Raw genomic sequence first — 230,686 nt, forward strand, 5'->3', positions numbered from 1 at the left:
CTCACCCGTTCGCCACTAATCCACCCGAAGGCTTCATCGTTCGACTTGCATGTGTTAAGCACGCCGCCAGCGTTCGTCCTGAGCCAGGATCAAACTCTCCAACAATGTCAAATTTGATCGAGGCAATATACTTGCTCTCAAAGGAACCTCAAACGAGGTTCAAATACATAAGCTCTACTGGCTTAGTTCACTAGCACACTGTTGAGTTCTCAAGCAACACACCCCGAATCGCACCGAGCAAAACCCGGCCTTATCCGAAGCAGTTATTTCTTGGCTTTTGTTCGGAGCACACCCTAACACCTGCTCGAAACTGCCGTTTCAGCGGGGGTAAGGTTACCTCTCCGGTTCGGGACCACCCACTCTACCACCATCCGGTGGGAGCTTGGTTCGTGTTCCCGGCGGCCGCTCGGTTTCCCTGGCGACGAAGAGAACATTACACGGCCCGAAACCGGCGTTTACAGGGGGGTCCCTTTTTTCGCGCCGACGCTCTGACCTGCGTCGATCTTGCGTTCACCCGGGATCGGCTCCCCGTGCGTCGCGACGACCGTCAGCACGACGAGGGCGGCGGCGAGCCCGGCGGTGATGTGGATGGGCGCCGGCGTGAACGACGCGGCGAGCACGAGCACCGCGGTCACCGGGAAGCCGATCGCGATCGGGCGGCATTCGTTGGTCGGCCCGATGTGCATCAGCCAGACGCTCAGCAGGTAGATCGCGACGGGCACGGTCGTCGCCATGGCGGCGGGCAGCGAGGCGACGTGGCCGGTGTGGGTGTCGTAGTCGACCGCGACCTCGAGACCGGCGCCGAGGGCGGCCGCCGACGCGAAGATCAGGTAGTGCCCATAGCCCCAGCTCGCGACGGTGAACAGGCTCTTCGCCTTCTCGAGCCGGGCGTGCCCGGGCTGATCGAAGTACAGCCACCACAGGGAGAAGACCAGCACGAGCCCCGCCGCGGCGAGCGAGATCAGGCTGCCGGTGTGCTTGCCTTCGTCCAGCCCCTCCTTGACCGCCGTGGTCGCGCCGAGGATGGATTCACCCAGCACGATGATCGTGAACAGGCCGTAGCGCTCGGCGATGTGGTGCGGGTGCCAGCCCGTCCAGCGTTTGCGTTCGGCGATCACCGGGACCGCGAGCTCGGCCAGCAAGAACAGGAAGAACGACGGCAGTGCCAGGAAATCCGGCAGACCGAGGCGGACGATCCACAGGATCTGGACGATCGTGATGCCGATGGCGTACCGGAGCGCGGCCGGGCGGCACCGCGGATCGGTCCTCGCGGCACGCAGCCATTGGACGACCATCGCCAGGCGCATCAGGACGTAGCCGGCCACCATGATCTTGAAATCGCCTTCGAAGGCGGACGAGACGCCGGCGGCGACGGTCAGCCCTCCCGCGATCTGCACCAGCGTCACCAGCCGGTAAGGGACGTCGTCGGTGTCGAACGACGACGCGAACCAGCTGAAGTTCAGCCAGCCCCACCAGATCGCGAAGAACACCATCCCGAAGCTGAGCACCCCGTGCCCGATGTGGTTCTCGGCGATGGCGTGGTGCAGACCGGCCGCGGCCTGCGCGACGGCGACCACGAAACACAGGTCGAACAGCAGCTCCAGTGGCGTCGCCACCCGGTGCCCTTCACCGGAATCCCGCATCGTCATGGGCCGGTACCAGACCCGCAGGCGATTCCGCCCCTCAGAACTCTCCGCCATGGGTGCTCCTCGCAATCTCGAACTCGCGAAGATCTTCGCAGCCGGAAGCGGTTCACACACTCGGAGAAACGCGCGGCGGGTGGGTCCGGGCCGGGTGCACCTCCCCAGGCGTCCCCGCGCGGACCCACCCGCGCGATTGCTTCACCGGGACTCGGCTGGTCAGTGGTGGTGAGCCGGGTGCCGCCGAACGGTCCCCCGCGGACGCCGACGGCCGTCCACCGGCTCGTGACCGTGGGTGTCCATTCCTGAAAACTCCGGACTCACCACGATCGCTCCAGCCGATCGATCCATCCCCGATCGATCGACAGAAATACCACTGTCGGTAGCCAAGACACCGCAGTGAAGGCTCCGTAAGGTGTACCCGGTTGCTCTGAGTAGCACCAGAGCTTGACTACTTCAGTCACTCGGATGGAGCATCCGGTCTTGCCGACCGTAGTCAGTGACGGGCGCGGACGACTCAGCCGCGTTGACTGTCGGCGGCAGCCTTGTCGGCTTCCTCCCGCTCAGTGAGCAAACGCCGATTCCGGCGCGCGCGAAGTTCGATCACGGCGAGTAAGAGCGCCGAGCACGTCAACGCGGCGGCGCACAGCATCGCCGCGGTCAGCGCCGACGGATAGCCACCGTTCGCGCCCAGTACCGCGTGGAAGACCGAGGCCAGGACGACCGTGCCGATCGCGGTGCCGATCCGCTGCCCGGTCTGCAACGCGCCCCCGGCCACGCCCGCCATCGACGTCGGCACGCATTCCAGGGTCAGCGTGGTGTTGGGCGAGATGACCATGCCGCCGCCGATCCCGCCGACGAGCAACGGCAGCGCGAACCACCAGCCCGCCGCGGCACCGGGATCCTGACCGGCCAGGAAGGCGACCGCGAGCATCCCGGCGATCACCATGACCAGCCCGGTGACGGTGAGCTTGCGGCCCCACTTCGGCATCAGCCGCCCCGCGATCGCCGCCGACACGGCCGAGCCGAGCGCGAAGGAGGTGACGGCGAGTCCTGATTGCAGTGGCGTGTAGCCGAGGCCCTGCTGGAAGAAGATGGCGAAGACCAGCCACATACCGGTGAACCCGCTGAAGTACAGCGCGCCGACGGCGGCACCCGTGGCGTAGCCGGGCGTGCCGGTGAACAACCGCGTGTCCAGCAGTGGCGAACGGCCGCGCCGCACCATCGAGCGTTCCCAGCGCACGAACGCGGACCCGAAGACCACCGCGACGACGAACAGCCACCACAGGCTGCTGAGCCCGCCCTGTTCGGATTCGATCAGCGGGAGCAGGACCCCGAGCACCGCGACACCCAGCAGCATGATGCCGACGAAGTCGATCTCGCCCCGCAAGCTTCTCGCCGGTCTCTCCGGCTTCGGGAGCCACCTCAAGGCCAGGGCGAACGCCAGGATCCCGATGGGCACGTTCACGTAGAAGACCCAGCGCCAGCCTTCCGGATCACCGAAGACGGCGAGGATCACGCCGCCGAGCACCGGCCCGACCGCGGTCGAGATCCCGACGGTGGCACCGAACATGCCGAACGCGCGGCCTCGCTCCGCGCCGCGGAACAGGTCCTGGATCATCCCGCTGTTCTGCGGCGTCATCATGCCCGACGCGATGCCCTGCAGAAGCCGCGCGACGATCAACGTCGTCTCGTTCGGCGCGGCGCCCGCGAACGCGCTGGTCAGCACGAACGCGGCGAGCGCGAACAGGAACATGCGGCGGCGGCCGAGCGCGTCGCCGAGCCTGCCGCCGGTGACCAGCACCAGCCCGAAGGCCAGCGCGTACCCCGAGACGACCCACTGGATCCCGCCGCTCGACGCGCCGAGGTCCTGCTGGATCGAAGGCAGCGCCGTGTTGACGATGCTGACGTCGAGCAGGCCCATGAACCCGGCGGCGAGGGAGACGGCGAGCGCCTTCCAGCGCCGTGGATCGGGTTCGTAGGTGCTCATCAGGTGCTGGCGGCGATCCCGGGGATGCCCTTGAGCTCACCGATCAGCATCGACGTCACCTTGACCGGATAGTCGTAGAGCGCGAAGACCGTCTGGTTCTTGCCGACCAGCTTGAGGTGCACCGGCGTTTCGCCCTTGTGCGCCAGCAGGGTCTGCTTCAGTTCGCTGACCACCGACTGGTCGAGCTTCTCCGCCGCGGCCAGCAGGACGAGCGGCAGGTCCTCGTCGCCGTTCCCGATCTCGGACAGGTCGAGCGGCACGAGCCCGCCGCCGAAGATGGACATCTTGTCCTCGCGCCAGTTCACCCGCCCCTTGACCAGGACCGCGTTGTCCTCGATGAGGTCGGCGGAGAACATCGCGTACGACTTCGGGAAGTACAGGACCTCCAGCGAGGCGTCCATGTCCTCGACGGTGCAGATCGCCCAGGGCTCGCCCTTCTTGTTGACCCGGCGCTCCAGCGAGGTGATCAGCCCGGAGATGATCAGCTCGCCTTCCTTGGGCGGGTCGGCGATGATCGCGGCGATCGGCCTCGGCGCGTGTTTGCGCAGGATGCGCTCGGCGCCGTCCAGCGGGTGCGCCGAGACGTACAGGCCGAGCATCTCCCGTTCGTAGGCCAGGAGCTGCTTGCGCGGGTACTCCTCCTCGCCGAACTTCAAATGCGCGAGCGGCGACGAGGACACGGCGGCTTCCGCGTCGTCGTCCCCGCCGAAACCGAAGAGGTCGAACTGGCCCATCGCCTCCTGGCGCTTGAGCGGAACCACGGCCTCGACCGCGTCCTCGTGCACCTGGATCATCGAAAGCCGGGAGTTGCCGAGCGAGTCGAAACCGCCGGCCTTGATCAGGGATTCGATGACCCGCTTGTTGCAGGCCACCAGTTCGGACTTGTCGAGGAAGTCGGTGAAGGAGGAGTACTTCCCCTTCTCGGCCCGGGTCTTGATGATCGACTCGACGACGTTCGCGCCGACGTTGCGGACGGCACCCATGCCGAAGCGGATGTCCTCCCCGACGGCCGCGAACCTCAGCGCCGACTCGTTGACGTCCGGCGGGAGCACCTTGATGCCGAGGCGACGGCACTCGGACAGGTAGACCGCGGACTTGTCCTTGTTGTCACCGACCGAGGTGAGCAGCGCGGCCATGTACTCCGGCGTGAAATTCGCCTTGAGGTACGCGGTCCAGTAGGAGATCAGGCCGTACGCGGCCGCGTGGCTCTTGTTGAACGCGTAGCCGGCGAACGGGAGGATCGTGTCCCAGAGCGCCTTCACCGCTTCCGGCGAGAACCCGCCTTCGATCAGCGGGCTGGCCTTCATCCCGGCCTCGAAGCCCTCGTACTCGAGATCGAGGACTTCCTTCTTCTTCTTACCCATGGCCCGGCGGAGCACGTCCGCGCGGCCCATCGTGTATCCGGCCACCTTCTGGCCGATGTGCATGATCTGCTCCTGATAGACGATCAGGCCGTAGGTGTCGGCCAGGATCTCCTTCAGGGGCTCCTCGAGCTGCGGGTGGATCGGCTTGACCTTCTGCCGGTTGTTCTTCCGGTCCGCGTAGTCGTTGTGCGCGTTCATGCCCATCGGGCCGGGGCGGTACAGCGCGCCCACCGCCACGATGTCGTCGAAGACCGTCGGCTGCATCCGGCGCAGCAGATCCCGCATCGGCCCGCCGTCCAGCTGGAACACGCCGAGCGTGTCTCCCCTGGCGAGCAGCTTGTACGTCTCCGGGTCTTCGACGCCGAGGGTGTCGAGGTCGATGTCGACCCCGCGGTTGGTCTTGATGTTGTCGATCGCGTCACCGATGACGGTGAGGTTCCGCAGGCCCAGGAAGTCCATCTTGAGCAGGCCGATGTTCTCGCACGACGGGTAGTCCCAGCCGGTGATGATCGAGCCGTCGTCACGCTGCCACAGCGGGATCGCGTCGGTCAGCGGGTCGCAGGACATGATGACCGCGCAGGCGTGGACGCCGGCGTTGCGGATCAGGCCTTCGAGGCCGCGGGCGGTCTCGAAGATCGTCTTGCACTCTTCGTCGGTCTCGACGAGCGCGCGGACCTCGGCGGCTTCGCCGTAGCGCTCGTGCTTGGAGTCGACGATGCCCGAGAGCGGGATGTCCTTCGCCATGATCGGCGGCGGCAGTGCCTTCGAGATCCGGTCCGCGATCGCGTAGCCGGGCTGGCCGAAGTGAACCCGGGCGGAGTCCTTGATGGCCGCCTTGGTCTTAATGGTGCCGAAGGTGATGACCTGCGCGACCTTGTCGACGCCGTACTTGTCGGTGGCGTAGCGGATCATCTCGCCGCGACGGCGGTCGTCGAAGTCGATGTCGATATCGGGCATGGACACGCGCTCGGGGTTCAGGAACCGCTCGAACAGCAGCTTCTGCGGGATCGGGTCCAGGTTGGTGATACCGAGCACGTACGCGACCAGCGAACCGGCGGCCGAACCACGGCCGGGGCCGACGCGGATGCCGACCTTACGGGCGTAGTTGATGAGGTCGGCGACGATGAGGAAGTAGGCGGGGAAGCCCTTCCCGATGATGACGTCGAGCTCGATCTCGATGCGCTCGTTGTAGTACTCGTCCGGGACGCCGTCCGGGTACCGCCACTTGAGCCCGCGCGCGACCTCTTCCCGCAGCCAGGTTCCCTGGTCGTAGCCCTCGGGGACCTCGAAGAAGGGCAGCCGGTCCTTGTGCGTGTAGACGTCCTTGTAGGACTCCACGCGCTCGGCGATCAGCAGCGTCGAGTCGGCGGCGCCGGGAACTTCCTTGTCCCAGTACTCCCGCATGTCGGCGGCCGACTTCAGGTAGTAGCCGTCACCGTCGAACTTGAACCGGTTCGGGTCGTTCAGCGTCTTGCCCGCCTGCACGCACAGCAGCGCGGAGTGGGTGTCGGCCTGGTCCTTGGTGACGTAGTGCGAGTCGTTCGTGGCCAGCGGCCGGATGTCGAGCAGCTTGCCGATCTCGAGCAGGCCCTCGCGGACCGACCGCTCGATCGGCAGGCCGTGGTCCATCAGCTCGAGGAAGAAGTTCTCGCCGCCGAAGATGTCCTTGTAGTCCGACGCGGCCTGGATCGCTTCGGTGCGCTGCCCCAGCCGGAGGCGCGTCTGTACCTCACCGGACGGGCAGCCGGTGGTCGCGATGATGCCTTCGTGGTTCTCCGAGATGAGCTCGCGGTCCATCCGGGGCTTGCGGTAGTAACCCTGCATGCTCGCGAGCGACGAGAGCTTGAACAGGTTCCGCAGCCCGGTCGCGTTCGCGGCGAGCATCGTCATGTGGGTGTACGAACCGCTACCCGAGACGTCGCCGCCTTCACCGAACTCGTCGGAGCCACGCTGGTTGGCCTGGCCCCAGAAGACCGGCTTCTTGTGGAACCGGCTCTCCGGCGCGACGTAGGCCTCGATGCCGATGATCGGCTTGAGGTCGTGCTTGACCGCCTGCTGATAGAACTCGTCCGCGCCGTACATGTTGCCGTGGTCGGTCATGCCGACCGCGGGCATGCCCAGCCGCGCCGCCTCCTTGAACAAGGGGGCGATCTTCGCCGCACCGTCGAGCATCGAGTACTCGGTGTGCACATGCAGGTGGACGAAGGAATCGTTCGACACCAGCGAAAACCTCCCCTAGGCAGACGGGTCCCTGGCTGCGTGACGCGGGCCGGTCCTCCCACCTTATGCGCCGAAGATTTCCGGCGCCCGGCCGGGCCGACCCCTGACGAGCGCTGCCGAGTCTTCTCTTCGGGCAAGATCAAATCCAGCAGCCTCGCCGTAGCCGCCGCCACCCGAACGGGGCAGTGATGCTCAGCCCAGCCGGGCGTTGACCCCCTCCCTGTCGAACCACTCCGGGTCGAACCCGTAGCCGCCGAGCTCTTCGAGCAGGCAGTCGTTCTCTTCGTCGCCCGGCTCCCTCAGCGCCTCCAGCAAGAGCTTGTACGCGTGCTCGTCTTCGCATTCCGGCGGAGGCGCCGCGCGTTCGCCGTCGAGACAGCTCGGCGCTCCGGGGAGGGCGACCACTTGCTCGACGCGGATCCAGTGCCGCCAGTGCTCCGCCTCATAGACGAGTCGATGGCCCGGTGCCGTGACGACCTGACCGAGGAGCACTTGATCGTCCAGGCGATCGCCTTCTCCGTACCGGCCGTCGGTGCTGAAGCCGCCGTACGCCGTCTCGAAACAGTGGTACTGCCGCTCGTCCCGGTCGAACGCCGTCGCCAGGACCCGGTGCACTCCGGCGAGCGTGAGATCGGAGCGGACTTCGAGCCGTCGCCAGATCGCCCTGTCCGGTCCGAGCAGGGCGACCGCGAGCCGCAGTCCGGTGACCGGTCCGGGTGGAGGCAGGACGAGCGGAAGAGGATCGACTCCCGATCGGGGGACCGGTTCGTACTCGGGGAGGCCGAGCCATCGGCGCAGCCGGTCGGCTCGTTCGGGCAAGTCCGACTTCGCGCCCAGCTCGAAGAAGTCCGGGACCCTCTCGAAAAGCCAGGCGTCGGAATCGGCCCTGACGATCAGCGCCGCCTCGACCTGGCTCCGGAACTCCTCGGGTGTCAGCGGTGCCTCGGTCACCAAGGCGTCCGACGGCTCCGCTTGGAGTTCGATCCTGCGGACGCTGTCGCCGTCGACCACCACCTCGACGCTCACCGAGCGCTTGCCCGCGGTCAGTGTGGCGGCGAGGGTGACCCTGTCCCGGTCCGGTTCGCCTCGCGCGACGCAGTCCGACAGGTCGGCAGGTTTCGGCTTCTCGGGCTTGTGCCCTCGGCTGGTGGGGCTCACTCCTCCAGTATCGGAGCGGCACCGACAGTTTCGCGGTGCCGTGAGCAGCCATGATCCAAAAATGCTTGCCGACCTGGGCGCGGATGGGCAGACTGGCCAGCCGCCAAGATCACCGAGCCGCCCCGGAGAGTTGATGATCGACCTGCAGGCCATGAACGAACGCGTGATCGCGGAGTTCCGCGCGAACGGCCGCCACGGGGAGGGTCTCCCGACGCTGTTGCTCACCACCACCGGTGCCCGCACCGGACGACGCCACGTGACGCCGATGCTGTTCCTGGCCGACGACGACCGCTACATCGTGTTCGCCGCGAACGGGGGTGCTCCCGCGCATCCGGACTGGTACCGCAACCTGGTCGCGGAGCCGTCCGTCGACGTCGAGGCGGACGGAGAGGCTTTCCCCGCCCACGCGGTCGAGGTCACTGGAGCGGCCCGGGACCGTCTGTTCGCGAAGCAGGCGAGGGCGTTCCCTCGGCTCGCCGAGCACCAGTCGATGACCAGCCGTCCGTTCCCGGTGATCGCGCTCAAGCGGGTGTGAGGTGGCCGGGGGTCGTTCAAGGGGCCGGGCCGTGAAGGGCCCCTTGCCTACCTTGACCGTAGTGATGGAGGCCTTCACTACCTTCGTGATCGCCACGGCCGCCTCACGCCTTCCCAAGTACGTGATGGCCCCCTTCCTTGCGTCTAGCGCAAGGAAGGGGGCCATCACGTACTTCAAGTGACCAGGGCGCCGGTACCGAGTCGGCTGGGGTACCGACGCCCTGCCCGACACCGCTGTGACACTGACCACCCCCGCGCGGGATTCCGGTGTCACCACTGAACTCCGGATACACGAAAGCGCCCAGCACCGCCTTCAATTCCGGTGCCGATTACCCCATCGACGCCGTCCCCGCACAGCGGATCGGGACCCTCGGCTGATCGCTTGACAAAGCGTTGAGCCGACCGCACGATCTCGTCTCATGAACCTGTCTGACAGCCAGACAGCCGGACACGGTGGTCCAAGACGCGTCAGCGCGATGGAGGCCGTTCTGGCCCACCTCCGCGGCGCCATCGAGCGCGGTGAGTACCCCGTCGGGCACAAGCTGCCGTCGGAATCCGCGCTCGGCAAGGAGTTCGAGGTCAGCCGTTCGGTCGTCCGCGAAGCGCTGCGGGGACTGCAGGCGCTCGGGCTCACCGTGTCCAAAACGGGCAAAGGGACCTTCGTGACCGCCACCGGGCCGGTCGAGAACCCCACCTTCGGGACGTACTCGGCCCGTGACCTGTTCGAGGTCCGGCGCCATGTCGAGATCCCCGTCGCCGGGTACGCGGCCGTCCGCCGCAGCACCGACGACCTCGACCTGCTCGGCCACCTCGTCGAGCGGATGGACCTCGAAACCGACAACACCGCGTGGGTGGCGCTGGACTCGCTGTTCCACATCACCATCGCCCAGTCCTCGGGCAACCCGGTGTTCGGCAAGGTCATCGAGGAGATCCGGGACGCGCTGGCCCGCCAGTCGGCATTTCTCAACCAATTGGGTGGACGTCGGACCCGCTCGAACACCGAGCACCGTGAGATCGTCACCGCCATCGCCGCCGGTTCCGAAGCGGACGCCGTCGCGGCGATGACCTCCCATCTCGAACACGTCGAGGACGCGCTCACCACCATCGTGCGGCCGAGCCACACGACGCACCAGAACAAGGACGACTGACACCGTGACCGAACAGACCCTCAGCGCGGACGACAAGTCCGCGCCGGTGCCGGCCGACGCCGGTGACGCCGGCTACGACAAGGCGCTGAAGCCCCGCCACGTCAACATGATCGCGATCGGCGGCGCCATCGGCACCGGTCTGTTCCTCGGCGCGGGCGGACGCCTCGCCCAGGCGGGCCCCGCACTCGCGATCGTCTACGCGGTCTGCGGCCTTTTCGCGTTCTTCGTGGTGCGCTCGCTCGGCGAGCTCATCCTCTACCGCCCCTCCTCCGGCGCCTTCGTTTCCTACGCCCGGGAGTTCATGGGCGAGAAGGGCGCTTTCGTCGCGGGCTGGATGCACTTCCTGAACTGGTCGACGACCGGTATCGCGGACATCACCGCGATCGCGCTCTACGCGCACTTCTGGTCCTTCTTCACGCCGATCCCGCAGTGGGTGCTGGCGCTCATCGCGCTCGCGGTGGTGCTGGCGCTGAACATGGTGTCGGTCAAGCTGTTCGGCGAGATGGAGTTCTGGTTCGCCATCATCAAGGTCGCCGCGCTGGTGACCTTCATGGGGATCGGGATCTGGCTGCTGGTCACCCAGCAGCCGATCGACGGCCAGGTGCCCGGCTTCTCGCTGATCTCCGACAACGGCGGCTTCTTCCCCGCCGGCGTGCTGCCGATGGTGCTGATCGTCCAGGGCGTCGTGTTCGCCTACGCCTCGGTCGAACTGGTCGGCGTCGCCGCCGGTGAGACGGAGAACCCGCGCAAGATCATGCCGAAGGCGATCAACTCGATCATGTGGCGGATCGGGATCTTCTACGTCGGTTCGGTGGTCCTGCTGGCGATGCTGATGCCGTGGAGTTCGTACTCGAAGACCGAGAGCCCGTTCGTCACGGTGCTCTCGCACGTCGGGGTGCCGCAGGCGGGCAACGTGATGAACCTGGTCGTGCTGACGGCGGCGCTGTCCAGCTTGAACTCGGGGCTCTACTCGACCGGCCGCATCCTGCGGTCGATGTCGCTGGCCGGATCCGCGCCGAAGTTCACCGGCGTGATGAACAAGAACCACGTGCCCTACGGCGGGATCCTGCTCACCTCCGCGGTCTGCGTGGTCGGTGTCGGCCTGAACGCCGTCGTGCCGAGCCAGGCCTTCGAGATCGTCCTGAACTTCGCGGCCGTCGGCATCCTCGGCACCTGGGCGATCATCGTGCTTTCGCATCTGCTGTTCGTGCGCAAGGCCAAACGCGGCGAGGTCGAACGCCCGTCGTACCGCCTTCCGTTCTCGCCCTACACCGAGATCGCGACGTTGCTCTTCCTCGTCGCCGTCATCGTGCTGATGGGCTTCGACGAGGTCGGCCGGATCACCCTGTTCTGCCTGCCGGTCATCGGGCTGGCGCTGGTGGGAGGGTGGTTCGGGGTCCGCAAGCGGATCAACATGGACGTCTTCGAAAAGACGAAGCTGTGATCCCCGAGATCCGCGTTCCCGCGCACGTACCGCTGGTGCACCTCCTCCGCGACGGAATGGTCGAGGGGGTGCACCACGGTTCGGCCGTGATCCTGGCGCCCGACGGCCGCGTGCTGTTCTCCGCGGGCGACATCGAGGCGGCGTTCTATCCGCGTTCGGCGGCGAAACCCTTGCAGGCCACCGCGATGGCCCGGCTCGGGGTCGACCTGAGCCCGGCGGGGTTCGCCGTCGGCGCGGCCAGCCACTCCGGCGAGGAATTCCACCTCTCGGAGGTCCTCAGGACGTTGGACGGAGCCGCGCTCACCGCCGGGGACCTGCGGACGCCGGAGGATCTGCCGTTCGATCCGGTCGAACGGGACACCTGGGTCGCCTCGGGACGGACCGCTTCGAGGCTGGCGCACAACTGTTCCGGCAAGCACGCGGCCATGCTCGCGACCTGCCGCCTGCACGACTGGTCCATTAAGGACTACCTGGACCCGGGACACCCTCTGCAGCGCGCGATCGCGGACTGCGTCGAGGACCTGACCGGGCAGCCGATCCCGAAGGTCGCCGTCGACGGTTGCGGCGCTCCCCTGTTCGCGGTCTCGCTGCGCGGGCTCGCCACGGCCGTCGGCAGGATCGCCGCCGCCGCTCCGGGTACTCCGGAAGGCCTTGTCGCCGAAGGGATCCGGAAGCATCCGGAACTGGTCGCCGGCACCCGTCGCGACGTCACCGCGCTCATGCGCGCGGTTCCCGGCCTGATCGCGAAGGACGGTTTCGAAGCCGTCCAGGTCGCCGCCCTGCCGGACGGGACGGCGATCGCGCTCAAGATCGCCGACGGCGGTGACCGCGCGCGGCGGCCGGTGCTCGCCGCCGCGCTCGCACTGTGCGGCGTCGAGCAGGACGTACTGGAGCCGACCCCCGGTTTGCGCGTGACGGACGCGCTCGCCGGACACCACCTTGCCGCCTGAGGAGCCTTCGATGCACCGCGTGGAACACGATCTACTGGGAGACAAGGAAGTTCCGGCCGACGCCTACTGGGGTGTGCACACCGCGCGCGCCAGGGAGAACTTCCCCATCACCGGCACCGCGATCTCCGCGTACCCGCATCTGATCGAGGCGCTCGCCTCGGTCAAGGAGGCCGCCGCCCGCGCCAACGCGGGTCTCGGCCTGCTGAGCCCGGATGTCGCCGACGCGATCTGCGAGGCGTGCCGTGAGATCCGGGAAGGCGCGCTGCACGAGGAGTTCGTCGTCGACGTCATCCAGGGCGGCGCGGGCACCTCGACGAACATGAACGCCAACGAGGTGATCGCGAACCGCGCGCTCGAACTGCTCGGCCACGAGAAGGGCGACTACGCCCGCGTGCACCCGAACGAGCACGTGAACCTCGGGCAGTCGACGAACGACGCCTACCCGACCGCGGTCAACGTCGCGACGATCATCGCCGTCCGCGAGCTCACCGAAGCGATGGTCGTGCTGGAGCGGGCGTTCGCCGCCAAGGCCGTCGAGTTCCACGATCTGCTGAAGATGGGCCGGACCCAGCTGCAGGACGCGGTCCCGATGACGCTCGGGCAGGAATTCGGGACCTACGCGGTCATGCTCGGCGAAGACCGGCTGCGGCTCACCGAAGCGGTGACGCTGCTGCACGAGATCAACCTCGGCGCGACCGCGATCGGCACCGGCCTCAACGCCGCGCCCGGATACGCCGAAGCCGCCGTCGTGCATCTGCGCGAGATCACCGGGCTGCCCGTCGTGACCGCCGCCGACCTCGTCGAAGCGACGCAGGACTGCGGCGCCTTCGTGCACCTTTCCGGTGTGCTCAAACGGATCGCGGTGAAACTCTCGAAGAGCTGCAACGATCTGCGGCTGCTTTCGTCGGGACCGCGGGCCGGGCTCAACGAGATCAACCTGCCGCCGGTGCAGGCCGGGTCGTCGATCATGCCGGGCAAGATCAACCCGGTGATCCCCGAGGTGGTCAACCAGGTCGCGTTCGAGGTCATCGGCAACGACGTCGCGATCACGATGGCGGCGGAAGCCGGGCAGTTGCAGCTCAACGCCTTCGAGCCGCTGATCCTGCACTCGCTCTCGGAGAGCATCACTCATCTGCGGTCGGCCTGCGTGGTGCTGGCGGAGCGGTGCGTTTCCGGGATCACCGCGAACGCCGACGTGATGCGGGGCTACGTCGAGAACTCGATCGGGCTGGTGACCGCGCTGAACCCGAGCATCGGGTACGCGGCGGCGACCGAGATCGCCAAGGAGGCGCTGGAGACCGGGCGCGGAGTGGCGGAACTCGTCGTCGAGAAGGGCCTTCTTCCCGCCGAAGAACTGGCGAAGCTGCTGAAGCCGGAGACACTCGCGCGGCTTCGCTGAGACCCGCGGGGCGGTACCGGGCGGTCCGCCCCGCGCCAGGCCTCGTGAGTGGTAATGACGGTTCTAACCGTCATTACCACTCACGAGACCCACCACCTGCGGTGATCTGGAGTACGGTCGTAAGCGGACGATGATCATCCGCACGAAAGGCGGCCCAGGCGTGCTCGACCGACTCCTCGACCGGTTCCTCGGCCTCCCCCCGGCCGAAGGCCCCGCTCCCGTGGCGACCAAGGGGATCCCCGTCCCGATGTCCGACGGCGTCCGGCTGCTGGCCGACCGCTACGCCGTTCCCGGCGGCGAGCCCCGGCCGGTGGTGCTGATCCGCACGCCGTACGGCCGCAAGGGGGTGATGGGCAAGATCTTCGGCGAGACCTTCGCCCGGCACGGCCTGCAGACGGTCCTCCAGAGCACGCGCGGAACCTTCGGCTCCGGCGGCGAGTTCCGGCCGTTCCACCTGGAGAAGGAGGACGGCCTCGACACCGTCGCCTGGCTGCGCGAGCAGCCGTGGTGCGACGGACGGGTCGCGATGGCGGGCGCGAGCTACCTCGGTCACACGCAGTGGGCCGTCGCGCCGTACCTCGACGAGCCGCTCGAAGCGCTGTGCCTCGGCGTCACCGCTTCGGAGTTCGTCTCGACGTTCTATCCGGGCGGGATCCTCGCGGTCGACAACATGGTTTCGTGGTCGGCGCTGATCGGCCGCCAGGAAGGCCGGTTCGCCGGCCTGCCGAACCCCTGGCAGACGAAGAAGACCCGCCAGGCCATGGCGCATCTCCCGGTTTCCGGCGCGGACGTCGCGGCCATCGGCAAACAGGTGCGGTTCCTGCAGGACGTCTCCGGGCACGCCGAGCCGGGCGACGACTTCTGGGCCCCGTCGGACCACAGCGCCGAGGTCGCCGCGCTGACGACGCCCGTGACGATGGTGACCGGCTGGTACGACCTGTTCATCTCCGCGCAGCTGCGAGACTTCAAGGAACTCGCCGCGGCGGGACGCGAGCCGAGGATCACCGTCGGCCCCTGGGCGCACGGCGAACCGGCCAGCCTCAAAACCCTGATCACCGACCAGATCGGCTTCCTCTCCGCCCACCTTCACGGCGACGGCGCGCCGCTGCGCCAAGCCCCGGTGCGCCTGTACCTCCAGGGTGCCGGACGCTGGCTGGACTTCGAAAGCTGGCCGCCGGAGTCCGGCGCCACCCCGTATTTCCTGCGTCCCGGCGGGCTTTCCACCGCCGGACCGCTGGAGGCGAAGCCCGGGACGTTCACCTTCGACCCGGCCGATCCGACGCCGTCCGTGGGCGGGCCCCTGCTTTCGGGCACGCAGAAACAGCGCGACAACAAGGCCGTCGAGGAGCGCCGGGACGTGCTGCTCTTCACCGGCGACGTGCTGGAGCGAGACCTCGACGTCATCGGTGAGGTCTCCGCGCTGGTGCACGTCCGGACCGACCTCGGGCACGGCGACGTCTTCGTCCGGCTGTGCGATGTGGACGGTCGCGGCGTCTCCCGCAACGTCACCGACGGCATCCTCCGGCTGCGCCCCGGCAGTCCCGGGTCCGATGAGGACGGTGTGGTCGCGGCGGAGGTCCGGCTCGATCCGACGGCCTACCGGTTCCGGCGCGGACACCGGCTGCGGCTGCAGGTCGCGGGCGGAGCGTTCCCCCGCTTCGCCCGCAACCACGGCACCGGTGAGCCCGTTTTCAGCGCGGTGGACGGGAAACCCTCGCGGTTCGAGATCTTCCACGACCCCGCGCACCCGTCCGCGATCACGCTGCCGGTGTTCCCGGGTTAGCCCGGGACCACCCGGTGATGGGTGGTCAGCCTGCCGTCGTCGTGCAGCACGTGGAACAGCAGCGACGGCGGCAGGTCGTAGTCGATCGGCCCGCCTTCTCCCCACGGCCGGAGCCCGTTCTCCTCCCACGGGAGCAGGATGCTCGACCCGACCGAGGGCGCCGACCGCAGCGGCAGTCCGGCGAACGTCGTCGACGACGAGGCGTGGACGTGCCCGCAGAGCAGGGCCACCACGCGCGGGTGGCGGGCGAGTACCTCGGCCAGCCCGTCCTCGCCGAACTGGCGCATCGCGTCCACCAACGGCAGGCCGAGCGCGACCGGCGGATGGTGGAAGGCGATGAAGGCGGGGCCGTCACCGTCGGCCAGGACGCCGTCCAGCCAGGCCAGGGTCTCGTCGTCGAACCGCCCGTCCGGCTTGCCGGGGATGCTCGAGTCCGCCATCACGAACGTGACGTCGCCGACGGTGTGCGCCTCGTTGACCGGCGCGTCGTCCGGCGCCTGGCCGAGCAGACCTTCGCGGAACGGGCCGCGCTTGTCGTGGTTTCCGGGGCAGGTGAACAACGGGACGTCGGTCTTGAACAGTTCGGCCGCGCGCCGGTACTCCTCGAGCGTGCCGTGGTCGGCGATGTCGCCGGTCACCAGGATCGCGTCGACCGGCTTCGCCAGGTTCTCCAGGTACCGCATGACCCGCGCGGTGCGTTCGTCGGCGCGTTCCCCGCCGTCGAGATGGTTGTCGCTCAGATGTGCCGTCACGAACATCGTTTCACCCCATGTTCTCCAGATATGCCAACGTCTTCACCCAGTTCCGCACGAGCAGCTCCGCTGCCGTCGCGTGGTCGGAGACGCGGATCGCCCCGGCGATCCGGCGGTGCTCGTCGATGCTCTCCAGCGAGCGTTCGGTGCCACCGAAATACGAGGTGTCGTAGCGTTTCAGGAGCGGCTTGGTCTGCTCGATCAAGCGCAGCAGATGCGGATTCGTGCACCGCGAGACCAGCAGCGCGTGCCAGCGATCGTCCAGTTCGGACAGATCACCCCGGCGGCCGAGTTCGGCGGTCATCTCGTCGGCGATCCGGTCGAGGCCGCCGGTGAGCCCGGCGAGGTCCTGCGGCGAGCTCCAGCGCAACGCGAGCGCTTCCAGTTCCGCGACGAGCGGGTACAGCCGCCGGGCCTCTTCGGGGTCGAACGGCGGCACCAGGAAACCGCGGCCCGGCGCCGAGACCAGCAGGCCACGATCGGCCAGCCCGATCAGTGCCTCGCGCAGCGGTGTCCGGCTGACCCCCAGCTCGCGGGCGAGGTGCACCTCGTTGATCCGGCTGTCCGCGGCGAGCCGGCCGTCGAGTACCCGGGCGGTGATCTCCTCCGCGAGGTCGCTCCGGAGCAGGTTCCTCGTCATGCGGGCAGTATTGCATGCACTTCGGCCGTACTGTATTCAGTTAGGCATGACGGACTTCGATGTAAACCGCGCTCGCGCCGAGACGCCGGGCTGCGCGGAGGTGGTCCACCTCAACAACGCCGGATCGTCGCTGCCGCCCGCACGGGTGACCGACACCGTCGTCGGCTACCTGCGCGAAGAGGCCCTGGTCGGCGGATACGAGCAGGCCGCGGCCACCCTGGAGCGGATGGACGGCGTCTACGCCTCGGCCGCGCGGCTCGTCGGCGCCGAACCCGACGACATCGCCCTGACCGACAACGCGACCCGGTCCTGGCAGGCCGTCTTCTACGCGCTGCCGTTCGCCGCGGGAGACAGGATCCTGACGGCGAAGTCCGAGTACGCGAGCAACGTCATCTCCTACCTGCAGCTCGCGAAGCGCACCGGCGCCGTCGTCGAGGTGGTCGAGAACGACGAGTCCGGGCAGCTGGACATCGAGGACCTGAAGCGCCGCGTCGACGGCGACGTCAAGCTGATCGCCGTCTCCCACGTGCCGACCCAGGGCGGACTGGTCAACCCCGCCGAGGAGATCGGCGCGGTCGCGCGCGAGGCCGAGATCCCGTTCCTGCTGGACGCGTGCCAGAGCGCCGGCCAGATCGACCTCGACGTCGCGCGCCTGAACTGCGACGCGCTCAGCGTGACCGGCCGCAAGTACCTGCGCGGGCCGCGCGGCACCGGCTTCCTCTACGCGCACCCTCGGCTGCGCGAGCGCGTGGAGCCCGCGATGCTCGACCTTCACTCGGCCGCGTGGACCGCGCCCGAGAGCTACGAAGTCGATTCGACGGCGAAGATGTTCGAGGTCTGGGAACGCGATCACGCCGCGGTGCACGGCCTCGGCGCGGCGATCGACTACGCCCTCGAGTGGGGCATGCCCGCCATCGAAGCCCGCGTCGCCGCGCTCGCGGCGACCCTGCGCGACGCGCTCCGCGAGATCCCGGGCGTCCTCGTCCACGACCAGGGCACGCGGCAGTGCGGAATCGTCACGTTCAGCGTCGCGAAAACGCCGTCACCGGAAGTGAAACAGCGCCTGGCATCGGCGAAGATCAACGTCAGCGTCGTGGAGGCCTCGTCCGCCCAGTTCGACTTCGTCGCACGAGACCTGCCGTCGATGGTCCGGTCTTCGGTGCACTACTTCAACACCGAAGACGAGATCGCGCTCCTCGTGGACGAAGTCGGGAAGCTGGCCTAGCGCCGGGAAAGCACCGAATCGGACGGCGGGGCGTACGGCAGCCCCGTCGTCTTCGCGCGCATGCCGATCACCAACGCCTCCCCCAGCAGGCTGACGCCGATCGACAGCGTGATCGGCCTGGCGTCGGGATGCGCCCCCGACATCGCGGCCAGGAAACCGATCCCGAAGTTCACCGCCATCGACAGCACCCAGACCCCGAACGTCCAGCCGGTGTAGCGCAGCCAAAGCACGCCATCGCGCTCGAACAGCTTCGTGGTGGCGGCGCGCACCGCGCCGAGGCCGCAGCCGACCAAGGCACCCAACACGAGCCAGAGACCGTCCGTGAACGTGAAGACGTCGAGTTTCGTCAGGCCGTAGACCCCGATCCCGATCAGGATCACCGGCGCCCCGAACACGTCGCGCGCGACCAGCGGCTCCCCTCGCAGCCTTCGCACGACGATCGCGATCACCACGGCGATCGCCAGCGCGACCAGTAACCAGGTCCTCATGAACTCCCCCTTTGTAGCATGACTGTGCCAAATAAAATAGCAAGGTCGTGCTATAAAGGCAACATGCCCAAGATCGTCGACCCCGAGGCCCGGCGCCTGGAGATAGCCGAAGCTGTCTTCCGCGTGATCCAGCGGGACGGTCTCGCGCAGGCTTCGCTCAGGAGCGTGGCCGACGAGGCCGGGCTGGCGATCGGTTCGGTGCGGCACTACTTCAAGGGGCACGACGAGCTGATCGTGTTCGCCATGCGCGCGCTCGGCGACCGGGTGATCGCGAGACTGCTCGCGCACCTCCCGGAACTCGACCCCGCGACGCCACGCTCACGACGGCTGGAACTCACCGAAGCGCTGCTCGGCGAACTGCTCCCGCTCACCGAGCAGACCCGGGCCGAAACCGACGTCTGGCTGGCGTTCACGGCCGCCGCGAAGAACCGCCCGGACCTCGCCGAGGAGGCCACTCGCACGTATGAAGGGGTCCGCGCCCTGGTCCGGCGGGTCCTCGACGGCGCGCACGGAACGGGCGGCCTGCTCGACGGCCTCGACCTGGCCGTCGAGACCGAACGGCTGGCCGCGCTGCTGGACGGTCTAGCCCTGTCCGCGGGCCGGACTTCGCCGGAGATGATGCGGACAGTGCTCCGGCGGCATCTGGAGAGCCTGCGGCGACCCGGCCCGGAAGATGGCACGGTGGCGGGATGAGCACGTTCTACGAAGTCGCGGCCCGGGATCCCGGCCGCGTCGCGGTGATCGACGTCGACGGGCGGGAGACCACCTTCGGCGAACTGTCTGCGCGAGCGAACCAGCTGACCCACGCCTTACGGGCGCTCGGTCTCGGCGAAGGCGACGGCGTCGTCGCGATCATCCACAACGGACTCGCCTACTACGAACTGCTGCTGGCGACGCTGCAGGCGGGGATCTACTTGACCCCGGTCAACCACCGGTCCTCACCGGGCGAGATCGCCTACATCGCGGCCAACAGCGGCGCCGAAGTGGCCGTCGCGGACGCGGACGTCGCGGCCACGTGCACCGCGGAACTGGAGGGCCTGCACCGGTTTTCGCGCGGCGGAACGCCCGGCTGGGCGGACTACGCGACCTGGGGCGCGGACCTGCCCACCACCGAGCCCGCGCACCGGACCGCCGGGCAGACGATGCTCTACACCTCCGGCACGACGGGGCGGCCCAAAGGCGTCCGGCGCGCCCTGTCCGGGCGGCCGCCCGCGCTGCACCCGATCCACGCGCACGTCCTCGAACGCCTGGACGTCCTGCCGGGGCACGGTGTGCACCTCGTCGCCTGCCCGCTCTATCACGCGGCGCCGGGCATGTTCTCGACCGCGAGCCTGCATCTCGGGCACACGCTCGTGCTGATGGACCGGTTCGACGCCGGGGAAACGTTGCGGCTCATCGAAAAGCACCGCGTCACGAGTACGCATCTGGTGCCGACGATGTTCCACCGCATGCTGCGGCTGCCCGAGGACGTCCGCGCGCGCCACGACCTCTCGAGCCTGATCTCGGTGATCCACGGTGCCGCGCCATGCCCGCGTGAGGTCAAGGAGCGCATGCTCGCCTGGCTCGGGCCGGTGGTCCACGAGTACTACGGCGCGTCCGAGGGGCTGATCACGGCGGTGCACGCTCGCGAATGGCTCGCCGAACCGGGCACGGTCGGCAAGCCGCTGGACGGCGTGCTGGTGAAGGTCCTCGACGACGACGGCCGGGAACTCCCCGACGGCGAGACCGGGACGCTCTACTTCAGTTCCGCGCACACGAAATTCGACTATCACGATGATCCGGACAAGACCGCCGCCGCGCGCTCCGGGGAGTTCGTCACCGTCGGCGACGTCGGCTATCTCGACGCCGGGGGCCGGGTCTTCCTGTGCGACCGGCGGACGGATCTCATCCTGTCCGGCGGGGTGAACATCTACCCGGCCGAGATCGAGGCGCGGCTACTGAGCCATCCCGACGTCGCCGACGTCGCGGTGATCGGGGAGCCGGATCCCGAGTGGGGGCAACGGGTCGTCGCCGTCGTCCAACCGGTCGAGGGTGTCGCCGGGGACCCCGCGCTGGCGAAGCGGCTCGAGGAACACTGCCGGGCCGGACTCGCCGGATTCAAGACGCCGCGCCGGTTCGACTTCCGGGAGCGGCTGCCGCGGACGGAGAGCGGCAAAATGCTGCGGCGGACGCTTCGGGCGACCTGAACAGCCCTTTCGGGCAGCGTGGATCGCGGTACGGTTTTCCTCATGCGCCTGCGGTCCGTGACCACGCTGCTCGCCACACTCGCGCTCCTGGTCGCCGTCCCCGCGACGGCCGACGCGACGCCCGGTTCCGGGGTGACCGGGACGATCTTCAAGCAGAAGACGGTCGGGGACACCGACTACGTGCTGCGCGAAGTCGTCATCCAGCCCGGCGGGTACACCGGCTGGCACTACCACGACGGGAAGCTCTACGCGTACGTCAAGGCGGGCACGCTGACGCACAACTCGGCAGACTGCGGTCTCGACGGGTTGTACCGGAAGGGCGCCGTCTTCACCGAGCCGAGCGACACCGTCCACATCGGACGGAACCTCGGGACGACGCCGGTGGTGCTGGAGGTGCTCTACGTCCTGCCTCACGGGAGCCCGCTGTCGCAGGACGCGCCGAACCCGGGCTGCCCGTTCTAGGCCCCGAACCAGCCTGCGACGTCGAGGCGGAAGCCGTCCGCCGGCGCCATCGTGCGGAGGTCGGCTTCGAGCGCGCGGACCCTGTCTGCGCCCAGCGCGTCGGCCCAGTCCTTGCGCAGTTCCTCGAAGATCGCCGCGCTCCGGCCGAGTGAGTCGACCCCGCGGCCGGTGAGCCGCACGACCTTGCGCCGCGCGTCGGCCGGATCGTCGGCGCGCTCGACGTAACCGAGCTGCTCCAGCTTGTCGACGGTCTTGCCCGCCGCCTGCTTGCTGACCCCGAGCCGCCGTCCGATCTCGCTCGCCGTCGCGCCGTCGCGGCCGATCGCCTGCATGGCGAAGCCGTACGCCGGACGGACGTCGGGATGTCCCTGCTCGGCCAGCTCGGCGTGCAGCCGGTCGATGATCGAGCGGAAGCCCGCGAACAGCAGCAGCGGCAGCTCGAACCCGGGCGCGTCGGGAACTCGCTTGCCATGTTCGACAACCTGGTTTACCTTTTCGTCAACCACGTTGACCATCCTAAGGGGCTGCCTTGTTCACCGATCACACCCTCGAAACCGCGCCCGAAGCCTCGCGTCGCCCGATGGAGGCGACCATCCGGCACCTGGGCCACCTCCCCACCGCCGTCGCCCGGCTGGCGTCGTCGCCGGAGCTGCTCGACGGGTTCTTGAAGCTCAGCGCGAGTTTCGAGAAGACCACGCTCGAACCGCTCGCGCGGGAGACGGTCGTGATGACCGTGGCGACGCGCAACGGCTGCGAAGTGTGCATCGAGATGCACACCGGCAAGCTGAAAGGACTTCACGCGGACGACGACGTCATCGCGGCGCTTCGCGCGGAGGAGCCCGTCCCCGACGAGCGCCTGGAAGCCGTCCGGCAGTTCACGCTGGCAGTGCTCGAAACCGCCGGCGGCGTGGACGACGAGACGCTGCGGACCTTCCTCGGGCACGGCTACACCGAGCGGAACGCCCTCGAAGTCGTCATGGGCATCGGGACCTACACGATGTCGACCCTGGCGAACCGGCTCACCCGCGCCTAGTCACGGCCCGTGATCACCGATGTCACTCCTTTGGCCGCCGATCTTGATGTATCTGGGCAGTCCCGACCGTCTCTTGTCTTGTGCAGCCGAAAGTTCGCCACCCGCGGCGCGGCGCACCGGCGGTCTGGCCTGCCGAGGGGGCAGACCAGACCGCCGAAAGATCAAGACGTTCCACAGGGGTTGGGGGTGCGTAAAGACCCCTTCACTCGGCTCAGTCGAGTGAAGGGGCCTTTACGTGTCTGCGCCTTGAATTTCGAGTGCCCACCGCACGTACCGCATCGTCGGCGCGAAGCCCGCCTTCTCGAAGACCCCGAACGCGCCGGACGGGCTCGCCGAGTCCACGTTCAAGCTGGCCCGGTGGTAACCCTGCTCGGCCGCGGCCCGCAGCGCGTGCCCCATCAGCGCTCCGGCGACGCCCTGCCTCCGGTATCCCCGGAGTGTTCCGACGAGCATGAAGTGCGCGTCGCGGACGCCGGTGGCCTCCGTGTCGGCCTCCCAGAACATGGTCACCAGCATTCCCACCGGTGCGCCCGTCGCCTCCTCCCGGAGCAGGAAGCTCACCTCGGGCCGGAAGGTCTGGTTGGTGATCTTGTTCTTCCACAGGTCCACGGGCATCGGCACCGCGCCCCAGTAGTCCCGGTACGCCTCGTTCCGGACGCCCCGGAAGTCCTCGTCGTTCCGCTCCGACCACGGCTCGATCCGGAACCCGTCCGGGATCCCCACATCGCCGAGCGAGCCGCCGAGCGGCTGTTCCATGCGCTGGAAGTAGCGCACCGCCGCGAATCCCCGGCTCCGGAGGAGCTCGGCCAGACCGGCGATCCGCTCGGGCCGGTTGACGTCCACCACGAGCTTCGAGGCCGGATGATGCAGCGCGTGCACCACTTCGGCCGCCTCGACCCCCGCGTCGACGAGCGCGGTTCCGAGACCCTGACGGCGATACCCGGGATGCACTCCGCCGTCGAGGAAGACCCGATGGACCTCTTCCGCGGACGGCTTGAAGCGGATCTTCATGTAGCCCGCCATCATGTCGCCGTCGAACGCGGCGAGACTCGCCCGATCCAGATCCGCGTACGGGTCGATCAACTCCTGGAGGGTGTCTTCCTCGGTGTAGTTCTCGCCGATGCCGTCCACGGTCTCCATGGCGTTGAGGAGGTCGGCCGACACCCTAGCGTCCTCGCGGGTGAGCGGCCGCCACGTCAGGGTGTCGCGCATGCGGCGACGGTATCCCCGCGCGGGCGGGGTGTCTCCGGGTTTTCGATGGGCGTGGCCGTTTGCGTGAAACAGTATTTTATGACCTGCTCAAGGGGCCCGTACGGTCGATTTTCATGGAGTGGAACTTTCGAACGGCCGAAGAACTCGCGGCCGCTTTGCGTGCCGGCGACGTGACTTCGGCGGAGCTGACCGACGACGCGATCGCCCGTATCGAGCGCGACGACAAGGCGATCAACGCCATCTGCGTACCGGACTTCGACCGTGCGCGGGCCGCCGCGCGCGATGCCGACGAGGCGCGCGCCCGCGGCGAAGACCGCCCGTTGCTCGGAATCCCGGTGACGGTCAAAGAGTGCTACGACATGGCCGGGCTGCCCACGACCTGGGGCATGCCGCCGCACCGGGACTACGTGCCCGCCGAGGACGCGGTCCAGGTGTCGCGGCTCAAGGCCGCGGGCGCGGTGGTGCTGGGCAAGACCAACGTGCCCTTGGGGCTGCAGGACATCCAGAGCTTCAACGAGATCTACGGCACCACCAACAATCCGTGGGATCACGAGCGCACGCCGGGCGGATCCTCCGGCGGATCGGCGGCGGCCCTGGCGTCCGGATTCGGCGCGCTTTCCCTCGGCTCCGACCTCGCCGGTTCGCTGCGCACCCCCGCGCATTTCTGCGGCGTCTACGCGCACAAGCCGACCCTCGGGCTGGCGGCGACCCGCGGCATGGTCGCGCCGCCGTCACCGCCCCTGCCGGTCGAACTCGACCTCGCCGTCGTCGGGCCGATGGCGCGCTCCGCCCGCGACCTCACGCTCCTGCTCGACGTCATGACCGGACCGGACCCCCTGACGCTCGGCAAGGCACACCACGTGACGCTGCCACCCGCCCGCCACGAGCGGCTCCGCGACTTCCGGGTCTTGGTCATCGAGGAGCATCCGCTCATCCCGACCGGGTCCGCGGTGCGGGCGGGCGTGAACCGGGTGGCCGACGCGCTAGCCGGCAGCGGTGCCCGCGTCGAACGGCACACCCCGCTGCTGCCCGATCTGACCGAAGCCGCGACGCTCTACACGCAGTTGATGTTCTCGAGCTCCGTCGCACGGTTCCCCGTCGACGGGTACGAGCAGCTGCAGGCCCGCGCCGCCGAACTGAGCGCGGACGACCAGAGCCTCGACGCGACCCGGCTGCGCGCCATGGTGTTCACCCACCGCGACTGGATGGAGGCGAACACCCGCCGCGAGCTCCACCGTCATGGCTGGCGGCGGTTCTTCGCCGAGTTCGACGCCGTGGTGTGCCCGATCACGCCCACTCCCGCGTTCCCGCACGACCACGATCCGGATCCGCTGGCACGCCGGATCGACATCGACGGCGTCGAGTACCCGTACTTCGACCAGCTCGTCCTGGCCGGTGTGGCCACCATGCCCGGCCTGCCCTCCACCGCGATCCCGGCGGGCCGGTCTCCTGAGGGATTGCCGGTGGGGGTGCAGCTCATCGGGCCGATGTTCGAGGACCGCACCCCGCTGCGGCTGGCCGAACTCCTGGAGCGGGAGATCGGCGGCTTCCAAACTGCTTGACGGCCTCGACGAAAACGGAGACAGGCAGTAGCCGCGAGGCTGGGAAAACGATCACCGGCCAAGACGCCGAAACGAACAGAGACACCTCCGACCGAGGCCGGGCGGGCAATGTCTTCCGAACGACGCTTGGCGGCGCCAGAGGCGACTTGGACGGCTTTACACAAAGAACCCCGACCGGCGAGGAATTCACCGATCGGGGTTCGATAAGCGTGGATCGGTGGGCGCAGTAGGGATCGAACCTACGACCGCTCGGGTGTAAACCGAGTGCTCTCCCGCTGAGCTATGCGCCCGGAAGGTGACACCCGCGCACGGGTGCCACCGGTGAAGACTCAGGCCAGTGCGGCCACGGCCTTCTTCCACGCCTGCTGGTCGCGCGCCTCGCCGGGCTGGTTGACCTCGGCGAACCGCACGACGCCGTCCTTGTCGATCAGGAAGGTGCCGCGGGTGGCCAGGCCGGCCGCCTCGTTGAAGACGCCGTAGGCCTTCGCGACCTCACCGTGCGGCCAGAAGTCCGAGAGCAGCGGGAACTGGTAGCCCTCCTGCTCGGCCCACGCCTTGAGCGAGAACGGGGTGTCCACGGACACACCGATGACCTGGACACCTTCGCCGTCGTAGTCCGCGAACTCGTCGCGGAGCTGGCACAGCTCGCCGGTGCAGATACCGCTGAACGCGAACGGGTAGAACACCAGCAGGACCGGCTTGTCACCCTGGAAGGACGACAGCTTCACGGCCTGCTTGTTGTAGTCGTTGAGCGTGAAGTCCGGGGCTTGCGATCCGACCTCGACGGCCATACCGGCGGTTTCCTCTCAAAGAGCGAACAGGGGCCTGCGACGACAACCCTATCGTGTCGATCGCGCGGCTCCGGAGGTCACCGCTTGGTCTTGGACGACTTCGGCGATACCAGCCGGGTGCCTGCCCACTTCGGGCCCGCACTGATGTTGGCGGTCTGCGCCAACCCGACCTGCGGCACCGCTTCGGCGATCTCGCTCGGCTCGACGTGCCCTGGCTGTCCCGTCTTCGGGGTCAGCACCCAGATCACACCGTTCTCGTTCAAGGGGGTCCGGACCTCGATCAGCGTGTCTCCGAGATCACCGTCGTCCTCGCGCCACCACAGCAGCACAACGTCGATGACCTCGTCGGCGTCCTCGTCGAGGATGTCGCCGCCGATCTGCTCCTCGATCGCCGCTCGGAGGTCGTCGTCGACGTCCTCGTCCCAGCCGATCTCTTGGACCACCATGTCCGGCTTGATCCCAAGCCTTTCGGCGACGCTGCTCTGATCAGCGTCTCCCGCGGCGACCACTGCTGTCACTCCTCCAACTACGACGGAGCGTGGTGTCGCCTCGGCCGGATCGACCGGGCGGGCACCACACTCGGGTACACGATGCCCGTTAGCGAACACTGGTGAGGCGCTGCGCGCAACCGTCCACACCGGATCTTGAACAACTCGTGTCGCAGCGTACGGACATTCGGCCCACTCGTGGGTGGTCAATTCAGGCGCACTTGGGCACCGCCGGACACCCTGCTTTAGGGTGGGAGAGAAAACGCGCGCGCGTTTACAGGCGCGCGCGAGACGTGTCGCGATCGGGTACGCGAACGTTACCGATCAGTAGCGGTGACGCGAACGGAACCGGAGGACGACGATGGAAGGCGACACGTCCGCGTACGAGCAGAACCAGCTACCACCTTTCGCAAGGAGACCCCTTGGCCCCGCAGAACGACGGCGCCTCCGGCAAGGAGACCCCGGCACGCGTCCGCGTCATCCGTGACGGACTGGCGGCGCACCTGCCCGACATCGACCCGGAGGAGACTGCCGAATGGCTGGACTCCTTCGACGAGGCGCTGGCCAGGGGTGGTCAGCAGCGCGCCCGGTACCTGATGCTGCGCATCCTCGAGCGGGCCAGGGAACGCCACGTCGGCGTTCCGGCGCTGACGTCGACGGACTACGTCAACACCATCCCCACCGAGAACGAACCCTGGTTCCCCGGTGACGAGGAGATCGAGCGCCGCTACCGCGCCTACATCCGGTGGAACGCCGCGATCATGGTGCACCGCGCGCAGCGGCCCGGCGTCGGTGTCGGCGGTCACATCTCGACCTACGGCTCGTCCGCGGCGCTGTACGAGGTGGGCTTCAACCACTTCTTCCGCGGCAAGGACCACTCCAGCGGTGGCGACCAGATCTTCATCCAGGGTCACGCCTCCCCCGGCATCTACGCCCGCGCGTTCCTCGAGGGCAGGCTGAGCGAGAACCAGCTGGACGGGTTCCGCCAGGAGTTCTCGCACGCGGGCGAAGGCGGCGGCCTGCCGTCGTACCCGCACCCTCGGCTGATGCCGGAGTTCTGGGAGAACCCGACCGTGTCCATGGGCCTCGGCCCGATGAACGCGATCTACCAGGCCCGGTTCAACCGCTACCTGCGCGATCGCGGCATCAAGGACACCAGCGATCAGCACGTTTGGGCGTTCCTCGGCGACGGCGAGATGGACGAGGCGGAATCACGCGGCCTCATCCACGTCGCCGCGGGCGAGGGCCTCGACAACCTGACCTTCGTGATCAACTGCAACCTGCAGCGGCTCGACGGCCCGGTGCGCGGCAACGGCAAGATCATCCAGGAGCTGGAGTCGTACTTCCGCGGCGCCGGCTGGAACGTCATCAAGGTCATCTGGGGCCGCGAGTGGGACTCGCTGCTGCACGCGGACCGCGACGGCGCGCTGGTCAACCTCATGAACACCACGCCGGACGGCGACTTCCAGACCTACAAGGCCAACGACGGCGCCTTCGTCCGTGAGCACTTCTTCGGCCGCGACCCGCGGACCAAGGAACTGGTCAAGGACCTCACCGACGCCGACGTCTGGAACCTCAAGCGCGGCGGGCACGACTACCGCAAGGTCTACGCGGCCTACAAGTCGTCGCTGGAGCACCACGGTCAGCCGACGGTGATCCTGGCCCACACCATCAAGGGCTACGGCCTCGGCCCGTCCTTCGAGGGCCGCAACGCCACGCACCAGATGAAGAAGCTCACCCTCGACGACCTCAAGCTGTTCCGGGACGCCCAGCGCATCCCGATCAGCGACGAGGAACTCGAGCGCGACCCGAAGCTGCCGCCGTACTACCACCCCGGCAAGGACTCGGCGGAGATCGAGTACATGATCGGCCGTCGCAAGGCACTCGGCGGATTCCTGCCGGAGCGCCGCCCGAAGGCCTCGAAGGCGCTCGTGCTGCCCGGTGACAAGGTCTACGAGGGCATCCGCAAGGGCTCGGGCAAGCAGGAGGTCGCCACCACGATGGCGTTCGTCCGGCTCGTCCGCGAGCTGGCGAAGGACTCCGAGATCGGCAAGCGGATCGTCCCGATCATCCCGGACGAGGCGCGCACCTTCGGCCTCGACTCGATGTTCCCGACGGCCAAGATCTACAACCCGCACGGCCAGACGTACACGTCGGTCGACGCGAGCCTGATGCTGGCCTACAAGGAGTCCGAAAAGGGCGTCATCCTGCACGAGGGCATCAACGAGGCGGGCTCCACCGCGTCGTTCACCGCCGTCGGCACCTCGTACGCCACGCACGGCGAGCCGATGATCCCGATCTACATCTTCTACTCGATGTTCGGGTTCCAGCGGACCGGTGACGGCTTCTACGCGGCGGCGGACCAGATGGCCCGCGGGTTCGTGCTCGGCGCCACCGCCGGCCGCACCACGTTGACCGGTGAGGGCCTGCAGCACGCCGACGGGCACTCGCTGCTGCTGGCGGCCACCAACCCGGCCGTCGTGGCCTACGACGCGGCGTGGTCGTTCGAGATCGCCCACATCGTGCGGGACGGGCTGCGCCGGATGTACGGCGAGACCGGGCCGGACGGCAACGGCGAGAACATCTTCTACTACATGACGATCTACAACGAGCCCTACCAGCATCCCGCCGAGCCCGAGAACCTCGACGTCGACGGCCTGCTCAAGGGTCTGTACCGCTACGCCGAGGCCCCGTCGGGCGACGGCCCGGAGGCGCAGATCCTGGTGTCCGGCGTCACCATGCCGGACGCGCTCCGCGCGCAGACGATGCTCGCCGAGGAGTGGGGCGTACGCGCGGCCGTGTGGTCGGCGACGTCGTGGACCGAGCTGCGGCGCGAGGCCGTCGAGATCGACCACGACAACCTCCTCCACCCGGGTGACTCCCCGCGTGTGCCGTACATCACGCAGAAGCTGTCCGGCGCGAACGGACCGGTCGTCGCGGTTTCGGACTGGATGCGCGCCGTCCCGGACCTGATCCGCCCGTGGGTGCCGAACGACATGCTGACGCTGGGCACCGACGGGTTCGGGTTCTCCGACACCCGCCCCGCCGCCCGGCGGAAGTTCCTGGTCGACGCGCAGTCGATCGTGGTCGGCACGCTGAGCGCGCTCGCCAAGCGCGGCGAGGTCGACCAGGCGAAGGTGGCCGAGGCGGCGCGCAAGTACCGCCTCGACGACGTCACCGCCGCGGGACCGCAGTTGTCGGACTCCGGTAGCGCGTAGCGATGCTATGAAAGGCCCGTTACTTGCAAATTTTGCAAGTAACGGGCCTTTCATTGCATCCGGCACCGGACGAGCTAGGGTGAGACATCGGATGTTTCGGGGGCCAAACGAGAAGGTGAGCGAGTGTGACGAAGCGTCGACTGCCGAAGCCGAGTGAGCTGAAGCAGATCCTGCGGCCGAAGCCGATCGTGCTCAATCCGACCGAGCGACGGCTGGCGGGCGCGCACACGATCGCCGACCTGCGGATGCTCGCCCGCAAGCGGACGCCCCGGGCGGCGTTCGACTACACCGACGGTGCCGCGGAGCTGGAAGACAGCCTCCGCCGCGCCCGGCAAGCCTTCCGCAGCGTGGAATTCCACCCGAACGTCCTGCGCGGAGTGTCCGATGTGGACACGAGCAAGGAGATCCTCGGCAAGCGTTCGGCGCTGCCGTTCGCGTTCGCGCCGACCGGGTTCACGCGGATGATGAACCACGAGGGCGAGTCCGCGGTGGGCCGGGTCGCGCAGCGCAACGGGATCCCGATGGGGCTGTCGACGATGGCGACGACGTCGATCGAAGACCTCGCGGCGGCCGCGCCGGAGGCCCGCAAGTGGTTCCAGCTCTACGTCTGGCGCGACCACAAGGCGGGCGAAGATCTGATGAATCGCGCCTGGGCCGCCGGATTCGACACGCTCATGCTGACGGTGGACACCCCGGTCGCCGGCGCGCGGCTGCGCGACGTCCGCAACGGGCTGACCATCCCGCCCGCGCTCACCCTCAAGACGTTCCTCGACGGTGCTACGCATCCGGCGTGGTGGTTCAACCTCCTCACCACCGAGCCGCTGACCTTCGCGTCCTTGAGCCACTTCGACGGCACGGTCGCCGAACTGCTCGACCAGCTCTTCGACCCGACCCTGAACTTCGACGACCTCGACTGGGTCCGCCAGACCTGGCCGGGCAAGCTCGTGGTCAAGGGGATCCAGAACGTCGACGACGCGCGTGACGTGGTCAAGCACGGCGCCGACGCGGTGCTGCTGTCCAACCACGGCGGGCGTCAGCTCGACCGCGCGCCGACGCCGATCGAACTGCTGCCCGCGGTGCTCGACGAGATCCAGGGCGACGCCGAGGTGTGGGTCGACACCGGCATCCTCTCCGGCGGCGACATCGTGGCCGCGATCGCGCGCGGAGCCGACGCGGTGCTCATCGGGCGCGCGTTCCTGTACGGCCTGATGGCCGGGGGCGAGCGCGGCGTTCAGCGGTGCGTGGACATCCTGCGCGCCGAGATGGTCAGGACCATGCAGCTGCTGGGCGTCCGCACCCTCGCCGACCTCAAGCCTTCACACGCGACGATGCGCTGACAACCCCGGTGCGGACCTGCTTCGCCGTCCGGTTCCAGCTCCACCAGCCGTGGACGACCAGTCCGGCGAACACGATGTAGACCGCGGCGGAGAAGTAGAGGCCCGAGGAGAGCTGCAGCGGTACGCCGATCGCGTCGACGACCAGCCACACCAGCCAGAACTCGACGAGACCGGCGCCCTGCGCGGCGAAGGCGACCAGCGTGCCGACGAAGATCGCGGCGTCCGGCCAGGGCGCCCACGAGGCGTTCAGCGCGTCCAGGACCAGCGCCATCGCGGTGGTGCCGATCGCGAACGCGCCGAGCATCGCCAGGCGCTCGCCGAGGCGGCCCTTGCGGACGACGACGCCGTAGACCGGGTCGCTGCGGCGGGACCAGGCCCACCAGCCGTAGATCGAGATGGCGAGGATCGCGACCTGCCTGGTGGCGAGCCCGCCGAGGTGCGCGGAGAGGTAGACCGAGAACAACAGCACGGTGGCGCCGACCTGGACCGGCCAGGTCCACAACGTGCGGCGTTGTGCCAGGAAGACCACGGCCAGCGCGAAGATCTGCCCCGCCAGTTCGGCGAACGAGATCCACTGTCCGAGCACCGTGACACCGTTGTGCAGCAGGAAGTCCACGTCCTCGCCCCTCTCCGTCTCCCGCTCCAACATGCTCCGCCGCGACACCATTCCCTAGGGAGTGTGAGGTGCGGAACAGGGGACGGGCTCGAGAGCCGCTGAGTGGAGTAGACGAAAGGGCCCTTCGCCGCGTGTTCCGCGGCGAAGGGCCCCTTCAGCTCCACGCGGGCCCGGTGCCTTCCTCGATCACCGGGCCCCCGGGATGATCAGGAATCTACGCGACCGATCCCGACGGGCGAAGTCGGCGGCTCCGAACGGACCTCTTGCCTGCCGTTTCCGGCCTCCAGCTGGCCCTGCAGGTTGGCCAGCCAGCCCTGCCAGCGGTCCTGCGCCGGCTTGATCAGGCCACCGCCGAAGCCGACGACGATCACCCCGCCGATGGTGGCCAGCACGGCGACCAGGATCGGCCCGGTGACCGCGGTCGCGATGTTCACCTGGCCGAGCGCGGCGATGATGCCGAACGCCATGATCAGCCAGTAGGCGATCGTGCCGAGCAGCCGTCCCGCGGGCCGCGTGGACAGCGCGCCGGTCACCAGGTCGCGGACGACCTTCGCGATGGCGGCCGCGACGATCACCAGCACCAGGGCCACCAGGATCCGCGGCAGGAACGCGATGATCTCGTTGAGCAGCGCGCTGACCGGATTGCTCTCACCGAATACGCCGAACGCGAGCTGCAGCGCGATCAGGAGAATGAAGTAGTACACGAGTTTGACGAGGATCCCGCCCGCGTCGACATTCGCTTGTTTGAGCGTTCCGGTGAGTCCTGTCTTCTCGATGAGCTTGCCGAAACCGATCTTCGACAGAACCAGTCCCAATGCCTTTGACACGGCCTTCGCGATCAACCAGCCGATGAGCAGGATGATCAGGAATCCGACCAGTTTCGGCACGAAGGTGGCGACAAGGTTCCATGCTTGCCCCAGACCGTCTTTCAGCTGCTCGCCCACGGCGAACTCCCTCCTCGGCGCATCCGTGCCGAACCCGGCGCGGCTTGCGAGGGATCGTTGATCACGGGCACCTGACCGGCAACTCGGCACCCCACGATCGAGTGAGTGAACTAGCGGGAAAAGATCCACAAGTCGCATACTTGTTCTACCGGTGGGGACCGGGGAGACGAGGCCGCTCGGCGCGGCGTAAAACGCTAGCGCCGGGCGGCCTCGAGTTTTATGCAAACACCTTTCACAATTCATCGCCGCGTATCGCGCGACGTCCGTCCACTTCGGACGCGAAGCCCGTCCGGCCGCAGGACGACGGCCATCTCACCCCGGCGGACTAGGATCGGCTGACCATGGCTGATGCGACTTCGGGACGGCGTGTGCCCAAGCACCACGGGCTGTCCGCCAAGACCCTCCGGCGGCTCGAGCACGCCTCCGGCCGGCTCGCGAGCGCGAGCGTGGCGGTGATGGAGGAGCGGCTGAGCTGGTTCGCCCGCCTTCCCGCCGACCAGCGCGCGAGCGTCCTGCTGATCACCCAGGCGGGTGCCGCCGGTTTCGTCGACTGGCTCCGCGACGCGAAGGAAGCGCTCTCGCTCACCACCGAGGCCTTCCGCGACGCGCCCGCCGAACTGTCCCGCTGGGTGAGCCTGCGGCAGGCCGTCGGCATGGTGCGGCTGGCGATCGAGGTGTTCGAGGAGCAGCTGCCGGAGTTCGCCGCGAACGAGGCGGAACGCGCCGCGCTGATCGAGGGGATCCTGCGTTACGGCAGGGAGATCGCGTTCGCCGCCGCCAACTCCTACGCGGCCGCCGCCGAGGCGCGCGGCGCCTGGGACGCGCGCCTGGAAGCGCTGGTCGTCGACGGCATCGTCCGCGGCGACGCCGAAGAGGCGGTGCTCTCCCGCGCCGCCGCCCTCGGCTGGGATCCGGCCGCGCCCGCCACCGCGCTGGTCGGCACCCCGACGTCGGACGATCCGCCCGCCGTGGTGTTCGAGGTGCGCAGCCGTGCCGCCAGGGTCGGGCGTCCCGTCCTGCTCTCGGTGCAGGGTTCCCGGCTGGTCGTGGTCGTCGCCGGCCCCACCGACGGCAGCGTCAAGGACCGCGAGATCCTCGCCAAGCTGTCCGTCGCCTTCGCCGAGGGCCCGGTCGTCGCCGGGCCGACGGTGCCCACCCTCGCCGAGGCGCACCACAGCGCGACCGAAGCGCTGTCCGGCCTGCGCGCCGTCGTCGGCTGGCCCGGCGCGCCGCGGCCCGCGAGATCGATCGACCTGCTGCCGGAACGCGCGTTGTCCGGCGACCCCGAGGCGGAACGCCTGCTCGTCGAGCAGATCGCCCGGCCGCTGGAGGAGGCGGGCCCGGCGCTGCTGCGGACGGTGGAGACCTACCTCGACAGCGGCGGCGTCCTGGAGACCTGCGCGCGGACGCTGTTCGTGCATCCGAACACCGTCCGGTACCGGCTGCGGAAGGCGGCCGAACTCACCGGCCGCCACGCCGCCGAATCACGCGACGCGTGGGTGCTGAAGGTGGCCCTGACGGTCGGACGGCTGGCCCGCGCCCGCGGGCTCTGGTAAACCCGTTGGTAACTCTGCGCAGTGATGGACCTCATAGGGAAAGCTGGTTGAACCCGACAAGGCTTTTGGGTTAAGCGCAGAGATCAGGAAGGCACTTTTGGAGGGTTCCGACAATTACGTCGGCCGGACTTGGTGAGCGTCGGCATCACGACCATGGTGGCCGAGAGTGTTTTCTAGTGGGGTGACAGCAGCAGTCCTCGCCCCCGGTCAGGGTTCCCAAGCCCCAGGCATGCTCTCCCCTTGGCTCGAGCTCGACGGCGCCCGCGCGCGCGTCGAAGCCTGGTCCGAGCGGGCCGGTCTCGATCTCGTCCGCCTCGGCACCGAAGCGGACGCCGAAGAGATCCAGGACACCGCGATCACGCAGCCGCTGATCGTGGCGCTGTCCCTGCTGGCGTTCGAATACGTGCAGCGCGAGGCCCCGATCGCGGCGGACGCGCCGGTCGCCGGACACTCCGTCGGCGAGCTGGCCGCGGCCGCCATCGCCGGGGTGCTGAGCCCCGAGGACGCTGTCGCGCTGGCCGCCGTCCGCGGCGCGGAGATGGCGAAGGCGTGCGCGCTGGAGCCCACGAGCATGGCCGCGGTCATGCTCGGCGACCCGGAGCAGGTCGTCGCCTGGCTCGAAGGCCAGGGGCTAGCCGCGGCGAACCGCAACGGTGCCGGTCAGATCGTCGCTTCCGGCGCCGTCGGCGCGATCGAGAAGATCGTGGCCGAGCCGCTGGAAGGCACCAAGGTCCGCGCGCTCAAGGTCGCGGGCGCGTTCCACACTTCCTACATGGCACCCGCGCGTGAAGTGCTGGCCGCCCACGCTGCGAAGATCACCCCGGCGGACCCGACGCGTCCGCTGCTGTCGAACGCCGACGGCCAGGTCGTCACCAGCGGGGCCGAATACCTCGACCGGCTGGTCAAGCAGGTCACGAGCCCGGTGCGCTGGGACCTGACCATGGACGGTCTGGTCTCCGCGGGCGTCACCTCGACGCTCGAACTGCCGCCGGCGGGCACGCTGACCGGACTGGTCAAGCGGCAGCTCAAGGGAACCGTGACCACCACCATCGCGCTGAAGACGCCGGCCGAGCTGGCGAAGCTTCAGGGGCAGGAGGACGCTTCGTGACCGACCGATCCACCTTGCGGCAGGCGCAGGGCGCCGCCGGGACCCGCATCCTCGGTGTCGGGAGCTTCCAGCCCGAGAAGATCGTGACCAACGACGATCTCTCGAAGATCATGGACACCAACGACCAGTGGATCCGTGAGCGGGTCGGCATCGTCGAGCGCCGGTTCGCCGAGAAGGACGAGTCGCTGGTCGACATGGCGGTCAAGGCGGGTACCGCCGCGCTCGCCGATGCCGGGGTGGATCCGTCCGAAGTGGACACGGTCATCCTGCCGAACTGCACGATGCCCACCCAGATCCCGAACGCCGCCGCCCAGGTGGCCGACCGGATCGGCATCACGCACCCCGCCGCGTTCGACCTCAACGCCGCTTGCGCCGGCTTCTGCTACGGCCTCGGTGTCGCGTCGGACCTCATCCGGGCAGGCAGCGCGAAGAAGGCGCTCGTCATCGGAGCCGAGAAGCTCACCGACCACGTCGACCCGGTCGACCGCGCGAACGCGATCATCTTCGCCGACGGCGCGGGCGCCGCGGTGGTCGGCGCGGCCGACACGGCGCAGATCGGCCCGGTCGCCTGGGGCAGTGCCGGTGAGCACGTCGACCTCATCTACATGCGCGACGACAAGTGGATCTACCAGGAAGGCCAGTCGGTCTTCCGGTGGGCGACCACGCAGATCGCGCCGATCGCCCTGCACGCGCTGGAACTGTCCGGGCTCGAACCGTCCGATGTGGACGTCCTGATCCCGCACCAGGCCAACCTGCGCATCGTCGAAGCCATCGCCAAGAAGCTGCGGGCCAAGGGTGCCCGCGAGGACATGGTCGTGGCCGACGACATCAAGTACTCGGGCAACACCTCGTCCGCGTCCATCCCCCTCGCGCTGGACCACATGCGCAAGGCGGGTACCGCGAAGCAGGGCGACGTCGTGCTCGCCGTCGGCTTCGGGGCCGGACTCTCCTACGCGGGCCAGGCCTTCATCTGCCCGTGATGAATACTTCCCCTGCGGACGCCGTGTCCGCGGGGCAGCCGAAAGCATCACCGAGAAGGGAACAACCAGTGGCAGACAACGCAGAGATCCTCGCCGGCCTCGCCGAGATCGTCGAAGAGGTCGCCGGTGTGGCGCAGGACGACGTGACCGCCGAGAAGTCCTTCGTGGACGACCTCGACATCGACTCGCTGTCCATGGTGGAGATCGCTGTTCAGGCCGAGGACAAGTTCGGCGTCAAGATCCCGGACGACGAGCTCGCGAACCTGAAGACCGTTGGCGACGCGGTGAACTACGTGTCGGCCAACTCCAAGTAAGTCCGAGTTCTTGATTGGCGCCGACCTTGGGGAGACTCCAATGAGCAACATCGACGTCGTGATCACCGGGATGGGCGCGACCACGCCGCTCGGCGGGGACGTCGCGTCCACGTGGGACGGCCTGCTCGCCGGGGCGAGCGGGATCCGCCGCATCGAAGCCGACTGGGTCGACGAACTCGAGCTGCCGGTGAAGATCGGCGCCATGCTCGCCGTCGACCCGTCCGAAGTCCTGCCGCGGGTCCAGGCCCGGCGGCTGGACCGCTGCGAACAGGTGGCGATCATCGCCGCCCGTCAGGCCTGGGCCGACGCGGGCTTCGAACAGCCGACCGATGAGCATCAGGATGTGGAACCCGAGCGCCTCGGGGTGACCATCGGTACCGGTGTCGGCGGTCCGGTCACCCTGATCTCCCAGAACGACCTTCTGCACAAGCAGGGACTCCGCAAGGTCTCCCCGCTGACCGTGCCGATGCTGATGCCGAACGGCCCCGCCGCACACGTCGGGATCGACCTGAAGGCCCGCGCCGGCGTGCACTCGCCCGCGTCGGCCTGCGCGTCGGGCGCGGAAGGCATCGCCGCCGGCTACGAGATGATCCGCTCGGGCCGCGCCGATGTCGTGGTCGCCGGTGGTGCCGAATCGTGCATCCACCCGATCACCCTCGCCGGTTTCGCCCAGGCGCGGACGGTGTCCACCCGCAACGACGACCCGACGAAGGCGTCCCGGCCGTTCGACGTGAACCGTGACGGTTTCGTCCTCGGCGAGGGCTCCGGTGTCGTGATCCTGGAGCGGGCGGACCGCGCCAAGGCCCGCAACGCGCGGATCTACGCGCAGCTGAGCGGGTACGGGATCACTTCGGACGCCTACCACATCACGGGCAACCACCCGGAGGGCCTCGGCCAGATCGCCGCCATGCGGCAGGCGATGACGATGGCCGGGGTCTCCCCTGCCGACGTCGGCCACGTCAACGCGCACGCGACCTCCACGGTCGTCGGCGACGTCGGCGAGGCCGCGGCGATCCGCAACGCCGTCGGCGAGCACGTCGTGGTGACCGCGCCCAAGGGCGCGCTCGGCCACCTGGTCGGCGGGGCAGGCGCGGTCGAGGGCATCGCCACGATCCTGGCGATCTACCACGGCCTCATCCCGGCGACGCTGAACCTCGAGGACCTGGATCCGAAGGTGCAGCTCGACGTCGTCTCCGGTGAGGCGCGCAAGATCGAGCTGGGCGCGGCGATCAGCAACTCGTTCGGTTTCGGCGGGCACAACACGGCACTGCTGTTCACCCCGGCTGCCTGACGCTGGTCAAGTGCAATGAAAGGCCCGTTACTTGCAAATTTTGCAAGTAACGGGCCTTTCATTGCACGCGCGGGAACGGAAACCGCAGGCGGTCAGGCTTCCGAGCGCTTCACCAGGTGACGGCCGATCCACCAGGCGGCCTCCACCAGCACGATCCCCACCCCGGCGCAGGCGAACGCCGAGAGCGTGTACGCGCTCACACTCGGGTCCAGTGCGAAGAACTTCTGCGTGAACGGGATCAGGAACAACGCGAGCGTCAGCACGACCATCCCGCCGATCAGCAGGATCTTCCACCACCGGTACGGCCGCGCGACGATCCCGAGCACCCACAGCGCGATCGTGATGAGCGTGATCAGCGCGGTCGTCCCCGCCTGGATCTTGTCCAGTTCGGACTGTCCGGATCCCTTGTACACCAGCAGGTAACTCACGAACGTCGCCGTGGCGATGACCAGCCCGGCCGGGACGGCCATCCGCATCACCCTGCCGACGAAGCCGCTGCGGGCGCGTTCGTTGTTCGGCGCCAGCGAGAGTACGAAGGCGGGGAGGCCGATCGTGAACCACGCGGTGATCGTGATGTGCCGCGGCAGGAACGGGAACGGCACCTGCGCGATGCCGACCATCAGTGCCAGCAGCACCGAGTAGACCGTCTTGGTGAGGAACAGGTTCGAGACGCGCTCGATGTTGCCGATCACCCGCCGCCCTTCGGCGACGACGTGCGGCAGGGTGGCGAACTTGTCGTCCAGCAGCACGATCTGCGCGACCGCGCGGGTGGCCGGGCTGCCGGCGCCCATGGCGACGCCGATGTCCGCGTCCTTCAGCGCGAGGACGTCGTTCACACCGTCGCCGGTCATCGCGACGGTGTGGCCCTTCGACTGCAGCGCCCCGACCATCGCGCGTTTCTGCAGCGGCGTCACGCGGCCGAAGACGGCGCGTTCCTCCACGGTGTCGGCCAGCTTTTCGGCGTCGTCGGGCAGTTTCCGCGCGTCGACGGGCTTGTCCGCGCCGGGCAGGTCGAGGGTGCCCGCGACCGCGCCCACCGAGATGGCGTTGTCGCCGGAGATGACCTTGACCGCGACGTCCTGGTGCGCGAAGAAGTCCAGGGTGTCCTTGGCGTCCGGGCGGACCTTCTGCTCCAGCACCACGAGAGCCACCGGTTCGATGTCACCGGGGCCTTCGGCGGCGTCGACGGCCCGTTCGGCACGGCCCAGCAGCAGGACGCGCAGACCGCGCGAGCCGATCTTCTCGGCCTCCGCACGGTGCTCTCCCTCGGGCAGCAGGACGTCGGCGGCGCCGAGCACCCAGTCGCCGTCGCCGTCGAACGACGCACCGCTCCACTTGCGCGCCGAGGAGAACGGCATGGTCGTGGAGATCCGCCAGCCCGGATCGGTCCGGTGCGCCTCCGCGATCGCCTGCAGGCTCGCGTTCGGGCGCGGGTCGGCGGCGGCGAGCGCGGCCAGCGCGTCGTCCACCGGGTGGCCCGGCGTGATCTCGCGGACCTCGGCGAGCCGCATGGCGTTCTCGGTGAGCGTGCCGGTCTTGTCCGCGCACACCACGTCGACGCGGGCGAGTCCTTCGATCGCCGGGAGTTCCTGCACCAGGCACTGGCGCTTGCCGAGCCGGATGACGCCGACCGCCAGCGCGACACTGGTCATCAGCACCAGGCCTTCGGGCACCATCGGCACGAGCGCCGCGACCATGCCGCGCAGCGCGTCCGGCCACGCCTGGTCGCCCGCGAGCTGGTTGTAGATGGTCAGCGCGCCCGCCGGGACGAGCAGGTAGGTGATGAACTTGAGGATCTTGTCGATGCCCTGCCGCAGTTCCGACTTCACCAGGGTGAACTTGCTGGCCTCCGCGGCCAGTTTCGCGGCGTAGGACTCGTTGCCGATGATGTCCGCGCGGTAGGTGCCGCTGCCCGCGACGACGAAGCTGCCCGAAAGCACCTTGTCGCCGGGCTGCTTGACCACCGGATCGGATTCCCCGGTCAGCAGCGACTCGTCGACTTCCAGCGCTTCGGCCGTCAGTGCCGGGCCGTCGACGACGATCTTGTCGCCCGGCCCCAGTTCGACGAGGTCACCGAGGACGACGTCTTCCGGGGCGATCTCGGCGCTCTGCCCGTCACGGCGGACGGTCGGCTTCGCCTGTCCCACGATGGCGAGCCGTTCCAGGGTCCGTTTCGCCCGGAGTTCCTGGATGATGCCGACCGCGCTGTTGACGATGATCAGTCCGCCGAACAGCCCGTCGATGAAGTACCCGGTCGACAGGATGAGCACGAACAGCACACCGTAGATCGCGTTGATCCGGGTGAAGACGTTCGCGCGGATGATCTCGCCGGTGGTCCGGCTGGTCTTCGTCGAGACCGCGTTGGTCTGGCCCGCGGCCACCCGCCGGGCGACCTCTTCGCTGGAGAGCCCCCTCGAGGCGTCGGTCAGCAGGGCCGGCTGATCAATTGCCATGCCCGCGACTCTATTCCGCCCCGGCTCGCGCACGCGTCAGCCTGGGGGACCATGTCGTCCCCTACTTCAGCATCTTTCGTGTTCGGGGTTGGTGCCGCCGTCGGTGGTGTCGACGCGCCAGGATCCGGTCTCCAGCCGCAGCGGCAGCACCAGCCGCCAGCGGATGCACCCCTCCGGCAGGTACACCGGCGCGTCCTCGACGTCCTGCGTGCTGGTGAAGGCGACGAGCACCCGGAGCGTGCCCGGGGCGCCCGGCTCGATGCGGTAGACGAGGATGCTGCCGTCCCGAGTGGACTGATAGTCCTTCTTCCACTCCGACGCGGTCTTGGTCTTGGCCCGGTCCCTGCTGACCACCGAAGTCCACTTCGGATAGTCGCGAAGGTTGATGGAGTCGAAATACCCCTGCAGTACCTGCCGCACGCTCTGGTAGTGCGGATGCGCGAAGACGTCGGGAGTCACCTCGACGGCGCCCGAGCCGGGCTGCTCGCCGGGGGCGACCGACGTCGGCGATTCGCTGACGACCGGCGCGGTGGGTTCGGCCTCCGGGCGGAGGTAGAGATCGCGTGCCAGCAGCCCGACACCGACGGTCAGGGAGATCACCACCACGAGGACGGGGATCAGCCACCGCTGGCGAGAGAGAGGGCGAGGCTGGGCGGTCACCCTGAAAGGTTAGCCGCCCGCCTCTTTCCGCTTCACTCCGTCTACCCGACCTGGTGCAGCCAGGTGACCGGAGCACCGTCACCGGCGTGCCGGTACGGTTCGAGCGCTTCGTCCCAATTGGCGGCGAGGAGCTCGTCGAGCTTGTGTGCCAAGGATTCGCCGGCACGCACCTTGCTCACGAGCGCGCGCAGCTGGTCTTCGCCCACGACGATGTCGCCGTTGGCACTGGTCCTGCCGTGCCACAGGCCGAGGCCCGGAGCGAAGCAGAACCTTTCGCCGTCGACCCCCGCACTGGGCTCTTCGGTGACTTCGAACCGGATCATCGGCCACGCCTTGAGCGCGGACGCCAGCTTTCCGCCGGTGCCCGAAGGCGCACGCCAACCACATTCGGCGCGGAGCTGTCCTGGACTGGCGGGCTGCGCCGTCCACTTCAACTCGACTCGGGCACCCAGGGTGCCCGAAATAGCCCACTCGACGTGCGGACAGACCGCAGACGGCGACGAGTGGACGTACACCACGCCACGGGTGTTGCCACGGGTGCTCACTGCTGACCTCCGCTACTCGACGAGGGGCGTCTTCCCCTACGACCTCGCGAGCTGCGCTGGTCAGGTGGCTCGTGCCGCCTCCCGGTACGCGTGAGCACATTGTGCACCCCAACTGTGCCGTTTGGCCACATGAACACCACAAGTCGCACCTGATTGGGACGTGGGACTCACGGTCTCGTGAGTGGTACGGGCGGTTCTAACCGTCCTTACCACTCACGAGGCCGTCGCCTGGGTTAACCCTGGGCGCCGAGGGACCGGGCGGCGGCGAAGGTGTCGACCAGGCCGGTGCCCTTGTCGAAGCTCGACGTGTACGGCGCCGCCATCGAAGTCCCGCTTGAGGCCGCGCGAGGAGAAGCCGGAGACCGTGCCGTCGGTCAGCGTCAGCTGGTTCCCGGCGGCGATGCCGGTGACATGTGTCCCGTGGCCGCCGAGGGAAAGGGTGTCGGTGTCGACGAAGGTCGGCACGTCGACGATGCAGTTCGTCGCGGTCCCGTCGAGGCAGAGGCTCTTGAGGTTGCGCACCACCCGCGTCTTGCCGTCGGCGCGGGGACCATGCCCGCGGCCGGGACTGCGAGCAGGGCGGCGACGAGCGCGGCGCGTCGACGCCAGGGGCGAGATACGGCCATGACGTTTCTCCTGGTGACAGGGGACAAAGGAGCAGTTACCTACCAACGAGTAACACCCGGACGAGTGTCGGCGCTCACGTCGATGACAACTTCTCGGCGCAACATCACCTCGCCTACCTGCGACGTGTCTGCCCGTTAGTCCGGATGGAGGCGCTACTTTGTGCACCGAGACCGACGAGATGGGGAGGGTTCGGTGCGACTCGTTCGCCTCGCTCAACAGCCGTCCCGGGTGGCCGAGGACGTCCGCGCCGCGCTGGCTTCACTCGGCAGGGGCAGCAACATCGTCGGCGGGGTCGCCCTGGTCGGCGCCAGCCCGGTCGAAGGGCGGCCGGTCGAAGCGGTCGTCGTCATGCCCAAGGGCGTCCTCATCGTCATCGGCGTCGACCTGCCGGACCCGGCGCTGAAACTCGAAGCCCCGCTCGGCGGCCCGTGGAAGGCCGATGGCTGGCCGCTGGTCCACGGCGACACCTCGATCAACCCGGCCACCGACGCGCTCTCGCTGTCCGCCGCGTGCACGCACAAGATCGCGGACGTCGCCCCCGGCGCCGGGCCGATCGGCACGATCATCGCCGTCGGTCCCTATGTGGAGACGGTCGACCAGCCCGCCGCGGATCTCGCGGGCTCGGTCCGGGTCCTGTACCCGACGGCGACGACGATGCTCGCCGCGACGGTCTCGCTGGCCACCGCGTCCCGGCCCCGCTCGGTCCAGCAGGCGCGGGACCTGATCGCCGCGCTCGCCCCGGACGCGCCGCCGATGCCCGAGGAGATGTTGCTCGGGGAAGGGTTCAGTGCCTTCTCCGACGACGAGCCGACGGTGATCCGCGAGAACCCGCTCGTCGCGATCGCCCCGACGGTTCCGGTGCAGCATCCGGGCAAGGTGAAAAGACCGGCGAAACCGGCCGTTCCGCCCGCCAAGCCCGCACAGGCCCCGCTTCCTCAGCCCCCTCCCCAGGCCGTCGCCGCCAAACCCGTTCCCCCGGTCCGTCAGGCGCCGCCGCCCGCCGCTCCCGCCGAGTCCCCGCCGAAGGCACCGCACCAGTCCAAGACGGTGAAGTGGCTCCCGGTCGCCGCGATCGGCCTGCTCATCGTGTTGCTGGTCGCGGCCATCAGCGTCGCTTCCGGCGGTGACGACACCGCGTCCACGCAGACTCCCCCGCCGCCGACCCCGGCGACCAGTTCACCGCCGCCGAGCAGCAGTGCGGTGGAGAACATCCAATTCACCTCGCGGGCGTCGGCCGCGGATCAGAAATGCGCGTCGCACGCGTACGGCGACGTCCAGTCGAGCCTTCAGCGGACGAGTTGCTCCGCGGTCAAACGGGCCAGCTTCGCCAGTTCCATCGACGGCCGGGCCGCCGCGGTGACGATCGCCGTCGTGGACTTCCCGGACGCCGCGCAGGCGAGCGCCTTCAAGGCGACCGCGGACACTCCCGGCGGCGGCGGAATCCTCGACCTCGCCACCGAGACCAACCAGTGGCAGGGCGACGTCCCGGTGTTCGAGGGCGCGGCCTACCAGAGCGGCCTGGACGGGAAGTCCGTCCGGCTGGTCCAGGTGGTGTGGGTGCCGGGACCGTCCACTCCGGACGATCCCGGCCTGGTCCGGGGCGCGAAGGCCGCCCTCGAACTCCCCGTCAACGGCTAAAGCCCGTACGCCTCCAGGAGGCGCAGCCACACCTCGCTGATCGTGGGGAACGACGGGACCGCGTGCCACAGCCGCGACAGCGGGACCTCGCCCACGATCGCGATCGTCGCCGAGTGCAGCAGTTCGGACACGTCCTGCCCGACGAAGGTCGCGCCGACCAGGACCCCGCGTTCGGTGTCGACGACGATCCGCGCCTTGCCCGCGTAACCGTCCGCGTGCAGCGACGAACCGGCGACCGCGATGTCGATGTCGACGACGCGGTGCGGCTTGCCCTCCTCGGGCCCGGCGAGCCCGACCGAAGCGACCTCGGGGTCGGTGAAGACGACCTGCGGGATGGCGTGGTGATCGGCCGTGGCGCTGTGCGCGCTCCACGCGGCCGAGTCGACGGGCTTGCCCGCGGCCTGCGCGGCCACCGCGTCCCCGGTGGCCCGGGCGGCGTACTTGCCCTGGTGGGTCAGCGGCGCCCGGCCGGTGACGTCCCCGACGGCGAACAGCCAGTCACCGTCCACAGCGGACACACGGCCGTTGTCGTCCGTCGTGAGCGGCGCGCCCGCTTCGAGCCCGAGCGTCTCGACGCCGAGCCCGCCGGTCGCCGGTCCTCGGCCGGTGGCGACGAGCAGTTCGTCGACGAGCAACCGCTCGCCGCCTTTCAGCGCCAATTCCTTACCACCGTCCACAGCGGACACGGAGTCGAGACCCGAGCCGGTGTGCACGGTGACACCGGCTTCGCGGAGTCCCGCGATGACGGCGTCACCCGCGAAGTCCGGAAGCCGCGGCAGGGGACGCGCCCCCGAAATGATCAGGTGGACTTCGGCGCCGAGGGTGGCGAAGGCCTGCGCCATTTCGACGCCGACGACTCCGCCGCCGAGGACGCCGAGGCGGCGCGGGACCTCTTCCGCCGAAGTCGCCTCTCGCGAACCCCACGGGGAAATGGTGTCCAGTCCGGGGATCGACGGCGTGCGCGGGACGCTGCCGGTGGCGACGATCACGGCGTGCCGCGCGGTCAGCACGTCACCGCCGTCGATCGTGACCTCCCGCTCACCGGTGATCCGGCCGTGCCCGCGGATCGGGGCGATCCCGGCGCCTTCGGCCCACTTGACCTGTCCGGTGTCGTCTCCCTTGCCGGTGAACCAGTCCCGGCGCGCGAACACCTCGGCCGGGTCGACCGCGTCGCCCACCGGGACGCCGGGGACACGTTTGGCGGCGGCGAGGAGGTTCCCCGGCCGCAGCAACGCCTTGCTCGGAATGCAGGCCCAGTAAGAACATTCGCCGCCGAAGCGCTCGTGTTCGACGAGGGCGACTTGAAGACCGCCACGCGCGGCTCGTTCGGCGGCGACCTCGCCGACCGGGCCGCCTCCGATCACGATCACGTCAAAAGTCTGTGCTGACATGCATTCAGCGCACACCACCGCGCAGCTTCGCGCAACCTGCCGCTATCCTCGTGTCGCTGCGTGAGTCATCAGCCGCGGGTTCAGGTTGCACCGTGCCGGTTACGCAGTAGAACGATCGAGCGCGGGAGGTTTTTTCATGGCCAGGAACACTGCTGTGCATTTGCTGGATGATCTGACCGGCGAGGCGGCCGAAGAAACGGTCGCTTTCGGTCTGGACGGAATCGCTTACGACATCGACCTTTCGGCCGACAACGCCACGGCACTCCGGGAAATCCTGAGTGCTTATGTGGAAAGCGGCCGCCGGATCGGTGGACGGAAACTGCGGCCGCGGGTCGTGCAGCGGCCCAAGGGCGCGCGGGTGGCGAAGTCGACCCCGAAGACCGCGGCGACCGCCGCGAAGGCCGAGGCGAAGACCGCCGCGAAGCCGGGTCGCAAACCCGCCGCGAAGGGTGTCGCCGGCCGCAAGCCCGCCGCCGCCAAGACCGCCGCCGCGAAGGCCGCCGCCCCCAAGGCGGAAGCCAAGGCCCCCGCCAAGACCACGGCGAAAGCCACCGCGGCCAAGGCGAAGTCGGCCCGCGGCACCGCGGCGAAGCCCACCGCCGCCAAGGCTCCGGCCGGCCGCGCGAAGGCCGCCGCCGCGGCGGCGAAGACCCCGGCCAAAGCCGCCCCGAAGACCGCCGCCAAGACGGTGACCGCGAAGGCCGCTCCGAAGGCCGCGGCCGCGAAGACGACCGCCGCCAAGGCCGCGCCGAAGGCCGCCGCCAAGGCGCCGGTGAAGAAGGCCGCCGAGCCGAAGAAGACCAGCCGGGCCACTCGCAAGGTGCCCGCCGTCACTTTCTCGGCCACGGAAAAGTAATTCCCCGAAACAAAAGGGCCCCCTTCGCTCGAGTGGCGAAGGGGGCCCTTTTGTTTTGTTGTCGGCGATACCGCGATCGCCGATCAAGAAGTCCGTTGAGAACCCTCGGAATGCCATTCCGGGTAGTGGTATCGCGTGTGCCGGAGCGAGCGGTGCCACTCCCGCTCCGCCGCCGAGGGCTTCCGGGTGGTGAGTTCACCCAGTTGCGCGGCCGCCGCCGCGCGGACCGCGGCCGTGACGTCGGCAACACCTTTGCGCAGGCCATGCTCGGCGAGCGACGCCACCGGGCTCCGGTGGGAGTCGAGCGGACGGGGATCCGCGGGTGCCGAAGTGAGGTACCGGCCGACCCGTTCGGCCGCGGTCGAAACGAGCAGGGTGGAATGCGCGAGCAAGCCCGTTCTCGTCCGGAACACGGCGAAACCGCACAACTTCGAGTCACCGACGAACAGGCCGCGATCACCGAGCCGCGACGGCAGCCCGAGCCGGGCCACCGTCGCGGTCATCAGTTCCCCGAGCGCTTCCAGCGGTTTGACGGCTTTCGCCGAGAGACCGAGCCTCGGCAGGACGAGGGTGATGTTGAGATTGCCGGGATCGTGGAACACCGTGCCGCCGCCGCTGGCCCGGCGCAGCACCGGGACACCGTCGCTCGCGCAGACGTCGGCCTTGACCTCGCGTTCGATCTTCTGTCCCCGCCCCACGACCACACTGTCGGTGTTGCGCCAGATCCACAGGACCGGCGCCTCCGGTGCGGCACGCAGGAGGGCTTCGTCGAACGCGAGGTTGTCGGCCGGGTCGTCGAACGAAGCGACGACTTCCGAGGGACCGGTCACAGTGCTTTGAGTTCCTCCACGATCTCGCCCACCGACGACTTGGCGTCGCCGAAGAGCATGCTTGTCTTCGCATCGTAGAAGAGCTCGTTGTCGATGCCGGCGAAGCCCGAGCTCATCGAGCGCTTGAGCACGATCACCGACCGGCTGTGGTTCACCTTGAGGATCGGCATCCCGTAGATGGGCGAGCCCGGATCGGTCTCCGCGGCCGGGTTCGTGACGTCGTTCGCGCCGATCACCAGCGCGACGTCGGTCTGGGCGAACTCGGAGTTGATCTCGTCCATTTCCTTGAGCTGTTCGTACGGGACGTCGGCCTCGGCGAGGAGCACGTTCATGTGCCCCGGCATCCGGCCCGCCACCGGGTGGATGGCGTACTCGACGGTGATCCCCTTGGCCTCCAGCAGCTTCGCCATCTCGCGGACCACGTGCTGCGCCTGCGCGACGGCCATGCCGTAACCGGGGACGACCACGACCTTGTTCGCGTACGCCATCTGGATCGCGGTGTCGGACGCGCTGGTGCTGCGGACCGGCCGGACCTCGCCGGACCCGCTGCTCGCGACCGCCGTGCCGCCGCCGAACCCGCCGGCGACGATGGCCGGGATCGACCGGTTCATCGCCTTCGCCATCAGGTTCGTCAGGATCGAACCCGACGCGCCGACGATCATGCCCGCCACGATCAGCGCGGTGTTGTCGAGCGCGAGACCCATGGCCGCCGCCGACAACCCGGTGAGCGCGTTCAGCAGGGAGATGACGACCGGCATGTCCGCGCCGCCGATCGGCAGCACGACCACCACGCCGAGCACGCCCGCCGCGACCAGCAGGCCGATCATCAGCAGTTCGGCGTCACCGCCGGTGGCGATGACGACCGCGAAGACGATCGCGGCGATCAGCACCAGCGCGTTCACCGGCTGCTGCAGCTTGCCGAGGGTGATCGGGCGGCCGGAGATGAGTTCCTGCAGTTTCCCGAACGCGATGTTGGAGCCCCAGAAGGACACCGAACCGACGATCGCGGCGAAGAGCGACGCGATCGCGACGTACGCGGGCTCGTGCGCGTAGCCCTCCGTGGTGCGGAACTCGACCCAGGCGATCAGGGCCACCGCCCCGCCGCCGACGCCGTTGAACAGCGCCACCATCTGCGGCATCGCGGTCATCTTGACCTTGCGCGCGGACGGCACGCCGACGACGACACCGATCGCGACGCCGAGGGCGATCAAGAGCCAGTTGCTCATACCGGGCGTCAAAAGCGTCGCGATCACCGCGATGCCCATGCCGACCGCGGCGATCCAGTTGCCGCGCACCGCGGTGCGCGGACCGGTCAGGCCCATCAGGCCGTAGATGAACAGTGCGAAGGAAATGATGTAGAGGACGGCGATGAAGGTCGTCACTTGTCACCACCGTCTTCCGGCTTCTTCGCCTTGAACATCGAAAGCATCCGGTCGGTGACGAGGAAGCCGCCGACCACGTTGATCGTGCCGAAGGCGATCGCGATCACCAGCAGGATCTTGTTGAGTACGCCGTCCACCCCGAGGCCGAGCACGATCAGCCCGCCGAGCAGGACGATGCCGTGGATGGCGTTGGTCCCCGACATGAGCGGGGTGTGCAGGGTGTTGGGCACCTTCGAGATGACGGTGAATCCCACGAATCCGGCGAGTACGAGGATCGCCAGGCTGCCTACGAGCATCACTCGCCCCCTTGCTTTTCGGAATCGCGAGCTCCGGCCACGCAGGCCCCGGCGACGATCTCGTCGGAGAAGTCGAGCGCGAGCTTGCCCTCCTTGTCGACGAGCAGTTCCAGCAACTCGGTGACGTTGCGCGCGTAGAGCTCGCTGGAGTGCGCGGGCATTTCCGCCGCCAGGTTCAGCGGCGAGCAGATGGTGACGTCGTGCTCGACGATCTCCTCGCCCGGTTTCGTCAGTTCGCAGTTGCCGCCGGACTCGCCGGCGAGGTCGACCACGACACCACCGGCGGGCATCCCCTTCACCGCGTCGGCGGTGACGAGGATCGGTGCCTTGCGGCCGGGGACGAGCGCGGTGGTGATCACCACGTCGAACCTCGTGATCGCCTCGGTGAGCCTGCGTTGCTGCTCGGCCTTTTCCTCCTCGGTCAGCTCGCGGGCGTACCCGCCTTCACCGGCCGCCTCGATGCCGAGGGCGAGGAATTTCGCGCCGATCGACTTCACCTGCTCGCCGACCTCGGGCCGGACGTCGTAGCCGGTGGTCTGCGCGCCGAGCCGTTTCGCCGTCGCCAAGGCCTGCAGCCCGGCGACACCCGCGCCGAGCACGAGCACCTTCGCCGGTGGCACCGTTCCGGCCGCGGTGGTGAGCATCGGGAAGAAGCGGGTGAGCTTCTCCGCCGCCAGCAGAACCGCGCGATAACCCGCGACGCTGCTCTGTGACGACAACGCGTCCATGGCCTGCGCGCGCGAGATCCGGGGGATCGCCTCGACGGCGAAGGCGCGGACGCCCGCCGACTCCAGCGCCGCTATCCCGTCCGGATCGGCCCGGGGATTCAGGAAGCCGATGAGGATGGTGCCCTGTTTGAGCTTCGCGACTTCGGCCGCGCTCGGAGGCGCCACCTTCACCACGATGTCGGCATCCCACGGATCGCCGATCACCGCGCCCGCCTGCTCGAAGACCTCGTCGGCGAGCAGCGCGCCGGCGCCCGCACCGGGCTCGACCACCACCCGCAGTCCGCGTCCTGAGACGCGCTCGATGAGCTTCGGTACCAGCGCGACGCGGCGTTCACCTTGTCCGGTCTCCCGGACAACACCGACCGTGAGCTGCTCGTTTTCTGCCGCCACAGGCGACCTCCTCGCTGGAGAGGACCACACGAACCCGCACTGTTTACCACGTCCGACCGACAACTTTCCTGGCTGAACGTATCCGGACGGCATCTTTCCGTGACATCGCTCATCACGATCGATCCAGCCATCGATCCAGGTGTGCGACGTCATAAGGGGTCCCCATAGGACGGCGACCGTCCTATGGGGACCCCTTGTGACACTTACGGAGCAACGCCTTTCCGCATCACGGAACGCTGCGCCAGTTCGGCACCCCCAGAAAGATCAACCGCAGCCGCCGTTCGGCGGTGCGGACGATCTCGCCGTCACGCGAAGGTGTTTCGAGCAGTTCCAGCACCGTCGTGAGCATGGTCGTCACGATCAGGTCCGCCAGCAGGTGGAGATCCTCGGTCAGCCATTCGCGAAGATTGTCGAACCGCGCGAGGTCGACGGCGAGTTCGCTGACGAAGAGCTTGAGTTCGAAGCCGATCGCCTGCCGGACCGGACCGGTGCCGCCGTAGCGCTCCCTGGTCAGGAAGTGGAAGTGGGCCTCGTGCGCCCGCACGTGCTCGCGCAGGATGCGCACGGACGTCCGGATCATGTCGTTGTACGCCGCGGGCTTGGTGCGCGCGGAGCGGATCATCGTGCGCAAGGTGCGCATCGACTCTTCCACCAGCGCGACGCCCAGTTCGTCCATCGATGCGAAATGGCGATAGAAGGCCGTCGGCACGATCCCGGCCTGTTTCGCCACCTCACGCAGACTCAGCCCGGAGAACCCTCGTTCCGCCACCAGTTCCAGCGCCGCGTCCAGCAGCGCCTGACGCGTGCGCTGTTTGCGCTCCTGCCTGGAAACGGGCTCAGTTGTCACGACCGACAGCGTAATCGCCTCCGCGGTATCACCCACGTCACATCGCCCTCCTCTCGCGTTGACAAGCGGGACCATCGCCACTTCACTGTTGAGTGTACAAGCGTTCACTGAATTCTGGAGATGTGATGACGGCACTGGTACCGCGCAGGGCCAGGCGGCTGGCCTCGCTGGCCGAGGCCCTGCTCACGCCCCACGGAATGGACCGCTACCTCGAACTCGTCGACCCGATGCTGGTCCGCCGCGAAATCCGCGGCCTGGTCACCGGCGTCCGGCGGCAGACGCCCGACACGGTCACGCTGACCATCCGGCCGAGCCGGGCCTGGCGCGGGCACGTCGCGGGCCAGTACGTGCGGGTGACCGTCGAGATCGACGGCGTCCGCCGGACCCGCTGCTACTCGCCCGCCGGTTCGGAGCACGACGGATCACTGGAACTGACCATCAAGGCCGATCCGCAGGGCCTCGTCTCACGGCACCTGAACCGCACGGTCACGATCGGCTCGGTGCTCGGTCTGTCCACTCCGGACGGTGAGTTCACGCTGCCCTCGCCGAGGCCGCGGCGGATCCTGCTGGTGAGCGGCGGGAGCGGGATCACGCCCGTCCTGTCGATGCTGCGCACGCTGGCCGACGAGCGCCACGAGGGCGACATCGCCTTCCTGCACTACTCCAACGGCGCCGAAGACGCGCTCTACCGCGCCGAGCTCGCCGACCTGGCCCGCCGCCTGCCCGGCCTGCGGTTGGTACACGCGTTCACTCACGCGAAAACCGGCGGCGACCTGCACGGGTTCTTCTCGAAGGAACACCTCGCGGAGACCGTCCCCTGGTACCCCGAGGCCGAGACTTTCCTCTGCGGTCCGAAGCCGCTGATGGATTCGGTCCGCGAGGCGTTCGAGGCCGACGGCCTCGGCGCACATCTGCACACCGAGGAGTTCACGCCGCCGGCGCTCACCTTCGACACCGAGAACGCCGAGGGGCAGGTCCGGTTCGCACGCAGCGGCCGCGAGTTCGAGAACTCCGGGAAGCCGTTGCTGGAGCAGGCCGAAGACGCCGGGCTGAGCCCGGAACACGGTTGCCGGATGGGCATCTGCTTCTCCTGCACGCAGGTCAAGACGTCGGGCTGTGTGCGGAACGCCAAGACCGGCGAGACCTCCAGCGAAGAGAACGAAGAGATCCAGCTCTGCATCTCCGTCCCGGTCGGGGACGTCGAGATCAACGCTTAGAAGGGAGCCGAGATGACAGGCTTGCAGGACAAACTGACCCCCGCCCAGGTCGAGGAGTTCGGCCGCGAACTGGACGAGATCCGGCAGCGGATCGTCGCCGATCTCGGCCAGGTCGACGTCGACTACATCCACAACGTCATCAAGACCCAGCGCGCGCTCGAGGTCGCGGGCCGCGGGCTGCTGTTCGCCGGGTTCTTCCCGCCCGCGTGGATCGCCGGCGTGACCGCGCTTTCGGTGGCGAAGATCCTCGACAACATGGAGATCGGCCACAACGTCATGCACGGCCAGTACGACTGGACGCGTGACCCGGCGCTGAGCTCGCAGAAGTTCGAGTGGGACAACGTCGCGCCCGCCGAGAACTGGCGTCATTCGCACAACTACATGCACCACACCTACACCAACATCCTCGACAAGGACCGCGACATCGGTTACGGCGTCCTGCGGATGGACCCGGCGCAGAAGTGGCACCCGTACTACCTCGGCAACCCGGTGTACGCCGTGGCGCTGGCGTTCATGTTCCAGTGGGGCGTCATGCTGCACGACCTCGAGTTCGACCGCATCGTCAAGGGCGAGCGCAAGTGGTCGGACAACAAGGAAGTCGGCCTGAAGATGCTCAAGAAGGCCGGTCGCCAGGTCGGCAAGGACTACGTGCTCTTCCCGCTGCTGACCGGTCCGCTCGCGCCGCTGACCTTCCTCGGCAACGCGACCGCGAACCTGACCCGCAACCTGTGGTCGTTCTCGATCATCTTCTGCGGGCACTTCCCCGCCGACGTCGAGAGCTTCACCGAGGAGGAGACCGAGAACGAGTCGCGGGGCCAGTGGTACCTGCGGCAGATCCTCGGCTCGGCGAACATCACCGGCGGCAAGCTCTTCCACATCATGACCGGGAACCTCTCGCACCAGATCGAGCACCACCTCTTCCCGGACATCCCGGCGCGCCGCTACCCGGAGATCGCGGGCGAGGTGCGGGCGATCTGCGAGAAGTACGGCCTGCCGTACAACACCGGCCCCCTGCACAAGCAGCTGTTCTCGGTGGCCAAGAAGATCGTGAAACTCGCCATGCCCTGGAACGGTGAACCCCGCACTCCCGCTACCGTGGAGAGCGACAAGACCCTCCGAGCGGCTTAAGGTGTCTGACATGGTCGGTCAGTTCGAAAGCACCAAGGACGTGGTCCAAGAGGTCACCGAGTCGGCGGCCACCCACATCGGCAACATCGCGACGATCATCACCGGCGCGATCCGGGACATCGCCCGCGAGACCGGCGACTGGCTGACGGACGTCATCGAGATGCGCGAGGCGTCCCAGCGGGCGCAGGCGGACGAAGAGCACCGCGAAGACTAGGGAAACCTGGATGGGCACGAGGCGGGTGGTCACGGCAAAGTGAAGCCGTGACCACCCGTTTCGCTCTGCCACGACGTGTCCTCGGCGCACAGCTGAGCCGCGCGTACTGGGCGGAACTGGCGTGGGTGATCATCGGCGCGCCGCTGACACTGGTGTTCGTCGCGCTCGTCGTCGTCGGGCTGGTCCTCGGGATCGGCCTGAGCCTGCTCACCGTCGGACTGCCGGTGCTCATCGGTGTCCTGGCGGGCGCGCGGCTGATCGGCGCCGCGCATATCGCCCTGGCGCGGGCCCTGCTCGGGACCACGGTCACCCCGCCAACCCGGCCCGAGCTGCGGCCGGGTCTGTGGAACGGCGTCAAGAGCAAGATCGGGGATCCGATCGGCTGGCGGTCGATCGCCTACCTGGTGATCCGGCTGCCGCTGTCGTTCATCGAGTTCTTCCTGGTCGCGACGCTGCTCACATACGCCGTCAGCACGCTGACGTACCCGCTGTTCTGGTTCATCTTGAACGGCGAAGCCATGCCGACGTTCGACCTCCGCGTCGACACCTGGCTCCTGACCCTGCCGCTTGCCCTCACCGGGCTGGCCGTGCTGCTGGCGACGCCATGGGTGGTCCACGGCCTGACCGAACTCGACCGCCTGCTGGTGCGCGGCGTCCTCGGCGCCGAGGACCTCTCCAAACGCGTGCGCGACCTCGAACGCAGCCGGGCGACCGCCGTCGACGACGCGACGCGGCGGCTGCGCCGGATCGAACGCGACCTGCACGACGGCGCCCAGGCCCAGCTGGTCGCGCTGGCGATGAAGCTCGGCATCGCGAAGGACGAGCTGGCCGGTGACGGCGACCTCGCGCAGGTCACCGCCCTGGTCACCGCCGCGCACGCCAACGCGAAACAGGCACTGGTCGAACTGCGCGACCTCGCCCGCGGCATCCACCCCGCCGCGCTCGACGCCGGCCTCGACGTCGCACTGTCCACTTTGGCCGCGGGCTCGGGCATCGACGCGCGGATCACCGTGACCCTGCCGAGCAGGCCGTCGCCGTCGATCGAGACCATCGCCTACTTCACCGTCGCCGAACTGCTGACCAATGCCGCCAAACACACTTCGGCCGCGATCGAGGTCGATGTGGGTATCTTCGGTGACGGCCTGCGGCTCGTCGTGCGGGACGGCGGCGAGGGCGGGGCGAGGCCGGAACGGGGCGGCGGCCTCGCCGGGATCGCCGAACGGCTCGCGACGGTGGACGGCAGGCTCGACATCGACAGCCCTCCCGGAGGGCCTACGGTGATCAGCGCTGAGATACCACTACGGACATAGGAACATGGGGGGCGGCGTGCGCGTCGTGATCGCGGAGGATTCGGCCATCCTGCGGGCGGGGCTGGTCGAACTGCTGAACCTTCGGGGGCACGAGGTCGTCGCCGCCGTCGCCGACGGCGACAGCCTGTGCGCGGCGGTCCGCGAACACCGGCCGGACGTGTCCATTGTGGACATCCGGATGCCGCCGACGCACACCGACGAAGGCCTGCGCGCGTCCATCGCGCTGCGCGCGGAAATGCCGGGGTGCGCGATCCTGCTCTTCTCGCAGTACGTCGAGACGCAGTACGCGACGGAACTGCTGGCCGACCGCGCGGGCGGTGTCGGCTACCTGCTGAAGGACCGCGTCGCTGAGGTGTCGGACTTCCTCGACGCGCTTCGCCGGGTCGCCGAGGGCGAGACCGTGCTCGACCCCGAGGTGGTCAGCCAGCTCTTCAGCGCCACACGGAAGACGGACGCGCTCGCCGGGCTGACCCCGCGGGAGCGCGAAGTGCTGGGACTGATGGCCGAGGGCCGGTCGAACTCGGCCATCGCGACGGCGCTGTTCCTTTCGGCGGGCTCGGTGGAGAAGTACGTGTCGAGCATCTTCGGGAAGCTGGCGCTGCCCCAGTCCGAAGGGGACAACCGGCGGGTGCTCGCCGTGCTCCGGTATCTGGAGTCCTAGACCAGGGTTTCCAGGTTCAACGTCCGGATTCTTCCCCACTCGACGGTGAAGGAATCAGGACATTCAACGTCCCAAATCCTTCACACTCGAACATGTCGCCGCCGAAACTTCCCATTCGCCCTGGTCAGGCGCAGGTAACCCAATACCGGTCCGCTCAACCCGAATCGCCGCTCACGACCAACCGGCGCGCGTCCACGCCCTACCGCGGCTCCACCGGCACCCCGTCCACCTCCGGCAGGCACAGCTGCACCCAAGCGACATCCCGCCAGGCCCCGTGCTTGTACCCGATCCGCTTGTAGGTCCCCACCGGCTCGAACCCCATCGCCGCGTGCAGCCCCGCGCTCGCGTCGTTCGGAAGCACCATCCCCGCGCAGAAGTTCCGGAAGCCGCGCGACGCCAGCCTGTCCAGCAGCGCTTGGTAGAGCGCCCGCCCGCCACCGGTCCTCCGGCGGCCGAGCTCCAGATAAACGCTGACCTCGCAAGACCAGCGATAGGAAGGACGGCCGCTGAAAGGGCCTCCGTAGGCGTAGCCGGCGACGCGACCTTCGTCGTCTTCGAGCACGAGCCACGCGTGTGATCGCTGCGCCTTGGCGATGCGCTCGGCCATCTCGTCCGGCTTCGGGGCCTCGGTTTCGAACGAGATCACCGTGTCGGTGACATACGGCGCGTAGATCTCCGCGCACGCCGTCGCGTCGGCTTCCGTCGCTTCCCTGATCACCATGGCGACCATAGTAGCCGAGTCTGCCACTATAGTGAGCAGTATGTCGGATCCCTTGTCCGCGTCGCTCGCCGCGACGCTCCAGTCCGCGAGACTCGACCAGAACCTCTCGGCCAACGCCCTCGCCGAGATGTCGGGCGTGTCCAGGGCGATGATCGGCAAGATCGAACGCGGCGAAGCGCAGCCCACGGCGGTCTTGCTCAGCAGGCTTTCGGCCGCGCTCGGGATGACGTTGTCCGAGCTGATCGCGCGCGCCGAACACGGTGACCGGCGGCTCGTGCGCGCGGCCGATCAGCCGGCCTGGACCGACCCCGACACCGGCTACGTGCGCCGTGCGGTGTCGCCGTCGCTCGGCGGGCCGCTGGAACTGGTCGAGGTCGTGCTGCCCGCGGGCGCCGAAGTCGCCTTCCCCGCGCACACCTACGCGCTGACCCACCACCAGATCTGGGTGCTCGACGGGCATCTGCGGTTCCGGGAGGGCGAGGTCGAGCACGAACTCGACGCGGGCGACTGCCTGCAGCTCGGCACTCCGCAGCCGTGCGCCTACGTCAACCCGACGGCCGGACCGGTCCGATATCTGGTCGCCCTCGCCCGGCGGCACGCCTGATACTCGGGTGATGAGATCCCGGGCCCTATCCCACGTCGCGGCGAAAGCACGCGGCGGGCACGAGGCCGGGCTGCCGGTGACACTGCACTTCCATCCCGACAGATCCACAGTGGACGGACGTTCGCTCCTGGCCGCGATGGCCGAGGACGGTTTCTACCGCAACCAGTTCGAAACGGGGACGAGCAACGGTGGCTTGACCGCGTACCCCGGCGGAGACCGCTGGCGGTGGGAGAGCCGGATGTTCGGCGGCGCCTACGACGACGCGCCACCCGCCGAACGCCCCAAGTACGGGGCGCTCAACTTCCGGCGTCGCGCGGTGGGCGGCGCGCCGAGGTTCGGCTCGGCCCATTTCCGGATGGCGGCGCACACCATCGGGCGGACGACGTTCTGTTATCCGGACAGCGTCCTGAGTCCGGCGGATTTCGGTTACGGCACCAAGGTTTCCGCACTGATCACGTTGGCCGACCAGGACGACGCAGACCTTCTGGACGACTACGTCGAGGCGCACGTTCACGGTCCGGTCCAGCTGAAAACGGACGTCGAAGCCCTCGTGCTCGATCCGAGCCACCGCGGCACCGACGTCGAAAAGGACGCACTCGGGCTCGGCTGCCCTGTCGAGTGGCATCGGGGATTCCGCCTGTCGACCCGGGAACTCGCACGTCACCCCGCCTACCGCGGTCCCGAATTCGTCGAACTCGGCCTGGCTCTGGCGGAGGATGGCTACCTCGATCCGCGCGTCCTCGGCGAAGCCCGCCACGTCGACCAGCAAGCACTCAAACGCGTTTGGCACTACGTCGCGCGCTTCGGGGCACTACCGTGACGGGCATGTACTCCACGGAGATCGAGGTGCGCACCGGCAGCGTGGCCGTGGTGCACGACCTGACCAGGGACGCCGAGTCCTTCCTGCGCGACGCGGACGCCGAGGACGGGATCCTGCACGTCTTCGTCCCGCACGCGACGTCCGGGCTGGCCATTCTCGAAACCGGCGCCGGCAGTGACGAAGACCTGCTCGCGGCGCTCGACGACCTGCTCCCCCGTGACGGCCGCTGGCGGCACCAGCACGGCAGTCCCGGTCACGGCCGTGACCACGTCCTGCCCGCGCTGCTGCCGCCGTACGCGACGATCCCGGTGCTCGGCGGGGTGATGACGCTGGGCACCTGGCAGTCGGTCTGCCTAGTGGACACCAACCTGGACAACCCGGTCCGGCGCGTCCGCTTCAGTCTCCTGGAGGGCTGACCGGCCCGGCCACACCGCGAGCGCCAGCCCCACCACGAGCAGCCCGGCGAGCACCCAGGCCCCGGTCGTGACGTCCGGCGCTGCGGGCACGCCCTGCATAAGGCTGCGGAGACCTTCGGCAGAGAACCGGAACGGCGTCCAGGACCAGAGCACCGCGCGGTACGCCGGGTTCAGCAGTTCCGGCACCTGCCCGGCGACGGCGGGCGCGACCAGGTACAGCGGGCCGAGAATCGCCATCGCCCGCACCCCGAGCAGCCGCAGCAGACCGGTCTGCAGGGCCGCGAAAGCGGTCGAGGTCAGGAGAAGGAAGCCGAGGACGTCCCAGCCGAGCGGGAGCGAAGAGTCCCACAGCTTCAGGAATCCGGCCAGGGCACCGGTGACCAGCACGCCCGCCGCGACGATCTGCGCGCAGCGCGCGGCGGCTCCCGCTTCCCTGCCGATCCGCCGTCCGGCCAGGATCAGCACGGCGCCCGCGGCCAGGCAGCCGACCCACGCCAGCGCGCTCAGCGCGAGCGGCGCGACCCGTCCCGCGGCGCTCGCCGGGTGCAGGGTCTCGACCTTCGGCGTCCCGCCGAGCGCCTGTGCGGCGCCGGACAGCACCTGCTGCGCGATCTGTGTCCCGGCCGGGTTCACCGCCCCGGAGACCACGACCGTCGACGGCAGTTCGAGGACGCCGTAGACCTCCTTGTCCTCCAGCAGTTTCCGGCCTTGCTCCGGCGAGGTCACCCGCCAGGAGACCTGACCGCCGCCGTGGGACGCGATCCCGTTCGCGGCCGTTCGGAGCGGTCCCGGCGGCGCGGCCACGGCGATCGGGAGGCCGTCGGGCGCGACGGTGGCCTGCGCGCCGAAGGTGAGAAAGCCGAGTACGACGGCGGCCAGCGCACCGGCCACCGCGGCGAGTAAGGCGAAGGCCCCGGCGGGGCGACGGCTCGGGGTCGGCATGACCGTCCTCCTGTTATTCGTCACTTGTTGAATTAGCGCCCAAGGTAGGCTTCGGCCCCCAAGAAGTCAACAGACGTTGAATAAGCTCACCGGTACCGTCGACCGCGTGACTACTCCGCACCGGCTCGTGCTGTGGGACATCGACCAGACCCTCGTGGACCTGCGTGGCGTGGGCGCCTCCTGGTACACGACCGCGCTCGCCGAGGTCGCGGGCGTCGAGCTGCGCGCGCTGCCGCAGTTCGGCGGCCGCACCGAACGCGCCATCAGCGCCGACATCCTGACCTCGCACGGCGTCGAGCCCACCGAGGAGAACGTGCGCAAGCTCTGGCTCGCGCTGATCGCGGTCTCCGAGAGCCACGCCCCGACGCTGTCCACGAGCGGCCGCGCGCTCCCGGGCGCCAAGGACGCGCTGAACGACTTCGCCACGCACGGCGGCGTCGTCCAGACCCTGGTCACCGGCAACCTGCCGGAGATCTCCGTGCACAAGCTGACCGCGTTCGACCTGCACGAGCACGTGGACTTCGAGATCGGCGGCTACGGCTCGCTTTCGGCGCACCGGCCCGATCTCGTGCCCGCCGCCGTCGGCCACGCTTCGGCCAAACACGGCACCGAGTTCGCGCCCACCTCCGTCGTCGTCATCGGCGACACCCCAGACGACGTCCGGGCCGCGCTCGACAACGGCGCCGTCGCGGTGGCCGTGGCGACAGGGCAGTTCAGCGCGGAGGAACTGGCCGACGCGGGCGCCCACACCGTCCTCGGCGACCTGTCCGACCTGGCAGCGGTGCGCGCGGCCGTACTCGGGAGCGCCAACTAAGCTCGCTCCATGGCATACCCAGGCGGCAACGGCTGGCCGGAGCAACCGCAGCAGCCCTACCAGCAGCAACCCCCGCAGCAGGGGTATCCGCCGCAGAACCCGCCTCAGTACGGCCAGTACCCGCAGGATCCCCAGCAGCAGTACCAGGGGTATCAGCAGTTCCCGCAGCAGACGTACCAGGGCTTCGCGCCGGAACCGCCGAAGAAGAGCAAGAAGGGCCTGTGGATCGGCCTCGGCGCGCTCGTCCTGGTCATCGCCGTCGGTGCCACGCTCTTCTTCGTCCTGCGTGACGGCGACGATCCCCAGCCTCAGGCCGGTCCGCCGCCGTCGTCGGCACCGGTGCCGCCGTCGTCCTCTGCGTCGAAACCGCCGCCCACGAGCAGCGGGGCGCCGAAGGACAACAAAGTCCCCTCGACGACACCCGGCTGGCAGGGGGTCCTGTCCGCCAAGGACAAGGTCGCCTACGACCTGCCCGCGTCCGGCTGGGAGATCAAGCCCGGCCAGCTCGTCGGGTACGAGGAGGGCGAGTTCAAGATGGTCGTCCACGAGGCGTCGACCTACAAACTCGGCGCCTGCCCGGATGCCCGCGGCTCGAACCGCGGCGTCGTCGGGTTCGCCACCGCGGACCAGATCCCGGTCGAGAACGCCGCCAGGGGCGCCGTCCGGCTCTGGATCCAGTCCGCCACCGGCAAGGCCGACGTCCCGCTGCCCGAGATCAAGCAGGTCCCGATCGCGGGCGGGTCGATCCAGGCGGTCAGTTCGACCGGGACGTTCACCCCGTCCGAGACCGAGGAGTGCCGGGCGCCGAGCGTGAAGATCACCTCGGCCGCGTTCAAGTCCGGCGACCAGACGATCTGCTTCGTCATGGCCCTCGACCAGGGCACACCCGACGCGCTGCCCGACGCGGACGCCCAGAAGATCCTCGCGAGCTTGAGGCCGCAGCAGTGACCGGCCCCGGTGGGCACCCCGGCGAACCGCGACTGTGGTTCGTCGATCCGCTCACCGGGCAGCCGCTCGAAGACGAAGCCGAACAGACGAGGCCGCTCCCGGTCGTCCAGGACGCCGTCCCGGCTCGCCGCCGCCCCCGTCTCCTGCCCGCGCTGGGCATCATCGGACTGATCGTCGTACTCGTGGTCGGCACGACGGCGACCTACCAGGCCAGGACCGAGGCCCCGCCGCCGCCCGCGCGGGACCTCGCCTTGCCGGACCCGGAGTCACCCGGCCGGATCGAGCCCGTGATCGAGGGCTGGCAGCCCGTGCTGTCCGACGACCACCCGCTCGTCTTCGACGTCCCGCCGGACTGGAAACTCGAAGAACCCGACGTCGCGGTCGGGTACGAGACACCGGCGGGCGAACTCGTCACATTGCAGGGCGTCGCCCGGTACCAGCGTGACTTCTGCCCCGGCTCCGACCTCTCGGCACGCGCGATGGCGGGGTTCACCACCATCGACGAGGGCGAAGTCGGAAGCCTCGCCCAAGCGGCGGAAGAAACCACCCTCCGCTGGGCCGCGGCCGCGTACGGCTCCATCAGCGGCGGGCGGGCCCCGAAGACCGAAATCGGCGAGGCCGGACCGGTGACCGTCCGCGACGGCGGCACGATCGCCACCTCCGTGACCACCACCGTCGTCCCCGCCGCTGACGGGCCGTGCTCGGCCCCGTCCGTCGCGATCACCGCGATCGCCCTGCCCCTGCCCGCATTGCCCGGTTCCGGCCGCTACCACGTCCTCCTGGTGCTGGCGGACCAGGAGATCCCCGACCCGGTAGCCAGGGACATCGTCCTCAAGATGGGTGAGAGCATCCGTCGCGAGTAGCACTCCCCTAAGGGAAATATGGGTCCCGTGCCGGATGTGTCCGACCGGCTCCCGCGCCTACCTTGATTCCCATGCCAACAGGGGGAAGCGGGACGGCCGCGCCGGGCCGGACGCACAAGATCGCCACGGTGCTGAGGCACCGGCTGCCTTTCACGACCCTCGTCACGGTGACCATGCTCGCGCTCGCCTTGGCCACGGGCGCGCTCTGGTCGGCCGCCGAGGATCGCGCGGTGTATCCGTACATCGCCTACGGGCTGCCGTCGCTCGAATCAGGCCGCTGGTGGACCGTGCTCACCGGACCGCTGTTCGCGGTCGTCCCGCTCTACTACCTGCCGATGGTGCTCAGCTTCGCGTTGTTCGCCGGATTCGCGGAATGGCGGCTCGGCACGCGCCGGGCGATGGCCGTCGCCATCGGCGGTCAGTTCGTCAGCGTGCTGGTCGCGGTCCAGTTCCTCGCGCTGAGCCGCAACTCCGGCTGGGAGTGGGCGGAACGGGTCGCGGGCAGCCTCGACGTCGGGTTCTCCGGGGGCGCGCTCGCCGCGGTCGCGGTCGCCAGCGCCACCCTGCGCCCGCCGTGGCGCCTGCGGTTGCGCGCCGGGCTGTGCGTCTACGCCGGGATCGCGATCATCTTCGTCGGCACGCTCGCCGACCTCGTGCACTTCTTCGCCCTCGTCCTGGCCCTGCCGTTCGGGCGCAAGTTCGTCGCTTCGAAGGATTCCGCCCGTGAACGGCGGCCGAGCCTGCGCGAGTGGCGGTTCTACGTCGTGGCGGGCCTGCTGGTGCTGACGGTCGCCGAACTGGTGATGTCCTTCGTCCCTGGCAACGGCCCCTTCGGTTCGTCCGAGGAACTTTCGCTGTCCACCTGGGAAGTCGTCATCCTGTGCCTGATCGTGGTGCCGATCATGAACGGCCTGCGCAAGGGCAGCCAGGTCGCCTGGTGGTGCGCGATGATCCTGACCTCGTTCGTCATCCTTCAGGTGATGGCCTACGGCGGCGTGCTCGCGCTGGCCGAGGTCCTCGGTGAGGACACCGGGCTTTCGGATCCGCCGCTGTTCTTCGTGGACAATCTCCTGTGGACGGTCGAGTTCGCGCTGCTGGTCTCCTCGCGGGGCGCCTTCCGCGTGCCGTCACGGCGGAAACGCCGCCGCCTCGGCCGGATGGGCAACCCCGCGCTGGCCCGCACGCTGCTCAGCCGTCACGGCGGAAGCACGCTTTCGTGGATGACGACGTGGCCGCAGAACTCGTACTTCGTCGCCGCGGACGGCAAGTCCTACCTCGCCTACCGGCGCCACGCCGGTGTCGCGATCGCCCTCGGCGACCCGATCGCCCCGGACGGCGCGGGCGACCGCACGATCGCCGAGTTCATCACGATGTGCGAGAACACCGGCCTCGTGCCGTGCCTGTTCTCCGCCACCGGCGAAACTACCGCGACGACCAAGGAACTCGGCTGGAAGCACGTCCAGGTCGCCGAGGACACCCTGATCGAACTCGAGACGCTGGAGTTCCGCGGCAAGCGCTGGCAGGACGTCCGGACCGCGATCAACCGCGCCAAGAAGGACGGCATCGAATTCCGGCTGGTCCGGCTCGCCGATCAGCCGCGCGCGGTGATCTCGCAGGTCCGCGCGATCTCCGAGGAGTGGATCAGCGACAAGGGCATGCCCGAAATGGGCTTCACCCTCGGCGGGGTCGACGAGGCGATGGACCCGGAGACCCGCGTCGGTCTTGCCGTCGACGCCGACGGCGTGGTCCACGGCGTGACGTCCTGGCTGCCGGTGTACACCGGTGCCGGCGCGATCGGCGGCTGGACGCTCGACGTCATGCGCAAACGCGCCGACGGCTTCCGCCCGTCGATGGAGTTCCTGATCGCGTCGTCGTGCCTGGCCTTCCGCGAGGAAGGCGCGAAGTTCGTGTCACTGTCCGGTGCCCCGCTGGCGAGCTCCGGCGAACCCGCGCACGCCGTCGAACGGGTTCTGGACGCGCTCGGCACGATGATGGAACCGTTCTACGGCTTCCGTTCACTGCACGCGTTCAAGGCGAAATTCCAGCCGCGCCACGTCCCGCTGTACCTCGCTTTCCGCGACGAGGCGGATCTGCCGCGGATCGGGATCGCGCTCGGCCGGGCTTACCTGCCGAACACGGGTCTGCTGCGGCTGGCGAAGCTCGCCCGCTCCGGCAAGAAGCCCCAGCCCCAAAAGGATCAGCGCAGCGTCGAAGGCGGCGGCGTGATGGTCTTGCGGTCGGCTTCCGGGACACCCCGGTAGGTCTTGAGGATCTTCAAGATCTGCTCGCGATCCGCGCTGCCCTGCTGGTCTTGGTCCGAATAGACGAGCAGGGCGGCGGACGCGTCGCCCATGTCCACCGCCTGCACACCGACGAGGGCGCGCTTCGGGATGCAAGTCCCGGTGTACCCGAGGGTCACCTCGGCGATCAGGATGTTCGCGGGGGCCTTCTTGCCGGTGCCGAGCGTGAACTCCGCCTGCTGCGGCGGGTCCGCGACGATCTTGGCCGACAACGGGCCTTCCTCGGGGTTGTACGCGCTCACCACGAGGTCGTACAAGGCCTTGTTCGCGGCGCCGGGCGCGTCGGCGACCTTCACGGTCGTCAGTCCGCTGCCCCCGATCCTGCTCCCCTTGACCGCCGGGCAGTAGTCGTCGCCGACGAAAGCGCTGGAGAACATGGAGATGCCGGGGACGAGCGCGGTCTTCTCCCAGCCGTGGATCGTGCCGGGTTTCGGCGTCCAGTTCGGCGGAACGTCATACGCGACGAGACCGTCGGCACCGGCCACCGACTGCCAGCCGTCGGTCACCGGCGGCGCGACGACGCGCGGCGAAGGCGTGTAGACGACCGGCGCGCGGGTGGTCGGCGTACTGCTGCTCGACGACCGGTCCGAGCCGTTGTTCGCCAAGGCGGCGACCGCGATGACGCCGAGCGTGGCGAAGAAGCCGTACATGGCCCTTCGCCCGCTTCGCGACATCGGCTGCTTCGCCGGTTTCGAAGGTTCCAGCGTGGGTTCTGACACGGGTTCGACAGGCGACGGCGTGTAGCCGGGCGAGTCCGAGGGCTCGTAGCCCCCGAACCCGCTCAGCGCCTGTTTGTCCTCATAGCCCGGGGAGTCCCCGCGCTTCTTGCCGAACATTACGAGCGGACGAGCTTGACCAGGTGCTCCACGACCGCGTCGACGGCGATCTCTTCGCGGTCTCCGGTGCGGCGGTCCTTGACCTCGACGACACCGTTCGCCAGACCGCGGCCGACCACCAGGATGGTCGGCACGCCGACGAGTTCGGCGTCCGCGAACTTCACGCCCGGGGAGGCCTTGCGGTCGTCGAGGACGACCTCGATCCCGGCGGCGTCCAGTTCGGCGGCGAGCTTCTCCGCGCCTGCGGCGATCGTCTCGTCCTTGCCAGCGATGACGACGTGCACGTCGAACGGCGAGACCTCGCGCGGCCAGATGATGCCGAGATCGTCGTGGTTCTGCTCGGCGAGCACGCCGACCAGCCGCGAGACGCCGACACCGTAGGAACCCATGGTGATGCGGATGGGCTTGGAGTCCGGGCCCAGCGCGTCCAGCGAGAACGCGTCGGCGTACTTGCGGCCCAGCTGGAAGATGTGCCCGATCTCGATGCCGCGCGCGGCGACCAGGGTGCCCTTGCCGTCGGGCGAGGCGTCGCCTTCGCGGACCTCGGCGGCCTCGATGACGCCGTCACCGGTGAAGTCGCGGCCCGCGACCAGGTCGACCACGTGGTGGTCGCGCTCGTCGGCGCCGGTGACCCAGGCGGTGCCGTCGACGACACGCGGGTCGAGCAGGTAGCGGACGCCGTTGTCCTTCAGCGCCTTCGGGCCGATGTAGCCCTTGACGAGGAAGGGGTTCTTCTTGAAGTCCGCTTCTTCGAGCAGTTCGAACTCGGCGGGCTCGAGCGAGGCTTCGAGGCGCTTCGTGTCGACCTCGCGGTCGCCCGGGAGGCCGATGGCCAGCAGCTCCCACTCCTTCGCGCCCGGCTGGCGCGTCTTGACCAGGACGTTCTTGAGCGTGTCCGCCGCGGTGAAGGTGCGGCCGAGGTCCGCGTCGTTCAGGAACGCGACCAGCGACTCGATGGTCGGCGTGTTCGGCGTGTGGTGGGTCTTCGCCTCGGGCAGGCCCTCGATCGGCTTGGCCTCGGGAGCGGGCGTGGTGACCGCTTCGACGTTGGCCGCGTAACCCGATTCGGTGCTGCGGACGTAGGTGTCCTCACCGGTCTCGGCGACGGCGAGGAACTCCTCGGAGGCCGAGCCGCCCATCGCGCCCGAAGTCGCCTTCACGACGACGTACTCGATGCCGAGACGGTCGAACAGCTTGGTGTACGCCTGACGGTGCAGCTCGTACGACTTCGCGAGGCCCTCGTCGTCGAGGTCGAAGGAGTAGGAGTCCTTCATGACGAACTCGCGGCCGCGCAGGATGCCGGCGCGGGGACGCGCCTCGTCGCGGTACTTGGTCTGGATTTGGTACAGGACGACGGGATAGTCCTTGTACGAGTTGAATTCACCCTTCACGGTGAGCGCGAAGAGCTCTTCGTGCGTCGGGCCGAGAAGGTAGTCGGCGCCCTTGCGGTCCTTGAGACGGAACAGCGCGTCGCCGTACTCGGTCCAGCGGCCGGTGGCCTCGTAGGGCTCCTTCGGCAGCAGCGCGGGGAACTGGATCTCCTGCGCGCCGAAGGCGTTCATCTCTTCGCGGACGACGTTCTCGATCCGGCGCAGCACCCGCAGGCCCAGCGGCAGCCAGGAGTAACCGCCCGGGGCGACCCGGCGGACGTAGCCGGCGCGTACCAGGAGCCGGTGGCTCGGTACCTCGGCGTCCGCCGGATCCTCACGCAGGGTGCGAAGGAACAACGACGACATCCTGGTGATCACTTCTGGGCTCCTCGCTGGAATTACGTGCTGAGACGTTCTGCGCAGCGTAGTCACCCCTCCCCTGGGCTCTTCAACCGGTTATCGCGGGCGCTCGGATTTGTCGGTGGGTGCCGCTAGCGTGCCGCCATGGGTATCGAACTGGGCATGATCACGATCGACTGCGCGGATCCGCGCGGGCTCGCGGCGTTCTGGACGAAGGCGCTCGGGGTCGAGGTGGACCAGGACCACGACGGCGAGTTCCTGATCCTGCACCCCAAGGTGGAGAACGGGCCGGTGTTCGCGTTCCAGCGCGTGCCGGAGCCGCGGGTGGGTAAGAACCGGGTCCACATGGACTTCGGCGCCGAAGACAGAGAGAAGGAGGTGGAGCGCCTGATCGGGCTGGGCGCGAAGCAGGTGGACGAGCAGAAGATGCCGGGTATCGCCTGGACGGTGCTGGCCGACCCTGCGGGCAACGAATTCTGCGTCGCGACCCACGGGTAGTGAGGGCGGCCCCGATGGTCAGAATGGCGGTATGACGGAGCGAGCCATCCTGCCCTGGGCCGACATCGAGCTACCGGAAGGCCTGGGCGTCCGGCTGTACGACGGCATCGGGCCGCTGCCGGAGGGCGGCCTCGATGACGTCGAGATCTACGTGCTGCCGTACGACACCGGGGCGGAGCCGACGAAGCTGATCGACAGGCTCCCGTCGCTGAAGCTCGTGCAGTCGCTTTCGGCCGGGGTGGAAAGGCTGGTCCCGCTGGTGCCGGCGGGGGTGAAGCTGGCCAACGGCCGCGGCCTGCACGACCTCAGCGTGGCCGAGCACGCGCTGGCGCTGATCCACGCGTCGCAGCGGGATCTGCCGCGCTGGTTCGCGCAGCAGGCGACGGGCTCGTGGGCTCGCGAACACACGCGTTCGCTGGCCGACAGCCGGGTGCTGCTGGTCGGCCACGGCTCGATCGGCCAGGCCATCGAGCGGCAGCTGATCGCGGCCGAAGCGGTCGTGACCAGGGTGGCGAGCACGGCGCGTCCCGCGGAGCGGGTGCACGGCGTCGGCGAACTGGCGGCACTGCTGCCGTCCGCCGACATCGTGGTCCTGATCCTGCCCGAGACGCCCGCGACCACGGGCCTGTTCGGCGCCGCGGAACTCGCCGCGCTGCCGGACGGCGCCCTGGTGGTGAACGTCGGGCGCGGCTCGGCGATCGACACCGCGGCGCTCACCGCCGAGACCGTCGCCGGGCGCTTGCGCGCGGCGCTGGACGTCGTCGATCCGGAGCCGCTGCCCGCCGGGCATCCACTGTGGACGGCGCCGGGGGTCGTCATCACGCCGCATATCGCGGGCGGGTCGGCGTCGTTCTACCCGCGCGCGAAGCGGCTGGTGGCCGAGCAACTGCGCCGGTACGTCGCCGGGGAAGAGCCGCTGAACGTGGTCGGCTGAAGGACGCTTTAGGGCCAGTGGGTGCGGTAGGCGAGCCAGTCGCGCATGGCCGCGGCGAGCCGGCGCTGCGCCGCGCGCACCCCGGTCGTCGCGGGTGGTTCCGGGAGCCGGCACGCGCGTTCGGTGTGCCCGGCCAAGGCGACGCCGAACGCGGTGACCGCCCACACCGGGACGCCGGACAGCACGGGGCGCCGCCGCAGCAGGCGGTCGACGTCGGCGGGCTCGTGCCCGGCGTCGAGCAGATACGGCACAAGCGCGACCAGGTCGAGCCAGCCCGCGCCTCTCGCCGGATAACGCCAGTTGGTGACGAGCACCCGGCCCGGCCCGGTCCGCACCAGGTATTCGGGCTGGATGTCGTTGTGCAGCAACGTGTCCCCTGCCGACCAGGGATGCCACGACGTCTCCAGCTGGACGAGCCTGTCGAGGTTGCGGACGGCCCAGCCGTCGAGATCGCCGGGCGGCTCCTTCGCCAGTTCGTGCCAGCCGCGCAGGAGCGGGCCGAGATCGTCGAGGGCGTCCGGGACATCGGGCAGCGGGCACGGCGTGAGCGTGCGCCCGAGCGCGCCGAAGGTGGCCAGGACCGCGGAGAGGTCCGGCGACCCCGGCCGTAGGTTCGGCCTGGTGCCGTCGAAGTCGGCGAACGCGAGCACCAGCCAGTCGCCGTCCACAAAGGACAGCAGCTTCGGCGTGGGTGCCTCCGGCGGCAGCCGTCGCGCGATGGCGGCCTCCGTCCGGTAGCCGCCCGCGCGCGGGCTGTTCGCCGGGATCGCCTTCAGGAAGACCCAGCGATGACCGCGGTCGAGTTCGAGCCTCGCGGAGACACCGCCGTCGAATTCCGGGGTCTGCCACAGCGAACGGCGGACTACCGACCCGAGCTCACGCTCCACGGTGTCACGCGTCGCCGAAGGCAGGTCATGCCAGCCGAGGCGTGCGGAAACCGGCAACGCCCTACCACCCCCAGCGATCTCTCCGAGAAGATCGACTGTACCCAAATCCACCCTTTCGGGTGACAACCGGTCAGGTCGGAACGGACTTCACGTACCCGGCCCAGCGCTGATGCTCGCTGAAGCCGACACGTTCGTAGACACCGAGGGCGCGGTGGCTGTTGTCCTGATCCACGTTGAGCGAAGCCCGCTGGAAGCCCTTCGCCTTGGCCTGGAGGATCGTGTGCCCGAGCAGCGCGCCCGCGATGCCGCGCCCGCGAAGGGCCGCGTCCGTCGCGACGTGACTGACATACAGGTCCTTCACACCCGTGGCGGCCTCGTCGGAGGCGAAGAACGCGCTCAGCACCATCGCGACCACTCGGTCACGCTCCGGGCTCAGCAGCAGGAACGACAGGTCCGGCTGGAAATCCTTCCCGCCGACCACCAGATGCCGCCACGCCTCCGGAGACTGCTCCGTGCTCCCCCAATGGTCCGCGAAGGTCTCGTTGCGGGACCGAAGGGTGAAGGCTTCGTACTTGTCCTCGTAGGTGACGAGCGGGAACTCTTCGGGCAGCGGCTTGACCGGCGGGATCGCGTCGAGGTCGGCGCGCATGTCGACGAACCACCGGGCGTGCTCGTATCCGGAGTCGACGAGGACCTCGGAGAGCCAGCGCTGCTTGGTGTTGGCCGCGGCGTGCAGTTCCAGTGGCACGTCCGGGTGGGACTTCGCGTGGAGGCGCTTTCCCGCCTCCACGAACCAGCCGGTGAGGTGCGCGGCGATCGCGTCGTCGCGGTACTCGGGGTGAACGAGCGTCTCGGCCCGCATCATGTGCACCGGATCCGCCGCGTCACGTTTCCTGAGCAGGCCGTAGGCGACCAGTGTGCCGCCGTCCCAGGCGCTGGTGGACGCCGTCGGCAGGTCCACCGTCGGCGAGCCGATCTCTTCGGCGAGATCCTCCGCGCTGTAGTGCTCCTCGATCGGCTCGACACGCTCCGCCTCGGCGAAGGTCTCGGCCAGTCGCGGCATGTCGTCCAGGGTCAGCGGGCGCCAGGTCAGGCTCATGCGGACGAGGCTAAGCCCGCGCCTCGGGGTGACGCACTCCATTTAGTTACGCTTCCGTGGTGCTCGTGCTGCTCCCCCCTTCCGAAACCAAGGCCGCCGGTGGCACCGGCGCGCCGCTGGACCTCGGCGCCCTGTCGTTCCCGGAACTGAATCCGACCAGGGCGAAGCTGGCCGACGCGCTCGTCGAACTGGCGGGCGACGTCCCGGCCAGTGTCGTCGCGCTCGGCATCACGCCACGGCAGGCCGACGAGGTCGCCCGCAACGCCGAGCTGTGGACCTCGCCCACGATGCCGGGGCTGCGCCGCTACACCGGGGTGCTCTACGACGCGCTCGACGTCAAGTCCTTCACCAAGGCGACGCTGGCGAAGGCCGAGAAGCGCCTCGCCGTCGCTTCGGCCCTGTTCGGGGTGGTCGCGGCGACCGACCCGATCCCCGCGTACCGGCTTTCCGGCGGGAACGCGCTGCCGTCGCTCGGGACCATCCGCAGCGTGTGGAAGCCGACGCTCGAACCGGTGCTCCAGGGCATCGAGGGGCTCGTCGTCGACCTGCGCTCCGGGACCTACTCGGCGCTCGCGAAGCTCCGGCCGGACGCGGTGACCGTCCGTGTGGTGACCGAGGACGCGAAGGGCAACCGGACCACGGTGAGCCACTTCAACAAGGCGTACAAGGGGCGGCTGGCCGCGGAGCTGGTGAAGTCCCGCAGCGAACCGTCCACTGTGGAACAGCTGCTGCGGGTGCTGTCGAAGGCCGGTCTCGACGTCGAACGCACCGGTGACCACAGTCTGGAGCTGCTCACCGGAGACGGGCCGCATTAGTTCAGTACCCCTACGGGCTTCTTCCTCGATTGTTCCGCCGGTGGCACATGCGGAAAGTGATTTCCAGCCATCTGGAAAGGAACAACCGTGAACAGAAGACAACGGCTTCTGGGGATCGCCACCGCCACCCTCGGCTGCCTCTCGGTCCTCCTGCCCGCGCCTGCCGCGGCCGCGAACCTGCCAGCCGTCACCCCGACGGACCAGGCGATCGTCCCCGGTGGACTCCACACGAACTCCATCGGCGGCACCCCGGCCTCCGTCAAGGACCACCCGTTCATCATCGCGGGCCTGCGCGAAGGCGGGACGCGACCACAGGGCCAGACCTGCACCGGCTCGGTCGTCGCGCCGCGCAAGATCCTGATCGCCGCGCACTGCAAGGACGCGGCGGGCGCGAAATCCTTCCTCTACGGACTGGACGATCTCAACGCCGGTGGCGGAACGAAGATCGGCGTCGTCAGCTACGAGAAGCACCCGAAGTACGTCAACTTCGACCAGGGGTACGACGTCGCGGTGGTCACCACCGACGCCGACATCCCGGTGCCGGGCGGTCAGTACGCGAAGGTCGCGACGTCGGCCGACACGGACCTGAACAAGCCGGGCAAGTCCGGGCTCGGGCTCGGCTACGGCAAGAAGAACCACGACGACAGTCCCGCGAACGTCGAACTGCACAAGTTCACCCTGCCGATCGTGCAGGGCAGCAGCTGCAACGGTGTCGGCGCGGGCTTCAAAGACGCGACGATGATCTGCAGCGGTTACAGCGACGGCCACGTCACGATCCTGCCGGGCGACAGCGGCGGGCCGCTGGTCGTGGACGGCAAGATCGTCGGCGTCGCGTCGTGGAGCCGCAGCGACTTCAAGTGGTACAGCGTGTACGGCAGGCTCAACAACGACATGGGCGACTGGGTCAAGCAGCAGATCGGCGAGCCGAACAACCCGGAGACGTTCTCCCTCGCGGTGACGCCGTCCTCGCTCAAGGTCGAGCCGGGCAAGTACGTTTCGGCCACGGTGACCAGCAAGCCGGGCAAGAACGGCGCGGAGAAGGTCGACCTGAGCGCGTCGGGGCTTCCGGACGGGGCGAAGGCCACGTTCCAGCCCGCGTCCATCACCTCGGGCGAATCGGCCAAGGTGAGCATCGAGGTTCCCGCCGGGACGGCCGAAAAGGACTACGCGGTCACGATCTCGGGCAAGGGAACCACCGACACGGCGACCACGAAGCTGACGCTGACCGTCGGTGAAGGCGGACCGCAGCCCGGCAACCTCCAGGTGAGCGTGAGCCCCGGCAGCGGGACCGCCCAGCCCGGGTTCTTCAGCAACGTCACGGTTTCCGCCACCGGCGGGACCGGAACGATCACGCTGTCGGCGTCCGGACAGGGCCTGCCGTTCGCGCCGTTCTTCAACCCGAAGACGATCTCGAGCGGCGGCAGCTCGACCATGCAGGTGGTCGCGCCGTTCCAGCGCGGCACGTACCCGGTGACCGTCACCGCGACGGACTCGGCGGGCAAGACCTCGACGGCGACCTACACCCTCACCGTCCAGTAGCGAGTGCCAGGAAAGGGGCTTTCAGGACAGATTTCGTCCTGAAAGCCCCTTTCCCGACGCTTCAGGACCGGGCGAGCACCGCCATCGCGGCATTGTGGCCAGGAATCCCCGAGACGCCACCGCCCCGCACGGCGCCCGCACCGCAGAGCAGCACCCGTTCGTGCGCCGTCTCGACACCCCATTTCCCCACCTGAGCCGCATCGGCCGCGTAAGGCCACGACAGGTCGCGATGGAAGATGTGCCCCGCGGGCAGCCCCAGTTCGGCTTCGAGGTCCAGCGGGGTCTTCGCCTCGATACACGATCGGCCGTCCGGTGAACGCAGCACACAGTCCTCGATCGGTTCGGCCAGCACACTGTCCAAAGAGGACAACGTCGCCCGCAACGCCGCTTCACGCGCGGCGTCGTTGCGCCCTTCGAACAATCGTGCGGGCATGTGCAGGCCGAAGAGCGTCAACGTCTGCACGCCTGCGGCCTGTTCGGCCGGGCCGAGGATCGACGGGTCGGTCAGCGAGTGGCAGTAGATCTCACACGGCGGCAGCGACGGGATCTCGCCCGCGGCGGCCTCCGCGTACGCCGTCGCCAACTGCCCGTAGCTTTCGTTGACGTGGAACGTGCCCCCGAACGCCTCACGCGGGTCGACGCTCGAATCGCGTAACCGCGGCAGCCGTGACAGCACCATGTTCACCTTGAGCTGCGCGCCTTCCGGCGCCTCCGGCGGTTCCTCGCCCAGCAGCCGCGCGAGTGTCCGCGGCGCGACGTTGGCCAGCACGTGACCGCCGCGCACGGCGAACTCGTCGTCATCGAGCCGGTACCGCACCGATCCGTCCGGGTCGATGGACAGCACCTCGGCGCCCGTCATCAGCCGCGCCCCGGCCGCCCGCGCGGCCGACGCGAGCGCGCCGGTCACCGCGCCCATCCCGCCCACCGGGACGTCCCAATCGCCGGTCTCGTTGCCGATCACGTGGTAGAGCAGGCAAAGGTTCTGCCGGAAATCGCCGGCGTCGGCGAAGGTCCCGATCAGCGCGTCGGTCAGGACGACACCGCGGACGGTGTCGTCGCCGAACAGTGCGGTGAGCGTTTCGGAGATCGGCCGTTCGAACAGCGCGTCCCAGGCTTCCGGATCGATCCCTGAGCGCAGTTCCTCCCTGGAGACCAGCGGTTCGGTCAGCGTGGGAAACGTCCGCTCCGCGACCCGGGAGGTCATCGCGTAGAACCGTTGCCACGCTTCGAAGTCCTTTGTGGACCCGGTGAGCGCGGAGAACGACGCCGCCGTGCGACCCTCGTCGCCCGTGTCGACAAGGAGACCGCCGTCGCCGACGGGCGTGTACGACGACATCCTCCGCCGCCTGAGATCGAGCTCGAGCCCGAGGTCCGCGACGACCTTGCGCGGCAGCAGGCTCACCAGGTACGAGTACCGCGAAAGCCGGACGTCGACCCCGGGGAAGGCCCGGAAGGACACCGCCGCCCCGCCGACTTCGTCACGGCGTTCCAGCACCAGCACCGAACGGCCCGCCCTGGCCAGGTAGGCCGCCGCCACCAGGCCGTTGTGCCCGCCACCGACGATCACAGTGTCGACCACGTCGTAGGACTCCATGCAACCCTCCAAAGCGAAACGACAGTGCGCCGCGGTCATCGTGACCGCGGCGCACCGCCGTTCGCAAGGACTCAGAAGGTGATGGAGAATCCTTCGATCGTCCCGCTGTCGAACCGGTAAACGTCACGGACCCGCAGTTTCCAGGTCCCGTTCGCCGGTTCGGACGAGGCGTTCACCGTGTACGACGTGTGCACGCCACTCGCCTCGCCGATCCCTCCCGCTGGCTTGAGCGCGAACACCGCGCCACTCGGCCCGATCAGGTCGATCGCCAGGTCACCGGTGTAGGTGTGCGCGATGTCGACCTTGACCGGCAGCGTCGCCGACGCCTTGCCGTCGCAGCCTTCCTGCGTCACCGAACTGGTCACCGCGTCACCCGCGTCCGGAATGGACACCGGTGTGGTGTTCGACTTGGCCCCGCACTTCGGGCCGGGGCCGCCACCGCCGATGAACGACACGTTCAGCAGCTTGTTCACCGTCCCGCTCGGCAGGCCCTTGAGCACGCCGTCCGAGGAGTTGTTCACCAGCGCGTCCCGCGTCTGCTGCGCGGTGGCGCCGGAGTTGGCGGACAGGTACAGCGCCGCCGCGCCCGCCACGTGCGGCGTGGCCATCGAAGTGCCGCTCATGTTCGCCGAACCACCGTTGGACGTGGACAACGACGTGATGTTGTTGCCAGGGGCGAAGATGTCCACGCACGAACTGTGGTTGGAGAACGACGCCTTGTTGTCGTTCTCGTCCGAGGCGCCGACCGTGATCGCCTCGGGGATGCGGGCGGGGCTGACGTTGCAGGCGTTCTGGTTCTCGTTGCCCGCCGCCACCGCGTAGACGAAGCCCGCCGCGATGGACTTCTTGATGACGTCGTCGCCGAGCCCGACCTGGTCCATCCGCAGGCTCAGGTTCGCCACCGCCGGTTTGGTGCCGTTCGCGGTCAGCCATTCGGCCGCGTCGACGATGGCGGAGTCGGGACCGTTGCCCGAACAGTCGTTGCCCAGCACCTTCAGCCCGACGATCTTGACCTTCTTGGCCACGCCGTAGGTCTTGCTGCCGATGGTGCCCGCGGTGTGACTGCCGTGCCCGTTGCAGTCCTTCCCGTTGCCGCCCACGAAGTCCTTGCCGATGGACGCGCGGCCTTCGTACTCCGGGTTCTCCGGGTTGATGCCGGTGTCCATGTCGTACGCGGTGACGCCCTCACCCGTGTTCGGATAGGTGAAGCTCTTGTCGCGCGGCAGGTTCTTCTGGTCGATCCGGTCGAGGCCCCAGGTGGGGTTGGTCTGCGTGCCGACGGCACGCGCCGTGCCGTCCTGGAAGACCGTCTTGACCGCGGGATCGGCCGCGAGCCGCCGGGCCTGCTGCTCGGACATTCCCTTGACCGAGAAGCCGCGGAGCACGTTCTTGTACGCCGACCGGACTTCGCCGCCGTAACGGCTGGTCAGTGCGGCCGAAGACTGCTCGACCGCCATGGTGCCGACATCGTGGAGCACCACGATGTACTGATTCCCGTAGTGCTGGTTCGCCTGCACGACAACGCCTTCCGCCTGCGCGGCGACGGCGTTGCCTGCGGCGAGCGCGGCCAGCGCGGTGGCCGCCACGGCCACCACACCGGCCCGCACGCCGCGGCGCATCAGAGACCCGCCACGTTCAGCAGCTTGTTGGTCGAACCGGAACCCGGGCTCGTCACGACACCGCTGGTGGCGGCGCTCGCCAGGCCGGAGGCCACGGCGGCCGGGTTGGCCGACGGGTGCGAGGTCAGGTAGATCGCGGCCGCGCCGGCGACGTGCGGGGTCGCCATCGAGGTGCCGCTCATCTGCTGGGTACCGCCACCGTTGCGCAGCGAGGTGATGTTGGTGCCGGGCGCGAAGATGTCGGTGCAGCTGCCGTAGTTCGAGAACGTGGACCGGCGGTCGTCGTTCTGGGTGGCGTTGACGGTGATGGCCTCACGCACGCGGGCCGGGCTGGTGGAGCAGGCGTCCGTGTTGGAATTCCCCGAAGCCACCGTGTTGGTGATGCCCGCCGAGACCGCGCGGCGCACGGCGGCGTCCACACCGGAGTCGGCCGGTCCGCCGAGGCTCATGGTGAGCACCGACGGGCCCTTGGCGTTCTTCACGACCCAGTCGATCCCGCTGATGATCTGCGAGTACTGGCCGCTGCCCTGGCAGTTCAGCACGCGGACGGAGACGATCTTGGCGCCCTTGGCCACGCCGTAGGTGGCGCTGCCGACGGTGCCCGCGACGTGCGTGCCGTGGCCCTGACAGTCCTTGGCGTCGCTGTCGTTGTCGATGAAGTCGTAACCGCTGCTCGCACGGCCGCCGAACTCCGACTGGCGGTAGTCGACACCGGTGTCGAGGACGTAGACCGTCGCACCCGCACCGTCGTTCGGGTAGGTGTACTTCCGGTCCAGCGGCAGGTTCTTCTGGTCGATCCGGTCGAGACCCCAGGTCGGGTTGTTCTGGGTGCCGGTCATGTGGGCGACCGCGTCCTGCTGGACGAAGTCGACGTTGGGGTCGGCGGCGAGCCGCTTGGCCTGTGCCTCGGTCATCTTCGCCGAGAAGCCGTTCAGCGCGGCGGTGTAAGTCGCCTTCACCTGGCCGCCGTACTTGGCCGCGAGACCGGCGTCGCCGCTCTTCAGCGAGACGATGTACCCGTCAGTGACGGCTCCCGGCACACCGGCGCCGCGGATCTGCCCCTCGGCGGCCGTCGCCGATCCGGCGAAGGCCAGCGAGGCCGCTACACAGGCCCCGGTGAGCACCGCACCCGCGATCCGGTGACGTCGAAGTTCTCCACGCATTTCCTGAGCTCCGTTCACTCGAACAGGTGGTTCGCGCCGGCGGGTTTCCGGGCCGGCGCCGTGACGACCAGTCACGCTTGAATCACTTTCGGGTGGTGGGACCTGCGCGAACAAGCGAGGCAACGGTCCGTAGGACTACGTATCTAATAGGGAAAATCACCATCCCTACGAAAGTTCCGTGACCGTCCGAGCGGGTTCCGTGATCGCTGAGCACGTGCCTAAGCTGCGTTCACTCGAACGGTGTGGTTCGTGAAGCGGGGGTGACCCGGCATGGTGATCGGTGGCTGCCGACGCAGGACGAGTTCGCCCGTGCTCGTCGGCCGTGATGCGGAACTGGGCGAGATCCTCGACGGCGCTATGCGCTCGCCGTCGGTGATCATGCTCGAGGGTGAGGCGGGGGTGGGCAAGACCCGGCTCGCCACCGAGCTGCTGGCCTGCCCCGAACTGGCCGGACGACCGGTCCTCGCCGGAAGCTGCCAGCCACTGCGGGAGCCCTTTCCCTACGGCGTGGTCTTCGACGCGCTGAAGGACGTCCGCCCGGCGCGCGAACTCAACCCCGTGACCGGCGTACTCGCGCCCTACCTGCCGGAACTCGCGGCCTACCTGCCCCAGCCGCCCGCCCGGCTCGGCGATCCGAGGGCCGAACGGCACCGGCTCTTCCGCGCCGTCCGGGAACTGCTCGGCGCGGTGGGCCCGCACGTCCTGCTCATCGAAGACCTCCACTGGGCGGACGACGGGTCCCGCCGCCTGCTGCGATTCCTGATGACCGACCCGCCCCCGGGGCTGACCCTCCTGCTCACCTACCGGCGTGAAGAGACTCCCGGCGGCATCCCGCTCGGCAGCGCCTTCCGGCCCGCGCCCGGCACCGCGCACGTGCTCGTCACGCTCCGGCCGCTCGACCGCGACGGCGTCCAAGCGCTGGTGTCGGCCTTGCTCGGCGAAGCGAACGTCTCGGCCGAGTTCGCCGCGCGGCTGCACGAGCGGACCGCGGGGATCCCGTTCGTGGTCGAGGAGGTCGTGCACGCGGTCGCGGGCATCGAGGGCGCGGTGCACGCCGACGGCGCGACCGCGCGGCGCCTGCTCGACGCGGTCGAAGTCCCGGCTCTGCTGCGTGAAGCGACCGTCGAACGCCTCACCGCGCTGCCGCCCGCCGCCCGGCGGATCACCGAGGCCGCCGCCGTCCTCGGCATACCGTCCACTCCGGACCTGCTGACCGCCGCGGCCGCGCTCACCCCCGAACGCGCCCATCGCGCGCTCGTCCTCGCGCTCGAACGCAACGTCCTGGTGGAGACCGGCGAGGGCGAATACGGCTTCCGGCACGCGCTCGCCCAGCAGGCCGTCTACCGCACCATCCCCGGCCCCGACCGGCAGGAACTGCACCGGCGGGCCGCGCGGCTGCTGCGCGACCGGCTCCCGCAGTCCCTCGTGCGGCTCGCCGAACACTGCCGCAAGGCGGGCGACCGGGCCGGGGCCCTGAAATACGGCGAAGCGGCCGCCGATCAGGCGTCGACGGTCGGCGACCTCGCCACCGCGACGGATCTGCTCCGCACCCTGCTCGACGAACCGGGACTGCAACCGTCCGATGTGGACAGACTGGCGGTCAAGTTCAGTTCGGTGGCGTGCAACGGCCTCGCCCAGACCGAGGTCGTCCCGGCGCTGGAACGGCTGCTCACCGACGGCAGGCTGTCCGGGCGCCTGAGCGGCGAAGTCCGGCTGGGGCTCGGGCTCCTGCTGGTGCGCCAGGCGGGCGGACTGGAAGCGGCGAGGACCGAGATCGAGATCGCCGTCAACGACCTGGCCGACCGCCCCGACCTCGCCGGGCGCGGGATGGGCGTCCTCGCCCAGCCCTGGGTCGGCTCGACCCCGCTGCACGAACACCGGCGGTGGATGGACCGGGTGGACGGGCTCATCGACCGGGCGACCGACCCGGGACTGAAGATCATCCTGCTGGCCAACAACGCGGCGTCGCGGCTGCACATCGGGGACCCGCGGGGCTGGGACATGCTGGACCGGGCACCCACCAGCGTCGGCTCGCCCGACGAGCAGCGGCATCTGGCGCGGCTGCACTGCAACAGCGCCGACGCCTGCGCCTGGACGGGTCACCACCGGCGGGCCAGGAGCCTGCTGCGCAGCGGAATGCAGCTGGCCGCCGACTGCGGGGCGCCGTACGTCGTCAGCACGGCCCGCGCGACGGCGGTCCACACCGACTGGCTCACCGGGAACTGGGACGGTCTCGCCGAACGGGCCGACGCGCTGATCGACGAGTACCGCGACCTGCTGCCGGTGACCAGCGAACTGTGCCTGGTGCTGGGCCTGCTCGCCGCCGCCCGCGGCGAATGGGACGAAGCCGCGATCCGGTTCGCCGGGACCGCGGCGGACCAGCCGGAGAACGCGTTCACACCGGTCGCGATCGCCGCGCACGCCGGGATGGCGGGCATGCTGCTCGCACAGGACCTCGGCGAGGCCGCCGTAATCCAGGCCGAGAAGGGACTGGAACTCTTGCGCGCCAAGGGTGTCTGGGCCTGGGGCGCCGATCTGGTGATGGCCGCCGTCGACGCGTACTGCGTCACCGGGCAGGATGCCGCGGCGCAAGCGCTGACCGACGAGTTCGAACGCGAGATCGGCGACCTCGACGCGCCGTCGACCCGTGCCGCGCTGGCCGCGAACCGGGGGCTCGTCGCGGCGTCGCGAGGCGACCACGCGGAGGCGATCAAGGCCTTCGAGCAGGCACGGGCGCGGTTCGACGCCCTCCCCGCGCCGTACCACGCGGCGCTGATCGCCGAACGGGCCACGCGGTGCCGCCTGGCCATGAACGAGGACGTCGCGGAGACGTTCGCCGCGCTCGCCGAAGCGTTCGACCACCTCGGCGCCACGCGTGACGCCGCACGCTGCCGTCACGCGTTCCGGTCCACCGGCGCCGTCGCCCCCTCGCGGCGCGGCCGCCGGGGTTACGGCGACGAACTGTCCCCGCGCGAGCGCGATGTCGCCAGGCTGCTCGCCGCCGGGCACACCAACCGGGAGATCGCCGAGGTGCTGTTCCTGTCCCGGCGCACGGTGGAACAGCACGTCGCGAGCGTTTTGCGGAAGCTGAAGGTGCGGTCGCGGAGCGAGCTGGCGGGGCTGCGGTCGGCTTAGGAATCAGTTCGGTTGCGGGCGCCTGGCGGGGGCGGAGAGCGAGGCCGGCGGCGTCGTGAGTGGCAAAGGGGCTGTGTCGCGAAAGCCACTTTCGGGACACCAGACGTCGCGAAAGTGGCTTTCGCGACACCCGAACCGGCTGGCGTGGGCGTCAGGCACGGCGGCTGGGTCGGAAACTCGACCTTCACCCCTTCCTCAAGTACGGGAAGGCCTCCTTCACTGCGCTAGACGCAAGGAAGGGGTCCTTCACGTACTTCAGGTGGGCAGGGCAGCGCCCCCGCCCCGCGACAGATACCGAAGGACGGCACGAGCACGCCACCTTCGCCTTAGCCCTCATTAATTCGGTTGCGGGCGCCCGACGGCGTCCGAGATGATCGTGCGCGATCCGGCAGGGAGCCGGTGGATGCGATCGGGAGGTGCCTCGTGCTGATGACTGTCCGGGGCGTTGTCCGCCCCCATCCACTCGCCCCTCGCGGCTGAGCGCGGAATCACGACGCTCGCCCGGTGGGGCACCCCTGACTAGGAGAACCCACCAGTGCGCAAGCACGATCTCGAAGAGTCTTACGAACAAAGTCCCCGCCGCACCCGTCGCGCTCGTTTCGACGACGAACCCGAACCCGCTCGCGGCGGACGGCTCACCGAAGCCGAACGCGTCCGGCTCGCCCGGCTGCGCGAAGACGCTTACACCGAAACAGCGATCCCTGACGGCGCCGACCGCTGGAGCACCTGGGGTGAAGCCGAGCACGGGCCGCACCCGCGACCCGACTGGGTGATCACCGAGCTGGCGGCGGTGGACACCGAACTCGGCATCCTCAAAACCGGCAAGGAGGCCGACGTCCACCTCGTCCGGCGCAACCTGCCCGGAACCGAGGGCACGGTGCTGGCGGCCAAGCGGTATCGCAGCGGCGAGCACCGCCTCTTCCACCGTGACGCCGGTTATCTCGAAGGCAGGCGGATGCGGCGCTCGCGGGAGATGCGGGCCATGGAAACGCGCAGCAGCTTCGGCCGCAACCTCATCGCCGAGCAGTGGGCGGTGGCCGAGTTCGGCGCGCTGAGCAGGCTGTGGGCGGTCGGCGCTCCGGTGCCGTACCCGGTGCAGCGCGACGGCACCGAACTGCTGCTGGAATTCCTCGGCGACGGCGAGACGGCCGCGCCGCGGCTCGCGCAGGTCCGGCCGGAGCCGGAACAGTTGCGGGAACTGTGGTTCCAGACCTCGGCGATGCTGGAACTGCTGGCGTCGCAGGGGCTCGCGCACGGCGACCTCTCGGCGTACAACCTGCTCGTCCACCGCGGGCAGATCATGGTGATCGATCTGCCGCAGGTGGTCGACATCGTGGCCAACCCCGGCGGGCTCGAGTTCCTCGCGCGGGACGTGCGGAACATCGCCACGTGGTTCCACTCACGGGGACTGCCGGAGCGGCTGACGGCGGTCCCGGAGCTGATCGGGGAACTGCAAGAGATCGCCGGCCTCCGCTGACCGTCCACAGTGTCATGAAAGGGGCTTTCCCGACGTGATCCGTCAGGAAAGCCCCTTTCATGACACGCAGGGAGAAGCCTCGGTGGAGACCCTGCCCACAATCGGTCCCTCCGATTGGGAGGCCGGATAACGGTCCGGTACAGTAGTGCTAGACCGCAACCGGCGGCGTGGATGAGTGGTGTCCGTCGCCTCCAAAGCCAACCGAATGGCTCGCGGTATCCGTATCAATCAATTGGCGCGCGGTGTCATGCAGACGCGGTGTGCCGGGTTCGTCCCTGTGAACGCCCATCTGTGCACACCATCTTGCCCTGCCTGCGTGCGGGCAGCCCGGGCCTCCTTGCGACGTGCCACGTCCGAGAGGCATTTGTGACAGTCACGTTCAACTCCGGCCACACCTCACCGTCGGCCCGGCAGCACCGCAAGCCGCGCACCCGCCCCGCGGGTGACGCGATGCTGCACAACGACGCCGTCGAGAGTGTCGAGGCCACCACCTGGGCGGAGCTCGGTCTCCCCGAGCCCCTGCTGCGGGCACTGGCCGAGGGCGGGATCACCACCCCGTTCCCGATCCAGTCCGCGACCATCCCCGACGCGCTCGCCGGCCGCGACGTGCTGGGCCGCGCCCAGACCGGTTCCGGCAAGACCCTGGCCTTCGGCCTCGCGATGCTGACCCGGCTCAACGGCGGCCGCGCCCGTCCGAAGCACCCCCGCGCGCTGATCCTCGTCCCGACCCGCGAGCTGGCCATGCAGGTCGCGGACTCGCTGACCCCGCTGGCCAAGTCCCTCGGCCTGTGGTGCCGCACCGCCGTCGGCGGCATGGCCTTCACCCGCCAGGCCGACGCGCTTTCCCGCGGCGTCGACCTGCTGATCGCCACCCCCGGCCGGCTGTCGGACCACGTCCGCCAGGGCACCGCGTCGCTGTCGGAATGCACCTTCATCGCGCTCGACGAGGCCGACCAGATGGCCGACATGGGCTTCATGCCGCAGGTCCGCGAGATCCTCGACCTGACCCCGCGTGACGGCCAGCGCCTGCTGTTCTCGGCGACCCTCGACGGTGACGTCGACCGCCTGGTCCGTGCGTACCTGACCAACCCGGTCACGCACTCGGTCGCCCCGTCGACCGCGAGCGTCACCACCATGGACCACCACGTGCTCCAGGTGTCGCACCAGGACAAGCAGGACATCATCACCGAGATCGGCGCCCGCGAGGGCCGCACGATCATGTTCGTCCGCACCAAGCACCACGTGGACCGCCTCACCGAGCGCCTGCGCGAGAAGGGCGTCCACGCGGCCGCTCTGCACGGCGGCAAGACCCAGGGCCAGCGCAACCGGGTCCTCTCGGACTTCAAGGAGGGCTTCGCCCCGGTCCTCGTGGCCACGGACGTCGCCGCTCGCGGTATCCACGTCGACGACATCTCGCTGGTGCTGCACGTCGACCCGGCCGCCGACCACAAGGACTACCTGCACCGCGCCGGCCGGACCGCGCGCGCCGGGGCGTCCGGTGTCGTGGTCACGCTGGTCACCCACGACCAGCGCCGCATGGTGCGCCGGATGACCGACCGCGCCGGTGTCCGCGCCGAGCAGACCACGGTCCGCCCGGGCGACGCCGAGCTCGCTCGCATCACCGGTGCGCAGCAGCCCAGCGGTGAGCCGGTCATCGAGCGTCGTCGTGAGTCCCCGCGTCGCGGCGGTGGCCGCGGCTACGGTGGCGGCGACCGCGGTGGCTACCAGGGTTCGCGCGAGGGTCACGGTCACCGCGAAGGCGGCCGTCCCGGCGGCTTCCGCGGCCGCCCGCGTCGTGGCGAGTCCGGTGGCGGCAGCGGCCGCCCGCAGCGTCCGGGCACCGGACGCCCGCGTCGCAGCTACGACAGCTGAACTGACTGAACGGAGCCGGTCCACCCCGGCCCCAGCGTGCAATGAACGGGCCTTTCCTTGCAAATTTTGCAAGGAAAGGCCCGTTCATTGCGTTCCGGTGGGGGCACAGCGGGACCACCACGCCAGGCACGGGGGCGCGAGTGGGAGACTGCGGGACGTGACTTCTCCCGGCCCCGCTCCCCAGAACCTCCCGCCCGACCAGGTCTTCGACTGGCTCGACGTGGAGGCGGAGAAGCGGGCCGAGGCCGGGCTGGTGCGCAAGCTGCGCATCCGGCAGGCGCAGGAGCCCGAACTCGACCTCGCGGGCAACGACTACCTCGGGCTCGCCAGGGACAAACGCGTCGCCGGTGCCGCCGCCGCGGCCGCGTTGCGCTGGGGCGCGGGGGCGACCGGCTCCCGCCTCGTCTCCGGCACCACCGACGTCCACGCCGAACTCGAGCAGGAACTCGCCCGCTTCTGCGGCACGCAGGCCGCGCTGGTCTTCTCGTCCGGCTTCACCGCGAACCTCGGCGCCGTCACGGCCCTGTCCGGCGCGGATTCCGCGATCGTCACGGACAAGTACATCCACGCCTCGCTGATCGAAGGCTGCCGCCTGTCCCGGTCGGACATCGCCGCCGTCGCGCACAGCGATCCGAGCGCCTTCAAACACGCTCTCGCGACCCGCCGCAAGCCACGCGCGCTCGTCGTCACCGACTCCGTGTTCTCCGTCGACGGCGACATCGCCCCGCTGGAGCAACTCGCCACCGTCTGCCGGGAACACGGCGCTTCGCTGCTCGTCGACGACGCCCACGGCTTCGGTGTTCTCGGCGAAGGCGGCCGCGGTGCCGTCCACGCCGCGGGACTCTCCAGCGCACCGGACGTCGTCACCACGATCACGCTGTCGAAATCCCTTGGGGCGCAAGGCGGAGCGGTGCTCGGGCCGCGTCGCGTGATCAAGCATCTCGTGGACACCGCGCGCAGTTTTATCTTCGACACCGCGCTCGCGCCCGCCAGCGCCGCCGCGGCGCTGGCGGCCCTCAACGCGTTGAAGGCCGAGCCGGAGCTGGCCACCAAGGTGACCGAGGCGGCTGGAAACCTTGCGTACCAACTGAAAGCGGCGGGGTTCCGGGTCGGTCTCCCGGACGCCGCGGTGATCTCGGTGCAGGCGCCGTCGCCCGAAGCCGCCGTCACGTGGGCGGCCGAGTGCGCGGATCAGGGGGTGCGGGTCGGCTGCTTCCGCCCGCCGTCCGTGCCAGACGGCATCTCCCGCCTGCGCCTGACCGCGCGGGCCGACCTCACCGAGGCCGACGTGGACCGCGCGGTCGCCGTGATCACGGCTGCGGCGCCTCCCGGCGCCACATCGTGATGTGCGGGATGCCGTCTTCCATGAACTCTTCGCCTTCGGCCACGAAGCCGTACTTGGCATAGAACTTCGTCGCGTACGTCTGCGCGTCGAGGACGCACGGCGCGTCTCCGATCCCCGCGAGCGCGGTCTCCATCAGCCGCCCCCCCAGGCCCTTGCCTCGTGAGCGGACGGCCGTGCACACCCTGCCGATACGGAAGGTGCCGCCGGCGTCCTGCAGCACGCGAAGGTACGAGTCGACGGCGACGGAGCCGCCGATCCAGAGGTGCCTGGTGCCGGGCAGAAGGTCCCGCCCGTCGATCTCGTGGTAAGCGCACTCCTGCTCGACGACGAACACGTCGACGCGCAGGCGGAGGATGCCGTGCAGCTGTGCGGCGGTGATCTCGTCACCGGCGACGGACAGCGGGAACGACGAGGTCTCGATGATCGGGGTGTCGGTGCTCACGCCCCACTTGTTAGCACATCGGACGTGAAGAAGGCATCGATCAGCCGATCAGGCCCCGGCTGTTCTGCTGCGAGATCTCGTTCGCGTAGTGCGAGACGCGGGTGTACACGCCCGGTTTGTTCGCCTTCGCGCAGCCTTCGCCGAACGAAACGATCCCGATCAGCGTGTCGCCCACCATCAGCGGACCACCCGAATCGCCCTGGCAGGCGTCGACCCCGCCTTCGGGGTATCCGGCGCACACCATGTCGCTCGGGTCGTAGCCGGAGTACGCGGTGCGGCAGGTCTTGTCGCTGACCACCGGGACGACCGCGCTGCGCAGGTAGTCCGAACGCGCGCCTCCGTCGGCGACGCGGCCCCAGCCGAGCACCGTGGCCTCGGTGCCTTCGCGGTACTTCTCGACATCACTGGACCCGGCGACCTTCGCGGCCCGGTACGGCAACTGGCCGCTGACCGTCATGACCGCGATGTCGTCACCCTTGCCGGGGTCCCCTTGGTAGTCGGGGCTGACCCAGACCTTCGAAACGCGCAGTTCCATGCCGTCCCGCGAGCGTTTGTCCTCCCGGCCGGCGACCACCCGGACGTCGTTCTTCTTGACCGCGACCGCGCAGTGCGCCGCCGTCGCGACCGTCGTGGAGCTGACGATCACCGCTCCGCAGTACTGGTTGCCGCTGCGATCGGCCAGATAGACCGCGTACGGATACTGCGAGACCGAAGCCTTGCCCCCGCCCACGATCCTCGGCTCGACGGCCTTGTCCGGCCCGCTCACCGCGCTGTCGTCCGCCGACGCGCTGTTGACCGCGATCGGCACCATCACGGCCGTCGCGAGTACCGCCCCGACGGCGAGCATCAGGGTGCGACGTGACTTCTTGGGCATGTTCTTTCCCTTCACCGGGGCGTACGTACGGTCAAACCCTGGGAAGTCATTCGACTCCAGCGCGTACACGAGCGATCGCGAATACCCTAATCGGAGAAAGCCCGATGTGGTGTCACTGAAACGGGTGGACCTGTGCTCACCGAACGCATCTGTCACGCTGGACCAGTGCGGGCGACGGCGACGATTCTGGCGGCTACGGCCTTTCTGCTGTCGTCGTGTTCCAATCCGGCTCCACCTGAAACGACACCTGCGCCGCCTGCGCCGTCCTCATCGGCCGTCGGGACCAGTTCCGCGAAAACCCCTTCACCGGCACCGATTTCGAGCATCCCGGCCCCGCCGCCCGCACCGGTCTGGCAGGTCGGCGCGAAGCCGCTTCCCTTGCGCCGTGACGGTTTCGGGCAGATCCTCCCGACTCCTCCCGTACTGGCCGATCGTGCGCTGCCGACCGCGGACCTGCTTCCCCCGCCGGCCGGGAACCGGTTCGCGGGCACGGTGATCCCGGTGCCCGCCGAGGTTCTCGCGCGCAGCACCTGGCAAGCGGGCTGTCCGGTCAAAGCGGGCGAGCTGCGCTATCTCACGTTGTCTTTCTGGGGTTTCGACGGCCGCGCGCATACCGGCGAAATGCTCGTGAACGCCTCGGTGGCGAACGCCGTCGTCTCCGTTTTCGGGCGGTTGTTCGCCGCGAAGTTCCCGATCGAGGAAATGCGCGTGACCACGCCCGCCGAGCTCACCGCTCCCCCGACGGGTGACGGGAACAACACCAACGCTTTCGTCTGCCGCCCGGCCCGCGGCCAGACGAACTGGTCCGCGCACGCCTACGGACTCGCGATCGACGTCAACCCGTTCTGCAACCCGTACACCAAGGGCGATCTCGTGCTGCCCGAACTCGCGTCGGCGTACCTCGACCGGGCGAACCGGCGGCCGGGGATGATCACCGCCGGGGACCGGACCGTGGCGGCCTTCACCGCGATCGGCTGGATCTGGGGCGGGACCTGGACCACGCCGGTGGACCGGATGCATTTCAGCGCGAACGGACGCTGACCGGGAACAACCGGTCTCCGTGACAAGTTGGCTAGAGTCGGAACCACCTCCGCTCCCGCCGCAAAGGAATACAGCGTGCCCCACTACGACCTGGTGATCGTCGGTACCGGATCGGGTAACTCGATCCTCGACCCGCGTTTCGCGGACTGGAACACGGCGATCGTGGAGAAGGGCACGTTCGGCGGCACCTGCCTGAACGTGGGCTGCATCCCAACGAAGATGTTCGTGCACGCCGCCAACGTCGCGGCCACCCCCGCGTCGTCGTCGAAGTACGGCGTGGACGAGGAGCTGACCGGGGTCCGCTGGCGCGACGTCCGCGACCGGATCTTCGGGCGGATCGACCCGATCGCCGCGGGCGGGCTCGAGTACCGCGTCAAGCACGAGGACAACAAGAACGTCACCGTGTACGAGGGCGAGGGCCGCTTCACCGGGACCAAGGAACTGCAGGTCAGCTACCCCGACGGCCGTCCGGCCGAGACGATCACCGCCGACCGGTTCGTGCTGGCCGCGGGCGGGCGCCCGGTGATCCCGGACGTCCCCGGCCTCGACGAGACCGGCTACTTCACCTCGGACACCGTGATGCGGCTCGACGAACTGCCGTCGAGCATCGTGATCCTCGGCGGCGGGTACATCGCGGCCGAGTTCGCGCACGTCTTCGCCTCGTTCGGGGTGAACGTGACCGTGGTCAACCGGTCCGGCGCGCTGCTGCGCTCCGAGGACGACGACGTCAGCGCCCGGTTCACCGAACTGGCCGGGCGGCGGTTCGACGTCCGGCTCGACCGGAAGACCGTCCGCGCGCGCAAGACCGCGTCGGGCGTCGCTTTGGACCTCGAAGGCCCGCAGGGCGCCGAGACCGTCGAGGCCGAGGTGCTGCTGGTCGCCACCGGCCGCACGCCGAACTCGGACCTCCTCGACGTCGCCGCCACCGACGTGACCACGGGCGAGCGCGGGCACGTCGTGGTCGACGAGTACCAGCAGACCGTCGTCGACGGGATCTACGCGCTCGGCGACATCTCTTCGGTCTTCGAGCTGAAGCACGTCGCGAACCACGAGCAGCGCGTCGTGCAGCACAACCTGCTGCACCCGGACGAGCGGATCGCCTCCGACCACCGCTTCGTCCCGCACGCCGTGTTCACCTCACCGCAGGTCGCTTCGGTCGGGCTGACCGAACACGAGGCTCGCGAGCGAGGCGTGTCGTACGTGACGTCGCACCAGGACTACGCGGGCATCGCCTACGGCTGGGCGATGGAGGACACCACCGGCTTCGCGAAGCTGCTCGCCGACCCGGCCACCGGGCAGCTGCTGGGCGCGCACATCATCGGCCCGGAGGCGTCGTCGGTGATCCAGCCGCTGATCCAGGCGATGAGCTTCGGTCTCGACGCGAAGAGCATGGCGCGCGGACAGTACTGGATCCACCCGGCGATGCCGGAGCTGGTCGAGAACGCGCTGCTGAACCTGCCGCTGGACTGAGCCGTCGCGCGCGCTATGAAAGGCCCGTTACTTGCAAATTTTGCAAGTAACGGGCCTTTCATAGCACCCCCGGCACCCCCCGGCGGTCAGATGACGCGGCCGCAGTTGCGGGCCCCGTTCCGCACCGCGAGCTCGCTCACCGCGTCCATCCGGGTGTCCGAGATCCCCATCAAGGTGGCCGAGCGGGCCCCGTTCTCCAAGAACCGCTCGCCCGCCTCGACGTACCCGTGGACGGCCGCCAAGAACTCCTCCCGCGCCGATGCCGCCCCTCCCGGCACCGTGCGGACCCCCGTCGCCCCCTTGAGGACGTCCTTGGCCTCGCCCACCCTCGTCGCGACGAAGTGCTGCCACTTGCGCTGTTCCGTCGCGACGTCCCCCTCAGGGTCCGGCCAGTAGCGCTGGATCGCCCTGCTGTCCGTCCCCACCTGTACGCACACCCGATCCACGGCGCGGTAGAACTCGGACGGCGAGACCACGGCCGCGGGCCGCGACGGCGCCAAGGCGACGCACACCGCCGCGAAGCAGGCCAGAGCCGTCCCGTACGCCAGTTCCTCCACCACGCCGACCCCCAGAACCAAGTTTTTGAACAGGTTCAACTCGTTCAGGTTATGGCTACGCCCCGAGCGGGGTCAAGAAGTTTTTTGAACGTGTTCAGACGAAGCGGCGGCGACCGGCGAGAGCGCCGAAGGTCATCTGCGCGACGAAGACCACGAGCATCATGATCCAGGGCACGGTCCAGCCCTCGGTGAGGTCGTGGAGGAGGCCGAAGAGGAACGGCCCGACGGCCGCCATCAGGTAGCCGATGCCCTGCGCCATCCCCGACAGCCGCGCGGTGTCCGCGCCGGTGCGCGCCCGCAGCGCGATCACCGTCAGCGCGAGCGAGAAGACGCTCATGCCGAGCCCGATGAGGACACACCAGAGCAGCGGCGAGGCGGCCGGGGCGATCATCATGCCGACCATGCCCGCGAAGCCGAAGACGCCCAGCCCGACGATCCACGGGCTCTGGCTGCGGTGCCGCGCGGCCATCGGCGCGACCACGAGACTGATCGGGACGGCGATGAGCGAGATCAGCCCGAGCAGCAGGCCCGAGTCACCCTTGCTTACTCCGGCGTCGATCATCACCTCCGGCAGCCAGCCCATCACCACGTAGGCCAAAAAGGCCTGAGTACCGAAGAAAAGGGTGACCATCCACGCAAGGGGGCTACGCAGGAGCGAACGCCCGCTACCCTGCTTGCCTGCCTCGGCAACGGGCGCACGCCCCGTACCGCGGGCTGCGAGAATCCAGACGAGCAGTGCGAGCACCGCCAGTACCGACCAGGCGCCCAGACCTTGGCGCCAGCCGCCGAACGCGTTCTCCAAGGGAGGGGTGAGCGCGGACCCCAGGGCGCCCCCGCCCTGCAGGGCGGCGGTGTACACGCCGGTCATCATGCCAACACGCGCCGGGAAGGAGTCCTTGATGACGACTGGGATCAGCACGTTCGCCAGCGCGATTCCCGCCGTGGCCACCAGGGTTCCCCCGAGCACGACGTACGGTCCGTCGATCACGCGCAGCACCAGGCCGACGGCCAGTACCGACAGCGCGGACGCGATGGCGGCGCCGACGCCGAACCGGCGGGCCAGCGCGGGAGCGGCGAGGCCGGCGGCGGCGAAACAGAGGCCGGGGAGCGTGGTGAGCACGCCCGCCCAGGTCGCCGTGGCGCCGAGGTCGTCGCGCATCTCGCCGAGGATCGGGCCGACGCTGGTGATCGCCGGGCGCAGGTTGAGGGCGACCAGGACCACCGCGACGCCGAGCAGGACACCGCCGCTGATCACTCCCGGCCGCCACTCCGTTTCGATCGCGCCTTCGAGTTCGAGACGGTCATCGAACGGGGAAACGGATTCTCGGGAGTCGACACGCACGTCGGCTAGTATCACATACATAGGATGATTGGATGAAGGGACAACGCTGTGCCATTGGCCACCACGCGCCGTGCCGGCCTGGTCGATCAGGTCATCGAGCAGCTGCGTGACGCCGTCACGCAGGGAGAATGGCCCATCGGGCAGCGGATTCCGACCGAACCGGAGCTGGCAGGACAGCTCGGGGTCGGGCGCAACACCGTCCGTGAGGCCGTTCGCGCGCTGGCGCATACCGGGCTGCTCGAAGTCCGGCAGGGCGACGGCACCTACGTACGGGCCACGAGCGAGGTCTCGGGCGCCATCCGGCGGTTGTGCGGTTCGGAGCTCCGCGAGGTGCTGCAGGTGCGGCGCATCCTCGAGGTCGAGGGCGCCCGGCTCGCTGCGCGAGCGCGGACCGATGAGGAGGTCACCGAGCTGCGCTCACTGCTAGAACGCCGCAATCTCGAACTGCGGGAGCGCCACTGGGAGGACTTCGCCCGGCTCGACGCGGAATTCCACTTCGCCGTCGTCCAAAGTGGACACAACACCCTGCTGACCGAGATGTACCGCGGGCTCACCGAGGTGATCACGGCCAGCGTGGCCGCGACGTCGAACGTGACGCCGGGAGGCGAGTACCTGCCGGAGATCGGCCACGAAGGGCTCGCCGAGGCCATCGCCGACGGCGACGCCGACCGGGCCGCCTCCGAGGCGTGCGGTTTCCTCGACGAGCTGCTCGCCAGGGTGGAGCAGGACGAGAGCTGAGGGACTTTCCCGCGTCCCACGTAAAAAGGGCCCTTCACCGCGTTTGATGCGGTGAAGGGCCCTTTCGACTCACGTCAGGGCAGCGTGAGGATCTCGGCGCCGTCTTCGGTCACCACGAGGGTGTGCTCGAATTGGGCGGTCCATTTCTTGTCCTTGGTGGTGACGGTCCAGTCGTCGGCCCAGATGTCGTAGTCGATGGTGCCGAGGGTGATCATCGGCTCGATCGTGAAGGTCATGCCCTGCTCGATGACCGTGTCGACCGACGGCTCCTCATAGTGCAGCACGGTCGGCGCGGTGTGGAACGCCGGGCCGACGCCGTGGCCGGTGAAGTCGCGCACGACGCCGTAGTCGAACCGCTTCGCGTACGCCTCGATGACGCGGCCGATCACGTTGAGCTGCCTGCCGGGACGCACGGCCTTGATGGCGCGCATCGTCGCCTCACGCGTGCGCTCGACCAGCAGCCGCGCCTCCTCGGAGACGTCACCCGCCAGGAACGTCGCGTTGGTGTCGCCGTGGACGCCGCCGATGAACGCGGTGACGTCGATGTTGCAGATGTCGCCGTCCTCGATCACCGTCGAATCCGGGATGCCGTGGCAGATCACCTCGTTGAGCGAGGTGCAGCACGACTTCGGGAAGGCGCGGTAGCCGAGGGTGGACGGGTACGCGTGGTTGTCCAGCAGGAACTCGTGGATCACCTTGTCGATGTCGTCGGTGGTCGCACCGGGTTTGACGGCCTTGCCGCCCTCCTCGAGCGCCTGCGCCGCGATCCGGCTCGCGACGCGCATCGCCTCGATCACCTCGGGCGTGCGGACCCCGTTGCCCGTGTCGCGTTTCGGCGCCGGCCGGTCGACGTACTCGGGACGGGCGATGCTGGCGGGGACGACTCGCCTCGGCGTCTGGACACCGGGCTTCAAGGGGGAACGAACGGACATGGGCCCAGCCTACGACCTGCTCGCTAGCCGAGCCCCGCCAGGAAGCGCTGGGCGGCCTCGACAGCCGGTCTGGACGTCCCCGCGTCGGTGGTCAGCACCGCGAAGGCCAGGTCACCGGTGTAGCCGACGAACCAGCCGTGCGCGTGCGTCCCGTCGCCGAACTGGGCCGTCCCGGTCTTGCCCCGGACCTCCGGCAGGGGCTTGAGCAGCGTCGCCGTGCCGTCGGTGACGACCTCGCGCATCATGCCGCGGAGGGCGTCGAGCACCTCCGGGCGGATCGGCTTCCCGAGCCCGGACGACGTCGCGGCCATCCCCCGCACCAGCGTCGGCACCGGGATCTTCCCCGCCTGGACCGTCGCGGCGGCGACCGCCATGCCGAACGGGCTGGTCACGACGGTGCCCTGGCCGAACCCGTTCTCCGCCCGCTGCGCGACGGTGTTCGCCGGCGGCGCCGAGCCGGTGATCGTGGTCAGGCCCGGGATCACGAAGTCCGCGCCGATGCCGAGGTCACGCGCGGCGTCGGTCAGCGCGGCGGGCGGCAGCTCGGTCGAGAGCTTCGCGAACGTCGTGTTGCAGGACTTGGCGAAGGCCGTGGACAGCGGGACGGTACCGAGGGCGAACTTGCCCTCGTTCGGCACCGTCCGGTTCTCGAAGGTGGCCGTGCCGGGGCAGTCGACGGGGCTGCTCGCCTGCACCGAACCCGCGGACAGCGCCGCGAGGGCGGTGGCCATCTTGAACGTGGAGCCCGGCGGGAACCGGCCGGTCAGCGCGATCGCGCCCTGCGGGTCGGCCGGGGCGTTCTGCGCCACGGCCAGGAGCTCACCGGTCGACGGCTGGATCGCGACCAGCGCGGAAGGCGTCGGGACCGGGGCGAGCGCCCGCTCGCCCGAACCCTGCGCCTTCACGCTGAGCGTGCTGACGACCGCGGGAGCCGGTTTGGGCTGTTCGTTGTGCAGGTCGATGATCTCGCCGCCGCCGGTGTCGAGCGTGACGACGCGCCACCCCGCCGAGCCCTCCACCTGATCCTCGACGAGCGAGCGGACGACGGGCAGCACCTGCTTGCCGAAGTTCTTGTCGTCGGGAAGCAGCCTGTCCTGCTGGCCGAACCGGACGCCCGGCAGGTCGTAGATCTCGGGTTTCACCTGTTGGTAGTCGTTCGCGCGCAGGCTGATCACCGGATAGCCGGATCCCGGCTTGAGCGCCTTCACCCCGTCGCGGATCGACTGGCCGGTCACTGAGGCGTCGAATCGGTTGAGCACCGCGCCGAGTTTGTCGGAGACGGCCGTCAGGTCCCCGGCCTTCGCCGGGTCGAGCACCACGCCGACGACGGTCTGCGGGCGCAGCAACGGCATCCCGTCGCGGTCCAGCACCGGCGCGAGGTCCGGCGGCTCGGACTTCAGCGTGATGCTCTGCTGCGCGGCCAGCTGCGGATGGAGCACGGTCGGCAGCCAGCGCACCTTCCAGCCGTCCTGAGTGGAATGGACCTGCGCGTCGGCCTTGTACGTCCAGGCGCGGCCACGCGGGAGGTTCCAGGTGAGCTGATAGGTCGCCGTCCCGTTGTCCGCCCCGGACGCATGCTGGACCTTCGTGTCCGCGACCTTGATCGACTCGGGGGAAAGCGCCTTCCGCGCCATCTCCAGTGACGCGCGCGCGGCGTCCGGCGAATCGGTGAAGAACGCCGCTGCGGAGACGTCACCGGAGGAGAGCCCGCCGAGGAAACCCGAGATCGCGTCATCGGGACCGGAATCGGCGAAGAGCCCGCAGCCGGACGCCGAAAGGCCCACCACCCCCGCGAGCATGACGACGGCGAAACGACGACCTGCTGGCATGCACCGGATCCTGCCAGCCCCGGCGGTTACGGACCGGATGCAACGCCGATCCGGGCCGTGCCCGGTCTAAAAGAGAACCGTCGCGTATTGCCCGACCTGCTGGAAGCCGATCTTGCGGTAGGCGGCGAGCGCCGGGCTGTTGTAGGCGTTGACGTACAGGCTCGCGGTGCGCCCCATCCCGCGGACGAGCCTGGTCACGACGGACGCCGTCCCGGCGGTGCCGAGGCCGCCGCTCCGCCGTTCCGGATGCACCCAGACGCCCTGGATCTGGCCGACCGTGGAGGACATCGCGCCGATCTCGGCCTTGAAGACGACCTCGCCGTCCTCGAACCGCGCGAACGCACGGCCGCCGGCGATCAGCTCCGCGACCCGGGCGCGATACCCGGCGCCGCCGTCGCCGTTGCGGGGATCGACTCCGACCTCCTCGATGAACATGGCGATCGCGGCCGGGAGATACCGGTCGAGTTCTTCCGGGCGCACCGCACGGACCAGCGGATCGGCGGCCACGTGCGGGACGCCGTCGAGCGCCATCAAGGGCTGGTCGTGCCGGACTTCGCGGGCGGGGCCCCATTCCGGCTCGAGCTCGTCCCACAGCCCCAGCACCTGCTCGGCCGGGCCGACCAGTGACGAACAGCTCCGCTGGCGGCGCAGGGCGCGATCGGCGAAGGAGCGCAAGGCGGAGGCGTTGCCGCGCAACGGGATCAGATTCGGCCCGGAGAAGCAGAGCCCTTGGAGCCTGCCCGCGCGAACCGGACGGGAATCGGCGGCCCAGAGCTCACCACCCAGCCGCCAGGGGTCGAGACCCGCGGTCTCCACCCTGGCACTGACCATGCAGCTGCTGACCGGGTCTGCGGCGAGCGCGGCACGGACCGCCGGATAGTCCCGATCATCGAGCAGCCGTGCACCTGCAAGCCGCAACACCACTCCAGGGTGCCAGATGAGCGGCGTAAACGGAACGCAAGCTTGACGACACGCTGAGAGAACTTGGCCAGGTCGGGGCCCACAGGCGACAGGAAAGGCCCGTTCCTTGCAAAATTTGCGAGGAACGGGCCTTTCCTAGCACTGGTCTCGACCATCCGGCCGAGGCTCAGCCGACGGTGACGGTGGGCTCTCCCTCGCCGATGGTCTCGCCGGATTCCTCGGCGATCCGCATGGCCTCTTCGATCAGCGTCTCGACGATCGCGTGCTCGGGCACGGTCTTGATGACCTCGCCCTTGACGAAGATCTGGCCCTTGCCGTTGCCCGAAGCGACGCCGAGGTCGGCCTCGCGCGCCTCACCCGGGCCGTTGACGACGCAGCCCATGACCGCGACGCGCAGCGGGATCTCCATGCCCTCGAGCCCGGCGGTGACCTGCTCGGCGAGCGTGTAGACGTCCACCTGCGCACGGCCGCACGAGGGGCAGGAGACGATCTCGAGCTTGCGCTCCTTGAGGTTGAGCGACTGCAGGATCTGGATCCCGACCTTGACCTCTTCCACCGGCGGCGCGGACAGCGAGACGCGGATGGTGTCGCCGATGCCCTGGCGCAGCAGCGCGCCGAACGCCACGGCCGACTTGATGGTGCCCTGGAACGCCGGGCCCGCCTCGGTCACGCCGAGGTGCAGCGGGTAGTCGCACTGCTCGGCGAGGATCTCGTACGCGCGCACCATGACCACCGGGTCGTTGTGCTTCACGGAGATCTTGACGTCGTAGAAGTCGTGCTCGGCGAACAGCGACGCCTCCCACAGCGCGGACTCGGCCAGCGCCTCCGGGGTCGCCTTGCCGTACTTGTCCATGATCCGCTTGTCGAGCGAACCCGCGTTGACGCCGATCCGGATCGGGGTGCCGTGGTCCTTCGCGGCCCGCGCGATCTCCTTGACCTGGTCGTCGAACTTGCGGATGTTGCCCGGGTTCACCCGGACCGCCGCGCAGCCCGCTTCGATCGCGGCGAACACGTACTTCGGCTGGAAGTGGATGTCCGCGATCACCGGGATCTGCGACTTCCTGGCGATCGCGGACAGCGCCTCGGCGTCGTCCGCGGACGGGCACGCGACGCGCACGATGTCACAGCCCGCAGCGGTCAGCTCGGCGATCTGCTGCAGGGTCGCGTTGACGTCGGAGGTGAGGGTGGTGGTCATCGACTGCACCGAAATCGGGTGCTCGCTCCCGACGCCGACCGGCCCGACCTGCAGCTGTCGGGTCTTGCGACGCTCGGAGAGGACGGGAGGAGGAAGCGCTGGCATACCTAGAGCGACAGTCACACCGTCAAGCGTACCTACCCCGATCGGCGGACATCCACGACGTCAGCCGTCACGGTGAGCAGCATTACCTGGGCAGCCCAACGGTGCTGACAGTGCGCTCCGTAATCGGAGGCGCCCGTCACTGGAACAGCTTGACCGGGTTCACGATGTCGGCGGTGACGGTGAGCAGAGTCACCGCCCCGCCGATGAAGACGAGCACCATCGTGACCGCCGAAAGCTTCGTGTAGTCGACCGGTCCGCCCGCCGACTTCCCGCGCAGTTTCCGGAACCAGTCCCGGACGCGCTCGTACCAGACCACCGCGATGTGCCCGCCGTCGAGCGGGAGCAGCGGCAGCAGGTTGAACACGCCGATGAAGAAGTTCAGGCTCGCCAGCAGGAGGACGAAGATCTCCCACAGACCGCGCTCGGCGGCCTCGCCACCGATCCGGCTGGCACCGACCACGCTGACCGGGGTGTTCGGGTCACGCTCGCCGCCGAAGATGGACTCCACCACCGCGGGGATCCGCGACGGGAACTCGATCAGCCGCCTGGCGGTCTCGGAGAACATCGTGCCGGTGAAGCTGAGCGTCCCGCCGATCGCGTCGACGGGGCCGTAGGTCAGCATCGGCGGCGCGGTGTTCTGGATCGGCGAGGCGCCGATCATGCCGACGTCCTTGACCGTGGTGTTGTTGGAGCCGTCGGCGACCAGCCGCTGCACCCGCGGCACGTCGACGGTCAGGTTCACCTGCTGTCCGTTCCGCTCGACCACGAACGGCGTCGGGCCGCTGGCGACCTGGACGGCGGCCAGCATGTCGCGCCAGGTCTTCACCGGCTTGCCCGCGACGGACAGGACCTTGTCGCCCGCCAGGAGGCCGGCGGTCTTCGCGGGGGTCGGGGCGCCGGGCGGGCAGGTCGTGTCGTTCAGCTGCTCCACGGTGGTGGCCGCGCGGGCACACGACGTGGCGCTGATCACCGCCTCGGTGGGAGCGGCCTGCGCGGCAGGATTCGGCAGGCCCATGGTGACGGCCATCAGGTACAGGATGATGAAGCCGAGGATGAAGTGCATCGCCGAGCCCGCCGACATGACGACGGTGCGCTTCCAGGTCTTGAAGCGCCACATCGCGCGCTTCGACTCCTCCGGGGTGACCTCGTCGAGCGCGGTCATCCCGGCGATGTCGCAGAACCCGCCGAGCGGGATCCACTTGAGGCCGTACTCGGTCTCACCTCGACGGAAGGAGAAGATCGTCGGCCCGAAGCCGATGAAGTAGCGCCGGACCTTCATGCCGAAGGCCTTGGCCGCCCACATGTGGCCTGCTTCGTGCAACGCGACGGAGAGGCAGATCCCCAGCGCGAACAGCACGATCCCGAGAATGAACCACACGCGCTACTTCCCCTTACCGATCAGCGCACCGGCACGCGCGCGAGCCCAGCGCTCGGCAGCAAGTACGTCATCCACGTCGCGAGGTTCGCGACGCCATTCGTCGGCGGCTTCCACCACCTGGGCAATAGTGTCCACAATCGAGGTGAAGCCGGTGTTCTGTGCCAGGAAAGCGGCCACCAATTCCTCGTTCGCCGCGTTGTACACCGCCGGGACACAGCCACCGACGGTCCCGGCGTGCCTGGCCAGCTCGACGGCGGGGAAAGCCTCGTTGTCCAGCGGCTCGAAGGTCCAGCTCGCGGGCTTGTCCCAGACGCACGCGGTCGCGGCACCGGGCACGCGCTCCGGCCAGTGCAGGGCCAGCGCGATCGGCAGCCGCATGTCGGGCGGGCTGGCCTGGGCGATCGTCGAACCGTCCACGAACGTCACCATCGAGTGAATGATCGACTGCGGGTGGACGACCACGTCGATGCGGTCGGTCTCGATGTCGAACAGGAGCTTCGCCTCGATCAGCTCCAGTCCCTTGTTGACCAGGGTGGACGAGTTGATCGTGATGAGCGGGCCCATCGACCAGGTCGGATGCGCCATCGCCTGCTCGACGGTGACGTCGGCCAGCTCCTCGCGCTTGCGGCCGCGGAACGGGCCGCCCGAGGCGGTGAGCACCAGCCTGGCGACCTCGGACTCGCGGCCGGCGCGCAGGGCCTGCGCGATCGCGGAGTGCTCGGAGTCGACCGGGACCAGTTGCCCCGGCTTGGCCGCGGCCAGCACGAGCGGCCCGCCCGCGATCAGCGACTCCTTGTTCGCGAGCGCGAGCGTGGCGCCGGTGGCCAGCGCGCGCAGCGTCGGCGGGAGCCCCTGGGAACCGGGGAGGGCGTTGAGGACGACGTCGACCGGGGTGGTGTCGATCATCTCGATGACCGCGTCGGCCCCGGCGAAGATGCGCGGGAGCTTGAAGTCGCCGCTGGAGTAGCCGCGCTTCTGCGCCTCGGCGTACAGCGCGAGCTGCAGGTCTTCCACGGCCGTCGGCCTGCTGACGGCGACGGCGTCGACCTGGTGCGCCAGGGCCTGGGCGGCCAGCGCGGCGGGGTCGGAGCCGCCCGCGGCGATCCCGGCGACCCGGAACAGCTCCGGGTTACGGGCCGCGACGTCGAGGGCCTGGGCGCCGACCGAACCGGTCGAACCGAGCACGAGCACACTTCGCGAGGTAGTCATCGGGGGTCATTGTCGCGCGGGGCCCGTCGGGCGCGTGCAGCCAGGTGTGGGATCATTCGCGGGCAAGCGAACCATCGGGTTTTGAGGAGTTGATCGTGGCGAGCAAGGCGGTCGAAAAGCGCGGCCGGGTGGGCGTCGACACCGTTGACCCCCGCGACGAGCCGTCGGCCGAGTGGGGCTGGCACGGTTCCTTCCCGAAGGCGACGCGGATCGCGGGCTGGCTGAGCGCGATCATCCTGCTGGTGATGCTGTACGGCAACCACCACGGCTGGACCGAGAACCTGTGGCTGATCGGCCTGTCGCTGGCGCTGGTGTTCGGTCTCGTGATGGACATCCGCAAGCAGCGCACGGCCTGGCGCAAGTAGCACCTTCACGGCTTACCGGCCCCTGTTCTCCGTCGAGGACAGGGGCCATTCGCCGTTCTGGACCCACAACTCGGCGGCGATCTTGACCGCGTCGTCGGCCTCGACCCCGTAGCGATGCCGGTACTTCGCCGCCGGCCGCTGGATCGCCGCGGCGACGTCCCCGATGGCGAGGTTGTTCCAGGAGTCGCCGGGGAAGAACTGCCGCATCACGGCGAGGAACCTGCCGGTCGCCCAGACCGGATCGGTCCGCTGCGCGAAGGAACCCCAGCTCGCTCGCTGCTGGAAGAGCCCGACGGAGTCGCCGAGTCCGCCGTCGAGGTTGGCGATGCTCGACTCGACGATCACCGTGGCGATCGCGATGGCCGCCGCGCGTTCGTTGAGGCCCGATCTCTGGACGGTTTCGACGACCGCTCTGGCGCACGACGTGTTGTACGGGTTCATGTAGCCGCGCATCTTGGTGCCGAGCTGCTGATTGAGCGCGCCCGCCGTGTCGGCGTCGTCGGCGGAGGCGCCCGCCTGGGCGCAGGGCAGGGCGACGTGGTCGACCTGGTCGGGGCGGATCTCGGTGGGTGGAAGCAGGACGAGGGAGAGGGCGAGGTGCGCGGCGGTGAGGGAGCTCAGCATGCGGTGGCCGTTCGGTTCGGGTGGTCGTGAGTGGCGATTCGTGTTCTAACCCGAATCGCCACTCACGACCACCCGAACCGATGCCCCACCAGCCCGGTCCGTGAAGCGCTACCCGACGACCACCCGATTGAGTTAGGTTCCCCCTCATGAAGCTGCGCTGGGGTGTCACCGCTGTCGTTTCCACTCTCGCCGCCGTCCTGCTGCCTGGTGTGGCCACGGCCGCGCCCGCCGCCTCCACGGGCTCACTGCCGATCGTGCGTTGCGAGTTCACGCCGACGCCGGAGAACCCCGCGGCCCGCCCGGTGTTCCGGCCGCTCCGCTTCGCGCTGACGCGCGGCACCATCGACGTCACGTTCCGCTTCAACTACGGCCCCGTCACCGTGCGCCTGAACCGCGCGGGCGCCGCCCCGTGCGCCGCGCACAACCTGGCGAGCCTGGCCCTCCAGCGCTTCTACGACCACAGCCAGTGCTGGCGCCTGACCAACTCATCGCGCCTCGGCGTCCTGCAGTGCGGCGACATCTACGAAGCCGAGAAGGGCGGCCCGGGCTACAAGTTCCCGGACGAGGTCGACGGCACCGAGACCTACGAGCGCGGCACCATCGCCATGGGCAACCAGGGACCGGGGACCAACGGCAGCGAGTTCTTCATCGTGCACTCGTTCGCGAACATCCCGAAGAACTACTCGGTGATGGGCAAGGTCGTGCGGGGCATGGAGGTGCTGGACCGGATCGTGGCGAACGGCATCATCCCGACGGATCCGAACGTGCCTGCCGACGGGCTGCCCGCGAAGCCGGTGAAGATCCAGAAAGCGACCGTCGGCTTCTGATTCTTCACCCGCATCACCTACCTCTGCGACTATGCCTAACCATTATCACGTAACAACCCTTTGCGAACTACCTGAAGCAGCACTTCGCCGCTCGCCGACCCAGACCGCATAAGGTCCAGCAGAATCCCGAAAGGGTCGTTCTTTCTTGCAGCCAGCCTTCCGGACTCATCGACCACGACTCCACCGTGCACAACAGCCGCGGCAGCGACGATCACGATAGACAGGAGCTCATGCAGTTCCATTCCGCGCGCACCACCCTCCGCGGAAACAATCCAATTCTCTCCGGGAACATCCGCGAATTCTGGCCCCATCACAATGACAGTCGCCGATGCTTCCACCCCCCAATAAAGGTTCCACGATCTACCAGAGTCATACTCGGCGACAATTTCGAGATCGGCCGATAGAACGGTGCGCATCACCAACGTGGCAACACGCGCTATCGACGCCATGTTTGGCTTTTCGAGACACCATGCCTCATACTCGTATGACATCAGTCACCCCGGTAGCACCAGCCAACCATTAGCTGTCTCGACATAGATTGATTTAATTGTACCCTGCCGCGGCATGTCACGCAAAGGGCCGCCCTTTGCAAAATCAATCATTCTAGACAGATCAACGTTTTTCGCCTCAACATAGAGATCGACATCACGATAGCCTGCCTTTCTGGCGGACTCCTCAGCCTTCGAAGCATGCCGCAAGACGCCAGCTGGCTTGTCGCCGGTATACTGCTTTAGGCTCACTGGCGCGCCATCCAGGTGACCGTCGATCCCAGGGAATTTCTTTGTTGTATTACCAACAAAGTTCCCGCCCCTGAATCCGACAATCGCTTGCGCTTGAGCGAACTCATGCGGATCCAAGGCGTTCCTTGAAACCCCAGGAGACAGGCCCACCGGAAGTTCACCAATATTCTTCAGGCCGGTCTTTCCGGCCTTGGCAGCCGCAGCACCCCAACCGAGAAATGGAATCGCTGCGGCCATGGATATCCCAGCATTCAACGAATCACCGTCGTCGGCGTACCACGCAGCGTTCCAGAGGTCCGCAAGTTCGCCCAGCACCGGCACGTTACCCAGAATGTCCAGTACTCCATGGCCGAATTCCGTGGGACTGTCAGCCTTGCCCAACTGCCAGAGCATGCCGGCCAGGCTCACGGGCGAAAGGATCACGTCGAGCACGTCTGAGACCGACGGGAAGCCGCCGCTGTTGTTCGACGAGCTGGCTCCACCCAGTTCTGACGGCGGCAACTGATTGACGTTCCGGACGATCGGACCGTCCCCGGTCACGGCGTTCGTGATCTTGTTGAGGTTGTTGTCCGCGGCAGCGCTTCCGCCGACAGCGATCGCCGGGAGATGCGGACTCGGCGACACCGGCGCGATAGCACCGCCGCCGTAAACCGGCTGCGCCACGGCCTTCGGTACCGGCAGCGGGTTGTTCTTGGCCGCCTGCTGAGCAGCGGCCCTGTGGTCGATCACCGGACCAGGCGCGCTACGGCCTGGATTACCGGTAACTGTTCCAGGGCTGCGGCCTATGCCTGATCCCTTCTTGCCTGTGCCGCCGCTGAGACCGACACCGGATGGCTCGCCAGGACCGTTTGGCTGCCCCCAGTTGCCGCCCGACACGTCGTCCAGATAGCTCCCGTGGACACGAATTCCGCCGCTCGAAAGCTGCAGCTGAGCAGGCGGGGCAGGCATGAAGACACTCGGGTCGACGAAGCACCAAGGCGTGAAGATCAAGCACAACCATTTGTTGATGTGCCCGTCTTCGTCAATGCCGTTCATCGGAGCGGCATTGCCGTAGGTGTAGCGGTTGATGTAAACCGACGGAGTACTCGGCAGCGCGATGTCGTCCCGCGCGTTGAACGTGCCCGTCCCCGGCGAGTACCACCGAGCGCCCATGTCCACGTTCCCGCTCTCGGGATCCGTGTAGTCGGACTGGTACCCGAGCGTCGACGTCGACCCGGTCGAGCCGAGCTTATTGCCGAAGGGGTCGAAGGTGGTCGAGCCGCTCAGACCACCGGCCGGGTCGATGCCTGCGACGACGTCTCCGTGCTTGTCGGTCACCGCGATCTGCGACACCCCGGCCGCCGAACGCTGGCCGAGCAGCTGGCCACCTGCACCGCGGGCGAACTTGGCCGCGCCGTCGGTGATCAGGTCCAGGCTGGTTCCGTCGTAGCCGAACGTCTGCCCGTTGCGGACCGACATCCGGTCGAGGCCGTCGTAACCGTAGGTGCTGGCGCCTTCCTTGACCGCTCGGTCGAAGGCATCGAACCCCGACTGCACGGAGTTACCCGCGTCGGTCCGGGACTCGAGAGTGCCTCGGGGGCTCCACGCGAACGTGGTGGACCCGTCGGTCAGCTGCCTGTTCCGTTCGTCGAACGTGGCCGTCTTGGCGCCGGATTTGGTCCGGTTGCCGGACTTATCCCACGAGTACTCGGTTTTCTCACCGCTCGCCGTCCACGACGTCATCCGGCCGGCGAAGTCGTAGCCATAGACGTTGCTACGCGATCCCTCGGGGCCTGAGGTGTTCTTCGTCGTGAGGCGATCGTCGAGGTCGTAGCCGTAGGCCACTCCAGCCAGCGTCGCGTTGCCGGCGCCCTTCAACGTGTCGGAGGACATGCGTCCGAAATCGTCGTAGCCAAACGTTCTGACTCGCCCTGCTCCGTAGTCGACCGTCCCGACGCGGCCACCGGCGTCGTAGCCGATCGCCTGCCGCACGCCGGTCAGCCCGTCGGTCTGCGTCGCGAGCCTCCCCTTGTCGTAGGTGAAGGAAGACGTCCCAGCAGCATCGACACGCTTGGCAAGACGCCCCGAGTTGTCGTACTCGTAGGTCGACACCCCGGTCGTCGGACCGGTGCTGGTGAGCAGCCCTCCCCTGTCGTTGTAGGTGAACACCTTGGCCCCGCCGGGGGAATCGACACTGGTCAGACGGCTCGTGAGGTCGAAGCTTCGCTTCCGTTCCGTTGTCGGCTCCGAAGCACCGCCACCGGTCTCACCGGTCAACCGGCCCAGAGCGTCGAACTCGCGTACTCGAGTCACTCCGCCCGGTGCCAGCAGGTTCGTGGCCTGGCCGTTGAGGTCGTAACCGGTGGTCCACGTCCGGTCCTTGAGCTCCGGATGAGCGGCGGTCACGGGTTCGACGGTGGACTCAGGCAGGCCCAGCGAGTTGAAGGTCTGAATCGTCGCGTTGGTCCGGCCGTCGGTGATCCGGGTCCGCTGACCGGCCGCGTCGTAACCGAAGCCGGTGACGATCGAGTCGGTCGCCGAGACCTGCTCCTCCTGCCGGGTCATCCTCCCCTGCGCGTCGTAGGCGAACTTGACGGTGTGGCCGTAGGGGTCCGTGGTCGACAGACGGTTGCCTGCCGCGTCGTAGCTCGCCGAGGACTTCCGCAGGATGCGCTCACTCGGGTCGAGGTCGAAGCTGCCGGTCGGGCGACCGGCCCCGTCGATGCTCGTGTACTGCGTGTTTCCGGTGCCATCGCTGGTACGAACGCGGTTCCCCGCCAAGTCGTAGCCGAACTGCGTCACGACGTTCGCGGGATCGGTGGCGTTGACGCGCTGGCCGAGCGCATCGTAGCCGAACCTGGTGATGTCACCGGACGGCGAGGTCGTCGACTTCAGGTTTCCGGCCGTGTCATAGCGAAGCTTCGTCGTGTACGCCGCGGGCTGCGGGTACCGCTCCAGCTGGGTGGCGGTGATCGGACGTCCGAGATCGTCGTAGGTCGTCTCCTGTCGCGAACCGTTCGGATCCGTGACCGACAGCTGATCGCCGGCGTTCGTGTACGAGTACTTCCAGACGCCGCCGTCCTGATCGCCCGCCTCCGCCCGGGGATCGACCCGCTCCAGCAACCTGCCAAGCTGGTCGTACCGGTACCGGGTGACAGCGCCCTTCGGGTCGGTGGAAGCGATGACCTTGCCGGCGGCGTCGTACTGCGTCCTGGACACCGACTTCGCCGCGGCCGTTTCCCCGGGTTTGCGATATTCCGGCGACGACGAGTCAGTGATCCTGCCGAGACGGTCGTAAGTCATCGTGCTGACATGACCGTTCGCATCCCGCTTCGCCGTCGGCTCACCGAAAGTGTTGAACCCGGTCTGTGTCTGGGGACGCGTCCGCGCCGCGGGGGCACCGCCGCTTTCGACGTCCACCGCGGGACCGGTCACCATCGTCGCGAGCCCGGCACTGTTGTACCCGAAGTTCGTGGTGAACGCCGCCGGGTCCGCACCACCGGCGTTCCCCCGCGGATCGGTCACCGAAGTGACGAGTCCCCGTTGATCGAACGTCTGGGTGGTGGTGAACTTCTGCGACCCTCCATTGAGGACGGCTTCGCTGACCTTCCGGCCCGCGGTGTCATAGCCGAACTCGGTGCTCTCCACCCGTCCGGCGTCGATGCGCGAACTGTTCGAGCTGCGCCCGGTGTGGGTCACCGCGGTCAGGTCGCCGGCGAGCGAGTATTGGAACTCGCTCCGGTTGGCCAGCCCGTCCGGATCGTGGGTCTGCGACGTCCGGCGGCCCGTGGAGTCGTACTCGTAAGCAGTCACCCCGCCGCCCTGCCGGACCTCCTGGATCACGTTTCCGGCGGCGTCGTAGATGAGTTCGCTGAGCGTGACGTTCGTCTTGGGACCCGACGGGTTGTCCGGGTCCGACACGTCGGTCGCGATCGTCTTCCGCAGCTTGTCGTCGGTGTAGTACTGATAGCGGTTGGTGCGGCCCACCGCGTCCGTCTCGCGGATCAACCGTCCGGCGAAGTCGTAGGCTAACGACTTGAGAGTGAGCGAGGCCGTGGGGGAACCGTCACCGTCACCGTCACCTTCTCCAGTCCCGGCATCGACCGTGCCACCGTGCCAACCGCGCAGGCGTACTTCCGCGATCGCGTTCCGTGCGGTGTAGGCGTACTCGTACTTGTTCCCGATCGGGTCGACCATCCACGTACGGTTGCCGAATCCATCGTATCCGAAGAATCGCTTGTTGCCCTCTGCGTCCGTAACCTCGCGAGGCCTGCCGAAGTCGTCGTAAGCGGAAGCCGTGACGCGACTGGGGTCACCACCCGTCAGATCCAGGACCTCGTCGCGAACGACGTTCCCGTCCGCGTCGTATTCGGATTTGCGTTGCGCGGTATGGGTCACGCCGGTGACCGGGTCGTTCGATCCCGGACTGGTCGCCGTGGCCTGCCTGGAGAGCAGGTCGTAGGTGAAGGCGGTCGTGACCCCGTTCGGGTTGGCGTCGCTGACCTGGGTCTCGGACTTCTTCCGCCCGAGCATGTCGTAGGTGTACTTCGTGATCAGGCCTGCCGCGTTGACGAGCTCGGCCAGATCACCGTTCTTGTAATAGGAGTAGCTGATCTCGCCGCCGCGAGGGTCGGTCGTCTTTTCGATCAGTCCACTCGGGACGTTCCCGCCACCGACGGCCGCCTCCGTACCGTCGGTGTACACGTGCCGGACAACGGCGCCATCCGGCGTCGTCTGGGTCGCGAGCAGTCCGCGGCTCCACCCGTCGGTGTAGGTGAACATCGTGGCGAACCTGGCATCGTTCGCATCCGACGAACGCGCGTCGCGTGACGAAAGGATCTTGTCGTTTCGCGCGTCCGTGACGTCATTCGGGTTGAAGTAGTAGCTGTAGTAGCTCGTCTGGCAGTCGCCGGGAGCGACCCGGCAACTCTTGCGAGAGGTCACGTTGCCTCGCGCGTCGTTGGTCAGCACGACCTGGTCACCCAGTTCGTCGCTGATCGTCGTCTGGAAGCCCTTGTCGTCGTAGTCATAGGTCCGCACACCCAGGCCCACCACCGGCCCACCGACCCAGTTACTGCCCCCGTTCACGGGCCCGCCGCAGAACCCGCCCGTCGGCGGGCAGCCCGGGGTGGGTTCCGGTGTCGGCTTTCCTACGTTGTCCAGCCGGTCCTCGGCACGGATTCCCTGGCCGAGTGGCGCGACGGAGCGCAGGATGCGTCCTCGGGCAGGGTCGTAGTCGTAGAAGTGAAGCCGGTTCCCGGGGTCGGTGACCTGCGTCGTTCGCACCAGGTTCGTCGCCGTCCCGGTGACGACGGGTGAGACGATCTTCCAGTTCCCGCCGTTTCGGTCCGTGAACTCGCTGAGACGGTCCGCGCCGACATCGTAGGAGAGCTTCGCGGCGACCCGCCCGCTCGGCAGAGTGATCTTCGAGAGGTAGTCCGCACCCGCCCTCGCCTGGAAATGCGAGAGAGCGGCGGTCTGACCGAGGGGGTACTCGTAGAAGGCGACCTCGTCGATCGAACCGGAGAAGAACCGGCGTGGCTGGGTTCCCCAGCCTGGCCATGACGACGGCGGAACCGTATAGGCGGCGCCGATCTGGTTGAAGGTGATGTCGTCATGCTGGATCTCACCGGCGGCCGTGCCGACCTTTTGCCCGTCCAGGTACAGCGTCTGGGTGGCGAGTGAGCCGGAGAGCACGACGTGGTGCCATTGATCGTCGTTCACCAGACCCGACGAAGTGATGGGACCGGCGGCGCCGTTCCAGAACTGACCTCGCAGCTTGCCGTCCGTTCCCACGTACAGCACGGGAACAGCGCCTTGCGGCGTTTCGTTGATCCGGGCTTTCTGATACCCGAACAAAGGACCACCCTGAGTGGTCTTGAACCAGAGCTCGATCGAGAGGTCGCGGTTCTTCTTCACGGTACCGTCCGGCAACGTGATCACCGAGGACGTCCCGTTGAAGGACGCCGCGGTGTCGCCCGCGTTCGCCAAGGGACCTGGCTGGCCCAGCCCGACGTCTTTGTAAGTCCCCTTGTCCTTGCCGAGTTTGGTCTGCACCTGGCTGTTCGCGTCGGCACCGGCGTTCTCTCCAAGCCGCCAGTACGACGCGGGACGCGAATCGACGACGGAGCTGCGGTAATGGGAGCCGACGGTCTGCTCGTATCCGGTACACCCGCCGTACGGGTCGCAGACCTTGCTCAGCTTGTCGCCGTCGTAGGTGTAGTTCCAGGTGAGCTGTTTGCCGTCGATCGGGTCGGTGCTCACCGACGTGACATGGTTCCCGGTCCACTTGAAGTAGAGGATCCGGTCACTCGTCCTGCTGATGACGCGTCTGAGGTGGTCGACCGTTCCGTAGTCGAGCTCGATGTACCGGCCGTTCTGATCGTGGACGGTGATCAGCCTGCCGTCGGGCCGGAACCGGTAGACGGTCGCCGACCTGTCGACCAGCATCCAGCCACCGCCCGCGCCTTCGACCTCGGCGTGGAAGTCCATCTGGCGCCCCTCGGGCGCCGCGAACGTGCCGTCCGCGTTGCGGCCGAACCGGATCTGCTGCCCGTCGGAATAGGTGACGACGACGTTGCCGGAGCCGTCGTCATCCGGGACGACGCGCATGTCGTAGCGGGTGGTCCAGCCCGCGCCGAACATCAGGTCCCGTCGCGGATCGAGGCTGTTGTAGGTGCGCGCGACGCTGAGCTCCGGCCCGGTGACCCGGACGGTCGCGTCCACGGCGCTCGAGTAGTAGTTGCCGGTCTGAGGATCGAAGTCCGACGGGCCGCCGCTGTAGGGCGCGTTGGCCAGATGAGACGTGATCTCGGGCTGCGGCACCGCGGTCAGCAGATGACTCGGCGGCAGCTTCTGGCTTTCGGAATTCCCATCGAAGGCGAAGGCACGCCATTGGTAGTCCTTGCTCCACCGCAAGGCGTTCTTCGGAACCGTCCATGTGCGTTTGTCGACGTATCCGGAGTCCGTGCACGAAACCCCGGTCAGAGACCCGTCGGGGTTCTGACGATAGTTCTCGCAGATTTCGAACCGGTACTTCAGGCCGTTGGTGTTCGGCGGCGCGTCCACGTCGACGGCGTCGACCCACAACTGTGGTGTCAGGGTCGGCGCGGAATAGCCGTTCGGCGGATACTGGGCTTTGACCACCGGCGGTACGTCGATGACCTTCATCATCAACCTGATCGGCGGGATCTGTTCGTCGGTGAACCAGGCGCCACCGCGTCGCAGCATGCTGAAGTCGAGGATGTAGTCCCCTGGCTCGATCGCCTTGATCTTCGCTTCGAGGGTCACCGAGGCGCCACGCGGAACATCCGTGGCCAGGGTCGCGGCCTCGATGGACGCCACCGGCTGCCCGTTCGTCTTGAAGGCCCGATAGCCCAGGGCGTACGTCGGCCCGGTCCAGGTCTCGGCGCCTCGGTTGGTCACCGTGATCTTGATCTTGCCGTCTTGGATCTTGGTGACCGGCGGATCGATCACGCCGGAGTCCACTCGGTACTCGGCGTCGTAGATCGAGTGTGTCACGTAGAGAACCGGCGGGTTCACCGTGCGGTGCCCGGCGAACTTCTTCCAGCCGAAGGGATCCGTCTCCGACGCACGGATACTGAGCCCGTAGTTCGCCTGCGCGCCGGTGACCCAGCGCTGCACCAGATCACGTCCCGGGATACCGAGATTGATCAGTTCATAGGCAGCCGGACAGCTGGATCGGGACTGCCCGCGTCCGACGAATCCGTGGGCGAAGGACGAGTCGGTCAAAGCAGGACCGTAGGCAGGGCCGGGGAATCCTCCGCCGCTGCCCCAGGGCGCGATGACCGGGTGGACCGACAGCGGACGCGGCTGGCAGGACCACGACCAGGAATTGGCGAGGCTGAGGTAAGCCCCGAAGATCTTGTGATTGTAAAGACGGTCCTGGATACCGTCGAACGCCAGATAGCTCGCGGCCTTGATGCTTCCTGTCGTGCCCGCCTTCAGCTCGGAACCGCCGTCGCCGCGGCTCCCGTTCTGCACGACCATGCTGTTGTTGGCCTTGCCGGTGTCCACACTGGGATCGACCTCGACCGGATACTGACGAGCCGGATCGCGAAGCCAAGCCGAGTCGAGATCGACTTGCAGCGCGGGCCGTCCCTTGTGCTCGATGAGCCGGTACCTGACACCATGCGAGGTCGCGAAGTCGCCGCTGGCCGGATCCAGCTTGGCGTCGTTCATCACCCCTGGCGGGATCTGCGCGACCTCCTGGCCACTTTCGTCGGTCAACGACACCCGTCCGTCGACGATGGCGGCCTTGAGACCGGTCAGCTTCAGCGGGAAGACCCAGCTGTGCGGGGCGTTCGGTGACTTGAGGACCAGGGTTTCCTTCACGCCGCCGGGAAAGACGTCGAGGCGGAGATCGGATTCCGCTTTCACCGACGGGTAGGTGATGGTGCTGCCCGAGACCGCGCCCGCGGTGTCGGCGACACCGTCGACCGAGTAGCCGAACTGGTGCCGTGCATCGACGATCACATTGACGACCGGATCCTTCGCGGCCGAAGGCGCGAACTCGAGCCCGACGTTGTCCCCGGCGTTTCGCCAGCCTGGTTTACCCGCGTTCGGCACGATCGTGGTGTCGATGGGCTGGAACTTGCCGTCGGGTGCCCGGTAGTTGACGTCGTCGCGGCTGAATTCGGTGGTTTGCGTGCCGTCGGTGTTCGCGTACGTGCGTTCCTTGGCTGTGCGTTTCTCGGGGAGTTCACGGCTGGTGGCCTTGTCGAAGCCCTTGACGTCGCTCGGGCCTTTCTCGACTCGAACCTGATTGCCGCGCGCCGTCTCGGCGCCCCCGCCCACCTCGGGGAATTTCGATTGCAGTGACTTGGGTCCTGCAGGCTTCGGCGTGCCCTGGTCTTCGTCGTGGCCGGAGGCGGAACCTGTCCTCTGTTTGGGTGACAGCGCCATCGCCTGCGCCAGCCGTTCCGCTCCGTCGGCCGAGCCTGGTGTCTCGTTGCGCGCGGCCGGGCCGATCACCCCGGCCATCAGCGCGAGGACCATCACGGCCAGCAACGATCGTGACGGCACGGACTTTTTGCGCGCGCTTGAACCGCGACGAGAGAACATGGGGAACCACCTAAGTCGGGGAAAGGAAGTCCGGCTGGGTCGCTGACTCGTCCAGGCGTGATCGTGCGAACCCGCCGAAGCGGTTTCGCACGATCACGCCCGATGTGTCTGTCAGATGTTCGGCTTCGGCGCCGGCCCGCCGGTGAAGACGGATCGAGGCGTCTCGGCCGACCGCGCCGTGGTGGCCGGTGTCGTGGACTCGTAGATGTACGAGATGCCGTCCAGGTCACGGAAGGTGGCGATGACCCCGCCTGCAGCACGAGTCACCATGGACGGGTCCGTGGCCGTTTGGTACGACGCACCGGTACGCGAATCGGCGAGCCGTTCCCAGGCTCGATACGCGCCGCTGCCCGGAGCCTGCTGCTCGGTCTGGTAGACGAAACCGTCGTTGGCCCGCACCGCGACATGGACGATGCCGCCCGAATCCATGGCCACCGCGGGTGCCCCGTTGGCCACAACTCCGGAAAGCACCTTCCAGGTGCCGGTGAAGCCGTCTGCCATCTCCCGCTGGGTGACGACGCTCCCGTCAGGCTGGATCGCGAAAGCCTGGAGGTTGTTGTCCGGATTGGCCACCGCCGCCGTGGGATTCGTCCAGCCGGTCCCGGGAACGGCGATCCACGGCCCCAGCACACCGTTCACATAGGACGACTTGGTGTAGGCACCCGAAGTGGTGCGGACGAGGAGGTCGATTCCGTCGGTGTGGGCGACGGCGGTGACATCGGAGCTCAAGCCCGAGGACTGGAGGACGCGCCACGGAAGCAACTGCTTCGACGCCGGATCCTGATCTCTGACCCAGAGCTTGCCGCCGGCATCTGTCGCGAACAGTGAGAGCACGCCGTTACGCTGGGCCGACACGGCAGGCCCCGGCATCCAGCCGCCTGCTCCTGCGGCCGAAGTCCAGGTCGTCGTGTTGGGAGCCTGAGTGCTCGTCCTTGTTTCGCTGTCCTTGCCCAAAGCGGCGACCCGGAGCGTGTCGTCCGCGACGCGGACCGCACTGGGCGTGCCGACGTACTGCTGGTAACCGGGGACCGTCGTGAACTCGACGATGGCGGTGTCATCGGTGCGCTGACGACCGTGGATCAGGCGACCGAAGTCGTCCGTATAGAAGTACTGGAACCGTCCGGCCGCGCCCTCGATGACGTTGGTGGCGGCATTGGGGCGGGCGGGGACGGTGGGGCGGACGGGCTGGTTGGTGTTGACGAGCTTGCACTCGTCCGTCGTGACGGCGATCTGCCAGTCCGCGCCGACCGTACCGATGACCTTGGGTCCAGGCGCCCAAGTACCTCCACCGAGGTACCGGTGCCACTTCACCTGGCCGTTGTTCTTGTCGATGGCGTAGATGACGTCTCCGCCGGCAGCCGCGACCTGAGCGTTGTTCTGCCAGCCGTTCGTACTGACGACAGTCCCGTATTCGATCCAGCGCTGACTCGCCGCGTCGTATTGGAACCGGTGTAGTGCTCCAGCTGGCGTACGCGCGTAGAAGACACCGGCACCGGCGCCGACGATCAGGTCATATCTGGCCGTCGTCCACCCGGTGTCGATCAGCCGGTCTGTCCAGACCTTGGTCGCCTCGTCATAGTGCATCCACGCGAGGATGCCGTCGTGCGACCAATAGAAGTCACCTGCGGCGTCGACGGTGATCCGGTTGCGATAGGCGGCAAGGGTCACGCCGTACCAGCCGGTAGCGATGACCTGGCCCGCGCCACCGTTCTCCCAGCCGGTGGCGAGCCGGCGCTGACGGGTGACATCACCGTTGTCGGTGATCAAGTACATGCGGCCATCAGGGCCCGCGAGCGTCTTCCCCGCCCAGGTGTTGCCGATCGTCGCCCTGCCCACCCAGGAGTTGGCGCCGGTCTCGGGCTCGTTGTGCCGGTCCAGCTCCAGGACCGTGTCCGGTTTCGTGTAGAAGACACCCGCGTTCGCCCGGCAGGTGATCGTCTCGGCGGACGCCACCTGCGCCCCCACGGTCGCGGCCACCCCGCTGAGCGCGATGGTGAACGCGGAGCAAAGAATCGCAGGTCTCTGAACAGACCGTCTCTGACGCATGTGAATCCTTTTTCGAGATGATGAAGGCCGTTCGGGCAGCGTTGATCCGCTCCACCACGGAACCGTGATGGAGCAGTGAGAAACCCTGGGTGAATCGTGAATACACGGCGTCAGCGAACCGCCGTTCGAACAAACGAAGATGCGTCCCGATCTCACTGACCGGACTGCGTCCCCTCCCCTGAGCGCCCTACCTCCGTTGCCGGCTGGGCTCGCCCTCCCGCGAGCCATCCGATGATCACATCGGCACGCTCCGGACCCTGTTACTGAATCTTTTACAGTTGCGCCGTTCGGCCCACATCCGACGAGCGTCGTCCCAGGTTGTGGACATTCATCCTCCGGTGAAAGTGGCCACAGTCACGCCCTGTACCCGCCTGAGCAGCCGACTCGCGGACAAGCTGCGAGTCCTGGTCGCGGACGGCGACTTCGGGTAACGATCCAGGCAGCGAATCCGGTACTCTGGTCGCCAAGGTCGAGAGGCGCTGCAACGGACCGCTGAGTCCGCCACGCTCGGCCCCGGACATCACCGCAAGGGCGCCTCCCACGACATGGGAGGAGCGCTGGATGGAAACGACCGCCCTGCGAAAGCTGCTGGAAGAGCGCATCGTCGTGCTCGACGGCGCGTGGGGGTCGATGCTCCAGAACGCCGGCCTCAAGCCAGAGGATTACCGCACCGAGCGGTTCCAGGATCACCCCCGTGACATCACCGGCGACCCCGACCTGCTGAACATCACCAGACCGGACGTCGTCCTCGACATCCACCGCCAGTATCTCGACGCCGGCGCGGACATCACGACGACGAACACGTTCACCGCCACCACCATCGGCCAGGCGGACTACGGGCTCGAGAACCTCGCGTACGAGATGAACCTCCGCGGCGCCCAGATCGCGCGCGAGGCGGCGGACGCGGCGGGCGGGAAGTTCGTCGCCGGGTCGGTCGGGCCGCTGAACGTCACGTTGTCGCTGTCGCCGAAGGTCGAGGACCCGGCGTTCCGCGCGGTGACCTTCGACGAGGTGTACGCCTCATATGCGGATCAGATCAAGGCGCTCGCCGAGGGCGGCGTCGATCTGCTGCTCATCGAGACCATCTTCGACACCCTCAACTGCAAGGCCGCGATCTCAGCCGCTCGCGACGTCGCGCCGCATCTGCCGCTGTGGATCTCGGTCACGATCGTCGACCTGAGCGGCCGGACGCTGTCCGGGCAGACGGTCGAGGCGTTCTGGAGTTCCATCGAGCACGCGGAACCGCTGCTGGTCGGTGTCAACTGTTCGCTGGGCGCCGAGGAAATGCGGCCGCACATCGCCGAACTGTCCCGCCTCGCGGGCACCTACACGGCCTGTCACCCCAACGCCGGACTGCCGAACGCGTTCGGCGGGTACGACCAGACGCCCGAGGAGACCGGCGGGCTGCTCGGCGACTTCGCCACGTCGGGGATGGTCAACGTCGTCGGCGGCTGCTGCGGCACGACTCCCGCGCACATCAAGGAGATCGCCGACGCGGTCCGCGGGATGGCGCCGCGGACCGTTCCGGACCCGAAGGCGAGCACCCGGTTCAGCGGGCTCGAACCGTTCGAGATCGGCAAGGACACCGGCTTCGTCATGATCGGCGAGCGGACCAACGTCACCGGGTCCGCCAAGTTCCGCAAGCTGATCGAGGCCGACGACCACCAGGCCGCCGTCGACGTCGCGCTGGAGCAGGTCCGCGGCGGGGCGAACCTGCTGGACGTCAACATGGACGCCGACCTGCTCGACAGCGAAAAAGCGATGACCACGTTCCTCAACCTCATCGCCACCGAACCCGAGGTCGCCCGGCTGCCGATCATGATCGACAGCTCGCGCTGGACGGTCCTCGAAGCCGGGCTGAAATGCGTGCAGGGCAAGGGAGTCGTCAACTCCATCAGCCTCAAGGAAGGCGAGGAGCAGTTCCTCCAGCAGGCCCGGCGCATCCGCGACTACGGCGCGGGCGTGGTCGTGATGGCCTTCGACGAGCAGGGCCAGGCCGACACCGCCGACCGGAAGGTCGCGATCTGTGGACGTGCCTACGATCTGCTGACGCAGAAGGCCGGTTTCGTCGCCGAGGACATCATCTTCGACCCGAACGTGCTCGCGGTCGCGACCGGTATCTCCGAGCACAACGGGTACGCCAAGGCGTTCATCGACGCGCTGCCGCGGATCAAGGAACGCTGTCCCGGCGTGCGCATCAGCGGCGGTATCTCGAACCTCTCGTTCTCCTTCCGCGGCAACAACATCGTCCGCGAGGCGATGCACTCCGCCTTCCTGCTGTACGCGGTGCGCGCCGGGCTGGACATGGGCATCGTCAACGCCGGGCAGCTCGCGGTCTACGAGGACATCCCCAAGGATCTGCTGGAACTGGTCGAGGACGTCCTCTTCGATCGCCGTGAAGACGCCACCGACAGGCTGGTCACCTTCGCGGAAACGGTCAGTGGCAAGGGAACCCAGCGCGTCATCGACCTGTCCTGGCGCGAAGGCACGGTCGAGGCACGGCTCAGTCACGCGCTGGTGCACGGCATCGTCGACTACATCGAAGAGGACACCGAGGAAGCGCGTCAGAAGCTGCCGAGGCCGCTCGAGGTCATCGAAGGCCCGCTGATGGACGGCATGAAGATCGTCGGCGACCTGTTCGGATCCGGGAAGATGTTCCTGCCGCAGGTGGTCAAGAGCGCCCGCGTGATGAAGCGGTCGGTGGCCTATCTCGAGCCGTACATGGAGGCCGAGAAGGAGAAGGCGCGTCTCGAAGGCCGGGTCGAAACCCGCCAGGGCAACGGAAAGGTCGTCCTGGCGACGGTCAAGGGCGACGTGCACGACATCGGCAAGAACATCGTCGGCGTCGTCCTCGGCTGCAACAACTACGAGGTGATCGACCTCGGTGTGATGGTCCAGGCATCGGTCATCCTGGACACCGCCGTCTCCGAGGGCGCCGACGCCATCGGCCTCTCCGGCCTGATCACGCCGTCGCTGGACGAGATGGTCAACGTCGCCACCGAAATGGAGCGGCGCGGGCTGAAGCTCCCGCTGCTGATCGGCGGCGCGACCACGTCACGCCAGCACACCGCGGTCCGCATCGCGCCCGCGTACGAGAACACGACCGTGCACGTCCTCGACGCCTCCCGCGTCGTCGGTGTCGTCGGTGACCTGCTCGACGCGGACCGCGCCGAGATCCTCGACAAGAACAACCGGGCCGACCAGGAGAAGCTGCGTGAGCAGCACGCCAACAAGCAGCGCACCCCGCTGCTGACGGTCGCGCAGGCCAGGGCGAACCCGGAGAAGGTCTCCTTCGACGAGGTCCCGACGCCCGAGTTCACCGGCGTCCGGTACGTCTCGCCGACGCTCACCGAACTGCGCGAGATGGTCGACTGGACCTTCCTGTTCCTGGCCTGGGAGCTGAAGGGCAAGTACCCGGCGATCCTCTCGAACCCGGTCGCGCAGGAGCTGTTCGACGACGCGAACACCCTGATGGACCAGATCATCGCCGAGGAGCGGTTCCAGGCCAAGGGCGCGTACGCGTTCTGGCCGGCGCACTCCGAGGGCGACGACATCATCCTGGAGTCGGGAGTCAAGTTCCCGATGCTGCGCCAGCAGACGAAGAAACCGCTGGAGCGGCCGAACCGCTGCCTGTCCGACTACATCGCGCCTGCCGGGGCGGGCGACCACCTCGGCGGATTCGCGGTCACCATCCTCGGTGCCGAGGACTTCGCCGCCGAGTTCGAAGCGAAGCAGGACGACTACCGCGCCATCATGGTGAAAGCGCTCGCGGACAGGCTCGCCGAGGCGTTCGCCGAGTACATCCACCTGAAGGCACGGCGGGAATGGTTCGAGCCCGACGCCGATCCGAAGCTGGAAGACCTGCACGCCGAGAGGTTCCGCGGGATCCGTCCCGCGCTCGGCTACCCGGCCAGCCCGGACCACAGCGAGAAGCAGGAGCTGTTCGACCTGCTCGACTCCGACAAACTCGGAATGACGCTGACGGAGTCCTTCGCGATGTCGCCCGCGGCGAGCGTGTCCGGGCTGATCTTCGCCCACCCCGAGTCGAAGTACTTCACCGTCGGACGGCTCGGCAAGGACCAGGTCGAGGACTACGCCGTCCGGCGCGGCCTCGAACTGTCCACTATGGAGCAATGGCTGCGCCCGAACCTCGCCTACGAGCCCGAATGACACAATGATCAGGTGACTGCCGAGGGCTCGGACTTCCTGCAGCTGGACATCGGTGACGCGCCGCCGGGGCGCCGGTCGGACTGGCTGGCGTCGCGGCTGCGGCACGCCATCTCCGACGGCCGCCTGCCGGTCGGCAGCAGGCTGCCCGCGACCAGGGCGCTGGCCGCGGACCTGCGGGTCTCGCGCGGCGTGGTCACCGAGGCCTATCAACGGCTGGTCGAAGACGGCCACGTCGCCGGACGCGGCCGCGCGGGCACCGTGGTCGTCGCGGCGCCCGCGAGGACGAAGGAGCAAACGGCGCCCGGGCCGCCGTCGGCGGGCACGATCTTCCAGCCCGCCCCCGGGATCGGCGTCTTCGATTCACTGCGGTCGACACCGGCGAAGATCGACCTGTCCCCCGGCGTGCCGGATCTGACGGCCTTCCCGAGGACGGCTTGGCTGCGCGCCGAACGCACCGTGCTCAACGACCTCTCGGCGGCGGCCTTCGGCTACGGCGACCCGCGTGGCGCGCCCGCGCTGCGGCTGGCCATCGCGCGCTGGATCGCCCGCACCCGCGGCATCACCGCCGACGCCGACGACGTCCTGATCGTCGCCGGCGTCGCGCAGGGCCTCGGGTTGCTGGCCCAGGTGCTGTGCGACAACGGGATCTCCGAGATCGCCGTCGAGGATCCGAGCTCGCTGGGCGCGCGGCAGCATCTGCACGACCGGCGGCTGGCGACGCCGCCGATCCGCGTCGACGAGGACGGGATCGACGTCGACGAACTCGTCCGCAGCGGCGCGCCCGCCGTCCTGCTCACGCCCGCGCACCAGTTCCCGACCGGTGTCGTGCTCGGCGGGGAGCGCCGTCGTGAGCTCATGCGCTGGGCCGCGGACGGCGGGCTCATCATCGAGGACGACTACGACGCCGAGCACCGCTACGACCGTCCGCCGGTCCCCGCGCTGCGCTCGATGCTGGCCGAACAGGTCTGCTACGCGGGCAGCGTGTCGAAGTGGCTCGCGCCCGCGCTCCGGGTGGGCTGGATGCTGGTGCCGCCGCGGTACCGGGACGAGGTGGTCGCGGCCAAACGGTTCGCCGACCTCGGCAACGCCGTCCTCCCGCAACTGGTGCTCGCGCATCTCATGGAATCCGGCGAGATGGAGCGGCAGCTGCGGTTCGTGCGCAAACGGCACCGCCGACGGCGCGACGCGATGATCGACGCGCTCCGGGCCCATCTCCCGGACGCCGTGGTGCACGGCGCGGCCGCCGGGTTGCACCTGACGATCACCTTCGACGCCGAGTTCTCCGATCTCGACTTCGCCGCCGCCGCGCTGGAGCAGGGCGTGAAGGTGCAACCCCTGTCGTGGCACTGCCAGCGGCCGATGAATCCGGGTCTCGTCCTCGGCTATGGGGCGAGCCCGGCGACCGACATCGCCGAAGGCATCGCCGCCCTGGGCAAGATTCCCCGCGTTTCGTCCTCTGGTCGCGGTAGTTCGCGGTCGAACTACCGCAACTAGAGGACGAATTGCCGGGGGAAGGGCAGCAGCGAGGACGGGTCCTCGACGTGAGCGTTGTGGCCGAGTCCCCGGAGTACGGCGGAGTGCGGGCTGAGCGCGCGAAGCTGCTCGGGGCGGCTCATGGGGTCGTGCTCCCCGGCCGCGAGGACGACCGGGCAGCGTGCCGCGCCGAGCAGGCCACGCATGTCGGGAGCGCCGACGCCGAACGCGCGCGGGTCCAGCGCAAGCCGCCAGCCGCCTTCGGTTTCGGCCACGCCGTCGGGGTCTGCCTCGGCGATCCCGACGAGACCGGCGATCTTGAGGAAGCCGCGTTCGGCGTCCTCACGGGTCGGGAACACCCTCGGCGGCTTGGCCGCCATGGCGGCCGCCCTCGAAAGGTCGGCCTCGCTCCATTCGACCTTGACGCCGATCGCGAACAGCCCGGCGACCTTCACCCCGAACCAGCCACTGGCCAGCGCCAGCCCGACCACGCCGCCCAGGGAATGGCCGATCACCAGCAGCGGGCCGCGTTCCGGGAGCGCGTCGGCGACCGCCGCGGCCAGACCGCCGAACGAGTAGTGCGGCAACCGGGCCGATCCCCCGTGTCCCGGCAGGTCGGGCGCCAGCCAGCGATATCCCGGCTCCGCCATGAGGCCGTCCCAGACCGCTCCCGTCGCGCCGAGACCGTGCAGCAGGAGCACGGCGGGGCCATCGGTTCCGGCGGTGCGCATCTTCAGGGTTTCCACCGGACGGATCTTTCCCCAGTCCCCCGTCCGCGGGCTAGTGTTCGGAGCCGTGATCACCGATCCGGACACCTATACCCGGGGCGTGCCGTACGAGCACCTCGCGGCGCTGCGCCGGAAGTCGCCGGTCGTGCGGGTGGACGATTTCTGGGCCGTGCTCCGGCATTCGGACGTCAAGTACGTGCTGAAGAATCCGAAGCTGTTCTCGTCGCACCTGGGCGGGACTCAGATCCGGGACCCGGCGACCGAACAGGACCTCGGTTACGTCCGCCGGATGATGCTCAACATGGATCCGCCCGAGCACGCCCGGCTGCGGGGCCTGCTCACCAGGGCGTTCACGCCGCGCGCGATCGGCAGGCTGACCGAGCGGATCCACGGCTGGGCAAGGGATCTGATCACCGCGGTCGCGGCGGAGCGGCGATGTGATTTCGCCGCCGTCGCCGCCGATCTCCCGCTGCTGACGCTCGCCGAGGTCTTCGGGATCCCCGAACAGGACCGGCGGCTGATGTACGACTGGAGCAATCGCGTGATCGGCTACCAGGACGCGGATTACGCGGTGAGCGCGACCGTCGAGGCGGGCGAGGTCACCGATCTCGCCAGGGCGGCGCTGGCCGTACGGCCGGTTCCGGGCGTGGACGGCGCGATGCCCGATCCGCGTACCCGCGCCGGGATGCCGGATCTCTACGCGTACGCCACCGCGCTCGGCGAGTACAAGCGACGGCACCCAGGCGACGACGTGATGAGCAACCTGATGGGTCACGTCGAAGACGGAGGACGGGTCTCGATCGACGAGTTCGAGAATCTGTTCTGGCTGTTTTCCGTGGCGGGCAACGAAACGCTGCGCAACGGGATCCCCGGCGGGATGCTGGCGCTGCTGTCGCATCCGGACCAGTACCGGCGGCTGCTGGCCGACCGTTCACTGCTTCCCGATGCGGTGGAAGAGATGCTCCGCTGGTGGACGCCGGTCATGCACTTCCGCCGGACCGCGACCGAAGACGTCACTCTGTCCGATGTGGACATCCGCGCGGGCGACAAGGTCGTAGTCTGGTTCTCGTCGGCGAATCGCGACGAGTCCGTTTTCGAGGCCCCGGACCGGTTCGACATCGGCCGGACGCCCAACGACCACCTGGCCTTCGGGCACGGCCCGCATTTCTGTCTCGGCGCCCAGCTCGCCAGGGTGCAGTTGCGCGCGATGTTCGAAGCGGTCCTCGACCTGCCCGGCGAGGTGGAACTCGACGGCACCCCGGTGCGGTTGCGGTCGAACTTCCAGAACGGGCTGAAGTCCCTGCCGATCCGCTGGTAGCGAAAGGCCCCTTCCCGCCCCCGAGCGCGGGAAGGGGCCATCACCCCCTGGTCATTCGGCCGCGGCGAACTCCGGTTCGGCGACGGCGGATCGGGCTTCGGCCTTGCGCAGGCCGACGACCCCGGACAGCGCCACCAGGACACTGATCACGGCGATGCCGGTGACGACGGTCAGCGCGGGCGCCAACCCGTTCAGCAGCGCGGCTGGGCCGGTGGCGCCACCCGCGTTGCCGGTCAGGACCGCGGTCACCACGGCGAGGCCGATCGCACCGCCGACCTGGATCGACGTGTTCAGCAGACCGCCGGCGAGCCCCTGCTCGTCGTCGGAGATGCCGTTGGTCGCCTGGATGTTGAGCGAGGAGAACGCCAGCATGAAGCCGACACCCAGCAGGATCATGCTCGGCAGCACCGAACCGGCGTAGCTGGAACTCTCGTCGATCCGCAGGAACAGCGCGTACCCGATGACGTGGGCGACGACTCCGGCGAGGATCGTGCGCGGCGTGCCGAGCCGGTCGATCAGCGGCTCGATCCTGGGCGAACCGAAGGCCACGATCAGCGCGGCGGGCAGGAATCCGAGCGCGGTCTGCAACGCGGACCAGCCGAGGACGGTCTGCAGGTACAGCATGACCACGAACTGGAAACCGATGTAGGCGCCGAAGAACGTCGCGCCGCCGAGGTTGGCGCGGGCCAGCGGGCCCGAGCGCAGGATGCCGAGGCGGAGCAGCGGGTGCTTGCTGCGCTTCTCGATGAGCACGAAGGTGACGAGCAACGCGAGCGCGAGAGCGAACGTGATCAGCGTCCTCGGCGCGGCCCAGCCGATCTCCGGCGCCTCGACCACGGCGAAGACCAGCAGGAGCGAACCGGCGGCACCGGTGATCGCGCCGGGGAAGTCGTAGCCGCCACCCTCCTGCGGGCGGTAGGACGGGATCAGCTTGACCGCGGCGGCCAGCGCGGCGAGCGCGATCGGCACCGGCAGCAGGAACGTCCAGCGCCAGCCCACCTCGGTGAGCAGACCGGAGAACACGAGGCCCGCGGAGTACCCGCTGGCACCGAAGACGGCGAAGATGCTGATCGCCCGGTTGCGGGCGGGGCCTTCGTGGAAGGTCGTGGTGATGATGGACAACGCGGCCGGCGCGGTGAACGCGGCGGCGAGCCCCTTGATGAAGCGGGTGGCGATCAGCAGCGCGCCGTCGTCGACGAGACCGCCGAGCAGGGAAGCGACCGCGAAGACCGCGACGGCGACGAGGAAGACCCGGCGCCTGCCGAGCAGGTCGGCGGTGCGCCCGCCAAGGAGCAGCAGACCGCCGTAGCCGAGCACATAGGCACTGATGACCCATTGCAGGGCACCGGTGGAGAGGCCGAGTTCGGCCTGGATGGACGGGAGGGCGACGGCGACCATCGACACGTCGAGCGCGTCGAGGCCCACGACGACGGACACAGTGAGCAGGACACCCCAGAGGCGCGCGTCCCACCTTGTAGAGCTGGTGGACAGCTGCACGGAAGAACTCATGATCCGTACAGTACATGCACACGCATCTAATGCAAGTGCATTTAATGACTTTGCATAAAATTCATGTGCATGCTATCTTGGGCCGCGTGAGCGACGTCGCCGAACAAGACCTGCTGCAGGAGTGGCACGCCCTGTCCGCACGGCACGCGGCGGTCTTCGGACGGCTCGAGTGCCGGCTCCAGGAGCGCCACGGCCTCGGCGTCACCGAATTCGAAGCCCTCGAACGCCTGGTGAACTGCGTCGTCGGCAAATGCCGCGCGGCCGATCTCACCGAGGTCGTCCACCTGAGCCAGAGCGCCACTTCGCGACTCGTCGCCCGCCTCGAGCGCGAGGGGCTCGTGCAGCGCGCGCTCTGCGAGTCGGACCGGCGCGGGATCTTCGTCGTCGTGACCGACGAGGGCCGCCGCCGCTACGAAGAGGCGAAGCCGACCCACCGGGCGACCCTCGAAGAGACTCTCACCGTCGAGGCTTGAGTCACTTCTCGCCGATTTTGACCGCGGTCAGGGTGATCACCGCGTCGGCGGCGACTTTCGTCCCCGGCGCCGGGTCCTGACCCGTCTGGACCCAGTTCCGGTCCATCACGAGCATCCGGCCCTTGCCGGTCCCGTCGACCTCGCGCAGGTTGTACAGGCCCGCCGCCTGCATCGCGTCCTGCGCGTCCTGATGGTTCATCCCCGAGACGTCCGGGACGGTGACGAGCTTGGCGGCCGCCGACGTCGGAGTGCTCGCCCGGCTGGACGGCTGCGCGCTCGCCACCGTCTCCGTGACGGTCTCCGGCGCCCCCGGCCGCGAGTTCGGAGCACCGCACGCGGCGAGGCCGAGCGCGCCGACGGCGAGAAGCAGGGCGATCCGGCTGGCGGTCTTCGTCATCCCGGGACTCCAGTCTGTGGTGATGAGACCGAAGAGAGTCGCGCCCGGGCAGCTGATCGTTAGCACCCGATCAGGTCCACCGAGGTGAAGAATATTTGACATGGTGTCTAGAACTCTTTACCTTGGATCGCGTGGCACTGGAAGAGAAGCGCGCGTGGATCATGCTCGTGGTCACGGTTTTCGCCTACGCGGCGTACCTGATCGTCGTCCTCGGCGGGGCGAGATCCGGCCCGCTCGTCGATGTCCCTTACGTGGCACCGTTGCTGTGGACGATCGGGGCGGCCATCGTGGCCTCGATCGTGCTGCACATCGCGGCGTCGATCGCCTCACCGCGTGACGCGGGGCGCAAAGACCAGCGAGACCGCGAAATCGGCCGGTTCGGTGAGCACGTCGGGCAGTCGTTCGTCGTCATCGGCGGCGTCGCGGCGCTCGTCATGGCGATGGCGGAACTGGACCACTTCTGGATCGCCAACACCGTGTACCTCGCCTTCGTCCTGTCCTCCCTGCTCGGTTCGATCGCGAAGATCGCCGCCTACCGCCGGGGATTCCAGACGTGGTGAAACCGACCAAGGTCATGAACTCGATCCGCGCCCTGCGCTTCGCCGCCGGCGAGATGACGCAGGCGCAACTCGCGGACCGGATCGGCGTCACGCGCCAGACGGTCATCGCCATCGAACAGGGCCGTTACTCACCGTCCCTCGAGATGGCCTTCCAGATCGCCCGGGTGTTCGGCGTCGGGCTCGACGACGTTTTTCAGTACCCAGACTAGGAAAGAGGCCCCCATGAAGGCGATCGTCCAGCACGAGTACGGCACGACGGAAGTCCTGAAGCTGATCGAGCTGCCGGATCCCGAACCGGGGCCGGACGGTGTCGTCGTGCGGATCCGCGCGGCGGCCGTCGATCCCGGGGTCTGGCATCTCATGGAGGGCACGCCGTATCTCGTGCGCTTGATGGGCTTCGGGGTACGGAGACCGAAGGCCCCTGTCCGCGGCCTCGACTTCGCCGGGTTCGTGCACGCGGTCGGCGGCGACGTCACGCGATTCCAGCCCGGCGACGAGGTTTTCGGCACCTGCCAAGGTTCTTTCGCCGAGTACGCACTGACCACAGTGGACAAACTGGCCCGGAAACCCGGGCGGCTCGGTTTCGAGGAAGCCGCGACTGTCCCCATCTCCGCGTTCACCGCGCTCCAGGCGCTTCGCGACAAAGGGAAGGTCGCGCCCCGGCACAAGGTCCTGATCATCGGCGCAGGCGGTGGCGTCGGCACGTTCGCGGTGCAGATCGCCAAGGCTTTCGGCGCCGAGGTCGACGGGGTGTGCGGACCGGGCAAGGTGGACCTCGTCCGGTCGCTCGGGGCGGACAGGGTGTTCGACTACACGCGCGAGGACTTCGGCGGCGGCTACGACCTCATCCTCGACACCGCGGGCAACCGGTCGCTGACCTCACTGCGGAAAGCCCTCACCCCGCGCGGGACCCTGGTCATCGTCGGCGGCGAGGGCGACGGGCGGTGGATCGGGCCGGTGGGCCGCAACCTGCGGGCACTGCTCCTCGGTCCGTTCGTGAAGCAGAAGCTCCTCGGCCTGTTCTCCACGGAGAACCAAGACGATCTCCAGACGCTTCGCGCGCTCATCGAGGCGGAGAAGCTGACGCCGGTCATCGACCGCTCCTACTCACTGGCCGAGGTGCCCGAAGCCATCCGCTACGCGAGCGAGGGACACACGCGCGGCAAGGTCGTCATCACCATCTGAGCCGCGGGCAAAACCGTTGGCCCTCGCGACCACCCTTGGTTGAATGGTCCGATGGAGGTCGCGGCGCAGTGGGTCCGGACGTACTGGACCAAGGACTCACGCGGTGGCGCCGTCCACGGCGGTGCGGCTGGCGCCGGGCGAATGGCTGCGCTGGCTGATCAACTACCGGTTCACCGGGACCTCCGACGGAGAGTGGGTCTATCGGCAGGACACCCTCAACCTCGCCCACGGACCGGTGACCGCGACGACCTTTCTCGGCACGCCGGACAGGATCGTCGACGAACTCGCCCGCCTCCGTTGAGGCGAACCGCCGAATTCGCCTCGACGTCCACCTCCGGCCATCTTGGGCGTGTTCGGTGTGGAACGACCCACCACGAAGCCGAGGGAGACCACCGATGTCCGTCAACCGCCGGGACCTGTTGCGAGGCGCCGCCACCGCCGGTGCGCTGGGGCTGGCCTGGCCGTTGAGTTCGCGGATGACCGTCGCGCAGGCGGAGGAGGCCGCGGCGGCGCTGGGCGCGACCTGGGACGAGGCGCCGTTCACGCTCGGCGTCGCGTCCGGCGACCCGGTGCCGTACGGCGTCGCGCTCTGGACCAGGCTCGCGCCGAAGCCGATGGAGTTCGAGCAGCCGCTCGAAGACACCGTCGAGGTCGGCTGGGAGGTCGCCACTGACCGCGGTTTCCGCCGCCGCGTGGCCCGCGGGACGGCGCCTGCCACCGCCGGGCTCGGGCACAGCGTGCACGTCCCGGTGTCCGGACTGGAGCCGGGCTCGCAGTACTACTACCGCTTCCACGCGCTCGGCAAGGTCAGCCGGGTCGGCCGCACCCGCACCGCGCCCGTCGGGCCGGTCCGGCGGGTGCGGTTCGCCTCGGCGAACTGCCAGGCGTTCCACGACGGGTTCTACGCGGCCCACGCCGGGATCGCGCGGGAGGACCTCGATTTCGTCGTCCACCTCGGCGACTACGTCTACGAACACGGCCAGGTCGGCGGGAACCCGCTGCGTGACCACGAAGGCCCCGAGGTGCTGACGCTGCCGGCGTACCGGCGGCGGCACGCGCTCTACAAGTCCGACCCCTCGCTGCGGGACGCTCACGCGGCCCACCCCTGGTTCATCACCTGGGACGACCACGAGGTGGTCAACGACTACAGCGGCACCACCCCGGCGCTGCAGGCCCGGCGATCGGCGGCGTACCAGGCCTGGTTCGAGCACATGCCGGTGCGCCCGGACCACCCGGCGAGCCCTCGGATCCACCGGCAGCGCCGCTGGGGCGACCTGCTGGACCTGTCCATTTTGGACCTCCGGCAGTACCGGTCGGCGCAGAACCTGCCCGACGGCACGATCCTCGGCGCGGACCAGAAGGCGTGGCTCAAGGACCAGGTGACCGGCGCCGGCGAGGCATGGCACTGCTGGGTGAACTCGATCATGCTCAGCCAGCTGGCGAAGCCGGGTGGCGGCGGCTACATGTTCACCGACCAGTGGGACGGCTTCCTCGCCGAACGCAAGGAGGTGCTGACCCACGTCGCCCAGAGCGGCCTCGAAGACCTCGTGGTGATCACCGGCGACTGGCATTCGGCGTTCGTCGACGACATCCGCCCCGACTTCGCCGATCCGGCCACCCCGGTGATCGGCACGGAGTTCACCGCGCATTCGGTCTCCTCCGGCGCCTACTCCCCCGAATGGAACGCCACGAACGGGCCGAAGATGGGCGCGGCGAACCCGCACCTCAAGTACTTCGAGGGCGACCGGTACGGCTACGACGTCTACGAGGTCACCCCGCGCCGCTGGAGCACGCACATGCGGGTGATCGGCGACCGGCGCGACCCGCGTTCGCCGGTGAGCACGCTGACGACGTTCCATGTCGACCGCGGCAGGCCCGGGTCCTATGAGGACAGGGCCACGATCACCTCCCCCGCGCAATACCGGCGACGCTAGGCCAAAAGGGGACCCGGGGAACTCAGAAGGGGGGCGGGGGACGCTCTTTCGGAGCAGCGTGGCTCACCGCACGCGTTCTCGTTTCACCTGCCCGATGAATTCACGACAATTCTTCCGTGCGGCTAATCTGAGGTTTCCATTGGGAACGATCCCCGGGAGAAAGCAATGAAGAAGAAAATCGCCGCTTTAGTCATGGCCGCCTTTTCGGCGGCCGGAATCCTGGCCGCCGCACCGGCCTCCGCGGCGACCGAAAGCCCCTTCCCGCCCTACGGTTGCGACAGCACCCGCTATGGAATCCTCTTCGGCGAGGGGATTTCCACGACCTGCTTCTCCCTGCCGAGGCGCTCGGAAACCTATCGGGTGGTCGCCCACTGCGCGTCGGGATCATCCTTCTGGTACACCGTCGGACATTGGGTTCCGCGCGGTTTCGGACCGTCGACGGCGGAATGTCACGGCGGACTGCTTTCGAACGCCTACGTCGCGGGATATCACGTAGACGACTTCTAATATTTCACCAATGCGATGTTGATCTTGCCCGGGCGTATCAGCGTCCGCTCCCGGCGGGTCCCCACCGGTCCACTTCCGACGTGAGCCAGCGATGAAGGGAAAAGGCCAGTTCGACCGGCGCGTCGTACTGGATCAGATGTCCGGCGCCCGGAATGACGTCCAGGAGGGCGCCGGGAATCGCGTTCGCGAGCTGTTCGGCCCGGTCCACCGGGATCCAGGTGTCTTCCGCGCCCCAGATCACCTTCACCGGCAGCGCGAGTTCGGGATAGCGATCCTGGATCTCGTCGGTGTACCTGACGTCCGCCTCGGCGATCTGCCGGTAGAAGGCACGTTGGCCCTGCTCGTCCAGCCAAGGGCCGGTCAGCGTGGCCAGTTGCGTGCCGGTGAGACCACGATGGGAGGCCGTCCCGATATAGGACTCCAGCGCGCCTCGGTGCACCGTCGGGGGCTGCGCCTGGAAGACCTCGGCGTTCTCCGCGACGAGCCGGAAGAATTCCGAACCCCACGGCCGTAGCGCGACGACGTCCACCAAGGCGAGCGAGGCGTATTCGGCGCCGTGCAGCAGGGTGGCGCGCAGCGAGACGGCGCCGCCGTAGTCGTGCGCGATCACGTGCGGGGCCGTCAGTCCCCAATGCGCGAGCAGGTCGGCGAAAAGCTCGCCCTGTGTGCCGAGGTCGACCGCGTGACCGGGCTCCTTCGACGAGCGGCCGTACCCCGGCATGTCCCAGACGTGGACGGCGAACTCCTCGCTGAGCGCTCGCGCGAAAGGCGCCCACAGTTGCGCCGACCACGGTGTCCCGTGGCACAGCACCACCGGGGCGCCTTCGCCGAGGCGTTCCCACGCCACCGAACGACCACGCCACTCGAACGATCGCGACAACGCCAGTTCACCGGAACCCATGATCGCGATCGTAGTGGCGTCCGCCCGCTCAGTCGGGCAGATGCAGTTCCGTATGCCGCTTGGACAGCATCTCCGCCAGTTCCCGGAGCTTGATGTTCATGTTCTGCGACGTGTTCCGCAGCACCTCGAACGCCTCGGCCGCGTCGATCCCCCGCCGCGCCATCAGGATGCCCTTGGCCTGCCCGATCGCGTCCCTGCTGTCCAGTGCCTGCTGGAGCTGCTCCTCCTGGAGCTGACCGCGCGTGACCGCGTGCGTGGTCGCCAGCGCCAGCGACGCGTGCGTGGCCAGCAGCAACAGCACATCGCGGTCGGCCCTGGCGATGCCGTGCGGACGCCGCGAGTAGACGTTCAGCGCGCCCGAAAGCTGCGAACTCGACGCCTCGGGCAGCAAGGCCGTCGAGACCAGCGAGTGAAAACCGAGCGCCGCGGCGGCTGGCCCGAACCGCGGCCAGCGCGCGTCCTCGGCGAGGTTGTCACTGAAGGCCGCCGCCGGTCCCGAAACCCGCGCCGCCTCGACGCAGGCACCCTCGCCGTACTGATACTGCAGCTGGTCCAGTTCGCGAGCGATCTCGTCGGTCCGCACCGGCGTGTGGAACGCGCCGTCGGGATCGAGGAGGGTGACGCTCACCAGATCCGCGCCCGGCACCAGGTCACGAGTCGCGAAGACCACTCGCTCGAGTACCGCCGCGACGGAGCCGGAATCCAGCAACGCCCTGGTCAGGGACACGAATTGGCTAACCAGTGGCCCGGCGATGAGCCGGGCACCGTTCTCGGAGCTCACCGGCAGTTCGCCGTCGCCGACATCCTCGACGAATCGGTTCTTGTCCTGCTGCCAGTCGATTTCATCGGCCAAAGCCCGCCTCTCCCACTTCTGCACATCGGCGTGATGCACCACGGGAGTCACCGGCGGGAACCGGCGCCGAGCGCGCACCATCAACCGCCGCAACCAACCCGGTTACCGGCGGATCGGCGCTAACTTCTCAACGCTCAGAACCGCTTTCGGAAGCCGACCTTAGCCGAATGGGATCACCCCGCCTACCGCGACCCACGTTCGGACCGTGCCGGATCACCCCTACCGGGCACACCGACCAGGGACCGCTCGGCCACCTGGCGTAATTTGGCGTTCCCTCCGCGGCCCGGGTCCGTTCATCACCGCTCATGTTTCGGACCGGGCACCGGTTGGTACCCGGGTCTGGTGTGGCCGAGAACTCGGGGGGTGATCACCGTGGCTTCGCTCCAGGCAGAGGAGCAGCGCCGGATCGTCGCGGCTTGTTTCGCGCGGACCGGACTCACCGTCGAGCAGCTGTGGCTGAGATACTTCGCCCTGGGCGGCGACGTCAGCGAAGTCGAACTGGACGGCTTCCTGCAGGAGCTGATACCCCTGCCCAGGATCCAACGGGACATGGTGGCCCACGCGGTCAACGAACGGCTCGACGAGGTCTCTGGCGTGCGCCGGGCGCCCTACAGCCGCGCGACCGGCGAGGACTTCCGGCCTCGCGGGCCGTTGGCCGCGCTGGTCGGGCTCCTCGACGGCGCACACCGTGCCTCACCCGAGCGGCTGCCCGGGATCATCGCCGCGGCGGGCCGGGCGCTGGACCTCGAGATCGCCGTCTATCTCGCCGACTACGACCAGCGGCAGCTCATCCCGCTTCCCCGCGAGTCGGCGACCGTCAGGGTGCCGCTGGCGATCGAGGCCAGCACCGCGGGCGAGGCGTACCGGCACGCCGGCACCCTGCTGGTCGAGGGGCCGGACGGACCACGGTTGTGGGCCACCCTGCTGGATGGTGACGAGCGCATCGGCGTGCTCGAAGTCGAAGCCGGCACGGACGCCGACCTCAATGATCCCTCCCTGCGAATCCAGTGCCAGTGGCTCGCGTCGCTGTCCGGTCACCTCATCGCGGCCGCGATGAGGTACGGCGATGGCCTCGACATGCCGCGGCGCCAGCGACAGCGCGGCCCCATCGCGGAGCTGCTCTGGCAGAACCTGCCCCCGTCGACCGCGGCGACGCGCGACGTCGTGGTGGCGGGCGGTGTCGAGCCCACTTACGACGTTCGCGGCGTCACCTTCGACTACGCGCTCTCCGAAACGACAGCGTGGCTGGCGATCTTCGACGCCGGACGCGACACCCTGTCCGCGGGCCTGGCGGTCTCGGCGGCGCTCGCGGCCTACCGGTCCGCCCGCCGCGAAGACCTGGACCTGCGTGGCCAGGAAGGCGCTGTCGACAAAGCGCTGTCGGCACAGTTCGGCGACGGCGTCACGGTCCGCGGCACGCTGGCCGAACTGAACCTCGCCGACGGCGAGCTCCGGTACCTCGATGCGGGAGGCGTCCCACCGCTCGTAGTCGGCGACGACCGCGAACAGACCACAGTGGACGATGTGGAACGTCCGCCGTTCGGCGCCGGGCAACCCGGCCGGATCGGGACCGCCCGGCTGCGGCCCGGGGACCTGCTGGTCGTGCACACCGAAGGCCTCTCGGGCGCACGTGCCGCCGACGGCGAACGGTTCGCGTTCGCCGACTGCCTGGACGACCACCTCGGGCAGGTGCCACCCGAAATCGCCCGTTGCGTCCTTCAGGCGGCGAAGTCCCACTGCGGCAACACTTTCACCAGTGACGCGGGACTGCTGATCGCCCGGCTGCCGGGCCGGACCTGAGCCGGCTCAGCCGCTGAATGCGACGTCCGCGGCCGCGACCGTGCCTCCCTTCCGGCCCGGCGCGACCTGATACCGCCAGTACAGGTTCGTATGCGCGATGACCTGCGCCGGCTCGGGCGCGCCCCATTCCGACTTGTCCACGGTCGTGTGCGCGTCGCCGACCAGCGTCGCGTCGTATCCCCGGACCAGGGCGCCGTGCAACGTCGAGCGAATGCAGGCGTCGGTCTCCGCCCCGACGACCACGAGACGCCCGACACCGCGTTCGGCCAGCACCTTCTCCAGATCGGTGTCCTCGAAGGAATCTCCATAGGACTTGTCGACGAGCGGCTCGGCGTCTTCCCGGGTCAGCTCGCCGACGAGGCGCCACTCCTCGCTCCCTCGCACGAGTTCTTCGTCGGAATGCTGCACCCACACGACCGGCACGCCTTCCCGTCGCGCGCGGCCGACGAGAGCGGCGATGTTCGCCACGACCGCGTCGCGCTCGTGGCCCTCGTCGACGACGCCGTTCTGGACGTCGACGACCAGGAGCGCGGTGTTCGGCCGGTTGTCGAGAGTGGTCATGACAGGGTGTCCTTCCTGGTCAGGCTGCTGTGGCAGACCTTAACCCGGAGCACCGACAGGAACCGTCGATCAAGCCGCCGGAACGGCCAAGGCCTTCGCGTTGCGCCGGACGTCGGACCACGCCCCGTCCCGGCACAAGCCGCAGGAAGCACCGAAGAACTCCGCGCGGGCTCGCTCGTCGCCGGACAACCAGAACCGGAACCACGCCGTGATCGCGCCGCGGAACCCGCCCCCGTCACCGACGGGCGTGAAGTGGGTCGCGCCGGCGAGTTCGCCGTAGATCGCGGGGACCTGGTCGGCGAGGCGGTACCGCGGGATGACCAGGAGCGCGGGAATGACGATGGTGTCGAGCTGCCCTCCGAGGAAGAACGAAGGTCCCTTCAAGGCCGTGGCGGAACCTTGTGGCCCCGGCTCGATCGGGATCGTGGTGGTGACGCGGGGATCCGCGCCGGCGGCGATCGCCCCGCCGCCGCCCTGGGAATGACCGGTCGCACCGATGTGCGCGGTGTCGATCTTCCCTTCGTAACGGCTGCCGGGACGGGAGTTCTCGGCGATCAGGGTGGTGGCTCCGGCCAGCATTTCCTTGCCGGAGCCCGCGTTCGGTGTGTCGGCGGCCGCGACCACGAAACCGTGGGAGGCCAGATGGCGCAACAGGCCGTCGTAGATCTTCGGGTTCGCGCCGGTTCCGTTGCCCCACAGGATCACCGGGTGCTTCTCCAGCCGCGAGGGCCGGTACACGGTGTGCGTGCTGTCGAGGGCTTCGACGGTCACCGCGAAGGGACCCGGTTCGCTCCACTGGCCCGCGATCCCGGTCGTGGCCGTCGCGGCGGGCGCGATGCCCACGGTCGCCAGCACGACCATTCCGGCGATCAGTGTCCGTTCCCGAAGCCTCGTCATGGTGGTCACCGTCCCGTTCCGCCCGGACCCCGTTGCCCGCGACGTTCCCTTCCCAGGGTGTCGGTCCAGTCACCGTACGTCCATGGGGCCGGTCACAAGATCAGGCGAACGAGTCTTGTGACCGGACCCAAAACAGGGGTTATTCGAGGGGCGACGTGTCGTGCTTCGCGGGCGGGTCCCGCTGCGGCTGGAGGTGTCCTTTGCCGCGTCCGATGTCGAGCGGTCGTGTCGCACGACCGACACCGAAAACAGCGCGAGCACGCCCCTTTGCCCTCTTCCTCACTACGCGAACGTCGAGAGCCCGTCCAGCAACCTGTCGACGTCTTCGGCGCTGGTGTACGGCGCGAGCCCGACCCGGAGTGCCGGATTCTCCAGCTTCAAGGCCGCGAAGACTTCGTAGGCGTAGAAGGATCCCGCCGGGGCGACGACCTGCCTCTCGGCGAGGTGCCGTTGCGCCTCGCGCTCGCGGCCGCCGAGCCCCATCAGGAGGGTCGGGGTCCGGTCGGCCGCCTTGCAGTGGACGGTGACGATGCCTTCCAGCCCCTTCTCCAGCTTGGTGCGCAGCGTGATTTCGTGGTCGTGCAAGGAGTTCAGCGAATGCGTCAGGCGTTCCCGCCGCGATCCGCCCGCTCCCGGGTCGAGTGCGGCGAGGAAGTCCACCGCGGCCGTCGCGCCCGCGAGGATCTCGTAAGGCAACGTGCCGAATTCGAAGCGTTCGGGCACGGTGTCGGGCGACGGCATGAGCTTGTCCGGTTCGACGGTTTCGAGGAGGCCAGGCGACGCGCCGAGCACCCCGCAGTGCGGGCCGAGGAACTTGTACGGCGAGCAGACGAAGAAATCCGCGCCCAGCGCCGGAACGTCCACCAGTTCGTGTGCGGCGTAGTGGACGCCGTCCACGAATACCAGTGCCCCTGCGTCGTGGGCGAGGTCGGCGATCCGGCGGATCGGCGGCTTGGTGCCGAGGACGTTCGAGGCCGCCGTGACCGCGACCAGCCTCGTCCGTTCGGTGAGGACGAGGGAATCGAGGTCGAGTTCGGTGGTTTCGGGGTCGATGTCGAGCCAGCGGACGGTCAGCCCGGCCCGTTCGGCGGCCTGGACCCAAGGCCGGACGTTGGCGTCGTGGTCGAGGCGGCTGACGACGATCTCGTCGCCCTCGCGCCAATTTTTTGCCAGGTGCCGGGAAAAGTCGTACGTCAGCTGGGTGGCGCTGCGGCCGTGGACGACGCCTTCGGCCGGCAGGTTCAAGAAATCGGCATAGGCGGCGCGAAAGCCCGAGACGGCTTTCTCCGCGTTGAGCTCGGACGGGCTGACCGTGCCCCGGTTCGACAGCGGGCCGGTCAGCGTCCCGGCGATGGCGTCGGCGACGGACCGTGGTGTCTGCGTACCCGCGGGTCCGTCGAAGAAAGCGGTTCCGTTGGTGAGGGACGGGAAGTGAAGCCGGAGGGCTGCGACGTCGATGGCCATGACCTCGACTCTGACACCCGGTCCGGCACCGAGTAAACGCTTCGTGGCCGGAACTTTCGCCGGCCACGAAGCGCCCCGGACTCAGTACAGCGTCAGCCGGTACGCGCCGGACTGCGCGGTGCCCGCGAAGAGATACCGGCCGTCCGCGCTGATCGCCATCGAGAGCACCCGCGAGTCGGGCAGCGCGCCCGGCAGCGGCGACCAGGTGCGCCCGAAGTCCGTGCTGCGCAGCACGCCTCCCCCGGTCGCGCTGCTCGCGAACCACACCCTGAAGTCGAACGGATGCGGCAGGATCCGGCTGATCTCCCGGGGGTCCTCACCGTCGCGGACCCGGCGGAACGTCCGGCCGTTGTCCTCGCTGAGCAGCAGGCCCGCACCGCCGACGAGGACACGCCCGCCACCCCAGCGGCTCACCGAGATCGAACTGACCGGTTCGTCGGAGACGCGGGTCCAGGTCTTGCCGCCGTCGTCGGACCGGAACAGGCCGCCGGAGTCCCCGCCCCAGACCCGGTTCTTGTTCCAGGGGTCGCCCGCGAACGCGATGAACCCGTTGTCGGTGGCGAGCTTTTCCCAGGTCTTCCCGGCGTTGTCACTGCGGTAGAGCACGTAGCCGCTGGGTGCGAAAGCCGAGACGAGAATGCGGTCCGGGTCGGCCGGATGGGCGAAGATCGTCCTGGGGAGGCCTTCCTTCGCCTTCGCCGCGAACTGCCAGGTGCGGCCGCCGTCGCCACTGCGGAGGACGTCGAGCGAGAACCCGTTCCGGGTGACCTGCCAGACGACGTCCGGGCGGCTCGGCGAGACGGACAGCCGGGCGTCTTCGTGCAGCCGGTCGGTGGGGTGCGACTGCCAGGCCCTGTCCGCCGCGGCGATCTTGCCACGCGGAAGCGGGGTGTTGTAGATCTCCTGCACACCGGCCGCGACGACGTTCTCCCGGAGAATGTTCCCGCTGGTCACGAGGTCGCGGATGGACTCGCCGGGCACGCCGATCTGCTGGTAGCCGTTCTTGCCGCCGTCCGCGTACACGCCTCGGTACACCGACGAGATCAGCGTGGTGGCGGGTTTGCCCGCGGCGGCGGGCAGTTCGATCAGGTCGGTGACGCCTTCGCCGGGCGCGGGTACCGGTTTGCGGGTCCAGGTGCGGCCGAAATCCGTGCTGACGTCTATGTCGTTATACGTCGAGACATACAGGCGCCCTCCGACGAAACGCGGTTCCCGCAAAGGCTGCCCGCCGGGTTCGCGGCGCAGCACCGTCCAGGTCTTCCCGCCGTCAGTGGAGCCGTGCAGTTCGGGGCCGACCGTGACCACGAACCGCTTGCCGTCCGAAGCGACCTGCCCGATCTCGCCGTTCACCCGGTGGACGAGTTCGGCACGCGGTTCCTTGCCGCTGACCCCGCGAACCACCCACAGGGAGTACTCCGGGTAGACCGTCGTGAAGTAGGCGTCGTCGCCGACCAGGGTGAGTTTGAGCGCGCCGACCGGCGCGGCGATCCCCTCGCGCGGCCAGGTCCTCGGCACGTCGTTCCAGTTCACGCCGCCGTCGGTGCTGACACTCAGCGAATCGAGGTTCTGCACCACGACGACCCGGCCCGCCGGGTCCGTGGCCATGCCGAACGCGCCGTCGGGGTACCACTCGCGCAGGGTCTCCCACGTCTGACCGCGGTCGGTGGTGCTCAGCAGCAGGCCGCGCCACTCGCCGATCTGGTACCCGGGCTTGTTGCCCACCGCGAGCATCCGGTCGGGATTCACCGGATCGGCGAAGAATCCCTGGATGGAGGTGTCCTCGGGCAGTCCCCGGCGCGCGGTCCACGAGCCGCCGCGGTCGCCGGAGAGCCACAACGCGGGCGGGCCGGGCTGCATCATCGCGAGCCCGGCCGGCGAAACGGCCAGCAGTCCGCCGATGCTGTTCGGGCCGACGGGTTCCCAGCCGCCGCGGGGCAGCCCTGTCGCGTTCACGTCCGTGGGTGAAGACAGGGGTTCGGCGGTGGCCGCTGACGTCGCCCCGGTGGTCCCGAGAACCGTCAGCAGCCCGAGAACGAACATGCGTTTGGTGATCGATCTCAGCTTCATGCGGAAGATCTTGGCGGAAGATCCCGCAAAGGTATAGATATTCATCGGATCTTTATCTCGGTATACTTCCCTTTCTGCCCCTGCGACCCGTCACAGTCGGTCAACTCATCGGATCACTGTCGGTCAGTGACCCGATAACGCAGGTGGGTGACGCCCGTACCTTCGACCACTGCGGTCGGCCCTTCGAACCGCGTCGGCGCCACCCCGAGCCCGGCGAACAGCGGCTTGCCGTCACCCAGCACGACCGGCACCAGTTCGATGCCGACCTCGTCGAGCAGGCCTGCCTCGAGCGCCTGCCGGGCCATCTGCCCGCCGTTGACGACGACGTTCTTGTCACCGGCCAGGTCTCGCGCCCGCGCCACCGCCGCCTCGATGCCGTCGGTGACGAAGACGAAGTTCTCGTCGTCCGCCGGACGGTCGTCGGGGCGCCGGTGGGTCAGCACGACCACGGGAACGTCGATCGGGTGACGTCCGCCCCACGCGTTCGTCATGTCGTAGAGGTGACGGCCGACGACCAGCGCGCCGACACTCCCCCAGTCGGCCCGGAGCAGTTCGGCGCTGGCGGCCGAAAGCCGCATCGGCGGCACGTCGGGACTGGCCGTCGGGATCTCGACGTCACCGTTGCCGTACCACTCGAACAGCAGGTCGAAGCCACTTTCCCCCGGTCCGGCGATGTAGCCGTCGAGCGACATCGTGCCTCCGGTGATGACCTTGCCCATCTCGTCTCCTCTGTTTGTCGGACGCTCTTTTCAACGCGTCGAACGGCGAGCCGTCATTTCGACATCCCTAGCTGACGACGATCGCCACCAGCGCGGCGCCGAGCAGGGCGAGGTACGCGATCGCGTGCGCGCGGTCCGGGATCCGGCCGACCACCCGGCGCGTCACGGCGATGGCCGGCAGCGATCCGCACAACAGCGCACCCGCGGCCACCAGGTCGATGTAGCCGAGGTGCGAGGCGCCCGAAGACACGCCCGTCGCGGCGAAGGCGTAGACGGCGGTGCCGATCACCGCCACCGGCAGGCTCAAGGGGTTCGCCAGCGCGGTCGCGTCGGCCATCGGCAGGCCCTTGCGCCGCATGAGGGGGACGGTGAGCACGCTGCCCCCGACACCGAGGAAGCTCGCCACCGCACCGATCCCGGTCCCGCCCGCGGTGGTGGTGATCCCGCCGAGCGCCCGGGGCCGCGTGTCGTCCCGTCTGCTCACGAATCCTTTCCGGACCACGCTGTCGACGATGGTCAGCGCGAGATAGGCGACGAAAAGCCAGCGCAGCACGCTTTCGTCGGCCGCGGTGGCGGCGAAGGAACCGAGAACGGCGCCCAGGCCGATGAAGGCGATGATCGGCCACAGGTAGTCGCGGCGGAGCCGCCCGGTCCGCAGCTGGGCGAGGGTCGCGCTCCCGGCGTTGACCACCATCACCGCGGTCGACGTGGCGACCGCCACGTGCATCGCCCCGAGGGCGGTGTCCGGCCCGGCGAGCGCGAAGGCGTAAACGACGGGCACGGTGATGAATCCGCCGCCGAATCCGAAAAGGACGGTGGTGACGCCGCTCAGGCAACCGAACCCGAGGAGCACCGAGATCTCGATCAGCACTCCTTCGACGGTAGGTGCTCCCGGCGCGGCGGGCATTCGAAAGGGCGCCACTTTCTTTCGCGCATCGGACAGCGCGGAGGTAGCCTCGTCTGGTGCGTGACATCCCCATCGACGAGGTCGACCACCTCGACCGGGCGGTGGTGGCGATCCGCACCGATTACCCGCCGGGCCACCGGATTCCCCCGCACCGGCACCGGCGCGCGCAGTTCCTCTACAGCGCGACGGGGTCGATGCGGGTCGAAACGGCCGACGGCACGTGGACCATCCCGACCCGGCGCGCGGTGCTCGTCCCGCCGGAGACCGGCCATCAGGTCTTCACGACGACCGTGAGCACCCGAAGCCTCTACATCGAGCCGAAGGCGGTGCCGTGGTTCCCGCGGCGGTGCCAGGTCGTCGAGGTCTCCGCGCTGCTCCGGGAACTGCTGAACGAGGCCGTCGGCGTGCCGGAGCTGTACTCGCCGCGCGGGCGGGACGCCGCCGTCATCAGCTTGATCCTGCACGAGATCCGGCGGTCCGCCCCGGTCCCGCTCGATCTCCCCTTACCGAAGCACGAACGGCTGCGCGCGTTGTGCGAGTCCTTTTTGGACAATCCGGACATCCACCATCCGATGGACGCCTGGGCATCCAGGTTGCACGTGAGCGAGCGGACACTGAACCGGATCTTCACCGCCGAGACCGGGATGGGTTTCGCCCGCTGGCGGCAACGGGCCTGCGTGCTGCATTCCCTGTCACTGCTGTCGGACGGCCGTCCCATCGCCGGGATCGCCGCCTCGCTCGGCTACGAGAGCCCAGCAGCGTTCTCCACCATGTTCACCCGGCTCATCGGCACCTCGCCGAGGGACTACCGGGCCGCGTCCGCGCTCTGAACGCGTACTGCCCGGGTATCGTCGGGCCATTCTCTTGAACAGGAAGTAGGACGATCATGATCTTCATCACGGCGAAGTTCCGGGTTCGTCCGGAACACGCGGACCGGTGGCCGGAAATCGCGCGCGACTTCACCGAGGCGACCCGCGCCGAGCCCGGTTGTCTTTGGTACGACTGGTCCCGCAGCCTCGAAGACCCGAACGAGTACGTTCTCGTCGAGGCATTCCGTGACGACGACGCGGGCGCGGCCCACGTCGGTTCGGAGCATTTCCGCACGGCTCAGCGCGAGCTGCCGCCGTACCTGGCCGAAACGCCGCAGATCATCAACGCGAAGGTCGACCAGGACGGCTGGTCGGAACTGGGCGAGCTGGCCGTCGAGTAGTTTCCGGTTCCCGCCTCGGTTCTTCACCGGACCGAGGCGGGATTCAGCCGCGCTGCGCCCGCGCCGCGCCGATGCAGTACGCGCCGAACGAGGCGACCCCGACGGCCACCACGCTGAGCAGCACCGTGCCGAACGGCTGATCGGCCAGGGTGCGCAAGGCGGCGTCGAGCCCGCCGGAACGGGACGGGTCGTGCGACACCGCCGCGTAGCCGAGGAGCACCGCGATCACGCCGAAGACGAGACCCCTTGCGATATAACCGATCCGTCCGAGCCGTTCGACCCAGCGCTGGGTTCCTGACGGCAGCGACGAGAGATCGAGATCCCGCACGAAGTTCCGGCGCACACCGTTCACCACCGAGGCCACCGCGACGCCGAGCACGATGACGGCCGCCACGATCACCAGGAACGGACCGGCGGGCAAGCCGAGCAGCCGCGCGGTGAGTTCCTGCTGTTTCTGGTCACCGCTGCCCTGTTCTCCCGCGCCCGCCGCGAGCCGGGCCGCGTAGACCCCCAGCGAAATCCCCACCGCGCAACGAACTCCGGACGTCACCCGCTTGACGGCGCGGTGCCCTTGTTTGTCGATCCACGTGTACCCGACCGCGGCCAGCAGGGCCTGCCACAGGCCGTACGCCACCAAACCGGCCGCCAGTACCCACAACAGCACGCCGCCCACCGGGGTCGAACCGACCTCGGCGACCGCACCACGCCCATCGGCCTCCTGACCGCCACCGCCGAAGGCGATGCGCGCCGCCAGGTACCCGATCAGCAGGTACACCAGCCCGTAGCACCCCATCCCGATCCGCCCGAGCACTTGGACGGCCTTGTTGTGGCGCACCTGTCTCGCCTTGGTCGCGGGCATTCGGTTCACGCTCCTCATCAGTCTTTCCCTGAGTCTCGTGGCCGACGGCCAAGACCGCCGTGCGACTGGGCCATCCGGCCGAACGGCGTGATCGACAAGACAGCGAAGGCCCGGTTACCTTGAGGATCCCGGACGGGTATTTGCCTACCTTCGTGTGACCAGGGCGAAGGTGAGGTGCGGGAGTCGATGGGTCGCTCCGGTCTCGGAGCTTCATCGACGGAGGATCGGGGACACTCAGGCGGAAAGCCAGTCGGCCGTGTCGCGGTGCCTGCCGAGCCCGACGGCGGCGAACTCGTCGAAGTGATCACCCTTGATCACGCCGAGCCGCCGAAGCGCCTGGGAAATCGGGCTGCCGTCAGCCGGGTCGGGCTCGTCCTCGGCGACATGTAGCGGGCCAAGGACCGTCGCTCCGTTTTCCCAAACCTGTGCGGACTGCGTCCCGGTACCACCGAAGTACTCGGCTTCGACGTACGCCACGGCACCGTGTTCGGAGCATGCGGCGAGCAGGCGCTCGAAGCCCGTGGGCGCCGTCCAGAATTCTTCGAGATCGGGCACTCCTGCGTCGAACAGCGCCTCGGTCAACGGCAGCAACGACAGGCCCTGGCCGAGCGGAACCACTCGCGCGCTCCCCGCCGAGGCGATCAGTCCACCGAGTGCCGTCTCCGTGACGATGGCGGCTTGCAGGCAGTACATGCCCACATCCTTCCGAAATTTTCTCCGCCGCGGTGTCGGATAGCGCCGACGCCGTTCGTAGGCAGGGTGAGAGGAAGGAACCTGCCACCATGACCGAAGAGAACGTAACCGCCAGGCTGACCGTCACCGCGCCTGTCACCAGGGTGTTCGAGGTGCTCGCGGATCCGACGACCCATTCCGCGATCGACGGCACCGGCTGGGTCCAGGAGGCCGCCGACCGGGAGCCGCTGACCGAGACCGGGCAGATCTTCCGGATGGACATGTATCACGACAACCATCCGGACGGCGACTACCGCGTGGTCAACAAGGTCGAAGTGCTGGAACCGCCGCGCGCCATCGGCTGGCTGACGGGGACGGAGAAGGACGGCGGCCACCTGGAGTTCGGCGGCTGGATCTGGCGGTACGACCTGGCGCCGCTCGGCCCGTCCGGGACCGAGGTCACGCTCACCTACGACTGGTCGGCCGTGCCGCCGCACGTCCGGGAGTACATCCGTTTCCCGCCGTTCGGCCCCGATCACCTCATCAACTCGCTGCGCCACCTGGCCACCCTCACCGAAGGAGCATCATGACCGCGACCTACACCTTCGACGTCTTCTCCAGCCTCGACGGCTTCGGCTCCCACACTGGTGACTGGGGCGGTTACTGGGGCAAACAGGGCCCCGAACTGCTCGATCGACGCCTCGCGTTGTACAGCGAGGAGCAGCGGATGGTCTTCGGTGCCACCACGTTCCGGACGAGTGTGGAGATGCTCTCGGGCATCGTGGAACCCGAGGGCTTGGATCCCTGGATCACCAAGATGAAGAACCTGCCCGCGACGGTGGTGTCGACCACGATCCGGGAACCGGTCGGCTGGCCGGACGCGACCGTCGTGAGCGGCGACGCCGTCGACGTCGTCGCCCGGCTCAAGAAGGAGTCCGAGGTTCCGTTGCGCTCGCATGGCAGCCTGGCGATGAACCGGGCGCTGATGGCCGCCGGTCTGGTCGACCGGGTCCAGGTCACGCTGTTCCCGGTGATCACCGGGAAGACCGGGGCGGGCCCGATCTTCCGGGGCGCGGCCGACTTCGACCTCGAACTGATCGAGAGCCGGACGCTCGACAGGCACACCCAGGAACTCGTCTACCGGCCCGTTCCGCACCCGCCCGAATGACCGCTGTTCCTGCCCGTCCACGCATTGAAGTCGTCCGCGTTCTCCTATTGGCTGATCAAGTGGGGCCACTCGACGGCGGAGGAGAAGGAAAGTCATGCCAGGTATCGATCGGCGCCGGCTGCTCTTCGGCATCCTTCCCGCCGCCGCGTTGGCGGCCGCGGGGTGTGCCCAATCGGACGCTCTTCCGGAAACCCGGCAGGAGCCCGCGAAACCGCCCCTCGCGCTGATCTACAACGGTCCGCAGGGGTGCTCCGACTGCGCGCCGGCGGTGGCCACCCTGCTGCGCAAAGCGCCGCGGCCGTTCGAGATCAAGTATGTGGGTCCCGAAGACCTGACCGCCGCCGCGCTGGCCGGAGCGGCGCTGTACGTCCAGCCCGGCGGCGGCGCCGACCTCGAACGAACCTGGCGCGACCTGCGCGGCTCCGCCGAGGTGGTCCGAGCCTGGGTCCGGGAGGGCGGCAGCTACCTGGGCCTGTGCTTCGGTGCCTATCTCGCCGGCCGCGGCCCGGGCTTCGATCTCCTGCCCGGCGACACCGACGCGTACGCGGGCTCCCCCGGTTCCTCGGTCCCCGACGACCGCGACACCGTCGTGCGGGTGGACTGGCGGGGCAAGCCCCGGCACATGTACTTCCAGGACGGGCCAGCCATGCTGCTGGACAGCGGAGCCGACGCCACCGTCCTGGCCACCTACGACAACGGAACGGCAGCGGTCGTCGTCGCCTCGTACGGGAAGGGACGGGTCGGCGTCAGCGGTCCCCATCCGGAGGCCGACGAATCCTGGTACGCGGACAAGGGCCTGACCAACCCCGACGGGGTCCGCTTCGACCTGGCCTACGAGTTGATCGACGCGACCGCGGGACGGTCCTGAGACCCGAGCCACGGGGCCAGCAGGGCTTCGAGGTCGGCGTCCGACAACGCGTACGGCCCGCCGTGGAACTCGTGCCACCGCGAGGCGTCGCGCGCCGCGGTGTACTCCACCTCGAAGGCCCGCATCAGGACGTACATGAAGGTCACCGAGCTGAACCGCTCGCCGAGCAACGTCCTGGCCTCGCGCGCGACCCCGGTCGCACCGTGGCCGATCACGTCCGCGAGCTTCAGCTCATCCGCAGCCGGGTCCAGCAGGCTGGGGGCATACATCACGACAATTTCTCCATCACTGAAAGGAAAACTCAGTTCTCGGCGGCGAGCTGCCCGCAGGCCGCCGCGATTTCCTGGCCACGCGTGTCGCGCACCGTGCACGCGACCCCGCCGGCGTTCACCAGCCGGACGAACTCCCGTTCCACCGGCTTCGGCGAGGCGTCCCATTTGCTGCCCGGGGTCGGGTTCAACGGGATCACGTTCACGTGCACCAGCTGTCCCAGGTGCTGACGCAGACGCTTCGCGAGCAACTCGGCCCGCCACGGCTGGTCGTTGATGTCCCGGATCAGCGCGTACTCGATCGACACCCGTCGGCCGGACGTGTCCGCGTAGTACCGGGCGGCGGACAGCACCTCGTCCACCGACCAGCGTTCGTTCACCGGCACCAGCGTGTCCCGCAGCTCGTCGTCCGGCGTGTGCAGCGAAACGGCCAGCCGCACCTGCATCTTCTCGTCCGCGAGCTTCCGGATGGCCGGGGCGAGGCCGACGGTCGACACCGTCACCGAACGCTGGCCGATCCCCAGCCCGTCGGGAGAGGGATCGGTGATCCGGCGGACCGCGGCGACCACGCGCTTGTAGTTCGCCAGCGGCTCACCCATGCCCATGAAGACGATGTTCGACAGGCGCCCGGGGCCGCCGGTCATCAGGCCGTCGCGCATCACGGCGGCGGCGGAGCGGACCTGGTCGACGATCTCCGCGGTCGAGAGGTTCCGGTCGAGGCCGCCCTGGCCGGTCGCGCAGAACGGGCAGGCCATGCCGCAGCCCGCCTGGCTCGAGATGCACAGGGTCGCGCGGTCCGGGTAGCGCATCAGCACGCTTTCCAGCAGCGTCCCGTCGTGCGCGCGCCAGAGGGTCTTGCGGGTGGTGCCGTCGTCGCAGGCGAGAGCCTTGACTTCGGTGAGCAGCGTCGGCATCAGATCGCCGACGAGCTTGTCCCGGGACGCCGCCGGGATGTCGGTCATCTCCTCCGGGTTCACCGTGAGCCGCGAGAAGTAGTGGTTCGACAGCTGCTTCGCGCGGAACGGCTTCTCACCCAGCTCGGCGACGGCCTCGGCCCGCTCGGCGGCGGTGAGGTCGGCGAGGTGGCGCGGCGGGAGGCCGCGCTTGGGCGCGTCGAAGACGAGAGGGAGGGCAGTCATAGCCCACTCAGTCTCCCATGTCCACCTTTGACCTGCCCGGGCCGCCCCGGATCACTGTTCGCCAGGTCACGTGCGTTCTTCCCGTGACAAGGCCCTGAGACCCAAGTCACTGAAAGGAGGTTGTCGTACGACCGTTTCCGATATATCGTGAACGTGTCGGAACATTACGTAGAGAGGATTCACATCATGCGAGGACGACCTTTCCCTCCAGAACACGGCCGACCCGCCTTCGGGCCCTGGGCACGCGGCGGCTTCGGCGAATTCCCCCCGCCTCCCGGATGGGGCCCCGGCGGACCCGGCCACCGGCATCGCCACGGCCGTCGCGGTGGCCCCGGCGGACGGCGCGGCAAGCGCGGTGACGTCCGCGCCGCGATCCTCGCGCTGCTTTCCGAGCAGCCGAGGCACGGCTACGAGATCATCCGCGAGATCGGCGAGCGCAGCGGCGGCTTCTGGAAGCCGAGCCCCGGCTCGGTCTACCCGACGCTGCAGATGCTGGCCGACGAAGGCCTGGTGACCAGCAAGGACGAGGGCGGCAAGAAGCTGTTCGAACTCACCGAGTCCGGTCGCGCCGCGGCCGAACAGCAGGACGCCGTTCCGCCGTGGGAGCAGATCGCCCACGACGTCGACCCGGCCGAGGTGAACCTGCGCAAGGCGGGGGCGACCCTGGCCGCCGCGGTCATGCAGGTCATGCACGCCGGCAGCGAGGCACAGCAGTCCCGCGCCGTCGACGTGCTCAACGAGGCACGCCGGACGATCTACGGCATCCTCGGCGAGGCCGACGACGACACCGCTCAGGCCGAGGCGTCCGCCGAGGACGCGGAGTGACCTGGCACGACGAGGCCGGTGGGCTTGACGCGCGTATGCACGCGATAGCCCACCGGCAGCGTCATCCGCGCTTCACCGGCGCCTGACGAAACCTCGTTGAGGCGCCGGACCTCCGCGATCGCCTTCGCCGCGACCGGAGCGCTGAACTCGATCTTCAGCACCGCCTCCATCGCGGCGGCGTCTTCGAACTCCCACCGCGTCATCACCTTGCGGCAGTCGAATCCCTGACGGGCGAAGAACTTTTCGACGCCGGGCGGGTCGTAGTGCGGCAGATCCAGCCGCATCCAGCGGCCGTAGGGCTCACTCGTCACGTCGAGATCCACGATCATCAAGGTCCCTCCGGGCCGCAGCACCCGCTCCGCCTCACGAAGGCCGGGCTCACAGCCGGGACCGAAGAAGTAGGCCGTCCGCGCGTGGACGACGTCGAAAGCCGCGTCCGGCACCGGAAGCCGCTGCGCCCGGCCCTGCCGCACCTCGACGTTCGGCAGTTCGCCGACGCGAAGCCGGGCGGCGCGCACGAGCGGCTCGTGGGGTTCGATCCCGAGCACCGACCGCGCCGTCTCCGCGAAGCGCGGCAAGTGGAATCCGTCACCACAGCCGAGGTCGAGCACGTCCGCCCCGGACCAGTCGCGGCGCCCGGCGAGCACCCGCCAAATCTCGTCATCGACGTCCTGCGCGCGGTTCTCGACCTCGTACGCCTTTTGGTAGTACCAAATGTTCGGACTCGGCAGTACTTCGTCGCCGCCGCGGCGAAAAGAGGAGACAGCTCGGGGAAACCAGCGCACGGAAGCTCCAACGATGGGACAGCGGGCCGGGTTCCGGGCCATCCGGGTCGAAATCTTTCACGGAAACAATGCGGATAGCGACTAGACTTTACTCCCACCGGTAAGGGAGAACCGCATGTCGCTTGGCTCGGCCGCTCACACTTCCGTCATCCCGTCAGGAATCCCGTGCTGGATCGAACTCGCGTGCAGAGACGAAGCGGCCACACAAGCCTTCTACAGCGGACTTTTCGACTGGGAGTTCACCGTTCAGCGTGATCCGGCGACGCCGAACGGCCGGTACTCGATCGCGACGCTGAACGGCGTCCCGACCGGTGGTCTGTACCGCTCGGGCACGGACGGGCCGTCCGGCTGGAGCGTGCACATCTCGGTGCCGCAGGCGGCCGCGGCCGCCGAATGGGTGGACAGTCTCGGTGGCCGGGTCACCCTCGGGCCGATGACGATTCCCCACCGCGGCAACATCATCCACGCCGTCGACGCGTGCGGCGCGCACGTCGTCTTCTGGGAACCGCCCGCCACCTGGGAGTTCGCGACGGGGGTGCCCAACACCTTCAGCGGCGCGGATCTCAACACCCACGACGGCGCGGCGGCGGATCACTTCTACTGCCGCCTCTTCAACTACACCAGCCACCAGATCGGCGACGGTACCTCGCTCGACTACGCCGAATGGCTCATCGAGCACGAACCGGTGCTGTACCGGTACGTGATGGGCTCGGAATACCGGGCGGACACTCCCCCGCACTGGATGGTCTACCTCGAGCTCGATCCGGCCCGGGGCGCGGACGCCGCGGCGGGGCAGGCCTTGATGCTCGGCGGCGCCGTCGTGGTCCAGCCCTACGACACCCCGTACGGCCGGATGGCGATCCTCGCCGATCCGGACGGTTCGGTGTTCGCCGTGATCGACCACTCTCGGGCCATCGAGGGCTGGGGCAGCGCCGAAGTCGACGATCCTTACGACGACTGAGCCGAAGAGCCGGGGTGACGGTCACCCCGGCTCTCGCGTCAGAGACCCGACCAGAATCCGCAGTTGTGCACCGTCGCGAGGTCGGCCGGGCCGATCTCGCCCGGCGCGAGCGACTGCGTCTTCGGCGTGGGACGCCACTTCGGCAGGTCTTCCCCGTTCGGATTCCCGGTCCGCGCGAATCCGGTCCAGTATTGAATCATTTGCGCCGCGAGCTTCTGTTGCGCCGGAGTCAATTTCCCCGGAGACGCGGTCATATCAGACAAATATGCCAATTCGGATCCGTGAGAAGCGCCGGAACGCATTCCGGTCGGCATAGGGGCGAGCGGCGGAGCGTCCCGATCGGCGAACTCGTAGCCGTAAGTCCGGGTGCGCTCGCGCAGCAAGCGCTCGGTCCCGGCCTGAGGGCAGCCCCAGGTCCGGTCGGTCATGGCGTCCGCGAACGCCATCGCCGGGCTGCCGTGCTTCGCCGACGGGTACTCGGCGGCGACGAGCGGCGCCTTGTCCTTGAACGCGGTGCGCAGCAGTTCCTGGTAATGCTCCTCGGTGAACGGCTGCCCGGGATACAGGGCGACGAGCAACCTGGCCTCGTCCCTGGTGACCCCGGTCAGCACCGGCACGCGGGCGAAGCGCCCGGTCTTCAGGGCGGTCGCCGGATGCTCGGGCAGCAGGCCGGTATGGAACGCGGGCGTCCCGAGCGGCTGGTTCACCAGGTCCTTGACCGGAAGCCGCCGGAGACAGGCGACGTCGGCGCAGCCCAGCTTCTTCGCGGCGTCGGCTCCCATGGCCTCGACGTCGGCGCGGGGCAGGAACGGCGATCCCGCGGGCACACCGGGGAGGAACCCGTCGTCGGGCCAGGTCAGGGTGCACGGACCGCTCTGGATGATCGCGCGGTGGAACAGTCCCGCCGCGGACGGGGACGCCAGCTGGGCGCAGGTGCTCATCGCGCCGGCCGATTCCCCGAACAGGGTCACGTTCCGGGGATCGCCGCCGAAAGCGCGCGCGTTGCGCTGCACCCAGCGAAGTGCGGCTTGCTGGTCTTCGAGCCCGAAGGCGCCCGAGTCGCGGCCGAGCTCGGGGTGGCCGAAGAAGCCGAACACGCCCAGCCGATAGTTCACGGAGACCACGACGACGTCCCCGCCGAGGGCCATCCGCTTGAAGTCGTAGTCACTGCCCGCGCCGGAGGTGAAGCCGCCGCCGTGCACCCAGACCATCACCGGCCGCGGTCGACGCGCCGGTTCGGCCGGGCTGATCACGTTGAGATACAGGCAATCTTCGCTGTCGCTCGGTGCCGAGCCGAGGCCCGGCGCCTGCGCACACCGGGGCCCTGGCTTGCTCGCGTCCCGCACGGCGGTCCACGGTTCGGGTCTCTTCGGTGGCGCCCAGCGCAGGTCGCCGACCGGTGGCGCGGCGAACGGAATGCCTTGGAAACTCCGGTATCCGCCGGTACTCACCCCGCGAACGGAACCGGAATCCGTGCGGACGACCGGGCTTTCGCCCGCCTCCGCCACGGTCGCCGTCAGGGCTCCGAGCGTCACGACGCTCAGTGCCAAGGTCAGAAGTCGCTTACTCATCCGTCGAGTTCGCATACTCCGACCTTGGCCCAGCGCACCGGGCTTGTCACACGGGTTCGCCTAGACGGGGACGAACGCCGAGAGCAGGAGCCAGGAGACGACGGCCGAGGGGAGCAACGAGTCGAGCCGGTCCATCAGCCCGCCGTGCCCCGGCAGCATGTTCCCCATGTCCTTGACCCCGAGATCGCGCTTGATCAGCGACTCGACGAGATCGCCCAGTGTCGCGGTGCAGACGATCGCCGCGCCGAACAGCACACCCTGCCAGGCTTGCCCCTCGAGCAGCAGGCTCAGGGTCAGCGCGCCGGCGACCACACCGGCCACGAGCGAACCGGCGAAGCCTTCCCAGGTCTTCTTCGGGCTGATGGTGGGCGCCATCGGATGCTTGCCGCCGAGCACACCGGCGATGTAGCCGCCGGTGTCCGAGGCGACGACGCCGATCATGAACGCCAGGACGCGGCCGACGCCGTCCTCGGGCGGGACGAGCATCGCGGCGAAGGCACCGAAAAGCGGGATGTACGCGACGGCGAAGACCGACGCGCTGATGTCACGCAGGTAGCCGTCCGCGCCGCCGGGCAACCGCCACAACAGGCAGACGAGCACCGTCAGCACGAACGCCGTCAGCGCACCCTCGCGACCGTACGGCCACGCCAGCCAGATCATCGCCTGACCGCCGACGAGCACCGGGACCAGCGCGATCTGGATGCCCGCGGCCCGCTTCAGCGCGCCGGCGAGCTCGATCGTGCCGACCGCGATGGCGATCGCGATGATGCCGATGAACAAAAAGCGCACGGTGAGCAGGGACGTGACGATCGCCGCCCCCAGCAGCAGCCCGACCCCGATCGCGGCGGGCAGGTTGCGGCCGGCGCGGGAAACCTTCTGCGCCGGTTCCGGCACGGTTTCGAAATCCGGCGCTGTGGCCGGACCCGGTTCCGGGTTGTCCACCCGGTCCTCGCGTTCCTCGCTCACCTGGCTCATCAGACCTCGAGTAGCTCGGCTTCCTTGTGTTTCACCAGCTCGTCGACCTTGTGCGTGTACGAGTCGGTGAGGTTCTGCAGTTCCTTCTCGGCGTGGACGACCTCGTCCTCGCCCGCCTCGCCGTCCTTCTTGATCCGGTCCAGCTCTTCCTTGGCCTTGCGGCGGACGCTGCGGATCGAGACGCGGGCGTCCTCACCCTTGGCCTTCGCGACCTTCACCATCTCCTTGCGGCGCTCTTCGGTGAGCTGCGGGATGACGATGCGGATCACGTTGCCGTCGTTGCTCGGGTTGACGCCGAGGTCCGACTCGCGGATCGCCTTCTCGATGGCGTTGAGCGAGGTCTGGTCGTAAGGCTTGATCAACGCCATCCGGGCTTCGGGGATGTTGACGCCCGCCAGCTGGTTCAGCGGGGTCGGCGCGCCGTAGTAGTCGACGACAACGCGCGAGAACATCCCGGGGTGGGCCCGGCCGGTGCGCACCGACGACAGGTCCTCCTTGGCGACGGACACCGCTTTTTCCATCTTCTCCTCGGCGTCGAGGAGGGTCTCGTCGATCACGGCAACTCCCGTTGTTGTGTATTCGTACCGGTTGCGAAGAACAGAGCAGGACTACGCGGGTACCCCGTCGGCGGGGGTGTCGACCAGGGTGCCGATCCTCTCACCACTGACCGCGCGAGCGATGTTCCCCTCGGTGAGCAGATTGAACACGATGATCGGCATGTTGTTGTCCATGCACAGGCTGAACGCGGTGGCGTCGGCGACCTTGAGGTCCCGTTCCAGCACCTCGCGGTGGCTGATCTCGTGGAACATCTCGGCCGTCGGGTCGCTCTTCGGGTCCGCGGTGTAGACACCGTCGACGGCCTTCGCCATCAAGACGGCTTCACAACCGAGTTCGAGCGCGCGCTGCGCGGCGGCGGTGTCGGTCGAGAAGTACGGCATGCCGACCCCGGCGCCGAAGATGACGACGCGGCCCTTCTCCAGGTGACGCTCGGCGCGGCGCGGGATGTACGGCTCGGCGACCTGCCCCATGGTGATGGCGGTCTGCACGCGGGTGGGCAGGCCCTCCTTCTCCAGGAAGTCCTGCAGTGCCAGGCAGTTCATGACGGTGCCGAGCATCGCCATGTAGTCCGCGCGGTCACGGTCCATGCCGCGCTGCGACAGTTCCGCGCCGCGGAAGTAGTTGCCGCCGCCGATCACGACGGCGATCTGCACGCCCGTGCGCGCGACGTCGGCGATCTGCTGAGCGACCGAGTGCACCACATCCGGATCAACCCCGATGGATCCGCCGCCGAACATCTCGCCGCCCAGCTTCAGCAGCACCCGCCGGTATCCGCCTTCGACCCGGACACCCATGTCGCCCTCCCTAATGCTCTGAACCCGACTGTGCCCCGTCCCCGATGGACGGAGACGGGGCACAGTGGTGACTCTTGTGTTCCGCGCCTGGATCAGGCCTGGCCGACCTCGAACCGGGCGAACCGGCTCACGGTCACGCCGGCCTCGTCGAGCAGGGCCTTGACGGTCTTCTTGTTGTCCTTGACCGAAGGCTGCTCGAGCAGGACGTTGTCCTTGTAGTAGGAGTTGACCTTGCCCTCGATGATCTTGGGCATGGCCTGCTCCGGCTTGCCCTCTTCGCGGGCGGTCGCCTCGGCGACGCGGCGCTCGTTCTCGACGATCTCGGCCGGGACCTCTTCGCGCGTGAGGTACTTGGCCTTGAGCGCGGCGACCTGCATGGCGGCCCCACGAGCGGCCTCGGCGGCGGCCTCGCCCTCACCGGTGTACTCGATGAGCACGCCGACGGCGGGCGGCAGGTCCGCACCGCGACGGTGCAGGTAGGTGGCGGTGGTGCCTTCGTAGGCGGCGACACGGCGAAGCTCGAGCTTCTCGCCGATGCGCGCGGCCATCTCCTGGACGGTCTCGTCGACGGTCTTGCCGTCGAGCGAGGCGGCCTTCAGCTTCTCGACGTCGTTCGTCTTCTCGGCCTTGGCGACCTCGACGATCTTCGCGGCGAGGGCCTGGAAGTCCTCGTTCTTCGCGACGAAGTCGGTCTCGGAGTCGAGCTCGATCAGCACGCCGTCCTGGCCGGCGACGAGGCCCTCGGCGGTGGCGCGCTCAGCGCGCTTGCCGACGTCCTTGGCGCCCTTGATGCGCAGGAACTCGACGGCCTTGTCGAAGTCGCCGTCGGTCTCCTCCAGCGCCTTCTTGCAGTTCATCATGCCCGCGCCGGTCAGCTCGCGGAGGCGCTTCACGTCTGCGGCGGTGTAGTTCGCCATCGTGCGTTGTCCGTCCTTTTCAGGTACGAGAAAGTCTTTTGGGAAGAGGTGACCCGCGGGGCCGCCCGGAGGCGGCCCCGCGGGCTGGTGGATCAGGAGGAGGCGGTGGCCTGCTCGGCCGGAGCCTCGACGGGCGCCTCGGCGGGAACTTCGGTGGTCGCGCCGGTCGCGGCGGCGGCTTCCTTGGCGTCCGCGGCGGCGGTCTCGGAGCCGGCGAGCAGCTCCTTCTCCCACTCGGCCAGCGGCTCGTCCGTGGCGACGACACCCGGCTCGGGCTTGGTGTCGGCGGAGCCACCGTTGCGGCTGGAGCGCGCCATCAGACCGGCGGCGGCGGCCTCGGCCACGACCTTGGTCAGCAGCGCGGCCGAACGGATCGCGTCGTCGTTACCCGGAATCGGGTAGTCGACCTCGTCCGGGTCGCAGTTGGTGTCGAGGATCGCGACGACCGGGATGTTGAGCTTGCGAGCCTCGCCGACGGCGATGTGCTCCTTCTTCGTGTCGACGATCCACACGATGCTCGGCACCTTGGCCATGTCGCGGATACCGCCGAGGGTCTTCTCGAGCTTGTCCTTCTCACGGGTGAGCGTGAGGATCTCGCGCTTGGTCAGGCCGGCGAAGCCGCCGGTCTGCTCCTGCGACTCGAGCTCCTTCAGGCGGAGCAGACGCTTGTGCACCGTCTGGAAGTTGGTCAGCATGCCGCCCAGCCAGCGCTGGTTCACGTAGGGCATGCCCACGCGGGCGGCCTCGGAAGCGATGGCCTCCTGGGCCTGCTTCTTGGTGCCGACGAACATGATGGTGCCGCCGTGCGCGACGGTTTCCTTGATGAACTCGAACGCACGGTCGATGTAGGTCAGCGTCTGCTGAAGGTCGATGATGTAGATGCCATTGCGCTCGGTGAAGATGTAGCGCTTCATCTTCGGGTTCCACCGACGGGTCTGGTGCCCGAAGTGCACGCCGCTGTCGAGCAGCTGCTTCATGGTGACGACGGCCATTGCCGGAATCAACCTCTTCTGTGTCGTGCGCGCCCGGCTCCGCCGGGACCGCGCTTTTCGGTTCGTCGCTCACGGCCGGGTGGCCGATCGCCCTGGTGCAGATGCTCGGGCCCGGACCCGGGAGTGAAGTGACCCCAGGGACCGCCGGACCGTTTACCCCCGTCTGTCCTGACCCTCCGTGAGGAGATCGGCCATCGGGAGCGCGCACGTGCACGCGAAGTCAGCCCGCTGACGCGGACCGCGCAAAGAAGTCTACTCCCCGTCGTCACCGCCTACCGCACCGGCAGCCCCTGATGAGAGCGGTTGTCCACAACCGGCTCGGTTATCCACAGATTCCACCGGCGCGCCCCGCCCGCCACGCCGGGCGCCCAAGCTGGAACACATGACGATGACGACCTGTTCCCGCCCTGTCACCAGGCATTCTTTCGCGATCGACCGCACCGGCGGCAGGCACCGCCGTCCGGGGCGCCCACGACGCCTTCCCCGCCTCGCGGTCCTCGCGACCGTGCTCGCGATCCTGACCTCTTCGGTGATGCCGGGAACGGCCAGGGGCGCCCCGATCCCGCTGGGACGCCTCTCTTGGCCGCTCTCCCCGGCACCGAGCGTCACCAGGTACTTCGAGCCGCCGTCGACGCCGTACGGCCCCGGCCACCGAGGCGTCGACCTCGCCGCGTCGCCCGGGACGAACGTGCTCGCGGCCGCCGAGGGAGTGGTGATGTTCGCCGGGCAGGTGGCGGGCCGCGGGGTGATTTCGATCGATCACGAAGGAGGCCTGCGCACCACCTACCAACCCGTCGCCCCGATGGTCACCGCGGGTGATCAGGTCTACCGGGGTCAGGTGCTCGGGACCCTCGCCGCGGGCCATCCGGGCTGCCCGGAACCGGCTTGCCTGCATTTCGGCGTCCGGCGGGGCGAGGAGTACGTCGACCCGCTCGCGTTGATCGGCGAGCCGTCGGAGATCCGCCTCAAACCTTGGGAAGGAGACTAGGGCGCAAGTCCCGCCGCCAGGCACGGCATTCACGTGACGGTGGCGCGGGCGGGCGTCAGGCCTGCTCGACCAGTTTCGCGCGCAGCCGCATGACGGCGCGGGTGTGCAGCTGGCTGACCCGAGACTCGGTGACGCCGAGGACCTTGCCGATCTCGGCGAGGGTCAGGCTCTCGAAGTAGTAGAGGCCGACCACGATCCGGTCGCGTTCGGTGAGCTGGGCGATCGCCTGTGCCAGCTGGCGGCGGTTGTCCTGGTCGACCAGGACGGCCACCGGATCGACGGCGCCGTCGTCGGGCAGGGTGTCGACCAGCGAGCCGCTGTCCTTGCCGGCGGCGACCAGGTCTTCCAGCGCGATGACGCTGGTCAGCTGCATCTGGCCGTAGAACTCGCGCAGATCGTCGACGCTGATTTCGAGCTCGGCCGCCAGTTCGGCGTCGGTCGGCGTGCGGTTCAGCCGGGCGCCGAGGCGTTCCAGCGCGCGTTCGGCCTCGCGGGCCTTGCTGCGCACCGCCCGGGGGACCCAGTCCTGGGAACGGAGGTCGTCGAGGATCGCGCCCCGGATGCGCTGCATGGCGTAGGTCTCGAACCGCAGTCCCCTGGCGGGTTCGAACTTCTCGATCGCGTCGACCAGGCCGAAGATCCCGGACTGGATCAGGTCGCCGACGTCGACGTGGGTCGGCAGGCCGGTGCCGACGCGGCCCGCGACGTATTTGACCAGCGGGGCGTAGTGCAGCACGAGCCTGTCGCGCACGATCTGGTCCGGCGCCTCGGTGAACTCCCGCCACAGCGCCTGGATCCCGGCGTCCACCTCGTAGCCCGACCGCGATTCGGACGCGACGGCAGGACCGTTCCCGCCGGGACGGTGTTTCCCGGCGGCTTCGGTGACATGTGGGTCGGCGGTCATCGGACCGCCGTTCTCAGCATGCGACTCAGGGTGGTCTCCGTGCTCGTGCTCGTGCGGATGCGCGTGCGCCGCCGGTCCGGGCCGCCGGGTCACCTGCCGAGTCCTCCCCGGCATCATCGGGCCCGGGGGTGTGCGCGGTCGTGGATCGCCTTCAGCCGATCGACGGTCACATGAGTGTAGAGCTGCGTTGTGGCCAGCGTAGCGTGACCAAGCAGTTCCTGAACGCTCCGAAGATCGGCACCGCCTTCGAGCAGATGGGTGGCCGCGGAATGCCTCAGGCCGTGCGGCCCCATGTCGTTCGCGCCCGGCACCGAGCCGACGGCGTCATGGACGACCCGGCGGGCCGCCCGCGGGTCGAGCCTGCCTCCCCGGGCACCCAGGAAGAGCGCGGCTTCGGTCTTCCCCTTGGTTTCGACGGCGAGCTTTCCCCTGCCCTCGTCCAGCCACACCCGCAGGGCCGCTTCGGCGGGGACGCCGAACGGCACGACGCGTTCCTTGCCGCCTTTGCCCAGCACGAGCACGACACGGCGGGAGAAGTCGACGTCGCCCGTATCCAGTCCGCACAGTTCCGAGACCCGCACACCGGTCGCGTAGAGCAGTTCCACGATGGCACTGTCCCTCAAGGCCACCGGGTCCCGCTGTTCGGCACCGGCGGCTGAGAAGCGCATGACCTCGCTCGCCTGCTCCGCCCGGAGGACCCCGGGGAGCTTGCGGTGCGCGCGCGGCGCCACCAGCCGGCCGCCCGGATCGGACGCGAGCGCCCCGCCTCGATGAGCCCACGCGGTGAAGGTGCGCGCCGCGGCCGCTCGCCTGGCCAGTGTCGTCCGGCTGGCCCCTTCTTCGCGTTGCCGGGCCAACCAGCCACGCAGCGTCCCGATGTCGAGATCCTCGAACCGGCCGCCGTTCCCGTCCACGAAGCCCGTCAGCGACACCACATCGCCGAGATAGGCACGCACCGTGTGCGCGGACAGCCCGCGCTCGAGGGAAAGGTGCCGCTCGTAGTCGTCGATCAGCTTCCGGACAGGCTCCGGCAGCGCCGCACGGGCGGCACGCAGATCGGGTCTGCGGGCGCGTTTTCCCGTGCCGTGGGGACCTTCGGTCGACGGCATGCCGATCACGCTGCGCGATGTACGGCGGATGGTCAAGTATCGCCGCACCCTGTTGTGGTGTCCGTGGTCGGATCGTGCCGGGATGGCGTCTCGGGTGTAGGCCAGTCAGGTCTTGGCGATCCGTCTTCGCCACCCTGCGTCACCCCTTTCCGCGAAGCCGTCGAGTTCCAGCTCGGGAAGCAGCGCGCGGACGCGCTCGACCGGGACGCCGGACTCGGCGGCGATCCGTTCCTCGGGCCTCGCCGACCGTTCGGACAGCGCGTCGTGGACTCGCAGCGCCTCCGGGCCGAGCCGATCGGTGCGGCGGCGCGGTTTCGACGGATCCGCGGTGGGCTGCCCGAGCCGTCCGGCGGTCTCGAGGATCTCGTCGACCGAGGTCACCAGCGTGGCCTCGCCTTCGCGGATCAGCGCGTGGCAGCCGGCGGACATCCCGGACGACACCGGCCCTGGCATCGCCATCACGACCTTGCCCAGTACCCCGGCCGTACCGGCGGTGTTCCGCGCGCCGCTGCGCCTGCCCGCCTCGACCACGACCGTCCCTTCGGTGAGTGCCGCGATGAGCCTGTTCCGGACGAGGAAGCGATGCCGGGCGGGCGAGGTTCCCGGCGGGTACTCGCTGACCACCGCGCCGGTCTTCCCGATGGTGCGCAACAAGGTCGTGTGCTGGGCCGGGTAACCGGCGTCGATTCCGCAGCCGAGCAGGGCGACCGTGGTGCCGCCACCGCTCAGCGCACCCCGGTGGGCCGCGCCGTCGATGCCGTACGCCGCCCCCGAGAACACCGGAATCCCCCTGCTTGCCAGGTGGTAGCCCATCTCGGCCGCGCAGTGCTCGCCGTACTCGGTCGCCGCGCGGGCGCCGACGATCGCGATCGCCTGGTCCACCGCCTCGTCGAGCCTGGCCGGGCCGCGGACCCACAACGCCAGCGGAGGTGCCGTCCCGGAGACGCCCCTGTTCTGGGCGACGGCCAGCGAAAGCAACGGCCAGGCAGGCCATTCGCCGTCTTCCGGGATCACGAGCCGGGTCTCGTCGGCGGCCGCCCGCTCCAGATCACGCTCGGCATAGTCGTGCGCTCGGCGCGCGGCCGTCTCGTCGCGCACCTTCGGCGGGCACTCGGCCAGCCGTACCCGTTCCGCGGCAAGGACCGGGCCGTGTTCACCGACGAAATCGGCCAAGGCGGGTGCCGGGGGCTCGGCCACGCGCAGCAGATACGACCGCGCGATCCGTTCGGCCTCGAATTCACTCATCCGGATGACCTCTCCCGGAAGTTCAGGGCGGCCGCGACCTCGTCCGCTTCCGGGCTCTCGGCGCCTTTCAGGTCGGCGAGCGTCCAGGCGATGCGAAGGCAACGGTCCGCGCCGCGCGCGGTGATCGCACCCCGCTCGAGCGCCCGGTCCAGTAACGCCGTGACCTGCGGTGGCAGGGCGAACTCACGGCGCAGCGCCGGGCCGGGCACTTCCGCGTTCGTCGGCCAGCCCTGCTCCGCCCAGCGTTTTCCGGCTCGCTCGCGCGCCTCCAGCACCCGTTCCCGGACGGCCGCCGACGGTTCGGGCGGCTCGCTCAGGTGCGCGCTGAGCGCGGACAGCGGCCGCAACCGAACCCGCAAATCCACCCGATCGAGTAGCGGGCCGGACAGCCTGCCCAAGTACCGCCGGCGCGCGGCCGCCGAGCACGTGCAATCGGCGTCCTTCGCCGGGGCGCAGGGGCAGGGATTGGTCGCCAGCACCAGTTGGAAGCGTGCCGGATACCGGACGGCGCCTTTGACCCTCGCGATCCGCACTTCGCCCTCTTCGAGCACCGTGCGCAGCGACTCCAGCCGTTCCGGGCCGAACTCGCAGACCTCGTCGAGGAACAGGATTCCCCGATGCGCCCTGCTGATCGCCCCGGGCACGGCCAGCCCGCTGCCACCGCCGATCAGGGCGGGCACGCTGATCGAATGATGCGGCGCGACGAACGGCGGCACGGTGACCAGCGGTGCGGACCGGGAGAGTGAGCCGTCGATCGAATGGACCGCGGTGACCTGCAACGACTCTTCCGCCGTCAGCCGCGGCAGGAGGCCGGGAAGGCGTTTCGCGAGCATCGTCTTGCCCACCCCGGGAGGACCGGTCATCAACAGGTGATGCCCGCCCGCCGCGGCCACTTCCAGTGCCCACCGCGCTTCCGGCTGTCCCACGACGTCGACGAGATCGGGAACCCGAGGCGGCTCCTGGTCGGCGAAGGGCTCGGGCCGGGCAAGTTCCCCTTCGCCTTTGAGCCAGTCCACGAAATCGCTCAGCCGGGCTACCCCGCCGACCTCCAGACCGTCCACGAGAGCGGCTTCGAACAACGACTCGGCGGGTACGACCGCCCGCCGGTATCCGGCGTTGCGCGCCGCCAGCAATCCCGGCAGCACCCCGCGGACGGCCCGCACCCTCCCGTCGAGGGCGAGTTCGCCGAGCAACACGGTGCCCAGCAGTTTTGTGGCCGGGACCGCCCCCGTCGCCGCCAGGACCGCCGCCGCGATGCCCAGGTCGTAGCCGGAGCCCACCTTCGGCAGGTTCGCCGGGGACAGGCCGAGGATCACTCGTTCGTCCGGCCACGTCTGCTGCGAGTTGCGGACGGCGGACCGGACGCGATCCTTCGCCTCCTTCAAACCCGTGTCGGGCAGCCCCACCATCGTCACCTTCGGCGAGCCGCCGCCGATGTCGGCCTCGATCTCGATCATCTTGCCGTCGACGCCGAGAAGCGCGACGGACCAGGCCTTCGCCAGCGCCATTCAGAACGCCGCCTTGATATGCCGGACACGCGGCTGGGCTCCGGGCCGGGCGACGATCGCGACGATGTCGTAGCGGACGGGGCACCAGCGGAGCATGAACGTGCGCTGCCACTGGTGCGCGAGACGGCGGATGCGGTCCGCCTTGTCCGGGGTCACCGCCTCGGCGGGGCTGCCGAAGCCCATCCCCGTCCTGGTCTTCACCTCGCAGAAGATCAGGCGTTTCGTATCCGTCGCGACCAGGTCCAGTTCGCCGTCGCGGCAACGCCAGTTGCGGCTCAGGACGACGTAGCCCGCCTTCTCCAGATGCCGGACCGCGAGTTCTTCTCCCCAGCGCCCCAGCTCGATGTGCGGCGCCCCGGCGGACGGCTGTTCTGCCGTGCTCGTCATCTCGATCCCCCTCAGCGATCGTCACAGTGCGTGTGCGATCAACGCTGCCAGGGTGATCGGGCGGCGACCAGACTCAATCCGCCCGCCTGTGGACAACCGGGGTGTTGTGGATAACCCGGGCGCGATCCGGCCTCGCGGGACGAAAGCGTCGGCGGTCCGTGCTAAGCGCCCCGCAAGTACGTGAAGGCCCCCTTCACTGCGTCTAGCGCAGTGAAGGGGGCCTTCACGTACTTGCGAAAAGATCAGCCGGAGAACGGACCGTCCTCGGGCAGCCGGAGATCCGGTTTGTCGAGCTCCTCGACGTTGACGTCCTTGAACGTGATGACCCGGACGTGCTTGACGAACCTGGCCGGCCGGTACATGTCCCAGACCCACGCGTCGGACATGCGGACCTCGAAGTACACCTCACCGCCGCCGTCGCGCACCTGCACGTCGACGGCGTTGGCCAGATAGAACCGCCGCTCGGTCTCCACCACGTACGAGAACTGGCCGACTATGTCGCGATACTCGCGGTAAAGCGAGAGCTCCATCTCGGTCTCGTACTTCTCGAGATCCTCTGCGCTCATGAAATCCGCGCCCCTCCTCGCGATTCTGCTGATATTCCAGCGGCGGAGCGTTCATTGTTACCCACGTAAGGGCCGAGGGCACGTATCGGCACGCTCGGGTTTTCCAGTGCCGCGACGGTCAGCACGACCGGGTGAGGCGGGCGGGCCCGGTGCGCGGCCGCCGCGGTGGCCACATTCGCGTACGACCAGCGGTGTACCGGACTCGGGCCGTGCGTGGTCAGCGCCGCGCTGTGGTCGGTGGTGCTGTAGCCCTTGTGGACGTCGAAGCCGTAGTGCGGGTGGACGTCGTGCAGATCGCCCATGATCCGGTCCCGCGTGACCTTGGCCAGCACGGATGCCGCCGCCACGCACGCGACGGCCTTGTCTCCCTTGATCACCGGCACACTCGGCGCGGGCAGCCCGGAGACACGGAATCCGTCGGTCAGGACGTACCCCGGAGTGTTCCGCAGCGCCGAAACGGCACGCCGCATGCCTTCGAGGTTCATGACGTGGATGCCGAACAGGTCGACCTCGGGCGCTGGGATGACGATGACCGCGTAGTCCAGCGCACGCTGGACCACCCGGTCGTAGACCCGATCGCGGGCCTTGGCCGTCAGGACCTTGGAATCGGTGAGCTCGGGAAGCCGGGCCGCGTCGCCTGAACGCAGGACGCAGGCGGCCACGACGAGCGGGCCGGCGCAAGCACCGCGCCCTGCCTCGTCGACACCGGCGACGGGCCCGAGGCCCCGCCGGTCCAGCGCACTCTGCAACCCCCAGAAGAGGTCGCCACGCACCACTGCCCGCGGCGGCCGAAGCGGCTCGGCCGGTGTGAGCGGAACAGGAACTCTCAAGGCCTTACCGCCTCCGGTCGACCGCCTTGCGCACTCCGGACGTCATCCGCCTGCCGAAGAAGACCACGGGCCACGCCGCGGCGACGCCGACACCCAGGGGAAGCCCCTGTTGCCAGGCGGGCGCGCCCAGAGCCAGCGGCTGCGCGTTCGCCTGCGGGTTGTGGTCCGAAACGCCACCCCAGCGGCCCGGCGGGAGCACGATGACCCGCGCCTTGCCGATGATGTTGTCCACCGGGACGGCACCGTTCACGCCGCCGCCGCCCTGGAACCGGGAGTCGCTCGAGTTGTTGCGGTTGTCGCCCATCACCCAGACGTATCCGGCAGGCACCTTGACCGGCTCGAACGTCTTCTCGGTGGGCGCCATGCCCTCTTCCCAGTGGACGTACGGCTCGTCGAGAGCCTTGCCGTCCACGACGACGCGGTTGTTGTCGCAACACTGCACCGTCTGGCCGCCGACAGCGATGATCCGCTTGACGAAGTCACGCTCGTCCGGCGGCGCGAACCCGATCAAGGATCCCAGCGCGCGGAAGCCGGTGACGAAGATGTTGCTGGACTCTTCCGTCTGGATCTCGCCCGCCCACGCCGGCGGTCCCTTGAAGACCACCACGTCGCCCGGGCCGGGATCACTGAAGTCGTACGTGATCCGATCGACCAGGATCCGGTCGCCCGTGCATCCCGCGCAGCCGTGCAAGGTGGTCTCCATCGATCCCGAGGGGATCATGTAGACCTTGGCGAGGAACTGCTGGATCAAGATCGTCAGCACGAGGGCGACGACGATCAGGATCGGCAGTTCCTTCCAGAACGACCGCTTCTTGTTGACCTTGCCGAATTTCTTGGATCCGGATCGGCCCCGTCGGGAGGCCCTGGTCGGGCGCTCCTCGTCGGGACGATCGGGCTCATCTTCGGAGGTGTTCTGGGACACGGGTTCGACCACGACGCCAGGTTACCTGTAACCGTGCGGCTACCTACTTGGCGGAGGTCGTCTCGCGGTTTTCGCGGCGCTCCTTGATCTTGGCGGCCTTGCCGCGCAGCTCGCGGAGGTAGTACAGCTTCGCGCGGCGGACGTCGCCGCGCTTGAAGACCTCGACCTCGGCGATGTTCGGCGAGTGCACCGGGAAGGTGCGCTCCACGCCGATGCCGAACGACACCTTGCGGACCGTGAAGGTCTCGCGGATGCCGCCGCCCTGGCGACGCAGCACGACGCCCTGGAAGATCTGGTTACGCTCGCGGTTGCCCTCGATGACGCGGACGTGAACCTTGAGCGTGTCGCCCGGTCGGAAGTCCGGGATGTCGGAACGCAGTGACTGCGCGTCCAGCGCGTCCAGGGTGTTCATCGGTGGTCCGTCCTCGTCTTCGTATGGCTTATGTGCAGCTTGGGCGCGCAGTGTCGGGCACTGCGACCTACCCGGGGGCTGATGGCGTTCCGGTGTACGGCGCCGGCTGTTAAGCCGCGCGTCCACTCACGCCAACCTGTCAAGTATTGCAGACCAGGACTCAGGTGCTTGACCCGGCCTGGCCGGTGCCCTCGTCCAACCGGTCGAGGACCTTGAGATCGTGCTTGTCGAGACTACCTTCGGGCAGCTGGCCGATGAGCTCCGGCCTGCGCCGTACGGTGCGTTCCAGCGCCTGGTCGCGGCGCCAGCGGTCGATCAGCGCGTGGTTGCCCGAGCGCAGGACGTCCGGCACGGCCAGGTCGCGCCAGACCTCGGGCCGTGTGTAGCTGGGTCCTTCGAGCAGGCCGTCGGAGAACGAGTCCTCCTCGGCGGAGCGGGCGTTCCCGAGCACTCCCGGCAGCAGCCGGACGACGGCCTCGACCATCACCAGCACCGCGGCCTCGCCGCCGACCAGCACGTAGTCGCCGATCGAGACCTCGTCGACGGGCATCCGCTTCGCGGCGTCGTCGATCACCCGCTGGTCGATGCCCTCGTAGCGGCCGCACGCGAACACCAGGTGCTCCTCGGCGGCGTACTGGTGGGCCATGGCCTGGGTGAACGGCCGTCCGGCGGGGGTGGGGACCACGAGCCGGGTGTTCTCGCCGCAGACTTCGTCCAGGGCGGGGCCCCAGATCTGCGGTTTCATCACCATGCCGGGCCCGCCGCCGTACGGGGCGTCGTCGACAGCGCGGTGGACGTCGTGCGTCCAGTCCCGCAGGTCGTGCACGCCGACCTCGATGAGGCCGCGGTCGATCGCGCGCCCGAGCAGCGCGGCGCGGAGCGGGTCGAGGTACTCGGGGAAGATCGTGACGACGTCGAGGCGCATCAGGCGTCCAGCAGGCCTTCCGGCGGGTCGAGGACCACGCGGCCGCCCGCGACGTCGACCGACGGGACGATCGCCTTCACGAACGGCACCAGGACCTCGCGTCCGTCGTGCTCGATCGACAGCAGTTCCCCGGCGGGCGAGTGCACGATTTCGAGCACCTTGCCGACGAGCGTGCCGTCGGTGAGTTCGGCCCGCAGGCCTTCGAGTTCGTGGTCGTAGAACTCGTCGGGGTCTTCGGTGGGCGGCAGCGTCGAGGTGTCGGCGATCAGGAGCGCGCCGCGGAGGGTCTCCGCGACGTCCCTGGTCAGCACCTCTTCGAAACGCACCAGCAGCCGCCCGCTGTGTTCGCGGGCGGCTGCGATGGTGAGATTCCGGCTGCTGCCGTCACGCAGCTTCGTCATGACGGCCGAACCGACGGCGAACCGCTGTTCCGGCGAGTCCGTGCGTACGTCCACCGCGAGTTCCCCGCGGATTCCGTGCGCCTTGGCGATACGGCCGACTACGACGTCCATCCGGTGTGTTCCTGCGTTTCCTGTGTCCTTGGTCAGCGATCGGTGTCGACGACGTCCACGCGGACGCCGCGGCCACCGATGCCGCCCATGACGGTGCGCAGGGCGGTCGCGGTACGACCGCCCCGGCCGATCACCTTGCCGAGGTCGTCGGGGTGCACGTGCACCTCGAGCGTCCGGCCACGACGTGTGGTCAGCAGCTCGACCCGGACCTCGTCCGGGTTGTCGACGATCCCGCGCACCAGGTGCTCGAGGGAGTCAGCGAGGAAACTCACGCCTCGGCCTTGTCACCCTCGGCGGCCTCGGCCTTGTCGGCTTCGGCCTTCTTCGGGGCGGACTTCTTCTTCGGCGTGGTGGCCTCGGCGGAGGCCGAGTCACCGGCGGCGGCGAGCGCGGCGTTGAACAGGTCCTGCTTCGACGGCTTCGGCTCGGCGACCTTCAGGGTGCCCTCGGCGCCCGGCAGGCCCTTGAACTTCTGCCAGTCACCGGTGATCTCGAGGATGCGCTGGACCGGCTCGGTCGGCTGGGCACCGACGGACAGCCAGTGCTGGGCCCGCTCGGTGTCGACCTCGATGAAGCTCGGCTCTTCCTTCGGGTGGTACTTGCCGATCGTCTCGATGGCCTTGCCATCACGGCGGGTGCGCGCGTCGGCGACGATGATGCGGTAGTACGGCGCACGGATCTTGCCGAGACGCTGAAGCTTGATCTTGACGGCCACGGGTGTGGGTACTCCTCAGTTCTCTCTGATGCATGTGGAAGGCGTACGAGAGCCGAGTGGGGAACGGCTACGCACACCCGAAGGTCCGGAGCTCGGGCGCGGTGAGAGGGTCCGGCCAAAGCAGGCAAGCGTACATTCTGCCAGACGCCGGACGGCCGTCAGAACGCGGCTATCCCAAGCGAGGCGAGCAGGATCGTCACGGCCGGGAGGAAGTTGTTCACCTGGTGGGCGACCACGCTGCCGAGCAATCGCCCGGTGAACACCCTGGCGAGCCCGATCGGGATCGCGATCACCAGCAGCAACGTGGTGCGCAGCGGCTCGAGGTGGCTCGCCGCGAAAACGGCCGTGGAGACCAGGAACGCCGCGATCCTCCCCCAGCGTTCGGTGCGCCACTGCAACCGCTCGACGGCGCCCCACAGGAGACCGCGGTAGATGATCTCCTCGCAGATCGGCCCGACCAGCCACAGGTAGATGAACATCACGACGGCCGCCGACACCGACATCCGCCGGTCCTCGACGAGCGCGCTGATCGCCGAAGTCGCGTTCTCGTTGCCCACGACCTGCGTCCAGGCCCAGGCGGCGAGCGAGGTGAACCCGAGCCCGAGCACCCCGAGTTTGAGCCCGACCTTGACGTCGGCCCAGCTCCAGCCGATCCGGAGATCGGCGAACGGGCCGTTGCCGCGCAGCCGGGTGATCAGCAGCGCGACCCCGGCCGCGACCATCGTCGGCACCATCGTGCCCAGCAGCACCATGCGCATCGGCAAGGGCTGACCGGGCTGGACGTCGCCGAGCAGGACGCTGATGAACGCCGCCGAAGCGAGGAGAACGGCCTCCACCAGGAGGAAGGCCCCGAATCCCCAACGATGCGGCAGTGGCGTACCGGGGGCGGCCACCTCACCTCCGGCAGCGAGTTCGTCCGGCGGCGCGGCCTCGGGGATCGGCTCCCTGGGCTGAGATACGGTCACGCCGATCCTCCGGTGATCGTTCGGTTACTCACAGACTCTAGCCGCCTGGACCGGCGATCACCTCGCCGCGAAGAGCAATACAGCCGGTGGGAGGTTGTTGGCCGCGTGCGCGATGACGGCCGCGCTCACCCGGCCGGACAGGTAGCGGGCGAGGCCGATGGCGATGCCCTGGCCGAACAGCGCGATCGTGCGCGCGGCCTCCCCGTGCAGCTGGGCGAACACCAGCGCGGTGATCAGCAGGATCACCCACGAGGGCAGGCGGTGGAAGCCCATCGCGTTCCAGAGCGTGCCGCGGAAGAGCAGTTCCTCGGTGACCGGGGCGGCGAGGACGACGATGACCGCGGCCAGTACCAGCCAGACGGTGTCGCCTTCGGTGGTTCCGGACAGCTCGGTGATCGGCCCGGGCGAGACGTCGGAAATGGTCCTGTCTGCACCGTCGGTCCCGTAGACGGCCAGCAGGAGCAGGTTGAGGAGGTACCCGGCGGCGAGCGCGGCCGCTCCGCAGGCGAGCCCGATCCGGACGTCGCGCCAGGTCGGCTTGAGCCCGAAATCGGTGCGGAGCCCCCGTCCCCAGTGCCGCGAGCCGATCACGGGGCCGAGACCGAGCACGAGGGTCGGCAGGAACGCGAGGATCAGCAGCGGGCCGACGTCACGGAGTTCGAGAGGGTCGTAACCGCCGAAGCGACCCGACATCACGAAGCTCATGACGAGCGTGACGAGGTGGTATCCGGCGATGCCCGCGAAGAACGCTACGAACCCCCAGTGCGCTCCGAGCACCAAACGCTCGCGAGCCTGCCCGTCGTCCACCACGCCTCCACGCTAGGTACCGCTCCGGTCACTGGTGGAGTCGGGTCAGGCGTAGATCTTGCCACGCAAGACGATGTGGCTCGGATGCCGGAGCACCGCGAGGTCTTCGCGCGGGTCGGACGGGTACACGAGCAGATCGGCCGAAGCGCCGTCGACGATCCCGGGCACGCCGAGCCACTCTCGGGCGGCCCACGAAGCCGAAGCGAGCGCCTGCTCGGCGGACATCCCCGCCTTGTGCAGCGCCTCGATCTCGTCGACGAGCCTGCCGTGCTCGACCATTCCGCCCGCGTCGCTGCCGGCGTACACCCGGACGCCCGCCTCGATCGCCGTCGAGACCATCTCGCCGACGCCGGCGTGCAGCGCGCGCATGTGGTCGGCGTACACCGGGTACTTGCCCGCCTTTTCGGCGATACCGGGGAAGTTCTCGATGTTGATCAGTGTCGGCACGAGCGCGATCCCGCGTTCGGCGAGGACGCCCAGCTGGTCCGGCGTGAGTTCCGTGCCGTGTTCGAGGCAGTCGATACCCGCGTTGATCAGCCCCGGCAACGCGGCCTGGCCGAAGACGTGCGCCGTCACCTTGGCGCCCTCGGCGTGCGCGACGGCGATGGCCTCGGCGAGGACGTCGTCAGGCCACAGGGGCGCGAGGTCGCCGACGCCGCGGTCGATCCAGTCCCCGACGAGCTTGACCCAGCCGTCGCCGTCACGGGCCTGCTCGGCGACCGCCTTCGGCAGCTCGGACGGGTCTTCGAGTTCGATGCCGAGGCCGGGGATGTAGCGCTTGCGCAGGGCGAGATGCCGTCCGGCGCGGATGATCCGCGGCAGATCGGCCCGTGCCTGCAGCGGCCGGACGTCGATCGGCAGGCCGCAGTCGCGGATCAGCAGCGTTCCGGCGTCGCGGTCGACGATCGCCTGCCCGGCGGCCTCTTCGAGGGTGGTCGCACCGCCGACCCCGATGCCGGGGTGGCAATGCGCGTCGACCAGCCCGGGAACGAGAAAGCCTTCCCGGACAACGGTTTCCGCGCCGGCGACCGGTTCGGTGCTGACGCGGCCGCCGGTGATCCACAGCTCACGGTGCTCGCCGTCCGGCAGGACGACGCCCGCCAGATGCAGAGCCTCCACGGCTACTTGTCCTTCGGGAACTTGAACTTCGTGGGGTCGAAGCCCGGTACGTCGTTCATCCCGCCGAGCTGGGAGAGGTCGGGCATCCCGCCACCGGCGCCGCCGGGCATCCCGCCCGGGGGCAGCATCGGCATGCCGCCGGGGAAGCCGCCGCGGACCTTGGGCTGCGTCGGGCCGCGCCCCTTGCCCTTCTTCCCCTTCTTGCCCTTGCGGGTCTTGCTGCCGCCGCCTCCGCCGCCGAAGCCGAAGCGGCCCGCCATCTGCGCCATCATCTTGCGCGCCTCGAAGAACCGGTTGACCAGGTCGTTGACGTCGCGGACGGCGACACCCGAGCCCTTGGAGATCCGGACCCGGCGCGAAGCGTTGATGATCTTCGGGTCGGCCCGCTCGGCCGGGGTCATGCCGCGGATGATCGCCTGCAGCTTGTCGAGCTGCTTGTCGTCGACCTGCGAAAGCTGGTCCTTCATCTGACCGGCGCCGGGCAGCATGCCGAGCAGGTTGCCGATCGGGCCCATCTTGCGGACCGCGAGCATCTGCTCGAGGAAGTCTTCGAGGGTGAGCTGGCCGCTGCCGAGCTTGGCCGCGGTCTGCTCGGCCTTCTCCTGGTCGAAATGCTGTTCGGCCTGCTCGATGAGGCTGAGCACGTCGCCCATGCCGAGGATCCGGCTGGCCATCCGGTCCGGGTGGAAGAGGTCGAAGTCCTCGAGCTTCTCACCGTTGGACGCGAACAGGATCGGCTGGCCGGTGACCTGGCGGACCGACAGCGCGGCACCACCGCGGGCGTCACCGTCGAGCTTGGTGAGCACGACGCCGGTGAACCCGACGCCGTCGCGGAACGCCTCGGCCGTGGTGACCGCGTCCTGACCGATCATCGCGTCGACGACGAACAGCGTCTCGTCCGGCGAAACGGCGTCGCGGATGTCCGCGGCCTGCTTCATCAGCTCTTCGTCGACGCCGAGACGGCCGGCGGTGTCGACGAGGACGATGTCGTGCTGCGCGCGCTTGGCCTCGTCGATGGCGCGGCGGGCGACGTCGACCGGGTCGCCGACCCCGTTGCCGGGTTCGGGCGCGAACGTGGTGACCCCGGCCCGCTCGCCGACGACCTGCAGCTGGGTGACCGCGTTGGGGCGCTGAAGGTCACAAGCGACCAGCAGCGGCGCGTGGCCCTGCTTCTTCAGCCAGAGCGCGAGCTTTCCGGCGAGGGTGGTCTTACCGGCACCCTGCAGACCCGCGAGCATGATCACCGTCGGCGGGTTCTTCGCGAACGTGAGCCGCCTGGTCTCGCCGCCGAGGATGGTGACGAGTTCCTCGTTGACGATCTTGATGACCTGCTGCGCCGGGTTCAGCGCGCCGTGCACCTCGGCACCCTTGGCGCGTTCCTTGATCCGGGCGATGAAGTCCTTGACCACGGAAAGCGCGACGTCCGCCTCGAGCAGCGCGATCCGGATCTCGCGCGCGGTGGCGTCGATGTCGGCGTCCGAGAGCCTGCCCTTGCGAGACAGCGTCTGCAGGGCGGACGTGAGCCGATCGGAGAGGGTGTCGAACACGGGTGTGCACGCTCCAGCTGGGTCGTTGTGGCATGCCGGTACGAACCGGCGGCTTCCCAGGGTAGTCGGTGTCCGGGGTCAGCGTTTGACGCGGTTGCGGACGGCCAGCAGGGTCAGGCCGAGCAGCAGGGGCCCGAGGACGCGCATGACCAGCCGCAAGACCTCGCCGAACGGCGTCAGTTCCTTGGGCAGCGACGTCAGTTTCGTTTCCAGCGAAACGGTGCTCTGGGCGACATAGATGAGGGTGTCCCCGAAGGCGGGCGTGGTCTTGAAGCCGCCTAGCCGGAAGCCGACGCTGGCCAGCACGACGAGGACCGCCAGCGTCGTGAGGGCCCTGAGGGCGCGAAGGCCGTAGCCGGAGATGAGCCAGTACAGGTGGAGGATGAAGCGCTCGGACCACGGGGTGGCCGGGCTGTGGCGGCGCATCTCCATCTCGCCGTAGTAGAAGTCGGCGGCGCCGGGTTCGTTCTTGCTGTCCTCCTGCGCCTTGCGGAGCTGGCGGTAGAGGTCGGCGATGCGGCGGGGGCCGACGGGAGCGTTGCGGTCGCGTCGCCACGCCTGTTCCTCGGCGAGGACCTGACGTCTTCGTCTGGTGGCGAACCGGCAGTCGCCTTCCAGGCGCAGTTTGTCCAGGTGGTGCGCGCCCGCGAACTCGCATCGCGCGAGGTCCACGTCCGTGAGCACCAGATCGGCGACATCCGTCCCGCTGATCGACGTCAGCGAGGCGCCGGAAGCGGCGATGACGGTCGAGGGCTTGCCGAACACCACGCGGTCCAGATCCAGCGCGCCGCGGGAAACTGCGAGGCTGACCCCGCCCTCGAACGTCGTCTCGGCGCAGTCCATCTCGCGCACGTCGGCCTCGATGGACACTCGCTTACCGAAGGTGGCGTGCCCGAGGTTCAGCGTTTTCGCCGTGATCGGCCCGAAGTACTCCGTGGCCTGGAAGTCCGCCCCGGCGAAGCTCGCCACCTCGCTCGCCGCAGCCTCCCTGAAGGTGGCTTCTCCGCCGAACTCTGCGTTCTCGAATCCGGCACGCGCGAGGAAACGCGCGCCTTCGAACCTGGCGTCCGCTTCGAACTTCGCGCGGCCGAAATTCGCGGCCCCTTTGAACACCTGCATGTCGAAATTGGCCCGCCCGTGGAAGTGAGCCTCGTCGAATCGGGCGTCGCCAGTGAAGCCGCCGTCGGTGACGAACCAGGCCTCGCCCCCGAAAACCACCGCGCGGAAGGATGTCCGGCCGCCGAAGGCCGTTCCCTGGAAGTCGGCGCGCTCATCGAACGCGGCGCCATCGAACCGGGCATGGCGGTGAAAGGTCGCGTCCTTGAACGGAACGGTACGGAAGCTCGCGCGGTCGAACCTCACGTCGCCGACGAATTCCGCGCCTTCGAAAGTGGCGTCCGGGAATCTGACGCCTTCGAACCACGCGCTGTCGAGGAAGACCGCTTTGTGAAAGGAAGCGCCGGTGTCGAAGGAGACCGCCTCGAACTGAACGGTGCTTTCGAATCTCACCTCGCCGAAATCGGCCCATCCGAACCGCCTGCCCACCGCTCCGATGAGGCGTCGCAGGAGGTCGCCGGACAACGTGGTGCCGCTCAGATGGACATCGGAACCCGCGGCGAGACCGTCGAAGTAGCGGTCCTGGTGGGTCGGATGAAGATGCGCCAGGCAGCGATCGAAGTCACCGATGCGCACACCACGACAGCCCGCGAGACCACACGCTGCCCAGGCTTCGCCCATGGCGACATTCCTAACGCAAAACAGGGCTCCGGGACCGGTCGCCCCTCGCAAACCGGTACCGGAGCCCCTACGGAAGGCTCGCCTCCCCGCGAGCCGACCGTAAGCACACTTGGCGAGCTTCGCGGGACTTCGTATCGCCGGACCCCCAGTACCAGGCGATTCGCTGCCCGCGCTCTCGCCGCGCGATGGCATAACAATGCCCGGTCACCGCGGGGTCACGGCAGCGTGAAGACCCCCAACTACCCCTGGGTAGAACTACTCAACCGGTGACGACGACGAAGCCCTCTTCGCCCGCGTCCGCGCCTGACGTGCCTTGTCCGCCGCCTCCTTGGCCTTCTCTGCAGGCGCGCGGTCGGCCTCGACCGCGCTTCGCTGCAGAGCCGCCAGCAGCCGCGTCACGCCCTCCGCCTGTTCGGCGGCGGTCGGCTGGAGAACGTCGTCGCCGTCCAGCTTGGCCTGGATGAGCGCTTCGAGCGCTTCCCGGTAACCATCGGTGTACTGGCCAGGGTCGAAGTCCTGCGTGAGGTCTTCGATCAGCGAAACCGCGTTCCGCAACTCCCCGCGCCGCAGGTCGACGTCCTCGTGCAGGAACGGGAAGTCGGGCCGCCGGATCTCGTCGGGCCACAGCATCGTCTCGAGCAGGATCACCTGGTCCCGCACGCGCAGCGCGCCCAGCGTTTCGCGCTGCCTCAGCGTCACCTTCACGATCGCGATCCGCCCGGACTGCTGCAGCGCCTCGCTCAACAGCACGTACGGCTTGGTACCCGAGGGCTCGGGTTCGAGGTAGTAGCTGCGCGCGAAGTACATCGAGTCGACCTGCTCGGCCGGGGTGAAGCCGACGACGTCCATCGACTGGGTGGTCGGCGCGAGCAACGAAGCGAAGTCACCGCCGGTCAGCAGGACGACGTCGCCGTTGGGAACGGGGTGGCCCTTGGCGATCTCGGCCGCGGGCACCTCGGCGCCGTCGACCTCGCAGACCCACTTCACCCGCACCCGGCCGCCGTCCGGCTCGTGCACCTGGTGGAGGGGGACGTTGTGCTCTTCGGTCGCGCTGTACGCCTTCACCGGAATGGCGTAGGTCCCGAATCCGATCGTGCCTTTCCACACCGCCCGCATGGCCCACCTCCGCCTGGTCAGCGTATCCACGGGCCGAAGCGGCGGGACAGCTACAAACGGGTGTCAGGGGCGACTGATTCGCTCACACATTCGAATGACGGACGAGATTCGGCCAGTGCTTCGGCCGAACAGTCGACAGCGGTGGCGGCCGCTCGGAGTACTTCCGCGACGACCTCGACATCGATCGTCCTGGCGGTGGCCAGCACGCCTTCTCCCCCGACCTCGACCCTGCCTGCCATGCCCTCGAGCGCGATGGCCAAGGCCTGCTGCCCCGCGACGAGGTGCCGCACCACCTTGAGCAGTTCGGGCACGGTCGCGGCGGTACCGGACGCGGTCAGCGAGACTGCGAGGTCGTCCGCGCAGGCCCGGAAGTGGGAGGCGACGACGGTCGGCGGCAGCGTGAGCCGCTGCGGCCCTGGCGGGTTCTGCTCGTGACCCAGCACGCGCTCACCGCCCTCCGGATCCTTCGGGTCTCGACCGCGCACATCCTGCCACCGCTACTCTCCGCCTTTCGCGCGACACCCCGTTCACCGTGCCCGCCATAACCGGAAGGCACCGTTCCGAAACCGGAAACCCTTGCCGGACAAGGGGTCCGAGGTGGATGGATTCGTGGCACTGGCCGGATCACAGCACGAATAAAGAAGTCGTCATCACTTCCCGGTCAGGAAGCCGCGGCCAGCAGCGCGGCTTCGATCTTCGACCGCCACGCCTGGTCGACCCGGCCGGTCCGCGGCGCGACGGCGAACGAGTCGACCACCGCGCCGCCGAGGGTGGCCACCTTCGCCCAGCGCACCTCGGCCTCGCATCGCCGCAGCGCGCCCGCGACCCGGTACAACAGCCCGATCCGGTTCGCGGCCCGCAGCTCGACCACGACCGTGTCCTGTCCGCTGGTCTCGTCGTCGAACCAGATCACCTTCGCGTTCGCGGTGGGAGTCTCGCCGTAGTCCCGTTCCTTGGCCGCGAGCCGCTGGGTGAGCGGCAGCGTCCCGGCCACCGCCCTGGCGAACTGCTCACGCAGCAACGTGACGTCGGGCAGCGAGCCGAACTTCGGCGACGCGGTGAACACCCCCGCCCGTCCCCCGTCGTGCCCGCGCAGGACCGCCGCGTGGACCTCCAATGAGTTCAGCGCGAGCACGCCGGCGGCGGGAGCCAGCAGTTCGGCGCGGGCCGGCACCGCGAGCACCACGGTCACGACCTTGCCCGCGGCGGTGATCCGCACTTCGCCGCGGCCGGACGCGACGGCCTCGGCGACGAGTTCCCGTTGCTCGGCGCCCATCGGCTCCGGCGGGAGGAAACCCTTGCCGTGCAACGCCTCTTCGCAACCGGATACGAGTTCGGCGAGCAGGCGGGCCTTCCAGTCGGTCCACACGCCCGGCCCGGTGGCCAGCGAATCGGCCGTCGTCAGCGCGTGCAGCAACTCCAGCAGGACCAGGTTCTCGTCGAGGGTCTTCGTCACCCGCTGGATCGTGGCCGGGTCGCTGATGTCCCGCCGCGTCGCGGTATGCGGCAGCAGCAGGTGATGCCGCACCATCGCCGACACCAGCGCCACGTCGGGCTCCGACAGCCCGAGCCGGGCCGCCACCTGCGCGCTGATCTTCGCGCCGAGTTCGGAATGGTCCGCGTCCCGGCCCTTGCCGATGTCGTGCAGCAGCGCGCCGATCAGCAGCAGGTCCGGCCGCGAAACGGTGGTCGTCAGTTTCGACGCCTCCACCGCGGCGCGCACGAGATGCCGGTCGACGGTCCACGAGTGCACCGGTGACCTCGGCGGGAGGTCCCGCACCGCCCCCCATTCGGGGAACAGCCGTGCCCAGAGACCTGTCCGATCGAGCGCTTCGACGGCGTCGACGAGGCCTTCGCCCGCGCCGAGCAGCTCCACCAAAGCCTTGAGGGCGTCGGCGGGCCACGGCGCGCGCAGTTCCGGCGCCGTCTCGGCGAGCGCCCGCAGGGTCCCGTGCGAAATCGGCTTCCGGATCCGGGCCGACGCGGCGGCGACCCGCAGCAGCAGCGCCGGATCCTTGGCGGGCACCGCGTCCCGCGCCAGCGCGACCTCGTTCCCGTGCAGGACGACACCTTCGTCGAGCGGCGTCCGCACCGGCCGCCGCCCGAATCGCGCCTTGGGGGGTTCCACAGTGGACCGGAGGGCGACGTCGACCGCGTACGCGATCGTCCGCCCGACACCGGAAAGCTTGCGCGCCAAGGTGAACCGGTCGCCGAAGCCGAGTTCGCCCGCAACCGTCTCGGCCTCCGGCGCGCTGAGGATGTCGCGCTCCCGGCGCAGTTCCTTGCGCAGTTCGGTCCGGACGTCGAGCAGCAGGCTCTTGGCCTCCAGCAGTTCCTCGCCGGGCCTCGCCGTCAGCTGTGCCGCCGCCAGGGCTTCCAAGACGGCGAAGTCGCGAAGCCCGCCTCGGCCATGCTTGAGATCCGGCTCGGCGGACTGCGCGATCTCGCCACTGCGGGCCCAGCGCTGACGCACCGCGTCCGACAGCTCGCCGACCCGCTTCCTGGCCGACCGCCGCCACTCGTCCCGCGCCGCGGCCGCCAGCCTGGCGGTGATCTCGGCGTCCCCTGCGATATGGCGGATGTCGAGCAGCCCCATCGCGGTCCGCAGGTCCTCGGACGCCACTTTCAGCGCCTCGCCCGGTGTGCGGACCGAGTGGTCGAGGCCGATCTTGGCGTCCCACAACGGATACCAGATCGCGTCGGCGATCTCACCGACGCGGGAGTTGCCGTTGTGCAGCAACAACAGGTCGAGGTCGGAGAAGGGCACCAGTTCCCGGCGCCCCAGGCCGCCGACGGCGGCCAGCGCGACACCGGGTTCAGCGGTGTCGACGCCGGCCGCCGCGGCGCCCTTGCCCAACCAGAATTCGTAGAGGTCGACCAGGGCCGCCCGCAGCGCGGCCGCCCCTAGCCTCCCGTGCCTGCCCTCGAGCAATCGCTCGGTGGCCTTGACCAGCTCACCCCCGTCAGCCATCCCTGACGCCTATAGGGCGTCCGAGCCGCGTTCGCCGGTTCGTACCCGGATCACCGTCTCGACCGGCGTCACCCAGATCTTCCCGTCACCGATCTTTCCGGTGTGGGCGGCCGTGGTGATCGCGTCGAGGACCTTCTCGACGCCTGCGTCGTCGGTGACGACCTCCACCCGCAGCTTCGCCACGAAGTCCACGGAGTACTCCGCGCCCCGGTAGACCTCGGTGTGGCCCTTCTGCCTGCCGTAGCCCTGCACCTCGCTGACCGTCATGCCGAGCACGCCCAGCTGTTCCAGCGCGGAACGGACGTCGTCGAGCGTGAACGGCTTGACGATCGCGGTGATCAGCTTCATGCCTTGCTCTCCTCGAGTTTCGTGGCCGCGTTGCCGGTGGGCGCCTTGACCGGGATGCTGGTCGGCTGGCCGAGGCCGCCGCCCGAACCGGTGAAGTCGTACGCGCTCTCCGCGTGCTGGGCCTCATCGATACCACTGACCTCGTCCTCCGCGCTGACGCGGAACCCGCCGAGCTTCTTGATCACCCAGCCGATGACGAAGGTGAGCACGAACGAGTAGCCGAGGACCACGGCCGCCGCGAGCGCCTGCTTGCCGAGCTGGCCGAGGCCGCCGCCGTAGAACAGGCCGTCGACGCCGAGCGAGTTGACGCTGGTGGTGCCGAAGAAGCCGATGAGCAGCGTACCGACCAGACCACCCACGAGGTGGACGCCGACGACGTCGAGGGAGTCGTCGAAACCGAAGCGGAACTTGAGGCTGATCGCCAGGGCGCACAGGGCACCGGCGATGAGGCCGATGGCGATGGCACCCAGCGGGCTGACGAACCCGGCCGCCGGGGTGATCGCGACGAGACCCGCGACGGCACCGGAAGCGGCGCCCAGCGTGGTCGGCTTGCCGATCTTGATCTGCTCGATGATCAGCCAGCCGAGGATCGCGGCCGCGGTCGCGACGGTGGTGTTGGTGAACGCGACGGCGGCGAGGTCGTTGGCGGCCAGCGACGAACCGGCGTTGAAGCCGTACCAGCCGAACCACAGCAACGCGGCACCCAGCAGCACGAACGGCACGTTGTGCGGACGTCCGGTGCCCTTCGGCCAGCCCTTGCGCTTGCCGAGCACGATCGCCAGTGCCAGACCGGCCGCGCCGGCGTTGATGTGGACCGCGGTACCACCGGCGAAGTCGAGCGCCTTGAGCTGGTTGGCGATCCAGCCGCCGACCGAATCGGCGCCGATGAAGCCGTTGAACGAGAACACCCAGTGCGCCACCGGGAAGTACACGATGGTCACCCACACCGCGACGAACAGCGTCCAGCCCCAGAACTTGGCGCGGTCGGCGATGGCGCCGGAGATCAGCGCGGGCGTGATGATCGCGAACATCAGCTGGAACATCACGAAGGCGAACAGCGGCAGCCCGTCCGCGCCGGGCCAGGCGACCTCGGGCGCGGTGTCGGTCGCGGCGGTCGCGAACCCGGCGAGTTTGCCGGAGATGTTCGAGAGGCCGGCGAAGTCGAAGTTACCGAGCAACCCTCCGCCGATATCGTTGCCGAACGCCATCGTGAAGCCGTACAGCGTCCAGAGGACACCGACGACGGCGAGCGCGATGAAGTTCATCATCAACATGTTCAAAACGCTCTTCGCGCGGACCATGCCGCCGTAGAAGAACGCCAATCCCGGTGTCATGAGCATGACCAGCGCGGCGCTGATCAGTACCCATGCCGTGTCTCCTGCGTTCAGCACAATCTTCCTCCCGTGCCTGGGGTGTACTGCGCAGGAATTTTTGGACCGGGGTGTTTCCTCGGGCGGCGATTCAGGTTTCACCCGCGTGAACTGTCGGTGTGGCGTTGTTACGTCCAGGTTTCCGGAGACCTGGTGCGTTCTGTCCGGTTGCGAAACGTCGTGGTCGAATAGCCCCATGAACGCACGTGCATCCGGCAATCACCCGCTGCCACCGGAGATCGTCCGGTCACTGCGGTGTTCGCTCTGCGGTGACCCGGTCGGGGCAATCGAGCGCACGGTGCGTTGTGAACGTGGCCACTCGTTCGACGTAGCGAAGCAGGGTTACGTCAATCTTCTGCACGCGCGCATCCCCGCGGGCACGGCGGACACCGCGCCGATGGTCGCGGCTCGCGTCGACCTCCTCGCTTCGGGTGTCTATCTCCCTCTCGCCGACGCCCTCGCGAAGGTGGCTTCAGAGCACGTACAGGACGGGCTGATCATCGACGCCGGCGCGGGGACGGGGTACTACCTCGCGCACGTGCTCGACGCCGTCCCCGCCGCGCACGGGCTGGCGCTCGACGTCTCCGCCGTCGCCCTGCGCCGGGCCGCTCGCGCACACGCGCGCGCGAGCGCGGCCGTGTGGAATCTGTGGGAGCCCTGGCCGGTGGCGGACTCGAGCGCGTCGCTGATCCTCAACGTCTTCGCGCCCCGCAACGCCTCACAGTTCAACCGGGTCCTGACCGCGGACGGGCTGCTGGTCGTCGCGACGCCGAACCCCGGGCACCTCCGGGAGCTGGGCGACCTGGTGATCTCCGTCGACGGCGGCAAGGACGCGCGGCTGGAGGAAACCCTCGGCGAGAGCTTCGGCCGGGTGGACCGGCGCGATGTCACCGAACGGGTGACGCTGTCGCCCGCCCAGATCCGCCAGGTCGTGGAGATGGGCCCGAGCGCGCACCACCTCCACCGTGACGGGCGCCGTGAGCGGCTCGACGCGATCGCCGAGGCGGTGGACGTCACCACGTCGTTCAGCGTCACGCTGTACCGGCCGGTGTCCTGATGGAGGCGCCCGCGACCCTGCTCGCCGACGCGGCCTGGGTCAGCGCCCGCATCGGCGGCGCCGCCAAGCTCTACGGCTGTTCCCGGCCCGAAGTCCTCGGCACGATCTGGTGGTACTCGCTCTCCTCGGTCCTCGTCGCACCGTCGGTCGAGTCGCTCGTGCGGGGTGAGCCGTTGGATCCGTCGCTCGACGCCGTCACCATCGACCTCGTCCCGGACGGCCGCTTCACCGGCGCGCGGTCGTCACGGCTCCTTTCCGGCGGTCTGGCCGAACTCGGCGAAGCGTTCGCCGGGACGCTGGGCACGGCGATCGGCACCATCTCGGACGTCACGGGGGCGAATCCGCGCGCACTGGGCGCGATCGCGACGGATTCGATCGGCAACCGCCTGCTGTGGACCGGCGACACCGAACGGGCGATCGCGCTGGCGGCCCCGCTCGTGACCGCGATCGGGCTCGGGATGCCGGAGCCGCGGTTCTCCCGTGTCGGGCGGAACACCGTGGTGCGCCGTGCTTCCTGCTGCCTGATCTACGAAGCGGGGAATCCGAAGTGCACCAGTTGTCCCCGGCAAACTCCGGAGGAACGGGACCGGCGCCTCCGGGCCGCGCTCGGTTAGAGGCTGGTCCGTGGCCAAAGTGCCGGAACGCGTCGGTCCGGGTGGTCGTGAGTGGCGATTCGTGTTCTATTGAGGAGAAGGGTAAACGTGGCGTGCTCGTGCCGTTTTCGGTGTCGGTCGTGGGGTGGGTGTTGTGAAAGCCTCGTTCGCAACGGTGAAGGTTGGGAACGTGGCTTTCACGACCCTGTTGTCCTCGGTGACGCTGTTCTTGGCCGGGCTGGAAGTGCCGGCCGTGTGATCAGAGACGGATCACGTGTGCTTGGAGCCGGATCTCGCGTGATTGGGAGACGATCACGGAGTTCGCCTTCTGATCACGCGAGATCCGGCTCCAATCACGCGAGTCACGCCTTCGCTCACCTTGGGTTCAGCCACAACGCCACCATGAGGGCCGCACCAGCCTCCCGGGGCGTCGCGAAAGCCACTTTCGGGACATCAGACGTCCCGAAAGTGGCTTTCGCGACACGGCCGCTCGGCATCGGACGCAGCGAAGGACACCTTCACCCCGTCACCGGCCCCGCTCACCAACACGCCACGTTTGACTTCCCCTCAATAACCCGAATCGCCACTCACGACCATCTGGACCGATCACACCGCGGCGAGATTCTCCCCCGTCAACGCGGCCACCATCGCCGCCCGGGAACCGACCCCCAGTTTGGTGAAGATCCGGCGCATATGCGCGGAAACCGTGTTCAGGCTGATTTCCAGCACGCCGGCGATCTGCTTGTTCGTGTAACCGCGGCCCACCATGCGCGCGACTTCGTGCTCGCGCGGGCTGAGCAGGTCGTGCGGCTCCGGCGCCACCGGTACGAGCAGGCATCTGACGCCGTACTCGGTGACGTCCAACAGTGGTTTCCGCTGCACGGACGCACCATCGTTTAGTTCCATCACACGCCTGACGAGTGATCTCGCCAGATTTCGTACGGCTTCGTCTTCAGAAGCGACCTTCGCCCGTTGCCGCGCGAGATCGTGTATCGCTGGCGCAGGAAATCCGACCGCCGGGCCCATGGACATAGACCGGCCTCCCCCCTCTTGGTCTCCCTCCCTCTCTAGCAAACCCCTCCGACAGGAAAAGCGCATCGTCGATTTGTGTGACAGGTACGAACTAGTCGGTTCATGTCACACAAGAACGTGTGACTACCGGTATCCCCCGGTGCGCGGGCAGTGTCGGTTCCGTGCTCACCGACGCGCCGCGCCGGCGATCGCGGATTTTCACCGGAGCAGAGGAGAACCGTTATGAGCCGTGGCTATGCGGCAGTGAACGGCGAGCTGGAAGACGAGCTGAGCCGTGAACTCGAGGCCGAGTTCGAAAACGAACTCGAAGACGAGCTGGAAGGCGAATTCGAGGACGAGGACGAGTTCGAAGACGAGCTCGGCGGGCTGGCCCGGGAGCTCGAAGACGAGCTGGAGGACGAGGCGTACGGCGAGTACGAGGACGAAGACGAATTCGAGGCCGAGTTCGAAGCCGTCGTCCGCGAACTCGAGGACGAGTTCGAACTGGAATCCGAGGACGAGGACTTCGCCCATCCGGGACGGCGGGTCTATTCCGACGCCGAGATGATGGCGCAACTGGCCTTCCAGGCCGAAAACGCGGAGACCGAGGACGAGGCGGAGGCCTTCCTCGGCGCGCTCGCGCCGCTGGCGTTCCAGGCGGCGAAATGGGCGGCACCGAAGATCATCAAGCACGGTCCGCAGCTGATCCGCGGCGCGGTCGACCTGGGCCGCAAGCTGTGGCGGAACCCGGCGACCCGCCGCGCCGTCCGGCACATCCCGAAGATCATCGGGCGCACCGCGCGCGATGTCGGGCGCCGATATGCCGACGGCCGCCCGATCAACGCCGGCTACATCACGCGCAGGCTGGTCGGCCACACCGTGAACAGCGCGCAGAACGCGCCCGCGAACCAGCGGAGCCAGCAGCGCCGTCGCGGCCGTCCCCAGCAGCGCCGCCGACGTCCCGCCGCCCGTGGCGGGCGCAAGACGCAGTCGCGGGCCCGGTCGGGCGGCGCCCGTCGCGGCAAGGCGCGCGGCCGTGCGCGCCGCCGCTGAGGCGCGGCCCGCGACATCCGGTGAAGCGGCCTCGTCCACCGGATCCCGGCGGGCGGGGCCATCCGGAGACGAGCTGACGGCTTGGGTCCTGTCCCAGGCCACCAACGTGGAACGGCATCTGGAGGCGCTGCGGCCGTTCCGCTGGTCGGAGTTCGGCGATCCGGCCACCGGCCCGAGCCGGGCCCATCTCGCGGCGGTCAACCGGACGATGGCGACCTTGCGGGAGCCGCTGTTCGCCGCCACCCGCTCGGCACGCCGCGCGGCGGACGAGGCGGTGGCGCGGCCGGGTCAGGCGGAACTGGCACGACTGCTACGGGCGAAGTCCCGGGCACAGCACTGGGTCAGGACCACCGAACGGGTCTGGGACTTCTACCTCGACCTGTTCAACCAGCGGCAGGGCGCGTTCGCCCCGTGGCTGGTGGCCTGCGACAGGGTGGCGCTCGACTGCTACCAGTACGCCTACCTCGGAATCGGGAACTGGCGGTCGATCCCGACCCCGCCGCCGTTCTGCTATCTGCGCACCGGCTCCGGGCCGGCCACCTCGCGCCGCGGGATCCCCTTGCGGCGCTTGGGAAACCGGCTCAACCCGTTTCCGCTGATCCAGCTCCCGTACCACCGGCTGGTGAATCCGTGGACGCTCGGCGCGGTCCTGCACGAGGTGAGCCACAACCTGCAGAACGACCTGGGACTCGCCAGGGCGATCCCGTTGCAGGTGGCGGCGCGGCTCGTCGAAGCGGGGGTGCCGCGGCCGATCACCGGTGTCTGGGTCAGGTGGAACCGCGAGACGTTCGCCGATCTGTCCGCACTGTTGCTGGGCGGCCCGGCGGTGGTCGGTTCGCTGTTCGACGTCATCGGGCGGACCGAACTCGAAACGACGGGGTTCACCCCGCGCGCGGTGCATCCGGTGCCGTATCTCCGCGCGAAGATCTCGGTGGAGTTGTTACGCCGCATGGGTTTCACCCGGCACGCGGAGACCTACGCGGCGATGTGGCACAAGTTGTACCCGAGGGCGAAGCTGATCAACGCGCCGCCGGCGCTGCTGAAGACGGCGGACAAGGCGATCCCCGCGGTGGTGGACGCGATGTGCTTCACCTCGTTCCCCTCGCTGGGCCATCGCCCGCTGGCGAAGGTGCTGCGGTTCGAGGCCAAGGAACAGGCGATGATCGAGGAAGCCGCGGAAAGACTGGCGGGCGGCGTGTCCCCGGGTGTGGTCCCGGAACGCTTCCTGATCGGCGCGGTCCGGTTCGCGCTCGAAGAACGGATGTCGACACCGAGACGGCTGTTCGGCTTCTTCATGGAAGAACTCGGCAGGAGGGCGAGATGACACTCCACACCGAATTCTCCCGGCTGGGCACGGAAGTGAACCTGGTGGCCGCCTGCTGGCGGGCGCTGGAGATCAGTGTCGCCGAGGACAGGCCCGTCGGCGTCGGGCTCGCCGCGGCGGACCATCTCGCCGAGGTCGTCCTCGACGGCACCGGCGAGGTCGAGGCGGCCACCCGCGCGACGCAGCGTCCGGTGAGCGCGGAGTCGTTGCACACCACGGCGTCGTCGCTGCTGAAGCTGCGGCGGCGGGTGGACGGGCAGTGCCGTTCGCATCACGCGGTTTCCGGGCTGCTGCGCGCGGTGCACGGACGGGAGCAGGAATGGCGTGGCTGGGCGAGGAGCTTTCACGCCGGGGTGGACCAGTGCGCCGCCGCCTTGTCCTCGGCGGAGGACGTGATGGTGCGGTGCTGGCGTGAAGCAGTGGAACTGGCCGAATTCAAGGGATGTGGGGCGACCCGATGACGATCAACGACGACCGCGGCGCGACGTTGCCGCGTGCACAGGACATCGACAGCGCGTACCCGCTGTCGACCGGGCAGTACCCACCGCGGGCGGCGGCCCCCGGCGAACTCGCCGAACAGACGATCAGCGACGCGCTCGGCTGGAAGTGGCGCGAGGGCGACACCAAGGGCTTCGTGGCGGCGCTGACCGGGAGTTTCGAGCTGCAAGAGGTCCAAGGGCGCACCGAGGCCAAGTGGACTCCGCGCGGGTACGCGATCCAAGCCGACCTCGGCGCCGTCACCGGCGGCCAGGCCTCGCTCGCGGCCCGTGCCCGGAGCGCGGTGAAGGACTCGCTGGCGCTGCTCGACTCACTCCGTCCACTGAGGACGGACACGGATCCCGAGAACGCCGAGAGCTACCGGGCCCTGGTCCGGCACGACCTCGAACAGATCCGGCAGGAGCTGGAGAGCCCGCTGATCCGCGTGGCGCGGGTCGATCAGCTCTTCCTGCTACTGCTCGGGAACGGCGGCGACCCGGTGCAAGGACACCTCGGCCAGCTGCGGGACGAGCTCGGCCTGGTCTCGGGCAAGGTCAACACGATCGAGGAGGAGCGGATCCAGACCTCCTTCATCACCCTGGCGGATTGGGTGGTCTCGTTGTTCAGAGGCTGGCAGGACGCGCGGGACAAGATCGACCCGTTCTCGCAGCCGGCGGGCGGCCAGCCGTTCTTCGGCCCCGCCGTGGTCGCTCTCTCGCGACTGCTGTCGGCGACGGCGTCCCAGGTCGACGAGGTTGTCTCGATGCTGCGGTCGGTGTTCATCCAGCAGGAGGACCTCGAAGTACTGCGTGTCCCCGATCCGGTGGGCGGGACCATGTCGCTCGGCGGGCTGCTGCGCTGGATCCGTGAGTTCGCCACCTACGAGGGCGGCAAGCTGATCGAATCGGCGGGCAAGGAGGGCGTCAGCACGTCGTTCATCCAGATCGCGAGGCGGTTGCAGCGGATCGTGGCGAACCTTCCCCGGCAGAACCCCGGTGGCTCCAACGGGGACGTGCCCGGCAACTTCCGCGCGTCGCTTCCCCCTGGCTTCTTCAGCTCCCGCGTGCAGCGGGCCATCGACGAACTCGACGACCACCTCCAGGAGGTCGTCCGGATCGCCGAGCCGATCGGGCGAGGAGGCTCGCCGTCGTCGGCCGGGCCGAATCCGCCCGCGCCGCCCACCCCGCAGCTCACGCCGCCGTCCGGCCGGACACCGGCGGTGCCGTCGGTCGCCGAACTCCGTGAAGGGCACGGCTTCCAGGAGGAGCAGGCACCACCCGAGGCGGAGGAACCGCCGAAACCCCGGACCACGCGCAAACGGCCCGGGCAGTAGCCGGACCCGTACGGGAGGAACACGATGGGCACGGAAAAGGAATACCGGGAACTGTTCGACCGGGTCGCGGCATTGCGCGGCCAGGTCGCCGGGAAGCTCGCCAACGAACTGGGCAGCGATCCGAAACTCGGCGACGCGGTCCTCAAGCAGCTCGACGACATGCTCACCGCGGTCGAGGCCGAACAGCGGGCCAAACCGGGGCCCGCGGACGGCGGGATCGCGCAGCTCGTCGGCCTCGGCGACAATTCGGCCGCGGACCTCGGGGCGACGGCGATGCCGCCGGGTATCGACGCCTACGACGAGACGGTCGCCTCGGAACGGGTCATCGCGGTCGGCGACCTGTACTACCTGTACCAGCACGAACGGATCGGCGTGTTCCGGGTGGTGCAGAAACTGCAGGAGCTGTTCCAGGGCGGCGCCATCCGGCTTTCGGACGGTCCCGGCGCGTTCGGCCTGTACCGGTTCGACCGGCGGGACGTCCTGCGTTACACCCGGCGGGACCGCGTCAGCGCGTATCGGCGCGTACTCGGCTACGGCAAGGGTCTCGGCTCGGCGAACTCGCGGCCGAACACCGACTTCCACCAGCTGTTCACGCAGTTCTCCAACCAGGTGGCGTTGTTCTGGCGGGACAAGCGGATCTCCGACGTCGTCCGGGAACGCGCGTACGACCCGAGTTTCGGCAGCGTCGCGGTCGTCCGGCGCAGTGGGCTGGACCTGCGGAACAACCTCAAGTTCACCTCCTACGGTCACCTGAACGTGCTGCGGGTCGAGGTCATGCAACTGCTGACCGAGGCGTTCAAGATCCTCGGCTCGGAGGACGTGCTGGACCTGTTCGGCGCCTCCAACGCGTGGGACACCGTGGACGAGGTGCTGATCCGCTACTTCGACCAGCGGCTGGTGTCCTCGCCACGGCAGCGGATGGCGGTCACCGGGCGGCAGGTGCTGCGCTGGCTCGCGGCGCCGCACATCCTCGAAACCACGAGGTCGGAGTTCGAGGCCCTGCTGCTCGAGATCGCGGAGCCTGCCGAAGAGTGGCTGACCTCGGCGCAGTCCCTCCGGCTGGCCGACCGGACGAACTCGCGGGAGGTGCTGCCGATCGACCGGCACCGGCCCGCCGGGGTGGCGGTGGCCCGCTCCGAACAACGTCCGGTCACCCCGCGCCGGAACGGCCACCGTCCGGGCACCGTGATCACCCTGGACCGCCCCTAGCCACGTGCTGGGAACGATGGTCACGGGGTGGGACGCGAGGTAGCGTCGGTCGCGATGAGTGAACGCACCTGGGGTTTCCGCACCCGCGCCCTGCACGCGGGCGGGACGCCCGACCCGGCGACCGGCGCCCGCGCCGTGCCCATCTACCAGACCACGAGCTTCGTCTTCGAGGACGCGGCCGACGCGGCGAACCTGTTCGCGCTGCAGAAGTACGGCAACGTCTACAGCCGCATCGGCAATCCGACGGTCGCGGCCTTCGAGGAACGCCTGGCCAGCCTCGAAGGCGCGATCGGCGGTGTCGCCACGAGCAGTGGCCAGGCGGCCGAGTTCCTCACCTTCTCCGCGCTGGCCGAGGCCGGGGACCACATCGTCTCGGCGGGCGGGCTCTACGGCGGGACGGTCACCCAGCTCACCGGCACGCTGCGCCGCTTCGGCATCGAGACCACCTTCGTCAGCGGAGACCGCATCGAGGACTACGCGGCCGCCGTCACCGACCGGACGAAGCTGATCTTCACCGAGGTCATCGGCAATCCCGGTGGCGGGATCGCCGACCTCGCCGGGCTGGCCGAACTCGCGCATTCGCACGACATCCCGCTGGTCGTCGACGCCACCCTCGCGACGCCGTACCTGTGCCGTCCGATCGAGCACGGCGCGGACATCGTGCTGCATTCCGCGACGAAATTCCTCGGCGGGCACGGCACCACTCTCGGCGGGGTGATCGTCGAATCCGGGAAGTTCGACTGGGGCAACGGGAAGTTCCCGAGGATGACCGAGGCCGTCGAGAGCTATGGCGGCCTGAAGTACTGGGAGAACTTCGGCGAGTACGCCTTCTGCACCCGGCTGCGCGCCGAGCAGTTGCGCGATATCGGCGCCGTCCTCTCCCCGCACTCGGCCTTCCTTCTGCTGCAAGGGGTCGAGACCCTGCCACAGCGGATGGACGCCCACATCGCCAACGCACGAGCCGTCGCGGAGTACCTCGCCGCGGATCCGCGCGTGGCCTGGGTGAACTACGCGGGCCTGCCGGATCACCCGCATCACGACCGGGCGAAGAAGTACCTGCCCGCCGGGCCCGGCGCCGTGTTCTCCTTCGGCATCGAAGGCGGCCGGGCGGCAGGGGAAACGTTCGTCAACTCCGTCGAACTGCTGTCGCATCTGGCGAACGTCGGGGACGCGCGGACGCTGGTCATCCACCCGGCGTCCACCACGCACCAGCAGCTTTCCGAGGACCAGCTGCGCGCGGCGGGCGTCGGCGCGGACCTGATCCGCCTGTCGATCGGCCTGGAGGACGTCGACGACATCCTGTGGGATCTCGATCAGGCACTCGGCAAGGCGGTGGCGGGATGAGCTACGACGTCGGCGCGGTCGAACGCCGCCGCCTCCTCTCGCGGACGAAGTCCGTGACCATCGTCGGTGCCTCGAACAATCCGGCGAGGCCGAGCTACTTCGTCGCGACGTACCTGCTCTCCTCCAGCGAGTACCAGGTCAACTTCGTGAATCCGAGGCTGGACGAACTCCTCGGGCGGCCGGTGTACCCGTCGCTGGCCGACGTGCCCGGCGAGGTCGACCTGGTCAGCGTGTTCCGCAAGCACGACGACCTCCCCGGCGTCGCCGAGGAGGTCGTCAGGGCCGGAGCGCGCACGCTCTGGCTGCAACTGGGCCTGTGGCACGAACCCGTCGCCGATCAGGCCAAGGAAGCCGGACTGGACGTGGTGATGAACCGCTGCGTCAAGATCGAGCACGCCCGGTTCGCCGGTGGGCTCCACCTCGCCGGTTTCAACACCGGCGTGATCAGCTCCCGCCGCCAGTCCGCTCCCTGACCGCTATTCCGCCGCCGTGTTCACCGTGAACGGCAGCCACTGCACGGTGACCCCGTTCGCCGGCGACACCGGCATCCGCCAGTTCTGGCAGCCGCGTCCCGGGACGCGGTCCCAGATGAACAGCGGTGCCCCCTGGCCCGCGGTGCAGCCCTGGTCCAGCAGTTTGCCCGCGTTCTGCACGGCGTACCGGTACACCCCGGTGCCGACGCCCTGCGGTTCGATCGTCCACTTCTGGCACGCGCCCGCGACGCGGTCGTAGGTGGTCACCGGGTTCCCGCTGGCCGTACTGCAGCCGGTGTTGTCCAGCACCTGCCCGGAATGCTTGGCGCGGAACTGGTAGTAGCCGTCACCGGTGCCCCACGGGAAGAACTTCTGGCAGTCCGCGCCGTTCGACGGCCACTGCTGGACCTTGGTCCCGTTGTTCCAGCCGCACGCGGCGACGTCGGCGTAGAGGCCGCTCGACACCGCTTGCAGCGAGACCCAGGCGTCGTCCCCGAACTCCCCGCCCGGGTCGAAGGTGGTGGCCCGGAACCGGTAGTCGTGGCCCTCCTGCAACAGCCCCGGCGGCGCCGTCCAGGTCGCGGTGGTGCCGGACGGGACGTCCCACTGCCAGAAGTCCCCGATCATCGTTTCGCCTTCGTAGACATAGAAGACTGCGGTGACGTTGCCGCCGTCGGGGTCCGTCGGCGTGAAGCGCAGCGTCGGGGTCAGGGACTTCGTGTAGGTGACGCCGCCGGAGTCGACACGATCCGAGATGTCGTGCCCGGCGGCGGGATTCGGCCGCTGGTTCCGGTACGTCACCTCGAGGTACGGCGACTTGCCGCCCTCGCTGGACGAGAACTTCTTCCAGCCGGACGAATCCGCCTCGTTCTCCGCCTTCAGCAGCATCGAACCGGTCGTGACCCCGGCGCCCGCCCAGGCACCGATCAGGTTCCCGATCGGCGTCCGGACCCAATCGGCCGCACAAGCCGCGCTGTAGCCGCGGGTCGCGTTCGTCGTCGCCCAGCGGGTGCCGGGCGCCGGCTGGTTCGCCCAGCGGGTGCCGGTGCCCACCAGGGCGGTGTCCCAGATCTCCCAGTTGCGCGGCGAGCACGAGTAGGAGTGGTTGCCCCACAAGGCCAAAGTGGCCGACTCGATCTCCGCGCCACGGAACCGCGACACGTCGAAGTGGAGATACGACCGGGCCTTCGTGGCTCCGCCGTCGTAGGTGCCGATGCGGAGTTCGGTGGCACCCGACTGGTCGGTGGTGGCGATGTTCGACTGCGTGAAGGTGTCGAAGTTCGTCCACACCGAAACACCGGGATCGACGATGACCGGATAGGCGCGCGCCGGGTCGGCGAAGTAGCCCGCGTCCGGCGTCACGTTCAGGCCGAGGGTCCCCCGCTCCTTGGCCGACACGACCTTGCCGACCTTCACCTTCGCGGCCGGGTCGCCGCTGCGCTGGTCGATCCGCGAGTCCCACATCTCGGCGGCGGGCACGCTGCCCACCACGTCACCGGACGCCGTGACGAGCGCCGTGTTCCCGTCCGCGTCGGTGCGCGGCGTGAGCCCGGTGGCCCGCAGCGGAAGGGCGAACGTCAGCGCGCGATCGGGACGGCGCTTGACCACGAAGAACTGCTCGAAACCGGTCCGCGTGGCCTTGACCTGCAGGTCGACGCCGGGCTGGACCTCCGGATAGGTGGCGACCTCGCCGGTGAGCACCGGTTCGGGCAGCGCGCCCGGATACTGCAGGGCGACCTTCCCGTCCCGGCTCTGCACGGTGGCGAGATCCCCGCTCTTGCCGCTCGCGCCCGTCAGCACGAGGTCACGGGGATGCGCCTTCGGCCGGACGAGGCCGTCGGGGCCCTTCACCAGCGTCAGATCGACAGGGGTCCAGTCACCGCCGCGGCGGACGTGGACCGGGCCGCCGTGCACCTGGGTGGTGCGGGAACCGTCGGGATTGGCGAAGGTGGCCGAGTTCTCCGTACGCTCGGAGAGGATCTCGACCGGCTTGTTCTGCGATCGGGCTGCCGTTTCGGGTGACGTCGCTTGCGCGGGAGCAGCGAGAACGGCGCTCCCGGCCAGGCACGCGGCGACGAGCGCGAGGCCCCGCCGCGGGATTCTTCGGGTTTCGGCTTGCACTTCGATCTCCCCAATCGTGGATGACACGGTGACACATCGCTTACGCATGTCACATCCACGGGGTTGCCCGCCGCTCGAAAAAATCCGGCCGCGTGAGAGGGTGCGGTATGGCCAAACCGACTCCGCTGCAGCTCAGGAACATCGTCATGGCATTGCTCATGGTCGGTGCCCTGGTATGGAACCTGTCCATCGGCGGCGCTTGGTGGCTCACCGCGATCTTCTCGGTCGGAACCGTCCTCTCGCTGCTCTCCGCGTACCTGAACCGGCCGGGCGCTCAGCCCTGAGCACCCTCGAAGCGCGAAGCGAGGTCCGCACGGCCTCGGTCGGTCAGGGCGCCGAAGAGACGTAGGCGCGCCATGCCGCCGTCGGGATAGATGTCGAGACGGACTTCGGTCACCTCAGGTCCCGAAGCGAGCGCGAACCGGTGCCGCGTGTCCGGCTGCAGGCGGGTCTTCGGCAGCAGCTCGACCCATTCGCCATCGCCGTCCCGCCCACTCAACGCCGCCCAGCCAGGCGCGTTGCCCTTCAGGTTGCTGTTGTCCAGTTCGGCGAACCGGACGACGCCCGCGCCGGCGAGCCGGACGGTGACCCAGTCGTTCCCGTCGTCACGGCGGCGGGACGTCTCCCAGCCCTCGGCCTGGTGTGCGGCGAGCCCGGGCGAGAAGAGATTGTTGGGCGAGGAATAGAACATGTCGCTGCATCCGGTGACGACCGCGCCGTTCTCCAGGGCCGCGAGGTCCAGCGCGCCGAGGTCGAGCAGCCGCGGGTCCGGGATCGGTGTGCCGTGCACCCGCAGCCGGGCGACACCGCCGTCCGGGTGCATGGTCAGCCGGACGTGCGTGTAGCGCTTGCTCCCGCCGACCTCGAAGAAGTTCTCCGTATGACCCGAGGCCGAGCCGCGTTTGACCAGCACGTCCCAGTCGGCTTCGGATACTTCGGCCGCACTCGGATAGCCCTCGACGGCGCACGCCTCGACCGAGACAAACGGCGGGTAGTTCCCCTTGAAGAACGCGGTGTCCACGACGACGCCGGTGATCGCGCCCGCCAGGCCGAGCCGGACGACGGCCTGGTCGTCTCCCGGCTCACGGTGCCGCCGGGTCTCCCAGCCGTCGTAGACTTGGCCCTTGGGGCCGAAGGTCTCCGCCCGGTGCGCGGGCGTCCAGGGATTGACCAGATTCTCCTTCTCGGCGAACAACTCATCCGTCGCCCACATCACGGTCCCGCCGAACTTGCGCGAGGCCAGATCGGGCAGCTTTGTCCACTCAGGACGGTCGTTCACGGTCTCCTCCATCTCAGCTCCTCATCCCGGGTCAGCAGGACGCCTGCCGGGTCTTCACCGGTGATCTCCCTGCCGCGCAACCACGTGCTCCGCACGACACCGGCGAGCGGACGTCCGTGGTAGGCGCTGACCGGGTTGCGGTGCTTCAATTTCGCGACGTCGACGACGAACGCGTCGTCGGGCGCGAACACGCTGAAGTCGGCGTCGTAGCCCGGCGCGAGGTGGCCCTTGCGGCGCATCCCCGCCTGCGCGGCCGGATGTTCGGCCATCCAGCGGACGACGTCGGTGAGCGCGAACCCGCGCTGCCGCGCCTGTGTCCAGACCGCGGGCAGACCGAGTTGCAGGCCGGCGATCCCGCCCCAGGCGAGCCCGAAATCGCCGCTGTCGAAGCGTTTCAGCTCCGGCGTGCACGGCGAATGGTCGGTCACGACGCAGTCGATGACGCCGTCCGCGAGGCCCTGCCACAACAGTTCACGGTTCCCGGCCTCACGGATCGGCGGGCAGCACTTGAACTGCGTCGCCCCGTCGCCGATCTCCTCCGCGGTGAAACTCAGGTAGTGCGGGCAGGTCTCGGCGGTCAGCCGGACGCCGTCGCGCCGCGCGCTCTCGACCATCGGCAGCGCGTCCGAAGAGGACAGATGCAGGATGTGCGCGCGCACGCCGGTCTTCCTGGCGAGTTCGATGACCTGCGCGATCGCCACGTTCTCCGCGCCACGCGGACGCGAGTGCAGGAAGTCTTCGTACTTCTCGCCGTGCGGATCGGGCGCGTGATCGATCGCGTCGGAGTCCTCCGCGTGCACGATGATCATGCCGTCGAAGGTCCGCAGTTCGGTCATCGCTTCTTCGAGCCCGCGCGCGTCCAGCGGCGGGAACTCGTCGACGCCGGAGTGCAGCAGGAACGACTTGAAGCCGAACACCCCGGCCTCGTGCAGCCCCCGCAGATCCGCCAGATTGCCCGGGATGGCACCGCCCCAGAATCCGACGTCGACGTGCACGCGCCCCTCGGCGGCCTTGCGCTTCACCTCCAGCGCCGCGACGTCGACCGTCGGCGGCAGGCTGTTCAGCGGCATGTCCACGATCGTGGTGACCCCGCCCGCCGCGGCCGCGCGGGTCGCCGAAGCGAAACCCTCCCATTCACTGCGGCCCGGATCGTTGACGTGCACGTGGGTGTCCACGAGACCCGGCAGCAGGACGACGTCCTCGCCGAGTTCGAGCACCCGATCGCCGTCCAGCGCGGCTCCGGCCGGTTCCACCACGACGATGCGGCCATCCTCGATGCCGACCGTCGCGGGCACTTCGCCTGCTGCCGTCACGGCTCGGGCGGCTTTGATCACCAGGTCCATTGATACTCCCAATTTCCACTGAGTGGAATCGAGGTTTCGCACTCCGACATTAACTCCGGCCACCCTGCTCGTCAATGAGCCTCGGCGGCGCTACCTTCGCTGGGTGCAGTTAGAAGCCGAGTTCACCAGCGAACCGTTCCACGGCGAGGGCCCGCCACCCGAGCATGCCGTCAAAGCGCGCGACACGGCGGAGGGCGCGGGCCTCTCGGCCGACTTCGGCCCGCTTGGCACCCTCGTCCGCGGCGACGCCGACACCCTGCTCGACGCGCTCCCCGCCATCGCCAGGGCGGCACTCGACGGCGGCGCGACCCGCGTGACCCTCCAACTCCGGCAGGTCGGCGACGACGCGGGCGAGCCGGCCGTCGAACTGCACAGCGCCCTCGCCCGGCTCATCGGCGACGTCGAACGCGAGCTGGGTGGCAAGCTCGACACCCTCGACCGCGCCGCCAAGCAGCGCGCAGTGCGGCTGCTCAAGGAACGCGGCGCGTTCGGCCTCCGCAAATCGGTGTCGACCGTCGCCGAGGCGCTGGGGGTCACGAGGTTCACGGTCTACAACTACCTCAACCGCGACCAAGACTGAAGAGTGAATTCAACAAAATGTTGACGGAGGCGGATCCGTCGCCGTACCGTCGGTTCCCGTGCCGCTCACCATTCGAGAGTTCGACCAGGCACCCGCTCAGGACGTCCGGCCGGTGCTGACAGCCTGCCTCGACGTCCCGCGCTGGGTGGAAACCCTGCTGGCCAGGCGCCCTTACACCGACCTGGCCGCCCTGCTCGCCGCGTCCGAGTCGCTGACCCCGCTGCGCCCCGGCGAGATCCGGCAGGCGATGGCCGCCCATCCCCGGATCGGGGAGAAATCGGCCGGCGAGAGCACCGAAGCCGGTTGGTCGCGCTCGGAACAGTCCGGTGTGGACGGTTCCGCGGCGCGTGAGTTCGCGGCGGCCAACGCCGAGTACGAAGCGACGTTCGGGCACGTGTTCCTGGTCTGCGCGAGCGGCCGGAGCGGCCCCGAACTGCTGGAAAACCTCCGTTCGAGGCTCTCGAACGATCCGGAGAAGGAACTCGAAGTGGCCGGTCAAGAGCTGGCCAAGATCGCCGCGCTGCGGCTGGAAAAGGCGGTGACGTCATGAGCCTGGTGACCACGCACATCCTCGACACCGCCGCGGGACGCCCGGCGGCCGGGATCGGGGTCCGGCTCGAAACCGGCGCGGGCGAACCGATCGCCGAGGGCCGGACCGACGCCGACGGCCGGATCCGCGACCTGGGCCCGGAAACCCTCGACCCCGGGGTGTACCGGCTGGTCTTCGACACCGGCGCCCACCTCGGCCCGGACTCCTTCTTCCCCGAAGTCATCTTGACCTTCCGCATCGCCGACGGGACCGAGCACCACCACGTGCCGTTGCTGCTCAGCCCGTTCGCCTATTCCACCTATCGAGGGAGCTGATCGCCCGTGGCCATCACCCTGGGCCCCAACCAGTACGGCAAGGCCGAAGTCCGGCTCGTCACCGTGCGGCGCGAAGGCACCGTCCATCACCTCAAGGACCTCACCGTTTCGACGTCGCTGCGCGGCGACCTCGCGGCCACGCACCTCACCGGCGACAACGCCGACGTCGTCGCGACCGACACCCAGAAGAACACCGTCTACGCCTTCGCCAAGGAGGCCCCGGTCGGTGAGATCGAGGACTTCGCGCTCCGCCTCGGACGGCATTTCGTCGACTCGTTCGAGCACATCTCCGGCGCCCGGGTCCTGATCGACGAGCATGGCTGGAACCGCATCTCCGGACATGACCACGCGTTCTCCCAGGCGGGCAGCGAAAAGCGCACGACCGCGGTGACCATTCAGGACGGTCAGGCCCGGGTGGTGTCCGGTTTGGACGATCTCGTCGTGCTCAAGTCGACCGGTTCGGAGTTCCACGGCTTCCCGCGGGACGAGTACACGACGCTGGCCGAGACGAACGACCGGATCCTCGCGACCGCCGTGACCGCTCGCTGGCGTTACCAAGGTGACGGCATCGACTGGGCGGCGAGCCACGCCGAGGTCCGGCGGATCCTGCTGGAGACCTTCGCGGACAAGTACAGCCTCTCCCTGCAGCAAACGCTGTACGCGATGGGAGAGGCCGTGCTCGAGGAACGCGAAGAGGTCGCCGAAGTCCGGCTGTCACTGCCGAACAAGCACCACTTCCTGGTGGACCTGTCGCCGTTCGGGTTGAAGAACGACAACGAGGTCTTCTACGCCGCCGACCGGCCGTACGGCCTGATCGAGGGTGTGGTCCTGCGCGATGACGCGGAGGACGCCGGCCTGGCTTGGCACACCCTCGCCGCCTTCTAGGGTGCAGTGAGGCCGCGGTCCAGGCGGTCGTGAGTGGCGATTCGGGTTCTATTTGCGTGCCAGTGTTCGCAAGTTCGTGATGCCCAGCGGCCGTGTCGCGAAAGTCCTAAAACTCGACCCGCAGTACATGAAGGCCCCCTTCCTTGCGCCTAGGTACAGGAAGGGGGCCTTCATGTACCTAAGACCCCTTCGGCACTAACCCGAATCGCCACTCACGACCCAGCGCCGATCCGCCGGGCGACGGTGTTGCGAAAGCGCCCTTCGCAACGCCGCCCTCAGGCGGACGGGTGCTACGGCGATCGGGCAGGCGAGGCGGGACTGTGTGGATTTCAGGACATCTGACGTCCCGAAATCCACACAGTCACCAGGCCACGCCCCGCGCGACACCTTTGCCCTGCACCTCAAGACCCTCGCTAGGGAACCGGCAGCGGCATCCCGGGCACGCTCTGGTCGGCGGGGACGACCCCGTCGGCCAGGTACGCGTCCACGACCTTGTCCACTGCGGCGTTGCCGGTCGCGTAGAGCCCGTGGTCACCTTCGCCGGTGACCGTCAGCATCCGCGAGTTCGCGAACCCGGCATGCGCCTTCCGGGCTCCCTCGATCGGCGTCGCCGGGTCGTGCTCGGACTGGACGATCAGCACCGGCGGGACACCCTTGCCGTCCAGCTTCGGCAGCGGACGCGGTTGCTTGTCCCAGAACAGGCAGACCGAGGCGTTCAGCACGCCGCCGCCCGCCATGAGCAGCCCCCGGTCGAGGTTCCGCTGCGAGTCGCGGATCAGCGACTCGCGGGTGCCGGCGAACCGGCCTTCCCCGCAGAGGGTGTTCCAGAACGTGGCGTCCTGCGCGTCGGGGAAGTCCCCCGCGTCCTTGACGGCGGCGAGCGCGTCGGCCTTCGCCTGCTCCCCGTTTTCCAGCCCCGCGCGGACCTTGACCAGCAGGTCGGCCAGCGCCGGGAAGGACTGCTTCTTGTAGAGCATGTAGACCATCGCACCTTCGAGCTCCATCGGCCCGTTGCCGTTGAGCGGATGACGCGACAAGGTGTACCGGAGCCGCTCGTAGGCCTGCCGGACCTCTTCGCCGCTGGTGCCGAAGTGGTACTTGGCGTCGTAGCGCGCCATCCACGGCAGGAAGTCCTGCCGCCAGCGTCGTTCGAACCCGACCGCCTGCCGGTTGAACGAGTTCTGCCACGTCGTGGTGAACTCCGTCGAAGAGTCCAGCACGAACCGCCCGGTCCGCTGGGGGAACTGCTGCGCGTAGTGCGCGCCCAGCCAGGTGCCGCCCGAGTAGCCCACCCAGTTGATCTTCTCCCGGCCGAGCAGCACCCGGAGCAGGTCGAAGTCCTTGATCGTCTGGTAGGTGGTGATCAGCGGCCCGAGTTCGCCACTGGCGGCCTGACAGGACTTGGCCACGTGTTCCGCGTTGGCCAGGATCTGGTTCAGGTTGCGCGGATCGCGGTCGCGCGGGTCCAGCCGGCGGACGAGGTCCGCGGTGCCACGGCAGGTGACGTTGGTGCTCTTGCCGGTCCCCCGGACGTCGATGCCGATGACGTCCTGGTGTTGCCGCAGCTTCTCCTGCCCGCGGAACGTGACCGGGAACCAGCGCCCGGCGCCGCCCGGCCCGCCCGGGTTGGTGAGCACCGACGCCGTCGACGGTCCGGTCGACTTCAGCCTGCTGACCGCGATGGTCAGATCCTGTCGCTCCGCCGCGCGGTCCCAGTCGCGGGGCGTGCGGTAGGTCGCGCATTCGAGTCCGCCGATGTCGGTGCCCGGCGGCAACGTGATCAGCTCCTCCGCCGCGCAAGCATGCCAATCGAGTGTCTGGCCGGTGTAGCGATCCGGGATGTTCGTCGTGTTCAGCGTGCTCGCCGAAGCCGGCAAGGCCCCGGCGAGCAGTCCGCCCACGACCACCGGGATCACCCCGGCGGTCAGTAGCCGCTTCATCTGCTGCCCCCTTCTTTCCTTGGTTTCCCAACGGATCTCGACGCTAGGGCCGGGCCTGCCGCGCGAACATCGACCGCAGGTAGCGCCGGAAGGTGAACCAAGGATTGAGGGTGGCTAGGTCCGCGGCACAAGTCCCGCCGCGGCGGCCTTCCGCTGGAGTTCGTCCGAAGTGGTCGCGTTCCGCGCGTCCGGCGCCTTCGTGGACGCGGCGGTGGTGCCGCCCAGCGCCTTGAAGACCAGGTCGGCTTCGGCCTTCATTCCCGCCGCGTACGGGTGGTACGCGACCGCGCGGAAGAGGTTGGTGTCCTTGCCGCTGACCCACGCCGCGTCACCGGAGCAGGCGTCGTGGCCCCGGCTCGGGCCGTAGGTGTCGACGTAACGGGCGCCCTGCTTGCGGGCGGCGGTGGAGACGGCCTTGTTGAGCGCGCGTTCGACCTCGTCGGCCCAGGCGTAGTCGCCGTCGGCGAACGGGACCACGCTGGGGCAATAGCCCTTCGACGGCACGATCCTCGGGTAGCCGACCAGCACGATGGTGGCGGCCGGTGACCGCTCACGGACCCCCTTGACGACGCGTTCGAGGTTGCGCTGGGTGTTCGCGAGCGCCGCGAGCAGGGTGTCCTTGCCGTTGATCGTGAAGTGGTCCTTGCACGGCGAGCCGGTCGGGTCGTCGTCGCGCAGTTCGGGGCAGGTGCCGATCAGGCTGCCGAAGACGCTGTAGTCGTTGCCGCCGATGCCGATGGTCACCAGGTCCGTGTCCAGGGTCAGGGCGTCGAACTGCGGCGGCACGCTGCCCAGCGCCAGACTCGGCGAGGGCACCGTCTGCGGGCTGGTCATGTTCGTGGTGTCCGCCGACGAGCAGCTGACGTCGGTGAACGCGCCCGGCTTGTAGTAGAGCCCGAGCTTGGTGGCCAGCCAGGCCGGATAGTTGTTGTTCGACCGGAAGCACCAGCTCGCCTGCTGCCACGGGATCAGCGGGCCCGCGGTGTACGAGTCGCCGAGGGCGACGTACTTGCGGAAGGCGGGGCTCTCCGCAGCGCTCGCCGGCGTCCCCAAACTCGCTAGGGAGACGACAGCCAGCAGCGTGGCGAGGACAAGTCGGGCGGTACGGCGCATGGCGACCTCGTGATCCGTCGTTGGACTACCGGCCGATCCTGACAAGTTCCCACCTCCGTCCACAATAGAAGTGAGCATCTTTCACGTTTCAGGGGTGAGAACGCCACTTGATAGAACGCTCTATCATGGGAGCGTGACAGGAACACGGGAACGCATTGTGAACGCCGGCGCCGAGCTGCTGAGGCGCAACGGGTACACCGGCACCGGGGTCAAGCAGATCGTCGAGGCCGCGAAAGCGCCGTTCGGCTCGCTCTACCACTTCTTCCCCGGCGGCAAGGAGCAACTCGGCGAAGAGGTCATCCGCACCTCCGGGATGATGTACCTCGCGCTGTTCGAGATCTTCTTCGCCGACGAGCCGGACCTGATCCACGGGATCGAAGCGTGCTTCGCGAGCGCGGCCGAGACACTCCAGGCGACCGACTACGCCGACGCGTGCCCCATCGCGACGGTCGCGCTGGAGGTCGCGAGCACCAACGAGAAGCTGCGGATCGCGACGGCCGACGTCTTCACCGCGTGGATCGAGACAGGTACCGAGAAGCTGGGCAAGTACGGCCTCGAACCCGCGGCGGCGCGACAGCTCACGATCGCGTTGGTGAACAGTCTCGAAGGGGCGTTCGTGTTGAGCCGATCGCTGCGTAACACCGAAGCGCTCGAGGTCGCGGGGGTTTCGTCGGTCGCGTTGGCGCGCACGCTGTTCCCAGACGCGTGAAGCACCGACGGCGGGCTTCTGAACTCCGGGGTTTCTCCGCAACGCGCAACGGCTTCCGATCGACCTAGCGGTCGTCAACGCCGAATTCCGTTTGGGGAGCACATGATCATCAGGAAGCTCGTGATCGGCACCATCGCGGCCGCCGCCCTGCTGACCGCCGTCGCGGTGCCCGCGACCGCCGCCGAGGTCCAGCCGTCCACCCTCACCACGACCACCAGCAGCACGAAGATCGACGCCGGGAAGACCGTCACGATCTCCGGCAAGCTCAAGAAGGCCGACGCCACCCCGATCGCGGGCGCCGAGGTGGGCATTTCCTTCTGCTTCAACGGCTTCTGCGGTGAGGCTCAGGCCAAGCCGGTCACCGACGCCGCGGGCGCCTACAGCGCGACGCTCACCCCGATCCGCACCGGCAACTACCACGCCGACTTCTTCTCCACCGACGCGGCGGTCGCGAACTCGCAGGCCGACACCCCGAAGATCGTCGTGCTCCACCCGGCGAAGATCACCTCGTTCGCGGCGGGCCGCGGTGCGGCCAAGGCCGTGACCGGCTCCGGCACGATCGACTTCCCCGGCCAGTACACCGCGAACCCGATCCCGGTCGAGCTCCAGTACTTCTCGTTCAGCACCTACCGCTGGACCACGGCGGCGACGGTGGACGCCACCTGGAACGGCACCACCTGGGCCTACGCGGCTTCGGCCGAACACCGCAAGCCCGGCGTCTGGCGGGCCTTCTACGCGGGCACGCCCGAGATGTTCCACGCGGCGGCGAGTGACCTCGTCTTCGTGCTCTGACCTGTTCCGTGAAGGCCTCCTTCCCTACTCTGACGGTAGGGAAGGAGGCCTTCACGGACCGCTAGCGGGACGCCAGGTAGGCCCGCCAGTCCCCCACGCCGGAGATGTCCGTCAGCTCGTCGGAGTCCACAAAGGATGAACGCAGGACGGTCGCGAGGCAGGCCGCGCCGTCCTCCAGTTCGATGACGCCCAGTTCCAGTTCCGGTGGCTCGGCGGGGACGAGGTGGTCCCGCAGGACCGCGAGCGGCAGGTCGTAGACCTCCCCGACCACGGAGCCGGAACCGCCTTCGTACATCGCCGGGAACCGGTCCCTTACCGAGAAATAGTGGTACTTCGGCGCGGATCGGGCCACGCAGCACAACGGCGCGCCCTGCAACTGTTCGTGCAGCGGACCGCCGCGCATCCCGCCGCCGTTGAGGAACATCAGAACCACGACATGATCCCTTCGATCCCGAAGTACACCCCGAACACCGCGGCCAGGATCCCGAGGATCCAGCCGATCTCGCGGATCTTGCCCTTGCAGATCTTGATCAGCACGTAGGCGACCAGCCCGGCGCCGATGCCGTTGGTGATCGAGTAGGTGAACGGGATCAGCGCGATGGTGAGGAACACCGGGATCGCGAAGTCCAGGTCCCGCCAGGGGATCCGCGCGCACTGGGCCATCATCATGCCGCCGATGACCACCAGCGCGGGCGCCGCGGCCTGCGCCGGGACGACCGCCGCGAGCGGGGTCAGGAACAGCGTCGCGGTGAACAACCCGCCGGTGACGATGCTCGCCAGCCCGGTCCGCGCGCCTTCACCGACTCCCGCCGCCGACTCCAGGAAGACCGTGTTCGGCGCCGAACCGGTGACACCGCCCGCCAGCGCGCCCGCGCCGTCGACCAGCAGGATCCGGCCCATCCCTTCGACCTTGCCGTCCTTGACCAGCCCGGCCTCCTCGGAGACCGAGGTGATCGTGCCCATCGCGTCGAAGAACCCGGAAAGCACCAGCGTGAACAGGAAGACCGCCGCGGTCACCGCCCCCGCCGACGCGAAGCCGCCGAACAGGTCGATGTCCCCCAGCAGGCTGAAATCGGGATGCGCCACGACCTGCTCGGGCACCTTGGGTTCGACCAGCCCCCAGCCGTCGACCTCGAACACGCTGTTGACCAGCACCGCGAGCCCGGTCGCGACCGCGATGCTGATCAGCACCGCGCCCGGAACGCCGCGGCTCACGAGCACGATCATCAGCAGCAGACCGAGGCAGAAGATCGCGATCGGCCAGCCTTCGAGATGGCCGGCGATCCCCATCCGCACCGGCACGGTCGACTGCGCGGAGTCGGGTGTCCGCGTGACGAATCCGGCGCTGACCAGGCCGACCAGCGCGATGTAGAGCCCGATGCCGACGGTGATCGCGACCTTGAGCGGCATCGGGATCGCGTTGATGATCCTTTCCCGGACACCGGAAACGGCCATGAACACGATGCAGACGCCCTCGAGGACGACGAGCCCGAAGGCCTGTGCCCACGTCATGGTCGGCGCCATCTGGAAGGCGACGACGCCGTTGACGCCGAGACCGGCCGCGAGCGCCAGCGGCGCGTTGCCCACGAAACCCATCAGGATCGTGGTGACACCCGCCGCCAGCGCGGTCGCGGTGGTGATCGCCTCGGTGCTCAGCCTCGCGCCGGTGATGTCCGCCGACGCGCCGAGGATGAGCGGGTTGAGCAGCACGATGTAGCACATCGCGACGAACGTGGTGATCCCGCCGCGCACCTCGCGGCCGACCGTGCTGCCGCGGTGGGAGATCTTGAACCAGCGGTCGAGCCCGGACAGCCGCCCCGGTTCGGGCGAGGGCAGGTGGGGACGCTCTGTACCTAATTGGGTCATGCCTACTCCACAACTTTGTGGGGCGGGAAGAAACTCAGTAAGCCTTCTTGTCGGGTTTCGACAGCCAGGCCTGGAAAGGCGCGAAAGAGTCCGGAAGGGACAGTTGGCCGACGGGTAGTGACCAGGTCTCGCGCGGGCGGGAAAAGAGGTCGTAGAACTCGCGGTCGTCGAAACCCGCCTCGGCCGCGTCGTGGCGGTCCGCGGCGTAGACGACCTTGCCGACACGCGCCCAGAGCGCGGCGGAAAGGCAGAGCGGGCAAGGCTCGCAGGAGGTCACGAGGACACAGCCGTCGAGTTTGTAGTCGCCGATCGCCTGGCAGGCCGCGCGGATCGCGACCACCTCGGCGTGCGCCGTCGGGTCCAGCGTCGGCGTCACCTGGTTGGTCCCGGTGGCCAGCACCGAACCGTCCCGGACGATCATCGCGCCGAACGGGCCGCCGCCGCGCTCGACGTTCGTGGTGGCCAACTGGACGGCTTCGGCGAGCCATTTCTGCTCGTCGGACTCCGAAATGGACAGACGGGTACCCACGGATGTGCTCCTAGCTCGAAAAAGTACGGGGTTCTCAGGTGCCGGTGAGGTGTTCGGGGCGCACCGGGACGCGGGGCAGCGCCAGCCCGGTGGCCGCGCGGATGGCCGCGACGATCGCCGGGGTGGACGAGATCGTCGGCGGTTCGCCGACCCCGCGCAGACCGTACGGCGCGTTCGGGTCGGGCCGCTCCAGGACGTCGATGTCCATCGGCGGCATGTCCAGCACGGTCGGGATCAGGTAGTCGGTGAACGACGGGTTGCGGATCTTCCCGTCGACGGTCTGGATCTCCTCCATCACCGCGAGCCCGAGGCCCTGCGCGGAGCCGCCCTGGATCTGGCCGAGCACCGCCTGCGGGTTGAGCGCCTTGCCGACGTCCTGCGCGCAGTCGAGCGCGACGACCTTGATCAGCCCGAGTTCGGTGTCGACGTCCACGACCGCTCGGTGCGCCGCGAAGCCGTACTGGACGTGCGCGTTCCCTTGCCCTGTCTCGGGATCGATGGGCGTCGTCGGACGGTGACGCCATTCGACGACCTCGTCGAAGACCTCGTCCCCGAGCACGTCCGCGAGGTCGGCGAGCACACTGCCGTCGGCCCCGACGACCTTGCCGCCGACGACGTTCAGCTTCCCGTCCGCGGCGAGCTTGCCCGCCAAATGCTTGTGCAGCCCGGATCGCACCGCGACGCACGCGGCCTGGACCGCGCCGCCGGTGACGTAACTCTGCCGTGAGGCCGACGTCGAACCGCCGTTGCCGATGTTGGTGTCCATCGGCAGGATCGTCACCTGCTCGATGCCGAGTTCGGTCCGCACGATCTGCTGCATGATCGTCACGAGGCCCTGGCCGACCTCGCACGCGGCGGTGTGCACGGTCGCCGCGGGTTCGCCGCCGACGAGTTGCAGCCGCACGCGGGCCGTCGAGTAGTCGTCGAAGCCCTCGGAGAAGCAGATGTTCTTGATGCCGACCGCGTACCCGACTCCCCGGACGACACCTTCGCCGTGCGTGGTGTTGGAGACACCACCGGGCATCCGGCGCAGGTCCAGTTCTTCGTGTGCGACGGGCAAGGGCTTGGCACGCAGGCGTTCCAGCAGTTCGGCCACCGGGGCGGCCGAGTCGACCACCTGCCCGGTCGGCATGAGACTGCCTTCCTCCATCGCGTTCAGGATCCGGATGTCGACCGGGTCGATTCCGCAGGCTTCGGCGAGTTTGTCCATTTGGGACTCATACGCGAATCCCGCCTGCACCGCGCCGAAGCCACGCATCGCGCCGCAGGGCGGATTGTTCGTGTACACGCCCCAGCAGTCGACCGAAGCACTGTCCACATTATACGGTCCGACGCCGAGAGTGGCCGCGTTCGCGACCACCGCGCCGGTGGACGAGGCGTACGCGCCGCCGTCCAGGTACAGCTTCGCCTTCACATAGACGAGCCGGCCATCGCTATCAGCGCCGTGCTCGTAGTACATCTTCGCCGGGTGGCGGTGCACGTGACCGTAGAACGATTCTTCGCGGTTGTAGACCATCTTGACCGGCTTGCCGGTGTGCAACGCCAGCAAGCACGCGTGGACCTGGATCGAAAGGTCCTCGCGGCCGCCGAACGCGCCACCGACCCCGCCGAGCGTCAGCCGCACCTTGTCCTTGGGCAAGCCCAGCGCGGCCACGATCTGCTGCTGGTCGACGTGAAGCCATTGCGTGGCGACGTAAAGGTCGACACCGCCTTCGGTGTCCGGGATCGCCATACCCGACTCGGGCCCGAGGAAGGCCTGGTCCTGCATGCCGACTTCGTAGACACCGGACACCACGACGTCGGCCTCGACCGACTGGTCGCCGTGCCGGATCTTCGCGTATCGCACGACGTTCCCGCCGGGGTGCAGCTCGGCGCCCTCGCCGGCGGCGGCCTTCTCGGAATCCGTCACCGGTTCGAGGACCTCGTAGGCGACCTTGATCCGCTTCATCGCGCGGCGCGCCGTCTCGGGGTGGTCCGCGGCGACGAGCGCGACGGGCTCGCCCTGGTAGCGCACGACGTCGACGGCGAGCACCGGCTGGTCGGAGTGCTCCAGGCCGTACTTGTTCACGCCCGGCACGTCTTCGTGGGTCAGCACGGCGTAGACCCCTTGCACGGCAAGGGCGTCGGTGATGTCGATGCCGGTGATCCGCGCGTACGGATGCGGGCTGCGCAGCGTCGCGCCCCACAGCATGTCCTCGTGCCACAGGTCCGAGGAGTAGGCGAACTCGCCGCGCACCTTGACCGTGCCGTCCGGGCGGCGCGGGCTCGTGCCCACGCCGTTGCCGGTGGCGGTGGCGGTCTGCTTGGAGACTTCGGTGGTCGTCTGCGTGGAGGTCATAGCGTCTCCCTCAGCCGGGCACTGGCCACGGCCAGCTCGCGGGCGATCTCGTCTTCGGATTCCTCGCGCAGCGTCCCGCCGGTCACCACGGTCGCGCCGCCGACGAACAGCCGCGCGATCGGCGGCGTCGCGCCGAGCACCAGCGCGGCGACCGGGTCGGTGATGCCCGCGTAGTTCAGCCCGTTCAGGTCCCAGACCGCGAGGTCGGCGAGTTTGCCCGCCTCGATCGAGCCGAGGTCCTTCTCCCTGCCCAAGCAGCGCGCACCGCCCATCGTGCCCATCCACAGTGCCTCGCGCGTGGTCAGCGCACGCGGTCCGCCACGCTGGCGCGCCTGCAGAAGCGACTGGTGCAGCTCTTCGCCGAGGCCGCCGGATTCGTTGGACGCGGCGCCGTCGACGCCCAGCCCGACCGCCACCCCGGCGTCGAGCAGCTGCCGGACCGGCGCGATCCCGGCGCCGATCCGCCCGTTCGACGTCGGGCAGTGCGCCGCGCCGGTGCCGGTGGCGCCCATCCGCCGGATCGCTTCCGGGGCGAGGTGGATCGAGTGCGCGAGCCAGACGTCGTCGGCCAGCCAGCCGAGTTTGTCGGCGTACTCGGCCGGGGTGCAGCCGACCTCGGCGAGGCACTGCTTCTCCTCGTCGACCGTCTCGGCGAGGTGCGTGTGGAGACGGACACCCTTACGGCGCGCCAATTCCGCGGCGCCGGTCATCAGCCGCTCGCTCACCGAGAACGGCGAGCACGGCCCGGCCGCGATCTGCAGGTGCGCACCCGCGGAACCGTCGTGGAACCGGTCGATCGCGGCCTCGGTCCCGAGCAGCGCGGCCTCGGTCTCCTCGACGAGGTTGTCCGGCGGCAGCCCGCCCTGGGATTCGCCGCGGTCCATCGAGCCGCGGACGACGTGCAGCCGAACGCCGACGCGGATCCGCGCGGCGGCGAGTGCCTCGACCTGGTCGCCGCCGTCACGCGGGAAGACGTAGTGGTGGTCTGCGACCGTGGTGCAGCCGGTGGTCGCGAGCCGGCTGAGCCCGGCGGTGGCCGCCGCGTGCGTGATCCCGGCGTCGAGCCTGCCCCAGATCGGGTACAGCGCGACGAGCCATTCGAAGAGCGTGTGGTCGGCGGCGAGGCCGCGCGTGGCCCACTGGTACAGGTGGTGATGGGTGTTGATCAGCCCGGGCGTGACGAGGTATCCGGAGCCGTCGACGCGTTCGTCGTAGTCGTCCTGGGGAGCCCTGCCTTCGCCGACCGCCGTGATGCGGTCGTTCTCGATGACGACGTGGCCCGAGGCGTGTTCGGTGCCCTCGCCGTCGACGGTCGCGATCGCGGCGTTCTCGATGACGGTCTTCACGCGGTTTCTCCCCTGGTCGCGGCCAACCGGACGGCGTCGAGGATCTTCTCGTACCCGGTGCACCGGCACAGGTTCCCCGCCAGCGCCTCGCGGATCTCCTCGTCGGCCGGATTCTCGACCCGGTTGAGCAGATCGTGCGCGGCCACCACGAGGCCGGGGGTGCAGAAGCCACATTGGACGGCGCCCGCGTCCACAAAGGACTGCTGGACCCTGTCCAGCTTGTCGCCGTCGGCGAGCCCTTCGACCGTGCGGACCTGGCGGCCCTCGACCTGACCGGCCGCGACCAGGCACGAACACACCGGGACCTCGTCGAGATACACCGTGCAGGACCCGCATTCGCCCTGTTCACAGGCGTTCTTGGAGCCCGGGAGGCCGAGCCGCTCGCGAAGCACGTAGAGCAGGCTCTCGCCCTCCCAGACGTCGTCGGCCTGCCGGGACTCGCCGTTGATCGTCACGTTCACGCGCACTCGCGTTCACCCTTCTGGAAGTCGTTCCACGCCCAGGTCAGCGTCCGCCGCGCCAGGACGGACAACGCGTGTTTGCGGTAGTCGGCGCTGCCGCGGACGTCGTCGATCGGCGACGACGCCTCCGACACCAGCTCGCCGAACCGGCGTTTGACCGAGTCCGTGATCGAAGCCTTGGTGGACCAGGGAAGTTCGGCGGAGAGGAATTCTTCGGCGGCGGTCGCCCGGCGCGGGGTCGGCGCGGCCGAGCCGACGGCGGCGCGGACCTCGCGGGTCCCCAGGTGCAGGGCCACCGCGAACGAGCAGACCGCGATGACCATCGCGTTGCGTGTCCCGACCTTGGCGAACTGCTGCGGACCGGCCTCGGCGGGCAGGTACACCGCGGTGATCAGCTCGTCGGGTTCGAGGGCGTGGCGTTTGACGCCGAGATAGAACTCCTCGGCCGGGATCCTCCGCGTCCCGCGTACCGACGCGGCCTCGATCTCGGCGCCGAGCACGAGCAGCACGGGATGCGTGTCGCCGGCGGGCGAGGCGGCGCCCAGGTTCCCTCCGACGGTGCCGCGGTTGCGGATCTGCGGCGACCCGACGGTGCGCGAAGCCATCGCTAACGCGGGCAGAACTTCACCCAGCTCAGCGATCACCCGGACGTAGGGCACGGACGCGCCGAGCCGGATCTCGCCGTCGGTCTCGGTCCACCCGGCGAGTTCGGTGACGCGGTTGAGATCGAGCAGCGCGCCGGGACGGCGGTGGTCGAAGTTGAGCTCCACCATGACATCCGTGCCACCCGCGATGGGCACCGCGTCGGGTCGCTCGGCCTTGACGGCGAGCGCCTCGGTCAGCGAGCTGGGGCGCAGGAAATCCACTCTCGGGCTCCTCGGTTCGGCGGCGTTCTGTGACGGCTGACTCAGTAGACGCCCTGTGCCCGTATGGCGGCAACGGTGCCGAAGCATGAAATCTCCCCTGCACGCACCTGTCGTTTTGTGCTTTCCTACAAACCTGATGACGACCGTGAAAACTCTGCTCGCGCTTCCCGGGTTGCGCTTGCGCGTCCGCGCCGGGACGGCACTGCTCGACCGTCCGGTCTCCCGGATCTTCGTCACCGAACTGCCCGATCCCGGGCGGTACGTGTCGGCGGGCGAACTCGTCCTGAGCGGGTTGCTGTGGTGGCGCGGGCCGGGCGATTCCGAGGCCTTCGTCGCCGCGCTGGCGAAGGCCGGGGCCGTGGCGCTGGCGGCTTCCGGAGCGGATTCCGACGGGATCCCCGAAGACCTCGTCGAAGCGTGCACGCGACACCGGATCCCGTTGCTGGAGGTGCCGACGGACCTGTCGTTCTCGGTCGTCACCGAACGCGTCGTGCTGGCGCTGGCCGCGGCCGGGGAAGGCGCTCGCAAACGTTTGCTTTCCGCCGCGGCCGAAGACGCGTCGGTGGAAACGCTGCTGGACCGGGCCCACGCCGAGATCGGCCTCCCCTGCTGGGTCGTGCCCTCCGTCGCGCCGGCCGATCTGGTGCGGCGCTTCGTCGCGGCGGGCGGACGCGCCCTGGAGGCGGACGACGTCTCCGTCCGGCCGGTCGGCGGCAGGCAAGCGCTGCCGTGGCTGCTCGCGATCGGCGGCGCGCTGACCGCCGCGCAGGCGGAGATCGCCGAAGAACTCGCCGGGCTGATCGGGCTCGCGCGGACCAGGGCGGACGAGGTCCGCGCGGTCACCGACAGGGTGCTCGAACCGTTGCTGGCCGCGCTCGACGAGGGAAGCGATCCGCACGCGGCGCTGACCGCGACCGGGCTGCGCGGCGATCTGCGCGTCGTCGTCGCCCGCACCGAGGGATCCGAAGCGGCACGCGGGATCCTGACCGAACTGCTGCCGCCGGGCGCCCTCGTCGGACCCGCCGGGGAGACGACCTGGGCGCTGGCCGAGGACGACGGCGAGTGGCCGGAAGACTGGCCCGCCACCGTGACGGCCGCGTTGACGGGAGTGGAATCGCTGCTGCCGTGCCGCCGGGTGCTGATCGGGATCAGCGACCGTTCTCCGGTTTCGGTGCTGCGGGGCGCCAAAGAGGTCGCGCGCTACGCGCTGGCCGTGGCGGGGATGCGGCCGGGCACGGTCGAGGTCGTCCCCGGCGGCGAGATCGGCATGCACCGGCTGCTGCTCGCGGGCGCGCCCGACGAACTCCGGGCGGCGTTGCGGCGGCGGGTGCTGGGCCCGCTGCTGAGCTACGACGCGGAGCAGGGCACCGATCTGGTGCACACCCTGCGCGTCTTCCTCGAGTGCTCCGGCTCGCCGACGCGGGCCGCGCGGGAGCTGCACGTCCACGTCAACACCTTGCGGTACCGGATCGGGCGGGCGAGCGAACTGCTCGGCGCCGATCTGACCGAGTTCACCGAACAGCTCGACGTCTATTTGGCCTTGTCGGCAGGGAGCTGAAATGGGCATCACCACGGCGAAAGAAGCCGCCTACGACCCGCGTGTGGTCGCTTTCGGGCGGATGATGGGCGCGGCGAACCGGCTCGAATACCTGCTCGGCCGCGCGCTGGAGGCCGAATGCGGGATCTCGCACCTGATGTTCGAAGTCCTGCTGATCGTCGGCAGGGCGGGTGAGTCCGGGATGAGCATGCGCGCGATCGCGCAGGAGCAGGTGCTGACCACCGGCGGCGCGACCCGGCTGGTCGACCGGATGACGACCCTCGGCCTGGTCGTGCGCACCTCCGACGCCGAAGACCGCCGCGTGCAACTCGTGCGGCTGACCGAGACGGGCGAGGAGACGACCGTGCGGGCGGCGCGGGTGCACGTCGAGAACATCCAGCGGCTCTTCCTCGACCCGCTGCCCGCGGACCACCGCGAACAGTTCACGCAGGACCTTCGGACGCTGAGCCATTCCGCACGTGACGCACTCCCCAGGCTCCGATAGGAATATCTGACTCGTCAGGCATCGTTGGGTCTGGTCATGAGGCTCATCTATGTCTTCGACGCGTACTGCGGCTGGTCCTACGGCTTCGCCAGGACCATGGCCGACGTCGCGCACCGGCATCCTGACCTGCCGGTCGAGGTGGTGTCCGGCGGCCTGTTCATCGGCGGGCGCCGGGTGCCGATCCGGCAGTTCGGCTATGTCCAGGGAGCCAACGCCGAGATCACCCGCCGGACCGGGGCGCCGTTCGGGGAGAGCTACGAACGGCTCATCGCGGACGGCGAGTTCGTCATGGACTCCGAGGCCGCCGCCTGCGGGATGGCAGCTCTGCGGGAAGTCGCGCCGGACCGCGCGGTGCGGCTCGCCGCCTTGCTGCAGGAGGCTTTCTACCTCGATGGGCTGAGCCTGTCCGACGTCTCGACGTATCGCGTCGTCGCGCAGCGCGCGGGTCTGGACGGGGACGCCGTCGAGGCCGCGCTGGACCGGGTTTCCGCGGCGGCCGACTTCCGGCGGGCGCGGGACCTGGGCGTCACCGGATACCCGACCTTGCTGGCGGACGACGGGGAACGGGTGGTGACCCTGGTCGCCGGGAACGCGAGCGCGGACGAGGTGGAGCGGCGGATCGGCGCGCTGGTTTCCTAGACTCCGTGTCATGCCTTTGACACTTCGGCCGGCGACCGCGGCGGACGCCGACGCGGTCGCGCGCATCTGGTACCACGGCTGGCAGGACGGCCATCTCGGCAACGTGCCCGACGAACTCGTCCGGGTCCGCACCCGCGAATCGTTCTGGGAACGAGCCGCGGACCGCGTCGGCGACACCGCCGTCGCCTTGGTGAACGGCGAAGTGGCCGGATTCGTGATGGTCGTCGGCGACGAGGTCGAGCAGGTCTACGTCTCGTCGGATCATCGCGGGAGCGGGGTGGCCGGAGGACTGCTCGCGGAGGCCGAACGGCTCGTGGGCGATGGCGGGCATTCGCGCGCCTGGCTCGCCGTGGCACCGGGAAACGCGCGAGCGCGGCGGTTCTACGAGCGGTGCGGCTGGGTGGACGAGGGCGAGTTCGACAATCAGGCGCCCGGTCCGGACGGGCCGATTTCGGTTCCCTGCCGTCGTTACGTGAAGACGCTTGTCTGAATGATCACCGACGGGCGGCCATCACCGCCGCGAGGCCCTCTCGCAGGTCGTTGACGAAGTATTCGGGAACCTCCAGCGACGGGAAATGTCCCCCGCTCTCGGGCGCCCTCCATCGGACGATCTGCCGGTACCTCTCCTGCGCCCAGGCACGCGGATACTTCTCGATGTCGCGAGGATAGATAGTGATCGCCGACGGGACGTCGACCTTCAGTTCGGGGTCGAGCGAGTTGTGGCTTTCGTAGTAGATGCGGGCCGAGGACGCTCCGGACCGCGTCAGCCAATACAGGGTGACGTCGTCGAGAATCCTGTCCCGGGCAATCGTCTCGAACGGGCTGTCCTCGGTGTCCGACCACTCGGCGAACTTGTCCAGGATCCAGGCGAGCAGCCCGACCGGTGAGTCGACGAGCGAGTAACCGATGGTCTGCGGGCGGGTCGCCTGCTGCTTCGCGTACGCCGCGCGGTGATCCCAGAAATCGTGGGTCTCCTCGGTCCACGCGCGCTCGGCCGCCGTCAGCCCGTCCGTGGTCATCCCGGGCGGCGACTCCGCGAACGTCGTGTGGATCCCGAGGACGTGCTCCGGGAACCTGCCGCCGAGAACCGTGGTGATGTTGCCTCCCCAGTCGCCGCCGTGGGCCAGGAACTCGCTGTAGCCGAGCCTCCCCATCAGTTCCACCCATGCGGCCGCGATCTTCTCGGTTCCCCACCCGGTCGTGGTCGGCTTGTCGCTGTAACCGAAGCCGGGCAATGACGGAACCACGACATGGAACGCCGGCGCGTCCGCGTCTTTCGGATCAGCCAGCTCGTCCACCACGTCGACGAACTCGGCGACGCTGCCCGGCCAGCCGTGCGTCAAGACCAGCGGAGTGGCATCCGCGCGCGCCGACCGGCGGTGCAGGAAGTGGATTCCCAGCCCGTCGATGACCGTGCGGAACTGGCCGATCCGGTCGAGGCGCGTCTCGAAGGACCGCCAGTCGTACCCGGTGCGCCAGTAGCCCACGACCTCGACGAGGTCGGCGAGAGGAACGCCCTGATCCCAGCGGCCGGGCCCCGTCTCGGCCTCCGGTAGCCGCGCCGCGGCCAGTCGCGTGCGCAGATCGTCGAGGTCAGCGTCGGTTGCTCGGGCTTCGAACGCTTGGACGTCGCTGGTCGAACGGGACATGAGACCTCCTGAGCTGTCGCGGAACCGGCTAAGACGGTTCTAACAGGTCTTCACGCCGCCACGCAACCGGCTAAGGTGGTTCCATGTCCGCCGGATTCCCCGACTTCCGCCTCGGTAGCGTGCTCGCGACCAGCTTCACGGCGACTCTGACGGAGCGTCAGGGCGACGCTGTGGAGCGCATTCCCGTGCCACAGCGGCTCGTCGACTGGCTGGCCGTGAACGGTCTCGCCGTGGACTCCTGCACCACCGCCCAACTCGACCTCGCCCGGGAACTGAGGGAGTCGATCCACGCCGCCGCGACGGCGGCCGCGACCCAGAACGCCCTCCCCGCGTCCGCCGTCGAAGTCATCAATGACCGCAGCGTTCAAGGGCGGGCCGCGGCCGTCCTGACAGCCGAGGGCGCTCGGCGATGGCGGGTTTCCCGCGTGGAGGATGCCCTCGGCGTGATCGCCGCCGACGCGATCAGCGTCATCGCGGGCGAGCGGGACGGGAAATTGGCCTTGTGCGCGTCGCCGACCTGTCAGGCCGCTTTTTTCGATGCGAGCCAAAGTCGTACCCGGAGATGGTGTGACATGAACACTTGCGGGAATCGTCAGAAGAAGGCGCGCTTCAATGCCAATCAGCGCAAGAATCCCAGGTCTGCCGGGTGACCTTCCGCATTTAGTCGACTAAATGCGGGAGGTGGCTTCGCGCCGGTTCGTCTGGGGTGACGTGGGTCGCGCGGAGGGGCGTGGCCGTTTTTCGGCAACGACTCAGAACGGGGGCGACCCTCTAGGCTCGGCCGTGCCGCAGCGACGACCGCTCGGGGCACCGGTTCCGTTGCCTGACCACAGGGAGCGCCGGTAGCCGGTTTTCGGCAACGCTTCGGATTTCGCACCGGGCAACCTGATGCATTTAGTCGACTAAATGCGGAGACTGACGTTCGGTGTCGCGCCGAGCGGTGGTGCCGTTCTGCTGAAATCACCCCTTAGTGGTGAATGCGCGGGCTGCTTGTTGCTCAAAATTACGAACACCTGTTCTATAGGTTTGCGGTATTGTTGTGGGGTGTCCGAGACCTTTGTTCCCGAGTTGCCGCAGGAGTTGTGGCGCGCCGGCAAGCTGGAGCTTGCTCACGGCGTGCAGCAGTTCCTGCAGGTGATGCGGGTCGCCTCCGCCGGTTTGGGGCGGTATCTGGCGGAGATTGATTCTCGTGGCGCGAAAGACTTATACGGTTATGGGACGACGTTGGCGTGGTTCGCCGATATCGCCGGACTGAGCCAGGGCGAGGCGCGGCCATACGTGAATCGCGCCATCGATCTGAATCCGACGCGCGCTTTGGATGGCACGGAGATCCCGGCCTTCGCACCGGCGACCGCTGTTGCGGCGGCGGACGGCGCGATCGGTGAGGAACGGATCAAGCAGATCGTGGAGATCCTGCGGAAGATCCCCGCCGAGGTGTCGGTGGAGGATCGGGAGCACGCGGAGACAACCCTCGCCGACCTCGCCCGGAACGTGGGCCCACGGCAGGTGTCGGACCTCGGGGACCAGCTGCTGGGCTGGTTGGATCCGGACGGCAAGGAACCGAAAGACCCCGAACCCGCCCAACCCAGCCGAGAACTCACCCTGGAGCGCCGCAAAGACGGCTACTGGAAACTGAAAGGCCTCCTCGATGACGAGGCCGGGGCCCGGACCGCCGCGGCACTCGAGGCTTACGCCAAGCCTCGCCCGATGGACGAGTTCGGCCAAGCCGATCTGCGCACGAAGGCTGAGCGTCAAGGTGACGCCTGGGCCGAGCTACTCGACTTGGCGATCGCGTGCCCGGACCAGCCCGGGACCAGCGGCTACCGCACCCTGATCCACGTCACCATCGGCCTCGACGAACTGAAGTCCGGTCTGGGCACGGCGTGTGTGGACTTCATCGGAACCATGACCGCCCGCGAAGCCCGCATGGCCGCCTGCGACTGCCTCATGCTCCCCGTCGTGCTCAACGCCGCCGGTGAGCCGCTGGACGTGGGACGGCTGAGACGATTCGTCACCCCAGGCCAACGACGAGCCTTGAACATCCGTGACCGGGGCTGTGCGTTCCCCGGGTGTCATCGCAAGCCGAAGAACTGCCACGCCCACCACATCCACCACTGGGCAGACGGCGGACCCACCAACCTCCGCAACCTCGTCCTACTCTGCGGCTTCCACCACCGCCTGATCCACCACGGCGACTGGCAAGTCCGCATGGCCGGGGATGGACTACCGGAGTTCATCCCACCCCAGTACTTGGATCCGTTACGAAGATCCCGGCGCAACACCCACGCTTGACCCGAGAGCCCGCCAGCCACACCGGCGACGGGCCCCTCGGCATGCCCACACCCCGGCACCTATCTGCGCCCCGAATCCCCCACCGAAGTCAGATAAGCCAGCGTCATCGCGGTAGTTTCACTCGCCCAAGTACTCCAGCTCAAAACCGGCTACTGGCAGCCCGGTGCACACAGGAACCGATGATGGTCCGAGTCACCCCCTCCTAGGTCCCCCAACACCAGGACGAGCGGCCTCGACGAAGGCGTCCTGGAACGTGGCCAGCGCTTGCAGCCGACCCCGACGATGAACTCCTCGAGGCCTTGGTCGGCCGGCACCTTCGACGGACGCCCGGACCCCGATTTCGACGCCAAGTCCCGGTCGCTCAAGAAACAAGATCGGCACCGATGCGAAAGTCCCGATCGTCGAGGCGCTGCGGGGCAGTGCGCGGGTCGACGGCAGAATCGCGCCGATGTTCGACCTCGGCGTCGGACTGGACCCCGGAGTGTCGGGCTACGAGAACATCCTGATCATGGCCTGTTCCTCGGCATGACCCGATCTCGGCGACTATCTGCGCCTGCCGTTGCGCACCTACTCCACCACGCTCCGGATGGACGAGGTTCTCGCGCGGTACCACGGCATGGAAAACGCTCAGAGGAAGATCTTGACCAGCTGATCCTGTCCGTCCGGATCCCGCAGCACGACCTGCTTGCCCGCGCGGAGTTCCGCGTCCACGAACTCGTAGATCAGCAACGCGCGGTTGACCAGGTCGACCTTCTTGAGCCCGGTGCGCTCCTGCAGTTTGCCCAGCGCGTCGACCGCCTCGGCGATCAGTGCGACATTGACGCGGTCGACCACCGCGGGGCGGCCGGTCGCGGTCTCCTCGACCGATGGCATACGCGCTCCCTTCCCCTGCGGCCCTGGGCCGCTCCTCCCATGCTGACATACGAGGTGCGCATTCACCACATTTTCCGCAGTGAAAATGTGTGAGATGGGTTGCGGCGTCGCTCGTGACGGCCCTACAGTGGGCCTCGTCAGACCGACGTTCGTCCCATGCGGCGGATGAGAAGTGCGACCACTCACTTCGTCGATCCGACAGGAGGGAAAGCGGCTTGCGTGAGAGGGGCTCGCGAGCCGTCGATTTGAAGGGAGACGGAGGCAATATCGGGGTGCCTCCGGGGAAAAGTGGTCCCCAGCTTGACGCGCCAATCCCGGCTCGCCTGACTGGGCTGGAAAGGGCATGCGCATGGCTGCCGAAATCGAGGGCCCGGGAGAGACCGCGCCCGTGGAAGCAGTATCGAGCTGGGACGAGACACCGACCCCGCTCGCCAGGGTCAGGATCGAAACGACGGAGCTGAAGGCCGAAGCGGCGGTGCCCGCCACCGAAACCCGACGGCTCCTCGCGACGATCCTGAACACGTTGTTGGTGCTCGGAGCCGTACTCGGCCCGGCGCTCACGTTGCAGGTGGTTCCGGCCGCCTTTCCGGTGTGGGCGACGGCGGGAACGATCGCAGCCCAGCTCGCCATGCTGGTGCTCGTCGCGAAGTCAGCGCACCCCAAGGAAACACCCGGCCGCGACTCAGCCGACTGACACCGCCCGGGCGAGCAGCGGCTGAGCGAGCGTCTGCCACGAAAGACGCTCGCTCAGCCGCTCCTCCGCGCGTATCCGTCCAGTTCGGGCCTGCTGAACGAGAGTTCCCCCGCGTCCACGGCACCGCAGTCCAAGCCATGCAGCAGGAAACTCGCCAAGGCCTGTGCCGTCGCCGGCTCGTCGAGCACACCGCGCCCGGTCTGGTCCGCGTAATCCCGCAACCGCCCCAAGGCCGCCGGGAAACCCTCGCGGAAGAACGCGTAGGTCGCGGCGAACCGGGTCGGCAGCTGGTGCGGATGCAGATCCCAGCCCTGGTAGAAGCCGTTTTCCAGGGATCGCCGCACCAGCCGCAGATGTTCGCGCCAGGCCGGGAGGATCGCGTCGCCGACGGGCAGTTTGTTCGTCGAGCCGTCAGAAAGCCGGACACCGGTTCCCGCGGCCGAAACCTGCATGAGCTGCTTGGCGAAATCGGCGGCCGGATGTTCCATGCTCTGGTACTCGGCGCTGATCCCGAGACCGGCGCTGTAGTCGTAGGTCCCGTAGTGCAGCCCCGAACACCGGCCGCGCGCGGCTTCGATGATCCGCGGCACCGCCACCGTCCCATCGATGTCCACAATGGACTGTGCCGTCTCGATCTGGACTTCGAACCGCAGCGCGCCTTCGGGCAGACCGTACGCGGATTCGAGGCGTTCCATGACGTCCGCCGCCACTTCGACCTGCTCGACGGCGGTCACCTTCGGCAGCGTGACGACGAAACCTTCCGGCAGCGGCCCGCTTTCCAGCAGTCCCGCCAAGAAGAGATCGAGGGTGCGGATGCCGCGGCGCCGGGTCGCCTGCTCGAAACTCTTGAACCGGATACCGACGAACGGCGTCCCGCCCGTGACGGCGAGGGTCCGCCCCGCGGCGAGCGCGGTGGCGTCCTCCTCTTCGTCGCCCGGCCTGCCGAGGCCGTCTTCGAAGTCGATCCGCAGATCCTCGATCGGCTCGGTCAGGAGTTTGGTCCTGACCCGGTCGGCGATGTCCGCGTCCAGACCCAGCTGATCGGCGTGCTCGCCGAAGACCCGCAAGGCCTGCTTGCCCCAGTCCGCCACGAGCCGCGTCTTGTACCGCGACGCGGGCACGTACACGGTGTGCACGGGCTGGCGGCCGGGCGGCTCGCCGGGATACTTCGCCGCGACACGCGCGTCGGCCTCGGCCAGGCGCGCGTCGGCGGCGGTGTAGACGTCCTCGGTGAGCCGCCCGTTCCCCATCTGTCTACTTGATCCGTTCGTAGGCGGGCAGTGTCAGGAAGTCCGGGAACTCGTCGGCGAGCGCGACCTGCTCGAACAGCTCGACGGCGGGCTCCAGCAGCTCCGGCTTGATCTCGGCGGCGAGTTCACCGCGGACCTCGGCCAGTACACCACGCACCAGTTCCTCGGTCACCTTGTCACCGGTGTCGAGCTGCGTGCCGTTGCGCACCCACTGCCAGACCTGCGAACGCGAGATCTCCGCGGTGGCCGCGTCCTCCATCAGGTTGTGGATCGCCGCCGCGCCGTTGCCGCTCAGCCAGGAGGCGATGTAGCGGATGCCGACGTCGACCGCCGCGCGCAGACCGGCCGCGGTGGCGCCGCCCGGCGTCGAAGCCGCGTCGAGCAGCTGGTCCGCGGTGACGGACACCTCGTCGCGGGTCCGGTCGAGCTGGTTCGGCTTGTCGCCGAGGACCTTGTCGAACTCCTCGCGGCAGATCTCGACCATGCCCGGGTGCGCGACCCACGAACCGTCGAAGCCGTCGCCCGCCTCACGGCTCTTGTCCGCGCGGACCTTGTCGAGCGCCGCGGCGGTGACCTCCGGGTCCTTGCGGTTCGGGATGAACGCGGCCATGCCGCCGATCGCGAACGCGCCGCGCTTGTGACAGGTGCGCACCAGCAGTTCGGTGTACGCGCGCATGAACGGCGCGGTCATGGTGACCGAGTTGCGGTCCGGCAGCACGAACTTCTCGCCCGCGTCACGGAAGTACTTGATGACGCTGAAGAGGTAGTCCCAGCGGCCGGCGTTCAGGCCGGAGGCGTGCTCGCGCAGTTCGTAGAGGATCTCGTCCATCTCGAACGCGGCCGGGATGGTCTCGATCAGCACGGTCGCGCGGACGGTGCCGTGCTCGATGCCGAGCGTCTTCTCCGAGTGGGTGAAGACGTCGTTCCAGAGCCGGGCTTCCAGGTGGCTCTCCATCTTCGGCAGGTAGAAGTACGGGCCCTTGCCGCGGTTGAGCAGTTCCTGCGCGTTGTGGAAGAAGTGCAGGCCGAAGTCGACCAGCGCGCCGACAGCCTGGCGCCCGCCGAAGGACAGGCCGCGCTCGTCGAGGTGCCAGCCACGCGGGCGGACGACGATGGTCGCGTGCTCGACGTCGTCCTTGAGCGCGTAGCTCTTGCCGCCGCTTTCCAGCGTGATGCTCTCGCGGACGGCGTCGTACAGGTTGACCTGGCCGGAGACGACGTTCGCCCAGTGCGGCGTGTTGGCGTCCTCGAGGTCGGCGAGCCAGACCTTGGCGCCGGAGTTCAGCGCGTTGATGGTCATCTTGCGGTCGGTCGGGCCGGTGATCTCGACCCGGCGGTCGCGCAGCGCGGGCGGGGCCTCGGCCACCTTCCAGTCGCCCTCGCGGACCTCCTTGGTCTCGGGCAGGAAGTCGAGCTTGCCGGTGGCCCTGGCCTCCTCACGACGCTTGCTCCTGGCCTGCAGCAGCTCGTCGCGACGGCCGGCGAAAGCCTCGTGCAGACCCGCGAGGAAGGCGAGTGCCTCCGGCGTGAGGATTTCGTCCCCGCGCTCGACCGGATCGCCGAGCACCTGAGCTTCAGACATGAGAAACACCCCGAGTTCCGGATAAATAACGTCCCTACGGTTTTACATGACGGACTATAGTTTCTGCATAGCGGAACATCAACGCCGACGTAAGGAGCACCACGGTGGCAGCGGAGAAGAACGGGCGTGACGGCGGCGTCCAGTCACTTCAGCGGGCCTTCGACCTCCTCGAACATCTCGCGGACACCGGAGGCGAAGCCAGTCTTTCGGAGCTGGCGACCCTGTCCGGGCTCCCGATGCCGACCATCCACCGGCTGATCAGGACGCTGGTGGACCTGGGTTACGTCCGGCAGAACACCAACCGCCGGTACGCGCTGGGCGCACGGCTCATCCGGCTGGGCGAGAACGCCAGTATGCAGTTCGGCTCCTGGGCGCGGCCGCTGCTCGCGGAACTGGTCGACGAGGTCGGCGAGACGGCGAACCTCGCAGTCCTGGAGCGGGACGAGGTCGTCTACGTCGCCCAGGTGCCGTCGAAGCACTCGATGCGAATGTTCACCGAGGTCGGACGGCGGCTCCTGCCGCACGGCACCGGCGTGGGCAAGGCGATGCTCGCGCACCTGCCGTCCGACGACGTCACCGCCCTGCTCTCGCGGACCGGCATGCCCTCGTACACCGAGCACACCTTCACCGACCAGGGCGCGCTTCTGCGCGAGCTGGCGAAGATCGCTCAGCAGGGTTACGCGCTCGACGAAGCCGAACAGGAACTGGGCGTCCGCTGTGTAGCCGTCGCAGTCCCGGGTGCGCCTGTGCCTGCGGCGGTCTCGGTGTCCGGCCCTTCAGGGCGGCTCACGATGGAGGCCGTCGAGCGGATCGCGCCCGTCGTCCAGCGGATCGCGACCTCGCTCGGTTCGACCCTTTCGCGTGACGGGGTCACTGTTTGAGCCTGGTCTCCAGACCGTCGAGCATCCTGTCCAGCCCGTAGCGGAACTTCTCGTCGCGAAGCCGCTCCGGGTCGGCTTCGACGTCGTCCTGGACGAGCCGCTTCCGCTGATGCGGATGCTCCTGCGCCGCCGCCTCGACAGCGGGGCGCAGTTGCTTCGCCCACTCACTCTCGCTTCGGCCGCTCTTCGCGACCGTCGTGAGCCAGGCCGCTTCGGTCGTCCCCATGCCGATGACGTAGGAGATGACCGCGCTGATCGCCTGGTCGGCCTCGTCGCCGGGGAATCCCGCGGTCACGAAGACGGCCAGCAGCCGCTCGTTGAGCCGCATGACGTTCGGCCCGAGATACGACAGGCCGACCGAGCCGAGCAGTGAAGCGACCCACGGGTGCCGCAGGATCATCGCGCGGACGCTCTCCGCCCCGACGACGGCCGCCTCGCGCCATCGCGCCGGATCTTCGCTGTCCGGCACGGCGATCTCGCCGTAGACCTCGTCGACGACCAGCTCGATCAGCTCGTCACGGTTCGCCACGTGCCGGTACAGCGACGTCGCGCCCGCGTTCAGCGCGGTGCCGAGCCTCCGCATGCTCAGCGCGTCGACGCCTTCGACGTCCAGGATCCGGACGGCCTCGGCGACGATCTGCGCCTGACTCAACGCGGGCTGGTCCCGTTTCCGGCGAGGGCGGGTCCATACCGACTGGATCGGCTGTTCTTCGGCTGACATGCGGCCCACTGTAGCGCACGACGTACCCCCTTGCGAACGCTCTCGCGTTCTGCGTACAGTGTGCGCAACAGCAGAACAACGTACGCAACTACTTCTGGGGAGCGACCCGATGAACGAGACGACAGGACGCGATCCGCGCCGCTGGTGGATTCTGATCGTGCTGTGCCTGAGCACGCTCGTGCTGGTCGTGGACAACATGGTGCTGACGGTCGCCGTCCCGCCGCTGGCCGACGACCTCGGGGCGAGCGCGCAGGACACGCAGTGGATCCTCGACTCCTACATCTTGGTCTTCGCCGGGCTGCTGCTCACGTCGGGAAGCCTCGGTGACCGGTTCGGCCGCCGGAAGATCATGATCATCGGCCTCCTCCTGTTCGGGGTGGCCTCACTCGTCGCCGCGTTCGCCGGGAACCCGATGGAACTGATCCTGTCCCGTGCGGTGATGGGGGTCGGCGGCGCGCTGATCATGCCGAGCACCCTGTCGATCCTGATCACCGTCTTCGACGACGCCGAACGCCGCAAGGCGATGGCGGCGTGGAGCGCGGTCGCGATGCTCGGCCTGATCGGCGGCCCGGTACTCGGCGGCGTGCTGATCGCGTGGTTCTGGTGGGGCGCGGTGTTCCTGATCAACGTGCCGATCGTCGTCATCGCCGTGATCGCCGCGTTCACCCTGATGCCGGAATCGAAAGGCCCGTGGCAGAAGCCCGACCCGCTCGGCGCCATCCTGTCCGCGACCGGGATGGTCGCGCTGGTCTGGACGATCATCGAGCTGCCCAAGCACGGCATCACCGAGGCCGGAACCCTGATCCCGCTGGTGATCGCGGTGGCGAGCCTGACCGGTTTCGTGTTCTGGGAGCGGCACACGCCGTCGCCGATGGTCCCGCTCAAGCTGTTCCGCAAGCGCAACTTCAGCGGCGGCAGCCTGTCGCTCACGCTGGTGCAGATCGGCAACGGCGGACTGCTGCTGCTCCTGACCCAGTACCTGCAGTACGTCCTCGGCTACACCCCGACCCAGGCGGGCCTCGCGTTCATCCCGATGGCCATCGCTTCGCTGCTGTGCAACACCCTCGGCGCCACGCTGGGCCAGAAGGTCGGCAACCGCGTGCTGGCCGCGGCCGGGATGACCGTGATGGCCGCCGGATTCGGCCTGCTCGCGACGCTGTCGACGACCTCGGGTTTCCTGCTCCCGGCGATCGCGCTGTTCCTGCTCGGCGCCGGCGGCGGGCTGGCGATGCCGTCGGCGATCGCGGCGCTGATGGGCGAGGTCCCCGAGGAGCAGGCCGGTGTCGGCTCCGCGCTCAACGACACGATCCAGCAACTCGGCGCCGCGCTCGGCATCGCGATCCTGGGCAGCATCGTGTCCAGCCTGTTCACCTCGCAGATGCCCGCTTCCGCCCCGGCGCAGGCGCGGCTCTCGATCGGTGACGCCTTCGCGACCGGTGACGGCGGCCTCATCACCGCGGCGCGCGAGTCGTTCACCTCGGCGATGTCGACGACGTTCCTCGTGAGCGCCGTGGGCGTGCTGGCCGCGGCGGTGGTCGCCTTCGTGGTGATGCGGGACAAGAAGCCCGCTTCGGTCGGGACCGGCGAGAACGTCCCTGTCACCGTCTGACCCAGTGCTATGAAAGGCCCGTTACTTGCAAAATTTGCAAGTAACGGGCCTTTCATAGCGTCTTCGGGACTTTGGAGCTAGCTGCTGAGCAGGGCTTCCACGAAAGCGCCCGGTTCGAACGGGGCCAGGTCGTCCGGCCCCTCGCCGAGGCCGACCAGCTTGACCGGCACCCCGAGTTCGCGCTGCACCTGGAAGACGATGCCGCCCTTCGCGGTGCCGTCCAGTTTGGTCAGGACGATGCCGGTGACGTCGATGACCTCCGAGAACACGCGGGCCTGCATCAGCCCGTTCTGCCCGGTGGTGGCGTCGAGCACCAGAAGCACCTCGTCGACCTTCGCCTGCTTCTCGACGACTCGCTTGACCTTGCCCAGCTCGTCCATCAGGCCGGTCTTGGTGTGCAGACGGCCGGCAGTGTCGATCAGGACGGCGTCCACGCCCGCCTCGGTGCCGCGTTTGACGGCGTCGAAGGCGACAGCCGCCGGGTCCGCGCCTTCCTTGCCTCGCACGACCTCCGCGCCCACTCGTTCGGCCCAGGTCTGCAGCTGGTCCGCCGCGGCGGCACGGAAGGTGTCGGCCGCGCCGAGCACGACGGTGCTCCCCTGCGCGACGAGCACCCGGGCGAGTTTGCCGGTGGTGGTCGTCTTGCCGGTGCCGTTGACCCCGGCGACCAGGACGACGGCGGGCTGCTTCGCCCCGTCGACGATGTGCGGCAACGCGCGGACGGCGCGGACCGCGTCGGTCGAGAGGGCGGCCGTCAGCACTTCCTGCAGGACCGTGCGCGCCTCCTCCGACGTCCGCACGGCGCGGCGCTTCAGTTCGTCACGGAGGCGCTCGACGATCTCGGTGGTCGTCGCGGCGCCCAGGTCCGCCATGAGCAGCGTGTCTTCGACGTCCTGCCACGAGTCCTCGTCCAGGTCGCCTGCCCCCAGGAGGCCGAGCAGGCTCTGCCCGAACACCGAACGGGACTTGCCCAGCCTGCCGCGCAGCCGCTCCAGGCGCCCGGTCGCCGGGGCGATCTCTTCCACCGGCGCGGGAGCGGCTTCCTCGGCCGGTTCGGGCAGTTCGACGTCGCGCACCGTGCGCTGCGCGGAATCCCTCGGCACCGCCGCGTCGTCCCCGACGGCGGGCTGGCCGTCCGTCTCGGGGCGGTCCTCGACCGGGTGCTCGGGTTCTTCGGTCTCTTCGGTCTTCTCACCACCGGGAGCCAGCGCGATCCCGCCGGTCGCGGTATAGCCGCCACCCTTCGGCTTCTGGCGCTCGACGGCCTCGGCAGCCTGGGATTCGTCCAGGCTGATCCGGCGGCGGCGCGCGATGAGCAGCCCGGTCACCAGTACGGCGACCAGTACCACGACGGCAACGACAACGATCCAGAACCAGGGGGTGCTCGACACGGCGCCAATCCTCGCATCCGCACACGGCCCGACGTAGACGCCCCACGGGAAGCAAGCCGATCTTGTCAAGCACCCACTGGATAGGACTCATTTCGGACAAGAAGAAACGGTGTCGCTTGCGCGGTCTCCGGCACGAGGGCTAGACCACTCCGAATGACGGTTTTCTCCGGCACTGGGGTCCGGATGATCGGACTCATCTCCGGCACTTCGATCGACGGGATCGACGTGGCGGCCGCCGAACTGCGCGCCGACGGGGACACCGTGGTGCTTTCCCCGCTCGGCCAGTTCGAGGTCCCTTATCCCGAAGCGCTTCGTGAAGCACTGCTCGGCGCCCTCCCGCCGAATCCCTGCAGCGCCGAACAACTGACGAAACTCGACACCTTGGTGGGGCAGGCGTTCGGCGAGGCGGCGGCACGCGGCATCGAGGAACTGGCCGGCGGCGAGGCCGACGTCGTCGCCTCACTCGGTCAGACGGTGTTCCACTGGGTCGAGGACGGCACCGCCCGCGGCACGCTGCAACTGGGGAACGCGGCGTGGATCGCCGAGCGCACCGGACTGCCGACGGTGGCCGACCTGCGCGTACGCGACGTCGCCGCGGGCGGGCACGGCGCACCGCTCGCCAGCACCCTGGACGCGTTGTGGCTCCGGGAAATGGCGGCCGCCGGACCGGTCGCGGCGCTCAACATCGGCGGTATCGCGAACATCACCGTCGTCCCCGCAAACAACGCTGACGACGCTGACGGGGACGTCCTCGCCTACGACACCGGCCCCGGCAACGCCCTGATGGACATCGCCGCGCACCGCGCCACCGGCAGGCGTGCCGACGTCGACGGAGCGCTCGCCATGCGGGGCAACGTCCGGCCCGATCTGCTGGCGAAGCTCCTGCTCGACCCGTACTACGCGGCCGCGCCGCCGAAGTCGACCGGCAAGGAACTGTTCCACGGCGAGTACCTCGACACCGCACTCGACGGGCTCCCGCCGATCGGCGCGGAAGACCTCTTGGCCACACTGACCGAACTGACCGCGGTGACGATCGCCGCGGAATGCCGTCGCCACACCGTCACCACGCTGATCGTCTCCGGCGGCGGCGCCGACAATCCGGCGCTGATGGCCTCGCTCGCCAGGAACCTGCCCGGCACGGCGGTGAAGACCAGCGACGACCACGGGCTGCCGCGCGCGGGCAAAGAGGCATACCTGACCATTCTGCTCGGCTGGCTGACCTGGTCCGGCGTCCCGGGGAACCTCCCGTCGGCGACCGGTGCCCGGGGCGGCCGGCTGCTCGGCAGCATCACCCCGGGCGCGGGCCCCCTGCGGCTCCCCGCCCCGCATACCTCAACCGTGACCCGCCTACGGGTGGCGGCGACGACCGGCGAGCGATAGGAGATACGGATGCGCGCACTTGACCTCGCGATCATCGGGCTTTTTCTGGTCGGCATGCCCCTGCTGGGCGTCTGGATCGGCGGTAAACAGAAATCCGGCTCGGACTACTTCGTCGGCGAAGGCAAGATCTCCTGGTGGGTGGCCTGCCTTTCGGTGGTCTCCGCGGAGACTTCCACCCTCACCGTGCTTTCCGTGCCGACGGTGGCCTACATCGCCGCCCCCGGCGACGGCGGGATGACGTACCTCGCACTGGCGATCGGCTACATCGCGGGCCGGATCGTGGTGTCGATGGTGCTGTTGCCGCGCTACGTGGCGGGCAACCTGGTCACCGCGTACGCCTTCCTGGGCAAACGGTTCGGCAGCGGACTGCAGGGCACCGCGTCGGTGACCTTCCTGCTCACCCGCACACTGGCCGACGGCATCCGGCTGTTCGCCACCGCGATCCCGATCAAGGTGGTGATGGCGGCCTACGGCCTGACCGTCTCGTACTGGACCATCGTGATCGGGCTCGGGATCGCCATGGTGCTCTACAGCTTCTTCGGCGGGGTCCGCGCGGTCGTCTGGGTCGACGCGATCCAGATGCTCTGGTACATCCTCGGCGCGGTCGTGGTGATCTGGGCGATCTCCAGCAGGCTGCCCGACGGCTGGTTCGGCAAGGCCGTCGACGCCAACAAGTTCCAGATCTTCGACTTCTCCTCGAACATGCTCACCGGGCAGTACGCGTTCTTCACCGCGGTGATCGGCGGCGCGGTGCTCTCGATGGCCTCGCACGGCTCGGACCAGCTGATCGTGCAACGCCTGCAGTCCACCAACGACCTGCGCGCCGCGCGGAAGGCCTTGGTCGCCAGCGGTTTCGTGGTGTTCATCCAGTTCGCGCTGTTCCTGTTCATCGGCGTGCTGCTGTGGGCGCTGTACAACGGCCTGAACCCGACCAAGCCGAAGCCGGAGGGCCTCGGGCTGGCCAACAAGGACGAACTGTTCGCGAACTTCATCGTCAACGATCTGCCGAGCGGGCTGTCGGGCTTCGTGATCGCCGGGATCCTCGCCGCCGCACTGAGTTCGTCGCTCGGCGCGCTGGCCTCGTCCACGGTGACCGACGTCTACGAACGGGTGATCGGCAGGCAGCTGCCCGAAGCCGACAGGCTGCGGCACGGCCGGATCTGGACGATCGTCTGGGCGGGCGCGCTGATCCTGTGCGCGGGTTTCTTCGCCTCCTCCAACAAGACCTCGGCCGATCCGATCGTGGTGCAGGCGCTCGGCATCACCGGCTACACCTACGGCGCGCTGCTCGGCGCGTTCCTCTTGGGCCTGTTGTTCAAGCGGGCCAGGCAGGTGGACGCGATCGTGGCGTTCGTGTCGACGGTGGTCGTGATGGCGTTCATCATCCTCGGCGTCAAGTTCAACAAGCCGGACGGCAGCCTGATCGGGGTCGACTTCAGCAAGGCGTCGGGGAACACGGTGGCGCTGGCCTGGCCCTGGTACACGCTGTGCGGAGTGGTGATCACGCTCGTGGTGGGCGGGTTGCTCTCGCTGCGGCACAGCAGCGCGGACCCGCTCGCCGAAGAGGACGTGAAGGAACCCTCTTCGGTTTAGGCCCCGGAATGCTATGAAAGGCCCGTTACTTGCAAATTTTGCAAGTAACGGGCCTTTCATCTCACCCGCTAGGCAGGAACCGGGTCCTCTTCCGAGGTACGGAGCCGCTGCGAGATCACCTTGGTGATGCCGTCGCCCTGCATCGAAACGCCGTACAGGGCGTCGGCGATCTCCATGGTCGGCTTCTGGTGGGTGATGATGATCAGCTGCGAAGAGTCCCGCAGCTGCTCCAGCAGCCCGATCAGCCGTCGCATGTTGGTGTCGTCGAGCGCGGCCTCGACCTCGTCCATGACGTAGAAGGGCGAAGGCCGGGCGCGGAAGATCGCCACCAGCATGCCGACGGCGACGAGCGACTTCTCGCCACCGGAGAGCAGCGAGAGCCGCTTGACCTTCTTGCCCGGCGGGCGCGCTTCGACGTCGACGCCGGTGGAGAGCAGGTCGTTGGGCTGCGTGAGCACCATGCGCCCCTCGCCGCCCGGGAACAGCACGCTGAACACGGTCTCGAACTCGCGCGCGACGTCCTCGTACGCCGACTCGAAGACCTCGAGGATCTTCTCGTCGACCTGCTTGATGACGGCTTCGAGGTCCTTGCGGGTGTCCTTGAGGTCTTCGAGCTGGGTCGAGAGGAACTTGTACCGCTCCTCCAGCGCCGCGAACTCTTCCAGCGCCAGCGGGTTGACCTTGCCCAGCAGGCTGAGGTCCTTCTCCGCGCGCTTCGCCCGGCGGGCCTGGGTGTCACGGTCGAACGGCATCGGCGGCGGCTGGGTGACGTCTTCGCCGCGTTCCTTGGCGGCCTCGTACTCGGCCATCTCCCCCGCGCTCGGCGGCACGGGGATGTCCGGGCCGTACTCGGAGACGAGGTCCTCGAGGCCGATGCCGAAGTCCTCGGCGATCTTGGTCTCGAGCTGTTCCAGGCGCAACCGCTGCTCGGCGCGCAGCACCTCGTCGCGGTGCACGGCGTCGGTGAGCTTCTCCAGTTCGCCGGTCAGCTCGCGGACCTTGCTGCGGACCTGGGTCAGCGCGGTCTCCCGCGACTGCCGCTGTGCCTGCGCCTCGTCCCGCTCGTGGGCGGCGCGCTGCACGGAGACCTCGATGCGCTCCAGCGCGATCTCGCCGCCGTTGACCACCGCGTTGGCGATCTCGGCGCCGCGTTTCCTGGCCGCCCTGGACTTTTCGGCGCGTTCACGGGCCTGCCGCTCGGCGTGCGCGGCACGGCGGAGCGATTCGGCCTTGCCCTGGATGCTCCGCGCGCGCTCCTCTGCGGTGCGCAGCGCGAGCCGGGACTCCATCTCCTCCTGGCGGACCGTGCCGAGGTCTTCGGCGGCCTGATCGCGCTCGGCGGTGTCCGGATCCTCGTCGATCTCCTGGTCGGCGACGGCGGCCAGCCGCTCTTCGAGTTCGGCGAGCTGCCGCAGCGCCTCTTCGCGGCTCTGCTCGACCTTGGCGCGCTGGTTGCTCAGCCGGTCCATCTCGGCCTGCGCGGCACGCGCGGCCTGCTGCATCCGGTTCAAGCGCTCGGACGAGCGGGCCTTGCGGACCTTCGCGTCCCCGAGCGCGTCCTTGGCCCTGCCGACCTCTTCGCGCCGGGCCTGCTGTCCGGCGCGGGCGCCTTCGAGTTCCGCGGCTGCGCGTTCCAGCGCGCGTTCGGCGGCGTGCAGCCGGTCGCCCGCCTCGTCGACGGCGGCCTGGACTTCGATGACGCTCTCACTGCGCGCGGAACCACCGACAGCCCAGCGGGCGCCGAAGACATCGCCCTCGGGCGTGACCGTGCTGACCTCGGGATACACCTCGACGAGCCGCCGCGCGGACTCCAGACCGTCCACAATGGCCACCCGGTCGAGCGCGTGCTCGACGGCGGAGCGCAGCGCGGGCGGCGCCGAAACCACTTCGCGTGCCCAGCGCGCGCCCTGGGGCAGCGACGGCCAACCGCTGGTGTCCACAACGGACTCGAGCCCGCCGAGCAGAATGCCCGCGCGACCGGAGTCGTTGTCCTTCAAGAACTTCAACGCGGCGAGCGCGTCGGCGCCGCCGTTGACCGCGACCGCGTCGGCGACCGGGCCGAGCGCCGCGGCCAGCGCGACCTCGTGGCCCGCTTCGACGGTGAGCAGCGCGGCCACCGAGCCGAGCAGCCCCGGCAGTTCGTGCTGCGCGCCGAGCAGCGCCCCGGCGCCGTCCTTGCGGCGCAAGCCCATCGACAGCGCCTCGACGCGGGCCTTCTCCGACGCGATCTCGCGCTCGGCGGTCCGCTCGGCCTTGACCAGTTCCTCGACCCGCGCCTTCGCGGCGTTGTTGGCCTCCACCGTGCGGTCGTGGTGGGCCTGGAGGTCGACGTCGTCGGATTCCTCGACGCCGCCCTCGGCCTTGGCTTCTTCGAGTTCCTCGACGGCGATCTCCGCGCGCTCGGCGGCCTCTTCGAGCGACACGGTGAGCCTGTCGATCTCGTCGGAGGTGGCGCCGTTCTTGCTGCGCAGCGCCTCGACCTGCCCGGCGAGCTTCGCCAGCCCTTCCCGCCTGTCGGCGATGGCGCGGACGGCGGCCATGTGCGCGCGCTCGGCGGCCTGGACGAGGTGTTCGAGCTGCTCACGCTTCTGGACGGTCTCCGAAAGCACCATGCGTGCCTCGGCGACGGCCTCGTTGAGCTCCTGCTCCTGCTCGGCGACGTGCTCGGCCTCGGCGAGCAGTTCGTCGGGGTCGCGGCCGGTGCTCGCCTGCTGCACGTCGGACGACAGGTGCCGCTGACGCTCCAGCGCGAGCCGCACGGTGCCGCGCAACCGCTCGGTCAGCGCGGAAAGCTTGTACCAAGTCTCCTGGGCCGCGGCCAGGCGCGGCGCGTCCTCGGCGAGCGAGGCCTCGAGTTCGGCTTCCTCGGCGGCGACGATCTCCAGCGCCTGCTCGACCTCGGTCCGGCGCTGACGGGCGACCCGCTCGTCGGCCTCTTCCTTCGCGAGGCCCGAGCGCTGGGTGACCAGGTCGTGGGCGAACAGCCGCAGCCGGGCGTCGCGCAGTTCGGACTGCACCCACTGCGCCTTGCGGGCGATCTCGGCCTGTTTGCCCAGCGGTTTGAGCTGGCGGCGGAGCTCGGTGGTGAGGTCGCCGAGCCGGTCGAGGTTGCCCTGCATGTTCGCGAGCTTGCGCAGGGTCTGTTCCTTGCGCTTGCGGTGCTTGAGGACGCCGGCGGCCTCTTCGATGAAGGCGCGGCGCTCCTCGGGCTTGGATTCGAGGATCGCCGAAAGCTGCCCCTGCCCGACGATGACGTGCATCTCGCGGCCGATACCGGAGTCCGACAGCAGCTCTTGGACGTCCATCAGACGGCAGCGGTCGCCGTTGATCTCGTACTCGCTCGCGCCGTCGCGGAACATCCGGCGGGTGATCGAGACCTCGGAGTACTCGATGGGCAGCGCGCCGTCGGCGTTGTCGATGGTGAGCGTGACCTCGGCGCGCCCGAGCGGGGCGCGGCCGGCGGTCCCGGCGAAGATGACGTCCTCCATCTTGCCGCCGCGCAGGTCCTTCGCGCCCTGGGTGCCCATGACCCAGCGGAGCGCGTCGAGGACGTTCGACTTGCCGGAGCCGTTCGGCCCGACCACACAGGTGATGCCCGGCTCGAAACGCAACGTCGTCGCCGAGGCGAAGGACTTGAAGCCCTTGAGCGTCAGGCTCTTCAGGTGCACGTCGTGCTGACCCCTCTAGGCTGCGGGAACCGGTCGTTCAATCGGGCCAGGCTACCTGTGCGCTCAGGGTGATCGTGGGACGCGGGGGCTTCAGCGCTCCACGAACCCGCGGATCCCGCTTTTCGCCGGCGACCAGCGCTCAACGACGCGATCCACACTACCGGGTGATTCTCCCGACCGTAGAGCGATCAAAAGCCGCTCACAGTGTTCACGGACACCCTCCGCTACCACCTCGACACGGCCGTCGGCCAGATTGCCCGCGCTGCCCACCAGCCCCAGCTCAAGCGCCCGGCTGCGGGTCCACCAGCGGAAACCGACACCCTGGACCCGGCCGTGCACCCACGCTGTCAGCCTGATGTGCGTTTCTTCCTCACTCACGATCCCTATCGTGCACCATCCGAATGAACGCGGAGGGTGAACACAACGTTCGCCGTCGTTCGCAGACGGTGAGGCGGCGGTGATAATCTCCGCGCCGGGTCCCCACTTTGGGCTACCTCGCCCGGGTAGCCGGAGACGGCGCGCTGTTTCTCTCATCAGCCGTTTCAACTCCCCGAAGTCCCCCATCCGAGGAGCCAGCACATGCCCCGTCCCGACGGGTCTGATTCGAGCGCACGCGTGTCCGTGGCACCCCCGCGCGGCGCCACCGGCAAGCTCAACCGCGCCGGCTACGCCGTACTCGGCGTCAGCGGCCTCGTGGTGGCGACGGCCTTCGCCGCGATCGCCGAACTGGCGGGCCCCGGCGTCTCGGCCACCGCGGGCGGCACCGGCGTCCCCGGCGGGCAGGGCACGCCCGCCGGTGTGCAGCTGGTCCCGGGCAACGCCGTCCCCGGCGGCCCGATGACCGTCAGCGGCTCGCCGGTCCCCGGCGCGGCCTCCAGCTCCACCCCGCCGCCGACCACGGTGACGTCGGTCGGCCCGGACGGCAAGGAGACGACCAGCGTCGTCACCCCGCCCCCGGTGGTGCCGCCGAACCCGAACCCGGGCGGCGGCGAGCCACCGCACACCGTACTGCCACCGACGACGCCTCCCACCAAGCCGCCGACGACGAAGCCGACGACGCCGGGGACGACTCCGAACACGTCGACCACCCCGCCGACAACGCCGCCCACCACGACCACCACGGGCGAAAGCCCGCCCGGCGGCGGTTCCAGCACGAGCGGCGCCCCGAGCGAGTCGACCTCGGGCCGGTCCAGTACCTCCGGTACCGACACGTCCACGAGCGCGGCTCGGTAGGCCTCACCACACGCTATGAAAGGCCCGTTACTTGCAAATTTTGCAAGTAACGGGCCTTTCATAGCATCCGGGACCGGACGAAAACCGCGCTCACATCTCGAACCGGTACCCCATCCCCGGTTCCGTCAGCAGGTGCCGCGGCCGCGAGGGTTCCGGTTCCAGCTTCCGCCGCAGCTGCGCCAGGTACACCCGCAGGTAGTGCGACTCGGTCTCGTACGAAGGACCCCACACCTCGTGCAGCAGCTGCTTCTGCGCCACCAGCCGTCCCCGGTTGCGCACCAGCAGTTCCAGCACGCCCCATTCGGTTTTGGTGAGGTGCACTTCCTTGCCGTCGCGGCGCACCTTCTTGGCCGCCAGGTCGATGCGGAACGATCCCGTGTCCACCACCGCGTCCGCACCGTCCACACTGGACGCCGCCGAACGCCGCACCGCCGCGCGCAGGCGCGCCAGGAGCTCGTCCATGCCGAAGGGTTTGGTGACGTAGTCGTCGGCGCCGGCGTCGAGGGCCTGCACCTTGTCGGCCGAATCGCCGCGCGCGGACAGCACGATGATCGGCACCGTCGTCCAGCCGCGGAGCCCGGCGATCACTTCGGTGCCGTCGAGATCGGGCAGGCCGAGGTCGAGCACGACGACGTCGGGTTTGGTCTCGGCGACGGCCTTCAGCGCGGCCGTCCCGTCGTGCGCGGTGATCACCTTGTAGCCGCGGGCCGACAGGTTGATCCGCAGGGCTCGCACGATCTGCGGTTCGTCGTCGACGACCAGAACGGTCGCCGACGCGGTTTCTGCGTTCATCGCACCCGTTCCCCCTCTTCGTTGTCGAGAGCCTCGTCGTCGAAAGCGAGGAGGTTCTTTTCGGGATCCTGACCAACATATGCGGGCAGCGAGATGACGACGGTGAGCCCGCCGCCGGGCGTGTCCTCCGCCCGGATCCGCCCGCCCATCGCCTCGGTGAACCCCTTGGCGACCGACAGCCCCAGTCCCACGCCGGGCACGTTGTCCCGGTCTCCCCCGAGCCGTTGGAAGGGCGCGAAAGCCGAGTCCGCGGTGCCCTTCTTGAGCCCCTTGCCGTGGTCGATGATGCGCAGTTCGACGTGCTCCGAATGCGTGCTGGCGCGCGCGGCCACCGGTTCGCCGGAGACGCCGTGCCGCAGCGCGTTGTCGATCACGTTCGCCACCACCCGTTCCAGCAGGCCGGGATCGGCGCAGACCGACGGCAGCCGCGCGTCGATCGCGACCACGACCGAATCCGAGTTGTCCACATTGGACAGGGCGTGCGAGACGACCTCGTCGAAGCCGACCGGGCGCAGATGCGGGCGGACCGCGCCGGTCGCCAGCCGGGAGGAGTCGAGCAGGTTGTCGATCAGCCCGGCGAGCCGGTCCGCCGACTCCTCGATCGCTTCCAGCAGTTCGTCCGTGTCCTCTTCGGACAGTGAGATGTCGGTCGCGCGCAGGCTGCCGATGGACGCCTTGATGGACGTCAGCGGCGTGCGGAGGTCGTGTCCCACGGCCGACAGCAACGCCGTGCGCAGTTCGGTCGCCTCGGCCTTGCGTTCGGCGCGGACGGCCGCCTTCGCCGTCCGCTGCTGCCGCAGCGCGAGCAGCGCCTGCCCGGCGACGGCTTCCAGCACTCCCCGGTCCGAAGCGGGCAGCGCGCGTCCCCGCAGCGTCAGGTGGACGTCGGCGGTGACCGCGATGTCGGCGTCGGCCTGATCCGGGTCGGCGCAGGGATCCGTGCCGGCGCTCGCCACCCGTTTCCACTTCCCGTCCCGCTTTTCCAGCAGGGTCACCGAAGTCATCCCGAAGTTCTCGCGGACCTTCTCCAGCAGCCGCTCGATCGGGTTGGTGTGGGTGAGCACGGTGCGCGCGTAGGAGGCGAGCAGCGCCGCCTCGGTCCGCGCCCGCGCGGCCTGGGTGGCCCGCCTCGCGGCGGTGTCGACGACGGCCGCGACGAGGATCGCCACCAGCACCATCGCGACCAGGGTGATCACGTTGCGCGGTTCGTGGACGGTCAGGTTGTACAGCGGCGGTGTGAAGAAGAAGTTCAGCAGCCCGGCCGAGAGCACCGCCGCCAGCAGCGCGGGACCGAGCCCGCCCACCAGCGCGACCAGCACCGTCGCGAGCACGTAGTCGACCACGTCGGTGGAGAAGTCCAGCTGGTCCCGCAGCAGCACCCCGAGCAGGGTCGCCAGTGCCGGGAGCACCAGCGCGAGCGCCCAGCCCGACAGCCGTCGCGACGGTGTCAGCGGGCTTCGGGTGAACCGGGCGCGCAACCGTCCGCCCGCCTGGGCGTGCGTGACCATGTGGACGTCGATCGGCCCGGACCGCTGGACCACGGCCGCGCCGATGCCCTCGTCGAACAGCCTCGCCACCCGCGAACGCCGTGACGTGCCCACGACCAGCTGGGTCGCGTTCACCCCCTGCGCGAAGTCGAGCAGCGCCGTCGGCACGTCGTCGCCGACGACGGTGTGGAAGGTCGCGCCGACCTCTTCGGTCAGCTTCCGGTACTTGCCGACCGCCGTCGGCCCCATCCCGGCCAGCCCGTCCCCGCGCAGGATGTGCAGCACCTGCAGTTCGGCGCCCGCGCGGTTCGCGATCCGGCTCGCGCGGCGGATCAGCGTCTCGCTCTCCGGGCCGCCGGTGATGGACACGACCACCCGTTCGCGTGCTTCCCACGTGTCGGTGATCTTCTGCTCGGCCCGGTATCGCTGGAGGGCGACGTCGACCTGGTCGGCGACCCACAGCAACGCGAGCTCCCGCAGGGCGGTGAGGTTGCCGGGGCGGAAGTAGTTGCCCAGCGCCGCGTCGATCCGCTCGGCGGGGTAGACGTTGCCGTGCGCGAGGCGCCGCCGCAGCGCCTCGGGCGTGATGTCGACCAGCTCCAGCTGCTCGGCCCGCCGCACGACCTCGTCGGGCACCGTCTCCTGCTGGGTGACGCCGGTGATCCGCTCGACGACGTCGTTGAGGCTCTGCAGGTGCTGTACGTTCACCGTGGAGAGGACGTCGATCCCGGCGGCGAGCAGTTCGTCGATGTCCTGCCAGCGCTTCTCGTTGCGTGAACCCGGCACGTTGGTGTGCGCGAGTTCGTCCACGACGGCGACCTCGGGCGCGCGGGCGAGCAGCGCGTCGAGGTCCATCTCCTCGAACTCGTGGTCCCGGTGCTCGGACCGGCGGCGAGGCACGGTCTCGAGCCCCTCGACGAGTTCCGCGGTCTTCTTGCGCCCGTGGGCCTCGACCAGGCCGATGACCACGTCGGTGCCCCGGTCGAGGCGGCGTCGCGCCTCGCCGAGCATCGCGAAGGTCTTGCCGACGCCCGGGGCGGCGCCGAGGTAGATCCTCAGCTCGCCCCGGCGCGGCTTGGTCGTGTTCTCGTCCACGTCTGTCAGTGTGCTCCTCCGGCCGCGTCGCGCACGGCCAAGTTGACCTTCAGCACAGTGACCCCCGGCGCACCGATCCCGGCGCCGCTCGTGTTCTCCGCCACGAGCTGCCGGACCTTCTCCTCGGAGAGGCCGGTGTTCCGCGCCACACGGGCGACCTGCAGGTCCGCGTAGGCGACGCTGATCGCCGGATCCATCCCCGATCCCGACGTCGTCACTGCGTCGGCGGGCACCTGCGACTCCTGGACCCCCTCGCGGGCGGCGATGAGCTTCTTGCGTTCCCCGATCGCGGCGACCAGGTCCTCGTTGTACGGGCCCTTGTTCGACGCGCCGGACGACGACGGGTCGCCGGGGCCGAGGGCGTCCTTCGAGCCCGCCGACGGCCGGTTGTGGAACCAGGGGTCCTTGGCCGGGTCGGCCGCGACCGGGTCGACGCCGATCAGGGACGAGCCGACGGCCTGCCCGTTCTGGGTGATGATCGAGCCTTCGGCGTTGCCTTGGAGGCCGGGGATCCGGGAGACCGCCCACACTCCCAACGGGTAGACGACGCCCAGCAGGACCGTGAAGACGAGCAGGACACGCAGCCCGGCGAGGGTCTGCTTCAACAGTGCGTTCATGGGATTACCCGATTCCAGGGATGAGACGGACGAGCAGGTCGATCAGCCAGATCCCGAGGAACGGGCTGACGATGCCGCCGAGGCCGTAGACCAGCAGGTTCCGGCGCAGCAGCGCCGAAGCCGAGGACGGCTTGTACCGGACGCCGCGCAGCGCGAGCGGGATCAGCCCGACGATGATCAGGGCGTTGAAGATGACCGCCGACAGGATCGCCGACTTCGGCGTCGCGAGCTGCATGACGTTGAGCGCGCCGAGCTGGGCGAAGATGCCGGTGAACATCGCGGGCAGGATGGCGAAGTACTTCGCGAGGTCGTTGGCGACGCTGAACGTGGTCAGCGCGCCGCGGGTGATCAGCAGCTGCTTGCCGATCTCCACGATCTCGATCAGCTTCGTCGGGTCGGAGTCGAGGTCCACCATGTTCCCCGCCTCCTTGGCGGCGGAGGTCCCGGTGTTCATCGCGACGCCGACGTCGGACTGCGCCAGCGCGGGCGCGTCGTTGGTGCCGTCACCGGTCATCGCGACCAGCCGCCCGCCCTCCTGCTCCTTCTTGATCAGCGCCATCTTGTCTTCGGGCTTGGCCTCGGCGAGGTAGTCGTCGACACCCGCGTCCTGCGCGATGGCCTTGGCGGT

General features: G+C 68.8%; 208 protein-coding genes, 1 tRNA gene, 1 rRNA gene and 2 pseudogenes (1 of these 212 cut by a window edge). 93 read left to right on the plus strand and 119 right to left on the minus strand.

The annotated features are described in order from the left end of the window. The 5 genes from ACLJPX_RS40610 to ACLJPX_RS40630 form a co-directional block, all read right to left on the minus strand. A 16S ribosomal RNA gene (locus ACLJPX_RS40610) occupies positions 1-105 on the minus strand; the annotation flags it as partial. 350 nt (positions 106-455) lie between these two features. Next, a complete protein-coding gene (locus ACLJPX_RS40615) occupies positions 456-1,700 on the minus strand; it encodes a low temperature requirement protein A (protein ID WP_410605535.1) in 1,245 nt (414 codons plus the stop codon). Between the two features lie 457 nt (positions 1,701-2,157). Next, complete coding sequence (locus ACLJPX_RS40620) at positions 2,158-3,630, minus strand: MFS transporter (protein ID WP_410605536.1); 1,473 nt, start codon at positions 3,628-3,630, stop codon at positions 2,158-2,160. Further along, entirely contained in the window at positions 3,630-7,214 is a 3,585-nt protein-coding gene (gene dnaE / locus ACLJPX_RS40625) for a DNA polymerase III subunit alpha (RefSeq protein ID WP_410605537.1), read from the minus strand. Before dnaE ends, ACLJPX_RS40620 begins: the two co-directional genes overlap by 1 nt. A gap of 192 nt (positions 7,215-7,406) precedes the next feature. Next, positions 7,407-8,372, minus strand: coding sequence for a plasmid pRiA4b ORF-3 family protein (locus ACLJPX_RS40630; protein ID WP_410605538.1), 966 nt, complete (start codon positions 8,370-8,372; stop codon positions 7,407-7,409). 133 nt (positions 8,373-8,505) lie between these two features. Between ACLJPX_RS40630 and ACLJPX_RS40635 the strand changes: the two genes are divergently transcribed. The 6 genes from ACLJPX_RS40635 to ACLJPX_RS40660 all read left to right on the plus strand — a co-directional run bounded on the left by ACLJPX_RS40635 (position 8,506) and on the right by ACLJPX_RS40660 (position 15,630). Beyond that, positions 8,506-8,907, plus strand: coding sequence for a nitroreductase/quinone reductase family protein (locus ACLJPX_RS40635; RefSeq protein WP_410605539.1), 402 nt, complete (start codon positions 8,506-8,508; stop codon positions 8,905-8,907). Between the two features lie 475 nt (positions 8,908-9,382). After that, on the plus strand, positions 9,383-10,054 hold the full coding sequence (locus tag ACLJPX_RS40640; protein ID WP_101609539.1) for a FadR/GntR family transcriptional regulator: 672 nt from the start codon (positions 9,383-9,385) through the stop codon (positions 10,052-10,054). Positions 10,055-10,058: 4 nt separating this feature from the next. Beyond that, positions 10,059-11,498: an amino acid permease gene (locus ACLJPX_RS40645; RefSeq protein ID WP_101609540.1), complete on the plus strand. Its 1,440-nt coding sequence runs from the start codon at positions 10,059-10,061 to the stop codon at positions 11,496-11,498. Beyond that, positions 11,495-12,448, plus strand: a complete 954-nt coding sequence (locus ACLJPX_RS40650) for an asparaginase (protein ID WP_410605540.1) — start codon at positions 11,495-11,497, stop codon at positions 12,446-12,448. Before ACLJPX_RS40645 ends, ACLJPX_RS40650 begins: the two co-directional genes overlap by 4 nt. A gap of 10 nt (positions 12,449-12,458) precedes the next feature. Further along, complete coding sequence (aspA, locus tag ACLJPX_RS40655) at positions 12,459-13,847, plus strand: aspartate ammonia-lyase (protein ID WP_410605541.1); 1,389 nt, start codon at positions 12,459-12,461, stop codon at positions 13,845-13,847. A gap of 160 nt (positions 13,848-14,007) precedes the next feature. Beyond that, positions 14,008-15,630, plus strand: coding sequence for a CocE/NonD family hydrolase (locus ACLJPX_RS40660; protein ID WP_410605542.1), 1,623 nt, complete (start codon positions 14,008-14,010; stop codon positions 15,628-15,630). Here the strand turns inward: ACLJPX_RS40660 and ACLJPX_RS40665 are convergent. Both ACLJPX_RS40665 and ACLJPX_RS40670 read right to left on the minus strand, forming a co-directional pair. Then, complete coding sequence (locus ACLJPX_RS40665; protein ID WP_410605543.1) at positions 15,627-16,388, minus strand: metallophosphoesterase; 762 nt, start codon at positions 16,386-16,388, stop codon at positions 15,627-15,629. The two genes, ACLJPX_RS40660 and ACLJPX_RS40665, sit on opposite strands and share 4 nt — an antisense overlap. Before the next feature lie 4 nt (positions 16,389-16,392). Next, positions 16,393-17,022, minus strand: coding sequence for a GntR family transcriptional regulator (locus ACLJPX_RS40670; protein WP_101609544.1), 630 nt, complete (start codon positions 17,020-17,022; stop codon positions 16,393-16,395). 46 nt (positions 17,023-17,068) lie between these two features. On the opposite strand from ACLJPX_RS40670, the gene ACLJPX_RS40675 reads away from it, so the two are divergent. Continuing rightward, positions 17,069-18,247, plus strand: a complete 1,179-nt coding sequence (locus ACLJPX_RS40675) for an aminotransferase class V-fold PLP-dependent enzyme (RefSeq protein ID WP_410605544.1) — start codon at positions 17,069-17,071, stop codon at positions 18,245-18,247. Here the strand turns inward: ACLJPX_RS40675 and ACLJPX_RS40680 are convergent. Beyond that, a complete protein-coding gene (locus tag ACLJPX_RS40680) occupies positions 18,244-18,735 on the minus strand; it encodes a DUF1453 domain-containing protein (RefSeq protein WP_410605545.1) in 492 nt (163 codons plus the stop codon). The two genes, ACLJPX_RS40675 and ACLJPX_RS40680, sit on opposite strands and share 4 nt — an antisense overlap. Before the next feature lie 63 nt (positions 18,736-18,798). Between ACLJPX_RS40680 and ACLJPX_RS40685 the strand changes: the two genes are divergently transcribed. Genes ACLJPX_RS40685 through ACLJPX_RS40695 form a run of 3 tightly spaced genes read left to right on the plus strand, consistent with a single transcriptional unit; the run spans position 18,799 to position 21,383 of the window. Continuing rightward, positions 18,799-19,428: a TetR/AcrR family transcriptional regulator gene (locus tag ACLJPX_RS40685; RefSeq protein ID WP_410605546.1), complete on the plus strand. Its 630-nt coding sequence runs from the start codon at positions 18,799-18,801 to the stop codon at positions 19,426-19,428. Then, positions 19,425-20,921, plus strand: coding sequence for an AMP-binding protein (locus ACLJPX_RS40690; RefSeq protein ID WP_410605547.1), 1,497 nt, complete (start codon positions 19,425-19,427; stop codon positions 20,919-20,921). Before ACLJPX_RS40685 ends, ACLJPX_RS40690 begins: the two co-directional genes overlap by 4 nt. Before the next feature lie 42 nt (positions 20,922-20,963). Next, positions 20,964-21,383, plus strand: a complete 420-nt coding sequence (locus ACLJPX_RS40695) for a cupin domain-containing protein (RefSeq protein WP_410605548.1) — start codon at positions 20,964-20,966, stop codon at positions 21,381-21,383. On the opposite strand, the gene ACLJPX_RS40700 is transcribed toward ACLJPX_RS40695, so the two are convergent. Beyond that, a complete protein-coding gene (locus ACLJPX_RS40700) occupies positions 21,380-21,898 on the minus strand; it encodes a MarR family winged helix-turn-helix transcriptional regulator (protein ID WP_410605549.1) in 519 nt (172 codons plus the stop codon). The genes ACLJPX_RS40695 and ACLJPX_RS40700 overlap by 4 nt on opposite strands. 14 nt (positions 21,899-21,912) lie before the next feature. Here ACLJPX_RS40700 and ACLJPX_RS40705 point away from each other — a divergent pair, with 14 nt between their 5' ends. Further along, positions 21,913-22,416, plus strand: a complete 504-nt coding sequence (locus ACLJPX_RS40705; protein WP_410605550.1) for a carboxymuconolactone decarboxylase family protein — start codon at positions 21,913-21,915, stop codon at positions 22,414-22,416. 231 nt (positions 22,417-22,647) lie between these two features. Here ACLJPX_RS40705 and ACLJPX_RS40710 read toward each other — a convergent pair whose 3' ends face one another. Further along, the gene (locus tag ACLJPX_RS40710; protein ID WP_410605551.1) at positions 22,648-23,628 is read right to left on the minus strand and encodes a GNAT family N-acetyltransferase; all 981 of its coding nucleotides are present in this window, start codon (positions 23,626-23,628) and stop codon (positions 22,648-22,650) included. Positions 23,629-23,741: 113 nt separating this feature from the next. Here ACLJPX_RS40710 and ACLJPX_RS40715 point away from each other — a divergent pair, with 113 nt between their 5' ends. After that, positions 23,742-25,190 (plus strand): amidase, encoded by a 1,449-nt coding sequence (locus tag ACLJPX_RS40715; RefSeq protein WP_410605552.1) that lies wholly within the window; start codon positions 23,742-23,744, stop codon positions 25,188-25,190. 218 nt (positions 25,191-25,408) lie between these two features. Here ACLJPX_RS40715 and ACLJPX_RS40720 read toward each other — a convergent pair. The 3 genes from ACLJPX_RS40720 to ACLJPX_RS40730 all read right to left on the minus strand — a co-directional run bounded on the left by ACLJPX_RS40720 (position 25,409) and on the right by ACLJPX_RS40730 (position 26,490). Then, positions 25,409-25,480, minus strand: a tRNA-Val gene (locus tag ACLJPX_RS40720). A 39-nt stretch (positions 25,481-25,519) separates the two neighbouring features. Beyond that, positions 25,520-25,981: a peroxiredoxin gene (locus ACLJPX_RS40725; RefSeq protein WP_101609554.1), complete on the minus strand. Its 462-nt coding sequence runs from the start codon at positions 25,979-25,981 to the stop codon at positions 25,520-25,522. Between the two features lie 77 nt (positions 25,982-26,058). Continuing rightward, positions 26,059-26,490, minus strand: coding sequence for a DUF3052 domain-containing protein (locus ACLJPX_RS40730; protein WP_034311133.1), 432 nt, complete (start codon positions 26,488-26,490; stop codon positions 26,059-26,061). 401 nt (positions 26,491-26,891) lie between these two features. On the opposite strand from ACLJPX_RS40730, the gene aceE reads away from it, so the two are divergent. Continuing rightward, the gene (gene aceE / locus ACLJPX_RS40735) at positions 26,892-29,687 is read left to right on the plus strand and encodes a pyruvate dehydrogenase (acetyl-transferring), homodimeric type (RefSeq protein ID WP_410605553.1); all 2,796 of its coding nucleotides are present in this window, start codon (positions 26,892-26,894) and stop codon (positions 29,685-29,687) included. 125 nt (positions 29,688-29,812) lie between these two features. After that, entirely contained in the window at positions 29,813-31,024 is a 1,212-nt protein-coding gene (locus tag ACLJPX_RS40740; RefSeq protein WP_410605554.1) for an alpha-hydroxy-acid oxidizing protein, read from the plus strand. On the opposite strand, the gene ACLJPX_RS40745 is transcribed toward ACLJPX_RS40740, so the two are convergent. Both ACLJPX_RS40745 and ACLJPX_RS40750 read right to left on the minus strand, forming a co-directional pair. Continuing rightward, complete coding sequence (locus ACLJPX_RS40745; protein ID WP_101609557.1) at positions 30,996-31,640, minus strand: nicotinamide riboside transporter PnuC; 645 nt, start codon at positions 31,638-31,640, stop codon at positions 30,996-30,998. The two genes, ACLJPX_RS40740 and ACLJPX_RS40745, sit on opposite strands and share 29 nt — an antisense overlap. Before the next feature lie 206 nt (positions 31,641-31,846). After that, entirely contained in the window at positions 31,847-32,584 is a 738-nt protein-coding gene (locus ACLJPX_RS40750) for a mechanosensitive ion channel family protein (RefSeq protein ID WP_410605555.1), read from the minus strand. Positions 32,585-32,925: 341 nt separating this feature from the next. Between ACLJPX_RS40750 and ACLJPX_RS40755 the strand changes: the two genes are divergently transcribed. The 5 genes from ACLJPX_RS40755 to ACLJPX_RS40775 all read left to right on the plus strand — a co-directional run bounded on the left by ACLJPX_RS40755 (position 32,926) and on the right by ACLJPX_RS40775 (position 37,833). After that, entirely contained in the window at positions 32,926-34,140 is a 1,215-nt protein-coding gene (locus ACLJPX_RS40755; RefSeq protein ID WP_410605556.1) for a PucR family transcriptional regulator, read from the plus strand. Positions 34,141-34,321: 181 nt separating this feature from the next. Then, positions 34,322-35,248, plus strand: a complete 927-nt coding sequence (locus ACLJPX_RS40760) for an ACP S-malonyltransferase (RefSeq protein WP_410605557.1) — start codon at positions 34,322-34,324, stop codon at positions 35,246-35,248. Beyond that, positions 35,245-36,228: a beta-ketoacyl-ACP synthase III gene (locus ACLJPX_RS40765; protein WP_101609561.1), complete on the plus strand. Its 984-nt coding sequence runs from the start codon at positions 35,245-35,247 to the stop codon at positions 36,226-36,228. The genes ACLJPX_RS40760 and ACLJPX_RS40765 overlap by 4 nt, the downstream gene beginning before the upstream one ends. A 68-nt stretch (positions 36,229-36,296) precedes the next feature. Then, the gene (locus tag ACLJPX_RS40770) at positions 36,297-36,542 is read left to right on the plus strand and encodes an acyl carrier protein (RefSeq protein WP_004559006.1); all 246 of its coding nucleotides are present in this window, start codon (positions 36,297-36,299) and stop codon (positions 36,540-36,542) included. A gap of 40 nt (positions 36,543-36,582) precedes the next feature. After that, complete coding sequence (locus tag ACLJPX_RS40775; protein WP_101609562.1) at positions 36,583-37,833, plus strand: beta-ketoacyl-[acyl-carrier-protein] synthase family protein; 1,251 nt, start codon at positions 36,583-36,585, stop codon at positions 37,831-37,833. A gap of 92 nt (positions 37,834-37,925) precedes the next feature. Here ACLJPX_RS40775 and ACLJPX_RS40780 read toward each other — a convergent pair whose 3' ends face one another. The 4 genes and pseudogenes from ACLJPX_RS40780 to ACLJPX_RS40795 all read right to left on the minus strand — a co-directional run. Continuing rightward, on the minus strand, positions 37,926-40,286 hold the full coding sequence (locus tag ACLJPX_RS40780; protein ID WP_410605558.1) for a cation-translocating P-type ATPase: 2,361 nt from the start codon (positions 40,284-40,286) through the stop codon (positions 37,926-37,928). Between the two features lie 66 nt (positions 40,287-40,352). Then, on the minus strand, positions 40,353-40,946 hold the full coding sequence (locus ACLJPX_RS40785; RefSeq protein ID WP_410605559.1) for a hypothetical protein: 594 nt from the start codon (positions 40,944-40,946) through the stop codon (positions 40,353-40,355). Positions 40,947-40,987: 41 nt separating this feature from the next. Next, positions 40,988-41,491: a DUF3145 domain-containing protein gene (locus tag ACLJPX_RS40790; protein WP_005154552.1), complete on the minus strand. Its 504-nt coding sequence runs from the start codon at positions 41,489-41,491 to the stop codon at positions 40,988-40,990. A gap of 333 nt (positions 41,492-41,824) precedes the next feature. Beyond that, a pseudogene (locus ACLJPX_RS40795) lies at positions 41,825-42,034 on the minus strand (peptidase S8); the annotation flags it as partial. Positions 42,035-42,310: 276 nt separating this feature from the next. On the opposite strand from ACLJPX_RS40795, the gene ACLJPX_RS40800 reads away from it, so the two are divergent. Next, positions 42,311-43,756: a hypothetical protein gene (locus tag ACLJPX_RS40800; RefSeq protein WP_410605560.1), complete on the plus strand. Its 1,446-nt coding sequence runs from the start codon at positions 42,311-42,313 to the stop codon at positions 43,754-43,756. Here ACLJPX_RS40800 and ACLJPX_RS40805 read toward each other — a convergent pair. Further along, positions 43,753-45,126, minus strand: a complete 1,374-nt coding sequence (locus ACLJPX_RS40805) for a dihydrolipoyl dehydrogenase family protein (RefSeq protein WP_410605561.1) — start codon at positions 45,124-45,126, stop codon at positions 43,753-43,755. The genes ACLJPX_RS40800 and ACLJPX_RS40805 overlap by 4 nt on opposite strands. A 157-nt stretch (positions 45,127-45,283) precedes the next feature. Here ACLJPX_RS40805 and ACLJPX_RS40810 point away from each other — a divergent pair, with 157 nt between their 5' ends. After that, entirely contained in the window at positions 45,284-46,003 is a 720-nt protein-coding gene (locus ACLJPX_RS40810) for a histone-like nucleoid-structuring protein Lsr2 (protein ID WP_410605562.1), read from the plus strand. Between the two features lie 83 nt (positions 46,004-46,086). On the opposite strand, the gene ACLJPX_RS40815 is transcribed toward ACLJPX_RS40810, so the two are convergent. From ACLJPX_RS40815 to ACLJPX_RS40835, 5 genes are all read right to left on the minus strand, one after another. After that, the gene (locus ACLJPX_RS40815) at positions 46,087-46,833 is read right to left on the minus strand and encodes a lipoate--protein ligase family protein (RefSeq protein ID WP_410605563.1); all 747 of its coding nucleotides are present in this window, start codon (positions 46,831-46,833) and stop codon (positions 46,087-46,089) included. Beyond that, a complete protein-coding gene (locus ACLJPX_RS40820; protein ID WP_101609567.1) occupies positions 46,830-48,215 on the minus strand; it encodes an NAD(P)(+) transhydrogenase (Re/Si-specific) subunit beta in 1,386 nt (461 codons plus the stop codon). The genes ACLJPX_RS40815 and ACLJPX_RS40820 overlap by 4 nt, the downstream gene beginning before the upstream one ends. Next, entirely contained in the window at positions 48,212-48,511 is a 300-nt protein-coding gene (locus tag ACLJPX_RS40825) for an NAD(P) transhydrogenase subunit alpha (RefSeq protein ID WP_007032801.1), read from the minus strand. The genes ACLJPX_RS40820 and ACLJPX_RS40825 overlap by 4 nt, the downstream gene beginning before the upstream one ends. Next, positions 48,511-49,629 (minus strand): Re/Si-specific NAD(P)(+) transhydrogenase subunit alpha, encoded by a 1,119-nt coding sequence (locus ACLJPX_RS40830; protein WP_410605564.1) that lies wholly within the window; start codon positions 49,627-49,629, stop codon positions 48,511-48,513. Before ACLJPX_RS40830 ends, ACLJPX_RS40825 begins: the two co-directional genes overlap by 1 nt. A gap of 226 nt (positions 49,630-49,855) precedes the next feature. Beyond that, positions 49,856-50,512 carry a TetR family transcriptional regulator gene (locus tag ACLJPX_RS40835; RefSeq protein ID WP_101609569.1) on the minus strand — a complete coding sequence of 219 codons (657 nt, stop codon included), beginning with the start codon at positions 50,510-50,512 and terminating at the stop codon, positions 49,856-49,858. A gap of 89 nt (positions 50,513-50,601) precedes the next feature. Between ACLJPX_RS40835 and ACLJPX_RS40840 the strand changes: the two genes are divergently transcribed. The 5 genes from ACLJPX_RS40840 to ACLJPX_RS40860 are packed head-to-tail and all read left to right on the plus strand — an operon-like array spanning position 50,602 to position 55,006. After that, complete coding sequence (locus ACLJPX_RS40840; protein WP_410605565.1) at positions 50,602-51,693, plus strand: ferredoxin reductase; 1,092 nt, start codon at positions 50,602-50,604, stop codon at positions 51,691-51,693. A gap of 12 nt (positions 51,694-51,705) precedes the next feature. Further along, positions 51,706-52,821, plus strand: a complete 1,116-nt coding sequence (locus ACLJPX_RS40845; RefSeq protein WP_101609571.1) for a fatty acid desaturase family protein — start codon at positions 51,706-51,708, stop codon at positions 52,819-52,821. A 10-nt stretch (positions 52,822-52,831) separates the two neighbouring features. Next, a complete protein-coding gene (locus ACLJPX_RS40850; protein ID WP_101609572.1) occupies positions 52,832-53,035 on the plus strand; it encodes a hypothetical protein in 204 nt (67 codons plus the stop codon). 47 nt (positions 53,036-53,082) lie between these two features. After that, entirely contained in the window at positions 53,083-54,345 is a 1,263-nt protein-coding gene (locus ACLJPX_RS40855; RefSeq protein ID WP_410605566.1) for a sensor histidine kinase, read from the plus strand. A gap of 16 nt (positions 54,346-54,361) precedes the next feature. Next, entirely contained in the window at positions 54,362-55,006 is a 645-nt protein-coding gene (locus ACLJPX_RS40860) for a response regulator (RefSeq protein ID WP_410605567.1), read from the plus strand. A 199-nt stretch (positions 55,007-55,205) separates the two neighbouring features. Here ACLJPX_RS40860 and ACLJPX_RS40865 read toward each other — a convergent pair whose 3' ends face one another. After that, the gene (locus tag ACLJPX_RS40865; protein ID WP_410605568.1) at positions 55,206-55,736 is read right to left on the minus strand and encodes a GNAT family N-acetyltransferase; all 531 of its coding nucleotides are present in this window, start codon (positions 55,734-55,736) and stop codon (positions 55,206-55,208) included. A 31-nt stretch (positions 55,737-55,767) separates the two neighbouring features. On the opposite strand from ACLJPX_RS40865, the gene ACLJPX_RS40870 reads away from it, so the two are divergent. The 3 genes from ACLJPX_RS40870 to ACLJPX_RS40880 are packed head-to-tail and all read left to right on the plus strand — an operon-like array spanning position 55,768 to position 57,567. Beyond that, complete coding sequence (locus ACLJPX_RS40870) at positions 55,768-56,331, plus strand: helix-turn-helix domain-containing protein (RefSeq protein WP_410605569.1); 564 nt, start codon at positions 55,768-55,770, stop codon at positions 56,329-56,331. A gap of 10 nt (positions 56,332-56,341) precedes the next feature. Next, a complete protein-coding gene (locus ACLJPX_RS40875; RefSeq protein ID WP_410605570.1) occupies positions 56,342-57,151 on the plus strand; it encodes a DUF3626 domain-containing protein in 810 nt (269 codons plus the stop codon). A gap of 5 nt (positions 57,152-57,156) precedes the next feature. Next, a complete protein-coding gene (locus ACLJPX_RS40880; protein WP_101609575.1) occupies positions 57,157-57,567 on the plus strand; it encodes a secondary thiamine-phosphate synthase enzyme YjbQ in 411 nt (136 codons plus the stop codon). On the opposite strand, the gene ACLJPX_RS40885 is transcribed toward ACLJPX_RS40880, so the two are convergent. Continuing rightward, positions 57,505-58,509 carry an ABC transporter permease gene (locus ACLJPX_RS40885; protein WP_410605571.1) on the minus strand — a complete coding sequence of 335 codons (1,005 nt, stop codon included), beginning with the start codon at positions 58,507-58,509 and terminating at the stop codon, positions 57,505-57,507. The genes ACLJPX_RS40880 and ACLJPX_RS40885 overlap by 63 nt on opposite strands. A gap of 127 nt (positions 58,510-58,636) precedes the next feature. Between ACLJPX_RS40885 and ACLJPX_RS40890 the strand changes: the two genes are divergently transcribed. The 4 genes from ACLJPX_RS40890 to ACLJPX_RS40905 all read left to right on the plus strand — a co-directional run bounded on the left by ACLJPX_RS40890 (position 58,637) and on the right by ACLJPX_RS40905 (position 63,395). Further along, positions 58,637-59,323 (plus strand): HAD hydrolase-like protein, encoded by a 687-nt coding sequence (locus tag ACLJPX_RS40890; protein ID WP_410605694.1) that lies wholly within the window; start codon positions 58,637-58,639, stop codon positions 59,321-59,323. A 9-nt stretch (positions 59,324-59,332) separates the two neighbouring features. Continuing rightward, positions 59,333-60,271: a hypothetical protein gene (locus ACLJPX_RS40895; protein WP_101609576.1), complete on the plus strand. Its 939-nt coding sequence runs from the start codon at positions 59,333-59,335 to the stop codon at positions 60,269-60,271. After that, entirely contained in the window at positions 60,268-61,134 is an 867-nt protein-coding gene (locus ACLJPX_RS40900; protein WP_410605572.1) for a hypothetical protein, read from the plus strand. Before ACLJPX_RS40895 ends, ACLJPX_RS40900 begins: the two co-directional genes overlap by 4 nt. 71 nt (positions 61,135-61,205) lie before the next feature. Then, complete coding sequence (locus ACLJPX_RS40905; RefSeq protein WP_410605573.1) at positions 61,206-63,395, plus strand: bifunctional lysylphosphatidylglycerol flippase/synthetase MprF; 2,190 nt, start codon at positions 61,206-61,208, stop codon at positions 63,393-63,395. Here ACLJPX_RS40905 and ACLJPX_RS40910 read toward each other — a convergent pair. After that, on the minus strand, positions 63,332-64,270 hold the full coding sequence (locus ACLJPX_RS40910) for a hypothetical protein (RefSeq protein ID WP_410605574.1): 939 nt from the start codon (positions 64,268-64,270) through the stop codon (positions 63,332-63,334). The two genes, ACLJPX_RS40905 and ACLJPX_RS40910, sit on opposite strands and share 64 nt — an antisense overlap. Further along, positions 64,270-66,018 (minus strand): proline--tRNA ligase, encoded by a 1,749-nt coding sequence (locus ACLJPX_RS40915; protein WP_410605575.1) that lies wholly within the window; start codon positions 66,016-66,018, stop codon positions 64,270-64,272. The genes ACLJPX_RS40910 and ACLJPX_RS40915 overlap by 1 nt, the downstream gene beginning before the upstream one ends. A gap of 126 nt (positions 66,019-66,144) precedes the next feature. Here ACLJPX_RS40915 and ACLJPX_RS40920 point away from each other — a divergent pair, with 126 nt between their 5' ends. Both ACLJPX_RS40920 and ACLJPX_RS40925 read left to right on the plus strand, forming a co-directional pair. Beyond that, a complete protein-coding gene (locus ACLJPX_RS40920) occupies positions 66,145-66,498 on the plus strand; it encodes a VOC family protein (RefSeq protein ID WP_410605576.1) in 354 nt (117 codons plus the stop codon). Positions 66,499-66,529: 31 nt separating this feature from the next. Next, positions 66,530-67,432 (plus strand): 2-hydroxyacid dehydrogenase, encoded by a 903-nt coding sequence (locus ACLJPX_RS40925; protein ID WP_410605577.1) that lies wholly within the window; start codon positions 66,530-66,532, stop codon positions 67,430-67,432. Positions 67,433-67,440: 8 nt separating this feature from the next. Here the strand turns inward: ACLJPX_RS40925 and ACLJPX_RS40930 are convergent, their stop codons facing one another. After that, complete coding sequence (locus ACLJPX_RS40930) at positions 67,441-68,376, minus strand: aminoglycoside phosphotransferase (protein ID WP_410605578.1); 936 nt, start codon at positions 68,374-68,376, stop codon at positions 67,441-67,443. A 73-nt stretch (positions 68,377-68,449) separates the two neighbouring features. Further along, positions 68,450-69,418, minus strand: a complete 969-nt coding sequence (locus tag ACLJPX_RS40935; protein WP_410605579.1) for a GNAT family N-acetyltransferase — start codon at positions 69,416-69,418, stop codon at positions 68,450-68,452. 59 nt (positions 69,419-69,477) lie between these two features. Between ACLJPX_RS40935 and yaaA the strand changes: the two genes are divergently transcribed. Together yaaA and ACLJPX_RS40945 are read left to right on the plus strand one after the other, a co-directional pair. After that, the gene (yaaA, locus tag ACLJPX_RS40940; RefSeq protein ID WP_410605580.1) at positions 69,478-70,233 is read left to right on the plus strand and encodes a peroxide stress protein YaaA; all 756 of its coding nucleotides are present in this window, start codon (positions 69,478-69,480) and stop codon (positions 70,231-70,233) included. An 87-nt stretch (positions 70,234-70,320) separates the two neighbouring features. Continuing rightward, on the plus strand, positions 70,321-71,772 hold the full coding sequence (locus ACLJPX_RS40945; protein ID WP_101609585.1) for a trypsin-like serine protease: 1,452 nt from the start codon (positions 70,321-70,323) through the stop codon (positions 71,770-71,772). A gap of 61 nt (positions 71,773-71,833) precedes the next feature. Here the strand turns inward: ACLJPX_RS40945 and ACLJPX_RS40950 are convergent, their stop codons facing one another. The 3 genes from ACLJPX_RS40950 to ACLJPX_RS40960 form a co-directional block, all read right to left on the minus strand. Next, a complete protein-coding gene (locus ACLJPX_RS40950; RefSeq protein ID WP_410605581.1) occupies positions 71,834-73,366 on the minus strand; it encodes a phytoene desaturase family protein in 1,533 nt (510 codons plus the stop codon). 71 nt (positions 73,367-73,437) lie between these two features. After that, complete coding sequence (locus ACLJPX_RS40955; protein WP_410605582.1) at positions 73,438-74,985, minus strand: S8 family serine peptidase; 1,548 nt, start codon at positions 74,983-74,985, stop codon at positions 73,438-73,440. After that, positions 74,985-76,148, minus strand: a complete 1,164-nt coding sequence (locus ACLJPX_RS40960) for a S8 family peptidase (RefSeq protein WP_410605583.1) — start codon at positions 76,146-76,148, stop codon at positions 74,985-74,987. The genes ACLJPX_RS40955 and ACLJPX_RS40960 overlap by 1 nt, the downstream gene beginning before the upstream one ends. A gap of 309 nt (positions 76,149-76,457) precedes the next feature. On the opposite strand from ACLJPX_RS40960, the gene ACLJPX_RS40965 reads away from it, so the two are divergent. The 4 genes from ACLJPX_RS40965 to ACLJPX_RS40980 all read left to right on the plus strand — a co-directional run bounded on the left by ACLJPX_RS40965 (position 76,458) and on the right by ACLJPX_RS40980 (position 83,977). Next, entirely contained in the window at positions 76,458-79,283 is a 2,826-nt protein-coding gene (locus ACLJPX_RS40965; protein WP_410605695.1) for an ATP-binding protein, read from the plus strand. 535 nt (positions 79,284-79,818) lie between these two features. Continuing rightward, positions 79,819-80,760: a serine protein kinase RIO gene (locus tag ACLJPX_RS40970; RefSeq protein WP_410605584.1), complete on the plus strand. Its 942-nt coding sequence runs from the start codon at positions 79,819-79,821 to the stop codon at positions 80,758-80,760. 366 nt (positions 80,761-81,126) lie between these two features. After that, positions 81,127-82,632, plus strand: a complete 1,506-nt coding sequence (locus ACLJPX_RS40975) for a DEAD/DEAH box helicase (RefSeq protein WP_410605585.1) — start codon at positions 81,127-81,129, stop codon at positions 82,630-82,632. Between the two features lie 157 nt (positions 82,633-82,789). Continuing rightward, positions 82,790-83,977 (plus strand): 8-amino-7-oxononanoate synthase, encoded by a 1,188-nt coding sequence (locus ACLJPX_RS40980; RefSeq protein ID WP_410605586.1) that lies wholly within the window; start codon positions 82,790-82,792, stop codon positions 83,975-83,977. Here the strand turns inward: ACLJPX_RS40980 and ACLJPX_RS40985 are convergent. Further along, positions 83,943-84,419 (minus strand): GNAT family N-acetyltransferase, encoded by a 477-nt coding sequence (locus ACLJPX_RS40985; RefSeq protein ID WP_410605587.1) that lies wholly within the window; start codon positions 84,417-84,419, stop codon positions 83,943-83,945. The two genes, ACLJPX_RS40980 and ACLJPX_RS40985, sit on opposite strands and share 35 nt — an antisense overlap. A 40-nt stretch (positions 84,420-84,459) precedes the next feature. Beyond that, positions 84,460-85,293, minus strand: a complete 834-nt coding sequence (locus ACLJPX_RS40990) for a S1 family peptidase (protein ID WP_410605588.1) — start codon at positions 85,291-85,293, stop codon at positions 84,460-84,462. A 378-nt stretch (positions 85,294-85,671) separates the two neighbouring features. On the opposite strand from ACLJPX_RS40990, the gene ACLJPX_RS40995 reads away from it, so the two are divergent. Together ACLJPX_RS40995 and ACLJPX_RS41000 are read left to right on the plus strand one after the other, a co-directional pair. Then, the gene (locus ACLJPX_RS40995; protein ID WP_410605589.1) at positions 85,672-86,334 is read left to right on the plus strand and encodes a M15 family metallopeptidase; all 663 of its coding nucleotides are present in this window, start codon (positions 85,672-85,674) and stop codon (positions 86,332-86,334) included. 75 nt (positions 86,335-86,409) lie between these two features. Further along, entirely contained in the window at positions 86,410-87,804 is a 1,395-nt protein-coding gene (locus ACLJPX_RS41000; protein ID WP_410605590.1) for a mycothione reductase, read from the plus strand. An 86-nt stretch (positions 87,805-87,890) separates the two neighbouring features. Here ACLJPX_RS41000 and ACLJPX_RS41005 read toward each other — a convergent pair whose 3' ends face one another. After that, complete coding sequence (locus tag ACLJPX_RS41005; protein ID WP_410605591.1) at positions 87,891-88,400, minus strand: hypothetical protein; 510 nt, start codon at positions 88,398-88,400, stop codon at positions 87,891-87,893. A 55-nt stretch (positions 88,401-88,455) separates the two neighbouring features. Beyond that, the gene (locus ACLJPX_RS41010) at positions 88,456-89,703 is read right to left on the minus strand and encodes a CynX/NimT family MFS transporter (RefSeq protein ID WP_410605592.1); all 1,248 of its coding nucleotides are present in this window, start codon (positions 89,701-89,703) and stop codon (positions 88,456-88,458) included. A gap of 48 nt (positions 89,704-89,751) precedes the next feature. Between ACLJPX_RS41010 and ACLJPX_RS41015 the strand changes: the two genes are divergently transcribed. After that, positions 89,752-90,441 (plus strand): FadR/GntR family transcriptional regulator, encoded by a 690-nt coding sequence (locus ACLJPX_RS41015; protein WP_410605593.1) that lies wholly within the window; start codon positions 89,752-89,754, stop codon positions 90,439-90,441. Between the two features lie 74 nt (positions 90,442-90,515). Here ACLJPX_RS41015 and map read toward each other — a convergent pair whose 3' ends face one another. The 6 genes from map to dxr all read right to left on the minus strand — a co-directional run bounded on the left by map (position 90,516) and on the right by dxr (position 98,010). Next, positions 90,516-91,373, minus strand: coding sequence for a type I methionyl aminopeptidase (map, locus tag ACLJPX_RS41020; protein WP_409490326.1), 858 nt, complete (start codon positions 91,371-91,373; stop codon positions 90,516-90,518). 23 nt (positions 91,374-91,396) lie between these two features. After that, positions 91,397-93,202, minus strand: a complete 1,806-nt coding sequence (locus ACLJPX_RS41025; RefSeq protein ID WP_410605594.1) for a penicillin-binding transpeptidase domain-containing protein — start codon at positions 93,200-93,202, stop codon at positions 91,397-91,399. Between the two features lie 66 nt (positions 93,203-93,268). Continuing rightward, positions 93,269-94,123 carry a GNAT family N-acetyltransferase gene (locus tag ACLJPX_RS41030; protein WP_410605595.1) on the minus strand — a complete coding sequence of 285 codons (855 nt, stop codon included), beginning with the start codon at positions 94,121-94,123 and terminating at the stop codon, positions 93,269-93,271. Positions 94,124-94,289: 166 nt separating this feature from the next. Then, the gene (gene ispG, locus ACLJPX_RS41035) at positions 94,290-95,441 is read right to left on the minus strand and encodes a flavodoxin-dependent (E)-4-hydroxy-3-methylbut-2-enyl-diphosphate synthase (RefSeq protein WP_168214373.1); all 1,152 of its coding nucleotides are present in this window, start codon (positions 95,439-95,441) and stop codon (positions 94,290-94,292) included. Between the two features lie 118 nt (positions 95,442-95,559). Further along, the gene (locus ACLJPX_RS41040; RefSeq protein WP_410605596.1) at positions 95,560-96,801 is read right to left on the minus strand and encodes a M50 family metallopeptidase; all 1,242 of its coding nucleotides are present in this window, start codon (positions 96,799-96,801) and stop codon (positions 95,560-95,562) included. A gap of 3 nt (positions 96,802-96,804) precedes the next feature. Further along, positions 96,805-98,010 (minus strand): 1-deoxy-D-xylulose-5-phosphate reductoisomerase, encoded by a 1,206-nt coding sequence (dxr, locus tag ACLJPX_RS41045; protein ID WP_410605597.1) that lies wholly within the window; start codon positions 98,008-98,010, stop codon positions 96,805-96,807. Between the two features lie 95 nt (positions 98,011-98,105). On the opposite strand from dxr, the gene ACLJPX_RS41050 reads away from it, so the two are divergent. Next, on the plus strand, positions 98,106-98,375 hold the full coding sequence (locus ACLJPX_RS41050) for a DUF2631 domain-containing protein (RefSeq protein ID WP_410605598.1): 270 nt from the start codon (positions 98,106-98,108) through the stop codon (positions 98,373-98,375). Positions 98,376-98,387: 12 nt separating this feature from the next. Here the strand turns inward: ACLJPX_RS41050 and ACLJPX_RS41055 are convergent, their stop codons facing one another. Next, positions 98,388-98,999, minus strand: a complete 612-nt coding sequence (locus ACLJPX_RS41055; protein WP_410605599.1) for a hypothetical protein — start codon at positions 98,997-98,999, stop codon at positions 98,388-98,390. Positions 99,000-99,145: 146 nt separating this feature from the next. Between ACLJPX_RS41055 and ACLJPX_RS41060 the strand changes: the two genes are divergently transcribed. Beyond that, positions 99,146-99,826 carry a peptidylprolyl isomerase gene (locus tag ACLJPX_RS41060; RefSeq protein WP_410605600.1) on the plus strand — a complete coding sequence of 227 codons (681 nt, stop codon included), beginning with the start codon at positions 99,146-99,148 and terminating at the stop codon, positions 99,824-99,826. Positions 99,827-99,861: 35 nt separating this feature from the next. Here ACLJPX_RS41060 and ACLJPX_RS41065 read toward each other — a convergent pair whose 3' ends face one another. The 3 genes from ACLJPX_RS41065 to ACLJPX_RS41075 all read right to left on the minus strand — a co-directional run bounded on the left by ACLJPX_RS41065 (position 99,862) and on the right by ACLJPX_RS41075 (position 111,606). Next, entirely contained in the window at positions 99,862-100,317 is a 456-nt protein-coding gene (locus ACLJPX_RS41065; RefSeq protein ID WP_410605601.1) for a hypothetical protein, read from the minus strand. Positions 100,318-100,320: 3 nt separating this feature from the next. After that, positions 100,321-109,590: a LamG-like jellyroll fold domain-containing protein gene (locus ACLJPX_RS41070; protein WP_410605602.1), complete on the minus strand. Its 9,270-nt coding sequence runs from the start codon at positions 109,588-109,590 to the stop codon at positions 100,321-100,323. A gap of 150 nt (positions 109,591-109,740) precedes the next feature. Beyond that, complete coding sequence (locus tag ACLJPX_RS41075; RefSeq protein ID WP_410605603.1) at positions 109,741-111,606, minus strand: tachylectin-related carbohydrate-binding protein; 1,866 nt, start codon at positions 111,604-111,606, stop codon at positions 109,741-109,743. A gap of 630 nt (positions 111,607-112,236) precedes the next feature. On the opposite strand from ACLJPX_RS41075, the gene metH reads away from it, so the two are divergent. Next, entirely contained in the window at positions 112,237-115,845 is a 3,609-nt protein-coding gene (gene metH, locus ACLJPX_RS41080) for a methionine synthase (protein ID WP_410605604.1), read from the plus strand. 12 nt (positions 115,846-115,857) lie between these two features. Next, complete coding sequence (locus ACLJPX_RS41085) at positions 115,858-117,339, plus strand: PLP-dependent aminotransferase family protein (RefSeq protein WP_410605605.1); 1,482 nt, start codon at positions 115,858-115,860, stop codon at positions 117,337-117,339. Here ACLJPX_RS41085 and ACLJPX_RS41090 read toward each other — a convergent pair. Beyond that, the gene (locus tag ACLJPX_RS41090) at positions 117,336-118,064 is read right to left on the minus strand and encodes an alpha/beta fold hydrolase (protein WP_410605606.1); all 729 of its coding nucleotides are present in this window, start codon (positions 118,062-118,064) and stop codon (positions 117,336-117,338) included. The two genes, ACLJPX_RS41085 and ACLJPX_RS41090, sit on opposite strands and share 4 nt — an antisense overlap. 49 nt (positions 118,065-118,113) lie before the next feature. Here ACLJPX_RS41090 and ACLJPX_RS41095 point away from each other — a divergent pair, with 49 nt between their 5' ends. Next, positions 118,114-119,364: a cytochrome P450 gene (locus ACLJPX_RS41095; protein WP_410605607.1), complete on the plus strand. Its 1,251-nt coding sequence runs from the start codon at positions 118,114-118,116 to the stop codon at positions 119,362-119,364. A gap of 51 nt (positions 119,365-119,415) precedes the next feature. On the opposite strand, the gene ACLJPX_RS41100 is transcribed toward ACLJPX_RS41095, so the two are convergent. After that, entirely contained in the window at positions 119,416-120,873 is a 1,458-nt protein-coding gene (locus tag ACLJPX_RS41100) for an MFS transporter (protein WP_410605608.1), read from the minus strand. A gap of 86 nt (positions 120,874-120,959) precedes the next feature. On the opposite strand from ACLJPX_RS41100, the gene ACLJPX_RS41105 reads away from it, so the two are divergent. Next, a complete protein-coding gene (locus ACLJPX_RS41105) occupies positions 120,960-121,346 on the plus strand; it encodes a MarR family winged helix-turn-helix transcriptional regulator (RefSeq protein ID WP_410605609.1) in 387 nt (128 codons plus the stop codon). Position 121,347: 1 nt separating this feature from the next. Here the strand turns inward: ACLJPX_RS41105 and ACLJPX_RS41110 are convergent, their stop codons facing one another. Then, entirely contained in the window at positions 121,348-121,743 is a 396-nt protein-coding gene (locus ACLJPX_RS41110; RefSeq protein ID WP_410605610.1) for a PASTA domain-containing protein, read from the minus strand. A gap of 131 nt (positions 121,744-121,874) precedes the next feature. Here ACLJPX_RS41110 and ACLJPX_RS41115 point away from each other — a divergent pair, with 131 nt between their 5' ends. From ACLJPX_RS41115 to ACLJPX_RS41140, 6 genes are all read left to right on the plus strand, one after another. Further along, a complete protein-coding gene (locus ACLJPX_RS41115) occupies positions 121,875-122,303 on the plus strand; it encodes a hypothetical protein (RefSeq protein ID WP_101613411.1) in 429 nt (142 codons plus the stop codon). Continuing rightward, positions 122,297-122,512 (plus strand): helix-turn-helix transcriptional regulator, encoded by a 216-nt coding sequence (locus tag ACLJPX_RS41120; RefSeq protein ID WP_101609616.1) that lies wholly within the window; start codon positions 122,297-122,299, stop codon positions 122,510-122,512. The genes ACLJPX_RS41115 and ACLJPX_RS41120 overlap by 7 nt, the downstream gene beginning before the upstream one ends. Before the next feature lie 13 nt (positions 122,513-122,525). After that, positions 122,526-123,488: an NAD(P)-dependent alcohol dehydrogenase gene (locus ACLJPX_RS41125; protein WP_410605611.1), complete on the plus strand. Its 963-nt coding sequence runs from the start codon at positions 122,526-122,528 to the stop codon at positions 123,486-123,488. A 103-nt stretch (positions 123,489-123,591) separates the two neighbouring features. After that, positions 123,592-123,789 (plus strand): hypothetical protein, encoded by a 198-nt coding sequence (locus ACLJPX_RS41130; RefSeq protein ID WP_410605612.1) that lies wholly within the window; start codon positions 123,592-123,594, stop codon positions 123,787-123,789. 94 nt (positions 123,790-123,883) lie between these two features. Further along, positions 123,884-125,422 carry an alkaline phosphatase D family protein gene (locus tag ACLJPX_RS41135; protein WP_410605613.1) on the plus strand — a complete coding sequence of 513 codons (1,539 nt, stop codon included), beginning with the start codon at positions 123,884-123,886 and terminating at the stop codon, positions 125,420-125,422. Between the two features lie 165 nt (positions 125,423-125,587). Next, positions 125,588-125,929 carry a hypothetical protein gene (locus ACLJPX_RS41140; protein WP_410605614.1) on the plus strand — a complete coding sequence of 114 codons (342 nt, stop codon included), beginning with the start codon at positions 125,588-125,590 and terminating at the stop codon, positions 125,927-125,929. A gap of 37 nt (positions 125,930-125,966) precedes the next feature. Here the strand turns inward: ACLJPX_RS41140 and ACLJPX_RS41145 are convergent, their stop codons facing one another. Together ACLJPX_RS41145 and ACLJPX_RS41150 are read right to left on the minus strand one after the other, a co-directional pair. Continuing rightward, complete coding sequence (locus tag ACLJPX_RS41145) at positions 125,967-126,830, minus strand: alpha/beta fold hydrolase (RefSeq protein ID WP_410605615.1); 864 nt, start codon at positions 126,828-126,830, stop codon at positions 125,967-125,969. 28 nt (positions 126,831-126,858) lie between these two features. Next, entirely contained in the window at positions 126,859-127,683 is an 825-nt protein-coding gene (locus ACLJPX_RS41150; RefSeq protein ID WP_410605616.1) for a GAF and ANTAR domain-containing protein, read from the minus strand. 372 nt (positions 127,684-128,055) lie between these two features. Here ACLJPX_RS41150 and ACLJPX_RS41155 point away from each other — a divergent pair, with 372 nt between their 5' ends. Continuing rightward, a complete protein-coding gene (locus tag ACLJPX_RS41155; RefSeq protein WP_410605617.1) occupies positions 128,056-129,483 on the plus strand; it encodes a PP2C family protein-serine/threonine phosphatase in 1,428 nt (475 codons plus the stop codon). Between the two features lie 6 nt (positions 129,484-129,489). Here the strand turns inward: ACLJPX_RS41155 and ACLJPX_RS41160 are convergent, their stop codons facing one another. The 6 genes from ACLJPX_RS41160 to ACLJPX_RS41185 form a co-directional block, all read right to left on the minus strand. Then, the gene (locus ACLJPX_RS41160) at positions 129,490-130,044 is read right to left on the minus strand and encodes a cysteine hydrolase family protein (protein WP_410605618.1); all 555 of its coding nucleotides are present in this window, start codon (positions 130,042-130,044) and stop codon (positions 129,490-129,492) included. A gap of 69 nt (positions 130,045-130,113) precedes the next feature. Next, positions 130,114-130,941 (minus strand): chlorophyllase/cutinase-like alpha/beta fold protein, encoded by an 828-nt coding sequence (locus ACLJPX_RS41165; RefSeq protein ID WP_410605619.1) that lies wholly within the window; start codon positions 130,939-130,941, stop codon positions 130,114-130,116. Between the two features lie 282 nt (positions 130,942-131,223). Continuing rightward, positions 131,224-132,405: a cysteine desulfurase-like protein gene (locus tag ACLJPX_RS41170; protein ID WP_410605620.1), complete on the minus strand. Its 1,182-nt coding sequence runs from the start codon at positions 132,403-132,405 to the stop codon at positions 131,224-131,226. An 81-nt stretch (positions 132,406-132,486) separates the two neighbouring features. Then, on the minus strand, positions 132,487-134,472 hold the full coding sequence (locus tag ACLJPX_RS41175; protein ID WP_410605621.1) for a WD40/YVTN/BNR-like repeat-containing protein: 1,986 nt from the start codon (positions 134,470-134,472) through the stop codon (positions 132,487-132,489). A gap of 113 nt (positions 134,473-134,585) precedes the next feature. Next, positions 134,586-135,191, minus strand: a complete 606-nt coding sequence (locus ACLJPX_RS41180) for a dihydrofolate reductase family protein (protein ID WP_410605622.1) — start codon at positions 135,189-135,191, stop codon at positions 134,586-134,588. 67 nt (positions 135,192-135,258) lie between these two features. After that, positions 135,259-136,062 (minus strand): sulfite exporter TauE/SafE family protein, encoded by an 804-nt coding sequence (locus ACLJPX_RS41185; RefSeq protein ID WP_410605623.1) that lies wholly within the window; start codon positions 136,060-136,062, stop codon positions 135,259-135,261. A 92-nt stretch (positions 136,063-136,154) separates the two neighbouring features. Here ACLJPX_RS41185 and ACLJPX_RS41190 point away from each other — a divergent pair, with 92 nt between their 5' ends. Together ACLJPX_RS41190 and ACLJPX_RS41195 are read left to right on the plus strand one after the other, a co-directional pair. Beyond that, a complete protein-coding gene (locus tag ACLJPX_RS41190; protein ID WP_410605624.1) occupies positions 136,155-136,928 on the plus strand; it encodes an AraC family transcriptional regulator in 774 nt (257 codons plus the stop codon). A 56-nt stretch (positions 136,929-136,984) separates the two neighbouring features. Then, on the plus strand, positions 136,985-137,308 hold the full coding sequence (locus ACLJPX_RS41195) for a putative quinol monooxygenase (protein ID WP_410605625.1): 324 nt from the start codon (positions 136,985-136,987) through the stop codon (positions 137,306-137,308). A 43-nt stretch (positions 137,309-137,351) separates the two neighbouring features. On the opposite strand, the gene ACLJPX_RS41200 is transcribed toward ACLJPX_RS41195, so the two are convergent. Next, complete coding sequence (locus ACLJPX_RS41200; RefSeq protein WP_410605626.1) at positions 137,352-138,167, minus strand: DUF1206 domain-containing protein; 816 nt, start codon at positions 138,165-138,167, stop codon at positions 137,352-137,354. Positions 138,168-138,401: 234 nt separating this feature from the next. Next, complete coding sequence (locus tag ACLJPX_RS41205) at positions 138,402-138,860, minus strand: hypothetical protein (protein ID WP_410605627.1); 459 nt, start codon at positions 138,858-138,860, stop codon at positions 138,402-138,404. Between the two features lie 89 nt (positions 138,861-138,949). Between ACLJPX_RS41205 and ACLJPX_RS41210 the strand changes: the two genes are divergently transcribed. The 3 genes from ACLJPX_RS41210 to ACLJPX_RS41220 all read left to right on the plus strand — a co-directional run bounded on the left by ACLJPX_RS41210 (position 138,950) and on the right by ACLJPX_RS41220 (position 140,875). Continuing rightward, positions 138,950-139,429, plus strand: a complete 480-nt coding sequence (locus tag ACLJPX_RS41210) for an SRPBCC domain-containing protein (RefSeq protein WP_410605628.1) — start codon at positions 138,950-138,952, stop codon at positions 139,427-139,429. Next, positions 139,426-140,007 (plus strand): dihydrofolate reductase family protein, encoded by a 582-nt coding sequence (locus ACLJPX_RS41215; protein ID WP_410605629.1) that lies wholly within the window; start codon positions 139,426-139,428, stop codon positions 140,005-140,007. The genes ACLJPX_RS41210 and ACLJPX_RS41215 overlap by 4 nt, the downstream gene beginning before the upstream one ends. A gap of 94 nt (positions 140,008-140,101) precedes the next feature. Further along, positions 140,102-140,875: a BPL-N domain-containing protein gene (locus ACLJPX_RS41220; RefSeq protein WP_410605630.1), complete on the plus strand. Its 774-nt coding sequence runs from the start codon at positions 140,102-140,104 to the stop codon at positions 140,873-140,875. Here ACLJPX_RS41220 and ACLJPX_RS41225 read toward each other — a convergent pair. Beyond that, the gene (locus tag ACLJPX_RS41225; RefSeq protein ID WP_410605631.1) at positions 140,839-141,144 is read right to left on the minus strand and encodes a hypothetical protein; all 306 of its coding nucleotides are present in this window, start codon (positions 141,142-141,144) and stop codon (positions 140,839-140,841) included. The two genes, ACLJPX_RS41220 and ACLJPX_RS41225, sit on opposite strands and share 37 nt — an antisense overlap. A 32-nt stretch (positions 141,145-141,176) precedes the next feature. Continuing rightward, the gene (gene rlmN / locus ACLJPX_RS41230) at positions 141,177-142,283 is read right to left on the minus strand and encodes a 23S rRNA (adenine(2503)-C(2))-methyltransferase RlmN (protein ID WP_410605632.1); all 1,107 of its coding nucleotides are present in this window, start codon (positions 142,281-142,283) and stop codon (positions 141,177-141,179) included. A 186-nt stretch (positions 142,284-142,469) separates the two neighbouring features. Here rlmN and ACLJPX_RS41235 point away from each other — a divergent pair, with 186 nt between their 5' ends. Further along, positions 142,470-143,108 (plus strand): PadR family transcriptional regulator, encoded by a 639-nt coding sequence (locus tag ACLJPX_RS41235; protein WP_410605633.1) that lies wholly within the window; start codon positions 142,470-142,472, stop codon positions 143,106-143,108. On the opposite strand, the gene ACLJPX_RS41240 is transcribed toward ACLJPX_RS41235, so the two are convergent. Then, a complete protein-coding gene (locus ACLJPX_RS41240; protein ID WP_410605634.1) occupies positions 143,075-143,893 on the minus strand; it encodes a class I SAM-dependent methyltransferase in 819 nt (272 codons plus the stop codon). The two genes, ACLJPX_RS41235 and ACLJPX_RS41240, sit on opposite strands and share 34 nt — an antisense overlap. 115 nt (positions 143,894-144,008) lie before the next feature. Here ACLJPX_RS41240 and ACLJPX_RS41245 point away from each other — a divergent pair, with 115 nt between their 5' ends. Next, positions 144,009-144,854 carry a VOC family protein gene (locus ACLJPX_RS41245; RefSeq protein WP_410605635.1) on the plus strand — a complete coding sequence of 282 codons (846 nt, stop codon included), beginning with the start codon at positions 144,009-144,011 and terminating at the stop codon, positions 144,852-144,854. A 38-nt stretch (positions 144,855-144,892) separates the two neighbouring features. Here the strand turns inward: ACLJPX_RS41245 and ACLJPX_RS41250 are convergent, their stop codons facing one another. From ACLJPX_RS41250 to rpsB, 6 genes are all read right to left on the minus strand, one after another. Beyond that, on the minus strand, positions 144,893-146,425 hold the full coding sequence (locus ACLJPX_RS41250; protein WP_410605636.1) for a carboxylesterase/lipase family protein: 1,533 nt from the start codon (positions 146,423-146,425) through the stop codon (positions 144,893-144,895). Between the two features lie 60 nt (positions 146,426-146,485). Further along, complete coding sequence (locus tag ACLJPX_RS41255) at positions 146,486-147,400, minus strand: phosphatidate cytidylyltransferase (RefSeq protein WP_410605637.1); 915 nt, start codon at positions 147,398-147,400, stop codon at positions 146,486-146,488. After that, a complete protein-coding gene (frr, locus tag ACLJPX_RS41260; RefSeq protein ID WP_101609641.1) occupies positions 147,400-147,957 on the minus strand; it encodes a ribosome recycling factor in 558 nt (185 codons plus the stop codon). The genes ACLJPX_RS41255 and frr overlap by 1 nt, the downstream gene beginning before the upstream one ends. Before the next feature lie 51 nt (positions 147,958-148,008). Continuing rightward, entirely contained in the window at positions 148,009-148,752 is a 744-nt protein-coding gene (gene pyrH, locus ACLJPX_RS41265; RefSeq protein ID WP_005154669.1) for a UMP kinase, read from the minus strand. 92 nt (positions 148,753-148,844) lie between these two features. Next, positions 148,845-149,669, minus strand: coding sequence for a translation elongation factor Ts (gene tsf / locus ACLJPX_RS41270; RefSeq protein ID WP_410605638.1), 825 nt, complete (start codon positions 149,667-149,669; stop codon positions 148,845-148,847). 92 nt (positions 149,670-149,761) lie between these two features. Next, the gene (gene rpsB, locus ACLJPX_RS41275) at positions 149,762-150,661 is read right to left on the minus strand and encodes a 30S ribosomal protein S2 (RefSeq protein ID WP_101609643.1); all 900 of its coding nucleotides are present in this window, start codon (positions 150,659-150,661) and stop codon (positions 149,762-149,764) included. 382 nt (positions 150,662-151,043) lie between these two features. On the opposite strand from rpsB, the gene ACLJPX_RS41280 reads away from it, so the two are divergent. Next, positions 151,044-151,649, plus strand: coding sequence for a M23 family metallopeptidase (locus ACLJPX_RS41280; RefSeq protein ID WP_410605639.1), 606 nt, complete (start codon positions 151,044-151,046; stop codon positions 151,647-151,649). Between the two features lie 55 nt (positions 151,650-151,704). On the opposite strand, the gene ACLJPX_RS41285 is transcribed toward ACLJPX_RS41280, so the two are convergent. From ACLJPX_RS41285 to ACLJPX_RS41395, 23 genes are all read right to left on the minus strand, one after another. Then, positions 151,705-152,553 carry a FliA/WhiG family RNA polymerase sigma factor gene (locus tag ACLJPX_RS41285; protein WP_410605640.1) on the minus strand — a complete coding sequence of 283 codons (849 nt, stop codon included), beginning with the start codon at positions 152,551-152,553 and terminating at the stop codon, positions 151,705-151,707. A gap of 113 nt (positions 152,554-152,666) precedes the next feature. Next, entirely contained in the window at positions 152,667-153,662 is a 996-nt protein-coding gene (locus ACLJPX_RS41290) for a tyrosine recombinase XerC (RefSeq protein WP_410605641.1), read from the minus strand. Between the two features lie 105 nt (positions 153,663-153,767). After that, the gene (dprA, locus tag ACLJPX_RS41295; RefSeq protein ID WP_410605642.1) at positions 153,768-154,907 is read right to left on the minus strand and encodes a DNA-processing protein DprA; all 1,140 of its coding nucleotides are present in this window, start codon (positions 154,905-154,907) and stop codon (positions 153,768-153,770) included. Further along, on the minus strand, positions 154,904-156,415 hold the full coding sequence (locus tag ACLJPX_RS41300) for a YifB family Mg chelatase-like AAA ATPase (RefSeq protein WP_410605643.1): 1,512 nt from the start codon (positions 156,413-156,415) through the stop codon (positions 154,904-154,906). Before ACLJPX_RS41300 ends, dprA begins: the two co-directional genes overlap by 4 nt. After that, on the minus strand, positions 156,416-156,802 hold the full coding sequence (locus tag ACLJPX_RS41305; protein ID WP_410605644.1) for a YraN family protein: 387 nt from the start codon (positions 156,800-156,802) through the stop codon (positions 156,416-156,418). 242 nt (positions 156,803-157,044) lie between these two features. Further along, positions 157,045-157,368: a DUF2469 domain-containing protein gene (locus ACLJPX_RS41310; RefSeq protein ID WP_003096226.1), complete on the minus strand. Its 324-nt coding sequence runs from the start codon at positions 157,366-157,368 to the stop codon at positions 157,045-157,047. Beyond that, positions 157,365-158,144, minus strand: a complete 780-nt coding sequence (locus tag ACLJPX_RS41315; protein ID WP_410605696.1) for a ribonuclease HII — start codon at positions 158,142-158,144, stop codon at positions 157,365-157,367. Before ACLJPX_RS41315 ends, ACLJPX_RS41310 begins: the two co-directional genes overlap by 4 nt. 58 nt (positions 158,145-158,202) lie before the next feature. After that, positions 158,203-159,132: a signal peptidase I gene (gene lepB / locus ACLJPX_RS41320; protein ID WP_410605645.1), complete on the minus strand. Its 930-nt coding sequence runs from the start codon at positions 159,130-159,132 to the stop codon at positions 158,203-158,205. A gap of 31 nt (positions 159,133-159,163) precedes the next feature. Then, positions 159,164-159,532 carry a 50S ribosomal protein L19 gene (rplS, locus tag ACLJPX_RS41325; RefSeq protein WP_005154717.1) on the minus strand — a complete coding sequence of 123 codons (369 nt, stop codon included), beginning with the start codon at positions 159,530-159,532 and terminating at the stop codon, positions 159,164-159,166. 160 nt (positions 159,533-159,692) lie between these two features. Further along, on the minus strand, positions 159,693-160,457 hold the full coding sequence (gene trmD / locus ACLJPX_RS41330) for a tRNA (guanosine(37)-N1)-methyltransferase TrmD (protein WP_101609650.1): 765 nt from the start codon (positions 160,455-160,457) through the stop codon (positions 159,693-159,695). Continuing rightward, positions 160,457-160,969, minus strand: coding sequence for a ribosome maturation factor RimM (gene rimM / locus ACLJPX_RS41335; RefSeq protein ID WP_101609651.1), 513 nt, complete (start codon positions 160,967-160,969; stop codon positions 160,457-160,459). The genes trmD and rimM overlap by 1 nt, the downstream gene beginning before the upstream one ends. A 32-nt stretch (positions 160,970-161,001) precedes the next feature. Beyond that, entirely contained in the window at positions 161,002-161,241 is a 240-nt protein-coding gene (locus tag ACLJPX_RS41340; RefSeq protein WP_003103110.1) for an RNA-binding protein, read from the minus strand. Continuing rightward, positions 161,238-161,684, minus strand: a complete 447-nt coding sequence (gene rpsP / locus ACLJPX_RS41345) for a 30S ribosomal protein S16 (protein WP_005154724.1) — start codon at positions 161,682-161,684, stop codon at positions 161,238-161,240. Before rpsP ends, ACLJPX_RS41340 begins: the two co-directional genes overlap by 4 nt. A gap of 158 nt (positions 161,685-161,842) precedes the next feature. Further along, a complete protein-coding gene (locus ACLJPX_RS41350; RefSeq protein ID WP_101609652.1) occupies positions 161,843-162,649 on the minus strand; it encodes a CPBP family intramembrane glutamic endopeptidase in 807 nt (268 codons plus the stop codon). Between the two features lie 57 nt (positions 162,650-162,706). Continuing rightward, entirely contained in the window at positions 162,707-163,456 is a 750-nt protein-coding gene (locus ACLJPX_RS41355; RefSeq protein WP_410605697.1) for a CPBP family intramembrane glutamic endopeptidase, read from the minus strand. 45 nt (positions 163,457-163,501) lie between these two features. Next, the gene (locus tag ACLJPX_RS41360; protein ID WP_101609654.1) at positions 163,502-164,575 is read right to left on the minus strand and encodes an amidohydrolase family protein; all 1,074 of its coding nucleotides are present in this window, start codon (positions 164,573-164,575) and stop codon (positions 163,502-163,504) included. Between the two features lie 2 nt (positions 164,576-164,577). Next, positions 164,578-166,122 (minus strand): signal recognition particle protein, encoded by a 1,545-nt coding sequence (ffh, locus tag ACLJPX_RS41365; protein ID WP_410605646.1) that lies wholly within the window; start codon positions 166,120-166,122, stop codon positions 164,578-164,580. A 78-nt stretch (positions 166,123-166,200) separates the two neighbouring features. Beyond that, complete coding sequence (locus tag ACLJPX_RS41370) at positions 166,201-167,859, minus strand: pentapeptide repeat-containing protein (RefSeq protein ID WP_410605647.1); 1,659 nt, start codon at positions 167,857-167,859, stop codon at positions 166,201-166,203. Between the two features lie 255 nt (positions 167,860-168,114). After that, a complete protein-coding gene (locus ACLJPX_RS41375; RefSeq protein WP_410605648.1) occupies positions 168,115-168,975 on the minus strand; it encodes a Ku protein in 861 nt (286 codons plus the stop codon). A gap of 50 nt (positions 168,976-169,025) precedes the next feature. Continuing rightward, positions 169,026-169,418 (minus strand): hypothetical protein, encoded by a 393-nt coding sequence (locus tag ACLJPX_RS41380; RefSeq protein WP_101613414.1) that lies wholly within the window; start codon positions 169,416-169,418, stop codon positions 169,026-169,028. Positions 169,419-169,636: 218 nt separating this feature from the next. Further along, on the minus strand, positions 169,637-171,946 hold the full coding sequence (locus ACLJPX_RS41385) for a [protein-PII] uridylyltransferase (RefSeq protein WP_410605649.1): 2,310 nt from the start codon (positions 171,944-171,946) through the stop codon (positions 169,637-169,639). A gap of 9 nt (positions 171,947-171,955) precedes the next feature. Beyond that, entirely contained in the window at positions 171,956-172,294 is a 339-nt protein-coding gene (locus ACLJPX_RS41390) for a P-II family nitrogen regulator (RefSeq protein WP_410605650.1), read from the minus strand. Continuing rightward, positions 172,291-173,685, minus strand: a complete 1,395-nt coding sequence (locus ACLJPX_RS41395) for an ammonium transporter (protein WP_168214376.1) — start codon at positions 173,683-173,685, stop codon at positions 172,291-172,293. Before ACLJPX_RS41395 ends, ACLJPX_RS41390 begins: the two co-directional genes overlap by 4 nt. A 175-nt stretch (positions 173,686-173,860) precedes the next feature. Here ACLJPX_RS41395 and ACLJPX_RS41400 point away from each other — a divergent pair, with 175 nt between their 5' ends. Continuing rightward, positions 173,861-174,721, plus strand: coding sequence for a putative RNA methyltransferase (locus ACLJPX_RS41400; RefSeq protein WP_410605651.1), 861 nt, complete (start codon positions 173,861-173,863; stop codon positions 174,719-174,721). After that, a complete protein-coding gene (locus tag ACLJPX_RS41405) occupies positions 174,721-175,335 on the plus strand; it encodes a (2Fe-2S)-binding protein (protein ID WP_410605652.1) in 615 nt (204 codons plus the stop codon). The genes ACLJPX_RS41400 and ACLJPX_RS41405 overlap by 1 nt, the downstream gene beginning before the upstream one ends. A 585-nt stretch (positions 175,336-175,920) precedes the next feature. Here ACLJPX_RS41405 and ACLJPX_RS41410 read toward each other — a convergent pair. Continuing rightward, a complete protein-coding gene (locus ACLJPX_RS41410; RefSeq protein WP_410605653.1) occupies positions 175,921-176,196 on the minus strand; it encodes a helix-turn-helix domain-containing protein in 276 nt (91 codons plus the stop codon). 372 nt (positions 176,197-176,568) lie between these two features. Between ACLJPX_RS41410 and ACLJPX_RS41415 the strand changes: the two genes are divergently transcribed. Genes ACLJPX_RS41415 through ACLJPX_RS41445 form a run of 7 tightly spaced genes read left to right on the plus strand, consistent with a single transcriptional unit; the run spans position 176,569 to position 183,538 of the window. Further along, a complete protein-coding gene (locus tag ACLJPX_RS41415; RefSeq protein WP_410605654.1) occupies positions 176,569-177,378 on the plus strand; it encodes a hypothetical protein in 810 nt (269 codons plus the stop codon). Further along, entirely contained in the window at positions 177,362-178,702 is a 1,341-nt protein-coding gene (locus ACLJPX_RS41420; protein WP_410605655.1) for a hypothetical protein, read from the plus strand. Before ACLJPX_RS41415 ends, ACLJPX_RS41420 begins: the two co-directional genes overlap by 17 nt. Further along, a complete protein-coding gene (locus tag ACLJPX_RS41425; protein WP_410605656.1) occupies positions 178,699-179,163 on the plus strand; it encodes a hypothetical protein in 465 nt (154 codons plus the stop codon). Before ACLJPX_RS41420 ends, ACLJPX_RS41425 begins: the two co-directional genes overlap by 4 nt. Next, positions 179,160-180,512 carry a hypothetical protein gene (locus ACLJPX_RS41430; RefSeq protein ID WP_410605657.1) on the plus strand — a complete coding sequence of 451 codons (1,353 nt, stop codon included), beginning with the start codon at positions 179,160-179,162 and terminating at the stop codon, positions 180,510-180,512. The genes ACLJPX_RS41425 and ACLJPX_RS41430 overlap by 4 nt, the downstream gene beginning before the upstream one ends. A gap of 24 nt (positions 180,513-180,536) precedes the next feature. After that, on the plus strand, positions 180,537-181,721 hold the full coding sequence (locus tag ACLJPX_RS41435) for a hypothetical protein (RefSeq protein WP_101609664.1): 1,185 nt from the start codon (positions 180,537-180,539) through the stop codon (positions 181,719-181,721). A 54-nt stretch (positions 181,722-181,775) separates the two neighbouring features. Further along, a complete protein-coding gene (locus ACLJPX_RS41440) occupies positions 181,776-183,065 on the plus strand; it encodes an O-acetylhomoserine aminocarboxypropyltransferase/cysteine synthase family protein (protein ID WP_410605658.1) in 1,290 nt (429 codons plus the stop codon). After that, the gene (locus tag ACLJPX_RS41445) at positions 183,062-183,538 is read left to right on the plus strand and encodes a CoA-binding protein (RefSeq protein WP_101609665.1); all 477 of its coding nucleotides are present in this window, start codon (positions 183,062-183,064) and stop codon (positions 183,536-183,538) included. Before ACLJPX_RS41440 ends, ACLJPX_RS41445 begins: the two co-directional genes overlap by 4 nt. 3 nt (positions 183,539-183,541) lie before the next feature. Here ACLJPX_RS41445 and ACLJPX_RS41450 read toward each other — a convergent pair whose 3' ends face one another. Then, complete coding sequence (locus tag ACLJPX_RS41450; RefSeq protein ID WP_410605659.1) at positions 183,542-185,659, minus strand: RICIN domain-containing protein; 2,118 nt, start codon at positions 185,657-185,659, stop codon at positions 183,542-183,544. 107 nt (positions 185,660-185,766) lie between these two features. On the opposite strand from ACLJPX_RS41450, the gene ACLJPX_RS41455 reads away from it, so the two are divergent. Then, complete coding sequence (locus ACLJPX_RS41455) at positions 185,767-185,943, plus strand: hypothetical protein (RefSeq protein WP_168214377.1); 177 nt, start codon at positions 185,767-185,769, stop codon at positions 185,941-185,943. On the opposite strand, the gene alc is transcribed toward ACLJPX_RS41455, so the two are convergent. Together alc and allB are read right to left on the minus strand one after the other, a co-directional pair. Then, on the minus strand, positions 185,934-186,950 hold the full coding sequence (gene alc / locus ACLJPX_RS41460) for an allantoicase (protein ID WP_410605660.1): 1,017 nt from the start codon (positions 186,948-186,950) through the stop codon (positions 185,934-185,936). The two genes, ACLJPX_RS41455 and alc, sit on opposite strands and share 10 nt — an antisense overlap. Further along, positions 186,935-188,281, minus strand: a complete 1,347-nt coding sequence (allB, locus tag ACLJPX_RS41465; protein WP_410605661.1) for an allantoinase AllB — start codon at positions 188,279-188,281, stop codon at positions 186,935-186,937. Before allB ends, alc begins: the two co-directional genes overlap by 16 nt. A 103-nt stretch (positions 188,282-188,384) precedes the next feature. On the opposite strand from allB, the gene ACLJPX_RS41470 reads away from it, so the two are divergent. From ACLJPX_RS41470 to pucL, 4 genes are read left to right on the plus strand one after another with little or no spacing between them, the layout of a single operon-like run. After that, positions 188,385-188,861: a helix-turn-helix domain-containing protein gene (locus tag ACLJPX_RS41470; RefSeq protein WP_378413866.1), complete on the plus strand. Its 477-nt coding sequence runs from the start codon at positions 188,385-188,387 to the stop codon at positions 188,859-188,861. A gap of 58 nt (positions 188,862-188,919) precedes the next feature. Then, positions 188,920-189,411: a 2-oxo-4-hydroxy-4-carboxy-5-ureidoimidazoline decarboxylase gene (gene uraD / locus ACLJPX_RS41475; RefSeq protein WP_410605662.1), complete on the plus strand. Its 492-nt coding sequence runs from the start codon at positions 188,920-188,922 to the stop codon at positions 189,409-189,411. After that, a complete protein-coding gene (gene uraH / locus ACLJPX_RS41480) occupies positions 189,408-189,725 on the plus strand; it encodes a hydroxyisourate hydrolase (RefSeq protein WP_410605663.1) in 318 nt (105 codons plus the stop codon). Before uraD ends, uraH begins: the two co-directional genes overlap by 4 nt. A 6-nt stretch (positions 189,726-189,731) precedes the next feature. Then, the gene (gene pucL, locus ACLJPX_RS41485) at positions 189,732-190,610 is read left to right on the plus strand and encodes a factor-independent urate hydroxylase (RefSeq protein WP_410605664.1); all 879 of its coding nucleotides are present in this window, start codon (positions 189,732-189,734) and stop codon (positions 190,608-190,610) included. Between the two features lie 413 nt (positions 190,611-191,023). On the opposite strand, the gene ACLJPX_RS41490 is transcribed toward pucL, so the two are convergent. Both ACLJPX_RS41490 and ACLJPX_RS41495 read right to left on the minus strand, forming a co-directional pair. Further along, positions 191,024-192,550, minus strand: coding sequence for an alpha/beta hydrolase (locus ACLJPX_RS41490; RefSeq protein ID WP_410605665.1), 1,527 nt, complete (start codon positions 192,548-192,550; stop codon positions 191,024-191,026). Between the two features lie 114 nt (positions 192,551-192,664). After that, complete coding sequence (locus ACLJPX_RS41495; protein ID WP_410605666.1) at positions 192,665-193,663, minus strand: SGNH/GDSL hydrolase family protein; 999 nt, start codon at positions 193,661-193,663, stop codon at positions 192,665-192,667. Between the two features lie 157 nt (positions 193,664-193,820). Here ACLJPX_RS41495 and ACLJPX_RS41500 point away from each other — a divergent pair, with 157 nt between their 5' ends. Further along, positions 193,821-194,372, plus strand: a complete 552-nt coding sequence (locus tag ACLJPX_RS41500) for a TetR/AcrR family transcriptional regulator (RefSeq protein ID WP_410605698.1) — start codon at positions 193,821-193,823, stop codon at positions 194,370-194,372. A 102-nt stretch (positions 194,373-194,474) separates the two neighbouring features. Further along, positions 194,475-195,164 carry a hypothetical protein gene (locus ACLJPX_RS41505; protein WP_101609676.1) on the plus strand — a complete coding sequence of 230 codons (690 nt, stop codon included), beginning with the start codon at positions 194,475-194,477 and terminating at the stop codon, positions 195,162-195,164. 61 nt (positions 195,165-195,225) lie between these two features. Here ACLJPX_RS41505 and ACLJPX_RS41510 read toward each other — a convergent pair whose 3' ends face one another. Genes ACLJPX_RS41510 through ACLJPX_RS41540 form a run of 7 tightly spaced genes read right to left on the minus strand, consistent with a single transcriptional unit; the run spans position 195,226 to position 202,570 of the window. Then, positions 195,226-195,597 carry a gamma-glutamylcyclotransferase gene (locus ACLJPX_RS41510; RefSeq protein WP_410605667.1) on the minus strand — a complete coding sequence of 124 codons (372 nt, stop codon included), beginning with the start codon at positions 195,595-195,597 and terminating at the stop codon, positions 195,226-195,228. Next, entirely contained in the window at positions 195,588-197,030 is a 1,443-nt protein-coding gene (locus ACLJPX_RS41515) for an NCS2 family permease (RefSeq protein WP_101609678.1), read from the minus strand. Before ACLJPX_RS41515 ends, ACLJPX_RS41510 begins: the two co-directional genes overlap by 10 nt. 34 nt (positions 197,031-197,064) lie before the next feature. Beyond that, positions 197,065-197,559 (minus strand): nucleoside deaminase, encoded by a 495-nt coding sequence (locus ACLJPX_RS41520; protein WP_020630619.1) that lies wholly within the window; start codon positions 197,557-197,559, stop codon positions 197,065-197,067. A gap of 34 nt (positions 197,560-197,593) precedes the next feature. Further along, a complete protein-coding gene (gene pucD / locus ACLJPX_RS41525; protein ID WP_410605668.1) occupies positions 197,594-199,897 on the minus strand; it encodes a xanthine dehydrogenase subunit D in 2,304 nt (767 codons plus the stop codon). Further along, complete coding sequence (locus ACLJPX_RS41530) at positions 199,894-201,243, minus strand: 8-oxoguanine deaminase (protein WP_410605669.1); 1,350 nt, start codon at positions 201,241-201,243, stop codon at positions 199,894-199,896. Before ACLJPX_RS41530 ends, pucD begins: the two co-directional genes overlap by 4 nt. Next, complete coding sequence (locus tag ACLJPX_RS41535) at positions 201,240-201,710, minus strand: (2Fe-2S)-binding protein (RefSeq protein WP_410605670.1); 471 nt, start codon at positions 201,708-201,710, stop codon at positions 201,240-201,242. The genes ACLJPX_RS41530 and ACLJPX_RS41535 overlap by 4 nt, the downstream gene beginning before the upstream one ends. After that, positions 201,701-202,570, minus strand: a complete 870-nt coding sequence (locus tag ACLJPX_RS41540; protein WP_410605671.1) for an FAD binding domain-containing protein — start codon at positions 202,568-202,570, stop codon at positions 201,701-201,703. The genes ACLJPX_RS41535 and ACLJPX_RS41540 overlap by 10 nt, the downstream gene beginning before the upstream one ends. 136 nt (positions 202,571-202,706) lie before the next feature. Here ACLJPX_RS41540 and ACLJPX_RS41545 point away from each other — a divergent pair, with 136 nt between their 5' ends. The 4 genes from ACLJPX_RS41545 to ACLJPX_RS41560 are packed head-to-tail and all read left to right on the plus strand — an operon-like array spanning position 202,707 to position 205,741. Then, positions 202,707-204,128 (plus strand): PucR family transcriptional regulator, encoded by a 1,422-nt coding sequence (locus ACLJPX_RS41545; protein ID WP_410605672.1) that lies wholly within the window; start codon positions 202,707-202,709, stop codon positions 204,126-204,128. Position 204,129: 1 nt separating this feature from the next. Further along, complete coding sequence (locus tag ACLJPX_RS41550) at positions 204,130-204,612, plus strand: MarR family winged helix-turn-helix transcriptional regulator (protein ID WP_410605673.1); 483 nt, start codon at positions 204,130-204,132, stop codon at positions 204,610-204,612. Positions 204,613-204,648: 36 nt separating this feature from the next. Beyond that, positions 204,649-205,251 carry a DsbA family protein gene (locus tag ACLJPX_RS41555; protein ID WP_410605674.1) on the plus strand — a complete coding sequence of 201 codons (603 nt, stop codon included), beginning with the start codon at positions 204,649-204,651 and terminating at the stop codon, positions 205,249-205,251. A gap of 10 nt (positions 205,252-205,261) precedes the next feature. Beyond that, entirely contained in the window at positions 205,262-205,741 is a 480-nt protein-coding gene (locus tag ACLJPX_RS41560; RefSeq protein WP_410605675.1) for a GNAT family N-acetyltransferase, read from the plus strand. A 4-nt stretch (positions 205,742-205,745) separates the two neighbouring features. Here ACLJPX_RS41560 and ACLJPX_RS41565 read toward each other — a convergent pair whose 3' ends face one another. Further along, the gene (locus tag ACLJPX_RS41565; RefSeq protein WP_410605676.1) at positions 205,746-206,900 is read right to left on the minus strand and encodes an epoxide hydrolase family protein; all 1,155 of its coding nucleotides are present in this window, start codon (positions 206,898-206,900) and stop codon (positions 205,746-205,748) included. Positions 206,901-206,983: 83 nt separating this feature from the next. Here ACLJPX_RS41565 and ACLJPX_RS41570 point away from each other — a divergent pair, with 83 nt between their 5' ends. The 3 genes and pseudogenes from ACLJPX_RS41570 to ACLJPX_RS41580 all read left to right on the plus strand — a co-directional run. Beyond that, positions 206,984-207,550 (plus strand): CGNR zinc finger domain-containing protein, encoded by a 567-nt coding sequence (locus tag ACLJPX_RS41570; protein ID WP_410605677.1) that lies wholly within the window; start codon positions 206,984-206,986, stop codon positions 207,548-207,550. A gap of 394 nt (positions 207,551-207,944) precedes the next feature. Further along, positions 207,945-209,192: a DUF222 domain-containing protein gene (locus ACLJPX_RS41575; RefSeq protein WP_410605678.1), complete on the plus strand. Its 1,248-nt coding sequence runs from the start codon at positions 207,945-207,947 to the stop codon at positions 209,190-209,192. A 282-nt stretch (positions 209,193-209,474) separates the two neighbouring features. Continuing rightward, positions 209,475-209,781, plus strand: a pseudogene (locus ACLJPX_RS41580) (hypothetical protein); the annotation flags it as partial. Between the two features lie 38 nt (positions 209,782-209,819). Here ACLJPX_RS41580 and ACLJPX_RS41585 read toward each other — a convergent pair. Then, positions 209,820-210,065: a hypothetical protein gene (locus tag ACLJPX_RS41585; RefSeq protein ID WP_101609689.1), complete on the minus strand. Its 246-nt coding sequence runs from the start codon at positions 210,063-210,065 to the stop codon at positions 209,820-209,822. A gap of 349 nt (positions 210,066-210,414) precedes the next feature. On the opposite strand from ACLJPX_RS41585, the gene ACLJPX_RS41590 reads away from it, so the two are divergent. After that, entirely contained in the window at positions 210,415-210,759 is a 345-nt protein-coding gene (locus ACLJPX_RS41590) for a hypothetical protein (protein WP_410605679.1), read from the plus strand. A gap of 53 nt (positions 210,760-210,812) precedes the next feature. Here the strand turns inward: ACLJPX_RS41590 and ACLJPX_RS41595 are convergent, their stop codons facing one another. After that, complete coding sequence (locus ACLJPX_RS41595) at positions 210,813-212,009, minus strand: DUF6986 family protein (RefSeq protein WP_410605680.1); 1,197 nt, start codon at positions 212,007-212,009, stop codon at positions 210,813-210,815. Positions 212,010-212,013: 4 nt separating this feature from the next. After that, the gene (aceB, locus tag ACLJPX_RS41600) at positions 212,014-213,591 is read right to left on the minus strand and encodes a malate synthase A (RefSeq protein WP_410605681.1); all 1,578 of its coding nucleotides are present in this window, start codon (positions 213,589-213,591) and stop codon (positions 212,014-212,016) included. A gap of 104 nt (positions 213,592-213,695) precedes the next feature. Between aceB and ACLJPX_RS41605 the strand changes: the two genes are divergently transcribed. Continuing rightward, entirely contained in the window at positions 213,696-214,472 is a 777-nt protein-coding gene (locus ACLJPX_RS41605; protein ID WP_410605682.1) for an IclR family transcriptional regulator, read from the plus strand. Here the strand turns inward: ACLJPX_RS41605 and ACLJPX_RS41610 are convergent. Continuing rightward, entirely contained in the window at positions 214,462-215,193 is a 732-nt protein-coding gene (locus ACLJPX_RS41610) for a TetR/AcrR family transcriptional regulator C-terminal domain-containing protein (RefSeq protein WP_101613420.1), read from the minus strand. The two genes, ACLJPX_RS41605 and ACLJPX_RS41610, sit on opposite strands and share 11 nt — an antisense overlap. Positions 215,194-215,302: 109 nt before the next feature. On the opposite strand from ACLJPX_RS41610, the gene ACLJPX_RS41615 reads away from it, so the two are divergent. Beyond that, positions 215,303-216,802 carry an MFS transporter gene (locus ACLJPX_RS41615; RefSeq protein ID WP_410605683.1) on the plus strand — a complete coding sequence of 500 codons (1,500 nt, stop codon included), beginning with the start codon at positions 215,303-215,305 and terminating at the stop codon, positions 216,800-216,802. 77 nt (positions 216,803-216,879) lie between these two features. Here the strand turns inward: ACLJPX_RS41615 and ftsY are convergent, their stop codons facing one another. Then, positions 216,880-218,193: a signal recognition particle-docking protein FtsY gene (ftsY, locus tag ACLJPX_RS41620; RefSeq protein ID WP_410605684.1), complete on the minus strand. Its 1,314-nt coding sequence runs from the start codon at positions 218,191-218,193 to the stop codon at positions 216,880-216,882. A 183-nt stretch (positions 218,194-218,376) separates the two neighbouring features. On the opposite strand from ftsY, the gene ACLJPX_RS41625 reads away from it, so the two are divergent. Next, entirely contained in the window at positions 218,377-219,573 is a 1,197-nt protein-coding gene (locus ACLJPX_RS41625; RefSeq protein ID WP_410605685.1) for an anhydro-N-acetylmuramic acid kinase, read from the plus strand. Between the two features lie 9 nt (positions 219,574-219,582). Further along, a complete protein-coding gene (locus ACLJPX_RS41630) occupies positions 219,583-221,166 on the plus strand; it encodes a sodium:solute symporter (protein WP_410605686.1) in 1,584 nt (527 codons plus the stop codon). A gap of 68 nt (positions 221,167-221,234) precedes the next feature. On the opposite strand, the gene smc is transcribed toward ACLJPX_RS41630, so the two are convergent. From smc to kdpB, 7 genes are all read right to left on the minus strand, one after another. Then, on the minus strand, positions 221,235-224,834 hold the full coding sequence (smc, locus tag ACLJPX_RS41635) for a chromosome segregation protein SMC (RefSeq protein WP_410605687.1): 3,600 nt from the start codon (positions 224,832-224,834) through the stop codon (positions 221,235-221,237). 90 nt (positions 224,835-224,924) lie between these two features. Beyond that, entirely contained in the window at positions 224,925-225,212 is a 288-nt protein-coding gene (locus tag ACLJPX_RS41640; protein ID WP_410605688.1) for an acylphosphatase, read from the minus strand. Positions 225,213-225,499: 287 nt separating this feature from the next. Next, a complete protein-coding gene (locus ACLJPX_RS41645) occupies positions 225,500-226,045 on the minus strand; it encodes a hypothetical protein (RefSeq protein ID WP_410605689.1) in 546 nt (181 codons plus the stop codon). Positions 226,046-226,157: 112 nt separating this feature from the next. Next, positions 226,158-226,859: a response regulator gene (locus ACLJPX_RS41650; protein WP_101609698.1), complete on the minus strand. Its 702-nt coding sequence runs from the start codon at positions 226,857-226,859 to the stop codon at positions 226,158-226,160. Continuing rightward, a complete protein-coding gene (locus tag ACLJPX_RS41655; RefSeq protein ID WP_410605690.1) occupies positions 226,856-229,441 on the minus strand; it encodes a DUF4118 domain-containing protein in 2,586 nt (861 codons plus the stop codon). Before ACLJPX_RS41655 ends, ACLJPX_RS41650 begins: the two co-directional genes overlap by 4 nt. A 5-nt stretch (positions 229,442-229,446) precedes the next feature. Continuing rightward, positions 229,447-230,058: a potassium-transporting ATPase subunit C gene (locus tag ACLJPX_RS41660; RefSeq protein ID WP_410605691.1), complete on the minus strand. Its 612-nt coding sequence runs from the start codon at positions 230,056-230,058 to the stop codon at positions 229,447-229,449. 4 nt (positions 230,059-230,062) lie between these two features. Then, positions 230,063-230,686, minus strand: the end of a protein-coding gene (gene kdpB, locus ACLJPX_RS41665) for a potassium-transporting ATPase subunit KdpB (RefSeq protein WP_410605692.1). Its footprint extends 1,470 nt past the window's final position; only the last 624 of its 2,094 coding nucleotides appear in the window; the start codon falls outside the window, past its right edge; it ends in the stop codon at positions 230,063-230,065.

Source organism: Amycolatopsis sp. lyj-90 (assembly GCF_046549035.1).
GTDB lineage: Bacteria > Actinomycetota > Actinomycetes > Mycobacteriales > Pseudonocardiaceae > Amycolatopsis.

What these genes read in the sequence shown, in the direction of transcription:
- ACLJPX_RS40615 (WP_410605535.1), bottom strand. Translation starts at nt 1,700, where the DNA reads ATGGCGGAGAGTTCTGAGGGGCGGAATCGCCTGCGGGTCTGGTACCGG.
- ACLJPX_RS40620 (WP_410605536.1), bottom strand. Translation starts at nt 3,630, where the DNA reads ATGAGCACCTACGAACCCGATCCACGGCGCTGGAAGGCGCTCGCCGTC.
- ACLJPX_RS40635 (WP_410605539.1), top strand. Translation starts at nt 8,506, where the DNA reads ATGATCGACCTGCAGGCCATGAACGAACGCGTGATCGCGGAGTTCCGC.
- ACLJPX_RS40640 (WP_101609539.1), top strand. Translation starts at nt 9,383, where the DNA reads ATGGAGGCCGTTCTGGCCCACCTCCGCGGCGCCATCGAGCGCGGTGAG.
- aspA (WP_410605541.1), top strand. Translation starts at nt 12,459, where the DNA reads ATGCACCGCGTGGAACACGATCTACTGGGAGACAAGGAAGTTCCGGCC.
- ACLJPX_RS40665 (WP_410605543.1), bottom strand. Translation starts at nt 16,388, where the DNA reads ATGTTCGTGACGGCACATCTGAGCGACAACCATCTCGACGGCGGGGAA.
- ACLJPX_RS40670 (WP_101609544.1), bottom strand. Translation starts at nt 17,022, where the DNA reads ATGACGAGGAACCTGCTCCGGAGCGACCTCGCGGAGGAGATCACCGCC.
- ACLJPX_RS40675 (WP_410605544.1), top strand. Translation starts at nt 17,069, where the DNA reads ATGACGGACTTCGATGTAAACCGCGCTCGCGCCGAGACGCCGGGCTGC.
- ACLJPX_RS40680 (WP_410605545.1), bottom strand. Translation starts at nt 18,735, where the DNA reads ATGAGGACCTGGTTACTGGTCGCGCTGGCGATCGCCGTGGTGATCGCG.
- ACLJPX_RS40685 (WP_410605546.1), top strand. Translation starts at nt 18,799, where the DNA reads ATGCCCAAGATCGTCGACCCCGAGGCCCGGCGCCTGGAGATAGCCGAA.
- ACLJPX_RS40690 (WP_410605547.1), top strand. Translation starts at nt 19,425, where the DNA reads ATGAGCACGTTCTACGAAGTCGCGGCCCGGGATCCCGGCCGCGTCGCG.
- ACLJPX_RS40695 (WP_410605548.1), top strand. Translation starts at nt 20,964, where the DNA reads ATGCGCCTGCGGTCCGTGACCACGCTGCTCGCCACACTCGCGCTCCTG.
- ACLJPX_RS40700 (WP_410605549.1), bottom strand. Translation starts at nt 21,898, where the DNA reads ATGGTCAACGTGGTTGACGAAAAGGTAAACCAGGTTGTCGAACATGGC.
- ACLJPX_RS40710 (WP_410605551.1), bottom strand. Translation starts at nt 23,628, where the DNA reads ATGCGCGACACCCTGACGTGGCGGCCGCTCACCCGCGAGGACGCTAGG.
- ACLJPX_RS40715 (WP_410605552.1), top strand. Translation starts at nt 23,742, where the DNA reads ATGGAGTGGAACTTTCGAACGGCCGAAGAACTCGCGGCCGCTTTGCGT.
- ACLJPX_RS40725 (WP_101609554.1), bottom strand. Translation starts at nt 25,981, where the DNA reads ATGGCCGTCGAGGTCGGATCGCAAGCCCCGGACTTCACGCTCAACGAC.
- ACLJPX_RS40755 (WP_410605556.1), top strand. Translation starts at nt 32,926, where the DNA reads ATGGCTGATGCGACTTCGGGACGGCGTGTGCCCAAGCACCACGGGCTG.
- ACLJPX_RS40775 (WP_101609562.1), top strand. Translation starts at nt 36,583, where the DNA reads ATGAGCAACATCGACGTCGTGATCACCGGGATGGGCGCGACCACGCCG.
- ACLJPX_RS40780 (WP_410605558.1), bottom strand. Translation starts at nt 40,286, where the DNA reads ATGGCAATTGATCAGCCGGCCCTGCTGACCGACGCCTCGAGGGGGCTC.
- ACLJPX_RS40810 (WP_410605562.1), top strand. Translation starts at nt 45,284, where the DNA reads ATGGCCAGGAACACTGCTGTGCATTTGCTGGATGATCTGACCGGCGAG.
- ACLJPX_RS40825 (WP_007032801.1), bottom strand. Translation starts at nt 48,511, where the DNA reads ATGCTCGTAGGCAGCCTGGCGATCCTCGTACTCGCCGGATTCGTGGGA.
- ACLJPX_RS40840 (WP_410605565.1), top strand. Translation starts at nt 50,602, where the DNA reads ATGACGGCACTGGTACCGCGCAGGGCCAGGCGGCTGGCCTCGCTGGCC.
- ACLJPX_RS40845 (WP_101609571.1), top strand. Translation starts at nt 51,706, where the DNA reads ATGACAGGCTTGCAGGACAAACTGACCCCCGCCCAGGTCGAGGAGTTC.
- ACLJPX_RS40850 (WP_101609572.1), top strand. Translation starts at nt 52,832, where the DNA reads ATGGTCGGTCAGTTCGAAAGCACCAAGGACGTGGTCCAAGAGGTCACC.
- ACLJPX_RS40865 (WP_410605568.1), bottom strand. Translation starts at nt 55,736, where the DNA reads ATGGTCGCCATGGTGATCAGGGAAGCGACGGAAGCCGACGCGACGGCG.
- ACLJPX_RS40870 (WP_410605569.1), top strand. Translation starts at nt 55,768, where the DNA reads ATGTCGGATCCCTTGTCCGCGTCGCTCGCCGCGACGCTCCAGTCCGCG.
- ACLJPX_RS40875 (WP_410605570.1), top strand. Translation starts at nt 56,342, where the DNA reads ATGAGATCCCGGGCCCTATCCCACGTCGCGGCGAAAGCACGCGGCGGG.
- ACLJPX_RS40880 (WP_101609575.1), top strand. Translation starts at nt 57,157, where the DNA reads ATGTACTCCACGGAGATCGAGGTGCGCACCGGCAGCGTGGCCGTGGTG.
- ACLJPX_RS40885 (WP_410605571.1), bottom strand. Translation starts at nt 58,509, where the DNA reads ATGCCGACCCCGAGCCGTCGCCCCGCCGGGGCCTTCGCCTTACTCGCC.
- ACLJPX_RS40895 (WP_101609576.1), top strand. Translation starts at nt 59,333, where the DNA reads ATGGCATACCCAGGCGGCAACGGCTGGCCGGAGCAACCGCAGCAGCCC.
- ACLJPX_RS40905 (WP_410605573.1), top strand. Translation starts at nt 61,206, where the DNA reads ATGCCAACAGGGGGAAGCGGGACGGCCGCGCCGGGCCGGACGCACAAG.
- ACLJPX_RS40910 (WP_410605574.1), bottom strand. Translation starts at nt 64,270, where the DNA reads ATGTTCGGCAAGAAGCGCGGGGACTCCCCGGGCTATGAGGACAAACAG.
- ACLJPX_RS40920 (WP_410605576.1), top strand. Translation starts at nt 66,145, where the DNA reads ATGGGTATCGAACTGGGCATGATCACGATCGACTGCGCGGATCCGCGC.
- ACLJPX_RS40925 (WP_410605577.1), top strand. Translation starts at nt 66,530, where the DNA reads ATGACGGAGCGAGCCATCCTGCCCTGGGCCGACATCGAGCTACCGGAA.
- ACLJPX_RS40935 (WP_410605579.1), bottom strand. Translation starts at nt 69,418, where the DNA reads ATGAGCCTGACCTGGCGCCCGCTGACCCTGGACGACATGCCGCGACTG.
- ACLJPX_RS40950 (WP_410605581.1), bottom strand. Translation starts at nt 73,366, where the DNA reads ATGGAGTCCTACGACGTGGTCGACACTGTGATCGTCGGTGGCGGGCAC.
- ACLJPX_RS40955 (WP_410605582.1), bottom strand. Translation starts at nt 74,985, where the DNA reads ATGCGCCGCGGCGTGCGGGCCGGTGTGGTGGCCGTGGCGGCCACCGCG.
- ACLJPX_RS40960 (WP_410605583.1), bottom strand. Translation starts at nt 76,148, where the DNA reads ATGCGTGGAGAACTTCGACGTCACCGGATCGCGGGTGCGGTGCTCACC.
- ACLJPX_RS40990 (WP_410605588.1), bottom strand. Translation starts at nt 85,293, where the DNA reads ATGCCCAAGAAGTCACGTCGCACCCTGATGCTCGCCGTCGGGGCGGTA.
- map (WP_409490326.1), bottom strand. Translation starts at nt 91,373, where the DNA reads ATGTCCGTTCGTTCCCCCTTGAAGCCCGGTGTCCAGACGCCGAGGCGA.
- ACLJPX_RS41025 (WP_410605594.1), bottom strand. Translation starts at nt 93,202, where the DNA reads ATGCCAGCAGGTCGTCGTTTCGCCGTCGTCATGCTCGCGGGGGTGGTG.
- dxr (WP_410605597.1), bottom strand. Translation starts at nt 98,010, where the DNA reads ATGACTACCTCGCGAAGTGTGCTCGTGCTCGGTTCGACCGGTTCGGTC.
- ACLJPX_RS41055 (WP_410605599.1), bottom strand. Translation starts at nt 98,999, where the DNA reads ATGCTGAGCTCCCTCACCGCCGCGCACCTCGCCCTCTCCCTCGTCCTG.
- ACLJPX_RS41060 (WP_410605600.1), top strand. Translation starts at nt 99,146, where the DNA reads ATGAAGCTGCGCTGGGGTGTCACCGCTGTCGTTTCCACTCTCGCCGCC.
- ACLJPX_RS41065 (WP_410605601.1), bottom strand. Translation starts at nt 100,317, where the DNA reads ATGTCATACGAGTATGAGGCATGGTGTCTCGAAAAGCCAAACATGGCG.
- metH (WP_410605604.1), top strand. Translation starts at nt 112,237, where the DNA reads ATGGAAACGACCGCCCTGCGAAAGCTGCTGGAAGAGCGCATCGTCGTG.
- ACLJPX_RS41100 (WP_410605608.1), bottom strand. Translation starts at nt 120,873, where the DNA reads ATGAGTTCTTCCGTGCAGCTGTCCACCAGCTCTACAAGGTGGGACGCG.
- ACLJPX_RS41110 (WP_410605610.1), bottom strand. Translation starts at nt 121,743, where the DNA reads ATGACGAAGACCGCCAGCCGGATCGCCCTGCTTCTCGCCGTCGGCGCG.
- ACLJPX_RS41125 (WP_410605611.1), top strand. Translation starts at nt 122,526, where the DNA reads ATGAAGGCGATCGTCCAGCACGAGTACGGCACGACGGAAGTCCTGAAG.
- ACLJPX_RS41135 (WP_410605613.1), top strand. Translation starts at nt 123,884, where the DNA reads ATGTCCGTCAACCGCCGGGACCTGTTGCGAGGCGCCGCCACCGCCGGT.
- ACLJPX_RS41140 (WP_410605614.1), top strand. Translation starts at nt 125,588, where the DNA reads ATGAAGAAGAAAATCGCCGCTTTAGTCATGGCCGCCTTTTCGGCGGCC.
- ACLJPX_RS41145 (WP_410605615.1), bottom strand. Translation starts at nt 126,830, where the DNA reads ATGGGTTCCGGTGAACTGGCGTTGTCGCGATCGTTCGAGTGGCGTGGT.
- ACLJPX_RS41160 (WP_410605618.1), bottom strand. Translation starts at nt 130,044, where the DNA reads ATGACCACTCTCGACAACCGGCCGAACACCGCGCTCCTGGTCGTCGAC.
- ACLJPX_RS41165 (WP_410605619.1), bottom strand. Translation starts at nt 130,941, where the DNA reads ATGACGAGGCTTCGGGAACGGACACTGATCGCCGGAATGGTCGTGCTG.
- ACLJPX_RS41170 (WP_410605620.1), bottom strand. Translation starts at nt 132,405, where the DNA reads ATGGCCATCGACGTCGCAGCCCTCCGGCTTCACTTCCCGTCCCTCACC.
- ACLJPX_RS41175 (WP_410605621.1), bottom strand. Translation starts at nt 134,472, where the DNA reads ATGAAGCTGAGATCGATCACCAAACGCATGTTCGTTCTCGGGCTGCTG.
- ACLJPX_RS41180 (WP_410605622.1), bottom strand. Translation starts at nt 135,191, where the DNA reads ATGGGCAAGGTCATCACCGGAGGCACGATGTCGCTCGACGGCTACATC.
- ACLJPX_RS41195 (WP_410605625.1), top strand. Translation starts at nt 136,985, where the DNA reads ATGATCTTCATCACGGCGAAGTTCCGGGTTCGTCCGGAACACGCGGAC.
- ACLJPX_RS41200 (WP_410605626.1), bottom strand. Translation starts at nt 138,167, where the DNA reads ATGCCCGCGACCAAGGCGAGACAGGTGCGCCACAACAAGGCCGTCCAA.
- ACLJPX_RS41205 (WP_410605627.1), bottom strand. Translation starts at nt 138,860, where the DNA reads ATGTACTGCCTGCAAGCCGCCATCGTCACGGAGACGGCACTCGGTGGA.
- ACLJPX_RS41210 (WP_410605628.1), top strand. Translation starts at nt 138,950, where the DNA reads ATGACCGAAGAGAACGTAACCGCCAGGCTGACCGTCACCGCGCCTGTC.
- ACLJPX_RS41215 (WP_410605629.1), top strand. Translation starts at nt 139,426, where the DNA reads ATGACCGCGACCTACACCTTCGACGTCTTCTCCAGCCTCGACGGCTTC.
- ACLJPX_RS41220 (WP_410605630.1), top strand. Translation starts at nt 140,102, where the DNA reads ATGCCAGGTATCGATCGGCGCCGGCTGCTCTTCGGCATCCTTCCCGCC.
- ACLJPX_RS41225 (WP_410605631.1), bottom strand. Translation starts at nt 141,144, where the DNA reads ATGTATGCCCCCAGCCTGCTGGACCCGGCTGCGGATGAGCTGAAGCTC.
- rlmN (WP_410605632.1), bottom strand. Translation starts at nt 142,283, where the DNA reads ATGACTGCCCTCCCTCTCGTCTTCGACGCGCCCAAGCGCGGCCTCCCG.
- ACLJPX_RS41235 (WP_410605633.1), top strand. Translation starts at nt 142,470, where the DNA reads ATGCGAGGACGACCTTTCCCTCCAGAACACGGCCGACCCGCCTTCGGG.
- ACLJPX_RS41245 (WP_410605635.1), top strand. Translation starts at nt 144,009, where the DNA reads ATGTCGCTTGGCTCGGCCGCTCACACTTCCGTCATCCCGTCAGGAATC.
- ACLJPX_RS41250 (WP_410605636.1), bottom strand. Translation starts at nt 146,425, where the DNA reads ATGAGTAAGCGACTTCTGACCTTGGCACTGAGCGTCGTGACGCTCGGA.
- ACLJPX_RS41255 (WP_410605637.1), bottom strand. Translation starts at nt 147,400, where the DNA reads ATGAGCCAGGTGAGCGAGGAACGCGAGGACCGGGTGGACAACCCGGAA.
- pyrH (WP_005154669.1), bottom strand. Translation starts at nt 148,752, where the DNA reads ATGGGTGTCCGGGTCGAAGGCGGATACCGGCGGGTGCTGCTGAAGCTG.
- tsf (WP_410605638.1), bottom strand. Translation starts at nt 149,669, where the DNA reads ATGGCGAACTACACCGCCGCAGACGTGAAGCGCCTCCGCGAGCTGACC.
- rpsB (WP_101609643.1), bottom strand. Translation starts at nt 150,661, where the DNA reads ATGGCCGTCGTCACCATGAAGCAGCTGCTCGACAGCGGCGTGCACTTC.
- ACLJPX_RS41280 (WP_410605639.1), top strand. Translation starts at nt 151,044, where the DNA reads ATGACGATGACGACCTGTTCCCGCCCTGTCACCAGGCATTCTTTCGCG.
- ACLJPX_RS41285 (WP_410605640.1), bottom strand. Translation starts at nt 152,553, where the DNA reads ATGACCGCCGACCCACATGTCACCGAAGCCGCCGGGAAACACCGTCCC.
- ACLJPX_RS41290 (WP_410605641.1), bottom strand. Translation starts at nt 153,662, where the DNA reads ATGCCGTCGACCGAAGGTCCCCACGGCACGGGAAAACGCGCCCGCAGA.
- dprA (WP_410605642.1), bottom strand. Translation starts at nt 154,907, where the DNA reads ATGAGTGAATTCGAGGCCGAACGGATCGCGCGGTCGTATCTGCTGCGC.
- ACLJPX_RS41300 (WP_410605643.1), bottom strand. Translation starts at nt 156,415, where the DNA reads ATGGCGCTGGCGAAGGCCTGGTCCGTCGCGCTTCTCGGCGTCGACGGC.
- ACLJPX_RS41305 (WP_410605644.1), bottom strand. Translation starts at nt 156,802, where the DNA reads ATGACGAGCACGGCAGAACAGCCGTCCGCCGGGGCGCCGCACATCGAG.
- ACLJPX_RS41310 (WP_003096226.1), bottom strand. Translation starts at nt 157,368, where the DNA reads ATGAGCGCAGAGGATCTCGAGAAGTACGAGACCGAGATGGAGCTCTCG.
- rplS (WP_005154717.1), bottom strand. Translation starts at nt 159,532, where the DNA reads ATGAACACCCTGGACGCGCTGGACGCGCAGTCACTGCGTTCCGACATC.
- trmD (WP_101609650.1), bottom strand. Translation starts at nt 160,457, where the DNA reads ATGCGCCTCGACGTCGTCACGATCTTCCCCGAGTACCTCGACCCGCTC.
- rimM (WP_101609651.1), bottom strand. Translation starts at nt 160,969, where the DNA reads ATGGACGTCGTAGTCGGCCGTATCGCCAAGGCGCACGGAATCCGCGGG.
- ACLJPX_RS41370 (WP_410605647.1), bottom strand. Translation starts at nt 167,859, where the DNA reads ATGGGCGAAGCCTGGGCAGCGTGTGGTCTCGCGGGCTGTCGTGGTGTG.
- ACLJPX_RS41375 (WP_410605648.1), bottom strand. Translation starts at nt 168,975, where the DNA reads ATGCGGGCGGTGTGGAAAGGCACGATCGGATTCGGGACCTACGCCATT.
- ACLJPX_RS41385 (WP_410605649.1), bottom strand. Translation starts at nt 171,946, where the DNA reads ATGGCTGACGGGGGTGAGCTGGTCAAGGCCACCGAGCGATTGCTCGAG.
- ACLJPX_RS41390 (WP_410605650.1), bottom strand. Translation starts at nt 172,294, where the DNA reads ATGAAGCTGATCACCGCGATCGTCAAGCCGTTCACGCTCGACGACGTC.
- ACLJPX_RS41400 (WP_410605651.1), top strand. Translation starts at nt 173,861, where the DNA reads ATGAACGCACGTGCATCCGGCAATCACCCGCTGCCACCGGAGATCGTC.
- ACLJPX_RS41405 (WP_410605652.1), top strand. Translation starts at nt 174,721, where the DNA reads ATGGAGGCGCCCGCGACCCTGCTCGCCGACGCGGCCTGGGTCAGCGCC.
- ACLJPX_RS41415 (WP_410605654.1), top strand. Translation starts at nt 176,569, where the DNA reads ATGAGCCGTGGCTATGCGGCAGTGAACGGCGAGCTGGAAGACGAGCTG.
- ACLJPX_RS41425 (WP_410605656.1), top strand. Translation starts at nt 178,699, where the DNA reads ATGACACTCCACACCGAATTCTCCCGGCTGGGCACGGAAGTGAACCTG.
- ACLJPX_RS41430 (WP_410605657.1), top strand. Translation starts at nt 179,160, where the DNA reads ATGACGATCAACGACGACCGCGGCGCGACGTTGCCGCGTGCACAGGAC.
- ACLJPX_RS41435 (WP_101609664.1), top strand. Translation starts at nt 180,537, where the DNA reads ATGGGCACGGAAAAGGAATACCGGGAACTGTTCGACCGGGTCGCGGCA.
- ACLJPX_RS41440 (WP_410605658.1), top strand. Translation starts at nt 181,776, where the DNA reads ATGAGTGAACGCACCTGGGGTTTCCGCACCCGCGCCCTGCACGCGGGC.
- ACLJPX_RS41445 (WP_101609665.1), top strand. Translation starts at nt 183,062, where the DNA reads ATGAGCTACGACGTCGGCGCGGTCGAACGCCGCCGCCTCCTCTCGCGG.
- ACLJPX_RS41455 (WP_168214377.1), top strand. Translation starts at nt 185,767, where the DNA reads ATGGCCAAACCGACTCCGCTGCAGCTCAGGAACATCGTCATGGCATTG.
- alc (WP_410605660.1), bottom strand. Translation starts at nt 186,950, where the DNA reads ATGGAGGAGACCGTGAACGACCGTCCTGAGTGGACAAAGCTGCCCGAT.
- allB (WP_410605661.1), bottom strand. Translation starts at nt 188,281, where the DNA reads ATGGACCTGGTGATCAAAGCCGCCCGAGCCGTGACGGCAGCAGGCGAA.
- uraH (WP_410605663.1), top strand. Translation starts at nt 189,408, where the DNA reads ATGAGCCTGGTGACCACGCACATCCTCGACACCGCCGCGGGACGCCCG.
- ACLJPX_RS41490 (WP_410605665.1), bottom strand. Translation starts at nt 192,550, where the DNA reads ATGAAGCGGCTACTGACCGCCGGGGTGATCCCGGTGGTCGTGGGCGGA.
- ACLJPX_RS41495 (WP_410605666.1), bottom strand. Translation starts at nt 193,663, where the DNA reads ATGCGCCGTACCGCCCGACTTGTCCTCGCCACGCTGCTGGCTGTCGTC.
- ACLJPX_RS41505 (WP_101609676.1), top strand. Translation starts at nt 194,475, where the DNA reads ATGATCATCAGGAAGCTCGTGATCGGCACCATCGCGGCCGCCGCCCTG.
- ACLJPX_RS41515 (WP_101609678.1), bottom strand. Translation starts at nt 197,030, where the DNA reads ATGACCCAATTAGGTACAGAGCGTCCCCACCTGCCCTCGCCCGAACCG.
- pucD (WP_410605668.1), bottom strand. Translation starts at nt 199,897, where the DNA reads ATGACCTCCACGCAGACGACCACCGAAGTCTCCAAGCAGACCGCCACC.
- ACLJPX_RS41545 (WP_410605672.1), top strand. Translation starts at nt 202,707, where the DNA reads ATGACGACCGTGAAAACTCTGCTCGCGCTTCCCGGGTTGCGCTTGCGC.
- ACLJPX_RS41550 (WP_410605673.1), top strand. Translation starts at nt 204,130, where the DNA reads ATGGGCATCACCACGGCGAAAGAAGCCGCCTACGACCCGCGTGTGGTC.
- ACLJPX_RS41555 (WP_410605674.1), top strand. Translation starts at nt 204,649, where the DNA reads ATGAGGCTCATCTATGTCTTCGACGCGTACTGCGGCTGGTCCTACGGC.
- ACLJPX_RS41560 (WP_410605675.1), top strand. Translation starts at nt 205,262, where the DNA reads ATGCCTTTGACACTTCGGCCGGCGACCGCGGCGGACGCCGACGCGGTC.
- ACLJPX_RS41565 (WP_410605676.1), bottom strand. Translation starts at nt 206,900, where the DNA reads ATGTCCCGTTCGACCAGCGACGTCCAAGCGTTCGAAGCCCGAGCAACC.
- ACLJPX_RS41570 (WP_410605677.1), top strand. Translation starts at nt 206,984, where the DNA reads ATGTCCGCCGGATTCCCCGACTTCCGCCTCGGTAGCGTGCTCGCGACC.
- ACLJPX_RS41585 (WP_101609689.1), bottom strand. Translation starts at nt 210,065, where the DNA reads ATGCCATCGGTCGAGGAGACCGCGACCGGCCGCCCCGCGGTGGTCGAC.
- ACLJPX_RS41590 (WP_410605679.1), top strand. Translation starts at nt 210,415, where the DNA reads ATGGCTGCCGAAATCGAGGGCCCGGGAGAGACCGCGCCCGTGGAAGCA.
- ACLJPX_RS41595 (WP_410605680.1), bottom strand. Translation starts at nt 212,009, where the DNA reads ATGGGGAACGGGCGGCTCACCGAGGACGTCTACACCGCCGCCGACGCG.
- aceB (WP_410605681.1), bottom strand. Translation starts at nt 213,591, where the DNA reads ATGTCTGAAGCTCAGGTGCTCGGCGATCCGGTCGAGCGCGGGGACGAA.
- ACLJPX_RS41610 (WP_101613420.1), bottom strand. Translation starts at nt 215,193, where the DNA reads ATGTCAGCCGAAGAACAGCCGATCCAGTCGGTATGGACCCGCCCTCGC.
- ACLJPX_RS41615 (WP_410605683.1), top strand. Translation starts at nt 215,303, where the DNA reads ATGAACGAGACGACAGGACGCGATCCGCGCCGCTGGTGGATTCTGATC.
- ACLJPX_RS41625 (WP_410605685.1), top strand. Translation starts at nt 218,377, where the DNA reads ATGATCGGACTCATCTCCGGCACTTCGATCGACGGGATCGACGTGGCG.
- ACLJPX_RS41630 (WP_410605686.1), top strand. Translation starts at nt 219,583, where the DNA reads ATGCGCGCACTTGACCTCGCGATCATCGGGCTTTTTCTGGTCGGCATG.
- ACLJPX_RS41650 (WP_101609698.1), bottom strand. Translation starts at nt 226,859, where the DNA reads ATGAACGCAGAAACCGCGTCGGCGACCGTTCTGGTCGTCGACGACGAA.
- ACLJPX_RS41660 (WP_410605691.1), bottom strand. Translation starts at nt 230,058, where the DNA reads ATGAACGCACTGTTGAAGCAGACCCTCGCCGGGCTGCGTGTCCTGCTC.